Below are 230,686 nucleotides of genomic sequence, written 5' to 3'. Positions count from 1 at the left end.
ACTCCATGAGGACTGCGGGGTTCGGGTACGAAATAGAGTACGCCATTGTCGATCGCAGTTTGCAACGGTAGCACCCGCACACCATTGTGTACTTCGGCTTTGCCGGCTGCGACCAACTGTTCGGCCTTCTTCCAGTCGATGACGTGGAGGTAATCGAAATCGTTGGCAGAAGCACCGACTTCGATTGTTGGACGTCCCTGTTTTGTACCTCCTGTTGCCATTTCCGTGTTATAGGAATTGGTGAAGACAAAACCGTCACTTACACCTTTTCCCGCATCGGATATATCCTGACCATAGGGTGGCAATTCGATCTGAAAGCTCTGCGCGAGATCGAGATGACCGTCGTCTTTCTTAATCTTCAGGAAGCTGGCGACTCCGCGATAGATGTCTTTGTAATGATTGAGATGATCGTCGAGCGTGACGCCCTTTTGCGTTTCGGAGAAGGCATACGCCTTTGGGACCATCGCCGAAACGTAAGCATATTCCGAATTCGGCGTAACAAAAACGCCTCCGTGGCAGGTCTCAATATTCGGGATTTTCAGAATCTGCTTCGTCGCAAAATCACGGAGATCGATCATGGCCACCCGCCCATTCGCCCGGTCGTTGATGTACAACCATTTGCCATCATAATCGCCATCAGTTTCACTTAACGCAGGATGATGCGAATCGCCCCAGCGAAGCTCCACATCTTCACCTGCGCTGCCTTCTTTGAAAAGGGATTCCGATTCTGTCGTGCCAAGACCATAGCCCGACCAGGAATCCTGAGAAAAGACAGGGATCGTTTTGAGCAAACGCATTGACGGAACGCCAATCACGTGGACCTGGCCTGAATGACCGCCGGAAGCAAAAATGTAATAGTCATCTTTCTTGCCCGGTGGCACAAACGTACGGATCGCGCTCTCCATATCCGCTGGCGAGAGACCGCGGGCAGAGGCGATGGACTGCAGGCTCGGACCACCAGATTTCTGGCAACCTGAAATAATAATTGGCAAGAGAACGAGCATCGCCAGAAGCGATAGAGCCGCTGTGGATGACCGCTCACCCATCGTTACGGGTAGAATCTTTCTCTTCGGTAGTACGGTATTGTGCATTGGAATGTGTGCTATGGTGTGATGGCCGCCCACGGTTTTGCCTAATGCTACGCAAATGTCCGTTTGCCTGGCCTACCTTGCATAGTGGATTGTCATGCCATCCTGAATACCCGTCTATTTTAGTCCGATTTCAAATATCGGACACGAAATTCCGATTATTCCGTAAAGAGAATTTACACGCGCTGTAAAATTTCTTTACACGCAGAGCCAGCACTGCTGGCCGTGGAATGCGGGGACATTACTATTCATAATAGAAATTGAGCGGTGCGAGCGATCTCCGCAGAGTGCTTTTCAATCCCTTCTTCGCGCAAGATGATATGACCTTTCTCATCAACCACAACGATCACGTTCGAGTGTGAAAAATTACCTTCCGCAACCTCTTTGAATTTTACATCGAGCAGGTTCGCGATCGTCTGAATATCAGCTGGATTACCGTGAAGTAATTGCCAAAGGGAATCAAGGTGCATCGCCGTGTAATGTTCCTTCAAGCGAGCAGCCGTATCGCGCTTCGAATCGAAAGAAATTAGCGTAAAGCCGACCCGGTCCCTCATCGATTCAGGAATGAGCGCCTCTGCGTCCTTGATTTCATTCGTGATCATGGGGCAGGATGCCTGACAATGCGTGAAAATCATGGCCATCACCTGCACCTTGCCACTCAAGGATTGCCATGGGATGGTCCGAGCATCCTGGTTCTGGAGTGTAACATTGATAGAGTATATCGATCCTTGATTTGCGTGAGCTCGTTTTAAGCTATCTCCATTGCCAATATCGGCCAGCCCCAATTTATGAGGACCGCACGAGATCATGATCTGAGCTGCCAATACGGCGATAACGAGACCGCCAACCGCCTTTGTTTTTTTCATTGTACACATCGAAAGCCAAGATTTTCAACGCAGTAGTTAGCCTTAAGGCTGTTCCGCATTGCAAACCGCATGAAGGTCGCGTAGTCCGATGGGTCGATCGTCCCAGCAGCGCCTGCGCCACAAAAGGAGCGCAAGTCCAAACCACCACGTGGATCGGGTGGAATTATGACGCTGCTAAAGTCTTCCACCCAATCCCAAACCTGTCCGAACATATCGCAGACGCCGTATGCATTCTTATTCACCGTTCCTGCCGGATGCAATCGTGATGCATTTGGGCTGCCATACCATGCCAGAATTAGGTCATTCTTCGCTTTGCCTGTGGAGTGGCGCGGGCTTACAATCGGAGCGAGGGATGCATATTCCCACTCGGAGATTGTGGGAAGTCGCTTATGCCGCCATCGAGCGTAAGCACTTGCCGCGAACCAGGAGACATTAACAACTGGCACGCCTTCCAGCGACTTGTCGCCAATATCAAAATCTCCCTTCCAGTGCTTCAAATAACCGGATTCAGCCAGCAAGGATGAGACTCTCGATCGTGTCCATGAAGTATTCGACTTCACGAAGTCGAGGAATTCCTTATTCGTCACCGGTGTCGCATCCATCAAAAAGGAATGAATAAAAACCGAATCGATTCCCTTCGTGATATAGAACGGCTTATAATAGCCGGAGGGTATCCGTACCATTCCCCTGCTCGACTCGACAGCCCGTGACTGAGCGGGCCGAACTTTTGAGAAGCCCGGTACACACGAAACGCTCAATGCCGCGAGCAGCAGGAAGGATAACGCGAGCCGATGAATGGCAATCATGGCGTCTTCACTTCTTTAGCTTGCGAACTTCACTCAGCGAGACCGGTCCGAAATTATTGCCCCATGAGTTGCGGACGTAGGTCAATACACTTGCTACCTGATCTTCATTGAACGACCAGATCGGCATGACTCCGTTGAATTGCATTCCGCGTACGGTGATCGGCTCCTGCAAGCCGTGCATAACGATGTTTACACCTTTATCCGGACGATTCTTGAGGAAGTCAGAGCCTGCCAACGGTGGGAATACACCAGGCAAACCCTGACCCGTGAGCTGATGACATGCGGCGCAGTTCGTGGTGAATATTTGCTCGCCGATCTGCATGCGCTCGGCCATTGGCCGTTCCTTCATTTCAACCGGTGGGGATGTTTCAAGACTCTGAATATTACCGCCCTCCAGCATGTATACCTCATCTCGCTGCTTGTGGGAATAGATGCTTGAGTCATCACGCCCGGTCACGTTGATATCCGCAAGTGCACCCTGATTGAAGGCACGGAAGATCGCATGATCGACCATGTGGTAGACCCCTGGAACATTGACTTTGAACTCGACAATGGCTGCGCCACCCGGAGGAATCACCGTCGTTTGCACGTTATGATTGATGATTTCGCTTCCACCCTCGGGGTAGACGTTGTCGAAAATTTCACCGATCACATGAAAAGACGACGATAGATTTGGACCGGCATTTCCGACGAACAGACGGACAGTCTCACCGACTTTCACATTGAGCGCTTTTGGACCCAATGTCGATCCGACCGAACCATTGAACACAACGTACGTCGGTTTTTCATCGATTGCATTTTGCATCGAGAACGCCTGCAGACCAGCATCGCCGAACTTCCCGGTCGTATAGATTTCGCCCTGCATCATGTAAAACTCATGATCGACCGGCGGGAGCGGATGTTCTCGGGACTCCACGAAAATCATCCCATACATTCCATTCGCGATATGCATCCCAACCGGAGCAGTCGCGCAATGGTAGACGTACAGTCCCGGATTCAGAGCACGAAATGAAAACACGGATGTATGTCCTGGCGCAGTGAGCGAAGCCTCCGCACCACCACCGGGACCATTGACTGCATGCAAATCAATATTGTGAGGAAGTTTATTACCGGGATGATTGCTCAAGTGGAATTCCACTAAGTCATCCTGCATTACGCGAATGAACTTTCCAGGCACGTTTCCACCGAATGTCCAAAAGGTATACGCAGTCCCGTCAGAGATTTGCTTAACAACTTCGCGAATTTCGAGATGTACGATAACCTTTTGCGGTCCCTTGGATTCGACCCGCTTTGGGACCAACGGCGCGTCGGTTAGCTGGGCTTCGCGCTGGCCTCCGGTCAACTCTGGAAGGCCCGATTTCTTGCCCGTGCAGGAGGCGAGCAGCAATACGATAATTGCGACGGTATAATATTGAATTCTTGTAAGCATGTTAGTTGAACCGCCACAGTCCCATCGGACCGTGGCGGAAGACAATGAAAAGGCGATTGCGACTGAATTTCCCTACGACGTCTTATCTCGGGCCGTGCAAGCCGGCGAGGCTATCGGCACCGACACCGTCAACATACTGATCGGTATTTTGGAGCGACCAAACGTAATTCGCGAGATGCCACCGGTCGGTATCGGAGAGTGTCTGCGCATAAGACGGCATTGGTGTTCCATTGAGCCCGGTCGAGAAGATTCGAAAGATATCGAGTACACTTCTTCCAAACTTGAACTCAGATGCGTTGGTCAGATCTGTCGGCCAGATTTGATTTCTGAAATCATCGGAAAGCGTAGATGACGCCGGGCCATCGCCCTGACCACGAATGCCATGACAGCTTGTGCACTGCATTTGGAGATAGAGTTCTCTACCACGTGCGAGACTTTGCGGACTTGGCAGAATCTCGCTCCCGACATTGATGACATCGAGCGGGTATTCGCTCGAATCATTGAATCGTGGCGAGAAGGTCTTGATGTATTGCACGATATCCCAACGATCGCCCGGTGCCATTTGCCGGAACGAGGGCATTGCTGTGTTATGGAGACCGGTCGTGATCGTGCGAAAGAGATCATAATCGGTCGGCAATTCGCCGCTTGCCGTCGAGCGGTTCAGATAGATACCGCGCGTAAAATCACGCGGCTTGTATCGAAGATTGGACGCGATCGGCCCATTGCCGGTCCCATCAGCACCGTGACACGGCGAGCAAGAAATGAGAAACATCTTCTTACCGCGCGCAAGAACTTCATGCGAAGCTGGTGGCTCGGGAGCCGAGACCCTCGAACCCGGCGCGGGCTCTGACGGCGTGACTGTGCGGACGGAGACTGCTAAACTCGACAGCCCTATCGCTGCGGCGACTGTTAGTGTTTGAATGTACATAGTGCTCTCCTATTCTTAGAATCCGAAGCGCACACCGGCGCCAAAAGTCGTTGTTTTCTGATCGGGTGATTGCGGGATCGTCTCGTTCTTAACGGAATAAACGCCGGTCAAGAAGACGTTTGGCAACAAGTGATACTGGATGCCGACGTCAATTTGATTGACGGCATCACTCGTTTCTTTGACGGTCCTGAAGTCATATCGGCCATAGACGTAGAGTTTCTCTGGCAGCACGATTACATTGACACCCGCAAACCCGCCGGACATATTCTGCACGACGCCGACGGTATCGACGTTGTCGTCTTTGCCGACCATGTACTCACCGAAAAAGTCGAGCCGCTTCACGAACGGGTCAAGGAAATCCACGCCTACACCCCCTCGTACCGTATGGTTAGTCCATCCGACACTGATGGTATTTGAAAGCGAATCGACACCCAGCGAGTCTGTAATTCCCTGGGATCCGGTATAATAGAATCCACTGATTCGGAGCGGCGCGTTGTCGACATAAAAGGTCTGATCGAGCGATGCGAAGTATGCCTTCGCGGTGGTCAGATCAATATCGCTGCTATTGCCGCCCGTCATCCCGACCTCCCAACGAAGCCCCTCGGCAATTCCCGGAATCATCCCGAAGGCTGATGCGCCAAAGGTCGGATCGGTCGCAACGAGATCGTTCGCTTTCACGAGATTGTCCTTCCCATCGAACGCATCGTATCCATTAACAAGAATGGGAGGATCGATGCCCGGATTGGTGAGCATCACGTTCTCCGGAAATGGAACGAAGAACCGGAATTTGCCAAGCCGAAGGTTCACGGAGCCGGTGCCATCGTTGAGCAAGTCGGAATACATCAGGTTTGCTGTTTCGATCTCGATTGATGTGTTGCCGTCCGCAATAGAGACAGGCACAGCCGCGAAATAGGATAGGTGTGCGCCAAGCGAAGCAGAACTGAACAGTGCGACCTCGATACCGCTGAACGTCGTGCTTTTGCCGGTAGAACTATCGCCGATCCATCCCTCTGACTGAATGACCATCGGTTGCGCCACCGCGCCGAAGGCGAATGTGGGCTGATCCCAGAGGGCGATCTTCTCGATCGTCCCTGGGAGTTGGTAGCCATTGGCCTGGAAGCGCCGTCCGAATTCGTTCAGAACGGGTGGTGTCGTATGGCATGTAAAACATGTCGTGTTGTATTTGTGCGCGAAGAGCGGAATCGCTTCTGCGCGCGGCGCAAAGGCCATCAGTGCGATGACCGTCAACGCGGCGAAATTTACTGCAACGGTTTTACTCGTCTTCATTTCAATTCAAAGTCTGCGTTAGCGGTACCAGCCGAAACCGTGATTTGGCGTTGTTCGACGACGTTGCCCGAGAAGACGGGGCGGCCGCCTTCTGGCGTGGACATTTTCCAGCCCTCATGCCACATGACGACCGTATAGGTCCCAGGCGGAAGTCCATCGATGGAATAGGATCCGTCTGCTTTTGTTACTGCGACGTAGGGATTATCGGTCACCCAGATCCACGAGGACATCCACGGGTGCACGTCGCACTCGACATTGACCATCCCGGCTTTCCGCAATTGCTGCGCGGACTTTTGACCTTGCGAAGGTTGGGCGAAGTTGAACAAAGTGGAGCGCTCGGAGCCACTGATATAGTATCCATGAACATTGTGAAGTCCCGGATCCTCGTTGACAAACGTAACTGATGACCCACGCGAAGCGACCGTTAAATGCGGCGTATAACCACAACCCTGTTGTGTTATTGTCGGTGCAGGGAAATTCGCCTTGCCAGCTGGGGGGTTGGCAATGTAGACCAGGGTATACTCAACTCCGTTGCCTTTGCCGACGATCAGGCGGTCGTAAGAGTGCGACTGACCGCAAATATCGAAACCTGTCGTCTTCGCATGCGCCAGCTTTGGAGCCGGGCCAGAGAATCGTACGGTACCTGAGATCGACCCGCTGGCCGTTGGCGTCTTCTGGTCCTTGGGCAATGCCAAGAAGCCAAAACTCGTGGCCAGACATACTATTAGCGCAAATGCAAGGTCGCCTCGCGAAAGGAGAGGTTCTTGCCGATTACTTAACACTTTCATTTCTTTATCCTCCATGGTCTTGTATGTTTATTATCGGTTTGCATGTTCCGACAACAACTAGACCACAGGACAATTATGCCAGCGTTAAAATTCTTGTCTAATTCGCGAAATTAGACCGAAATACTTACCATACCTCGACGCAAGGCCCAAAAAACCTTACACCCGTAAAGTATTTTAACTAACTAAGACAGGGACCGGCTCAAAATGGGCAGTGAAATGTCTTAAGATCGGTGCCTCGTATGTTATGTGGAGGGCGGGGAGGTTATCGCGCTCCTCAAACACTTCACAAACCGCCTCGGCAACATAGTCTATGTGGCTCTGAGTATATACGCGTCTTGGGATTGCCAGCCGAACAAGCTCCATAGGTGATGGTATCAGGCGGCCATCTTGGTCATATTTTCCGAACATAACACTGCCAACCTCCACGGACCGAATTCCAGCATGGGTATATAGCGCACAGACAATGGATTGGCCAGGGTAGTCCTCGGCGCGCAGGTGAGGAGCGAACCGTTTGGCGTCGATGTAAACCGCATGTCCACCGGTTGGACGAACAATCGGCACATTATTCAGCTCGAGTGCATCGCCAAGGTATTGGATGGATCGAAGTCGATAGGCAAGATATGATTCGTCCATGACTTCGACAAGTCCACGGGCGATTGCTTCCAAATCTCTTCGGGCAAGGCCGCCGTAAGTCGTAAAACCTTCCGTGACGATCAGGACGTTGCGCGCGCGCATGGCTAATTCGCCATCGTTCATTGCCAGAAAACCGCCGGTATTAACGAGGCCATCCTTTTTCGCGCTCATCGTACAGCCATCAGTGTACGAAAACATCTCTTGCGCAATAGCCTTCACCGGCACATTCGCATAGCCCTCTTCCCGCTGCTTGATGAACATTGCATTTTCCGCAAAGCGGCATGCGTCGAGAAAGAAGGGAATCCCATTTGCATGAGCGATCTTGCTGACTGCTTTAATATTTGCCATGGAGACGGGCTGTCCGCCGCCGGTATTGTTCGTGATTGTCAGCATCACCAGTGGAATATTCTCAGGTCCTTCCTGTCGGATCAAATCCTCCAGTGCATCCGTATTCATGTCGCCTTTGAAATCAGCGACAATTTCCGGAATCAGCCCAATCGGATTCGGCAAATCCACGGCACGCGCGCCTGACGATTCAATATTTGCGCGCGTAGTATCAAAATGCGTATTATTCGGAATGATCTTTCCGGGAGCTCCAATCAGGCTAAAAATGATCTTTTCTGCTGCCCGGCCCTGATGCGTTGGGATGATATGGGTAAACCCGGTGATGTCGCGGACAGCATCCTCGAACTTGTAGTAACTCCGAGAGCCGGCATAGGCTTCATCGCCATCCATAAGTGCGGACCACTGTTTTGCACTCATGGCGGTGGTGCCGCTATCGGTCAGTAGATCGATCAGCACATCGTCGGAGCGGAGTAGAAACGGATTGTAATGGGCCGCGACTAGCAATTCCTCGCGCTCTTCCTGTGTGGTAAAGCGCAACTGCTCGACCATCTTGATCTTGAATGGTTCGATGATGGTCTTCATAACGTTCGTTGTAATTCGTGATTCAAATAAACAGGCAGAGGTAGCAGCAATTAGCTGCTACCTCGTATCTAGAACATTCCGTTGCATCCGGATCGATTTACACTCCGCGTGGCTTTCCCCAGATTGTTCGTCCGAAGAGTGGTGCGAAAACGCAGAAGTTCATAAACCCGGCGGCAAGAGGCACGAAGCCGATGAAACCGACGATCACACCGGCATTGCCCCAGAAACCCCACCAAATCAGCAATAAGCCAAGAGCAATGCGGAGCACACGCCCCGCAATGCTTCTCATAAATCCTACGAAACCGTCCATAGTACCTGTGGTAAATGCTACTTGAGGCTATTCAAATAGGCCATTAGTAAGTTCATGTCATCATCGCCGAGTTCGACCGGATCCATATTCCCGTCTCGCATCTTCTTCGTTGGATTCCGGAGAACCTTGAGCATCTCATCATGATCGAATTTTAGGCTGACGCCAATGAGCTTCGGTCCATTTTCAGTTCCTTGTCCATTATCGCCATGACAGCCGTCGCATGAGTTGTCAGCAAAGAGTTTTTTGCCTTTGGCGGCATCGGGGCTGAGCGGCGCGGCAATGAGCAGCGGCGGTCCCATCGTCTCAGGCTCAAATGTTGCCTTCATAAATTTTTCAGTTTCCTGCTCTTGCTTCGCGAGTTGCTTTGCCACCGAAGGGTCGGTCGAATCCTCGTGACCACTCTGCCAGCCCAGGAAGATTAGCCCGCAAAGAATGATCGCAAACGAGAATGACGCGATCGGACGCTTCCATGGACGACGTTCCGGGCGCCGATCAATGAACGGCAAAGCGACCAGAAGTGCTGCGATAATACCGGGTATGATCACAATACCGATGACGGCAGACTGTCCACTCCAGTACTTCAACCATTGGAAGATCGGCAAGTAATACCACTCTGGCCTGGGCAAGAATTGAGTGTCTGCCGGACTCGCCTTTGGTCCAAGTTCGACCGGCGAAAAATAGGAAAGAAGTCCCAGCGTTCCGATCAGTATCGTCGCGAAGACGATATCCATAATCACCTGCTTCGGATAGAATTGCTCTGTCGGCTTCTTCGGGTCGATTGGATCTTCATCGATTGGCCCCGCGCTTCCGGCCTTGCGGAAAAGAAACACGTGTGCACCAACAAATCCAAAGATACAGGCCGGTATCAGAAATACATGTGCGACAAAGAATCGGGACAGTGTCAGTGTTCCCATCTCGGTGCCGCCACGCATAAGGCTCTTGAGCCAATCTCCAATCAGAGGGACTTCACCAGCGATATTCGTACCGACGGCTGTGGCAAAAAATGCTTTCTGATCCCATGGCAATAGGTAGCCGGTAAAGGCCATACCAATTATCATCGCAAACAGGATTAGTCCAGAGAGCCAGAGAATTTCCCTTCGACCTTTATAAGAACCGAAGAAATACGTCTGCGCCATGTGAAGGACAAGTGTTACCACCATTGCACTCGAACCGTAGGAATGGAGACTTCGAATGAAAGAGCCGGCGGTTACCTGTTTTGTGATGTACTCGATTGTTGTATGGGCATGATCTGCGCTCGCCACATAATACATGGCAAGGAAGACACCCGTCACAATTTGCGAGAACAGAATGTATAGAAGGCCCGAACCGAATATATATGCCCAGCGCGCTCCTCCCGGGATCGGCTCATAGAGCGCTTCCCGTTTCAAATGGATAAGGCCTGTGCGTTTGTCGAGCCACTGCATGATGCGACTCTGTTCCCACTCGGAAGTATGGATGATATGATGTTCGTGATGGCGTTTCATGGTCATTGCGTGTAATTAGTTTCGTGCGTTAGGCCAGTACTTCCTTCGTCTTCACGAGCTGACGGAATGACTGATAGCGAATTTGAAGATGTCCATCGACAAGGCGGGACTCAAGTGTATCCAGATCACGGGGCGGTGGCCCGGAAATCAGTTTGCCTTCCGGAGAGAATGCACCGTTATGGCAAGGGCACTTGAATTGATTGTTAGTATCTACCCACTTCACCGAGCAGCCTAAGTGGGGGCACGTGGCCGTAAATACACTTAGGACACCATCGTTGCCTTTGACGACATAGATGGATTTTTCCATCACCACTTTTCGCCAGCCATCCATTTGGGTAATGGAGATCGTCCGCTTCTGTGGAACGTTCACTTCCGCAAAGTCGGATGCCGGCCCCAAATCACTCCAGTCGGTTTGTGTCGTCGTCCGCATGAGCGGATCCAGTGCGAAGCGAATCAGAGGAACGGAGAGCACTCCGGCGACGGAGACCGATCCGATCCCAAGGAACCACCGCAAGAACGATCGACGACTGGGATCGCGATGTCCATCATGATCATCGGTGCGTATGGCGACAGTTTGTTCAGGTTTTGTCTCAAGCATTTCAATATCGGTTCGTTCTTCAATCATGCTAAAATCAGGCGAACGTCACTACGGCGCATGACCGCATTTGGTTCTGGGGCGTTTGCGGCACATTGTGCCGCATCACGCTCCGTAATGACGGGATAAAAATTATGCTAACTGCTGAATATGGCAGGCCCCACTCATTTCTTTTTGAGCCCAGCCAACCATCCAGCAAGCGTCTTTAACTCATCATCCGAGCCAGAGAACTTCTTGATGTGCTTCTTGCCATTGAGAGTCTCTTCTTTGACGAGCCACTTTTGGATCCAGGCTGCATCATGTTTGAGGCCGGCACCCGAAAGATCGGGTGATTGCTTACCCTCAGCCGCGGGGCCACTTCGTTCGATCCCCTGCGAGGTGACTGAATGGCACTTCGAGCACTTGTATTGTTCGAAGATTGCCTTGCCAGAGCTACCCAACGTGCTTGCACTACTCAAGGCAGCGACAACCAGGGTCATCAAGAGAGATACTGCGAGTTTCTTCATTGTCCAACGAATTAGATTTTGAAAGGCATTCGGCCACCTATAGGCCAGGCGGAGCGTCAAAAGACGCCTCACCCCCCTTCGTCGCATTTCTGCAACAGTTGGGTAATTCCCAAGTATCATTCCATCGGACCACAATCGAGCGATCTTCCGTTTTTTACTCAAAATAGCGTGCCGAACCATACCCCCCCCCCAAAGCAATCGTAATCTTTTTTAATCATTGTCAAAATTACTTAACTATCTGCTTCAGGCAAAACGGAAAGAATGAACGGAATTCGAGGGATTTTGCGAACGGCATTCGACTGGCAACGATCCAAAGCAAAACTCAATTAACCATGATGTCAAAACGATCTCTTACCACGTCTCTTGCTGTTCTTGGATTCCTTGCAATGGGCTTCACCCCAGGTCATCCAGCCGAAAAAGACGGCAAGGCGATTTTTCTCGATAGCAAATGTTCGAATTGTCATTCCATCTCTTCGGAAGGCATTAAGGGGCTCCGGCCGGAAGGCGGAGCGAAACCGAGCGATCTTTCGAATGTCGGCAGCAAATTCAAATCCGAGTGGTTCGAAAAATGGCTGATGAAAGAAGAGACGCTATACAATAAAAAGCACATGAAGAAGTTCAAAGGCTCTGCGGAAGAACTTCACACCCTTGCAAATTGGCTTGAGACCCTCAAGGGCGAGAAAAAATAGAGCCGTTCTCTCGCGGCCTGCGCTGGCCTCCCCAATCGATTTGACGCGCATCTCACATTTATTCTCGGCTTCCCGGCCTTCGGTGAGCCGAAGAATACTCGCGAACCAAAACTATGATCACACCACTCGAAGCACTCATCGGACTGATCGTTGTAACGGCGATCATCGATGTTTATCTCATATACCGGCCTGCCGTTTCAAAGAACGGTGGCGGCAAACTACTTGGATTCATCGGCATCTTCCTTCTTCCATTGCTGATCTGCACCATGTCGCTTGAAACCCACATGGAGCTCTCCAAGCGGACCGAATTCTGTCTCTCCTGCCATGTCATGAAGACTCATGGCATGAGTCTCTATGTCGATGACAAAGAGTATATTCCTGCCGTTCACTTTCAGAATCATCGCATTCCGAAAGATCAAGCCTGCTTCACATGCCACACAACTTACACGCTGTATGGCGATTATGCCGCAAAGATGCGTGGATTGCGACACATCTACTATCAGTATATCGGTACGATCCCCGATACAATCCATCTGTACGAACCATTCAGCAATCGCGAATGCCTGCATTGCCATGAAGGAGCGCGCTCCTTCGAGGAACAATCGATTCATCTGAGCACACCGGGACTCCTGGATTCGATCAAGCGCAATCAACTGTCATGCTTATCCAGTGGTTGTCATGACATTGCCCATGACATCAAGAGCCTGCCGACGGCAACATTCTGGAGACCGGAGGCAAAGTATCAACCAGATTGGATGCTTGATTCAACCAGGATGAAAGCAGAGCTCGCACTCATAAAGGCTGATCATCAATTTGGCCATAAGACAGTACCGGCAGTTCCAACCTCTTTAGCCAACTAACACCTATGAAACTGACAATTCCACTCACTCCGCTCGAACGTCGGATACGGCTTTCAGCTACTTTGGTCGTAATCGGGCTGGCGGGGACACTCGCATCGTTGCTCATCTTCCATCCTTTGGCATTTATTGGCTTCATTCTTACCGGCATCACGGTAATGCTCGTCGCCAACATCTATTTTCTAATCGCGATCCTCCGTGGGAGTGGTCGAACGACTGCTTCCTGAGTCGGGTCGTCCAAAGTCTATCAAAAAGCCCGCGCACATCCACGGATGTGCGCGGGCTTCTCGCTTAGTCCCTCAGATTGAGGAACGTGCTGAATTACTTCTTCTTTAACGTAGCGAGCCAGGTCGTGAGTGTCTTGAGCTCATCATCGGGGCCGGTAAACTTCTTCATGTGTTTCTTACCATTTTGCTCTTCTTCTTTGAGCAGCCACTTTGTCATCCAGGCCGCATCATGTCTCAGGCCGACTCCGGAAAGATCCGGAGGCAACTTACCACCTGCAGGAGGAGTACCTTCGCGTTCGATGCCCTGAGATGAGATCGTATGGCATTTCGAACATTTATACTGCTCAAAAATAGCCTTTCCCGAACTGGCCGAAGGGGTGAGCCGTCCAGCGCTCGTGAGAATGACAGTCGTAAGGCCTAGGACTACGGGGAGTGCGAGTTTCTTCATGTCTTCGTCAAATTAAATTTCACTTGCGCTGCTAAGTGCAGCCATACTCCTTCGCAAGCCAATTTCTATTCCAGCGTCCATGTTGCGATATCGATAAGGAATTTACGCATTCGAAAAAATTATCCGTAAGATTCCTTTACGCATCGTCATATTTTCTTTCGCAATTAACAATGCTTACGCAATTTCTTTAGCCCGGTGAAATTCCGCTGATGACATCTGTTGTTCCAGTTGTGTCTTCTCGTCCTTGAGCACCGCTACCCAGGAAATGACGCATCCACCACGGGCAATCATGGTGCTAACGCTGCAATAGGTCGTTTGCGAGAGCTCGATCGCACGAGCTAATTCACTCAGCGTCGCATCTGGGCTCGTAAGTCGAATGTTCATGTCGATTTTGGTAAAGACCTTCGGATCGGTAACCGCTCGTTCAGCAATCAGATCAACGGAAAACTCCGAGACGGTCTTCCGACGCTTGCGAATAATAGGCACCACATCCATTGCTGTGCATGCGGCCACCGCCTCGAGGACCACTTCCATTGGGCTGGCGGCGGAGTCCAAGCCACCGCCCTTTACACTAGTATCAAACGCTGTCTCGTGGCCTTTCGCATTCGTGCCAATGATTCGGAGTGTGGTATCTAAACGAACTGAAGCTTTCACCTTTGGTCCAACAGAGATTTTCGGCATATTGTCCGCAGTTCTTTCTCGCACAATCTCGCTTTCATAATGTTCCATAAAACGCTGACTGGCAATTGACATACCAACTACCGATCCGATTGGCACACTCACGAGGAGCGCTCGCCACATTCAGGCAATTGCTGTTCGGCCCCACTCTCTTCGGAGAAAGAAAGGGCGCCGTGCTTTCCACACGGCGCCCGCTTTACTACTGGCCTTATTGCGGCGCCAGGCAATGTCAAGGTGGATGGCGCTGCTCCTTAGGATGTCTTAGAATGCAAGTACCGCTTCAATCACGGCGCCATTGAACTTGCCACCGTTAAGGATACTCGTTCCTGCTATACCGGTCCCGCCGGGATAGTCGTTGTAGCTTTGTGAAACATACTCGGCCTTCATCATCACATTCGGAGTAATGAACCATCCAAGAGAACCGACGATCCGGTTGATCGTGACCGGTGTGTTCGTCGTCGGCGTTTGGTAGAGATCGGCCTTCACAGTATTGTAGCGCGCACCAATCCAGAAATTCTCCGACGCACCGAAGCGATAGAGAGCATCTGCGGCCATCTGCGTTGCACTACGTTGGCTCGTCTCATTAATCTTGCGGCCCTTTGCACTTTCATAGGTACCGAAGAATTCAAAGCCAGCATACTTGACAAAGGGGTTGATCATGAAGGTCGTTACTTGATCACTGAACCCAGGATTGAAGCGCCCAGAGAAGGCATTGCCTGTCGTGGTAGCAGTCGTCGGTTCCAGAACGAGGAAGTAGTGTGATCCTGTGCGATCACCACCGAACAGCGTGCTGCTGGATGTGCTGCTCTCCTGGTACATGGAGGCAGTAAGGCGAAGTCTCAGGTCGGAATTGATCTGATTATCGTAGCCAAGCTTGAAGTGGAACGCCGGCTGATATGAGTTCGGACTCTTGGTCACGCTGTCGATCGCGTTGGCGGCAACGACGGTCGGGTTTAACATGCCATCCGTTACGCCAACCATCGCAATGATGTGATTGCTCAGTGGATGGTAGTAGATTTCGCCGCCGATCTCGGTTGCGAACTCGTCCATGATGTAATTTTCGACGAATGGATTATACATCTCGTTTCCACCATCGACGCGGCGGAAATGCTGGTCGCCATAATCCACTTCGAGATCACCGACCTTGATCGTCAAGGCTTTCATAATATCATTGAGGGCATTGACGTGCAAGAAGTCCAACTTGTCAATCTGCAGGTAGCCATTTTTTACCCATGATTCGTTGTGATGTTTCGCGGAAAGATACACGGTTACATTCGCGCGAACACCGTCTTCTAATTGCGCATCAATATACATGTTAGCCATCGCAAGGTTGAAGCCGCTCGTCAATGGATCGAGAATGTTCGCAGAGTCTACTTTGGGCAATTTCCCAGAGAGTGCGACATAGTTTTCATCGCTGAGTGCCTGATAATCCTGGGCAAACGCTCCACCGATCCGGACGTGAAGTCCAGTGTAAGGAGTGGTGTCAGTCTTGTTACCTTCGAACGTGTTCAGTCCAGTCTTATCGTATGGCCGGAAGAACTGCATGGCCGGTTGTTGCGCCCATACGGTGCCGGACAAGAGACAGAGAAGCAAAAGAACTCTTACAATGTATTTCATAGTGGGTGTAGTGTTGGTTACGAAAAAAGGGATTACGATCTCTTTGCCTTACTTTACGAAGACCAGAGCATAATTCAGTGTCAGTGCATCGCCTACGCTCATTGTGCCGAGCATGAAGGTTGGACGTTGAATGTTATATTCTGAAAGCTTGAGTGGCACCGTCCCGCTGCAGCTCACAGAGCCATCTGCATTGACCAGCGCGGCTGCGGTGAGTGTTACCGGTCGAGTCGTTCCAGCAATAGAGAGATTACCAAGAGCCATGATTTGAAATTTGTTGGCTCCCGTGGATGTGACTTTCGCGGATGTGAGCTTGAAGACAATGTCCTTATACTTGTCAGCTTTGAGTGCATCATAGGCATTATCGTTCATGCCATCATGCTCGCTTTTGAGATTATGCACCGGTAAGCTGAACGAAAGCCCACTGATTGAAGTCAGTTGATTGTCCCCGGTAAGACCGAATTGGGCATTGCATGCGAATGCATGTGCCGTCATTGTCCAATTATGGAGTGTCGAAGTCCCGTATAAGGTCATAACCGGTTGCGCGCCGACCTTATAGGCTGTTTGGGCACTCGCTACTTGTGCTATTCCCAACAGCACAAAGAAGAGCGCTACAAAACGAATCATTTGGTGATGGATGGATTTGGTAAGCATGGGTTCTATTCCTTGATGTGATGTGTCGTTACTTGATGAATATCAGAGAGTAGGAAAGAGTCATAACGTCGCCGGCTTTGATCGCACCGAACAGGAGTGATGGCCGCTCGACGTTGTAATCTGACATTCTTAATTTCTCAGCACCTGTGAACGTGATCGTTCCATCCGCGTCCATATGCGAACGCATCCGAAGGGTCACGGTCCTTGTCACTCCTGCGACGGTCAGGTTGCCCATCGCGCTGACGGAATATGCGTTCTGCCCTTTCGGCTCAACGGTCGCCGAGATGAGTTTGAAGGTAATGTTTTTATAACGGTCACACTTCAGTGCCGTGTAAGCATCGTTATCCATCGCTTTTACTTCGCCCTTGAGATTGCACACCGGAAGGGTGAAGTCAAGCGCGCGCACTTCCGTGAGCCCTTCGTCATCGGTTACCAGCATTCTGGCCTCCCCTGAAAGTCCGATTGCGCACATCGTCCAATCGTGTATCGGAGTTGTCCCAGAGAGACGAATACAGACATTCTTGGAGCCACTCAGTCTATAGATCGCTTCCTTGATTCCCTTAGATGAGGCGTCCTGGTGAACAGTAATAGTTGTCTGGCTGATGCTGCGACGACCATCTGCAGACGATCCAGTTGCTAAAGATGTCAGTATGAATAGCAACCCGAATGTGACTTTGAGAAAAGCATTGTGAGTCATTGTTGTATCATTCAAACTTCGCTTCGGCTGTGTGGGCCTTGGCTTTCAATTTCGCTTGTTGCGAGTGCCAGTTCCATTCCATGATAGAAACTTGGCGATTTTGAGCCAATATCGCCGATGTTATAAACCGAAGAGTAAGAAATGTTGACGCCACTATATAGAAAAGATCCGCATTTTCGGGCGATATTCAAGGCATTTCGAGCCCGAAACCGCTTTGGAGGAGATAGTAAAGAATATTATCGTTTGCTTTATGCCACCATCAAGATTTCCTTCAACTACTCTTTTCACGTAAAGTTATTTAACGCTTGATGAACTTTGTCGCGACTCTCGATAATTCTTTGTTCACATAAAAACTAGTTGATGAAGAGCGTGTAAGCTTCTTACGCAATTCCGATTCAACATGAGATTCCGGTCATGGGAGGAAAATTATTTACCAATCGTAAGTTTTACTTCCGTAAAGAATTCGGCCTCCAATTAGCAAATTCCTTCCTATGGGCGAATTTAGTTAACTTCTCTTCACGGCATTCACCTTGAAGCCACGGCGGACATGCGTTGGATCATGCATGCCGAATGAGAAGTTGTCCCGGCCGAATCAGGAACGAGAGTTCTCTCTGCCGAGGCGATCATCCTCGATTGCGCGCAGCGTGGGTCCAATCTCTATTTACTAATTCCATCCGCAATCTAAATGAAGAAACTACTCTATTATCTCCTCACAGCGACGGGGGTGGTGCTTCTCTTCAGCGCGTTTGACAGCGCGCCGAATAGACCCACACCTACGCCGGTTGCCGGAGGTGCTGCGACCAGCGTGAACTCGGGAGCCTGCATGCGGGCCTCCGGTATTGCTACGACGAGCACAGCCAGTTCCACTCCGATTGTCGCAAAATCCACCTACGGGCCGGACGCTTGCGCTGATTGCCATGACGATGAAGTCGCGGCGTTCAATCGAACGACACACTCCAAATCGTGGCAGCACGGTATGGCGTGCGAGCAATGTCACGGTGACGTAACAAAGCACGTGGAGTCCAAAGGCGCGGAAGGGACGATTGTCAATCCCGCAAATCTGACGCCGCAGAAGCTCAGTGAGACCTGCTTAAAGTGTCATGAAAAGACGGGCGAGCAAAGCCATATCCGCATCAGCGAACATGCCAGAGCGGGCGTCGCTTGCGTTACATGCCACGACGTTCATCCTTCGAAAGAACAGAAGAGCACGATGAATACGGTTGGCAAGAGCGCGATGATTCGCGGAACGCAGGCGGAACTCTGCCTTTCCTGTCACCCCAGCGTTGAAGCAGATCTTTCGAAACCATCGCACCATAAGGTGATCGAAGGCGCCATGAACTGCACCAGCTGCCACAACCCACACGGAGCCGATAAGCCCCATCAGTTGCGGGCTGATACGAAGACGCTTTGCGTCAACTGCCATCAGGATAAGCGTGGGCCGTTCGTCTACGAACATAACGCCATGGGCAATGATGGTTGCATGGCCTGCCATGAAAACCACGGATCCGCGGCTCGCAATATGCTGAAGGTAAGAGATGTCCGCGCACTCTGCGAGAGCTGTCATAGTCAGGACGTTGGAATCTCGCCACCACACGGTCGTGCAAATCTCAGCCTTGCCACGGAAGGCGATTGCACCCGATGTCACATGGAGATCCATGGCTCGAATCGAAACAAGTACTTTATTAACTAGGAGAACACTCACTATGACACCATTTTTCAAGCAACACCCCCTTTGGAGGAGTGCATGCACACTGGTTGTTCTCTTATTAACAGCCAGTTCTGTCCGCGCACAAAAACCACCCGTAATCACACCGCCATCGGAAGGAATCGATGCGGGCAATTACGTCTTCAACTTCGGTCTGACAGCCGGCTATCGGAGTGCCACGCTGACCGATGCTGAGGGTAACGCGAACCCGTTTGCGGAGGCTCGGTATAATGAGTCGTACAATCTGCAGAAGGGCATCAACTTGAACTCGTTCAATCTTTATGGCGAACGCAAAGGCGCCGAAGGGTTCTTCGACGAACTATATGTGACCGCCAGTGGAATTAATGACCCATTCACCAAAGGGTCTCTCCGGATGCGAGCGTTCAATTCCTACGATCTAAAGGTTGATTATACGTCCGCGAAGTACTATCTAAATCGCAATGACTCGATCTTCTCGGGCTTGCATAAATTCGACTTCACGCGTAATTTCTTCAATGCCTCACTTGATGTGGATGCAGCGGAGAATGTCAAAGTCAATGTCCAGTACAACTCGACTGGTCGCGATGGCGATGCCACATTCACGCATAATCCATTCAACGATGGGTATAAGAACATCAATGAATCCAACCTTTATTGGGTAAGCGTTCCCCGGAATGATAAGACCAATGATTTCCTCGGATCGATTTCGTTGAAACTTCCTTCAATGACTTCGCTGGTGATCGGCGGCGGCATTCGGTCATTCACTCAGACGCTCGATGGCTCTCGGGTTAATGATACATCATTGACATTCTACCGGCCAGGTGGGCTTGTGAATGGCTTTTCCGGAATCCAGGGACAAACAACGCTTCTATCGCTGAACTCTTCGAACTTCCAGCCAATGACGGGATATTCGTACTCTGAGAACCGCGACAGTAAGACGCCCTATTTCTTCTTCGAAGGCGTCTCGCGGCCGATCGATGAGATCGATGTGACGGCGAATGTCCGCTACGAGAAGACGACGGAGAATCCATCGATCGTTGAAGCACAGACAGCCACCGCAGGAGCACTCGTCAAGGGACTTCCGGTTGACTCCTCGTACTTCTTCGGAATCAACACTCAGGGCATAGACTTGTCGCGCTCGACGCTGACTGGATCCTTGAATGTGACCGGCCACATCAATGATGACCTGTCCATTACAGGACGGTATCAGACGACACAGACAAAGGAAGATGGAACTGCGAACTACGGTTATTCCATGATTCTAAACACTACTGTGTTGCCGGATACTGCAGGGCGTGTCACGACGACCAGCTATTCTACCACACGGCAGGATTATGAAGGATTCGTCAACTATGCTCCCATTGAGATGCTCTCGATGAAAGCAGGCGTTCGCTTCAGCTCCATCACTCCTGATGTCACACTGAGCATGCAGCCCTTTACTGCAATTCCGGATGAGGAACTGAGTGCATTCCTGTCGGAGAAAACAACCTCGATGACGCCGTATTTCAATTTCAATTTGCGGCCGGTGAAAGAGGTTCGTATTGACGGGCGATATGGACACACAACAAACAAGGCTACCGACGCATCCGGAGCTGATGTCAATATGCCCATTCGAGTAGTCGCCAAGTCGATTGATGACTATTCGGTTGGTATCCAGGCGCAACCGATCACGCACATGAGCACAAGTCTCCGATACAGCGCAACCAACGGAAGCTCAACCTTCCCCGCCATGACCATTCCAATCGGCGGTGAAGTTCAGCGGTTGATTAATCTGACAGACCGTCCTTATACCAACGACCGAAAATCGATTTCGGGATCCGTTGGCTATTCCTTTGGCAAAACAGTCTCGCTATTCGTAAGTGGCGAATACCGCGACAATGTGTACGAAATTCCGATTACCTGGGGCCGTGGGAAGTCCGGGGCGACCACCCTTGCCGATCAGGCGTTTTACGGTGATTCGGGCACCACACCGATCTCCCAGAATACGATTGACCGGTATCTTGATTTAACGCTCCGAGCCAATCCGATCGAAGCGTTACATGTCGAGGCTGGCTATTCGTTGATGTCCTCGACTGGCGGAGTTCTTATGTATGCTGGTGTTGCGGTGCCATGGAATGGCCAGGCAACTCCGAACAATAAGGGCGCATATCCGGACCTGACGCGCTACGGGGGGCCGTATTCCTCTTATACGGCGCATGCGCAGGCCTCATATGATGTCACACCAAACGTCGGCATTATGGCCGATTACCAACTGGTCTATTATAAGGAAGATCAGGTCGGTGACTACTATGGCTTGAACAACTTCAAAGGCAGCCTCCTGCGAGGTGGGTTCTCTCTTAAGTTTTAACGACTCGTTGGCCTCGGACTAAGCTTCGATACCAATAATCCAATGAAGGGACGCCAGCAATGGCGTCCCTTCCTGTTTTTGAATGTCGCAATTGGATGCGCCAATCTACTGCGATCAATGTTCAGGAAATCATCAAGCCTGCATCTCTGCCGCTTCGATGGAGATCAACTCAGTAGAAGATTGGGAATACCCTCTCATTGGAACGCAGCCCAAGCTCGCCGTCATCGAATGGCTGACGTAATATTATTACGCTTCTTTGAGGCATCGTAAAGTTTGTCGTTGAACATTTTGATAACCTTACGGCAAAATAGCTTCCATAAAATCAAATAATTCGCGGCTCAGATCGAGCATTCTAATGATTCTTCCGAATCTACGTCCACAAGATAAGATAGATTAGCTAAGATTCTTTTACTGAACGAGAAGAATTTTACGCTAGTCGTCCCTGAATACTTCAGGCTGCCCACCAAAAGGCCCCAATTTTATGAAGCGATCTTCATGGCACAAGCTTGCCGTGTAAAAATTGGTGATGGCTCAGTTACTCAATGAACTCCAGCCCATGATTCGATGATACTTCGAGTTCTCCCGACAAGTTCTTTAACGATAGTTTGAAAAGTTTACGGTCCAAGTGTATTCACTTATTTCAGGCCTAACCTCATGAAGAAACTACTCTATTACCTCATAACAGCGACGGGGGTGGTGTTTCTCTTCGGTGCATTTGACAATGCTCCAAGACGACCCGCCCCAGCCGCAGCAATCACTGCGAGTGCACCGACGAGCGCCAGCTCGGGCGCGTGTAACCGCACCGCGACTGCGGCCGGACGGAGTAATTCCCGAACGACCCCGATCGTTGCGACCACCACGTACGGTCCGGATGCGTGTGCCGATTGTCATGATGATGAAGTTGCAGCGTTCAATCGAACGACGCACTCCAAGTCATGGCAGCACGGTATGGCATGCGAGCAGTGCCACGGCGATGTCACCAAGCATGTGGAGTCCAAGGGTGCAGAAGGGACGATCGTCAGCACCGCAAAGCTCACTCCGCAGAAGCTTTCGGAGACGTGCCTCAAGTGTCACGAGAAAACAGGCGAACAAGAACACGCTGGGCTTAGCGAACACGCTCGCGCCGGTGTCTCCTGCGTGACCTGCCACGATGTGCATCCGTCCAAAGAACAGAAGACGTTGATGAACAGCGAAGGCAAGAGCGCGATGATCCGCGGCACGCAAACAGAGCTTTGTTTCTCCTGTCATAAGGCGACCGAAGCCGACTTTGCGAAAGTCACACATCATCGTATGAAAGAGGGCGTGATGAACTGCACGAGTTGCCATAATCCGCATGGCTCGACCAATGAACATCAGCTTCGCGCGGAAGGCAAAGCACTGTGTGTTTCGTGCCATCAGGACAAAAAGGGCCCATTCATCTATGAGCATAATGCTTCTTCTGTCGATGGGTGCACCGCCTGCCACGAACAGCATGGCTCTGGCGCCCGCAACATGCTGAAGAACCGAGACCCACGGCAACTATGCATGAGCTGTCACACTCGCGAAATGAATGCGAACGGGGCCACCTTGGGGACCGGGACTCCGCATAGCCGCGCAGGACTCAGTTTGCAGACCACGGGTGACTGCACTCGATGCCACTCTGAGATTCACGGCTCGAACCGCAATCAGTACTTTATTCAATAGGAGGCGAGTATGAAATACATGACAAAACACAATTCCATGATCGCCACGCTCGCGCTCACCCTGCTCTTTGCACTGGCTGTCACCTTCCCGGTGAATGCCCAGGAAGGCCAGACCACACCGAGCTTCGAGTCCGGGCCATACGTATTCAACCTCGGATTGACTGCCGGTTATCGCAATACCGACGTCACCGACTTCGACGGCAACAAGAGCGATTGGGCCACCAACCGGTTCTACGAAATGTATAACCAGCGTTCGGGGATCAACCTCAATTCATTCGATCTCTATGGCGAACGCAAAGGCGCCGATGGATTCTTTGACGAAATGTTCGTCACCGCATCCGGCATCAACGATCCGTTCACGACGGGATCGCTCCGCATGCGGGCTTTCAACTCCTACGACTTGAAGGTTGACTTTCGACAAGCGAAGTACTTCCTGAATCGTGACGATTCCATTTTCACGGGTCTTCATAAGTATGATATGACGAGGGATCTTCTTGATGCCTCGCTCGATATCAATGCAACCGAAGACTTGAAAGTCAACCTGAAGCTCAACTCCATTTCCAGAAGTGGAGACATGACGACAACGATGTCACCCTTCATCGAAGACGGTGAGACATTGATCGGAAGTTATGTCGGCGGAATCTACCGCGGCGATTTCTACTGGATCAATGTGCCGAAGAACGACAAGACGACCGAGTTCTCCGCTGGCCTGACATACAAGCTACCAGCAGCGAGTTCGATTGCCCTTGGCGGCGGTCTCCGCTCCTTTACACAGGAATTCTCGCCGACGATCGTCAGCGACACGGCCCTGACCTATGGTGGGAATATCGCGAACGCATTTTCTGGCATTCGCGGCTACAGCTCGCCCGTCGTTGGTAAGAACTACGCTTATCGGCAGACTCCATTCGAGCCGCTGCTGGGCCTGAATTATACTGACCACCGCGAGTCCAGTGGACCGTTCGTATACTTTCAGGGTGTGACAAAGCCAGTTGACGAGATGACCGTCACTGCGGACCTCCGCTATGAAAGCTCGACCTCAAAGCCAACGGTGACTTACGATATGAATGGTATCGCCAGAACAGGCGCCACCATCACGTACGACACGCTAACCGGCGCGCCGACCAACTTCGACAAAGTGAAAGCGGCGTACAGCGCGACCTTCAGCGGGCTCGCAGATAAGATGGACTGGAATAGCCTGACCGCAAACGTGGCTTTATCTGGCAAACTCATGGAGGCGCTTTCAGCTACGGCGACCTTCAGCATGTCCAACATCAACGAGGATGTTCATGCCAGCCATGACGTGACGATCACAGCCGATACCGGGACCAAGGTACTCAAGCCAATCACGGCGACAGGTACTGGTGAGCTTTCGAATACCTATAAGATCCCACAGCAGACGATCGATGGGTTCCTAAGCTACACTCCCATGATCGAAGGCTTCGGATCGCTCGGAATTAAGGCCGGCGTTAAATACATGGACCGTAAACCGGATATTACGGTGGAGGACGCGCGTGACCAGGTCCTCTCTCGAGAGATCTCGGCGATCACTCCATACGTGGCCATCAATCTCCGCCCAATGAGCCAACTTCGGCTCGATGCACGGCTGAGCCAGACAACTCGGAGTATAAAGGATTCCGTCGGCAACTCGACTGACATGCCAATCCGCACCGCTCCGGAGAAGATTCTGAACATCAGCGGCGGTATTAGCTACCAGCCCATCGAAAGAATGAATCTCGCCGTGCGGTATGCGGGCGTCAATGGCACGTCTACATTCAATGCGGTTAGCATTCCATGGACATCCGCCGCGCACGCGGTGAATCTTCCCGAACTCGATTACACGAACGACAATTCGTCGATCACCGCATCGTTCGGATACTTCTTCAAGGAGATCAAGCTGGGCTTCCAGGTCAGCGGACAGTACAAGGAAAACAAGTACTCAATCCCAACAACCTGGACGCGTGGCAACATTGTGCCGACCAATTACCCCGGTTATATCGACTCGATGACGGTGCTCGTGTCACAGAACACCATTGACCGGTATCTTGATTGCTCGCTGACATGGGAGCCAGTCGCAGCCCTCCATCTTGAAGGTGGTCTTGCACTGACCCGATCGACCGGTGAGCCGTCAACCTTCGTCGCAGTGGCACCCGGCATTGTTGGTGATTCCACTCACTTCGGAGGTCCATACTCCATGCAGAATATCCATGTTGCGGCAGCCTACGATGTCACTCCCAATATCGGGGTGAACGTGGACTTCCAACATGTCGCATACAAGGAAGATCACGAAGCAAACTTCTGGGCGGTCAATAACTTCGCGGGCAACTTGATCCGGGGAGGTTTCGCACTTAAGTTCTAACGAACATGGAGGGATGACGAGCAATCGTCCCTCCTTCCAGTAGTCGAAGGGACGCCGGTCATGGCGTCCCTTCCGACTCTGGATCGTAAGATCACTTCGATTATGCTCTGGTCCGATACAAGATCTTGCGAGAAGAGCAGGACTGTTCGGTTACAACGCTCCTATATTGCAGGTACGTTGATTCTACTTCACTCACTCTCATACGGGGAAACAGGTTATGCGCCAACACTCGGAATCTGAAGCATCTCCTTTGGGGCCTGACCTGCAACCCTCCAGTCTGGCAAACATGGCAATCATGGACTGGACTAGTCAACGGATGCGCCGGTCCTCGGCAATCGCACAGGCAGCCACTGAGCCAAGGCACGTTCTCCTAATCCTTGAAGATTTTGATGAGTTGCGGGCCTTACTTGCCAGGCACTTTGTCGAACGCGGATATGAAGTATTCTCGTCATCGACGCTTCGAGATGCGCTGGCAATTGCATGGGAAGAGGCTCCACAAATGATCATCATTGATTATTCCCTGCGCGGTGAAGATGCCATGCACGTGATCGAGCGGCTTCACAACGCTCAGCCGCTCAGCCAGATTGTTCTCGCGGCATGTCCGCCAGAAGTGGAAGTTGAAGAACAGGCCATCGCGGCCGGCGCTTCCAGAGTCTGGTTAAGATCTCTCCCCGATTAATCTCCGGAGAACGGACCGCTGCCGGTAAGCACATGAATCCGGAGTTACTGATCCGGCCGCCAACTTGCACGGCGCAAAATCAAAAAGTAGAGCGTAATACAAAATGAAAGGCCCGAATGCATCGATTGCATTCGGGCCTTCCAAGCATTCAGCTGGGGACTTGCTAATCTTCTACCAAATGAAGAACGCTCTTATCGTTGCGCTATAATCATTTTGTTTGAGGGGGTCATTCTTGGAATCAACTCCCTCTAGCGTGGTTTGACGCATCAACTCAGCTGCAACGACCAATCCATTGTTCGCGCAAAAGTTCGCAAATACAGAAATGGCATTGACCTCATTGTTCTGATAGTTGGTCCCGGTCATGGGATCAAAGAAATCGTATCGGCCACCAAAGGACCAATCCTTATCGAGCCGATAATCGAGTTCTCCGAAATAGCCCATGCTCGATGAAGTCGAATCCGCAACCTTGCCACTGAATGGAAGGATTGCCGGATCCGAAATCCACTCTTGGTCTGTCCCCAAGCCCAGCCCCATCAGAAGCTTGAGCCCAGAGAACGTGGGTGATGTGGCGAACACACCATAACGATTATATCGGTCGGGAAACATGGCTGCCGGATCGCTCGCAACCGAAGTCGCCGGGTTCGGCAGATCAATACTTCCAGTGAACCCATACGCCGCGATGCTGCCACCATGTTCGTCAAGCATGTAATTCGCAAACAGACGATATTCCTTGGCATTGTATGACGGTGTACCCATTGGTTTGCTCAAGCTGCCACCAACGGCTGACTGGAATTCCAACGGTGAGCCATCCGCATAACCGCCATTGAATATTCCGGCACGCACGGAAAGCCGATCAGCATTCCATCCAGCTTCGATTCCGGTCTCCGCGGCCGTGATCGAGTAGAGGGATGAGGTGGGACTTCCGCCGACAAGCGTTGTTGCGGGGGAATTTGGAAACAGTTGACTCGAAGCGCCGAGCATTGCGTCCGCATCCGATGCCCCGTAGCCTTCGATCGGATGGAATATTCCCACCCGGAAGGACCAGAAACTCGCCGTGTCACCGAAGGTAAACCTCAAGAATGCATTATCAATGTCGATACCTTCACCTGGCGTGAATTCGAATTCGGAGAATGCCGAAATGTGTCCACCGAAGGCACCGCACAAGGGATAGATCGCTGCGGGGCCGAAGTTAATATTATTGAGGGCGGTCGTATTGACGCCGGTGTTATTATCACTACCGACCGTGCTTTGATAGGTCCCCGAAACCACGACTCGCGCGGCAATATAATTGCTGTAATCGTCCGAGGCTTCTCCTTTGCCGATCTCTGATGGCAATCGGAAACCTGCCGCGCGAAACTTGTAGCCGAATTCGTTTAATCGAGGAACAGGCTCGTGACACATGGTACATTCCATTTGATATTTCCGAGCAAAGGCGGGAATACCATAGGACTGCGATGGGGAAAGCAAGGCAGCGCCAAGCACGCTAGCGAGTATCAATGGATGACCAAGCATCCAGAGACGCTTCTTCGAAGATATCATAGTAGTTGTTAGTTAGTTTGACGAATGAACTACAATCAGATCATTTGCCGAGCGTCCGCAAATAATTCACGACACTCCAACGCTCCTCCTCAGAGTATGCGGTCGCGAATGTCGGCATTGGCTTATTGCCTTTGGTAATCTTCCAAAAGATCGCTCCATCGCTCTGGCTTTGGAACTCATGGGTCGTCAGGTTTCCGGGGACTTTGGATAACTCAGCTGCTTTCGGTCCGTTGCCGATTCCCGTCTTGCCATGACATGACTCGCATTCTTTACCGAAAATCTTTTTTCCAGTACTGATCGACGCGGCATTACTGGCAACAGGATTCTTCTTTCCGCTGGCCGCTGTGGGAGCCATCCACTTCGGACCGCTGCCGCCCGGTGTAAATGCATTACCAAGTCCGGCTGTAATTGCAAAAGTCGCGCTGACGGCAAGCACTGCCGAGAGCCGTGTCCAGCTAAAATTAGGCTTCATCGTGTTTTCCTTTTTTGATGTTGACAAGTTGAGTCAAGATAAATCCATAGGTCGTCCACACGCCGCCGAAGAGAATGCAAAATGTGATAATCATCGCGATCGGCGCTCGCGGCTCCCAAAGTGCTCGAGGGAAGGGATCCGCAACTTGCGCGACCGGCCTGCCCCAGGGACCAACAATCCGCGACTCAATGGCACCCGTCCGATCGTTATCATCGACACGTGCAATGAGTGTAAGCACTCCTTGTGCATTGCCGGGAATATCTTTCGGGAATGCAATATCCACGTTGCCGGCGGCATCCGTGGTTCCCGGGCTCTCATCCGAGACGGGCATCAGACCGAATAATCGCTTGGCCAGAATATTCACAGGAGTGCTACCGATCGGACCCATCTTTCCGGTCGAATCAAGCGCGATGAGTGTAGCGGTTACGATCCAGGTGGAATCACCATCTCGCACGTTCAGTGTAAGCTTCGCCTGATGTGGATTGCTCGTGTCGATCCCTCCAGCATTCGAAGGAGTAGAATCCATCGGGCACATTTGTCCGGTTGCCGGATGGACGGCGATGATGGAACACGCGATCAGGCACGCAACGGACAATACAAGGGAGCGTCGGATTTTTCTCATTTTGCGAATGCCTCCTGGACTGCCGGTATAGGTTTGTGATTCGAATGGTCAGCGGATGATCTATCATCCGCACCGTTTTGAGTATTGATACCAGGAATGACCAAGCCCTTCTTTGCCAGGTGCACCCCTTCTTCGACCTCCCAGATCGACGCGATCGGGAAGAACTTTGAGAAGAGTGTGATGACTAAGAATATCCCGGCCAGCGCGCCGCCGGTGACTGAGAACTCGACCCAATTCGGGAAGTATGATGACCAGGAGGCGGGTACATTCTGAATCGGAAGGAAAGGATGCAACAGTGTCGGAATAACGATGACATACCGCTTGACCCACGCACCCGCGACGATAATAATACATGCGATTGTCGCTCCCACTGGCTTACGACCTCGTGGAATCGCAAGAATGACAATTGGCAGCAGCACGGTACCAAATTGCAGAATCCAGAAGACCGTGGACCATCCGCCTGAGAACAGATCGCTCAATAGAATGCCATCGTGCGACTCCATTTTGTATGCTGGTACCCAGTACTCGTTCAAATTAAAGTATGCATAAATCATTGTGAGCGAGAGCACGATCTTGCTCATCAGATCGAAATGGCGCGGAGTTATGTACTCCTCAAGGTGATAGATTCGGCGGAATGCAGACATCGTCAGGATTACCCCGGCCGATCCGGAATAGAGTGCGCCGATCACGAAATATGGACCAAAGATGGTACTATTCCATCCAGCGCGCAAGGTCATCGCAAAAATGTATGAGACGACTGTGTGGACTGACACTGCGATTGGAATAATCATCACAGTCATGACGCGCATTGCACGCTCAAGCCTCCGCCAGTTTTCGGGAGTATCCTTCCACCCCATTGCGAGTTTGTCATAGACCCACAATCGAAATGTTGACCCGGTCTTCGCAAATCGTTCTTTGCACAGTGCGATATCGGGTATCATCGGCAAATACAGAAACAGCAGACTGCCGGTCAGGTAGGTGGTAATGCACATAATATCCCAGAGGAGCGGCGATTGCACTCGGCCAAAAATGACCATGTTCGCCACGCGGTCGGGGCGGCCCATGTCAATGATGGGCATGATGCCACCGAACATCAGGGCGACGGCAGTCAGCAACTCCGCGGAGCGCGTGATTGGACGGCGCCACTCCTGATTGGTGATTCGAAGAATCGCCGACACCAGCGTTCCCGAGTGGCTGATCCCGATAAAGAAGACGAACGTGGAGATGTAAAGACCCCACGACACGTAGTTGCGCATCGCGGTCGCCTCAAGGCCGGTGCGGAGTTGATAGATGTATGCAAATATGCCCCAGCAGAGCAGGAGGGTGAGGCCAATAACCCAGTAACGGCTGGTTTTGCCGAAATTTCCAGGCGTGATCGGCCTCAGAAAATCAGCACGAATTTTCTCGACAGGTGTAATTTCCATTAGGGATATTAGATTGATCGTCAGAACTTGCGTCAGCTCTTCACAGCAGCATGTCCGCTTGCTGCGTGATCGAGATCGGGCTTGGGATACCGTCGGTTCTTTGGTGGCAAATAATACACACGCGGCTTCGTACCGAGATCTTCCATGTAGCGGTACCCCGCGTTCTGCTCGAGAAGAGTACTCAACCGGACCGTTTCACCGTCCGAGTTCGTGACAGCATCTTCGTTCTCGTCGCCGAAGTATAGAGCCTTCATTGCACAGGCCGAGATGCATCCTGGCATCTTGCCCTGTCGAATCATATCCGGGCAAAAATCGCACTTCTCAACGGTACCGACCCGGCGTGGGTAACCTTGTTCCGGGGAGTAAGGGGTTAGTGCCATTTCGGGGGTCTCCACGGGGCGCTCCCAATTGAAGAAACGCGAGCTATATGGGCATGCAGCCATGCAAAATCGGCAACCGATGCATCGTTCATTATCGATCAGGACAATACCGTCCTGACGTTTGAACGTAGCATTGACAGGGCAGACTTTCGTACAAGGAGGATTATCACAGTGGAAGCATGGTTTCGGCATCCAATACGATGGCGTCGTTTCGGAGTCCTGCATCTCAAAGACCTTCATCCACTCGCGGTCCTTCGGGGTGAAGTGCATCTTTTGACATGCTACCGTACACTTCTTGCAACCATCGCACTTCGCCAAATCGATGACCATGACGAAGCGTTTGCCAGCGATTCCAGTACGCGCCTCGTCATTGGTGACAGGGTGATGCACGACGGCGCGTGCGTGTGCTGTATCCACTTGGACCAGATCTCCACTGGCCGTTAATGCATGCACGCTTTCACCCGCATTCTGTGATTTCGCCAACTCTGAATTGGGTTCGGAGAAGGCATTTCGCAATCCAGCACCTGTTGCGATTGCGGCTCCGCTCACGACGGTAAGCTGCAAAAACTTCCTTCGATTGGACTTCTTTTCCTCTTCCATTTGATTAGATATTCACAACCTCACGTTGGCTTCGAAACTGGGAGTCAACCAACTTCAATAGGTTTCTTGGGGCGCACCGGCACAACCACTGTTCCAATCATCCATAGTTCTAAATTGGCTCTTTATCAAGTTTTGCACAAGTCGAAATCGTAAGGATTTCTTACATGGGGTGGAAGATTCTTACGATCATCAAGCCACTTTTGTAAGAAATTCTGGAGGACATAACATTGAATCGTAAGAAGCTTACGATATATTGAACATTGTATTAATTCTTGCCGTCAATTCTTTTGAAAGCGTAAGGTTTTACAACAATCTTTTGGAAAGCCGCTGGCGGCCTAGTCTAGGTTGGAATCAGCAGGCGATCAACCGCCTCTTTGTTTGCGATACATGCAGATCACTTAATGGGATTGTGTTCCTGTAATTCTCACCAACCATCGACAAGTCGCCGCGATTATTGGCAGGTCCTAGTCAAGATGATCGGTCAAGCTTCGCACTTGATTTTCACATCTAATCTATGAGACTCTTGACGACATCAATTCCTCGCATTTCACAGTCTTTTTTGCGGAAATCAAGCATGACTCGATCGTCGCTCTACAGACAGGATTTCGAACATGAAACCGTTAAGTCTTTGCCATGCAAGGCAAGATTCTTTCCTTCATTTCTACTGCAATCTCAAGAAGACCGCTCTCTCCTATTGAAATTCGTTGAAGCATCGCCATTTGAATTAGATGGCACGCCGCTTTCGCACATTATGAAGTATCTTTAGCTTATGACATGCATCTACATCAGGAATTAGAAGGCTATTATCTAGGTATGCCGGACACTCAGAGCGGAACAGGGATGGTTTCCATTCCCCCTCCGAAATCGACCGGTCGAAGCCTTCGTGCGATGGCTGCAGTTGCTCCCGCGGCATCACCAAGTTGTGTAATGCTGATTCTGGAGGACTTCGATGAGATTCGGGCCTTTCTCTCCCGCCACTTCACAGAGCGAGGCTATGAAGTATTCTCTTCCTGCACACTTCGCGATGCACTCGCAATTGCGTGGGAGGAATCTCCTCATGTAATTATCATCGACTATGATTTGAGTGGTGAGACGGCTCTGCATGCGATTGAGCGTTTGCACAGTGCACAGCCAAATAGTCATATCGTCCTCGTTGGTGGTCCGCAGACTGTGGAAGTTGAAGAACGAGCGATTCTCGCGGGTGCCTCGACGGTGCTCTCCAAAGCATACGGCATTGCGGAAATGGACAGGGTTGTCGAGCGGGCCGCACATTTAACCACTCCCCATCGTCCATTCATTCGGACTTCCTGATTGAAGCTCGGCTAAGGAAGCTCGGTAAGTCAGGATACTAATACTGTAACATGGATCATGAAGCCCTCTGTCGGAGGGCTTCATGATGTTACGGTCCGCTTCCGTAATAGTTTGAATATTTCGAACCACGCAAGACTTGCACCAGCAGCAACCGCGGTCAGGATCCAATCATGAAAGTGGAATGGTCCGAAGTGAAAGAGAACGGACACGGATGGGACGGTAGTGATGAGAAACAGCATCGCCAACCCACCTCCGACGCACCACCATAATGCTCGGTTTTTGGTCCCAGTGCCTGGATCGACAAGCATTGCAATAAAAGTCCGAGCCCATGAGCGATCGACCAATGCGAGTATCAGATTCGAGAGAATCAATGTCGCGAATGCCAGCGTCCGTGACTCGTATTCGGAATGCGTTCGCCCATAGGAAATCAAAAAAATAATCGAAACGACCGCGAAGATACTCAGTCCTTGTAGCAATGCAATCATGATACTCGAAGAGCGAAACATCGGCGATTTGGGATCCCTCGGGGGGCGACGCATAATATCGGCCTCCTCCCCTTCGGATTCGAACACAATCGATGACATTGGATCGATGATGAGTTCGAGTAAAACGATATGAATGGGAAAGAGAATGAGTGGCATTCCCAAAACAAGCGGAAGGATGGAAAGACCGGCGATTGGAATATGCATCGCAATCACGTAGTACATCGCCTTCTTTATATTATCATATGTTCGGCGACCGAGACGAACAGCACCGACAAGGGATGAAAAATCGTCCTGCGTTAGTACCATCGCTGCGGCCTCTCGAGCGACATCCGTACCGCGAGCACCCATCGCAACTCCGATATGCGCCGCTTTGAGCGCTGGCGCGTCGTTGATGCCATCTCCAGTCATGACAACGATCTCACCAGCATCCCGTAGCGCCTGCACGATCTGCAATTTCTGCATCGGCTTGATTCGCGCAAAGACATTGACAGAGCGAAGGCGTTCTCGAAACTCCGCCGCATCGAACAACGAAAGCTCCGTGCCGGTCAAGACGGTGTCCGCATTCTGGATGCCAGCTTCGCGAGCAATCGCCGCGGCGGTCGCAGGATAGTCCCCGGTAATCATTATGACGCGAATGCCGGCGGTATAACACTGCTGCACGGAATCAGGAACGCCATCACGCAACGGATCATGAAAAGCAACCAGACCGAGAAATACGAACGAATGCTCTGCAAGAGGTATCGACGGAACAAAGGTGTTACTCTCCGCAACACCAAGCACCCGCATGCCCCGTACGGCAAAATCCCGAATCGCCTTGTGAAGTGCTTCTAATTCTCTCTCGGGCATGCGACAAAGTGACGCGACAGCTTCGGGCATCCCCTTTGCGGAAATGAATCCGCCATTCAGGTTCGAGTAACCATTGAACATGATCGCAAGCTCAGAAGTGATGGGAACCTCGAGCGCAGGCACCGGCCGAGAACCCGAACCGTGTTGCCCGTCCGCGGCCTCCTGAACTGCACGGTCCATCGGATCCCACGCCGGCACTTTGGTCGCAAGCTCGGCTGTCCAGAGCACGCGCTTCGCTTCTGGCGAGAGTGGAGCCTTGCCCAGCCAGCTGACATGCTCTCCAGCTTGGACTGCTGCAAGGGTCATGATATTCTTGGTAAGCGTGCCGGTTTTGTCCACGCATAAGGCTGTCACTGTTCCCAATCCCTCTACCGCCGGCATGCGATGAACGAGCATGCCGGTTGCTGCCAAACGTCGTGCGCCAAGTGCAAGAAAGACCGAGAGTATGACGGGAAATTCCTCTGGAAGAAGTGAGATCGCCAACGCAAGTCCTGCCAGAGTCGCTTCGATCCAATTCCCTCTCATCAACCCACCAATGACCACAACAACTAAGCACACTCCTACCCCTACAATCGCAGCAAGACGAACAAGTCGTCCAGTTTCCTTTTGGAGCGGTGTCCGGGATTCAACGACCTCAGCCAGAACGCTGCCGATCCGGCCAAACTCAGTCCGGGCACCTGTCGCGAACACTCGCGCCAAAGCACTGCCGCGCACGGCAAGTGTTCCACTAAACACTTTGCTTTCGGCGAAGGACTTCAGAGATTTTTCGGCCGCAACGGATTCTCCACTGAGAAGGGATTCGTCCACCGCAAAACCCGATGCCGAGATTAGGTCGGCATCAGCTGCAATGCGATCGCCTTCGGCAAGGATGAGCAGATCGTCCGGTACGATCTCTCGTGCAGCCACACGAACGGCCTTGCCGTCTCGAAGCACGAGCGCTCGAGGGCTCGCCATATCGCGCAATGCACGAAGAGCGCGATCGGAGCGAATCTCCTCAGTCAACGAGATCCCAACAACAAATAATGCTGACGCACTAAGCAGAGCGGCCTCAACTCGGTCTCCAAGCAGCATGTAGATCCCTGCCGTTGCCAACAATAACAGAATCATTGGCTCGCCAAGCGTTTTGAGGATGGGCTTGAGCCAGCGAACACCATCTCCTTCCGGGAGCTCATTATGACCAAAGCGAAGAAGACGCTCCGCGGCCTCAGCGTTGCTGAGGCCTTGCCTTGCTACTTCTGGCACACTGATTGGTTGAGAAGTTTGTTTGTCCTCTGCCATGCAATCTCGCCCGCTTCTTATTGCGATCTCTATCGTATTGCTCCTACTGGGGCTCGTCGGTCTTGTTCTGCCCGGCCTCCAGGGCATTGCGCTTCTGCTGGCGGGCCTCCTGATGCTCGGTCAAGCCGTACCCGCCATCCGCAGAGCCACCGAACGCTGGGAGGCGCATTCACCCCTGATTGCGAAACTTGCCGCACGGTTTCGCAAGCCGGATGGAAAAGTCGCGATAGCACGTCTTCTTCTTTCGATCGTCCTGGCCTCTGCGCTCTGGACATTAATCCTCTACACGCTCCAACGGGTATTGTTTCACGACTGAGACGTTCAATTCGCGGGCTTCGGATTCTCACCAAAAACAATGGCCGGCGTGCCGATTGGCGTCGCGGCAAACAACTCGTCCGCGGCAAACATCGGAATGCGAATACAGCCATGACTCGCCGGTTTCGCAGGTACGCTCTTCGAACCATGCACAGCGATACCTCCCGTAATATACATCGGGTCGAACATGAGTCCGAGAGGGCTCTTTCGCCATCCAGTGATTTTGTAGAAGACCTTGAAATTCCCACGAGGCGTACGAGCATACCGCGGACCGATGCCAGGATAATCGAAGAGCTGACCATTCCCCGTCGAGACCGAGAGAATGCGAGCCACATGATCGTTGGAATCGATGACGAGAAGTACCTGATGATTCAAATCGATTTCGATGTGATGCGAGTGCATTGAATCACGCGCAATCGGAGTGGCTGCCCGACTGATCCGCGCCATGGTCGAATCGGTCAATTTACCGGTTCGCGGCAGCCCGGAGAGTTTCTGGAACGCGATAATTGCCTGACGATTTGCATCATTCGTCAGTGAATAGTCCCTCGCCGTCCAATAGTTAAGCTCGTTCAGCCGGCCAATGGCATGCATTGCAGTGGCGCTTGACTGTGAACTCGGAGCTTGTTTGGCGGGCGCGGTGCTCTGAGCCCTGGCGCCCAGCGGCAAACAACAAATCATACTGCAGAGTGAAAAAGCAATTTGAGCTGAGATGGAGAGAAGTGATCGTAGGTGCATGACCATATGCCTTGCATAAATATGCCAGACAATCTGACTTCCGGCTAATTCAACCGGATACCATTCCCATGATTCTTACGGAATTGCGAAGTAAGATTCTTTTACCATCGTGACAACGATTTTACATTCTGTACAATAACCTTACATGCCGAATCCTTCAAAACATGGCTGGGCCAGGCCTGGCATAGCGCTCTCACGTTAATTCGGTTTCAGGAGGAGCAAGATGAAACTTCTTATTGCGTACGATGGCTCACAATCGTCGAAAGATGCGATTCAGGATTTGCGATATGCCGGACTTCCTGTGAGCGGCGTGGAAGCTACCGTACTTTCCGTTGGAGAAGTTCGGATGCCAGCCGAACCGGCGTTCAATCTCGAGCCGACCTTGCCGATTGTTACCTACGCGCTCGAGAACACCCAGGACGCTCTTTCCTACGCCCGGGAAGCAACAGAAAAGGATGCGGCGGAAGGGGCAGAAGACCTTGCACGATTGTTCCCCCAGTGGACAGTGAAACCATGTGCGCGTCTTAACTCACCGGCCTCGAGTATTCTGGAAGTGGCCGAGACTTCTAAGCCGGATCTTATTGTGATGGGCTCGCACGGCCGTTCCGGTTTCAAGAGATTGTTTTTGGGGAGTGTCTCCTTGCGCGTTTTGACAGAAGCAAAGACATCCGTTCGCATTACCAGAAGCAAGTTGCATCTCGATGGGAAGGCTACGCCCGTTATTTTGCTTGCATTCGATGGTTCTCGCGGTGCGCGTAATACAGTGCACCAGCTCCTCCACCGCACATGGCCAGCCGGCACGAAGCTCCACATTGTGACTGTCATCGATGTGAGCATTTTATCTACTCCGGAGTACATCTGGCTGGTCGGTGACGATTTGGGACAGTACCAGGAAATGAAGGAATCCAATATCCAACATGCTTTGCACTCCCTCGAGCGCGAGATGCAAAAGCGGTTTAGTGTTACAACCGCAATGCCGGTCGGACACCCTCCGCGCGAGCTACTGTTGGAAGCAAAACGTGTCGCGGCAGATACGATTTTTATTGGCTCTCGGGGACTCTCACGATTTGAGAGACTATTGCTGGGTAGTGTGGCTCATAGTATTGCAGCCAACGCTGAAGCGACTGTCGAAATCGTGCGATAATATCATATCCAAAATAGAACCGACACATCATGAGCACAACTGCATTCCCAGCCACGCTTACGATTGATTACCCCGACCGGCCTCTCGATCGCCTTTCGACATTCTTCCGGCCCCTGCTTGCGATTCCAATCGTGATCCTCCTCGCACTCATCGCCGGTCCGCTCACACACAGCCCATGGCCAACCGCACTCGGCGCCGGCGGCGTGCTCTTTGTGCCAACTGTCCTTATGCTGCTCTTCCGCAAGAAGTACCCACGCTGGTGGTACGATTGGAATCTCGCGCTCGTAAACTTCAGCACCAGATGCGCTGCGTACCTTGCGCTCCTAAGTGACGAGTATCCTTCAACGGATCAGGAGCAAGAAGTCCATATTGCGATCTCCTATCCAAATGTGGAACTTGACCTTAGCCCAGGCATGCCGTTAATCAAGTGGTTTCTCGCCATTCCGCACTACATAGTTTTGTGGGCATTGGGAATTGCGGCAGTCGTGTGCGTCATCATCGCATGGTTTGCCATTCTCTTTACGGGACGCTACCCAAAGTCGCTCTTCAACTTTGTAACGGGAGTGTTCCGCTGGTCGCTTCGCGTCTCAGCTTACGCGTTCTTGCTCACGACCGATCAGTATCCACCGTTCAGTATCGAATAATCTCTCAAGCAGTCGTCCATCATTTAGGCCAGAACTGCAGAAGCTATTTGCAACCAGGCACGTATGAGATAGGATAGATCAGCTCAACGAGCAGATATGGGACGCGCAGCGATTAGAATCGAATCAAGCCAACCAGACTCAATTGAAAGGAGTATTCTCCTTTCGCCAGCGAGCGATTCTTATCCTCCCCGTTGAGTGCAAGTGCTTCACCAGGTCGAAGGGAAATCTCTGTGGACCAACCACTGCTAAACTCGTGGACCCATGCAACTCCAAGTAGCAAGAAGATCGCCTGAACATCATGAAATGGCGAAAAATCGATATATGAGCGTGGCCCTCCGATTGTAAGCATCTCGCCATATCCCAGGGTCGGACCAAGAATCATCGCGTCGTTTTTGCCATCGTCAGAAGCTACGACATCCGCTCGGAGTGCAGCACTCCATCCCAAGCTAATTCCCCATGATGCAACGCTTGCACCAACATACCCTTCGATGGCACCTGCCACATTATCCATTCGACCAACCTGAAGATCGGCGGACAATCCATTTGAAGTGCCAACCGTTAGACCGATCGCAATGGGATCGCGAAGACCGACCGGCCCTCGCATGGCCGCATGCTGTTGTGCCAGCAGCGGCCGTGCGAAAAGCAGAGATCCGAAGACAAGGAGCACGCATGCCGTGGACCGTCTGTCAGGCCACGCGTGCTTCAATGGGTGCCTCCATAAACTGCGCGAATTCGCGCGTGTTCTGGTGTTCGCCAGCCGAAACGATCCAACTGCGCAATTCCTCATAGAATCGATGTAAGGCTTCAGTCTGCGCGGCTTCGGAAATGTCGAGGATCTTGTGGATCTTCATTTTCATTTTCAGGAGTCGCCGATCGAGCTCGATCTCGATGAGGTTTCGTTTCTCCGGTTTTATCGTTCGACTTTTCTGCGCCATACTCAGGGCAGCACGAGCTGCGGAGCGGACCTCATCTCGGAGTTGGTTCGCAATCTCCGCAGTGGTCCCAAGCACCTGTGAGAGCGTCTCCAATCGTCGATCGAGCCACTCCTCCAACTGATGTCTATATTGCCGGGCGGCCGAATTCCGCTTAAGGAATATGCGGCCAATACCGTATGCTGCAGCAGCTCCTGCAGCAGCCATGGCAAGGCCGATCCCGGCTCGACGAACCTGCTCCGGTCGAGCAGACATTTTCGGCGTCCATGGTAATGAGGTTGTGATCATCCTGGAATTATCCTTTCAATTTCATGGTCGAAGTGACCATCACAGAGCCGATCTAGTAGATTGTTTCGAGCGATTCGACCCGAAGCTCGTCCTTGACTTGTGAGACGCCTGGAGCAGCCCACGCAGCATTCTCTGCGTCCTCACGTTCTGCCCAAGAGCGAACCGGACCACGCAGTGTCACAATACTCCCATTGACATCGATCGCGATATTTCCGGAATCGACTGTCGCCGAACGCTCGAACGCGCGCCGAATCTTATTCTTGATCTCGGACGGCTTCAGTTGTGGTGAGAGCGAGATGAGATTTGTAACACCTTTGACGCCGGTGAGATCTTCGACTTCGCGGCGTGCTTCAGTCTTTTGATAATCCCATTCAACTTCGCCTTCGAGCTTGACCCAGCCATTCTCGACAGAGACCTTAATTTTTTCATCCGGAACGGTATTGCACCAGCGTAGGGCATTCACGGCTGCTTCGGCGATCTCGGTATCGGTTCGCCGATTATTGCCATCGATATGCACCACGACTTCTTCGGCCACCGCTTTGACGCCGGCGACGTTCTTTGCGGCTCGTTCGGCAGCGAGCTTCTTCGGGTAACTATCAACTGTCCCCGTGAGTGTGATGACGCCGTCCCGTGCTGCAACGCCAATATCTGTGGCATTGAGGACTGGCTCCCATTTCAACGCTTCCATTACATCCCGCTGGAGTTGTTCGTTTGTCTTCATAGTGTGTGTATCCCCTTAAAATAACCCTGCCGCTCGCATTCCCGCTTGTGATTTGTGTGGTGAGACTGTGCGGCTGCCCTGATAATAGCGAATGCCGAGCCACTCGAACGCAGATTTGGAATCCGAGCCATAGTGGGCATATCCATCCGCATTACGGAAAGATGAACAGGCAAGAATCTTCCCGTGCCATGAAAGAAATCTTCCCCCCAACCGACGGCGTCCAATCGCCATGGTACAGGAACTAATCGAATTTCAGCTTTTCAATTGTTCGGCACGGAAATAGTCCTCCGAACGGGCATATTCGATCACATTATCTCACCTGATACTGCACTGTTATGGCACGGATTCACTGGAACGACGACTCACCGACCGCTATGATGGAACATATGTTCCTTCGTATGCTCGGCGACCTTGATTACGGGTCGACCCAACGGGGGGGAAGCGATCGCGACGTGTATGTGCCGAATCTCGATATCTCGGAAGACAAAAAGAACTTCTACATCCTTGCCGAGCTACCGGGCTTGAGCGAGCACAATGTAAAAGTAACCGCTGACACTGATATGGTAACGATCAGCGGCAAGAAAGAACGGAAGGACGAGAAACACGAATGGGATTATCAACGGACCGAACGTTCATTCGGCCAGTTTGCCCGTTCGCTTTCATTGCCCAAGAATGTGAAGGCGGACGCCATCAGGGGGACATTCAGGGACGGACTGCTCGAACTCACCTTGCCGAAAATTGCGGCCATCTCACCGGCTACGCGTGAAATCCCGCTGCACACCGAGACGCGGGTCATGCAGAACGGCCACGGCAACTCGAAACCAGAGTTGCAGAACGCCACGGCACAGCGGGGCGCACGAAAAAGACGCATTGACGCCTAAGCGGCCAAGCCTCAGCGCCATCGCGTAGCGCGTAGCCGAAAAACCGGGGTGTGACGCATGATTGATGCATGCGTCACACCCGCCAACGGTCCTCACTATCTACACTTTAGAGCGAATTATGAGAATTCTTATTCCATGGGAAGGTGCCCCAAATCCGGATTTGCTTGTCAAAGACCTGCACTATGCTGGACTGCCAAAACATGCCCACGCACTGTTGCTCACACCCCATGCCCACCATGTGGCCATTCCAAGCCGGGCCTTTGTGGCATCCAATCATGAATACACATTGGAAGACAGTCTGGACGAGCAGGTACTGAGCGAAGCACAGCGGTCAAAATGCACCCTTTCACGGGCCTTCCCGGATTGGCTGATTGAAACCGAGGTCAATGACCGTTCCTCAATGAATGCCGCAGAATCGATCTCGGATCGTGCGCATGCATGGAATGCCGATCTCATTGTGATCGGCTCCGAACGACGCCGGTCGTTCTTTCTCACGGCGAAGTCAGAATCCATTTCAGCGCACATTGCGGATGTTGCGCCATGCTCTGTGAGGATTGTATATCCGCAGCACCAGCATCCGGATGCACCGCTGCAATTGCTTCTGTTCATTGATGGATCTCCGGAATCGCTGCTCATGATGGAAGAATTTGCGGCACGACCATTCCCAAGAAATACATGTGTCCATTTGATCAGCGTTGTAAATGAACTCGAGTGGAACATTGAGCGAGTCCATCATATGCTCGATTATTTTGCCGAGCACATTCGCAAAAACTTTCCACACATCGAATCGCAGATCCGCTACGGCGACATTGCGGAGCAGATTCTCCGTTATGCCCGCCAGCAGGAGATCGATGCAATCTTCATTGCAGCGGATGATTCACTTGAGAATAGCCATCAACATGCAGTGAACGTGGCCGCTCTGGATATTGTGCAGCGAGCGGAAACTACCGTGGAGATCGTCAGAAGGCGTCAAGCAGATTATCATGAAAGGAGAACAAGATGATGAACTACCTCACGAACATTGTCTATGATACATCGGAGAATCAGAATTTTCGAACGGTTCTTCATACTGGCGAGCATTCGCAACTTGTGATCATGTCCATTCCACCCGGTGGCGAGATTGGAACGGAGACGCATGACAGTGTCGAACAAACCTTGTTCTTCCTAAGCGGCACCGGCACTGCCGTGCTCGATGGGGAGCGTCAGTCGATCAAGCCTGGGGACGTGCTGGTCGTTGCGCCGGGCACTGAACACAATATTGAAAATACTGGGTCGACAGCATTAAAGATCTACACGATTTACACTCCACCAAATCATCTTGATGGACGAGTCCATGCCACGAAGCTCGATGCGGACCATGACGAGGAAGATGAAGCTTACTCCAAAGCCATTGGTGTATTCGCCATGAGTGCATCGGCTGTGACTCCAGGATTTCTCCCCGATATCGAGCCACGACCCAATCCTGGCAGTCCGCTGCAGAACCCTGACTCCCCAGCGCCTTTTATTCATGATGATCCCGCCATTGTGCGCACCAAGCGGACTGTGGCGGCGACGCAACCAATGGAATTATGATACCGTAGACGTTCGATGGAGCATGATATGAAGAAGCTGACAGCGCCACCGCCCACACTACCTAAATCGGGAAGTGCACGACCAGACGAACCCATCATTCGTGTTCCGAGGCGGCCAAAGGCCACAACCGTTTCTTCATCTGAATGTCTTACGGCCCTTCCGGCCACAATCGATGTTGCCGCGCTTGCGCAGCTCTATAATTCACCTCCGGCATCGCATGTGGCACGAGCCGACCTCCTTCAACAGGCCCGAACCGCATTGATGAAATATGAACTGGCCGAAGCCGATTTGGAGCTTGCATCGGATTCGCTCGCCAGGGCTATGCACTTGCTGCTGGAGCAGCATGGCATCAAAGAACTATTACCGGAACATATGGCTGAGCTCGAACGCCATGTTCTCAACTGGTATGGGCTCCGTGCGCCACGGACCGTCATTACGGACGATGCAACCGTGGCGGCAACGGCTGCACAACCTGAAGCTGGGACTCTCTCTGAATTGACGATCCGCCGACCCGAGACCGGAATCCCGGGTCGCCACACTCATAACGCTCATAACGCTCGTGAAACAACAATCCATAATTGATCTTCAAAGCTTGCTCGAGATGTTCGAGCAGGAATCGAAGACCGCAGGTCCGAAAGTCACGATTTATTTCTCGGTACCGCAGTCCTCGGACTTCGGAATCATTGGTCGTGCAGAACTCAAGGGGCACATTCACACTGCGGCAACGCTCTTAAAGAGTAGCAGCTTTTCGGATGAAGCGAGTCATGCAGTTCTTGAAACACTTCGCTCGCTCCTCCAAGAGCCCAAACTTTGGAGTCAACGAAGTGAGAGTTACGCAATCTTTGCCAGCCCATCAATTCTTCGGTACTATGCACTCCCACTTCGTGTAGCTGAGAATGTTTGGATCGGTAACGACTTTCGTTTGACGCCGCTGATTCCGCTTCTATCGCTGCCTGAGCACTTCTATCTTCTGGATGTCTCGCGTGGCAAGCCGCGCATGGCCCGCATTCATCCACAATTCGCGATCCCCATTTCACTGGAAGATGTATGGGCGCTCGAGGAATCATTCGACAGTGAGGATATCGTGCATGACCGGGCATTCCACACGTCAGCGCCGGCAAGCGGAGAAGCTCACCACGGTGGGATGGTCCCCCATGGCGGCTCCCAGGATGGTGATTTTCGCAAGCGAGAACACCTGATCCAGGCACTTGCGCAGGCTGTCAATAGCGCGCTTCGAAATGAGCATGTGCCGCTGGTCATTACCGGGACCGAAGAAGTCATCGCCCATTTTCGCAAGCACCTTCCGTATCATAACGTCCTCGTGAGTCCGAATCGGCTAGCCGTTCCGGAAGGAAATCCGCTTACACTCGACGGTCATCTCTGGCAAACCTGTGCCCTGCTTGACTCCAGCCGCGCGGACGTATCCGAAACTGAAGGGAGTCAGCTCGAAGCTCTGCGCGCGCAAGGTCGTGTGACAGAAGACATCGACACCATCTTATCGCTATCCGCCACGGGTGGCATTATGACCCTGATGGTCAACGAGCCCGAACTCGCAGCCATCAGCTCCGATCCATCCAATCCAGATCACGTCAACGCTGCCCTCATCTTGACATTGCGACATCACGGCACTGTGATGTCCAGAACGAATTTTCATTCACCCACCGGAGTCGCCGCGCTGCTGCGACCCGCGGTTACGGTTAACCAATCCTAGCCATGAACCCTCAACTCTTGCTCGAAACAAGCACCAACGGCCGACTACAGTATGTACTGCCCTTTGCGCGTATCGGAATGTCGGACCTCCCACGCGTCGGCGGTAAGAATGCGTCACTCGGCGAGATGACATCCCGTCTCTCGCAACTGGGGATCCGCATACCCAAAGGCTTCGCACTCTCGACCGAAGCCTTTTGGGATTTTATTACTGCAAACAACCTGAAACAATTCATCCTGGAAAAACTCGCTTCTCTCGATCGGAAAGATTACTCGAATCTGCATGAAATTGGCGAGGCCATCCGTGCACAAATCATGCTAGGCACACTGCCGAAAGAGATACAACGGGCAATCATCGATGGCTATATGACTCTTTCGGAGAGCGGTACAATGGCCACGGTAGCGGTGCGCAGCAGCGCAACGGCCGAGGATCTCCCGAACGCAAGCTTTGCCGGTCAGCAGGAAACCTATCTTAACGTATCGGGTGAAGAGAATGTCGTGCGTGCAGTTCATAAATGCTATGCATCGCTCTATACGGACCGAGCAATCAAGTACCGGGAAGACAATAGCTTCGATCATATGAAGGTCGGCCTCTCGGTCGGTGTGCAGTGCATGGTCCGTGCCGACAAGGGCGCCTCCGGCGTGGCATTTACAATCGATCCCGACACTGGCTTTGATAATGCGATGCTGATTACCGGATCGTGGGGCCTGGGTGAGAATGTGGTCGGTGGCGTGGTCATCCCGGACGAGTTTCTGTTATTCAAACCATCCTTGCTCTCGGGCCGTCGTCCGGTGATCTCAAAAAAGCTTGGGTCCAAAGAAAAAATGATGATCTTTGGCGAATCGAAGTTGGCCAATGGACTGGCATTCAGCCCAAGCGATCACGATGCTGGTGTCTGGAACATTGATACGCCGGAATCACTGCGCAATGCTTTCGTGCTAAACGACCTTCAACTTGAGCATCTTGGTGAATGGCTGCTTGCGATCGAAGATCATTACGATCGGCCAATGGACGTCGAGTGGGCACTCGATGGTATCACGGGCGAACTCTGGATTCTTCAGGCACGCCCTGAAACGGTCCGATCACGCGAGAAACACCTAACGATCACCGAGTATGAGCTTGCTGAGGAGGGAATCTTGCTCGCACACGGTCTGGGACTTGGAAATAAGATTGTATCAGGCCGCGCGCGCGTCCTGGCTTCGCCGAAACAAGGCAATCTTCTTCAAGCCGGCGATATTCTCGTCACGGACATCACCAGTCCGGATTGGGACCCGATCTTGAAGCGCGCTGGGGCGATTGTAACGAACAACGGCGGCCGCACGAGTCATGCGGCGATTGTGGCACGAGAGCTCGGCACACCAGCAATCATTGGTACGATTAACGGTACGAGTACGATCAAGGACGGCGAGACAGTCACTATTGTCTGTAACACTTCCTCACGCGGCGAGATCTATCGAGGTGAACTTCGCTTTACGAAACTTGAGCGAGAGATCGGCTCGATCGTTATGCCGAAAACGCATCCGATGCTGATCCTCGGTGATCCTGAGCAAGCGTTTCGTCTCTCTTTCTACCCCAACATGGGGGTCGGCCTGCTCCGACTAGAGTTCATCATCAATAATCTCGTGAAGATTCATCCGATGGCGCTGGTCAATTTTCCCAATATCAAGGACGAACAGGCTAAGAAGCAGATCGAGCACTTGACGGCCGGATATTCCGATAAGTCTCAGTACTTTGTCGAGATGTTGGCTCAGGGCGTCGCAACGATCGCCGCAGCATTTTATCCGAAAGATGTTGTTGTCCGCATGAGCGATTTCAAAACGAATGAATATGCAAATTTGATCGGAGGCGCGGAGTTCGAGCCCAAGGAAGAGAATCCGATGATTGGCTTCCGTGGTGCTTCGCGTTATTACAACTCGCGGTATCAACCGGGATTCGAACTGGAGTGCCAGGCCATGCACTGGGTCCGAAATGAAATTGGTCTTACTAATGTGAAGCTGATGATCCCCTTCTGTCGAACGATCGCTGAAGGTGAGCGGGTCATCAAGATCATGGAACAACAAGGTCTGCATCGCGGTGAAGATGGTCTTGAGGTCTATGTCATGGCGGAAATTCCAAGCAACGTGCTTCTAGCCAAGGGTTTCGCGGAAATCTTCGACGGCTTCTCGATCGGCTCTAATGACCTGACACAACTCACACTCGGTATCGATCGCGATTCCGCGATCATCCACGATCTGTTTGATGAACAGAATGAGGCGCCCAAAGCAATGATTGCAGCAATGATCGAAGCCGCACGGGTTGCCGATCGGAAAATTGGACTTTGTGGTCAGGCACCGAGCGATTATCCGGCCTTCGCCGAGTTTCTCGTCTCGCATCACATTGATAGCATTTCATTTAACCCCGATGCACTGTTGCGTGGCATCGAGAATATCAATGCGGCTGAAGCGAAGTATCCGACACACTTCGAGAAGGCCTCCGAAGCAGCCATGCTCGCACATGCGAGCCATTTGTTCGATTTCGACGCGGAAGAATAGCGGGATGACGATCAACCGCATCTGGCACGAATCGCACCGAATGCCGAAAAATCCGAGTGATGCAGAACGACTCCGGTGGCATATCGGTCATGCGAAGCACTGCGCGTGCCGCGCTGCGCCGGACTGGGTGAAAGAACAGATGAAGAAACGTGAAGAGCGGAAACACCAAGCCCGCTCAGCGTAAAAGCTTGCATGAACCTGTTTAAAGGAAAGAGTGCAATCATTACGGGAGCTGCCTCGGGCATTGGCCGAGCGGCCGCGAGTGGATTCGCTCGAGAAGGCTCAAATGTGGCCGTTCTCGACGTATCGGACGCGGAGGGTCAAAAAACGGTAGAAATGCTCCTTGCTGAGGGTGGCCATGCCAAGTATTTCCATTGTGATGTCTCCGATGGTGCAAGTGTAAAGAAAGCCATCGATGCTGTCTTCAGCGCCTTCGGATCGATCGATTATGCGTTCAATAACGCAGGCATTGAAGGCGAGTCTAGTCCAACCGCCGATTGCACCGAGGACAATTGGGACCGCGTGCTTGACATTAATCTCAAGGGCGTCTGGCTCTGCATGAAATATGAGTTGCCTTATATGCTGAAGCAAGGCAAAGGCGTGATCGTAAACTGCTCTTCGATTGGTGGTCTTGTCGGATTCGCCGGAGCACCAGCGTACACTGCAAGCAAGCATGGGTTACTCGGCTTGACGAAAGCGGCGGCGCTCGACTATGTCAAACAGGGCATTCGCGTGAATGCTATTTGCCCCGGCGTTATCGATACGCCTATGGTAGAGCGATCTATCCGCAACAATCCTGGAATGGAAGCACTACTTACCGCAGGCGAACCGATTGGTCGCATTGGTAAACCTGAGGAAATCGCCAACGGAGTGGTTTGGCTCTGCTCCGATGCCGCGTCGTTCGTGACGGGTATCGCATTGCCGGTTGACGGGGGGTGGGTGGCACAATGACGACAGAACCGACGCCAGGGGCTATTCTTGAGGGGATCGCCACGATTGACGCACAGACATCTGGCTTAACCCCTCCATCCCCTCTCCTGCTGCATCCTCTCGACGTATTTTTCCATCCAAGGACAATCGCAATCATCGGCGCTTCCGAACGCACGGGAAGCCCCGGCGAGGCGATCACGACGAACCTGTTTGCCCGCGCCGGCTCGGGCTATGAAGTCTTCGCTGTTAATCCTGTACACAAGATGGTCGGCGGTCATCCGGCATATGCGCATATTGCAGAGGTGCCAGCTTCCGTCGATCTGGCTATCATAGTGACGCCCGCTGCGACGGTAGCTGATCTCATCAGTGAGTGTGTCAAGGCCGGTGTCCGTGGAGCAATCGTTATCTCTGCGGGATTCCGTGAATCAGGAGCGGCCGGCAAGGCGCTCGAACTAGAGATCCTTAATCGCATTCGCGACACACATCTGCGCGTTATTGGACCGAATTGCATCGGCGTTATGAATCCCGTCAGTGGCTTAAATGCGACATTTGCGCGGAAAGCAGCACTGCCGGGCAGTGTTGCCTTTATCAGCCAGAGCGGCGCGCTTTGTACAGCGATTCTCGATTGGAGCCTCAGTGAAGCGCTTGGATTCAGTGCATTCGTTTCCGTTGGCTCCATGCTCGATGTTGGCTGGGGCGATCTCATCGATTATCTGGGCGACGATCCGGCCACAGAGTCAATCGTGATTTACATGGAATCCATTGGGGATGCTCCGAGCTTTCTTGAAGCCGCTCGCAAGGTCGCGCTACGCAAACCGATTATTGTAATTAAGGCTGGTCGCACCGCGGCCGCGGCCAAGGCTGCAGCCTCGCATACTGGTGCAATGACCGGAAGTGATGATGTTCTTGACGCAGCATTCCGGCGCGCGGGCGTGCTGCGAATCGACTGGATTGGCGACGTCTTTCACATTGCCGAAGTGCTTGCAAAACAGCCACGACCAACAGGACGACGCCTAGCCATTGTGACAAATGCCGGCGGGCCAGGCGTGCTCGCAGCCGATGCGCTCATGGAAGGTGGCGGAGAACTTGCTCAGCTTTCGAGCGAGACCATGAGGAAGCTCGACGAAATGTTGCCGCCTGCCTGGAGTCACGGAAATCCGATTGATATTCTTGCCGACTCATCGGAAGCCACGTTCGAGCGAGCAGTCGAGTTGGCACTCAATGATCCCGGCACCGATGGAGTATTAGCCATGACGGCACCGCTTGTTGCGGCAAGACCTATTAACTTGGCCAAGAGTATCTCAAAACTTTCTACGCTTGGCAAACCACTCATCGCGTCATTCATGGGTGGCAGCGATGTATCCGATGCGGATGGTTTCATGAGCCGAGGCGGCATCCCCACGTTCGCATTTCCGGATGACGCCGCGCGCGTGTTCAACTACATGTGGAAGTTCGGTGAAAACCTCAAAACGCTGGAAAGCTCCGAGATCACCGAAAATCAGAGAGTAGCTAGGCAATCGTCTATCATCGACCGCGTGCGAAGTGAAGGCCGGACTATCCTGAATGAGGTCGAGTCCAAGCAACTCCTCGCTGAGTATGATATCCCCGTGACGCAAACGATTGCCGCTGTCACACCGGAAGAAGCAGTTATGGCTGCTCGACAAATCGGATTTCCTGTTGTTGCCAAATTACTCTCAAAGACTATCACTCATAAGTCCGATGTCGGCGGAGTCAAGCTGGACCTCGAAACGGAGGATCAGGTCCGTCAGGCATTTGAAGACATTAGAGCAGGTGTCATAGCGGGCCATTCCGCCACCGATTTCGATGGCATCTCAATCCAGCCAATGGTGGACCGCGATGGGTACGAGTTGATTCTCGGCAGCAGCATCGATCCCCAGTTCGGGCCGGTAATCCTGTTTGGCGCAGGTGGAGTATTCGCAGAAGTCATGAAAGACACCGCGTTGGAACTTCCTCCATTGAACCAAGCGATAGCCAGACGGCTGATCGAGCGGACGCGCATCTGGGGCGCGTTGAAAGGCACTCGCGGGAAGCAGCCGATCGATGTTATAGCGCTCGAATCGCTGCTCGTACGATTTAGTCAGCTCATAATCGAGCAACCCTGGATCGCGGAGGTTGATATCAACCCCCTGCTTGCCAGCAGCAAGGGCTGTCTCGCGCTTGACGCGCGCGTTCTTTTGCACGGACCTAATACCATCGTCGAGAATTTGCCACGCGCGGCTATGATGTCTCAGTCGAGATGCGCCGCGGCAATCACCCTGTAACATATACTTACGTAATGCATAAATTAGAGAAGCGCGCATGGGCCGAACCGTTTAAAATTAAGGTTGTCGAGCCACTGCGCATGACCACGCGCGAGTATCGAGAGCGTGCGCTTACTGAAGCCGGATATAATACCTTCCTCCTGAGATCACGCGATGTCTATATCGATCTTCTGACCGATAGCGGGACGAACGCGATGAGTGATAATCAATGGGCGGGCCTGATGCTCGGCGATGAGGCTTACGCGGGTAGTGAGAATTACTATCACCTTGAAGACAAGGTCAGGCAGTATTACGGTTATAAGTATCTCGTTCCAACGCATCAGGGCCGTGGTGCGGAACACTTGATTTCGAGCATTCTGATCAAGCCGGGCGATTTTGTGCCTGGCAATATGTACTTCACAACGACGCGGCTCCATCAGGAGCTTGCGGGCGGCACGTTCGTGGATGTCATCATCGACGAGGCGCACGATCCCGAAAGCCTTCATCCATTCAAGGGCAATATTGATCTCGGAAAGCTCGAATCGCTGATCAAACGGGTTGGAGCGGATCATATTCCCTATGTCACCGCAGCGGCCACTGTCAATATGGCGGGCGGCCAGCCGATCTCGATGCAAAATCTGCGCGAGTTGCGCGCCCTGACTTCCAAGCATGGCATTCGCATCGTGCTAGATGCGACACGCGCTATCGAAAACGCCTGGTTCATCAAACAGCGCGAAGCGGATTACGCCACGCGGTCAGTCGCGGAAATCCTCTATGAGATGTGCTCGTACACTGACGCCTGCACCATGAGCGGCAAAAAAGACTTGCTTGTGAACATTGGCGGCTTCCTTGCGCTCAACGATCCGGATGTCTTTGAAGAGGCTCGTAATCTCGTGGTTGTCTATGAGGGGCTCCACACATACGGCGGCTTAGCCGGTCGCGATCTTGAAGCAATGGCGCGTGGAATCGAAGAGGCCGTTCAGGAAGATCATATCCGCGCGCGTATCGGGCAGGTCGAATACGTTGGTGAGCGTCTGAAGTCCATCGGCATCCCGATCGTTGTCCCCATCGGCGGACACGCGATCTTCCTGGACGCGAAACGCTTTTTGCCACAAGTCGATCAGCTTTCCTTCCCAGCACAGACGCTCGCAGCTGAACTCTACCTTGAAAGCGGCATCCGGACCATGGAGCGTGGAATCGTCTCGGCGGGCCGAGACAAAACGACGGGCGAGCATGTGAGACCGAAGCTCGAACTTGTAAGACTAACATTCCCTCGCCGTGTCTACACGCAGGCACACTGCGATGTTGTGACCGAAGCAGTCGAGGCCGTCCACGACCGTCGCGAACAAATCCGAGGTCTACGGATGGTCTATGAGCCGAAATACCTTCGGTTCTTCCAGGCGCGATTCGAGGCAGCCTAAGAGGCAGCCTTAGGAGAAGGAGTCCGCCAGCTTGCTGGCAAATTCTTCTCGATCTCGATTCCCTCGAACGGCTTCGATGCACGGGGTCCGACTTGTCGGACCCATTCGGCCATGCGGTGAAGACCGTCGGTAAGTGAGGTCTCTTTGCGCGAACCGAACGTGCGCTGCACTTTTGAGTGGTCGCTCCACGCATCGACGACCTCATTGCGTGCAGGGAGATGCTTTAGCTCGGTCTGAACTCCCATCGCATTCATGACTTCAGCGGCGAGGGTGTTGACAGAATATATGCTGTCCGCGCCAATGTTGAAGACTTCGTTCCGTGCGCCATCATGCGTCGCACTCTCGGCAATAACGGGAGCAATATCGCCGATGTAAGAAAACGCGCGCTTCTGATCGCCATCACCGAAAACCGTGTAAGGTTCATTGCGAAGTGACTGGTTCATAAAGATGCCAATCACGTTGCGGTATTTGTCGCCCGTATTCTGTCGCTCGCCATACACATTGTGCGGACGGAAGATCACATAGTCCAGACCAAACATTTCGTGAGAGGCTTTGAGGTCAAGCTCGACAGCGTACTTACCGATACCATAGGAATCCTCTGGCGCGGGAGTCAAGTCTTCACGCATTGGCAATTGATTCTTGCCATAGACTGCGATTGAACTTGTAAAGATGAAACGTTTGACATTGTGTTTGACCGATTCGTTAATCAGATTCACCGAGCCGATCACGTTATTCGTATAATTGAACCGCTTGATGAAATGCGAGAGTCCTTCAGCGGCGTATGCCGCAAGATGGAAAACGTAATCGAAAGAATACTCTTTGAACAATCGTTCGAGTCGCACATGGTCGGTACAGCTCGCTTCAATGAAGATCGCTCGATGATTAACGTTATCGACAAACCCGCCGGAAAGATCGTCCAGCGCGACGACATCATGCCCACGAGCGATGAGTTCATCGACGACGTGCGATCCAATAAATCCGGCAGCGCCGGTGACTAAAGATCTCAATTGGCTAACTTTCTATGAATGAAGCCGCGCTCTTCGAGTCCTTGCGTACCTCGATAGCCTCGGAAGTAATCTCTGATACCGGCCAGCATGGCTCTGGCAGCTTGACGTTTGTGGATTCGCCAATCATAAGCGAAGCGATATGCTAAGAACAACGGATAAAACGCCCAGTACCGAATTGCAGTCAGGCCATGATAAAACTTGCGCGCGTAGATAAACGCGTTGCGGTGCTGAAGATACATGTAAAACGGCGTTTCGTCGCCGATCGGCGCGCCGGCCAGATTGTGATAGATCACACTCTTTGGCTCATACATGCACGTATATCCGGCGTTCCGCGCGCGATGGCACCAGTCCGCCTCTTCCCAATAAATGAAATAGTCTGGCGAAAGCATTCCGAGTTCGCGAATGACAGAGCCACGCATCAGCATCAGGCAACCGCAGGCATACGGTATGTCTCGTGGAGTATCATACAGACCTGTGTCCTTCTCCTCGATTCCAACGTGATGATAACCCATGTGCCACTTCTGGTAGCATCCTGCATACCAGATGATGTCCGACTGTCCACCGCGCTTCTCGGGCGCATAGTAAATCTTACCGCTCACAGCGGCAATCTTCGGATCGGATTCGAGACGCGCCACTAATGGCTCGAGAAATCCCGGTGTCACGATCGTGTCGTTGTTAAGCAGCAGCACATGATCGCAGCCATTTGACATTGCGTGCTCGATGCCAATGTTGTTGCCGCCGGTGAAGCCCGTGTTCTCCTCCGACCGGATGTGCGTCACATTTGGAAACTCCTGGCGAAGCCGGACGCCACTTCCATCGTGCGAGCCGTTATCGACAACGATAATCTCGACATCAGGATAGGAAATATCCGCAAGAGACTTGAGGCACCGGGCGGTATCAGTGTAGCCGTTGAAGTTCACGAGCACAATGCCGACCCTCGGCTTACCGTTCTCCACTCTCCGTTCTCCACTCTCCACTGTGGGTCTCATCCCAGCCGCTCTAATATGTCGACCGCCATCTGATATCGCCGGAACGGCGGCATCATGTAAACTCCATCCACATGTGCGCGCGCTTCCTTCAGGAATTCAACGCAGATCTCAACGCCTTCCTTACTTTGGGCATCGACAGTTGACCTTGCTGCGATCCGATCCCGAATCCACTGCGGCACCGACATACCCGGTACTTCATAGTGCAGAAACTCCGCGTGCCTAATACTCCGGAGCGGCATGATTCCGAGCATGATTTTCGCTTTCCCCGGAAAGGTCTTGATCGCGTCCAGAAATGGCGCGAGCGCCTTCATCTCGAAGAGCGGCTGCGTGAAGATGACTTCACAGCCTTCCGCAATTTTGCGCTCGAGACGCGCCAGTTCACGGTCCATGTCGTCGGCAACAGGATTGCATCCGCAAGCGATCAGGAAATGCGTGCAATTTGCCGCACCGCCAGAGATCGAGTTGCCGAGCAAATCGCATCCCTCGTTCATCGAGTGAACCGCGCGGATTAGACCGATCGCGTCGATGTCATAGACGCTTGTCGCGTACGGGTAATCACCAATTTGCGCCGGATCGCCGGTGACGCACAAGATATTTCGCACGCCGAGCGCCTCAGCACCAAGCAACTCGGATTGCAAACCTACCATGTTGCGATCTCGGCAGGCCAGATGCGTCATGGCCTCGATGCCGCATTGCGTCTGCACCATGTGCCCGATCGTAAACGAACTCATGCGCAGACGTGCCCGAGCGCCGTCGGAGATATTGACCGCATCCATTCCAGCTTTTGCCAGAAACGACGCACCTTCAAACACGCTGGACATATCCAATCCTCTCGGCACATCGAGCTCGACGGTTGCGAGAAACTTCTTGCCGAGGTTTTGCTTGAACTGCGAGAACTTCGTCTGATCGGCCTTGCCGTTGTGCTGTTCGGCGTTGACGTGCGCCTCATGCACCTTAATCTCGCCGGCGCTGAGGCCGTGAATGGCATCGTGTATCGCGCGAATATGCTCCGGTCTTGCGCCACCGGCGGCACCAACGATCGAGGCGCCCGCCTCGACCAACCGGCGCGCGCTTTCGCCGATGTATTCCGGCGTCGCATGATAGACTGGGCGTCCATCGGCCAGCGTAGGAATTCCAATGTCCGGCTGTGCGCTGATCGCAATGCCCGGCACGGCAAGTGCCTGAATGATGGAAAGCATCCGGTTCGGGCCGACGGTACCGTTCGAGCCGATCGCGGCGACGCCATGCGCGATCAATCGCCGTGCAACCTTGTGGGCGAAATCTGTCGCTAACAAAGCGCCATCCTCTGGGAAGGTCTTTTGCGCGATGATTGGAATATGCGGTGCGACTCGCTGGACTTCTTCGATTGCAATCTCGAGTTCATCCATGTCGATGAAGCTGCGGAGCATAAAAACATCCGGGCCGCCATCGAGAAGTGCGAGGGCTTGCTCGTGAAATGCCTGGCGAACGTCCTCTCGCTTCAGTGGACCAATCGGCGACAAGAATTTGCCAACCGGGCCCATGGCAGCGGCGACCAGTAGTTCGTGATCGCTCGCAGCCGTCCGCGCAAGCCACACGCCTTTTCGGTTGATCTCGTATGCCTTCTCAGCAAGATGATGCCGGGCTAATGTGATGGCGTTAGCACGCTCGGTGTTCGAGACGAGAAGCTCCGCTCCTGCTTCGGCAAAGGCGCGATGAACGTGCTCGACAGCGATGGGCTGCGTGAGATTATACCGCTCTGGCAGCGGGTCCGTTAGCCCCTGCGCGGCAAGTGTTGCGACGATCGATCCATCGGTAAGGATCGGCCTGACAACAGACTCCCGAAGCCGCTGGGAAAAGCGGTCGGACCCCTCACCCTGCCCTATCCCCTGAAGGGGAGAGGAAACAGGAATACTTGGATGGACGATTTCTGGCATTTGACGGATGCCGAACGCTTGAAAAGCGGGGTTTGTCCCGCAATGAGCCTATCGAACCGAATAACGATTTCGCGGCGTTTACTCATCATGGCCGTAAAAGCAAAAACCAAGAAGACAACTGCATCGAGGGTCAAACACACGCGCAAGGCCGTGCGCAATAGCGCAAATCCACCCGAAAATACCTCGGAGCTTGGCCGCAAATTGCTGGCAATTCGGAAAAGAATCGAGGAATCGGGCATTCCATTGCTGACGCTGGAAGAGATTAGAAGAGAACATGCCGAACAACAGCGAGAAGCTTTCGATGTTTCATGATTCGAACGTTCGTTGATGCCAATGTTCTAATAGCAGCAGCCCGTGCTGTCCTGCCGGAGTCGGCAATCGCACTGCGTCTGATTACCGATTCGAATCGTGAGTTTGTATCGAGCATTTTCCTGCGGCTCGAAGTTTTACCGAAAGCAACGTACCACCGGCGACAAGTCGAAGTTGATTTTTATTCCGCGTACTTCGATTCCGTTGTGGACTGGCTTCAGCCAACATCTTACGCCATTGAATCGGCACTAGATTTAGCTAAACAATACGGACTCGGTGGACTCGATGCTCTTCACCTGACCGCAGCGCGAATTCTCAACGCCGACGAATTTATCACCGGCGAAAAGCCGACCTCCCCAATCTTTCGTGTTCAGGGAATGACGATCGTATCGTTGTTCGAGCGGTGATTTCCATTCGGAATCACTCCAAGTTTATCAAGAACAAATTCGTCAGAATATCTCGATTCCTTCGATTGATGAAGGTAGCCTCCAGCGTTGCGCCCAGGTGCTCGGCAACGCGTCGTGACGCGATATGGTCGTGCGCCATCTGGATCACCACGCCGCAGAACCACTTCTCTCTTTCCGCCAGGTCCAAACATGCTTTTGCAGCCTCCGTCGCGTAGCCCTTGTTCGAATGGTCACGAGCAATGATGTATCCGAGGTCGTTTTCCATCACATCGTTAACCATGGTCCGGAAGTAACCGACGCAACCAATATACTCGCCAGTCCTCTTCAGAAATGTCGCGTAGCGGCCAAAACCATGCTCGTCATAACTCTTCATGCTGCGTTCGATCCATGCTGCGGTTTGCTCGATCGTAAACGGAGCAGGATAAAAGCTCATCGTCGCAGCATCGGAAGTGATCACATGCAGCAGCGGAACATCGTCCTGCGTATACTTCCGCAGTGACAATCGATTAGACTCGCAAACTACGTCCACGCCTCTTATCGTCCCAGCATTGCCACGCTTGTCGCGCTGGCAGGCTTCTCCACTTTCAGGAAGGCCTTGAACGACTCGACATCCCGCGTGAAGCCGGGGACCGTGGCCAGCGGTTTATCGTCGGGAGAGACGATGACGTAATATGGCAACGCGATCGTGTTGAACCGTGATTCTTCCAAATCGCGATTCGAATCGTTGAGCGATGTGCCATTATCCGTATAGAGTCGCGCAAGTACAAAGCTGCCGAACATCTCCTTCACATCTGGTCGGCTAAACACAGACGCTTCCATTGCGCGGCAATTCGTGCAGGTATATCCGGTAAAGTCGATAAAGATATTCTTACCTGTCTTCTTCGCCTCTGCAAGTGCGGCCGGATAACTTGGTATCCAACTCTGCGGCTGGTTACTTTGAGTCGCGGTTTTTTGAGATGGCACCATCGAAGCCATGTTCGCGCCGACTTCGCCAACTTCGGAAGCCGGTGGCAGGAATGCATCGAGATCGCCCAATGGCTGATTGTGGAAGCCGGTATACAAATAAATGCCCGCCGACAAAAACATCACCGCGATGCAAAGCCGTAGTGCCCCAATATGCTCGACCGGAGTGTCATGCGACAACTGGAAGCGACCGAGCAAATAGATCGTAGTCATGATCGCAATAGCGACCCAGGCCGCAAGCACCAAATCGCGGTTGAAGAAATGCCACGACCAAATGAGATCGACGTTCGAGAAAAACTTAAGCGCGGCCGCGATTTCCAAAAACCCCATCACGACTTTCACATTGTTCATCCACGTACCCGAGCGCGGAAGCTGCTTCATCAGGTTCGGGAAGAGGGCCAACAGGAAGAACGGCAGCGCGAAGATCGTCGCGAACGCCACCATCCCGATGAGTGGCACGAACCACGAGCCGCGTGAGAACGTGACCATCAGCGTGCCGACGAACGGCACCGTGCAGGTAAAGCTCGTCAGAGAAAATACGAAGCCCATCAGCACGACCGAGAATACTTTGTTCTTCGATTTCTGCGCCGTCATGTTGAGCTTGGACAAGACCGATGAGGGAATACCAATCTCGAACAAGCCGAACAGATTCAGCGCGAAGGCAATGAAAATCGCCGCAATGGCAAGGTTCGCCCACGGGTTCGCCGCAAACTGATTGATGCCGGCAGGACCAGCAATCAACGATAGGAAAAACCCGAGCAGAACAAACGTAACGACAATACCCGTCGCATAGAGCAGTGCGTCCTTCGTTGCTTCCTTGCGGCTGCCGGCATTACGCTTGGTAAAGAAGCTCACCGTGATCGGCACCATCGGGAAGACGCACGGCGTGAGCAATGCGAGGAAGCCAAATCCCATCGCAGCGAAGATGAAGCTCCAAATCGAATCCTGCGCGATTGCGACCACATCACCTTTTGCGGCAGATTCTCCGCCACCCGGACTCGACGGCGGCTGACTCGATGCCCCCGGAGAACTTTGACTCATCTTCACTGATGAATCTTTGTTCCGCAGCATCGCCTTGTCCGCGCTATCAATGCGCGGCGCACTTGCCATGTTCTCCGATGTCGTATCAGGAGTACCCTCGGCGATGGTTAGCATCAATGGCTTCTCACCAAGGATATCCATCGGTACCACATAGACGGCCGGTGGCAAACATTGAGTTTCGTTACAGGTCTGATACTTCAGGAAAAGCGAAAACGGGACGGGGTCCTTGGAATTCGCCTTAACCTTTATTGTAGCGATTACATCAAAAGGAGTGTGATGGGCCTTCGTGACCATCTCAAAGCCTGAGTCATACTTTGGAATGATTTTGCCGGTCTCTGTGAGTTTTCCAACGATTTCGAAGTACTTCGAAATTGCGTCCGGTACCTGCAGACTAAGAGGGATCAGTCCGCCTTCATCCGACATGTATGAACTCCAAATATGGTATGGATGCCGGAGATCGACATGAATTCGGACCTGAAACGTCTTGCCAGCCTGCGGATGAGCCTTTGGCTCGAGCTTCATCTTGAAGATTGCCGAATCCATGTGAAGCTTTGGCTCAATCCGCTTCGGATCGGTCGCACGACTGGTCAGTGCTGCTGCGAGGACCGCGCAGAGCAGTGCAAAGGGAGCAATATATCGGAGGATGCTTCTCACTTTATGAATTAATTTCTCTCTTGAATTGCAATTTCATGAATCCGCTCTGCACTTAATTCGCTACGATGTCTGGTTTTTTAAGCGATACTTCATACCAGCTGGGTGGCAGACATTGCTTCCTAATCATGTTGACCGCCTGGTAACCGGCGAATAATCGGAAGTCAGCCAAAGTCTTAACTTTCCTGCGTGCCTTTAGAGTTGCAATCACATCGAAGGGTTCCGTATGGTAGGATCTCAACTCGAGGAAATCGGAATCAAAAACCGTAGTTACTTTTCCTGTTTCTCTCAGCGACACTATCTCATAGTTACTCGCAAGAGAATCAGGAAGATGTACACGGAACGCCATTTGGCATTCGCAATTATTCTTCTGCGAATCAGATAGAGCGCCGATTTGCCAACCATCATGGACATCGACATGGATGCGAGCCTTCACCAAATCTCCATTGTGAAGTATCTTCAATGGATGCATTGAAAGGCTAAGGATCGTCGAGTCAAGATGGATTCGACGCTCGATCCGCTTCGGATCGTTCGCATACCCCTTCACCACCGCGAGAGTCAAGGAGGTGATAAGAACAAGCCCAATGACTTGCATTCGTCTCATCGCTCCCCTCCTGCTGTTCCCATTTTAGCGGGTTGGCTTCTATCGGCATCGGCGAAGGTAAATTCGATGGGCTTCGCGCCGAGCGCGGTCATCGGCACCTGGTACCAGCGCGGCGGCTCACAAACGACCTCGTTGCAGGTCTGGTAATTGACATACAAGAAGAACGGCAACGGTGTTGGCGCTGCTTCGCGGACGGAAACCTTTGCGATCACATCGTACTCGCCGTAATGCGCACGCGTTGCAACATCGAATGCTGAGTCATAACCAACTTTCACGTCCCCGGTCTCGTGGAAGCTGACGAGTTCGAAATACTTGGAGAGATCGCCGGGCAGAGTAACCTTGAGCGGCGTGAGTCCACCTTCGGAGGACATGTCGGCACTCCAGACATGCCAGCCTGCGCCGGGCTTTACATGGATGGTCACTTCGAATGTCGAACCAGCTTTGTGCGACTGTTTGGGATCGAGATGGAGCGTGAAGATCGTCGAATCCTGGAAGATCTTCGTCGCGAGCTTCGGCTCATTCCACCCATTCCCGGCAACACCCACGACCGGGATCAAGGTCAGAAACAGGATATGGAGGAGTGAACGTCTCATGAGGCCATCAGAATGTGATTGCACGAATGGTACAACCCGTAATTCTAAACTTCAGGCCGGGACTGGCCGTTCCAACAACCTTAGGGGGTCGGCGCTCAGCCAGCGCTTCAGTGGAACATCTCTTTGATCATGCCCCAGGTACGGCGGACTCCGCTGGAGGGCTTCGTCACATTGATGGTCTGCGAATAGCTAAGTTCGCCATCCGTCAGATTGATTCGGATGCGATACTTGTAGGCATCGGCCAATGGCTTGGCGCTACCGGTTTGGCCGGCAATAGGCGCAATGCTCAAGTGGCCATCGTGAAAGCGATACGAGGAGTAGCTGCCGGATGGCTGAACCTGGCCAGCTTCCTGAAAATCATTGGCACTCCGAACATCGCACCGTTCGATCGTGTAATTCTTGACACCGCTCTCAACCTCGGAACGCCAATCGAGCGTTATTCCATCACCATCAGGCCGTGCAGTAAAAGAATCGACAAGACCCGCAACATCGAAGCCAAATGCGGTAATCGCGGCGAAAATGCCAATAAAGAGGAGCCTTCTCATAAGCAATTACAAATATACGACAATTTGACTGGGATGTTTGGGATTTCGTCGGATTTTTGGGAGCGAATTCCATCGGCAGTCATCATCCCAAAATTCCACGTCCCCCAAAAATCCTATCCTATCCAAAGAATCCCTTCCTTTCCAAAAATTCCTAGTTCATCGCTTTATCCGCTCCCCGCCTTCCTCCACCGAGAATATCCACGCCGCTAGCCGGCCTTCAGAGATCTGCATGAAATTGTCCCAGTAAGCCGGAGAGCGATCCACCGCCGAGCCAGTTATGCCCCGCGTGGACTCCGCTTCGTCACGGATCCGCGCGAATCGCGCTTGCCACACGGCCATGTTCTCCGGCCGGAGATCGATCCATCCCTCGCGCGCATACGCATCGCGTTTCTCATCGTTGAGCTCGATGGAATTGCCGTGCTTGGCCGGTGGAATCTTGATCTGCTTGCCTCGTACAAGTTTTTTGCCATCGGCGAGCAGGATCGGAATCCCGATCGATACGATCTCGCTTCGGAGGCGTGCATTCTCGCTGATGATCGTCTCGACTTTTTTCGAAAGCTCTTCTGGCGTATGGCTGAGCATTCCACCAAAATCATTTGCTGCAAGTTTGAGCAAATGCGCTTCGAAGAGCAGCTTCGCCAGCCTTGGCGGTCCGAGCATTTCGAATGCAACGCTCGATGTCCCGGTCTCGACTTCGAGCGCCGTGAGCATTCGCAATGCGGACTCACGCAGGTAGCCCGCGCGGTATGTTGGTCCCATCGTCGAGGCGTCGAGCGCAGCAATGATGTCTTTACCGGTGGAGACTCCAGTGAGTTCGCGGACCACGTCTTCAGCGATTTCTTCCGGCGTGATCATCTCCATTTGTCCGAGCGCGCTGATCGTTTCGAACTCGCCTTTCGAGAAGATGCCGTTTTCACCGGTATCGACATAGACGGCCTCGAGTACTTGTCCTGTCGCGGTCCCATGCGATTCATCCAGGAGGTTCAGCGTGTTGCCCAGAACTTCGGCATCACTCATCGTGACATCGAATAATTCAATAGGCTTCGCGCCTTTCTTTACCGGGCCGTATCCGATTTCTTTCCACGCGATGGTGGCCGTAGGCTTCACTTCCTTCACGATCGTTGCCGCGCGCGGGGTGCGCGCCATAAGGAACAGCAGCAATGAGTGCGCTCCAGCGATGGAAGACTTCGAAAGCAGCATGCGGGAGGGACGCTCCTCCGAATGAGTAAACGGAATGTTCAATCCCATGCCGCCGGTGCCGCTCGTGCCGATCTTAATATAGGCATGCACTTTGAAATCGATCAGCGCTCGATGCAGAATCTGCACGTGACGAATGAGTTGCGGAATGTAAAGACTGGCCAAAAGCCGCTCGACTAATTCGCCGGAATTTTGTGCGTTCGCATGAATCGCTGCTTTCACGCGCTGCCCCATCGTGAACAAATCCTGATACGCGATTGCGGTGGATGTGTTGATCGAATCAATGATCGCGTCTGGCCGGGCCCACTCGATTGCCGAGTAGAGTGTGTTCATACATAAGACTTCTTCGGTCAGATCGCCGAGGGTGTCTTCGATCAACTGGTCCCGCAGTTCCGGATCAGCCAGTATGGCATCTCGGGTCAGGTCTTTCCAATTCTCACGGACGAACAAGTTTCCCCAGAATGGCTCGAAGGTCGTCCCGCTATGGGCATACCGTTCTTCGAATAGCTTGACCGCGGACTCGGCTTCCTCCTTGCGGAGCGATGTGATAATAATGTGTGAGGGTCTGCCGGACGGCCCTTCAACCATGAGCCGTTGAATGAGAGCTTGTCCCACCAGGCCAAAGCCACCCAGAACGAGGACGCGTTTCTTTTGGAGGTCCATGAAATAGGAAATGATCGATGTACACGCCCCACCCGATGAAAACGGGATCCGGCGCGGGCTTGAAACAGTCAGATGAGAGAGACTATTTCCGAAGAAACGGTCAATCTTCCGTCTACTTTTTCACGAACGAGACCAATTTCCAGTGCTGCGCGAACTGCGTTCCATCCGGCAAGGCATCCTCATCGTCCGAAACGCGGAAGCGAAGCGCGGGCGAATACGCATAGTGATGGACCGCCACACTCATGTCGTGCATGATTGTCACTTTGACCCGCTCCGTTGGATATGCGGTCCCGTTAATTGTGATCGATCCCGAAGATGGCGAATCGCCATCGGCAATGGTCATCGAACTATCAGTCCCATCCGGGTCCCAGTTCGTCGCGCCGTGCGCCTGAGTTGCATAGGGAATGGTAAACCAATCGGCCCGGCTCAACGAAGGCTTCGGCCAGACGCTAACATCGCCATTTGCTTCGAACGCTAAGTAGAATGGGTCCGGCTGCGGCAGACCAGCCAGCACGAGTTGGATCATCTTAACCGCATGCTGCTTTCCATCAAACGTGGTATCCGCGTTGGCAATCTGATAGGTGGTCGTGTCTTGCAAGTCCGTATTGTCCTCCCAATTGGCCACGGTGAACGTGCTCCCGACTCCGGGAAAGGAATTGGTATTTGCTGGCGCCGTCGTATCGCTCTTGCAGCCAGTTAACGCAACGAGTGAAAGGATAAGAATGGATGAAAACAGGATGCCTCGAAGTCTCATATCAGCAGGGGAAAAAGTGGGAATGTGCGGGCCATCTGGCGCACCCGCCAGCAGGTTCAAAACGGGCCGGACGGGAAATTGATTCGGGGTTACTCCACCACGCAAAACTTCGCGACTTCGGTGCCCAGCCGGGCGAAGTAGCAGTACATGAAAGGCATCCGGGAACGGAAGCCTCGCACGACACGCTACCATAACATAATGAAGTTCACGATTGAATACGAGCGAGAAGCGGATGGCCGTTGGATTGCCGAAGTGATCGAATTGCCTGGCGCTTTGGCTTACGGGAGCAGCCCTGACGAAGCAATGGCTCACGCTAAAGCAATTGCGCTGCATGCCCTGGCTGAGCGGCTGGAGCATGGTGAAGCGCAGGCAAATTTGACAGATGTCACATTCCTCGTGCCGTGAGTTCCTGGCCGTCAACAAGAGCTGCTCGCGTCCTTAGTGCGCTGCTTCGTATTGGCTGGCAAGTCAAGCGATTTCGCGGTGGGTCCCATCAAGTCCTGATGCGCGAAGGGTGGCCCGATTATGTGTTTTCTTTCCATGACACGGAAGAGATTGGGCCCCGAATGCTCGCTCGCATTGCGAAACACACCGGCCTCAAACCTGAAGACCTGTAGTACCTCACTACTCCACCACGCAGAACTTCGCGACTTCAGTGCCCAGCCGGGCGAAGTAGCAGCCGGGAGGGAGAAAGGATGACGGTATTTGTATCATGGATTCTTGGGCGTGGATTAATTGGTCATAAACGATCCGGCCGAGAGAATTCGAAATCAGAAGAAGCGAAGACTCTTTTAAGTCATAGGAGAAACCGATGGAGTGAGTGGTTTGAAGAATGCGGAGCGATGGTTTTTCAGCCAGATGAGCAACCGTCTCAACCTGCCTAGGTTGTCCGAGTCTCAGGTAGAGAGTATCCTGAATCGTCTCATTGCCATACCAATTACCAGACTCGTTATATTGAGTACCATCGAAGATGACGATCGATCCAGTCCCGCTCAATAACGCAGTTACAGCCGCAGGACCTACTTGAATGCTACCATCCGTATCTTTGAAATAAGATAGGTTACCAAATTTAAGAGAGTATTGAAACTCTTGCCGTTCTTTCGGTTCTTGGTCCAAGTACCAATAATTTGCAGTGACATTGTTCAAACTGTTTTGAACGGTGTCAATTTCAAACCCTATACTAAATGGTGGAAAGGGCGCATAGCTTATAGTGTCCTTGCTGCGTGTGGTCTGGCCCTCCACAACCCAAGGTAGAGGCAAAACCACATTGAAAGCCGTAACATTCCATGCCGAAAGAAGTCGTTGGCGCGTCAGTATCCTTGCCAACGCCAACGGACGACGATGCCGTTTGGGCCTATCGTGAAGCTCCGAGTCCGCTGCGTCGCTTCAGAGTAGCGGCGCACGCCAAAGGCATCGACCCGCGACGAAGCATCGTCGTTTTCGTAGGCATACGTGAGGACCTTAGATCCGTCGTCCAGCTTGTAAACACTTGTCGGTGGGCCCCACGCTTGGACGAGATCGGCCTCGCTACGACCGACCCAGCTCTTCATCTTTTCGCTGATCCGGTCGGCCATGCAGCCGGAGAGCGCCATCGCGAGCAGCAAAATCGACAGTAGTGCGTTAGCAGCAGGCCTTCGCATGACTACGACTCCCTTCGCGTCGGCGGGTCGTTTGGGCGCGGCTCGCGCGGATCGACAAACGGCGATGGTGCCACTGTCGGACGCTTCGGTCTTGTGGCCGCTTCCATCGGAACGATGCCATCGAGCCGGTCGAGCGAGTCCTGTGCCGCCAACGAAGCCGTACTTACCGTGTCCAGGTGGCCGTCGCCGTGAACGATCACGGCGCTGTCCTGATAGAAGTTGGGCCTCTTCATCTGCGAAAAGGCCACGGCCGGAAAAAGAATAAGGAATACGAATGTCGCCTTCATGGTGTGTCTCCTTTTTAATTCAATGAATCACCCGCACCGGGTGATTCATCAGAGACCGTGCCACAGTCGGATTATCGTATTCCGCCCTTGCTTTTGACGGGCTTGGCGATCGCGTCCTGCATCCACCTCTGTGATTCGCACCATCCGGCCAAGTTTGAACACTCCATGGTATTGGGCTGCCCTTCAATTCAAAATCAAGCACATTTGTACCTTGCCCGGCCCCCCGCCTGGCGAGCAGAAGGAGCGCAAAGATGATCGCTAATCGGTAGGAAGACATTTCGCAAGTCGAAACACGCCGATAAGGGCATCATTCCAGAGGGCTTGATTTGTGACCTCACCGCGAATCGCATGCCCCGCTACTCCACCATGCAAAACTTCGCGACTTCGGTGCCCAGCCGGGCGAAGTAGCAGGCAAACTGTTTACAATCTTTCACGCCAATACTTCGGTCTTCGTGAATTGTGCATGATTGCAACGATCATGACTTCATCATTCTCGGTAACGTAATAGATTGAAAATGGAAAAACGTCTAAGACCTTACGACGGACGTTCTCCTCATATATCGGATATCGTGTCGGACTCTGCGCGATTTCATCAATCGCGCTTTCAACTTCATCCGCAAATCCATCCGCAGCTTGAGGGCTTTCAGCAACATAAAAGGCCACCGACGCTATGTATTCCTCCTCAGCCGGTGAAAGGCGGCGGACGGTCATCGTTGCTTCCTGGCATCCGCGATCATTTTTCGAGCGCGCTCGAGCATCGGTCTCGCATCGTCTGCTTTCAGTTCACCGCGCCGATATGCCTCGACTCGGGTTCGGACCTCTTTCCGTTGGGCAGCTTCTATTTCAGACGACGGCAAAACACCTGCGATGATTTTCTCGGCAAGCTGAATCTGGCTTTCGCGGTCCAACTCGCGCACGTCATGAAGAATCGAATCGACGTCTCTATCCATACAAAATTGAACTTAGGCCGTGAAATAGTAGTGCCCACGCTACTCCACCACGCAGAACTTCGCGACTTCGGTGCCCAGCCGGGCGAAGTAGCAACCGGGAGGGAGTGATCTTATTGAGATTTGAAGTCCTGATCTCGCAATCGGAATCTCTTGCGACATCTCTGTTCGACCCAATAAATCCATAACGATCAATCGGCCCGAAGACGATGAGGTAACTTCCAGGTTCTTGCCGGACACAGCAATGTGGAGAGGTGTGCGATCATGGATTGCAGCGTCCTGAACGCCAGACTTAGGAATAGGGGAAATCCAGAGTACCAAACCATAATCCGACGCCCACGTCGAATCAAAGTGTCCGGTCTCCGATTCACCTCTGCAACCGGAATCGGGCGTAGGGAGGTTCAGAAATGAAACGTCCGTATGTGCCGTCGCATGATAGCTTCCAGATGCGACACGAAGGCTCGATGTCGAATCCATGTCATAAACTATGGGATCAAATGCGAGTGTGCAAGAGCTCGAGAATTGCGAGAAACCTTGCGTAGGAGTGCCGAGACCACTGATCGTAAAGTGAGTAATTCTGTGTTGCATAGTGTCCACGACGAAGCGAACTGCGCTTTGTTGCGGGAGACTGATTGTATCACCATGCAGGACTGCATGTCCAAAGTAAGATAGATTGAGAGGAATGATACCAGTATAGGTGTTGCTGGGTTTGGGACAGGGCATGAATGTCGTCTGGACCGTCCAGTTGAAAGTCCCGCCCAGGATCTCATAGTTGAGTAGACAGGTGTCTGTCTGCCCGGCCGCCCGCCCGGCGAGCAGAAGAAGCGCAAAGATGATCGCTAATCGGTAGGAAGACATTTCGCAAGTCGAAACACGCCGATAAGGGCATCATTCCAGAGGGCTTGATTTGTGACCTCACCGCGAATCGCATGCCCCGCTACTCCACCACGCAAAACTTCGCGACTTCGGTGCCCAGCCGGGCGAAGTAGCAACCGGGAGGAACAATCAACCTCAGACTCGATCGATCCAAAAATCGGGCATGCGCGTGTTGTGCGCAACGGAAAGGATCAGTATCTCTTCTCCTTTAGTGCGATAGTAAAGTGAAAACGGAAACCGGTCGAGTTCTTTAACCCGAATATCGCGAGCGTGGATTCGGTACCGGGTTGGAGCTTCCCTGATCGCCGTCAAGGCTGCATCGACTTCGACCTCAAAATCGAACGCTGCCTGAGGACTCTCGTGCAGATAAAACAGTGCGGATTCGGCCAGCTCTTCTTTTGCCGGCGAGATAATCCGGAAATTCACTTGCTGCGAATCAATTGATGCAATTCTCGCATCACATCGTCACCATCGAAGGCCTCCATTTCCCCGCGATCGTATGCCTCCGCTCGTCGCTGTGATTCCGCGAGCCACGCCTCGCGGTGCTCATGGCTCGGACCTGCGTTTCGCATGAGCCGCTGCGCAAGTAGAATTTGCTCGCGGGTGTCGAGGCGCTCCGCGTCGGCCGCAATCGATTCAAAATCTCTGTCCATGCTTTTTTGAACTTGCCAGGCCAAATAGTAGTGCCCCGCTACTCCACCACGCAAAACTTCGAGACTTCGGTGCCCAGCCGAGCGAAGTAGCAGCCGGGAGGAAGAAAAGAAAAATGGGCAATCATTCCTCGTACCCCGCTCTCATATACTTTCCTTTGTACTGAACGGATGGCCCTACCGAGTTGATCGCAGATCACCACCATTCCTTCGTCCTCGGACCTCTCACGATACGAGCCTCTAACATCTCGAAATGTGGCTGGAACAATAGACAATGTGAGAGTATCCGTTAGATGGCCAGAGTCGCTACAAAAGCCTTGAAACCATACACGAGGACTTCCCATCCAATTTATTCCAGACTGAAAGGTGTATGTGCACTCAAAGATACCTTGAAGCAGAATCCCACTTTTGAGTTGTTGGTATGGCAAGTCTTCAAATCTTAAAGTGAAATACGAATTTCCGGGGAGATCATACACAGTGATGTGCGTCTGGTACCACTGGGCGTTATAGATACGAAGGTACTTGACCATCTTGTTTGCAGTGTCGAGCGATAAGTCGAAACTAATGCCGTAAGGATAGTTCGTCGACTTCATTTCTCGTAGAGGAAGAGTACGATCACAAATAGTGCTCAAATAAGGAGAGTACGTTCCAGCAGGACGCCCGGTATCGAATATCGTCATTGTGCAGCCTGCCGACGCATCAGAGGTTTTGATCGTGACAAGTGAGTTCGAGTCAATTTGCCCCGACGCTCGTCCAGCGAGCAACAGAACCACGAAGACGATCGTGAATCGGTAGAATGTCATCTCACATCGGAACATGCGGCGTGCAGCATCATTCCACAGGGCTTGATTTGTGACCTCACGGAGAATCGTGCGCCCTCTACTCCGCCACGCAAAACTTCGCGACCTCGGTGCCCAGCCGGGCGAAGTAGCAGCCGGGAGGAAGAATTGGAATGTTGATGCTACCGGCACCTGTGGCGATCTGCATCGAAGCAACCGGCTGACCCAACAAGTTGAAGAGTTGAAGTGAGCGCACTATTTTACTAGTCCGGAAACTTGCGACATAACCAGATTGAGAATTGGCAAGAGTGAATGGTGGGTCTGCAGAAAGTTGAACAACACGATTCGATGGGAAGGAAACCCTTAGTGTAACGGTATCGGTCTCGATTCCCGTTTCGTTTTGATTGCCCTCTTCATAGTACCTTACTGGATCGAAAGTACCACCGAAAAATGAGAACGACCAAGCGTAAAGACCTTGCAACGGACGAGTCATTATTGATAGGAAGGACGTGCCTTTCCCGTTCAATAAGGAATCGAAGTCTTCTCTAAATGACCAAGCCAAATAAGCGCCTGTGCCAGATACCTCCGGATAATGGTAAGGGGAGTGATCATGCCAATTCGAGTCCATTCGCACCCGCAGATTTTTCACAACTTGGGTTGAAGAATCGTAGACGAACGACATGGAATATGATCGTCCATCCAGACTATCGACCAAACTCATTGTGTCCCGGTATTCGATAACTGTATCGATCTCGAATGCTGGCTTGAAACTACAGGCGATTGTGTCCCCTGGTGACTTGTAGACGAGGTTGGTGAGAGTAGTGCGAAAACCAACGCTCTGCGACATTCCGTTAAATCGAAAAATCAGTGAACACTTTCGCTTCTGGCTTTCGCACTGTGGCACGAAATACAGGAGAAGTAGAAAGACGATCGCGAATCGGAAGGAAGCCATTTCGCTCCTCGAAACACCCGGATAATGGCATCATTCCATAGGGCTTGATTTCTGCCCTGAACCCCTTCGTCGTCCTTCAGTTCTTTGCATTAAGAAAAAGGAATACACGGTAGATTTAGTACCTGTATGAATATTGCATGAATTCCGCGCCAAAGTATATATTTTTATGATGTACTTGAAGCAGATCGACACCCCAATCGCGTTATATAGGGTGGAAGGGGTTCTCTTCGTTACTGAATCCCACTGGATTTTAGCTGGCTCGGTGAACTGGGCTGCCTCAAGCGCAAAACTGCGCGAGGGCACAACTTGGGACTGGCCAGAAAAAAAGCCCCGGCCATGTGATGGCCGGGGCTGAAAAAAGAACCCTCACCCAATACTCTACCGAATCGGTAGGGAGACGATGAACTTACGCAGCGACGCGCTCTCTGCGGATGGTGCGATCGACCGCGACGGCTTCCTCGGCGCCGAGCCAGCCATCGCCCTCCACGGAGGTCTTGAACTGCTCCTTCGGCACGACGATGAGCTCGCGGAACTTCGGAAGTCCGGTACCGGCCGGTATGAGATGACCGACGATGACGTTTTCCTTGAGTCCCTCGAGTGTATCGAGCTTGGCCTGAATGGAAGCGTCCGTGAGCACCTTCGTCGTCTCCTGGAAGGAGGCGGCAGAGATGAAGCTCTCGGTGGTCAGAGCAGCCTGCGTGATTCCGAGCAGGACCGGCTCGCCATAGACTGGCTCGGCCGGACGGCCTTCGGGCGGCGTGCGATCCTTCTTCTTCAGATCTGTAACGACTTCCTTGAACCGCTTCTTCTCGAACATTTGTCCGAGTTTCAGTTTGGAATCGCCACGTTTCGTGATAAAGACGGAGTTCATCAGAATGTCGTTCTCGTTGGCGACCTTGGCCTTATCCACTTCGTCATTCACGAGGAGCAGCGAATCGCCACTCGATGTGATGCGGACCTTGCCGAGCATCTGTCGAACGATGACCTCGATGTGCTTATCCGAAATCTTCACACCCTGCATGCGATAGACTTCCTGAATCTCGTTGACGAGATACTGCTGCACTTCGGCCACGCCCTTGATCGCAAGAATATCGTGCGGATCAATCGCGCCTTCGGAAAGTCGCTCGCCCGAACGGACGGTATCGCCTTCCTGCACAAGAATGTGCCGGCCAAACGGAATGGTGTATTCGCGACGATCGGTGCGATCGTGTGAGGTAACGACAACCACTCGCGAACCACGACGGGGCTTCTCGAAATGGACTGTCCCATCGATTTCGCTGACCGTCGCAGGATCGCTTGGGCTGCGAGCTTCGAACAGTTCGGTAACGCGCGGCAGACCGCCCGTAATATCGCGCTGTTTGCCAGACTCGCGTGCAATCTTGACGAGCACGGTACCAGCCTCGATCACACTGCCATTCGTGATCTGTAAAATCGCGTTGGACGGAATGATATAATTGATGATGACATGACCGTCCGGCGAAACGATATCGATCGTCGGCGATTTAGTCCGGTCACGCGAGTCAATCGTGCGTGTCTGGAGATTGCCGGAAAGCTCGTCCGTCTCGTGGCGGAACGTGACGTTCTCGATAAACTCCTTAAAGCGAATCGTACCCGCATGCTCAGAAATGATGACCGCGTTATACGGATCCCATTCATAGAGCATCTCGCCTTTGGTTACTTTCTGAGTATCCTTGACAAGAATGCGAGAGCCATACGGCGCATCGAACTTTCCGACCACGCGATTATCGGCGTCGAGAACATTCAGCACACCCGAGCGGCTCATGACGATGAATTCGCCATCCGGATTGGTGATGACCTTCATGCCTTCGTACTGCACGGTACCATCGAACTTGCTCGTCACCTGCGACTGTGAAGCAATGAGCGAAGCCGCACCACCCGTATGGAATGTACGAAGCGTCAACTGCGTACCAGGCTCGCCAATCGACTGTGCGGCAACGATACCAACAGCTTCGCCAGTCTCGACGAGCTTATGCGTCGTGAGATTGCGACCGTAGCACAGTGCACACACACCACGACGAGCTTCGCAGGTCAGGACCGAACGAATCAGGACGGTTTCGATCGAGGTCGCACCAATTCGGGCCGCGATCTCTTCATCGATCATACCACCAGCCTCGAGAATGACATCCTGAGTCAGTGGATCGATGACGTGATCGAGCGTTACGCGACCGAGGATGCGCTCGGAGAGCGGCTCCTTCACGTCCTCACCCTCTTTCAAGGCACTGACCGGAATACCACGAATGGTACCACAATCATGATCGGCGATAATCGCGTCCTGCGCGGCATCGATGAGACGGCGCGTCAGGTAACCGGCGTCCGCTGTTTTGAGGGCGGTATCAGCAAGTCCCTTACGAGCACCGTGCGTCGAAATAAAGTATTCGAGGATCGAAAGTCCTTCGTGGAAGTTCGAGATAATCGGATTCTCGATCAACTCGCCCGTTTGGCCGGAGAGCGATTTCTGCGGCTTGGCCATGAGACCGCGCATTCCAGCGAGCTGACGGACCTGCTCCTTCGATCCGCGAGCACCAGAATCCACCATCATATAGAGGGGATTAAAACCTTCGCGATCGTGCATCAACGTGTCGAACAACTTGTCCGCCACACGGTTGGTCGCGCGCGTCCAAATGTCAATGACCTTGTTGTACCGCTCGCCAGAGGTCATGAATCCATTCAGGTACTTATCCTGAACATCATCGACTTGTTTTTGCGCCTTTGCAATGATCTCGTCCTTCTCTTTCGGTACGATGATATCGCTGAGCGCAACAGAGAGGCCGCCCTTCGTGGCAAATCCGAATCCGAGATCCTTGAGTTTATCCAGGAATTCGACAGTCTGGAGATTGCCGACGGTGCGGAACGTCGTCGAAATGATCTGACGGAGACGCTTCTTCGTCAGGAGCTCGTTGAGATATCCGAGTTCTGCCGGTACGATCTCGTTGAAGATGACACGACCCGTCGTGGTTTCGATCATCTTACCCTTGACACGGACCTTGAGCTTCGCGTGAAGATCGAGCCGTCCAAGATTGTAAGCGATGATTACTTCCGCTGGGCCGGAGAAGCGCATGTTCTCGCCCTTGACACCATCGCGATGCTTTGTCAGATAGTACGCACCCAAAACCATGTCCTGCGAAGGCACAGCAATCGGCTCGCCATTCTGCGGGGAGATGATGTTGTGCGAGGAGAGCATCAGGATCGAGCACTCGAGCTGGGCTTCGTAGCTCAATGGCACATGTACGGCCATCTGATCGCCGTCGAAATCGGCGTTGAATGCGGTACAGACGAGTGGATGGATCTGCAGTGCGCGTCCTTCGACAAGGCGCGGCTGGAATGCTTGGATGCCAAGCCTGTGCAGCGTTGGAGCGCGATTGAGCATGATGGGATGCCCATCGATGATCGATTCGAGAATATCCCACACTTCGGTTGTCTTACGTTCGACAACCTTCTTGGCCGATTTGACCGTCTTCGTAATTCCGCGCTCAATGAGCTTCCGAATGACGAACGGCTTGAAGAGCTCGACCGCCATCTCTTTCGGCAGACCGCACTCGTGCAATTTGAGTTCGGGTCCGACCACGATGACCGAACGGCCAGAATAGTCAACGCGCTTGCCCAGCAAGTTCTGGCGGAAGCGGCCCTGTTTGCCCTTAAGTGTATCCGAAAGCGACTTGAGCGCGCGGCTGGTATCCGAACGCACCGCAGAAACGCGGCGCGAATTATCGAGCAGCGAATCAACGGCCTCCTGCAGCATGCGCTTCTCATTGCGCAAAATAACTTCCGGAGCCTTAATATCCATCAATCGCTTCAGGCGATTGTTACGGATAATAACGCGACGATACAGATCGTTAAGATCGCTGGTGGCAAAACGACCACCTTCGAGCGGAACGAGCGGACGCAATTCCGGAGGAATGACCGGAATGATATTCATGACCATCCACTCGGGCTTATTCTGCGGCTTTCCCTCTTCTTCGCGGAATGCCTCGATCGAACGCAGACGCTTGAGTGCATCCTGGCGCTTGAGCTGGGAGGTTTCCTCACGCGCTGCGCGGCGGAGATCGAGCGACAGTGCTTCAATATCAATCCGGCGCAACAGTTCACGGACGGCATGACCACCGATCAGTGCGATGAACTTGTTCGGGTCGTCATTCTGAAGGTCCTGATTGCCTGGAGGAAGATTGTCGAGGATCTTGAAGTACTCCTCTTCTGTCAGTAGGTGTTTCGCCGGAAGTCCGGTGTTACCGGGGCTGACGACAGCATACGATTCATAATAAACGATCTTCTCGAGGTCCTTCGTCGGAAGGCCCAGAATGTGACCAATTTTGTTCGGCAACGAACGGAAATACCAGATGTGCACGACTGGCACAGCCAACTGGATGTGACCGAAGCGCTCGCGGCGCACCGATTTCGTCGTGACTTCGACACCGCAACGATCGCAGATGATGCCTTTATAGCGAATACGCTTGTACTTGCCACAGTAGCATTCCCAATCGCGTGTCGGTCCGAAGATCTTCTCGCAAAACAATCCGTCTTTTTCCGGACGGTATGAGCGATAGTTGATCGTCTCCGGCTTCGTCACTTCGCCGTGACTGCGGTTAAGAATCGAGTCCGGACTCGACAGTCCGACCGAGATTGACGTGAAACTGCGAAGCGGTACTTCTTGTGGAAGCATGTATGCCATAGTGTCTCCTAATCCTTCTTCTAAAACTCTTCTAACTTTTGTCGAACTGGACCGATAGGACTGGTTGGTCCTATCGGTCTCTTAAGTCACTTAATCGATCCGAACTTCCAAGCCTAAGCCCTGAAGCTCGCGCACAAGTACGCTGAATGACTCGGGCACACTCGGCTCGGGCATATTCTCGCCCTTGACGATGGCCTCGTAGACTTTCGAGCGGCCCGGCACGTCATCCGACTTCACAGTCAGAATCTCCTGCAAGGCATGCGCTGCACCGTAGGCTTCGAGCGCCCAGACTTCCATCTCTCCAAACCGCTGCCCGCCGAACTGCGCTTTTCCACCGAGCGGCTGCTGTGTGATCAGGGAGTATGGTCCGATCGACCGAGCATGAATCTTATCATCGACCAAATGCGACAACTTCATCATATAGATCTCACCGACGGTAACGCGCTGATCGAATTTGTCGCCCGTTCGTCCGTCGTAGAGTTCTGTCCGGGCATCGACATCGAGCCCCGACTCCTCCAGGTAGCTTTGGACATCAGACCAGTGAGCGCCATCGAAGATCGGAGTCTCGAAACGAACGCCGAGCTTCTTTGCCGCAAAGCCAAGGGCTGTCTCGTAAAGCTGGCCAATGTTCATACGACTTGGTACGCCGAGCGGGTTGAGCACGAGATCGACCGGCGTTCCATCCGCGAGAAATGGCATGTCCTGAATTGGGACGATCTTGGCAACGACACCCTTATTACCATGGCGTCCAGCCATCTTGTCACCCACGGAAAGCTTGCGCTTCTTGGCAACGTACACCTTGGCCATCTGCATAATGCCAGGCTGGAGTTCATCGCCCAGTCCAACTTTCGAGCGTTCACGGCGGACGTCCGAATCGATGTCCTCGCGTTTGATCCAGTATCCTTCGAAAATGCGACGGACCTGATTCATCTTGCGACGATCGTCGATCCAATCGGTACCGACCGAAAGACGCTCGATCTCATCCAGGCGCGAAAAGAATGTATCGTGCTTGAATTGGACTCCCGAACGGATCACTGCGCCACCATCGAGATCGCGAACGCCAATGGATGTTTCACCATCCAAGACTTTCAGAAGCTTCTCGGCAAGTTTCCGATTCGTGTCATCGAGTTGATCTTTGTAGGTCTTCTCAATGAGATCGATCCGGCGCTTCTCTTCGCGTTTTTCCTCGCCCTCTTTCTTGAGACCTTTACGCGAGAACAACTTCGTATCAACAACGACACCCTTGATGCCGGGAGGCGCTTTCATCGAAGCGTCCTTCACGTCGCCGGCCTTATCGCCGAAGATCGCGCGCAACAGCTTCTCTTCCGGCGTTGGATCGGTCTCGCCTTTCGGCGTAATCTTTCCAATCAGAATGTCGCCTTCTTTAACTTCCGCACCAGTGCGAATGACGCCGCTCTCGTCCAAATCTTTGGTCGCCTCTTCGGAGACGTTCGGAATTTCACGCGTGAGTTCTTCCTCGCCGCGCTTCGTGTCTCGGACGTGAAGCTCAAATTCTTCGATGTGGATCGACGTGTAAATATCTTCGGAGACGACGCGCTCGCTGATGACGATGGCATCCTCGAAGTTATATCCGCGCCACGGCATGAAGGCAACAAGGACGTTGCGTCCCAGTGCAAGTTCGCCGAGCTCCGTCGAAGACGAATCCGCGAGCACATCACCCTTCGCCACCCGTTGCCCCTGCTTGACCGAAGGACGCTGCGTAATCGATGTGTCCTGATTGGTGCGGAAGAACTTTACGAGCTTGTACTCACGACGGCGACGGTCATCGAATGAAGCAAGTATCTCATTCGGTGTGCCTTCATCGTCATAGACCATGAGAATGCGTTCGGCATCGACAGCCTCAACAATTCCATCACGTTCGGCGAGAATCAATGCACGTGAATCGCGAGCGATCTTGCCTTCGAACCCTGTACCCACAAGAGGCGCTTCGGGACGAAGCAATGGCACCGCCTGGCGTTGCATATTCGAACCCATGAGCGCGCGGTTTGCATCGTCATGCTCGAGAAACGGCACCAACGCCGCGGCTGCCGAGACGATCTGCGATGGCGCGACATCCATATATTGAATGACGTCCGGGGCAACGACAATAAAATCACCGAACTGGCGAGCACTAATGCGATCGCCGACGAAATGTCCTTTCTCATCGAGCGGATGATTCGCCTGCGCAATGATCTTATCTTCCTCGTCATCGGCCGTGAGATAGGTGATATCACTCGAGACCTTGCCGTTCTTCACCATTCGATACGGCGTCTCGAGGAATCCGAACTCATTGACGCGAGCATAAACCGACAGCGACGAGATAAGACCGATGTTCGGTCCTTCCGGCGTTTCGATCGGGCAGAGGCGACCGTAATGAGTATAGTGAACGTCACGGACTTCGAAGCCGGCACGCTCACGAGTAAGACCACCAGGTCCGAGGGCAGACATGCGGCGCTTGTGCGTCATTTCGGCCAGCGGATTCGTCTGATCCATGAACTGCGAAAGCTGATTGGTGCCGAAGAACGTATTGATTACGCTCGTTACGGTTCGCGCATTCACAAGATCGGCCGGGCCGACCTTCTCGTCATGGATTGACATGCGCTCGCGGATCGTGCGCGCCATGCGGGCCAATCCGATATTAAACTGCTGCGCGAGCTGTTCGCCGACAGTGCGCACGCGGCGATTGCCAAGATGATCGATGTCATCGACGGCGGCTTTACCAAGCTGAAGCCGGATGATGTACTTGAGAATTTCAACGATGTCCTCTTTGGTCAGCGTCGTGATCTCGTTCGGGATGCCAAGCGCCGTCGCCTCGTGCAGTTTTTGGTTCAACCGGATGCGTCCGACCAATCCAAGATCGTAGCGCTTCTGGTTAAAGAACAATTTTTCGAGCAACCCGCGAGCGGCTTCCATATCCGGGGCCTCGCTCGAACGCATCACTCGATAGATCGCCTCGTAGGCATCATCGGTCGAACGCGAAGGGTCCTTCGCGATTGTATTCAGAATCACCGAACCTCCGGTGTCCTCCAAATCCATGAACTTGATTTTGCGGACGCCACTGGATTTCAGACGTTCGACCGATTCTTCCGTGAAGGTTGAATCCTTCGAAAGAAAAATCTCACCGGTATTCATATCGATGACATCGCTCGCAACCAGCTTACCGATGTATCCGGGAAGATCTGCCGACTTGACATCAACTTCATGGACAAGCCCGAAGAGTTGGAGAATATCCTCATCGCTCGACCATCCAAGTGCACGGAGCAGCATCGTCACCGGAAATTTCTTTTTCCGATCGATGTAGGCCCAGAGGACATTATTAATATCGGTCGTGAATTCGACCCAGCTTCCGCGGAACGGGATGACACGACCGGAATAGATCGGGGTTCCATTCGGGTGAAGGCTCTCGCCAAAGAAGACACCCGGCGAACGATGCAACTGGGAGACAACGACGCGCTCGGCGCCATTGATGATGAATGTTCCGCGCTCGGTCATCTGCGGAAGGTTGCCCAGAAACACTTCCTGCTCGACCGTCTCGACAAAATCTTCGGACTTCTCGTCCTGATTCTTCGAACTGAGACGCAAACGAGCCTTCAGCGGCACGCTATATGTCAGCCCGCGCTCCTGGCACTCCTGCACGCTATACCGGGGCTTTTCCAATCGATAATCGAGATACTCGAGCGTGAAGGTCTCGCGCGAATCGATAATCGGGAAATTCAACTGGAAGACCGATTCGAGACCCATCGCGATTCGGTCGGCGATGGGGATGCCCTCCTGAAGAAATTCCTGAAACGACTTGAGCTGCACGTCGAGAAGATCGGGCAACTCATAGTCACGCGGGATCTTCGAAAAAGAGATGCGGCCATTATCCGCGACGTGCGTGCCATTCAAAAGCGCGACGCCGTTCGATGTTTTGGTTGCTTTCGCCATGTCTATTCTGATCGGAAACTGAAAAATCTATCTCTGCTCGTAGCTACTCGATGCACATTCAATTTGTGGCGGCGGGGATTCCACCCGCTCACGACTGAGCGCGGGTAAGCGCGAGGCCTGTGGAAGGCCGCGGAAACCGCAAACTACAAGGATCTTCGAAATCTACTATTGGATGCGCCCCATGTCGGAGGTTGCCCGCAAAGTGTGACCATTGAGAGGAAGAGCGTGGTATGGACGACGCATGCAAAGCGGCAGGCACGCGGGCGCGTGGCGCCGGCCAGAAAGGCGGTGTGTCGGTTCAATGTCATTTCGGTTGTGCCTGCCGCTGAACTTCTCAGATTGTCAGAGCATACTTGCTCAACAATACAGCGAAATGCAGACAAACAGACGGTTTTTTGGCAGTACGGGCAGTTTTTGCGTGCCCCAGATACCTCTGCTGCGCTTAAGAGCGGATGTCTATTGTTAATTCACTCCCTCTTTTTCGCGCGGGACAGCAAACCTGCTTTTAGTGCGAAGAATTCCGAGAAAACTCAATGAATTGTTTGTATATTGTGGAAGCCTCACACCCATCATTGCCGCGAGGCACCCTATGGGATTACTGGAACCGCATACGGCCACTCTTTCGTGACTTTCGACCTGACCAGGAATACAACCACCCCTACCGCGATTACTCCGAGCGCCCCACTGATGAAAGGCAGTCCTGTAAAATAAAACACAAACAGCCAAATCAGAATGGACAGGATGGCCGGCACCGGAAAGAACGGCATCCGGTACGGCAGGTCGCGGACACGCTCGGGCGAGCGGTGCCAGAGGACGAGACCTAACGTCTGTCCAGTAAATTGCACCAGAATCCGCATCGCCAGGATCGCGCTGATGACATCACTCATGCGGTTAAAGAATACCCCAAAAATAAAGCCCAGCGCTCCCATAACCAGCAAAGAAACGTGGGGGAAATTCTTCGTGGGATGGACGCGAGCAAAGATCGGAAAAAAGGCTCCTTCTTTTGCAGCCGCATACGGAATTCGCGAATAGCCAAGCAACGCGGAAAAAAGCGATGCAGAGGCGATCACAAGAATCAAAACGGTTACGATCTGCGCCCCTGTCTCGCCATAGATCCGTTCGAACATCAGACTGAATACGAAAGACGAATGCCGAGCCTCCTGCCATGGTAATGTGCCCAAGACCGATAGTTGCATTGCGATATAGATCGCCGCGATGCCCAGGACGGAGATAAACATACTTCGCGGAATATTCTTCTCCGGTTGCTGGATCTCCGCACCGAGATGACAAACGTTGTAGTAGCCGAGGAAGCTATAGACACTCTTCCCCATTGCTTGTCCTAGTACAATGAAAAAGATTGGCGTGAGTGAGAAGGCATTCGATGGATAGGTGAATGCGAGCTTTGGATCGAAGTGCGTTGCACCTGCAAAAAGAATCCATCCGATTGTGAGTATGAGCACACCCCACAATACCACGGATATTCGTCCGGCAGTTGTTATCCGGCGATAGAGCGCGAAGGTAATCAAGATGACAAGCGCACCAGATACCATCCGCCGCTCAAGCGATGAGAGTGGAATAAGGTACGCGACATGCTCGGCAAATCCGATGGAGCCGGAGGCAACGACCAGTGGAGCCTGAAAAACCGTTTGCCATATAAACAAGAACGAGAAAAATCGGCCCCACGAATTCTCCCCATACAGTTTGCGCAGGAATATGAAGCTTCCACCCGCCTCGGGCCAGCGCGCACCAAGTTCAGACCAGACCATGGCGTCCAGCACCGCGAGCAATGCGCCCAGCAACCATGCGACAATGCATTGCGGGCCAGCCATAATGTCAATCACCAGCGCCATCGTTACGAATGGGCCGATTCCGACCATGTCGATCATGTTGATCGCGGTCGCCTGTCGGAGTGTGAGTGAGCGAAGAAGCTTGGGGCTATCTGCCATGATTCGGCATCATGCAATTCCACATATGGAGAGAAGACATCACTTAATACCGGGATACGTGACTTCCGGATAGTAATTTTTCGCGAGTGCGTCGAACAGGGCTTTGGCCTTCATTCGTCCTTCCGGTGGATTGATATCGTAATAATAATAATCCTCGATGTCCCCTTCATTCATGCCGAGTTGCATAGTGCCTTGCGATTTATGCTCGGCGATCTCCCAGTTGACAACGATCTTATAATTTAGCGCGTGATGAAATCCAAAGCTCTGCGTCCGATCGAACGAGAATTCCGGCTGACCGCTCGCAATGTGTGTGATCGGGAATTCCGCAAGACCATACGCCATCCGTGGCGTCACGCCCTTCTTCGAATTGCTACCAGCAAGTATAATCGGATGCGGGCCTCGGAAATCCTTTACCGCTTCGAGCGCAAGGATTGAGGCCGCTTTATGATGCCCGTGAGTCGAATCGGTTGGAAGCAGCGTAAACACGAAATCATAATGGCCATCGCCGAGGATCTGCTGGAGCCGGGATTTTACGAATGGAATATTCCAGTTGCTATCCAGTACTTCGTGCGGATTCAACGTATATCGATTATCACGCTGGTCGAGAAAATAGATTTTGCCAAGCCCGATGATCGTCCCGGCGTTTTCCAGCTCCTGATGACGAATTCGGGGAAGATACTTTCGACCCGTGTCTTCGTTCGTTAGTTTTAGTTGATAATATGGTTCGGCCAAAGTCGAGTACTTGTATCCCGCCTCCCCATTGGTAATGACACAAAGATCGACCGAGCCTCCGAGCTCATGTGTCAACTTATAGATAGTCGCGGCGTATGCCGTCTCATCATCGGGATGCGCGTCGACGATAAGCACCTTGGTCCCACGCTGAGCGAGCGCGGGCAGAGAGACGACGAAGAAAAGAAGTGCAATGCATGTTTTTCGAATCACGCGATGGCAACAATCCGCGACACGGGAGAATTGCAGGAATGCTCACGGAGTCCAGATGCTGCCAACCTATTTCTTCGAATTACTGGGCTCGCCCCGGTGACGCGATCTCTCCTTGACTATTCGATTCCATCATTCGTGCGATTTCCGCAAGCTCCTGCTGCTCGAGATCGAGCGTTGCCTGATCGAGTGCCTCGCTGACTGCCTCATCGTCAAGATCTGAGGTGAAGAACCGATGGCTTTCAATCACCAGACTGTCGTTCCGAGGGAGAATCGTATAGACGGTTTTGCTATGGATTTCATCTGTTCCGTCCGAGCCGTGTACGGCCTCATACAGCACGAGTTCATTTGGATTCACATGGTCGAATTCACGGCCTTTCGAAAGATTGTATTCCGCGATTGCGATGGAAGCACGCTTCCAGTCGGCGTTACGGACTGCAATCTCAGGATGGCCTGACGGAGTCGTAAGATGGCCGGAGGCACATCCGACAAGAATTCCACTGCAAGCAGCCAATGGGAGAAGGAGCTTTCTCATGGGGGTACAAATTGTTTCCGATGTACCAGCTTTTATCGTCCAATTCCATGCCGGGAATTCGATGCGTGGGATTGCCAGGACAAAACTTTGAGGCGGTGTAACAGAAACGCTCCGAGAGTGTTATTCTTGATGGAATTTATGCCTATAACCATGAGTCGCATACAAAACCATCGACTTTCAATACTTCATGCAGCAATACTCTGCATTAGCGGCTTTGGCTACGTTTCATTCTTTTCCGGATGTTCGACTCCGTCGGCGCCTGATCCGCTGATCTTTAAGGAAGAGTATGCCGGCAATGTCTCCGCATTTTATGGTACGCATGGCCCAGCTCGGGACAGCGCGAACGATCCGGCAGCACCGGATTTTTATTGGCGATCGAGTTCAGGCGCCCTCGACTCCCTTAGTGGTCAGGCTGGCAAGATTGTGCTTCTAAATTTCTGGGCGACCTGGTGCGGTCCGTGCAAGGCCGAAATCCCCGGCCTCCAGGCGATCGCCAAGAAATACTCTCCCGACTCCGTTATTGTCATCGGTGTTTCCGTTGATAATAATGGATATGCGTTCGGGAAAGTATCCAGCTATTGCCAACAGAACGGCGACACGTACCAGATGGTCATCGACTCCGATTATCACATCTATCAGCTCTGGGCGGTCGATGGCTATGGCCAGAATTTCGATATTCCATATACATTCCTTCTCCGGCCGTCCGGAACAATCGCCAAGTATTTTGTCGGCGAGCAACCCGAGGCAACGTTCGTCGATGCGATCGACAAACTGCGGTGACCGAAACGAATTGCCTATTTCATCACTACAAACTCACCCGAGGCGACCCCGCGTCCACCATCGAGTGGACGGATCATGTAGTGGTACACCCCACTTGCAAGCCGTGTCGTACTAACAGAGAACGAGGCCATCCCCGACTGCAGGACCGATACATTCTCAGATCGGACTTCTTGTCCGGTCTCGTTGATAAGCGAGAGTTGCGCATCGACAGACCGCAATGCCAGGAATGGAATTTCCACTTCGCCTGACGTGACCGGATTCGGTCGAGGCATATTGGTGGAGCGAGCGATCCCGTCATTGACAGAAAAACCGGCGCCATCCCGCATGAACCGATAGAGTATCGAATCACCACAAGCAAAATTGATGGAGATTGTACCGGAATCGATGACATCTCCGAGCGCGCACTTGCTGAAAATGTAATCTCCGCCATTGAAATCGACGTGCGTAATTCTGAATCCCGTCTGCGACGAATCCGAAACGAAGAACCGAAACTTCTGGCTGATGAACGGCGTCTCGGCATCGAGGGAGAGGTTCGGGCCCTTTGCGTGAAGCGGTAGCTGCACGAGCTTGCCGACTGGCGGGATGATCAGAGGATCGCTCGTGGTGGTCTCCAGCAGACTGCCTGGCTGAGGATCGCCAATCGCTTCCATCACATCACCATTGTATTCGAGCGTAACATTGATCGAATTAATACCCTTGTTGTGAAACGTACTCTGCGGTACGATCGAGACCACCGAGGTATCGCCCGCTCGGACCGAAAGTCGACCAATGATTGCACTCAGTTTGACGGTGTCGGTCGGTGTTGCAGCCGCGGTAAAGTGGATTGTTCGAAGTTTGGCAGAGTCGGCATCAGATCGCAGAGCCAGGGTTGCAGAAGTGCCACCCGATACAACCGGGGCAAAATGAACCATCAATGCGCTGCTCTTATAAGGCAGTAGCATAAAGGGCACTGACGGCGGATTGACAAGCGAAAAGCCTGCGCCAGCGAGGCTCAGACTATCGAAAAAGATCGTGTCGCAACTATTGTTTGCAAATGGAATAAGAACGTCCTTAGTTTCGCAGAATGCAATCGTGTCCAGATCGCGATGGGTATCGTCGAGTGCAAGTACCTTCGGTCCGTTCGTAATGGTAATAGTATATGGTAAGTCGGTTGTCACGGCAGGTCTCCCATCGATCGAATCGATCACGCGCAGATATCCGCGATAGGTACCACGTTGGAGTATCGATGCCTTCAGGCCGCCGATCAGCGTGTCACCATTATGGATCTTCCGCAAGCCGCCGGGTACAAACCACTTGAACAACGTAGCGGGCGGCGCTGCCGTCTTCGTCGAATCGAGCAATGCCACCTTCACGTTGAGGTAGGTACAACCAGGATTTGTAATGAGGAACGGGATGATCGTATCGTTGTCACACGTCGTCTTTGTCCCAAAGTCAATCGAAGTGGCGAGCGTTCGAGCATTGCCGAGTAGCATAATGAACTTCGGATTATCCGGCTTGCCGATACCACTAAGAGCATAGGCCAGGCGCGCCGGCTGACCCAGGATGATAAGATTGACGATCAGAGAATCGTGGCTGGCGTTGAGTTCGGTCGGATTGAAACGAATCGTAAACGTCTTCCGGCCACCCGACGGGATTGAATCGTTCTTGATCACCGTCACAAGCGAAAAATTCGTACCCGTCTTGATCGATGAATTCAGAATCTGCACGGTAAAGCAACTATCGTTCGCGAGCGTGATCGTGGTATCGCGCGAGTCACAGAGCGCGGTCGAATCGAACGCGACCGATTTCCTATCCGCGTAAACCGGATTCGTAAACCGCATCGCCGAGAGGATATGGACCGTGTCGTAGCTATAGACCCCCTCGCGCAGAAGCTCCACAATAAGCCTTGTTTGATAGGCTCCCGCAAATCCGGAATACAGCCGGAGCCGGAGCGATCGCCTTTGGTTCGGCAATATCACGTAAGGGTATTGCGGCGGACCTCCAGAGGGATCGAGCACATCAAGCCGCGGCATGGCCGGCACGTTGGCATTCGTGATGTATATAGTGTCACACCCCAGGTTCTCTATTGTGATAATCGTATCCCGCGGCGAGCAGACATTGATCGAATCGACCAGCAGGGTGCTCGACGATGACAAGCTGGACTGCGCAAATGCGCCATCGCCACCATCGGTGGTCTTATACACATTGCCCAAATCGTCAAATGCAATCACGACCTCGCCACGACAGCCGAGCACTATGAATCGCGTATCCCGTTCATTTGCTGGACCACCGACAGGCACCCACGTTTTTCCATGGTCGGTTGAACGGAACATCTGTCGTGGCACCGAGGATGCGTCAACGAGTGACACTTGCACGTAGAGGGCGGTATCTGCAACTCCACCGATGTGTCCAGTCGTTCGAAATGGCAGATTCGATTTTAGGTTGATTGGCCAGGTCGCACCGTAGTCAGTGGATTTGTTCACTGAACTGTTGACATTCTGAAGACCCTCTCCAGCGGTGTAAAAAACGGATGTCCCCGGAACTCCATATACACTCCATGTCTCCGAGTGATACGCCGCCGGGAGTTTAATCCATGTGATTCCTCCATCGGTCGTTCTGCTCCAAATGGTATCCCAATAGCTGGTAGCCACGCCGTGAAAATCATCGACAAAGTCAACTCCATTCGTGAAGTCGAGCACAGGAAGCCGGGTAAAGGTCAGTCCCCCATCGGTTGAGAAACCTCCCGTATTAACCGAACTCCGACTCGTCACAACCAATGCTGCGGGAGTCTTCCGCACGCAGCCTGCATCTCCGATGAAGGTGGTCCCGTGCCAACTAGCACCACCATCCGTCGTTTCATACACTCCCGGCCCGGCAACCCACTCGATCGTTAGCCAACCATGCATTCGGTCGAGCATCCAGATGTCCTCAATGGTTGGGTTATTACCGCCAGAGGAAATTGGGATGGGAATGAGAGGGACCGTGGTCCAAGTGAGCCCACCATCGACCGTCTTAAAAACCCCTTGAAGGCCATCGCCACCTATGAAGCCACTGTGCTCATCAAAGAAGAACCCAGCATGGAAAGCAATGGTATTTTTTGGATTTGAATATAAGAGACGCCACGTAGCATCAACGTCCCGCACGGAGAAACCTGCTAATAGCAAGACGGCAAATGAATGGCAAAAAACACTACGAAGCGTCACGCGCATAACTCTAAGACCCCGAATCCTTTCCATAATAACGCTACGGGCGCCGGAACCTCACACGAAAGGGACGTGCTTGGGTTGCTAAGGAGCGAATCTGCGGAGAGGTTCCGATGAATGACATCGGACTCACAAATCAGAGACTTTTGGCAGTCGGTTGGAGCAATCTCGTGCTTTGGCACGCTAGTTCGAGATCTCAGGAACATTCACCAACCGATTGCGGTTACTTGGCCGCACTTTCGGCGGGACGGCGTTTCTCTCGTAATCGAGGTATAGAAGCGGAAAAAGCTTAAACCGATTGAAATCCAATGGGTTATGGGCTTTCTATTCTTTTGGAAATAGCCCAATTGAAGCCCGGACCGCAGGGTGCGTCTAAAACGACTGAATGGCGAAACAAGGGGCGATCAAGGTCGATGGCGTGATCGATGAAGTACTGCCGAACGCGAGTTTTCGCGTGAAGCTCGAGAACGGCCATAAGATTCTGGCCCATGTGGCCGGCAAGATGCGGATGAACTTCATCAAGATCCTGCAGGGTGACCGTGTGACCGTCGAGCTTTCGCCATACGATTTGAACAAAGGACGCATCACGTATCGGTATAAATAAGTTTTTCAAGGCACGACCATGAAAGTCCAGGCATCAGTGAAGAAACGCTGCGAAAACTGCAAGGTAATTACCCGTAAGGGCGTCGTGCGCGTAATCTGCAAGACGAATCCGAAGCACAAGCAGCGTCAGGGATAGGTTCACAGTGCTGAGTGCTAAGTGCTAAGTGCTTAGTATTCGCAGTCCGGCATGGACTTAGGCACTCAACACTTAGCACTCAGCACTTATTAGAGAATGGCTCGAATAGCAGGTATCGATCTTCCGAAGAACAAGCGGTCCGTCGTCGGGCTGACCTACATTTACGGCATCGGCAAGACGTCGGCCCACAAGATTTTGGCGGCCGCCGGCATCCCGGACGATAAGAAAGTCGCCGATCTGACCGAAGATGAAGTCACGAATGTGCGTCAGATTCTGACCACTGACTTTAAGGTCGAGGGTGTCGCCCGCAGCGAGATGCAACTCGCGATCAAGCGACTCATGGATATTGGCTCGTATCGTGGACTCCGGCACCGCAAGGGCCTTCCAGTCCGCGGACAGCGTACGCGGACCAATGCCCGCACCCGTAAGGGTCGTCGCAAGACCGTCGCAGGAAAGAAGAAAGCAACCAAGTAAGTTTTAATGCTGAGTGCTACACTCGGAATCGAATTCGTAGCACTCAGCATTCAGCACTGATCGAATGGCAAAAACAGCAAGCGGATCGAAGAAGAAGAAGACAGCGGAGTCCAAGGGCGTTGCGCATGTCAAGGCGACGTTTAACAACGTGATGATTACGTTGACAGACCCGCAGGGCAACACCCTTTCGTGGGCGACTGCCGGCAAAATGGGCTTCAAGGGCTCGCGCAAGAACACACCGTTCGCCGCGCAGGTCTCGGCGGAGAGCGCCGCGAAGGAAGCCTTCGATATGGGCCTTCGGAAGGTCGATGTGCTGATCAAGGGACCGGGTTCGGGCCGTGAGGCCGCCGTCCGCGCATTGCAGACTGCAGGCATTGAAGTCCTGACGATTAAGGACATCACGCCCATGCCGCACAACGGCTGCCGTCCACCAAAGAAGCGACGCGTTTAGTTTTGAGTTAAGAATGAGGAGCGAAGAGTAATCTTCTCCCTTGATTCTTAACGAGGTAGTAGTAGTTTTTTTTAGGTCGTAAACTTCAGTCTGAGCATGATGAAGGACGAAGGCCGACATGAGTGAGGGATTATTCTTAATCCTTAACTCTTAATTCTTAACTGATTTCATGGCTCGTTATACCGATGCATCCTGTAAGCTTTGCCGCCGAGAGCGTCAGAAGCTCTTCCTCAAAGGCGCCAAGTGCTACTCCGAAAAATGTCCGGTCGAGAAGCGGTCATATCCGCCCGGACAACATGGCCTGAATCGTCGCCAAAAAGTATCTGAATACGGCGTCCAGCTCCGCGAAAAGCAGAAGGTGCGGAAGCAATATGGAATGCTCGAAACCCAGTTTCGCAACACGTTTGCCAGGGCCCAGCGTCTTCGCGGTATCACCGGTGAGAACCTGGTGAAGCTTCTCGAGCGCCGCCTCGATAACGTGGTGTACCGCCTGAACCTTGCACCCTCGCGCAAAGCCGCTCGACAGTTGGTATTGCATCGCCATATTACTGTCAATGGGAAGAACGTCAACATTCCGTCGTATCTCGTTTCCCCGGGCGATACGATCCAGGTGAAGGAATCGAGCCGCAGGCTTTCTGTCGTTCACGAGTCACTTCAGCGGACCCGTGGCGATGCCGCGGTCCCGAACTGGCTCGCGCTCGATAAGGCAAACTTGTCCGGCGTATTTCTTGCCGTGCCTGAGCGCGCGGACATTCCGCTCAATGCGAACGAGCAGCTAATCGTCGAGCTTTACTCGAAGTAAGCCAGCGGAATTATGGTTTCTATTTCTTCTATCGGCGCCTTAACACGAATTTAGTACTAACCACAGGAAGAGAGCTTATGACCAACCTACACATGCCCGAACGGATCGAACTGGAAGAATTGTCGCAAACGCCGACATTCGGACGGTTCATCGCCTCGCCGCTCGAAGAGGGGTACGGCACAACACTCGGCAATGCTATGCGCCGCGTGCTGCTCTCCTCTATTCCCGGAACAGCATTCACCAATATTCGAATCGAAGGTGTGCTGCACGAGTTCTCGACGATGAAGGGTGTTGTCGAGGATGTTGCCGAGATCATCCTGAATTTGAAAGGAGTCCGACTGCGCGCCGAGCAGACTTCGAGCACGCGCATCCTGATCGATGTGCAAGGACCGCGCGAGTTTAAGGCTGGCGATTTGCAGGAGTTCACGCCGGAAGTCGAGATCCTCAATCCGGATCATCATCTTTTTACGATGTCCGCAACCACGCGCGTCCAGATGGAATTGCGTGTCGGTCACGGTCGTGGATACGTGCCCTCCGATGAGAACAAGACAATCGACGCCCCAATCGGCACGATTGCGATCGATTCGATTTATACCCCAATCGTCAATGTCCGCTTCGTTGTCGAACCAACGCGTGTTGGACAAAAGACCGACTACGAGCGTCTGATCCTGGAAGTTGAGACTGATGGCTCGATCACCCCGGAAGAGGCCGTCACCATCGGCGGACGCATCCTCCGCGACCACGTCAACCTATTCGTCCGCTTTGGCGGCCCCGAAGAGGAAGAACCAGTGCGCCAGATTGCCGATACCGAGACCGAGCGCATTCGCCAGATTCTTTTGACGCAGGTCGACACCCTGCACCTTTCGGTCCGCTCGCAGAATTGCTTGCGCGCCGCGAACATCAAGACGATTGGCGAACTTGTTCGCCGCGATGAGCGCGATCTGCTCACGTTCCGCAACTTTGGCCGCAAATCGCTCGACGAGCTTGGTAAGATCGTCGATTCACTCGGCCTCTCCTTCGGAATGGATGTCGATCGCTACTTGGAACAACCGGCAGAGGCCCACTAAATCTTTTATTAGACGGATCGGTCCGATCGGGCTGGTTGGTCTTACGCTCAAGGACAACAATGAGACACGGAGTAAAAGGAAGAAAGTTAAAGCGCACGTCGAGCCATCGCGCCGCGCTGCTGAGCGGGCTTGCGACATCGCTCCTGCTGCACAAGAAGATCCGCACGACTGAAGCGAAGGCAAAAGAAATGCGCCGATACGTCGAGCCGATCATCACTCGTGCAAAGCGTGCGATCGCACTCAATGCCGATTCCAGCGCGCCGGCACGCATTCACGCTCGCCGCGAAATTGGTCGCGTGATCCATGATGAGGCAGCGATCAAGGCGCTCTTTACCGAAGTCGCGCCGAAAGTTGCTGAGCGTGCTGGTGGTTATACCCGCGTAATCAAACTCGGATATCGCCACGGCGATAACGCCGAGATGGCAATGCTCGAGCTGGTCGATTTCACTGGAGGTGAGACGACTGAGGCGCCAAAAGCCAAGATGGCGAAGCCGCGTCCAACACGCAACAAGGCAAAGACTGCTGAAGCCAAACTGGCCGACCATGAAGAAACTGCCGCTCCTGAGGCAGCGCCGAAGAAGCCTCGTGCTACGCGGAAGAAGAAAGCACCGGCATCGGAATAAGCTATTCCAATGGATTGTAATTAGAAGACCTCGGATCTCCGAGGTCTTTTTTTTGTACCGGCGCGGAAACCGCACCGGTAACAATCTCAAGATAGCAGCGGGTCGAACGCCTATTTTGCCATCGCGTTCTGCCGTTTGGAGATTGAAGCAGGCAGCGATGTTTTGAGCTTCCCCATCCAGCCGGAGACTGTCCCTTGATAGACATTCTCATCCTTGCCCTCGACGAAACCGGTATGCTCGAGCCGCAGCTTGGTGCCGCTGGCGTTTGGCTCGAGAAAGAATGTCACGAGCGTTGAATCCGCCCCCCAATCCCAAGAGTAGGAAAGCTTATGCGGCCTGACCATTTCCATGACCTTGCCGCGGGTCATTCCTTTGGAGCTATCATTGCCCGACCAATAGAGTTCGAATTCTGCCCCAACACGAGGCTGAAAGGTCCCATGCATCAGCCACTCGTCGAGCTGCGACTGATCGGTGAGCGCCTCCCAGACTTCGTCAGGGCTGTAGGGATACTGTTCTTCAATGATGATCGATTTGTTCATGGTTCGAATGAGCTAAGTGAAAATGGTGAGCTCAAATTTGTGAGCTAGCCTCCATTGGGCGGCTAATACGATTGAGGTGTTGGCTGAGCGCTGCGAGTTTTTCGTCCCAGCCGTTGGTGGCTCCTTGATAGACCTGATCGTCCTTGCCTTCGACGAAGCCGACGTGTTCAAGGCGGAGTATGGTGCCACCATTGCTGGCTTCGAGATAGTAGGTGACGACCGTGACGTTCGTGCTCCACGAGGGCTTCTCCCAAGTATAGGAGAGCTTCTGTGGTCTGACCAATTCAAGTATCTTGCAGTGCGTGACACCCGATTGACCATCCTTTGACCAACGGAATTCAAACTCGGCTCCGAGTCGTGGCTCGAAGGTGCTATCAGACAACCATTCGCTGATCTGTGATTGATCCGTAAGCGCATCCCAGACTTCATCCGGGCTGCAGGGATAGTGTTGTTCGATGATAATTGATTTTTGCATATCGATGACAGTGTTAAATATGACGCGCGAACTCACTTCTTCTTTCCAGCCCTATGCTTCCGCTCCAAGTGTTCGCCCAAGGCCGCAAGTCTTTCGTGCCAGAAATTCTCGTAGTGCGCAATCCAGTCAGAAATTTCCTTGAGCGGCTTTGGATTCAGCGCATAAATTCGCTCGCGTCCTTCACGGCGCTGCCGAACAAGCCCCACATCGCGGAGCACCTTCAAGTGCTGCGATAGCGCCGGCTGCGACAGCACCACGCGCGCCTGGATGGCGCTTACGGGCTGCTCGCCGCGCACCAAAAAATCGAGGACGATCCGCCGATTTGGATCGGCGATCGCTTTATAGACATCCCACTCGGCAAACGGTCTGCTCATGATTATTATTATATAAGTTATAACTTATATGATAGACAGTGGGTTCCGAGCTTCGGTTCTGCTCTCTTCCTCAAGTCCTTTCGCTAGCGATATTTTGTCCGAGTTCTACTACCATCGTATCTTTGTCGCATGAAGCGACCTGTCCTGCGTGTAACCCTACTGAGCTTCCTCATCTGGTCCATTGCGATGGGATTGATATTGCTCAGTTGGACTACAGAAGATTACAGGTGGCTTTCAACCGTGGCTTTGGGGATGTTGCTACTCGGCATGGCAATACCCATCATTGCTTCCATGATGGCAAAAAAGAAATAGCCGACACGCGAAAATGATAGGCGATCAAGCCATGCAACTCAAGATATACAAGTCCCTTTGGGGCATGACTGGGCCGCTCGAAGCGCAATTCGAGCGCACTAAGGCCGCTGGTTATGATGGAATCGAGAGCGCAACCCAGGAAATTCAGAACGCTCCCCTGTTCCAGCAACTCCTACGCGATCACGAGTTCGAGTACATCTCACTCGTCTATACCGAAGGTCCGGACCACGCGGAAGATTTCAAGCGGCTCGCAAATAATGCGTTAGAGTTCAATCCAAAGAAGATCGTCGCGCATGCAGGACGTGACACGATGAGCTATGTAAAGCAAGTCCGATTTCTGGAATCCTGCTTGCGAATCGAAGAAGAAATTGGCATCCCCATCGCGCACGAGACGCACCGGCGGCGACCGCTCTTCTCGCCAATGAATGCGCTGGCCATTCTTCGAGAGTTACCAGAGTTGCGCGTCAACGTGGATTTCAGTCACTGGTGCGTGGTCACGGAATCTTTGCTCGAAGATCACGAGCAAGCCATTGCGATCGCTGCAGAGCGCTCTATTCACGTTCATGGGCGCGTCGGCTACGAGAATGGCCCGCAGGTCCCCGATCCACGAGTCCCGGAATGGGAGCGATGTGTTACTCGCCACGAAGCCTGGTGGAATCTTGCGATTGTGGCCCACAGGCTGCGTGGTGAGGCTGAGTTGACCTTCGTCCCGGAATATGGCCCGCCGAGCTACATGCATACGGAGCCCGCTACGGGCCAGCCGGTGGCAAACCTATGGGATGTTTGTCTTTGGTCAGCGGAGCGCTTCAGGCGCCAGTTTGAGGCCTCTGGGAGCTAAGTGAAGGGCAAGCCTGACTTCTGAAAGCACGTTCTATACGTTTCCCAAGGAATTTGAAGATTTTTTTGTAACCCCGGCGATCTCAAGCGTTTTAATATAGGGTGTAACCTTTCGCAAGTTGGCGGGTCTCCCAATATGGAGCTTTCCTACAATGAATCTCATTCGTTCGATTTCCGCTTTCCTGATCCTCCTTTCAATTGCGGTCTGCCCGCCGATTAAGGCACAACCTCAACGGATCACGCACCAGATCACTCATGCCCGGCATGACGCCCCCGAGCTCGGCCGCGACTGCTGGTTCTTGCTCCTGACGAATTACGGCCCGGTGAACCTGGCCGGCAAGTACTTCGCGCTTTATGTGACATCGCCGAGCACGACAACCGTCTACGTCCAGCTCACGGGCGGGGCGCGAACTGCGATTGTGGTGAAGCCATACCAGACGACGACATTCAACATGCCGCTCGCGTGGGAAATGCATTCGAGCGGTGTCGTCGGTGATTTCGGAGTTCACGTCTGGTCGAACGATGCCGATATTTGCGCCTACGTCATGTCCCACAGCCCCGCGACATCCGATGGTATGTACGTCATTCCGGCGATCGGGTGGGGCAAAGAATATGTCGTGGCCGCCTATGCCGCGCTTAACGAGGGATCGGGCAGTACTACCGTCGATCTCCCCAGTGAGTTCGGGATCGTCGCGAATCAGGACAACACGCATGTCTCGATCACGCCGACCGCGGACATCCGGGTCGAAGCCAGCAGCGGCGCTTGCTGCAGTTGCGTGCTCGCGGCAAAAGGCCAGACCTTCCAGGTCATCTTGAACCGGGGCGAGTCAGTGCAATATGAAACCACCTGCACCTTGGACTGTGATAACTTCGACCTGACCGGAACCGTCATCACATCGGACAAGCTGATCGGCGTGGAGGGCGGCTCACAATGTACTAACATTCCTTGTGATTTCCCTTACTGCGATCACGTACTCGATTATATTCCGCCAACGCGGACCTGGGGTAGTACGTATTACTCGATCCCGTTTTACCAGCCACCGGGATCGGCCTCCGGCCATCAGGCTTCGACCTTCCTCGTCGTCTCGTCGAAGCCGGGGCAGATCATCAGTCGTTTCGATAATCTTGGTGGGCTATTGCCCGTATTCACTGCGTTCCGAAAGTATGACTTCCGCTTTTTGAACGATATCACTCAGGGAACCAGGTGGTTTTCAGAGGCACCATTTCTGCTCGTGCAATACATCAATAGCGCGAGCTACCCGGATCGGATCAATGGCAATGGTGACCCTTCCGAAGTCGTGATTAATTCGGCCGAGGAATTCACCAAGACCGCGGTGTTCTGCACACCAAGCGATATAGGGTCTCAAGGACCATATACGAGCTACGTGAACATAGTCACCAAATACGGCGATACCAGTGTCAGGTTCGATGGCAAGTCCGTGAAGAGCTTTCACCAAGTTTACATGGACGGCATTTATGAGGGATACCGGGCCGATGCCGTCACTCCCGGTACGCACATCGTGACCTCGGATTCCGGGGTCGGAGTCTATATCTACGGCTACGGCCACGACGAGTCCTACGCGTGGTCAGGACTGCTTGGCATGGCAACGGTTGGAAGCCGAGACACCACGCCCCCAATCGCAAATGCATCGGGGGCCTGTTACTCTGCACATATCAATCTCTCGGATGCGGATGGCGATTCCGCAAGTCCTGGACTCGACTACATTCGAATTGATTCGGTATACAACATGGGCTACCAACTCGATCCGACCTGGATCGAGGGTGTCGCGAAGACCGCCTCGTTCTATGACATGACGGTTACGAATTTGACGCAACCGGCCAGTCTCGTTGCGTCAGTGTTTGACATGGGCGGCAACCGGACGACGATCAGTAGCACCTATGTCCCACAGACGGCGAGGATCGGACCGCCAATCCAATATTTCGCCAACGGCAACGATTCCACTTGCCTGTATGCATTCGATACGCTCGTCAATACTGGCCAGGCTCAATTCCCGTTCAGCCTCTTGCATCTGGCACATGGCGATCAGGGGTTCTCGATCGATAGCGCTGTCATGACTCCTCTGAGCCCCGGCGAAAGACGAGCGATTAAGATTTGCTTCAAAGCCCTCACGAAGTCCACAGTTTACGATACGATTCTATTTGGTGACGTGTGCGTGACCCAGGAGGTCGTTCTCACAGGCGATGGCGGCCTGAGTGACTTTTCTATAACGGGTCATTCCTTTGGCACAACCCCATTGGGCACATCGATCAGTGGCTTTGCCCAGATCATCAATCGCTCGAGCGGGTTACCAATCGTGATCGACTCGACCTGGGTCGATGATACGATCCATTTTGCGCCGATCATTCCTCAAAAGTATTGGGCACCGCCGAGTTATCTGATGGCACCGAATGAGATTGATAGCGTGCAATTCACGTTCATGACAACGCTCGCAGACACTGCTGGAAGTTACCAAACATCCTGGTATGCTCTTAGTAAAGGGATTATCCATTTGGGAGAGACCGGTATTCGGTCGAATTTCCTGGTCGCCAATGTAGTGCCTGCTGCCTCTGTTGGTCCCGATGCGGACCATACTGTCGGGTCACCAACTGTTGTTAGTGATGGTCACTTCCTTCATGTAGTGCTGCCGGCAGACTGGTCAGGCGTTACAGGATTCGAACTGGAAACGGTGCTGGGGATTAACGTGCTAACGAAAGTGCTCGACCAAAAGAGGATCGATATCTCGTCGTTGCCTACTGGTACATACTTCTATCGATTGACTGGCACTAAAAAGACCGCTACCGGCAAACTCATACTGGAGCAATAAAGAGAACGCTCGTTGCTAGCTCATGACAACTTTCACGAGCTAGCTGAAATCGGTCACCATCGAATCCTATGGCCAAGTAACTGCGCAACATCCAGGCAAGGCGGGATAAGTGTGTCAGTTTGTTTCACGGCGTCAGACGTGTCAGACGCCAGCTCTCCAACCGGACTACTCCTTAACCACCATCACATTCCGTGAATCATGCCGAGTTCCGCTGGTAGCATCGATGTGTAAGAATACAGCGCCACGTGCCGATTCGAGCGAACTGAGATCGAGCATCGAAAGCCCTGCATTCGCCTCTGCAGAATATCGGAAGCATTCGCGCCCAGCGGCATCGCAGCCAGCGACGCGGAGGCCCGCTGGCTCAGATAAGTTTACGGCAAGTCTTCCACTTGTGATGACGGGATTTGGATAGGCCGCTGCACTAACGATCAGCCCCACATTCTGACTCGACTTCGCCACTCCAAGGGATGGGGGCGTCGTATTGTAGAATAGCGTGATAAGATATTTCCCATTCCACAGCGAATTCTCCGTGGGAGTGAGTGACAGGCTTGATTGCTCGCGCATGTCGCGCAAAACCGTGTCTTGCCTATTATACGGGCGAAGCCACAATGCAGTCACAGCTTGTGGAATCACTGCCGGATCCCAGACAAGACGACCCGTTGGGTACCAGTCGAACGAGACACCCATGACGTAATTGATGACGAAAGAACCTGTAGCGGGCTTATTGCGAATGTCAATTCTTGTCTCTCCGATATTTCGAGGATACTCAAAGAACAAGTCGTTGCCCGCTTCGAGATATGTCCCCGGATATTCCGGATCTTCATGGAATTGCAAATCGACACTATCCGTCGCACTGGGATCATAACCAATCGATCGTCCGCCAAACTCGATATGACTTCCCGACTGCAGTGTGTCACGAAGTAGGAAATCCAAATGGAATTCCGGCGATTGAGCCTCTGCCCGAATGGTGAGGCCCGCTACGGCACCGATGATCGTAATGATGGATATCGAGACTAATCTCTTCATGGCAACTTTTGGTATCTGAATGGTCGAAGCGGGAGCCGCTTATGATAAGCAACTCCCGCTTCGAATAACTCCGGAGATTGTGCCTTGTTACAGGCTTATCTCTTACTTTCCAACTGTCATGCGTTCTGTCTGAACGAAGCTGCCAGCCTTGAGCGTGTAGTAATACGCACCCGCAGGAAGATTCGTAGCATCAAATAGCGCCATATGATCGCCAGCAGGCAAGACTCCGCTAACCAGAGTTTGGACTACTTCGCCCATCTCATTGTAGACAACAAGCGAAACCGGCTGTTCCTGCGGCGTGGCGAAACGAATCGTCGTCACTGGAGCAAATGGGTTTGGCGTGTTCTGGTCGAGACGGTAGCTGAGGCCACCGGCAACAGGAGCACTGCTCTGCTTTTCAGCAATTGTAACCTGTTTGACGCTCGCGTCGGAAATGGTCACGAAGCCATTGCCCGTTGCCGTTCCAAGGAGCGCACCCTCATCGTCACGAACCTCGACCGTACCGGTCAGATTCGAGAACTTCATGGTGACAGGATAGTTGCTGGCGCGAACATTCACAGTGTAGCTAGAGTGATTGTAGCTCATCATTCCGCTATTTGTTGCGAAGCGCGCATCAAATGCCTGGAATTGTGACGGCATCTCAAAGTGGCTTTCTGGCACCGATGTCGAGGCATGTCCGAAGTACAGCGTCTGGCCATTGCCATTCGCATCACTTAAGAGTACATTCGAAAGTTGACCTGTCAATGATTCGGTGATCTTGCCAGAGCCGTTCGTCTGATGTGCCATGCTGTGCGGCGGAGGTGCAATCACGTTCTGGAGCGAATAGATACCCGAGGCATCCACCTTAATGAAGTAGCCACGGCCCGGCACGAGAAACGCGCTGGTGAAGTATCCGCTGTGTGGATCGAACTCCCATACATCGCTGACGAGGTTTGGAACTTGGTTCGAACCCGGAATCGGCTTCAGGACGATGTTCGTCTCATCGCTGGGATAACTCGCAGCGCCGACCGAATTCCAACCTTCATCGATCTTCACATTGTCGACAGACGTGGAACCGACGCCAGCAGGAGAAAGCGTGCCAGCCACAACACCATCTGTACCGATGAAGCCACCGTAGCGAATCATATAACCGCGGCCGAATTCAAGCGATGTCGCCGAAGACCAGCTGCTAAACGAGCTATACTGCCACGGCACACCGGCTGCGCGAGGGAAAATAATCTTCGGATCAGGATTCGGTGGAATCACAGGTAAGGAGATCAAATTCCAGCTATACTTCTCAAGGAAGGTCGCGAGTGAAGCGATCGTACCTGGTGTATAGAGAATGTAGAAATGGTTGATTGTGTGGTCGACGATCGTGACGCACATGTTACCATTGCCATCCGGTGTTGCGTTACGCAGATCAATCGGCTGTTGTCCGCCATTGAGGGTAAACGCTAACAGAATACGTCCGCCCGCTGGGAAATCCGATGGGTTAACGCAAACCTTAACAGGATAGCACGAGGCGCCACCGGTCATAAAGTCAACTTCATAAATAAGCGTTGTATCGGTATTCGGCGAGCGAATGTCGCGCGTAATTCCAATGAAGTCCGGCGTCTGATACTTCGCATCCACGGCCGTATTCTGCGGGCGGAACCAAGCGAAGCACTGACCGAGTGTATCAGCATTGATCGTATCGGAGATTTTTACAAGCTGTTCGCCGTAAAGCAGATCGAGCGCCTCACTGGCACCTGGGCCAGTACCAAAAGCGAGCGTGCTTGTGCATGTCGGCACACAGCTATTCGTAATATTAAGACGAATACCGGTACCGTTGCCGGCCTGTGGCTCGTTTGGATTTGCAAGACGGATGAACTTGACGTAAAGCTTCATCGGTGCATTTACCGCACCATCCGCGGTAAAGGTCACCGTCGCGTAGTAAATACCTGGCGGGTATTGCTGCGGATTGCTCACGTTCAAGAAGAACTGCTGGACCTGCGATGATGGCAATGAGCCATAGTTGATCTGCTTGATGTACTGCGTCTGCAGAGCAGAACCACCGGCCGAAAGCGAAATCGTAAGCCACTTTTGGTCAGAGGAGATATTGACATTGTCAAGTTCAGTCAACCCGATAGCGTCACGAAGCTGAAGGCCACGCTGCACTGTTTGGGGATTCGCCGGATCGTATGTCAGGTCAGTTGCAAGCTGCAAGTTCAGGGGGTACAAGTTGTTATCCAACGGAAGCAACTGATTGCCCGGCTGAAGAATCATAGCTGGCTGAGCGGAAATTTCAACATCACCCTGACCAGGCCATGGCGGTGAACCAGCGGTCTGCGAATTACCACCACCAAGATTACCGTGCGTGTAATCATAGGTCACAGTCTGGACCGACGGCGGGGGATATGGGAATTGATACTTGGCTCCAAAGCCCGGTGCGCCACCGAGATTATCGCCGAGCTTATCATTGAAGCGAGCGGAATCGAGGAAGATGATACTTCCCTGTACCGCATTCGGCAATACGCGGAAGCGAAGCCAGAGCAGCACCGTCGTATCCGAAGGATTCGGATTCGTGGTAGGCGGGGAATTCCACAGTGGAACGGATCCGGCGCCAGCAACGCGAATCACGCGCAAGTACGGATTCTGATTCAGCGGACTATTGACCTGCTGATCAGAGTATCGCGTGAAAAAGGTCTTCGCACGACCTGTATCGAGCGGACCAGGTCCTACCATTACAATTGGATTACCTTGTGTCGAATCAAGGATAAAACCCTGCGACGAGTAATACAACTGGAATGAGAAGCTCCGAATCGGCTCGAGATGCTGGCCGACTTGTGGCGAGCCACCAACGGCTGGACCAATATTCGGGTTGAACGTCGTATCTACCTCGTTATAGACATAGACCGGAACGAGGAAGTAGCGGTTGCCCGGATAATTCGGAGCTGGCACCCGCTGAACACCGTCCCAAGTTGACCGGCCACCCCAGTTACGGAGCGAAATAGTCGGATAGAAAACGGGCGGCTTCTGGGCCTGAACCGGCGTGATATCGCTGAACACCGCAAGGACAGCAAGCACGATAGCTGCCGCCCATGAGCCGTAACGCTTGCGCATGGCTTGATTCTCCTTGATTGTAAAATTGTTAGGGTTCATCATACCTGACAACTAATTGTTTTTCTTACACTTTGTTACACCTTGCGGTGCAGTTTTCTTCGAAAACATTCTATGGCATCGCCATGGATCGTTCAACGCTCTACAACGATCCTTGCCGATTCCTCTATGCCTCCCGTCTCCCGTACGACTATCACATAGATACCGTTCGGTAGAAACGAAGGAATCCGCCACATTCCATCTACAATTCTCTCCTCATCCGTGCATCTGCCCAAAGGATCGTAAACGCGAATCATCAAATTCTCGAAGCCCGTCACGTTTACGAAATCACGAGCAAGGCTTGGATAAACCTGTAGCGCCATCAGCGACGGTTTCTCTGTCACGCCGGATACTAAGTAGTGGCCGAAGAGGCAAATCGAGTCGAAGTCAAATACACATGTACCTATGTGAGCGTCCGCGTTAACCGGATGCCAGCTAAGATTACCTAGCATCATGCATTCCGTGTCGATCCCGACTAGGGCCACGAAATGAAGCACTGCCAGCGTATCGCCACCCAGCACCGGATTACCATTGCGACCGCCGATTAGTATCGATACGGTATCCCAGGATTGGGTCGTCGCAAGAATCTGGTCACTGTTCGTGTTACTGCTCGCACTCTCAAAGATCAAACGGCTCGGATCATAAACGAATCCGAAGCGTGCCTTCTGAACGTTGGCGCGACTAAGATCTGTAACCGTTACCGGCAAATCAAATTTTACAGAGTCTGCCACATAACCGTTCGAATAACCGGCGATGCTCGCACCCGGAGATGTTAGAATCGTATGTCCTTCATCCGTACTGGTACGAACCCACCCATCCTGTTGAATTGTAGAGTCTACACCAGTACTCGGGTCGAACAACGCGAAACTCGAATCCCAACGGATCCAAGCAGTGTCCGAAAGGGTCGCTCGGAGAACGACGCGCATTCGAAACAAAACTGGGTTCGTCAGATCGATTTCATGTGAGTCCGGCCAAATGCTGATACCACGATGGCTCACTTCTGAAATGAAGCCAGCTGTCGCCGTACTGTCAGTCACGTATGAAGCGATCCATATCAGGTTCGTATCATACAGAAAGCGTGCGACGTATCCATTTAGCATGTGCGAGTGAGTGGCTGTGAATTGATAGTTCACATTCACCGTCACCGTATCGCCCGCCTTGGCTGTGATCGTGTCAATTCTGACCCGGAACACATTCTGCGCATGGACTTTGGATATCCCGATCAGACTGAGTGCCGCTCCCAGGAGCAGACACCCAGCCGTTATGCCATAGAATTTCAAAGAACCAGTCACCGGATGCTTTCTCTCGGTGCGCAATGCACGCGAACCAAAATCGAGCATCTAAATTTTGTCAGATCAGCGGACGACCTGCATCTTCACGGTCTGCGTGAAGTCAGGGGTCACCAACTGATAGTAATACAAGCCGCTGGCAACAGTGTTGCCATTTGCGTCACGTCCGTCCCATTCAATTGAATTGTGTCCAGCAGCGCGATTCTCATCTGAAAGGAGACTACGAACCTCGTGTCCCAACATGTCATAGAGGCGAAGCGAGACGTTCTCGCTGTTCAGCAGATCAAATCCAATTGTCGTATAACCCGCGGAAGCGAGCATAAACGGATTCGGTACATTCTGTCCAAGGACGTTGCCGCTGTTCACGGCACCGGCGCCGGAAAGCTTCAACGCAACGTGCGAAGCCGCAAGCGGCACGTCATTGACCATCACATTCGTGAGATCAAAGTCAGCGTTCTGCTTGTCGGTAACGTGGAATTCTAGATAGCCGACAGTCGCACCATCTTGAAGATTGCCGCTGAGGGCGAGTGCAACTTTACCATTTGCTGCATTTGCACGAACGATTTCACCATCAACAGCACGTGTTCCGGCAAACTGCACGCCGGAGCTGTTCATGCCAGCAATATCGAAGGCCATTCCAAGGGCACCATTGACTCGTCCGCGAAGCGTGAGTGGTACGAGCACAGTATTGCCCGACATGCGTGCGTTCGAAGCATCGGCGATCACCGCGGCTACGTCCGTCGTGTGAACATCTGACTCTTTGTACCCTGGAACAGGAAGCGGCGCAGGCCACGGAAGTACCGCAAGCTTGCCAGCGAGGTACATCATGATGTAGGCGGCATCATACTCGTCGGCATGATAGAAGTAAGCGCCGTAGTTCGGGTTGAACACTCGGCTCTGCCCGTTATTCACGTTGATTGGACCAACATGGTTCGCATCACCGTGGAAGGCAGCATGTCCCTCGATTGAGTCAAGCGGAATGTTGTTCACAATCGACTGGAGAATAAGATCCGCGTCCGTCAGCGTGACAAAGAGGCTCTGATTAGCACGAACCTTAGGGTTCGTATTGTAAATCTGATCCAGGTTCACATCACCATCGCCCCATTGGGCATAGGAACCCCGGCCCTGTGGCACGATCCATATGTCGCGCCCTGGAAGGCAGGTCTGTCCACTCAAACCCGTCGAACCAGCAACAGGAGGCCAGCACGTGGTACGTGTGGACGTATTGAGACGGACTGAATCCGGCGCAGCTAAGCTGGCGTAGAGGGCGTTCAAATGGGTGAAGCCAACGGAGTCATCCGCTCCAACGGCAGCGCCGACAGTCTGAACCGTTCCGACATTACCGATCGGGCCGTATTCGAACACAAACGTGGCGCGTTGATCAGGAACCGCAGGATCATTCGCGAGCGGATTCTGACGAATCTGCAACATGAACGTCGCGATCGAATTCGGATTGGTCTTATCGTTAATGTTAAGATTCTGCCATTCCAGCCAGAACGTACGAATTCCGTTTGAACCCACGGTTGTGGTATAACGGATCGTGCTCGGGGTGTAACCCGGCTCGAGTGTACGGTAGTAATGATCACCCCAATATGGAGCGATCGTATTGTTCGGCTCGACAGAGCTAAAAAGGTAACTGTTGCCGGCGGGTGGAATTCCACCACCGCCACCAACTTCGTATGAGTGAGTATGTGTGGGGCCAAAGGTCACAAAACCATTGATTCCAACATTCACCGCACTGTAGCTATTGCCATTGAAATCGAATGTGAAACCGACAGGAATCGCGTCGGCGACACCATCGTCATGGTCGGGAAGTCCGACAACATTCAAAAATTGGTCGACAGTAATCGTCGTCGGGTTTGGCATCGACGCCGGGTAGAACTCGTTGTGGGGTTCCACATTGTAGTTCGCCCAAAGCGCTGAGACACCGGCCTGCTGTGCCACAGCGTTGAGCGGGACGCTGAGCGCGCCCACTGCGATTCCGGTGATCGCGGCCAGTAACCAGTAATATCGTTTCATGGGTCTGATACTCCTAGAAAGTTGAGGTATTTACACTCTGAAAATTCGCCTGTTTCGCTATTGTTACCGCCATGACTGCTCCGATCAGACTATGCAATCGGAGCAGTCTCTGGCGAAATAATTATTCTGCCGCTTCGTGTGACATCTTGACGGAAGAGGTAAAGCTTCCAGCCGTCATCGTTGCGATGTACGTACCACTTGCCATCATGTGGCCGGTGGCGTCGGTACCATCCCAGGTTACTGGGTAGCTACCAGGATCAAGTGTCTCGCTAACAAGCGTGCGAACCAACGTGCCCTTCAGATCGAAGATATCGATCCGAACACTCGAGCGCTGCGCGACCTTGAAGTCGATCGTGGTTGCGGATGTGAACGGATTCGGATGGTTCGGCTCAAGCGCGAAGCTTGGTGCCACGTTATCGTTATCCGACACGCCCGAGCTCGAAGGCTGGAGCACAATGAGCGCGTTCGATAGATTGACATCGCGAATCGAGAGACACATCGTGTCCGATCCGGTCGTCAGCGTATACAGCGTCGGATCAATTGGTCCGAGGCCGGTTGACATGTCAATCGAGAACTTGCTCGAGTTCTGTGGATTACGAAGGAACAGATGTGATCCGCTCAGATTCGTTGTGCTCAGCGCAGCGCGCGCACAGGCACTGGACCAGCAAATTTCCACCGGATAAAGATTGTTGCCATTCTCATTGCCAGCGGTAAACTTCACCTGCCATGCTACCGAATTCGTTGCGCCCTTATCAAGGTCACGGCGAATGTCAATCTGCGTTCCTTCGAGCTGGCCGCCTGTCGGAAGCACCCAACGTGCATCGAAGACAGACTGCTGCGGCTGCGGCGGAATCTCAACTTCGCAATAGCGAGCATCGAGCGAATCCGTACCGTACTGACCCGTACCAAATACGAGCTTCTGGAGATCGATTGGATGCGTAATCGCGCCAGACACGGGGTCCGTCACCTGCGGATTGGAAACCCACACCGCGCAATTGAATGTCGGAAGATCGCCGACATGCACCGGGAATGCGATCGTGTCGGTATTACCCGCCACATCGACAACAGCGAACTTCACCGTGTCCGGAATCGGATTCGGGGTATTGAAGTACTTCTGGTCGTGGTTCGGCGTGTAGCACCAGGTAATCGGTAACGTGTCGCCCTGCAATTGGCCATGCAAGATGGCTGGCGTCGTTCCACCATTCACCGTTACGCCAGGCGTAAGCGATGTAACAGTGTCATACTCCAAGCAGCCTGGGCGCAGGAGGTCACGATCGAACACCTTCAACGAGTCGCAGTACTGTACGCCATTCCAGATACAGACCTGCTTCGGTCCTCGGACGAATCCAGGAATGTGTTGCGTTGAATCGACCTCAATTGGCAACCAAGCCCAGGTAGTCAGACCGCACTCATCCTGAACGATTACGAGCACTGTGTCCTCACCGCCGCAGGAAGTAATTCCTGTGCGTGGGGCATCGGTGTCACCCGGTACGCCTGTCAGCACACCAGAATACTGGTCAATGTGGAGCCAGCCCGGTGTCGTACCATTGAGCAATGCACCGCCTACGTGGTAGTTCGGATCGCGATATTCAGAATCCGATTGTCCCTTGTAGAGAAGCTTGTATGTATGGTAGTCAGCGAAATTCGGATCGAAGATCTTAATTCGATTGACCTTTGATGTATCCGTAAAGTTCAAGCTGTAATCAATACCTTCCTTCGCCGGCGGCAACAAGGATGTTGTAATGGCTGGCGCAAGATTAACCGTCACAGCCCAACGCTGCAGCGACTTTCCAGTGTGACCATCGTTGGCCTCGACCGAAATCGTGGTATCGAAGTTAAGCTCACCATTGACCTGTGGCGTCGGTGTCAGAAGTTGCTGAACCGCCCAGGCAGAATCCACGGCGACATAAATCTTACCCTGATTGATGAACTGCTGATCCGTATCGACGGTCCCGTAGTTATTCGGGTGTGTGAACGGATTGAGCGAGCGCTGCATCCATATCGGACGCGACAGGAATTTGTAGGTCGTCTTGCCATAGCGGAAGTCCCATCCAGGAATAGTGGTCTTCTTGCCGTTGACAAGGACGGTCTGCGAAGCCTCGGTTGCGGCAATTGAGTCTTCACTTTCGTCGTCCGTATTGACATCGTAAATGAAACGGAGCGAATCGGTAAGACTTGCAAAGCAACGCGCCGGAGGTGTGCTCAGGAAGCGCGGAAGGCTATCCATGACAATGATCCGGAAGTGATACGTCGAAGACGTGGAGTGGACGCACAGCGTATCCGGCTCAAAGCCAGGCTGCGGGCACGATCCGGTATTCCAGTTCATATAGCGTGGGAATGTCCACATGCTGAGCGCAAGGCTATCGGCACCAAGCGTACCACCGGGGAAGGCTGAGAGCAGGTTATGCTCGGAGGCGTAGTTCGGCGGCCAATTGGTAACAGTGGCGGTAAGCGCTTCACCACCAGGTACGACATCAGGATTGTGTGGCGTGCCCCAAAGGAGAACGTAGCCATTCGAACCCGTAATGTTCTGATTGAAGATCGTTGTCTGCTTTAACCAGCGGAACAACCGGATGCCAGAGGTATCGCCTACGGTAAGCGGAGTGTTGCTCGTGCCATAGTACTTCTGGAGCGTGTCCTTAACATCATACGTGACGTTGAAGGCCAGCTGCGTGTAATTACCTGGATTAAACAGGAAACGCGGATCGTAGAAGTTGTTCGCATCCCAGCCACCAACACGGAAGAGCGTATGGTTGGCATCGCGTCCATCAAGCGTATCGTCTTCGTGTACGAACTTGATGTTCGGGTTATACGGATCGGCCTGCAGGTTCGGGATATCCGTCACGAACTGAGGAGCAAGCACGTCGCCAATGACGAAGCGCAGTCCATTCGTAAGGGCATAGGCAGCGCCCCACTTCCATAGCTGTGTGCGGCTAACCACGGCAATATGATCGCCAGGGCGGACCGGGAGCGTATGATAGCGCTCACCAGCGAACCAATAGGTCGTTCCATTCATGCCTTCGGTGCATACCGTGTCATGATTGGCCGTATCCTGAAGATCCGACAATTGAAGCGGATACTCACGTCCATCGAGCGCAGCCGCATCTTCAAGTACGGAAGCGCGCTGAATCTCGTTGAAATCCGACGTTGGTGACGGGCGCAGCAGCGACAGCGACCAGTTGGTCGTTGCGCGAGCCGCCGCATGACGCTTGGCAATTGATGAATCTGGTACGAAGTCCAACCGACCCTGATAGATCTGTTGTGGACCATTACCTTCATCCACCATTGTCTCTTTCAGATTCACACGGACAAACTCGTTCGTGGTCTGATTGATGACAAAAAATGTCGTGTAATTCTTTGCATACGCATCGCGGTTGCTGTCTGCCGCTGAAACATCAGCCTGCAGGAACAGCGGGTAGCCAAGCGGGTGCGGTCCGACGAAATCCGTTTGGTTAGGATCGATCTTACTGACATACACTGGATCAAGATCAAAGATGTTCCGTGTATAGCGATGCATGCGCATCAAATCGTTCGGCAGGCCAAGTGCGATGTCTTCGCTGGGGGCCATGCGGCGATTGTTGTAATCGGCAACTCGCATGGAGGTTCCGAGATCATAGACGTCATAGACGCGACCTTCCATGAGCGTGGTATCTGGCAGGAGCCCAATCGGTGGCGGTGCATAACCCTGCGACGGATTGCTATTCGGTTCGTAGACACCATATGGTGGTGGCTGCGGAGGAATAATTTCCTTACCAAAGCATCCATTGAAGTAGTCAATAAAGAAGGTTGACTGCTCGGCACCATTCGGTGGGTTAATCTGCGTGATCACGTTCGGTCCTGTCTCGCCCCAGAAGAGGCCGCGCATTGTATCTGTGCCGCCTAAGCCCTGGATTTGCGAAACCGGCAACCGAAGGATGTAACGGCCGACATTGTCATAGATAGCATCGTTACGCGACGCAGCATTATACGACGGCAGTGTTCCTTCAAACTCGGCCCAAATTGTAGCACCGGAGTTCAAATTGTATGGATTTGAAATCCCTGTCGCATCAAGATCGGTATCAGCCACAGCTTTCGATGTGGAAAGATTGTTCGCGATCAGGCAGAGGTTCGTGATGAACCGAAGGTCAAAATTATCAGAGAAGATGGCAGAACCTGTGAATGCAGTATTCTGCTCGAGGCGAACACGGCTCAAGAATGTTGAGTCGTACTGCACAAACAGAGTCTGTGGGTTCGTGATCTTCAGATAGATACCACCGCCACGGGCATGCGAAGTTTGACCTCCACTGTTAATATAACTGCCAACCTCGGCGGTAGAATCGGCGCCCATATAGCACTGATTGTTCAGGAAGCGCGTCAACTGGCGCGGGTCTGAAGGAATCGGTGACTGGTTCGGCTTGCCGATCTGGTAGCCTTCTTCTACGAAGTAGCGGTTAATGACTGCAATCTGGTTATTCGAAACCTGACCTACCATCGCAACCGCACCGCCGTTACCGCCGATGACAAGATTGCTATTGTATTCAGTCGCGTAGGTCGAATCGGTCATTCCAAGCCACTCAGCACCACCACCTAAGGCAGACTGAGCGATCGTGGAGCGCTGCGCCAGACTCTTTGTCGGCAGCACGCGCGGATCGTATGCATTAACGGAATTCCCTTGATGCCATACGCGATGGTTCGACAGAATGCCAGGACCCGTTTGAGTCACAGCGACGCCGCCGGGTACCGTGTAAGGACCGTATCCATTGTCATTGATGAAGATACTACCACCACCGACAGCAGCCACGTTATTGAGGAACTTCACGCGAAGTTCGACCGGGCGGTTGCCGCCGGGCCACGGGAAGTTCTGCGGAGCAAGGTAGCCATTGACGAACGTGTGATAGGAGGTGTAAATCGCACCGCCATCGACGTTGGCAACGTTGTTCTGGAAAATGATCAGGCCAGAATCACGATACGGAATCGTGCTGCCTGCTGTGAACCCGAGCGGATATTCGGCCGATTGTGCGCCCGCTGGCACCCAATGCTCACCATCGATATTCAGCACCGGTCCACGAACAAGGCTCGGTCCGCCGGCGCCCGCCGGGCAATCGAGCATCACTGCGCCACCGAGACCGGCAACGCATGTGTTGAAGTTTGCAGTCTTGTAAATCGTCAGACCAGGAGCGCGATCGGCGAGGGTCGTCGGAACAGAGTTCGTACCCTGTGGGCCCGAGCTTGCGCTGACCGCAATACCACCGCCCCATGCATTGTAGTCTGCGGATGCGGCAATCGCCGAATCATTATTAAACGTTGCACTCGAAATGTACAGCGCCGAGTTGCTACCAACGTAAATGCCACCACCCTTGGCGACTTCATTCGCACCGGTGAGTGCATTTGTCGCAGAGCAGCGCTCGATCAAAATGTTGTCCGATGTCTGCGCAACGACACCATTCGTGTCATAGCCCAGCCGACCGGTTACGAAGTTCGCGCTCGAAATCGCGTTGGTATTCGACGCAATGTAAATGGCACCACCCAGCGCGACAACGTCCGTGATGTTGTTCGCAGGAGGTGCGGTCCGTACAACTTCATTATTGTAGACGCGCGTATCACGAATGACGAGCTTTTGCACCTGCGGAGTCGGAGACGCGACGAGCGCGAGACGGCCGTCATCGTTCGGCACGCAGTTCGTCGGGTCGACGAAATTCGCCGGCTGTTGAAGGAATGCGAATGCGCCGCCTCGGAACGAAGCCTGGCAGCTATCGACGATGATGTCATATAAGTACGTGTTGCGCGCGAACGTGCAAATAACGCCGCCGACGCCGTTAGCCGCGTTGTTGATCGCGACGCTATTCGTGTAGGCCTGACTGCCAGGCGCACCACCATAGATCAATGTCGTATCGACCAGCGTCCGTTTCCGGAAGTTGACGAAACGGCAATTGGCAAAATAGGCGTTGGCTCCCGGAAGAATCAGGAAATGACCCCATTCGTAGGAGTTCTGATTAATCGGAATCCCGCGGAAGAGAATGCGCCGGTTGAGGCCCGTGAATCCATCCGCGCGAATCACGCCACACGACGAATCGATAACGCGGCCGTTCGGAAGGAAGTGGACTTCAGCGCCTTCCATGATCGTCAGAGTACCGGACACATTGTAGGTGCCGGCAATCTCGTAGATCGTGTCGCGCAGGGAGTTACCCGGCACGCGCGGATAGAAGACGTTGGTGTTACCCGGCGTCAGATAGCCGCTAATGCGCTTAAAGTACTGCGCATGCGACTGGCTCTGAGCAAGCACAAGGCCGGCAGCAACGAGGAGGGTAACGTACGCGACGCGTAACGTTGCCCGAAGGGTCAGGAAACGATGCATAATGCCTCCGTTTGAACTTTTCCTTACGCCGCCGCCGCTCTCTGGGCGTGCGGGACCGGTCGTGTCAATGAATTGCATATCCCGTTGTGAATGGACTCAAATTTACGGTTATCACTATTTTCGCTACGCGAGCCATTGACGGTTTGAAGGCCAAAGACCCGCAGCGATGTTTCAATACACTTTGTTTGTCCGCTTTACAGTTCGACGTTCAGCCGGGTCAGCTCTCGCTTCGCCTGATCGTCATACTGTGTCGCCGGATAGTCTGCCAGGATCTTCCGCCAAACTCGGACAGCTTCGTCCGTTTGCTTGGCCCCCTGGTAGTCCTTTGCGGCATCAACAAGATATTCCGCATTAAACGGATTGGTCTTGTCGCGCCCGGCCGCCTTCTCGAATAACTTCGCTGCTTCGATTTTGTTACTGCCGTGCTCCAAAATAGCTGCTTTTCCCGCTTCGATCGACGAGGTCATCACTGGATCGTCGTTGGTTGGAGCGGCATTATATGCGATACCGGCACTATCGTACTTGCCCAAATAATAGTAGGAATTGCCGAGCGCAAGTGCAGCTTCGGTTGCTGCAGCACTCGATCCGTACTCCTTGACAATGTACCGCAAGCCATATAAGGGCTCGCCAGAGACTTTGCGCGATTGATCGCCATCGATCGCATGGCGGTAGTCCCCACTGAGATAGTAATTCATGACGCGTGTGGTGTAGGTCGCAGCCCGCTCGTTGTTCTGCTTGACCTGTCCCGCCCACCACCAGAGTCCCGCGATAATCGCTACCAAGACGACGGCAACGCCCGAGAGGAGACGCTGATTATTGCGTACCCATTCGCGCGTGTCTTCGTAACGCAGCAGGAGCTTCTCCATTTGCGTTAGATCTCGTGTCGGTCGCTGAACTTCAGCGAGGTCTCGTTGCGATCGAATCATTCAGTGCTCTAACTATCGTCTCGTCTAGTGTCTCGTAACGTCAGTTTCGTACCTTCGAAAGTTGCGCGCCCGGAAGGACTTGAACCCTCAGCCTTTGGAACCGGAATCCAACGTTCTATCCAGTTGAACTACGGGCGCTCGTCCTCACTTGCACCCGGCCCTATGGACACTGTCCACCTCCGAACGCACCTGACTATCGCAGCGCCTTATCGTGGGATAAAGTGCTTGCCGCAGAGTAAAAGCTCGTGCAAATATACGATGCAAATCGCTCGCGGCGCGAAAAACAGGTTTTCTTTGGCAGTCAAAGGAGCCTACCACATCCCGAAACCACCGACATTTATGAATGCCGTACCGATCTCGTTCTAAGGAGGCACCCGAATAACTTCGGATTTCGACTTTTGTTACACCTATTCTGAATCTTTTTTCAAAAAATCTTCACGACCTGCGCAAAAGCCAGGGCAATACCGCATGCGGCATAGTCGATTGGGGGGAAGAATCTCCGCCCCGCGACGCTCGTCCTGAGAGCTCAGTCCAGACCCAGAGTCCGGATTATAGACGAACGCCGCGGGGCGGAGCGAACGAAACGTCAGCGTTAGCTGCCAGCTTCCCGCTAAGGAAGCTTGCCCCTATGACAACCATAGCCACCGCTCCGTTCGACATCCGCATGCCCACTCTTATACAATTCATGATGACGGCCGGCCCCATTCCACGACATCGATCCTCACATGGCCCAAGCCGCTTCGAAGAATTCCGAGCTTCTGCGCTGCCGCATAACTGAGATCGATGATCCGCTCGGGCTTAACCGGCCCGCGATCGTTAATTCGAACCGTCACGACGGCGTCACTTTCAAGATTCGTGACCCGCACGACAGTCCCAAACGGATATGTGCGGTGCGCCGCTGTAAAACGACTATTGTCAAAGATCTCACCGCTCGAGGTTCTGCGGCCCTGGAAGTCGTTCGAATAATAAGAAGCGAGGCCTTCCTGAGTCGCAACCGCCCGAATTGTCGAGTGCACCGCGCACGAACTGAGAACCACCGAAGTGAGACTCAAAACAGCAGCGATAATGACGATTCTTCGAGCGTTCATCTTTCTTCGAACCACAAATATATATTGATAAATAAGAAAAGTCAAGCCCTCACTTAAAGTAATTTATGAGGTCAGCACAATTCCCCACAATTTGACACATTTCAAGCAAAAAGAAAACTGTGGGAAAGCTAAAAAGTTATCCACAAAAGGGTTAGGACCTTAGCAAACCAGACGAATGAGTCAAATCAGACCTATTGGTCACCAACGATCACGAACTTCGCTGGCTTGCCCTCGACGTTATCGCCAGCGTCATTCTTTCCGGTCACAAAATAGAGGTACATCCCGCTTTCAACCCTGCCGCCATTTTCATCACGCATATCCCAGACGGCTCCCCCTTGCTTTTCGGAAGTTACAATGTGCCGGATGAAGTGCATGTCCATCGTGTAGATCCGAATATCTGCCTGAGCGGTGAGTCTGGCGAAGGTTAGCAGGCCATCCGATTCCTTCGCGGGATTCGGATAGACCATGACGTTGTCAAGGTTAGGCTCCGTGAATGAAATGCCGACGCAATCCCCTTCTTGTTCATCGAGTGGTATGTTGCGCGCGCTTTCAATTCCCTTGACACACAGCACGAAGGGCACTCCGAGCGCGACCAAATTCACACCTGGCGCCACATCGATATAAAGTGCGTTCGCATCCGCAGGGTCGCGCTCGACAGCAACAAGCGTCCCATACGGTGTGAGGGTATAATGCACGACATCAAGACCATTGGGCCCCGGCGTTTGATTGAATACAACATGAATCCGCAGACCGCTGGAAGATTGCGTAAAGGTCCAGCGTACGATGTAGAACCGATACGGCGTGGTATCCGATGAGACAGTAAAGACAACCGAATGCGCTGTATCGAATGGAGAATTGTAGTAATCTCGAAGTCCGAACGACCGCGCGCGCAATGAATGTGCGCCAGCGATGAGTGGTCCGGCAAGACCAAGCACCATCTCGCTATCCGAACTCATCGCGATTGACTCTGGAGAAATCGAATCATCAATCCTAATCCATCCGGCCGCAGGCCGTGCGGTCCGGAGCGGTTGTGAGGTGCGAACTGACACGGAGTGATTCGCGGCGGATGCGCTGATCAGTCTCGGCATCGGATGTACCAGCGCTTCAACGCCAAACGCCGCAAGACTTGTGTCAACCCGGAAGTTGGAAGAGACAGCCGCGACAGAATAGATATGGACTTCATTGTTGCTGACTGTGGTATCGGAATACCTTGGTACGAGCGAAGTATCGATGATCGTGTAGCCATTATCTCCGGGATCGGCTCTCAGAACCTGGTAACTCGTTGCACGTTCGACTGGCGCCCATTCCATGTCAACACGATTCGTATCGCGTGGCGAGACGAGGAGTCCTCCAGGCGATGGTACCCGAGAAGCGAGCGTACCAATCGGCTCGAAAAAGCGAACAGAGTCACCAGCCAGGAATCCGAGTTCGCGCTTGCCATTGCGATCGAAATCCCACGCGATCGGGCCGCGTGCTGATGATGCAAGTGGAAATCGCCAGATTGGCTTCATCGTTTGTGACGCCGAATCGAATTCCATCAAATAGAAATTCGGAAAAAGTGTAAGCGCAAGTTGTCTCGCGCGACCACCAGTAATGTTAGGCACACTGGAGACACAGGAAGAGCCGAATCCGCCGGAGAATGTACTTCGATCGAAGAATTGCTCCTCCATGATTCGCTCGAAGGTCATCCCGCCTTTATTTCGGAGCACCCGAATGGTCCAGAATTGTGCTGGCTCATCGCCGGTCGTATCGAACTCCGATCCAATCGGATGAAACGCATACGCAATATCAGGCCTGCCATCGCCATCGAAATCACCGGTCGCTACGAGTGATCCATCGGCGCTCGCGGCATTGGCATCGATGAAGACAGGCTTGAATCGGGTCGGGGACGAGGCATCATAGGCATATACTACAAGGCTTCCGGCCGCATCCAGCGTGATCAGATTCTCGTATCCCTTTCCGTCCAGATCGGCGTGCGCGGAGTTCGGTTGTCCATTCGGGTTATAGGATCCGGAGGGATTGTAATATGTCGTCGGCGCTGTGTTCACCATCGTGCCCAGCAATTGATAAATGCCGTTGCTGTATTCATAAGCACGGTACGAGCTGTCGATCATGCCGACAATCTGCTGCTTACCATCCGGAGCAAGTTTGGCGAACGTGCTGCCGCGAATCGTATCACTTCGAAAAATCAGATCCCCCAGAAGAGTGTGTGCAGCATTCTGTTTGTAGACACGTGTCGTGCCGCACGAGAGCGCGGGACAGCTTCCAAGATACTCGGTCATCAGTTCTGGCTTTCCGTCGCCCATGGAATTTCCAAGTGCGATCGGAAATGAAGTGTCGGCCAGAGAATCAACAGCATGAAATGCATGCCCATCGAACGAGAATACTTTGATCTGTTGCTCAGCGTAATTCAGCATCACAACATTATCGCCTCCAGGTGTCGAAAGGACCGTATCCAGCACATAGCCCGCCGGCAATGAATACGGCTGTTGGGCAAAGCCCTGATCGGAGAATGCTTGATCGAGTATCGTTGCAGTTGACCGCATCGTGCTCGTGTCTCCGTTCGGCGCGCGAAGTATAGCCGTGATCGTTAGCGGCACGCCGACCTGCGCCTCCTCGCGTTTAATGAGCACCGCATGTTCGCGTCCGGTCTTGTCATCGAGTTTGCTGGAAACACCCGCACCGGGTGCGGCATACTGCACCTCGAGTTGCGTGAACAGATCCGAATTTGCTCGGACCAGCAATCCACGGTCGCCATTGGCAAAGACGGAATCCACTTCGAATGCCTGGAATCGCGGCGGTGTACTCGCGAGCCGAACGATCACATGCTCCTCGGTCGTACGTCGGTCACTCGACCGAACGACTAAGCGAAGTGTGTACTCTCCGGTTTGTGTAATGTCATGAGTGTCCCACGTTGCAAGCAAGCTATCGAGCATCTGCGAACTTCCGGTCGCAATGTTCCTCCAATTGTTGACCGATGGATTTGTATCGGGATTGTTGCCGCGAGCGTAATCAATCGAGTAGCTCGCGAAGAGCGTTGACATCGCACTGCCGGCAATGCGAATGGTATCACCCATGTGAAATTCATCGCGCACGTTCGGCGAAGTAATCTTTATCGCCGCGCCGCCCGGATAGGTAAGCGCACGAAGCGCATCGACACGACCGTTGGCGCTGTAATGATCGTATCCCGGCGTGAAGACATCCTGAGCGGTCGATGCGAGGACCGAACGCAATTCAAGCGACGTGTAACTCGGATGTTCCGAAAGCAAGAGCGCAGCCACTCCAGCGGCGATCGGAGAACTCATGCTTGTACCGGCAAGACTCTGGTAATGGCCGTTGGGCCAGGTCGTGAGCACATTCTCTCCGGGCGCGACGACATCCATTCCTTCACCATGCGTCGTGAATCCGTAGAGTGCATCTTCAGAGGGATAATTCGAAGTGCCACCGACCGAAACAACATCATCGAAATCCGAAGGATAATGTGGTCCATCTCCACCGGCATTACCGCTTGAAGCGAACACTAGCATCCCCTTGCTGGTGGCGTAGCGAATGGCATCCCGCTGCATGAGTGACGGAATAACATCACCAAACGAGAGATTGAGGATGCGGACGCCGTTATCGGCGGCATAGACAATGGCAGAAGCAATATCATCATCCTCACCGGCGCCATCCGCAGTGAAGGCACGGAGTGCGACAAGCTTGCACTTTGGTGCGACGCCGCTCACACCAGTGTGATTGTTCTGCTCCGCCGCAAGAACTCCAGCCACTGCGGTCCCATGCCCATTCTCGTCCACCGGAATGGCATCGCGGCCAGACCAGTGGCCGACATTCGGAATTTCCTGATCGACAAAATTATACCCGATCACATCGTTTGCGTAGCCGTTGCCATCATGATCGATTCCATCAAGATCGCCCGTGACGGTATCGCCGCGCGCATCGATCCCTAACTGGTCATTTGGCCATGGATCAAAATAACCGTTATGATTGATGTCTTCGAGTGGATTGACTGCGAGTTGATTCTTGAGATCGGGATGAAGCCAATCGATACCCGTATCGACGAAGCCGATCTTGATCGTGGAGTCCCCTTCGGTAATTGTCCATGCCTCGGGCGCATGAATATTCCGGAGCCACCACTGACCACTGAAGAGCGAATCGTTGGGGACAACTGTCCCTTCGAGGTGGTACCGGAAATTGGGCTCGACATACTCGAATGCGTTGCCAACGGCGAGTGCTCGAACAGCATCCTGAGCATTCACCCCTTCACGGAGCGGCACCTGCACAATTCGTGAAAGACCGAACGGATCGGAACTCCGCAGGCTAAAGCCCACAGCAACAGAGTGATTCTTAAAGACTGGCCGAATGATGTCACGGCTACCACTGACACCGCTTAACCGCGCCAGAAGAGCAGTATCCTGCATCGCAGCAGCGCTCGGAAACTTGACGATAATCGACCGTGGCGAGACATCTGTCGAAAGACTAAGACGTTGGGACTGCGCGCTCGCATCGTTGGCAATGCCAGCAAGAGCACAGAGGAGGAAAACGGAGAGTGTGGCGAGTAAAGAAAACGGCCGATTCATGTGGGACTACTAACGGCCTGACCCAAATCCGCGTTCGGGTGTCGAGAGTCACGAGAGGTCAAAAATGAATGCCTGAATTGAGACAGAACGAGCCCACCATCCTCCCCTCAGCCTTCATCCCTCATCCTCATGTTGTCGGGGCGACACGATTCGAACGTGCGACCCCCTGCTCCCAAAGCAGGTGCGCTACCAGCTGCGCCACGCCCCGATGTTGCCTCTAGCCGTGCCCTTTAGGGCACGAAGGCGAGTGCTAAACGCCGCTTACGCCAAATCGTTTCGGAGGACTTCCGGTAGTTGATAACCATCTTCGCCATCCCAGTCCAGTGGGTGAATGGCCAGGATCGCATCCCGGTTGAGCGGACCATAGATATGCGGGAAGAGCCGCTCGCCGCCCTCCAGGTTCTCATATCGGATTTCCGGCAAGACTTTCGCCTCGTCAATCTCCAAAAGCAGCATTTCCTCGCTGTAGGGTGCTATGTAATTCGCAACATCCAAAACCTGATCGATCTTCGAGCAATGGATGAAGCCTTGACCTGCCAACGAAGGGACCCGAAATACTTTCGCATCGAGGTGTTGATCGAGATCGGATTTGGTGATGAAGTGATAGATGCGGGTCATTAGAGGGGTATATTCCCATGCTTCTTCCATGGGTTCGTATCTTGCTTTGTCGCGAGCATCTTGAGTGCGCGGATGAGGCGGATGCGGGTTTCTTCCGGCTCGATTACATCGTCGATGTATCCGCGCTCGGCTGCGATGAAGGGATTGGCGAAGCGCGTGCGGTACTCGTTCGTTAGCTCTTCCTCGCGGGCCTTGGCGGCGGGATCGCCTCCAGCGACGCGGGCCTCTTCAATCTCTTTCTTGAAAATAATTTCTACTGCGCCTTTAGGACCCATGACCGCGATCTCTGCCGTTGGCCACGCATAATTAATGTCACCGCGAATGTGCTTGGAGTTCATCACGTCATACGCACCGCCGTAGGCTTTGCGCGTGATGACCGTTACCTTTGGCACCGTCGCTTCCGCAAAGGCATAGAGCAGCTTTGCGCCGTGACGAATGATGCCACGCCACTCCTGATCGGTGCCGGGCAGGAATCCCGGAACGTCCTCGAAGACCACGATCGGAATGTTGAACGCATCGCAGAACCGGACGAAGCGCGCGCCCTTTGTGCTGGAATCAATATCGAGCACGCCCGCCATCGAGAGTGGTTGGTTCGCTACGATGCCGATTGCTTCGCCATCTAATCGCGCAAAGCCAACGATGATGTTCGTCGCAAAATCGCGGTGGACTTCGAAGAAGCTCCCTTTGTCGGCAACATCTTCGATCACGACGTGCATGTCGTATGGCTTGTTCGGCGAGTCGGGAATGATATCCTGCGTTGCAGTGCAAACGCGCGTCGGATCATCATCACTGACTGAGCGCGGTGTCTTCTCACGATTGTTCTGTGGAAGGAAGCTCATGAGCGTCCGAATGCCATTGATACAATCAAGTTCGTTCGGCACCGCAAAGTGCGCCACGCCCGATTTCTGCGCATGCGTATCCGCACCGCCAAGCGCTTCACTTGTTACATCCTCGTGTGTCACGGTCTTCACCACGTTCGGCCCTGTGACGAACATGTAACTGGTGCCCTCGACCATGAAAACAAAATCGGTAATCGCAGGAGAATACACTGCGCCGCCTGCGCATGGGCCAAGCACGGCAGAAATTTGCGGCACCACGCCAGAGGCCAACGTATTCAGAAGAAAAATATCTGCATAGCCTCCGAGCGAAACAACGCCTTCCTGAATGCGCGCTCCGCCTGAGTCATTCAGGCCGATGATCGGCGCGCCGGTCTTCATCGCCATTTCCATGACCTTCACGATCTTTTCCGCGTGAGACTCGGATAATGAGCCACCGAACACGGTAAAATCCTGACTGAAAACGTAGACGAAGCGACCGTTAATGCGTCCGCAGCCGGTCACAACGCCATCGCCGAGCGGCCGCTGTTTTTCAAGACCGAAATCCGTCGATCGATGTCGGGCGAACATGTCGAACTCTTCGAAGCTGCCAGAGTCGAGCAGCAGTTCGAGCCGCTCGCGGGCCGTCAGCTTTCCTTTACGATGCTGGTCTTCAATGCGCTTTGATCCGCCACCCTGAAGGGCTTCGGTGCGGTAGCGGGCGAGAGTATCTTTGGTGGTCTGAGCGATTGCCTGATCGGCCATGCGGACTTGCGTAGAAGGATGCCTTAGAAGGATGGCTTAGAAGGATGCGTTGAAATTCCCACTCGTTATTGCGCGGATGCTATCGGCGCGCCCACTCGATACCAGTCGTCCCGTGAACGTACCTTGGAGAGTCGGCGAGGTCTGCGTAACCGTCATACTGCAGAAACCACTGCCGGAGCGAGCCTCGAAATCCTGATTGGTCGTGGCATCGTAATACCGAATGTTCAGCGTTGGAGACTGACTTGAAGTCGTTGTCGTCACGGTGGCAGGAATTCCGGATATGTCGATCTCATTCGTCCCCTGGTGCGTGGCTTCTGTGGCGGAGATGGAATACTCGGCACCGACCTGCACCGCCAATGCATTCGTTGCAGTGAAGTAGGACGGCACGCCATCCGCGTTCGCGAAATCGGCCGCGAAACTGCCGGGGTTGTATTGCTGAGGCGGTGTAACGGTATTACAGCCAGCAATAAATGCTACGGTCAGAACCGCAAGAGCGAGGTTTGATTTGGTACGAGCAATCATATTAATTCACTTTTTTCGATAATACCACCACCGATGAGATCGTCACCTTCATAGAGTGCGACCGATTGCCCCGGTGTGATGGCGCGTCGTGGTTCATCGAAGATCACGCGCATGCGGTCGCCGGCAACTGGAATTGCCGTTGCGAGCGCACCCTCGTCCTTGTATCGGATCTTTGCGGTAACACGCAAACCCGCACTCGGCAAGGCGTCGTACTTAATGAGATTCAAGTGATGGGCCACGAGTTGACTCGACAGTAAATCGTCATCATCTCCGAGATGGACATGATTATTGAGTACGTCGAGACCCGTAACGTAAAGCGGCGCAGGATGTGAAGGAATACTCAGGCCCAGTCCCTTCCGCTGTCCGATTGTGTAGAATGGAAGACCGTCGTGCTGTCCGACCGTCTCACCCTTGAGTACAAAAGCGCCCGCGCGTGGTGCGATTATCTTGGCTGCACTGACCCGATCCTTGAGGAACCGGCGGTAGTCATTATCCTGCACGAAACAAATCTCGTAGCTCTCGTGCTTTTTCGCAACGGAAAGCTGGTACTTCTCCGCAACAAGTCGTGCTTCAGCCTTTGTATATTTCTGCAGTGGAAACAGCGTGCGGTGCAAATGCTCCTCACGCACCGACCAGAGCGCATACGTCTGATCCTTGGTCGTATCGGCGGACTTCGAGAGGATCATGCGACCGTCCTCGTTGCGGAGATGTGCGTAGTGCCCTGTCGCGATATACTCGCAGCTTAACTGGTCTGCCTTGCGGAGCATCGCCGCCCATTTTATTTCACGGTTGCACTTCACACAAGGATTCGGTGTCTCACCGGCAAGATAGGTCTCGGTAAAATACTGAATGATCTCGCGACCGAATTCCTCGGTCATATCGGTGACATAATGCGGGATCTTCAGTCGGGCGGCCACGCGGCGGGCATCGTTGATGCCATCGAGCGAGCAGCACGATGTATCATTATTGAGGTTGCCGCCGATGTCCTCGTAATTGTAGGTCTTGATGGTCATGCCGATCACGTCGTGGCCTTCCTCGCGGAGCAGCGCTGCCGCCACGGAGGAATCCACACCACCCGACATTCCGAGTAATACTCTTGCCATGAAATGCCGAGAACAGGTCCTTCCGTTGACGGGTGCCGCATGGGTGCGTTTCCAAGGAACCAATACTTCGGTTTTTTGACTTGGTCTGCCACAAAATTGTCCGATTGAACAACAGTCAATACCGTAACATGAAGAAGGTCATTGGTTTCTCGCTCGCGCTGGTCGTTGTGGCATTCGGGGTCATCTCGATGCTAAGTCTGAATAGCTGCCGCCAGCGAGTCACGACGGAGTTTGATACCGTGTACGTCCAAAGCCCTGATTGGGATGATTCACTGTGGGTCTATCGTCAATCGGGTACAACCGAAGACCTGATTATCAGCGAGTTTCTGAGTCCACAGCTTGGATTCGTGGGCGGCGATGGCGGTACCGTGCTTCGCAGCATCGACAGTGGTACGACCTGGGCAAGGCTCGCAACGGTCCCGGTCTCCTCCGAATCCGGAACGGGCGTCTATGGCATCCACTTTTTTGATGCCACCAACGGACTTGCCGCCGGTGATGGATATAATGTGTGGCGCACCAATGATGGCGGCCATACGTGGTCCGCGATTCCGATCAGCACCAGCTACAATTTGCGTTGCATGGCATTTGCCTCGCCGACCGTCGGCATTCTCGGCACGGCGGATGCCTATTCCACACCACCAGGCTCCAACGGTGAACTCTGGAGGACCTCTGATGGTGGAGCAACCTGGAACCGCGTCCTCAGTATTTCGACTGGTTCATTTTATCACATCCGATTTTTGTCGGCGACCTATGGCATCGCGCTTGGCAAATTCGGTACCTCATACTGGACGACCGACGCGGGACAAACCTGGAATCGTTCGGCCAACGATGTGCCGCAATACCAAATCACGCGTTCGACATTCCTGAACGCACAGACGGGCTTCGCGTGTGGCATTCTGCAACAGACAGATGGAAGTGCCGATCCAACAGGCGGCGCATTGCTCCGGACCGACGATGCGGGACAAACATGGAGCACGATTTCGCATTTGCAGTATCCCGTGCAGGGCATCGCCTCGGGAGCTGCCGGGATCCTCACTGCCGCAGGCTATGCGGGTAATGTGCTCGAATCGACGGATCAGGGCGCCACCTGGCCACACGCTACGCTCGGCTCGGCACGCTGGATCGATGTGAACTACGCCACACCACAGCGCACGATCATGATCGGTGCCAACGGACATATCGCAACCAGAGATCGATAGCTCCGCCAGTAGCTCAGTGTCGGGGGTCGGCGACAATTCAAGATGTCACTTTCTGACGGTTATTTTAATAACCTGTTGGGGGAGTTTTAAGAATAAGATGCCGCTTGGCACCGTCGTAAGATCGATGTGGAGGGTCGAGTCGTCTTCAAATCGAGTGGGGGGTGCCAGGTGACGCCCGAGCAAGTCAAGAACATCGGGAATATCAATCCTGCCTTCTCCCTGCAACACAAGCTCGCTTGAACATGGCTGTGGCCAGGCATGTGTGCGCGAATGGCGGTCAGGTATTTGCTCAACGTCGCTATGTCCGCCAAAGTAAGTATTCAGCCCGTCGTAAAAGCTCACATGAACATGGCCAAGTAGGTTGACCTCAAGGTCGGGCAACGAGTCTATGTAGCCAAGCGCGCTATCAACGTTCACGTATTGGTCGAAATAGAACTTCCATCCTTTTGCAAGATAACTGGACGTATCCCACCCGCTGCCCATTTGCCGGTATTGTAAGTCAAAGTGTCCGAATCGCTGCTCGATAAGTTGCATGTGCCTTCTGACTTCGGGAAACGTTGAATCAATCTGCCACCATTGACGCACGACACCATAACCTGTAGGCGGAATCGAGTCGGGAAAAATGTAATATTTGAAGATGGTGAGAAATGTCCGTTTGGCGTACCACGTACATGGTAACTCCCCAAAATTTGTGTGGCATGGATGACATGTGTCAATCCTGAGACTGTCGGGATTCTCGATGGTGGAGTCTTTCGGCATTGAGGTCATATTCTGGTAAAGCGCGAGACATGAATCCACCTGCGCCTTGGCACGGCTGGCCGTTAGGCTGGCTCCGAGGAGGAGAAATACCGCTACGAGCAATCGTTTCATGGGAAACCTCCCAAACGTTCGTGAGAAACCAAGCTTCTACTTATAGAAGACCAGCGAGATAGCAAAAGGTTACACCTACTTTTCAAGAAAAACATCTCGCAGGCCGTTAGAATCGCGAAGACCAATCCGACTTCAACCTCCACAAGTTTGTAGACCATTTCGCGCGAACTGGCGGGTCCATCGCCGTTACACAGATTCGCGCAAGCTTAAGCGAGCGCTGCAACTCGCGGTCTGTCCATTCTGGCCAGAACAGTATGCAAAATTCATCGAAAACTTGCGATGCCGGATGGGTCGAACCTTGTTATATAGGGTGGAATGGGTTCTCTTCGCTAATTAGAATGAGGACTTATGAATATTGCATTAATTCTGCAGTTGAATATATGAGTTTTTGATGTCACTGCAACACCGGAAGGGTCGAGCAGCGTTGTAATAGATGGAAGGGGTACTCTTCACTTAACTTCCGATTCGGTGAACTGGGCTGCTTGCGCACCAATGGTACGTTTCCGTGAGAACGGATGCACAACTTGGGACTGGCGGAAAGAAGAGAACCTGGATTCCCGCTTTCACAGGAATGACATAGGAGTGAATTGATTCAACGGGATATTCTCCGTTACTGGAGTCCAGTCAGTTGAATTGGGATGCCGTCAACTAAGAGGCAGCTACTCCTCGCCGTTGCCATCGAGCGCGAATAGCTTTCGGACAATCTCGATACGGGTCATCATGTCGTCGTTCGAAGGCTGGCGAGCACCGTAGGTGCGGCCTGCGCCAGCCGGCTCCTTCAGGGTCACCATGGGCTGGTGGAGCAACCGATTCATCATGCGGCGAGTCATTTCGTCCATCATGGCGAATGACTTCTCGTCCAATTTGGCTCGGTGGCGGTCGAGCTCTTCGCGGCGGACGGCTTCGAACTTCTCGCGAAGCTCCTTGATGGTCGGTCCAACTTCGAGCTTGGAGAGCGTCTGGAGAAAATGATCGAGTTCTTCGCGAACAATCGTTTCGGCCTTCGGAATTTCGAGTTTGCGGCGCTCCAGGTTCTGATCGACCATGGCGCGGAGATCGTCGATGTCCTTCAGGAAGACGTTCGGCAGCCGGCGCGTTTCGGGATCGATGTCGCGTGGGACAGCAATATCGACCAGCACGAGTGGACTCGATGACTCGCGTTTTTTGAGCGCGGCTTGGACCATCTCCTTGGTCAGAACAAAACCAGATGCGGACGTCGCGCTGACGACAATATCGGACGACGAGAGAGCTTCCGGCAACTGGGCCAGTTCGATCGCGCGGCCTTCGCCTTCCGTGGCATTAGCGAGCAACGTCGTTGCACGCTCAAGCGTCCGATTCGCAACAGTCAGCGAGCGCACGCCACGCTCGGCAAAGTGCTTCGCGACGAGTTCAGCACTCTCGCCGGCACCAATAATGAGCACCCGGCGGGAGCGAAGATCGTCGTAAATTTTTCGGGAAAGCTCGACGGCCGCGAAGGAGATCGTTGCAGCGCCAGTCATGAGCGAAGTCTCGGAAATGACGCGCTTGGCTGCCCGGAACGCAGCATGGGCCAGCTTGGTCAGGATGCTGCCGGATGCGCCGGATTCGGTCGCGATGCGAAACGCATCCTTGACCTGCGAAAGAATTTGCTGATCGCCAATGATCTGCGAATCGGTACCGCTGGCCACTCGAAAAAGATGCAGGATCGAGTCGCAATAGGACATGCGCTCGAAGTAATCGCGATAGGCCCCGACCTCCGCATGAGGAATCCCTTTGGCCCCAAGTAAGAAATCGATGAGGTACTCGCTGGAAACCTGCTCGGAAACTGGTAAGGCATACAGCTCGGTACGGTTGCAGGTCGAAACGATGAGTGCTTCCCGGGCAATTTCAGGTTTCATCCGCTCCAGCAGTGCACGCGCTTCCGGCTCTTTGAGATGCAGCCGTTCCCGCACCTCGACCGGCGCCCGGTGATGCGAAATACTGACCGATATGAGCGATTGCGGCACTGGAGATTTAGAGGAAACTATGGAAATTGGTACCGATCGTATTGATAATCGTCATGGAAATCACCGTCAGCGCGAAACCAGACATCCAGAACAGCACCAATCTGCGGCCTTCTACATGTGCGAACTGCCGAATGAGCAATGTCACGCCAAAGACCAGCCATACGAGCAGGGTCATCAACACTTTTGGATCGAGCAGCAGGGCGCCGGAGCTTGCCACAGGAGGAAACTCCCTCAGCAATATGCCACCAAGCACGATTGCCAGTGTGAGAAAGATAAATCCGGCAGCCGTAGCACGAGTGCCATATCGCTCCAGTCGTGAAAGGCTTGGAATATGCTCGAAGAGCGCACCATATTCATTTCGCCGAAGCGCACGATCGAGCAATAAATACAAGCTGCCATAAATCGCTGCAAGAATGAGCGCGGCATACCCGAAGACAGAAGTAGTTACATGAAGATTGAAAATCGGGTTTTTGAGGAGGGGTTTAAGCTCCGGCACGCTTTCGCTACCGATAGTCAGCGAGGACGCAAGTTGCAGCAAGAATGCCACAGCCGTCACAAAGAAACCTGTCCCCGACGTCTCCCTCGAAAGGCGAAGTTCGGCAAAGACATAGACTGCCAGCAAAGTAAATGCGATCAGAGACATCAGCTCGTAAATCGTCGCCAGCAATTCGTGATGTTCGGTCGCGGTATATGCCCCAATATATAACGCATGGATGGCGATGACAACGTAAGCAGCGGGCAAGCCATACTTCAGTCGGCGCGCCGTATCAACTGGACGGAAAAATGTCCGGCCAAAATAAAAGACAAGGCCGGCATACAGCGCGGGAAGCGCGTCGCGAAGGATAAGTACGAGAGCTGACATGCAGTTCGTGTAAACAGGGCATCAAATCGAATCATTCGTAACTCTTCGAAACTACTTGGCACGTCCATTGGATAAACTGCTTGAAAGCGGCACGGGTCGTCCGGTATTGGCGAATGGTGCTCTCTTTCTTAGATAAACTTCATGCGCCTCACAACGACGATCGAAGAAGCTGCCAGCGTGGAGGAAACACCTCCATCCGAGCAAACGCCGGTCCCACTAATGGAGGATGAGGCGATCCAACAGATTGCCCGCGACCGGGAGGCGAGCCAGGTGATTGCGCCGGCTGGCGATCCGCATTCAACCATTAAGGTCGGACGGATGAGACGGCTGCTTGAGGCCGGCAAACGACGGCGAACGACCCAGTTGCTCACCCAGATCTGGCAGAGTGACTACTCCCTCATCGCGTTTATTATTGTGATGGCCGCGTTCTATCTTATGAAGGATACGCGTTCGCCAGTCATCGGGGTCCTCTTCTTCTTGTTCGCGATGGCGGAGGTCGATGCGATTCTTTCGATCTTCGTCGTACGGCTTTCGTTTCACCAGAACAAGCACGGTTTCTATCGAACGGAAGATTTCGAACGCGACTGGCTGCGCTATCGGATGTTGCTAACGATGACCAAAGCGGCGCTCCTGTTTGTCGTTGCGACCAGTTGCGGCACCGCAACAGTGATTGCTTCTTACATCATGTGGTTCTTCACTTCAACCCAACGGTTGCGATATGTCATTTTGCGATGGTCGATGGATGAGCACTATCCGGAACTACAACGCTGGAGCATTTTTGCATTATTGCGCGAAGCCGGCATCGAGCCGAAGCGCCGTAATTTCAATCTGGTTGCGCTGATCGGAGTAATTCTTGGCTTCGGGATCGTCCTTTTGTTTTAGAAAGCAATTATTAGCTATTCCGTTTTGGCGGCAGCTATTCACTTTTGGGAACCGCATCATTTATGAGATCTTCCCCGGAGGCATCCCGAAACCATCGTTCTAGCAACTCGCCAACGAACGTATAGCGAAGTACAACATTCATAACAGTCATCAAGCCGAGCACGCGGAGGCCTTTGCGCATCCACGCGGGAAGTGTCACCCCAAAGAGTCTCATTCCTTCAGGCCACGGCATAAGCCATTGCTGGTTCAAGTCATGTGCCATTATCGTCGTATTTTTGCCAATGGCTGAGATTCTTGGCCCAGAAGGAATTCTTTTTCATTCCGCATCCTGTTAGCATACTGTTAAACCGTACTTCTTATATTATGAAAGTCTTCGGCAGAATTCTCCCGCTTTTCCTCCTCGCAATTTCTTTTTTCGGCACCAGCCGCGTTCATGCGCAGTCCGATTCCGTTCGGTACTACCCGGAACAATTCATTGACCGCACGTGGGATTGGACCATAATCAACAAAAATGTGGGCTTGCTGCCGATCAACCGGGTCACATTCCAGATTCTGACGCCCGGAGTGAAGTGGGATGAGAATTTCTTGCCGATTTCTGAGCCGCCCATGCAGGGTGCAGGGTGGTTGGATACCATTAATGCAGCGAGAGACAGGGTTTATTTTTGGAACGATCAGGGATTTTCGATTTCGCCACATGGTGGACGCGATTCCATCCTGGCATTCACGCTGGATACGAACGCTCTGGACCAATGTACTGAGATCCTCTGGACGACATACTACTTCAGGGGAAACAGCGTTACCCAAATTTCCTCAGGTACAGTGTGCCTGTATACCACTGCCTGGCAAGGGTATCCTCCGATAGATAACGTCACCGCCACGGGGACTCTTCTGCCGAGCTGCGATCCATCGTTCAATCTTAGCGTCACCAACCGGAATGGACAGCAAAGTCAAATCGATCATCTCAGTTTTGAGATTCTTGGTGGGCAAGCGATGATGCGACCTTCCGCCGTTAGCGCACCGGATGGGTGGAACATCGATTCGGTCACCGGTACCAAGGCGTTTTTCTCCTCGCTCCAGGGCGTTAACCGAGGCAGCACCCAAACCGGCTTTGTCGTGACCCTCAGTTCGAGCCCGCTCCTGCGTGTTTACAATATCGTGTGGCGCGCATATAATGGGACGAGCATTATCGATCGGGATACAGTCCATGACACTCTGACAACCGCCCCTTGTGCAGCTACGACTGATGCCTCCGCTGATACCATAGTCGCAGACAAAATCGGAGGCTGCGCTTACAGGATCACCGCTGAGAATTTTCATGTCTCCATGGACCGTCCAACGTCTCCGCTGACAAGAGTTGTCCTGACCAGCCAAACGCCGGGCGTGACGTTCGAAACGGCCGAGAACAGTCCTAATGGTTGGGCAACGCTGATCGATACTCCTGCGCGGACCAAGGTCTCGTTCTTGCCCTTCTCCTCCGCGTATTATCTACCCGGTGGCCGCTCGAATTCCTTCACGCTGGTTGTGGATAATCCGAGTCAGGGTGATTTCAACCTCGCATGGTCAACGTACGATACGACAGCAGGAACTGCCAGTCTTGTGTCCAGCGGGGTTCTTCCGCTCCGATGCTCCATTCCTCCTGTTGACTCCGACACTGTGATTTTCGCGCAAGTCGCTCCAGGCGGATGTCTCTTCACCGGAACAGTGGTGAATAAACATCAACCCAATCCTGGAAACGATCGCTCGGTAACATACTCTGTCGATCCGACTGTAGCCTCGTTCGGAAGTAAGGCAACCTCTGATAAGCATTGGCCTGTCAACTTTGGAAGTCAGAATGCATCGATGCAGTTTACAGCCGGATCCGGCCAGACCATCAAACCATTTGAGACACAGACGGATACCTTCACCTTGATCCCTGTGGTAGCAGGTTCACAAGTGCCGGTTACCTGGAGCGTGCGCGACTCCGCGTCGAACAAAATCACTGGCCATGGTGTGACTGTTATTAGCTGCACTCCACCTCCACCACCATGCGACAACATCTTCTTCACTCACAGCAAGACGAATGATTGCCTCGACACTATTGCTGTAAAATATTCGCGGCTTGTGAGCGAGGGTCCGATTAATCTGATTCGCGTGATTCCTCTGGATGGATGGAAAGTTGACACCACGAACCACCCAATTGGATGGGGAGTTACTTCTTATGGCGGTGACTCGGTGGACTTCAACGGAGAGATTCAGCCGGGTCTGACCCGGGGCGGATTCGTTGTCCACTATCGGCAAAGCAGCGGAGCATTGCTGCCGTATCGCGTCAATGTGGAGACATTCAACAGCCTTGGTACCGTTCACGCATGCACAGGAACTGACAACATTACCTGTACCGCTGCTGGAGTCGTGCCGGATGCGCCGCCAGAGATGCTTGCGCTCACCGCATATCCGAATCCATTCTCCGGCCAAACCGAAGTTAGCTTTACGCTTCCTGGACGCGAGCACGTCGAGCTTGTCTTGATCGACGTAATGGGCCGAGTCCAGCAAACGGTAGCCACTGGCACAATGGAAGCTGGCAATCACTCGATTTCCTTGAATGGCTCCGCATTGCCAACCGGAACATATTATCTCCGGCTCGAGACCCCATACACCCGTGTGACCAAGAAAATGGTAATTGACCGATAGGCCGCCAGTCAGGTGTTCTCTTGCCGAAGTGCCGCGCGGAGCGCGGCACTTCAATTTTGTGCCGCTCGAAAGCCACCGCAGTAAAACTGATTCATGCAAACGATTTCTCGACTTGCAGACGCGGTTTTCCGGAATAAGTCTTGGAGTATTTGCCTAATTATGGGACACATGATTATGGGACACATGCTAATCCTCTTTTTAGTTATCTTCTCCACTGGAATGTTGCTTCTTGTCTTTGCCGGGATCGTTTGGATGACGGGCAAATGGGTTGAAATGGCTGAGAAATTACATAAAGCCGGGCGGCTGAGTGCAGTTCGGAATCGAAGGAATACATGGTCTATTCCACGCCATATCAGGGCAAATTGACTTAAAAATTCAACGATAGGCACCTACAAAAAAACACTGCGGCTCCACCAGCTTGCGCCAATGGAGCCAACAGTGTCTTTTCTCTCACCTTGACTTTAGATACAAACGGCCTAAATGGAACCCGCCTACATCTATAAGTCTCACACTTTGTTCGTTGCATCGATCTGATGCAATCAAAGAGTACAACTTGGGATTCGGCCCCCAAGTTCCGGCTCGTTCCGTGACAAATAATTATTTCAAGAATTCTCTCCGAAATAATTATCGGGCCGGATGCGAATGCTCTCGTTCGCGCAATTCTTGCCGGCGTTGTTCGAGCTTCCGACACAAATCCTGACGACGAGCTGGATCGTTCTGGCGTCCAATGATCGCTTCACGAGTCTCGGTCTTGCGCGTGACACGGCTCTCGCGCGGGCGTTCCTCCTTGTTAACCGATGTCATGTTTGCGGGGTGCGGAATCGGATGCACCGGTTGTTGCACGGGAGTCGCCGGGCGTTGTGTTGGCACTTGGGCCTGCAACTGAAAGGTTGTACCCGCCGCGCTGGCGTCCGAACCGGCCAACATGTGCGAGGCAACGAATATTGCTCCACCCAGAGCGAACGAAAAAATAGGAAATGTAACACTTCGAACAGCACTGTGTGCAGTGTGACGCGTCGCGCGAGTTGCGCTGTGCGTTGGAGGCCCTTGTTTCACGGCTTCAAATCGTAAAAAGATTCATGCGTTGAACAGACTCGATAACGAATGTGGGTGAAGCAGCACCCATGTGCTCCCCGGTTAACTGGCCCCAGAAATCAACAATTCCAAAAAGGTCAAGTCTTAATCCGAATTAAGCTTGTTGTAACTTGGAATTTTATCCCATCGCCGGCATCGTGATCGTAAATCTCGTCCCCCGACCCAATTGACTTTCCACTGCGATCGTCCCGCCGTGCGCTTCGACAACAGACTTCACAATTGCGAGACCCAGACCAAGTGATCGCGCCGTATCGTCATGCGGACCGGTCCGCGCTTCATCCGTACGGAAAAATCGCCGGAATATCTTTGGCAAATCTTCAGCCGCGATGCCAATGCCAGTATCCGAGACGCCGAACTCCACGTTCATATCCCGCCGTCGCAGAAATAGCGTAACCGAACCGCCCTTCGGGGTATACTTCAATGCATTATCGAGCAAGTTCATCACGACCTGATAGAGTCTCGTCGGATCGACATAAACACGAATGTACCGCGCCCCAGGGTCGAAGTCATAGTTGAGCGTCAGCCCCCGTTCCTCAGCGAGAATGGCGCCATCTTCACCGAGTGCAGAAAGATAGTCATAAAGCCCCAACTCTTCCCGATCGAGCGGAAGCTGCCGATCATCCGCTCGGGAGAGCAGCAGCAGGCCGTCGACAATGCGCTGCATCCGATCGATCTCCTCCATCACGCTCGCCAGAACATTGCGTGTCTCATTTGGATCGAGCGTACTACCCTGCGCCGCTGCTGCTTCCAGATGCCGCTCGGTTTGTTCGATTTCGCCCTTCATAATAGCGAGTGGCGTCTTCAATTCATGCGAAGCATCCGAAGTGAACTGTGAGATTTGTGCAAAGGACCCTTCAAGCCGCTCGAACATAGAATTCAGCGTTTCGGTCAAGATGACCAGTTCATGGTCAGTTTTGCCCGGCAGATCGATCCGTTGCGAGAGATTCTTTGCGCCGATCTCCCGCGCCATATCCGCGATTTGCTCGATTGGCCGGAGTGCTTTGCGCGCCAGCCATAATCCGCCGAGAATTGAAATCGCGAGCGCCAGCGGGATCCCGATGTAGAATGATGATCGCACACTCGCAAGACTCTGTTCAATATCCGTGATCGGGTATCCGACGTAGACATCGAACCGCGCGTTATGGGCACGCGCAACTCGAACCCGGTCACCTCGGAAGTGGATTGTGCTGTAAGCCGCCGTGGTATCCGAACTAATGCGCTCCCTTCGAGGACGAACGGCGCGCATGATGGTATCCTCGCCCAAATTCGCAGTTCGGAAAAAAGACTCTTCATGTGTCCGGCCGCTGGCCTCACGCGCCACGCCATAGATCTCGACCAAATTATTGCGCCGACTGGAAACCGAGCGCTCGACAATCGCATCCAATGGATCGGCCATGCGCCCCGTGGAATCCTGGAAGGAAAGCTCCGCAAGGACTTGATCGATTATTTCGCTGACCACACGATCGGCCAATTCTGTTCCGCGGGCCGTGGCAGGGACCTCCGAGATCGCATGATCCACCAAATCGCGCAATGAACTTGCCGCATGCAACTCCCCATGAATCTGCGCTTCGTGAGGATTCGTATTCGCCGGCAATGTGCTAATCAGCGTCAGGGTCGTCCGCGCATCTTCGATGAGCGAAATATCCAGTGCATCGAATAAAGATTCTCGAATCTTGTAGTATTGAAAGAGCCCGATCGCCGATATCGTCAAGAAGACGAGGAGCGAATACCATAGGATCAGACGTAGCCGTAGCATAGTCACTCAACAAAGGGCTGCCATGTGAACACTCCCCTCCCTCGGCGGTGAAGAGACTCGGAACCGACATTTCCATAACGAGGCGACCAGCAAAGCGGTGGTCCCATGCCGCCCCCCCACTCTAATTTGAAACTTCCCTTACCCCAAACCGTAGCCCTAGTGCTGAAATTTCACACATTTGACACGCTATCGCAAGATTGCTACTCGCTGACACCTCGTGCAAGCCCCCAACACTTCTGAGAGTCTAGGCTCATGCCTGACGCGTCGCATGGCATGTGTTGCCGTCATTGCTATTGCGACCCTCGCCGCGGTCGGTGGGATTGCAGCAGCCTTTGGATTCTTTACCAGCCCGATTCACAAGACTGGTCACGAACGCCGACTGATTGTTAAGCTCGATGCACCCTATGGCTCGGTAGACTTGAAGCCTGGCACCGATCCTAATTCTGTTGCGGCCATTCAGATGGAAGATGCCGATCCATCTTCGCAAAGCCCGCATTGGTCCTACGGTCTTCTTGGGAACGATGTTGGAATGCTGCGCATCGGAATCGGGACGGATGAGGGCCAACTGATGACCCCGCCGCTCGCAATTTGGAAAGCCGATCATAATTTCCTTCCTGCGAGTACTCTTCGCATCTCTGGAATCGGCGTTCGAAGGCAAGGGTCGCTCTATCATGTTGCGAGTGAGACCGATCAAGGTTCTAAGAAATCGAACACATCCAGAACACGAATTTATCTCACACGTGATTTGCCAATTGATTTCAATGCGAATCTTGGATTCGGAGAATCCTCGATCGACCTGACGCGCCTGGCGCTCACCAATGTGGAGATTGAAACGGGCGCATCCCGCGCGATGATCTGCAGCAACGAGCCAAATCCGCAAGTGCTCTATAATTGCTCGGTCAAGGCTGGCCTAGGCGAGTGTACGTTCTGTGGTATTTCGAATCTCAATGCCAAACATTTTAGCTTTAGCGGTGCTGTCGGAAGTTACCATTTGGGATTCGAAGGACGGCTCGAACAGAATCTAGAGGCTCGGGTCTCAGTTGGCCTCGGAACGTGCACGATTTCCATTCCACCGTTAGCTGGTCGCGTGCAGATATTCTATGACGATGGAATGTTCACTTCATACACCTTCAGCGGTCTTGCGATTCGGCGGGAGGGCTATGCGACCAGTCCTGGGTTTGATCGTTCCAACAGTCCCATTCTGACGCTCCGCTTATCGACGGGAGCCGGCAAGATGGCAGTCAGCTATCATTAGATCCGGAGTCCGCCGCTTCTCGATCAGATCGAATACCACTTCCCGACTTCCGGGGCGCTCACTTCGATATCCGGGAATGTCTCGACGATCAATTCTCCAAAGGCTGCGATGGCGCGCTCATCACCATGAGTCAGCACAACTTTTTTCGGACGCAAGCGCCGGACAATCTCCAGCAATTCTTCGCGTCTTGCATGGGCGCTGAAGCGGAATCTCTCGATTCGGCAGCGCACTGGTACGTCCCGTTTCATCGAGCCGAATTTGATGCGCGTGCCCTTTTCCGCATGGGATACGGTGTAGCCCGGTGTGCGAGGATCAGTATATCCAACAAAACAGATCGCAAAGTGCGCGATGCGGAGCCAGCGCTGCGCCAGGAAATAGCTGGGTGTCCCATCCTGCATCATGCCACTGGCGGCAAGTACTATCGACGGTTCATGAAAATACTTTCCGCTGAAAAGTGCATCGCGTCTGGGCAATTCCGATTGCTCGATTTCTGCTACCCGATCTTCGAAATTCGTTCGGGATCGGCTCATCGGGAATTGATCGTATACATCGCTAATGCGCCGCCCCATTCCGCCCGTATAAATCGGTACTCTCGGCAATTTGCCGGCCTTCATGGCATCATCGAGCGTCGCGAGCATTTCCTGCAATTTACCGAGCGCGAAGACCGGAATCAATACCGAGCCTTCATTGGCAAACGTCTCATTGATCGTTGCGACGAGCCGCTCGATTTCACGCTCGCGAGTATGCGTCAGATACGCATCGACAATTCCATTGGTCGATTCGCTGACGAGAACATCGATCGGACCATCGGGCAACTTGGCTCCGCCGATGAGCCGCTGCGCATGCAAAGACGTGTCACCGGTATGAAAAATCCGCTTACCATCGGTCTCGATCAGCACACCGGCCGCGCCCAAAATATGGCCACTCGAGTAATACGTCGCGCGGAGGCGGCCATCGCCAAATTGCTTTGTCTCTCCCAACTCCAGCGGTTGAAGCTTCCCGATCACATCCGGCAGCGCGTCGAGCGTATAGTTCGTCAGTGCATCGATCACCTCCTGAGGATGCTGTTTTGGAAGCAAACTCGCTGAATTCGACAGCATAATCCGAGCAAGCTCAATCGTCTCGCTCGTTGCATACACTGGAGCCTTGGGGTAATGCTGCATCAGGTATGGCACCGCACCCAAATGGTCGGTATGAGCGTGTGTTACCAGGAATGTATCGACCGTGTGCCCCTCGAGCGACTTGACTCTCGGGAATGCATCCCAGCCTAGTTTTTCCGGATGCAGGCCAGCATCGATCAATAGGCCATGGCCGTCGATCTCATAGTAAAAGCTATTGGCCCCGATCTCGCGCCCACCTCCGAGCGCCATGAATGTGATGTTCGTCAAACCGAGTCCGTTTAGCGAATGATCGCTCATCCGCGATGATGTGTCACGCGAAGAGGGCTGGTGCGACCTCAATCGTGACGATTCTGAAGGCGTATCCCGAGAGGGCCGCCATGCAACTTGAATTGTCTTAACAGTCTCGGAAAAGCGAACAGTTCAACCACGATGTCTTGCGTGCAACAGGCTTCCTGGAATCCTCCAAATACTCCTCGCATGGATTTGATGAGGCCAAAAACGAACGCAGGCCGGGCGATCCGCCCGGCCTGCGTTCAATAAAACGCGAGTCGTTGAACGGCCTAGTCGTTCGGTACTTGGATCGCGTAAAAATGCGTATCGCCTTTCGGATCGCTGACCATCAGACCAACGGCCTTGCCCTTGTTCTGATTGATAATCTTCTCGAAGTCGCTCGCGGTCTTCACCTTCTGGCGCGCGGCCTCTGTGATGACAAGATTCTTTCCGAGTCCGCGATCGAATGCCTCGCTGGCCATCGCCACGCTCGTGATGATGACTCCATTGGAGACATGATATTTATCCTTCTCCTGATCGGTCACGTTCCGAACGGTGACGCCGATATTATCCAGCGTCGCGCTCGATTTATTCGCCGATTCCTCCTGGCCCTGGGCATCCTCAGGATTCGTCTCCGGGCTCTCCTTATCCGCCAAGTCCGGGCGCGGCTTCAGTGTTATTGATTTTTCGACTTCCTTGCCATCCCTCCAGATGCGGAGTTGGACCTTATCGCCGGCATGGTGCATACCGATCAGCGTCTGAAGCTGGTTTGCCTCATCGACGGCATGACCATCGACCGACAGGATCACATCATTTGTCCGAAGACCCGCTGCCTGACCGGCACCGCCTTCAGTCACACCATCGACTCTGACTCCACGAGCACGGTCGAGACCCAACGCTTGAGCATCCGTCTGGTCGACCGCACGGATCGTCACGCCGATATAGCCACGGTTGACCTTACCATTCTTGATCAGATCCATCGCTACGCTACGGACCATATTAACCGGAATTGCAAAGCCATAGCCGGTCCAGGTGCCGCTTGGACTTGCAATCGCGGCATTGATACCTACGACTTGCCCGTGAATATCGAACAACCCGCCGCCGGAATTGCCGGGATTGATCGCCGCATCCGTCTGGATGAAGTTCGAGATCGAGTAGTTACCCGCCCGGCTGCGCGTACCTTCCTCCGGGATATTGATCGAACGGCCGAGCGAAGAGATGATACCTTGTGTGACCGTGGATTCTAAGTTCAACGGATTACCAACTGCCATCACGATCTGCCCGACAGCCAGCCCATCTGAATTGCCGAGCGCTGCGACCGGAAGATCTGTTGCGTCGATTTTGATAACCGCAAGGTCCGTCGTCGGATCGGTACCGACCACATGCGCATCGAATACCCGCTTATCAACAAGTGTGACTTTCACGCCGCCTTTTTTGGCAGCATCTTTCACGACGTGGTTGTTCGTAACGATATAGCCATCACTCGTGATAATAACACCGGAGCCCAAGCCCTCCTCCGGGCCTTGCTGCGGCATTTGGAATGGGATATCGCCCCCACCATTATCATCGCCGTTATCACCAAAGCCAAAGAAGTGACCGAACGGAAGCATGTGTTCGTTCTTTGACACTTTTGGCGCTTCCGTTTTGACATTGACCTCGACGATCGTTGGCGATACGGCTTTCGCAATCGCGACAAACGAGCCGTTCAAGTTCGCCAATGTCGCATCGCCGGGAAGACTCGGCAATGGACCGCCGAGCTGAGGATCGCTCGCGCCAAACGCAAGTGATGCCCCTCTCCAGCTTCCAAAGCCCGTGACAAGAGTAACACCGAAAACCAGACCCAACCCGAGAAGAAGCAGGGTCGCTAAATAGGGTCGTTTTGATAACATAAAATAACTAACCTCCGAAAAAAAGTGATTACGGATCAACACAAGAATGCCTAATGGATAGTGGTTACCTATGAATGATGGTTCCGTGCAGTAGATTAGCATTTGCTAACGACTCGCCCACCAACATCCATGCAAAGCACTATTGTTGAACCGGCCCATTACTAACGTAAGACGGATTTCCATGTTTCGCAAAATGAATTCCGCTATCGTCATGTGAATTCAATGTTCATTGACCGATTCCTCTTTCGAGGAGCGAATGAAGTGCCAAGCCCCCCGGGTCTACTTTCGCTAGCCAGACTCCGAAATTGCCACCAAAAGGATATTGACCGAAGTTGCGCGCGGGCGTTTGTGCTTCATGAACAATATCGAATTCACGCAAAAACGGCCTGTTGTCTGTTTGCTATGGTTTCCATATGGCCAAATATACTTAGGATGGTTTTCGAATAGATTGGTGCTCATCATTGCGAGAACAATATACGAAATACCTAAGATACGATTATACCGAAGAGAAGACAAGCTTGATCCATGGTGTCAAGCACCGGATGAAGCGAGATACTTCGAAGCCGCGACGAAGCGGAATACAGTTAGAACGTGCGCAGTGCTTCTACTAACGCGCGGCGTGGTTGCCGTTCGCGCGTCGTAACTTTGCATAATGCAACTTACCCGCCCGCTGGCGATTGGTCTGGGACTGGTTCTTGCGATCACCGCTGCGTTGTGGCTTGGTGTCGCACAAATCGGACTGAATTCAGATGACTATCAGTACATCGCTTCGCTCGCGCCGATGCACACGCTTTCGGATGCCGTGCGGCCGTTCGTGAGTCCCGACGCGAACCCGAGCTACTTTCGTCCGCTCTCGAACATGACAATGGTTGCGGATTTTCTCGTTTTCGGTTGGAGTGGTGGCGAATATCACCTGACGAATCTCTTTTTCCATCTCATCGCGACTGCGCTGGTCTTCTTTGTTGCACGTAATCTCTTTGGACTCAGGCCGATTGAATCGCTTCTGGCAGCGCTGTTCTTCGGCGTGATGGCCTCGCACGAGTTCAACCTCGCGGTCGATACCGCACGAGCGGATGTGCTTGCGGCAATTTTTGTGATGCTTGCGGTGCTCGCGGAATCAGGCCGCCCACCCGCTTCAAGAGGAGTGTTTGGGTTAGTGTTCTTTGCACTCGGTTTACTTTCGAAAGAAGTCGGCATTCTCGCGCTTCCACTCATTTTCCTCCTCGTGATTGCTCGGGCACGTTCCGTACGCACCACAGTTGTGCGAGCGATTCCGTATGCAGTTGTTGCCGCGCTCTTCTATGTTTATCAGTCACAGTTCACTTCGCGGACGAGTGAAGTCCTTGCCGGCGCGCATGGCCCGGTCAATCTGTTTCGCAACAGCGCGTATGCCCTCGGCTATACGCTCTTACCGCTCGATCTTGCCACCGCAACGGCACTCCTTTCGCACTATCGCACTGCAGCATTCACCATTGGCGCGATAGGCGTTGCACTCATCGTCGCATTTCTACTGACGCGTGGCAATCGTGAGCTGTTGAGGGCGTCTGTAATTCCGCTTCTCTTTACAGTCATTACCGGTATTGTGCTTTGTCTGGCATTCGAACGCTGGCGTGTATACTTGCCGTCGGTCGGATTGGCAGCGGTCATCGTGCTCGTCGTGAGCCGGATCCCGTCACGAGCGGTGCGATCCACACTCCGCGTATTGTTTGCTCTGCTCATGGGCTGGCATGTCTTCCGAGCATTGACTGCCCAGGCAGAGTGGGTACAAAGCACTGCACTGCTTGAACGACTGAAGCAGAATCTCACCGCGACAATCGAACAAGCACGTCCCCATCGCATTGGCATTCTCGCCTCGCCATCAAAGTTAGGCAGCGCAACAGTGCTCCAGGTAGGCCAGCAAGCACTTGTTACTCGCGCCGAAGCGGACGGTGGGAGCGAACGCAATGTGCGTGATGGCACGACGACAGGCGCGACACTCGACTCGTGGACTGCTGTCGAAGTCTTTGCTCTCGACGCCTCCGAAGGCTTTCAGGGACTCACAACTCGGCGGGTTTCTGCCCTTGATTACATTCTTACTGTGCCGCCGGATAGCAAGATGATGCTATTTCCTGCTGCCTATCGCCCGGATGGAAGCGCTCGACGGGATGTCGTATTGCAGCCCGGAGACTCGATCGTCACGGATGATTATATCGATATTGTTCGTCAGGTACGGCGGGGCACAATCTCCAGCATGGAAGTCTGCATTCGCGACACAACCGCAATGTTACTCTCATTCGATCGATCGGCTTTCGATGCCGTACCATAGCTGCAGGGACTTTGGCATTGGATTCAGCAAACAAACGAGCGTTATCGCTCGTTACTGGCGACACAAATGATCCCACTGCAAGCTCGAAAGTCACTAGGCCAGCATTTCTTGATCGATTCGAAGGCGCACGAGCGGATCGTTCGGGCGGTTGCGCCGGTCGAGAGGGATGTGGTTGTCGAGATCGGACCGGGGACTGGGTTGCTCACCAAACACTTGCTCGCGACTCCGCTTCGCCATCTCATCGCCTTTGAGCTAGACGCGCGCGTGATTCCCGGTCTGCGTAGTGACTTCGAATCATTTGGTGATCGCTTCGAAGTCATCGAGGGCGATTTTCTCCAAGCTGATCTCTCGGCACTCGCCGAGCGATTCTCGAGCGATCTCCGAGTCACAGGTAATATCCCCTATTACATCACTTCACCGATCCTCTTCAAGCTCATCGATGCTCGCGAGTGTGTGCGAGATGCAACATTGTTGCTTCAGCGAGAAGTCGCCGAACGATTGGTCGCCAAGCCCAGCACAAAGGCCTACGGGATTCCTACCGTACTCGCTAATTTCTTTGGTAGTGTCAAGCTGCTCTTTCATGTTCCGGCCGGTGCATTTCGGCCAGTCCCAAAAGTCGATTCCGCTGTCGTGCAACTCGACTTCCGGCTTGATTACTTCGCTCGTAGCGGTACGGAACGACCGGCTAACTTTGATGCTGCACGGTTTCGAACGCTCGTGCGAACGCTCTTCGGCATGAGACGAAAGACCATTCGGAACAATCTGAAAGGACTGGTCTCGCCAGTGACGCTGTTGGAATTGGAAAGTTCTGACGAAAAGCGCTTTCTCGATCTTCGCGCGGAGGCATTGGATCTTTGCGATTTTCTCGCGCTCTACCGAGCGGTCGGTGCTTTTAGCGTCCGAACTCCGTTCGATCCCACTGAATGATATTTCGGCATGACTTGGGGAGTGTAGCGAAGGGGACTTCTGTTCTCGGTCGCTTCCATGAAACGCCTTCTTCGCTCGCTCCTGCCCCACGAGTCCTTTATGGTCTTGATGGCGCTCGTTCTTTCGCTCGTTGTGGTCATTGGTTCGTCCATTATCCCGGAATGGCCAAAGGTGCTGCTTCACATGGGCGAGGTCGTACTCATTATTGGAGGCATGGCATTTCTTTCTCGCGATCTGGACCGGTCGCATTCGGCTCTGCAGTGGTTTTATGCGATTCCGCTCATTCCCGTCTTCTTCAAAAATGTCGAATACCTGACACAACCACTATATGACCCGAATAACGACCAGATCCTGATCGCTGCAGACCGCATTCTTTGCGGCGGTGCAAATCCAACACAATGGATTTACCAGCATGGACTCACCTGTCCAGCATTGACAGAGTTCCTGATGATCTGTTACTCCCTGTTCTATTTCCTGCCAACTGCTATTGCGATCGAGTTCTATGTAAGTGCTCGCCGAATGGAAAAGAGCGGGCAGGATGCGACCATGTTATGGAAGAGACTGGAGCAAATCTTTTTCGTTGTCGTGTACGGCTTTTTGCTTTCGTATTTCTGCTATCTTTTTCTTCCGTCCGTAGGCCCTCGGTTCACGTTGCACAATTTCCTCTCGATGTCACACGATCTTCCCGGCCTGTTCGTCACAGAGCCGATTCGGACGTTGTTGAACCGTGGGGAGAATATCCTGCCCAGTATGTCTCTGCCGGAAATCATCCATGTCGTGACACGCGATGCATTCCCCAGCGGGCATACCGATGTTACGCTGCTGACGATCGTGCTCGCCTTCAAGTGGCGAGCCAAGCTCCGCTGGCCGGTAACCATTATCGGCGCGGGACTGCTGATCTCAACAGTCTATCTACGCTATCATTATGTTGTCGACGTGCTCGGGGGCGCGGTGCTCGCAACCTTTACACTCTATACGTGGGAGTGGGTTCGTAGTTCGACACTCGCCATTCGAAACCGTATCGTTTCTTCCTAAGGCGCAGTGAAGTGGCGGTGGGGAGTCGTGTCGGTTTGTTCGGATTGCCGTGCAGTTCGCACACTATCGGCATTCTCGATCTTATAGCCTTTCGGGATTTCGAAGATCGCATCGTCGAGCTTCTCTTCTGTAATCTCTTGCATTTCACCTTTGGCAAACGTCTTGCCTTTGAGCTTGGTCTCGAACCGGACCGGTATCTTCCCGGCAACAGGTTGGATAAGCGCCAGTACTTGATCGAGGCCACCCTCACCTCGCCCGCCGCGCCCGAGCAATGCATCGCGCAGCACCTCGAAAGCCTTAACCTTCTCATTCGATGAAAGCCAGGCCGTGATTTCCATATCGCCTTTTGCCGCATGGTACTCATCTGCTTCGACGCCCTGAATCGTCTCGTGCCGTCCAGTTGGCTGCGGCATCAACGAAGCAAGTGAATCGAGCAAGGCCGGTCGTACGCGTAATGAATCATCCACCGTGTGACGAGCGCTGTCAAACTCACGCAAATTCTGCACGACAGCCGTATGGTTCGGGAGCAACATGGTCAGAGTCCGGGCATTGCGGTCGATGATCGAAGTCATCGAGATCATCCCGCCCAGGATCGCGACGTTCGAGGCAACTTTGTCACCACGTACATGCATCGTAATTGTCACATTGCTCAGCGCGCCGAGCAAAGAGGTCCCGAGGTTCTCTTCGTTGCCGGAATCCATGGCTGCACCGGCAAGATTGGCAACACCAGGCACGGATATCACTTCGACGATCGTGCCTTCAAAGGCGTGTTGCGGCATCTGGCTCCGCTCGGCGCAGGAGCTGATAAAGAACGAGCCGAAGGCCACCAAAAGCGCGAAAGAAACACTCCGGTATTTATTCATGAGAACAGGATAGTTTTTTCGTTCAACGCCAGGGCATGGGGGAAGTTTCCCGATTCATTGGCCGGAAACTTGCTCTTCCGTACCGCATGAAACACATTCGTTTGGCCGGCTGGCTACTTCTGGTCTTCTCAGTGGGGTCTTGCACGAAATCCCAACAGTTGCCAGGCTTCATCGACACAACCCCAGGCGTTCAAACCCAAACGAATGGCGATGCCGTCGGACGGGTCGCGGCCGATAAGGAATTGCTGCGGCAAACTTTGGTGCTCGCTGGTACCAAAGGTACTCTGGAAGCGGCGCTGACCGAAGCCGCGCAGGATTCGCTCGTTGGAATCAAAATGCGTGAAGCACTGATCCTGGGCAATGTAGCAAAAGCCCATACTTCGGCACCGCCGAAGCACAAAACATCCCAGAATGGGGATGTGCTTGATAAGACGAACCAAACGCTCGACAAGACGAATCAAACGCTGGATAAGACAAGCCGCACGAAGGAGAAGGTCGATCAGCTTCTAAATGGGAAGTAGTTTATTCGAGTCGTACAAGTTTCACAACTCTGAGCAGTGTGCGGCTCCGAATAACTAAGACGTACACTCCAGGCGGAACAGCGTGCGTATCGATTTCAACGGGAGCATGTCCTTCCGCTGAAGGGGCATCCTGCAACTGGATGTGTACACCAAGTGCATTTACCAGTTCAAACCTCACATCGGTTCTATCGGCCCAATTCGCTCTGATTGTTAGACGGTCCGAGAACGGGTTGGGAGAAACCATTATCGTGTCGCTTGACGCCCTTTGCGAGACAGCCGCAGGAGCCTCCCAAGCAACCGGGAGCATATAAGACACAACGGAATCGCTTCCTGTGCGATGAATCCGCGCCGAGAAGAGAATCGTGTCGAAGCTTTCATATATCGGGGACGAGAAGACAACTTCGAGTGGCCTCCTTCGGACGAATGGACTTGCCTTATACTGCGAGATCGATGTTATGCTATCCAATATCAGCCAATTCATCAAAGCCCCATTGGATGGCCTGGCCGTAAATTCTGAGAATGTGATGGTGTCGCCTGTGGGGTTGTCAAATGTAGGCCAGGAATGTTCAGCAAAGTTTCTATTCGAATCCAGACGCATTGTAACGCGCCAGCCCTGTGGCCGAATTTTTGGAAAGGAGTCGCTGACCCCAAAACCAAAGACTGGCGAAAAGAAGGAATAATCTGGGCAATGATTTTGGTCCGTACAAGGGAATGTAATAACGTTGGTATCCGATTGAAGTCCGATTCGCCTGGGCGAAAAAAAGACCGCTGTAATATAGCTAATAAAGTCACCTCTATCATGTACTAGCCCGCCATCATAGCTGCAATTGCACCCGGATGGAAGGTGCTGATCTACTATCGCAAATCTAGCAATGAGTGCGGTATCGCCCATCGCAACAGTGTCATTATAAAAAGTCTTAGAAAGATACTGCGCCTGTGATGGAATCGTATTGACGCCAATCATAGCTGCTATTAAACCTACAACTGCCCCATGTCTTAACATCACCGCACCTTACGAATTAATGGCAAGTATGTCAAGGTCAGAAATCAATGCAGCTCGACCCAATCTACCGTAACGCGCTTTCGAGCGCCGTCCGCGCGTCCGTCTTTTCGTCGCGGTACTTGATGATGATTGGCGCATAGAGCGAGAGGCCCTGCTCGCGGGCAAATTCGGATTTGCCGACGATTGACCGCGAGCCAGAAACAACCACGGCACCTTCCGGTACCACGAGTGGCTCATCGGGACTGGGCCGTGCAACCACCCGCGAATTCACGAGATCGTAGAGGGGTGTTGATCCGGTGAGCACAACGCCCGTCGCAAGCACAGCACGCCGCTTGACGATGCAGCCTTCATAGACGCCTGTGTTCCCACCCATCAGAACATCATCCTCGATAATAACCGGCAGCGCTCCGGCCGGTTCGAGTACTCCGCCAATCTGCGCGGCGGCACTCACATGAACTCGTTCACCAACTTGCGCGCAAGAACCGACCAGCGCGTGCGAATCGATCATCGTACCAGCGCCTACGTGAGCTCCGATGTTAACGTATGACGGCGGCATCATAATGACACCTGGAGCGAGGAATACTCCATCACGTACCGCCGTGCCGCCCGGCACGATGCGAACTCCATCCTCAACCCGAAAGCCGCGCAGCGGGACTGTATCCTTGTCGAAAAAATGCCAATCGCCGCCGCTTTCGATTTCCTGCATGCGGCCCAACCGAAACGCGAGGAGAATTCCCTGCTTGACCCAGGCATTCGCCCTCCAACCATTTGGTGATGAGGCATCCGGTTCAGCAGCACGAACCTCCCCATGATTCAGTGCAAGCCGGAGCCGCGTGATACACACGAACGCGACGTCTCGATGCACGTTGATCTGCTCAACGGTTAGTGGCGAGAGTTGCTCGATCTGGCGTTGGAGATCCTGGAGCGTCATGCATAGTAGCCGTGGCCTTCAGGCCACGGTGAAAAGTGACGCCGTGGCCGAACACGGCCACGGCTACAAATTATTTGGCTTTGAAGCTTTGCACCGATTTTTCGAGTGCAGGGCGGAACCCGGCTTCGAGCTCGTTCGGCCAGGAGACTGTGATGCGATAGACCTTCTGACCCGACATCACAAAATATGCGCGGGCTGTTGTGGCGGCAGAGCCATAACTGACCATCTTCGCCGGTTGACCACCAACTGTGGTGGAAGACAATGCCGCGCCATGGTATGTCTTCTTTGCATTCTCATCGGCGTACTTCGCAAGATCAATGCCTTTATCGACCGTATTTGCATCGACTTTGACCATCGCATCCGCGCGTTCACCTTTGATGATCACTCCGCCACCCGACGGGGTAGCCTGGAAATTATCAGGATACTGGATCGAGTATCCCTGACCGGCATACGTCGAGAATGTCTGTGATGGCTTCATCTGCTCCATCATCGCATTCAGACTGGCGGAATCGATTTTCCCATTCGTAACCTTAAGTACAAATGCCGGCTGTACCGATTGCTCCGCGAGGGTGAAGACCGGCTCGTATTTCTTCATTCGCTTTTCGCCGAACGTCGCAGCATCAAAATAAGTAACGAGCGAGTCTTTATCGGTGAAGATGCGATAGCCGGTGAGTCCATCCTCATCGTCCGGTGTGGTATAGGTCACTTTAAGAGCGGGCTGGCCGCCAAGCGTTGCAGGTGTCGGACCAGTAAACTTGACATTCTCCATGCTGGTGGTGAAGTCCTGCGCGGCTTTCTCTTTCGTTGCGTGCTCAACTGCGGCAACGCCAACGCGAGCGCCGTAATCGCCTTCGGTAAATTTCTGGAAGCGGGTCTCGGTCGCAGCCGATGAGTAGTAGGTCGTGTTACGGCCAGGGACGGACTCAACCACCCATGACTTCGGCGCCTTAAAGCTAAAACGATAGACGAGATCCTTGTAGGTCACCGTCTCGCCCGGCTGAACGGGCGACATGTCTTCATCTTTTTTTCCGCAGCTTGCGAGCACGGCAAGCGTGAAAACGAAAGTCAGGTAATGTGAGAGTCGTTGTATCGTCATAAAGTGCCGAAGTACTCAGGAGTGGATAGTTGATAGTGGATAACGGATAGTGGGATCGAGCACTCAGCATATCGTTATCTATCCACTATCAACTATCCACTACGATTGTCGGCGTGGCGGGATTTGAACCCACGACCCCTACTACCCCAAAGTAGTGCGCTACCAGGCTGCGCTACACGCCGAAAGCAGAACCAAAATTACGCGGATTAAAGGGGATTCTCTGGATTGATTTTCAGAATTGATCCAGACAACTCCGCAGTCCACGTTCTACTCGGTGCGGGAAACAGGGCACGCGAGAGCGCCGTTCCGCCGCAATTCTTATCCTGTAAATCTCAGTAATTTCCTAAATCAAGGTTCGGACGCCGCATTAGTCCGCGCCATCGCGATCTTCCTATCTTGCTCCGCCAGCGTCCGGCTGAAGTAATGTCCGCCGGAACCATCGCGGCGTGCGACGAAGTAGAGATACGGGTGCTTCGCTGGATGCAGCACGGCTCGGACTGAGGCCGCGCCGGGCGAGCAGATCGGGCCGGGTGGCAGACCTTTATTCTGATAGGTGTTGTACGGATTCGGCGTCTCCAGATCGTGGTGCGTGATGGGCCGCGTAAGATGAAGACCATACTGCACCGATGGATCGGCATCGAGCTTCATGCCGATGCGCAGGCGATTGAGATAGACGCCTGCGATGGTATCACGCTCCTCGGGCCGGCGCGCTTCGGCTTCGACAATCGATGCGAGCGTCATGACTTCATTCAGTGACAAATCTTCTTCATCCGACTGCGCATACAGCGAATCGGCAACGATCTTTTTCCATCGCTTGACCATCCGCGTGATAAGCCCTTTCGGATCGGCACTAAGCAGAAACTCGTAAGTATCGGGAAAGAGGTAGCCTTCGGCGGTGCGGGCTTCCACATCGGCGCCGAGCGAGTGGAGAAAGGCTGAGTCCATTGCGAAGCGCATGAAGATGCCACTATCGAGTCCCAACTTATCGTGCGCGATGGAAGCCGTACGGTACATCGTGATTCCTTCCGGGAAGGTCGCCTGCAATACGAGGGCATACTCGCTACCCGTCAATCGGCGCAGTATCTCGGAGTTCGAGAGTCCGGGCGCGATGCGATAGAGTCCGGCATGCAGCTTCTTTGCTGAGCCGAGCGTCCGTGCCGCAATCTGAAACGCCCATCGCGAACGCACCAAGTGGTGCGTCGCCATGCTATCGGCCAGCGCCGAAACGGAAACGCCGCGTGGGACGATCACGACCTCTTCCTTGTCGGATAGTTTCGGATTCTTTAGAAAGAAGACGTAATACGCCGCAAGTGCAGCGCAAATCACGACAAGGATCAGAATGGCGCGAATTTTCATCTATGAAGGGACTAACAATTTGCGAATCGGCTTAGCTCGCGCGCTTGGTAATCTCCAGCATCCGTTCGAGCGCGACTTTGGCCCAGCGCTTCTCGGTGTCAGGCACCGAAATCTGGTTCTTGATGCGGCCTTCCTTCAGGTTTTCGAGAATATCCAGCAACGATTCGGGGGTGATACGGAACATTGTCGCGCATTCGCAGGCATACGGCGCGAGTGTTGTGATGAATTGCTCGGGATGCGCCTGCTTTAGCCGGTTTACGAGATGGTGCTCCGTGCCGATGGCCCACTTGCTTCCGGGTGGCGCTTGCTCGACTGTCCTCATAATATAGGAAGTCGAACCGACTTTGTCCGCCTGCCGCACGACTTCGAACATGCACTCCGGATGCACGATCACCTGGATGCCCGGATAAATCGCTCGCATGATTGCCGGATGCGACGGCTGGAAATGCTGATGGACCGAACAATGTCCGCGCCACAGCAAAATCTTCGCGGCGCGAAGTTCGTCAGGTGTGAGAGCACCCAACGGCTTCGTCTGATCGTACAGCTTGATCTCTTCGAGCGGGATGCCCATTTGGAAGTACGCCGTGTTGCGACCCAAATGCTGATCCGGAAAGAAGAGAACCTTCTCGAATCCTTGCGCGAACGCCCACTCGAATACTGCTTTGTTGTTCGAACTTGTCGAGACCGCGCCGCCATGCTCGCCACAGAATGCTTTGATTGCCGCGCTCGAATTCATGTAGGTCACCGGACACACTTTAGACGTGTCAATCACCTCGCTAAGTTCATCCCATGCGTCGAACACTTGATCCGTACGCGCCATGTCACTCATGGAGCATCCGGCTTTGAGGTCCGGCAGGATCACTTTTTGGTGCGGTGCGCTGAGCACATCGGCCGTTTCGGCCATAAAATGGACACCGCAGAAAATGATAAATTCGCGGTCATTCAGTTGTGATGCAAAGCGGGCCAGCTCGAACGAGTCACCTGACTTATCCGCAAATTGGACGATGTCATCGCGTTGGTAGTGATGTCCGAGGATGACGACCTTCTCACGCATCTCCTCCTTGAGTTGATGGATGCGATAGACAACCTCTGGCGCGGAAGATTCGGCACGCAGGAAATCCTCGACCGTTCCGGTCTCGGATTCTGGTACTACTTCAAGTTCAAGCACTTCAGACATTGAATGGCGGTATAACGAGCGTTGCGGACAATTTATTGCCCTCGTGGTCCTTTACGGAAACAACCGTGTCGGGATTCGCATATTTCCCTCGCACATATCCCAATCCAATATCACCGATTGCTGGCGACTTTGCGATGCTCGTAATCTCGCCAATCTCCTCACCCAACGGAGTGCCTGCTAACGCGTCATCACATATTCTATCGCCAATTTTTGGCACTCTCTCCGCGAACTGCAACCCAACTAACTGCCGCTGAACCTTGCCCTGCGCATCTAACCGTGCGATCACTTCCTGTCCGATATAGCATCCTTTCGTGAAGCTCACGGCATCCTTCGCAATCGTTGTCTCGAGCGGATTATGCTTTTCGTTGAGTTCGTTCGGCGCGAGCGGCATTCCGTTTTCGATGCGGAGTAGATCGAACAGATCATCGTCCATCACCGCGCCTCCCGAAGCGAGCACATCGGTTTCGAGTTGCTTCCAAACACTCTCGGCCATCTCCTGGGCCGTGAGAATGAACCACCCGTTTCCGGCAAGGCTCGGACCTTTCACAAGCGTTGCATTCGCTGCTCCAATATGAAGTGCAAAGACTGCCGAGTTGGGTGCTCCTTGTAAGTTCTCGGTAGCGTACTTGCCGAGAATCGAATTTGCACTCTTTCCACAAAGCAGATATTGCGCAAGCATGTCGGTCGCAGGGACAAACTGCGCATCCTCCATGATCGTGAACTTGTCGAGCCACTGGATGACGGTCTGCTCCTTGTCCTTGCTGGTGATGAGCGCCACATCGCCCATTTCATCACGCACGACTTTCAGGACATCGACAATCCTTCCCTTCTCATTCGTCAGGACCGTCAGCACCGCAAGGCCCTTCGCGGTCTCCATTGGCATCAGGTCGTTCGTGGACATCCGGTGCAGCAGGTCGATCGCATCCTTCCCGCGCGCAAAGAGCCGCCCGAACGAGCGGCTCGCGTCGAACAACCCGACGCTATCGTGGACTCCGGCGTATGCGACTTCGTTGATTGCCATACAATGGTAACAACAACGAGTTTGCAGAGAATCTCCCGCCGAAGTCCTGGGAAGTTAGGTCTTTCGGACCATCTTCTCCAGCCGATCGACGTATTCCTCGAAGGCTTTGCGGCCCTTCCGGGTCAGCTTGTAGGTTGTCTGCGGCTTCTTGTCCACGAATTGCTTCGTGACAGAGATGTAATTGGCTTCTTCAAGCTTCTTGAGATGGATACTCAGATTGCCATCGGTCGCATGGACCTTCTCGCGCAAGAAAGTGAATTCGGCCTCATCGACCGAGACAAGCACAGATACAACTGCCAGCCGAATCCGTGAGTGGATCAGGTCATCAAGTTGCTGATAATCGAAGTCGCGCATGGGTTAGGCCTCCAGCGCGGCGTGAGATAAGTCGGCGCGATACTTATGGTTCAGCGCAATCCCGGGGACAACCTGGAAGAGCAGCATCATAAGCGCATAGAGACCGAGGATATGGACGCTCGGCCATAGATACATCACGATCGAGCCGGCCCACCACGCAAAGCCAACATTTCGTAGCCATTTAAGGTCGAGTGCGATACCGCTGAGGAAAAATCCAATTCCCGTGAGAATTGCGGTAATGAAGCAGATAAACAATCCCGAGATGGATGACACTCCGGTGTCGATCATCGATCCTAGAAAGATAAGCAGGATTACGAGTCCGATCGAGCCACCGACGGCGCCCCAGATCGCAGCCTGGATCCGATCCAGGACGCTCTTTACACGTGGTTCCTCTCGCTTCTTTTTCCGAACATAGAAGAAGATGTTGGCATAACCGAGGAGCACGAGGCCGATCCAAACGTAACCGGAGTATAGGTCACGATCCAGAAGTGCGGAGATGTAGGTGACTGTCATCCCGATGGAGACAATCAGGCCCCACACGACATAAGGTTTGCCGTCCTCGGCGAAAGCACGTCGGCTGTCGGCCATGATCTTGCGAATGTAGGCCAATTCCTGATCCGGTGTCAGTTCAGGTCGAAGATTCGCTGTGTGTTCCATGTGTCAATCGTTCGTGATTAGAGTACTTTGCATTACAAAGCACTCTAACCGAGAATAGCCAGAGCCCGGTTCCCCGGCTTTTTGACCGCTCTAAATATGGATGTCCACCCTAAATATCACATTCCGAGACTCCTCCCAACTCGCGCCGCTGAAGTATGCACCTTTGATGAGGTGCTGATGGTCGAGTAAGTTGCCGACGAAAAGCGAAGGCGCGATGGTCGTGCCGCCGGTAAGGTGGAATGTGTAGCCCGCCGAGAGATTGACAATCCACGATGGCATCACATGCGCGAATTGATTGAAATCAAACAGTCCCGTGCCATACGGTTCATTGCTTGGATTCCCATTCGTCAAACCCGAACCATAAATGCCGGTCGCATTCGCAAACCAGTCCTCAGGCTGATAATTAAGCGAAGCAACGACTGAGAGCCTCTGGTCGTGATCGAGATCCTGAGCCGGCCCCACGGTGGAAATTGGAAGAAATCCGCCAGTGATTAGACCTGAGCCATACGCATGAATGATCGCGGTATTGAGGTATCCAGACAAGGGAGTCTGAGTCGAACTAAAGGACAGCCCAAGTTCCAGGCCAGAGGCATGGATTTGTTCGATATTGATTGGGGTCTTGATCGCGCTCGAGCCAATCGTCTCATCATCGAGTCCAGGTGTCGCGTCCTTTCTAAATGCCGCCAGTTTGGTATGGATGCCGAAGTCGAATGAATGCGTATAAACGGCCTCATAAAGGTTATCGCGTTCGGCCCGCGTCCCTTGCACGGTCGATGGTTCGCCGGAACTCAGGCTAAGCGAGCGAATCCCCTCGATATTCGTTGGCATGAACAAGCGTCCGTAATACAGATATGCATCGTCGGACTCACCGAGGAGGAAATTCCATCGGATGCGGGGACTCAATTGCGATTCCATTGGCACATCCGGCGCAATGTGTTGATCGTAGCGAAGACCGACATCGAATCGGGTCCATTCCGCCGGATGAATCTCGCCTTGCAGGAATGCGCCAAAATCGGAGCCCTGGAAATCTGCAACTGAATGTGGCCCAGAGAATCGCGCGCTGTCAAATTCCGAGAAATCTGCATGGCCCGCAGTCATACTGAAGTTCACCCCGGCGGCATATTCCAATTCGTGGGAGAGCCGATGATCGTATTTTGTGCGAATGCCGAGCGTAGTAAAATTCCGGGTTTCACTCGCGACATGAATCGTATCGCCGTTGGGTTGCAGGGCCGCACGATCGATCGCACCCGGCGTATAGGTCAGACTCCCCTCTCTGGCATAACCGGTGGCGAAGATGTTGCTTTCATGATCGCTTTCACTTGACAGCGTGCGAAAATACGAGAGCGTTTGGAATGCATTCGTGGTATATTGATAATCATCCAGCGGCCCACCAGTCTCGACGGAATCGAATGGCACTTGCGTATTCGTAATGCCATAGTTTAAATTCAGCGTGAGGTAGTCTTTGTCGGACAAGAGATAATCCGCTTTGCCATAGAGGAAGTAATCGAAGCCGTGATCGTGAACAATGGATGGGATTGGAGGATCGATGCGCCGATCGGTTTCTTGTCGTGACCCGGAAAGGAAAAACGCAAGCTTCCCCACATGATCGCTGACGGCCAGTTGCTGTCCATTGGAGTTCAACAAACCGTTTGGAATAACAAGCGTGTCTTTATTGCCATTTGGTAAATACGACCCGGCATATGAGGAGAAATCGAAATGGAGTTGGCCGGTGGGTACGCGCGTTTGGATATCCATTACTGCCGCAATTTGACCGCCATACTCGGCGGGAAATCCGCCCGTCAGGAATGTTGACCGTTCAATCACTTTGGGATCGACGACTTCGTTGAGTCCACCGAATACACCGAGCGGAATCGGTGCGCCATCGACGAAGTATGTCAGTTCACCATGCTGTCCGCGAATATGCACTTCTCCGGTTGGCGCACGGACTGCTCCGAGAACGTTCTCTTGTACAAGTTGTGTGATGCGCGCCGTGGGCGGAGCGTGATAGGTCTCCGCTTCGAAGACTTGATTGCCGGTCGTTGGTTCGACCGTGCTGATTGCCGCTTCTCGGGATCCGGAAACCACCACTTCTCCACCAGTTTCAAAGAGTTGCACGGAATCCATGGTGTGGGTCTTATCGATAAGGACCGTATCGCTGAATTCGTTGTACCCAACCGAGCGAACGACAAGTCGATACCTACCAGGTTTCAGATCGATGAACAGAGCTCGGCCTTCCGGATTTGTTACTTTACCTTTGACGAACATCGCGCCACGATAGAGTGCAACCCGCGCGAGTTCTAATGGGAGCTGGTTTGTCCCATCATACACAACGACTGAATACGGCACGCCTTCTTGTGGGGGCGGATCCGTTTCAATCGCTCGAGTATTCGAAGCAAGAAACAATAACTGAAAGACGAGAAGAGAAAAGAAGCAGGATCGCGCTCGATGCCGACGAGCCAAACAGTGTAGATTTGAGATGCTCATACAAACGAAATTTTAGCTCTAGAAAAACGGTGAGGCCGCGCAGACTCTGCGCAGCAAATAAGTGACTCGAGTATTACCGTTTTAGGCTTGAGGAGGCGCGCGTCCGCTCGAGCGGAGAGTGAACGGTACGAATGGGTGAGACTCATTCGCGAGGCATTCGAATCGTTGTAGAACAGGGAGCGTGGGGAGTGGAGCTGGATCGATGCCCTCGATCGCAAATGTCGCTTCAAGCTCGCAGGCATTGCACGGCGCCGAGATACTAACGCCTTGTGCCGCTTCGTGAGAATGGAAAAGCTCGCTGCCGCTCCGTAGGAGCATCACCGGCAACAAGACGAGCGCGAGATATCGCCCCACGAATGTGAGCCGAGGCGAATTGCGCGTGTCCTGTCGTTTCGTGGGCAATATGGTGGGGTATGGCGACACAAATATACAGCCTGGACCTCCGAAAGAGTTCGAATGAATGCGTATTCACTGGCCTTGGTTGCTGTGTCAGTTTTGAGCTTCGTGAATGCATGTTCATGCCGGGAACCGTCCCTCACTTCCGCCGTTTGCTCTAGTGTTCCGCGCCGCCGCGCAATTGGTTTATCCCCTCGAGTTGCTCCTTTGATATCATGCTGCGAAGATTACTCGTCTTTTCCGCGCTGCTTCTGGTCATTGCTCCCTCAGTGGTATCTGCGCAATGGTCCGCCCTCAAAGTATTCTCGGCCTGGGTCGAGAGCGTCTATTTTCAGGATCAGGTCGGTGTGGCCCAGACAGGTTTTGTCGGCCTTTCTGATGGGGAGATCTGGCGCACGACCGATAACGGTGTAACCTGGAGCGCAACAACCACACCTGGCTCCAGCGCCATCGTCAAACAATTTGCGTTTCGAGATCCAAATCAAGGCTGGTGCGCCACCGACGAGGGTCTGTGGGCGACAACCGACGGTGGCTTGCATTGGACTGCCGCCGCATACGCCGGTAATAATATCGTCTCCGTTGGTTACAATTCAACGGTCTCTGAATTGATCGCAGTCAACTGGTCTAATTCGGCAAGTCAGTCGAGTGATTTGGGCACGAACTGGTCCACCTGCGCTCCCACCCAGCAAAATGGCGTCACCTTCAGCGGATTGAATGGCGTCATGAGTACATTCCAATCAATACAGGGCTTTCTTTATACCACCAACGGTGGTCAGACCTGGACACCTCTTGCCTCAAAACTCTTCACAGAATGCTGGTCGCCGTATGGTGTCCCGGGAACAACAATGTTCTTTGCCATTGGGGAAAAGACTGGTCAGGTGTTCCGTTCGTCGGATGGCGGAATGAGTTGGAGTAGTACCTATCGGTTTACGACGCCGATTCCCACCGGCGCGATCATGGGGACACTTGCAAATCTTTTTGTCCAGACCTCGAATGGATTCTATTGTTCGACCGATCAGGGCACAACCTGGCATTCGGTCTGCGGTCCGCCGAACAGCCGCGACACCCGATTCTATTCAAAGGGTAAGGAAATCTTTGCCGGTGATGGTGCCAGAACGCTGTGGTACAATCCGGATGGAACAGGAAGCTCCAGCACGCTATCAATTGATAATCTGATGCTCCGAATGACGGGTGCGCGATGCCACATCACCGACTCGATGATTCGGCTGACGATGTCGGGAATTTGCACTGGAGGCGTGCTCACCAAGGCTCAGATTCTAAGCGGCGCTCCGAGTTTCTTCGTTGGGTTAGTCAATCTTCCCAAGATTATGATCGGTCGTGATTCGATTGCAGTTGGATATACTCCGAGTAAGTCGTTGCTTGACTCGGGAAAGCTCTTACTGGAATTCAACACCGGAACGAAGATCATCGATACGATCATCTCCCTGTATGGCACAGGACAGTACTCATCGAATTACGGTCATGTGGCACAGCTTTCCATGGTCTCGCCGTATGCCTGCATTACCAAAGATACGATGCTGGTCATTACCAATCTTTCCTGCGACTCCCTCACGGTGACGAGCGCCTCACTGAGTGACACGAGTCATTTCCAACTGCTTCCGACACCAGCTTCCAGCAATTTGCCAAAGGTCCTTGGTCCTTCTGACACCGCAGTCGTCGCGGTGACGGTCAGTTCTTCGACCGATGGGACGTTCACATCGCGTTTGCGACTTGTGTTGACAACAGATGCCGGAACACAGATCTTTGATACCATACCACTCCGACTGGACGTGACCCAGGGCGCGCAGGCGCTCTTCGGCGCTCTCGATCTTGCACTCCTCAATCGCTGTGTCGCGATGGATACGGCATTTGAGATTGGTGCCACGCCGTGCGATTCCATTGTGCTGCTTGCGGCTTCGCTCTCGGATACATCGGTATTCCATCTCGCGCCAATATCGCTGCCATCAACGATTGCGGCATCTGGCTCGATCGCGCTTCCAATCCACCTCGTGCCGCAACCCAAAGGCATCTATGCCACGCTGCTGCATGTCCGCTACCTGAGCGGACATCGGCTGGTCGATACGACCATCACACTGACGGATGAGGTCAAGCAAGACATTCCAATCCTCACGCACTTTAGTGATTCGACACTCGACATGGGAACAGTGAGTGTCCCCTGCGAAGAGTCGGCTCGTACGCTTTGGCTAACAAACCCGGTTTGCCGTGACTATTCGATCACCGGGCTAGCATGGGACCCGCCTGATAGCGAATATTCTTTCGATTCTCTGTCATTCCCGCTTACCATCGCATCTCTCGATTCGACTCAAATTCGGGTCCATTTCAAGCCCCTTGCTCCGGGCCAATCTACTCGTATGTTGAGGATCACCCTCAATCTCGATGGCAAATCTATCGATACCGTGATACCGGTCACCGCGCTAGGTATTTCGAATTTCCGAGATACGCTGCTGACTCCTACGCTCCGATTCGACACGCTTCTTCAATGTCAGCAGCAGGATTTGGAAGGCGATCTGATCAATCTCTCCTGTGACTCCATCGTGGCTCTGAGCACGCTCCTGGGGGATACATTGAATTTTGAAATTCTCAGTCCGAGCTTTCCCTATTCTCTCGGTGCGCGCGATACTCTGCATGTCAAAGTTCGATTGAAACCGAACAGGTCTGGCGCTCTGACGGATTCAGCGGTGGTTATGGTCCACGACCCGGTCACAGGCCGTGACTACCCGCGCACAATCTTGCTTTCCGGGTATGTCAAGCCCATCACACATAAGCTTTCGATCGATACGACGTCTATCACATTGACTGCCATACCTCCTTGTGGCTCGGCGGATTCATCCGTGATGCTCGTGAATCTTGGAACGTGTGATGATATCATCATCCAAACAGTAACAGTGACCGGCTATCCCGGCATAACCCTTACACCGGAGCCCATGCTACCACTCGTGATGCATCCCGGCGATTCTGCGGGCTGGTACTTTCAAATCCTGCCAAATGAGGATAGCATGGAAGTCTCGCAGATTCATTTCTCCGGACCAAATATCGATACGACAATAACGCTTATGTATGCCTCTCTTCCTGGGGCGCATAAACTCGAGTTCTCTCAACCCGACACCGTATTTCCGGTCCGTCCATGCCAGACGATCACGAAGAGTTATTGGCTAACGAGCACCGGATGTGACACTGTGATTCTCGATACGCTAAAACTCGCAAGTGGAGCCGTGCGATTTGCGCTTGGCAATGTGCCAGTCCTTCCGCATACTCTGCACGCACATGATACACTTCGATTTACAGTCCAATATGATCCGGATTCGTTAAGCAATGCCGACTCGGCGCTTCTTTCGATTGGGTCGAAGCAAGGTCGCTTTGAGCGTAGTGTCTTGCTGGTGGGTGATGTCCGAGGCGCTGTGCCCACCGCGCGCATTGGGATTCGTGCGAACGACTTGACTCAGTCCATTAGCAGTCATGCTGGTACCCCGGTTTCGATGAAGGTAATGGCATTTGATGGGATCGGCGACTCCTCGGCACTCCAAACGGTGTCGCTTGAGATTCACTACAATGGCAATCTGCTCACGATGAGCGGCATTACCGTCCCGGCCGGATGGTCGATTCTTGATAGTGTCGAGAAGCCAAGTGGGCAACTCCGCTTGACACTTCGACATGACGCCGGTGGCGCCGTGGCATTCTCCTCTGTGCTTGCCGAGATCTTTTTCTCCACAACGCTCGGCGATTCCGCGGCCACCGATATTACGCTAACAGGCCTGCAATTCAATAGTAATGATGCGAGCTACGCCAGGTGTATACTCACATCGTTAGCAACTCCGGAAAGCGTCCGCTATTCCACTATCGATGTGTGCGGCAATCCGAAAGAGCGAGCCTTGATAAACAATAACCTGACGATGGAAATCGTCTCGCTCGGCCCGAATCCTGCGGCACCACAAAATGGAGCAGCCTACGCCACCTTGACACTGGCGCTCTCAACCGCAAGCAATGTCAGCATCCATGTTCGGGATATGCTCGGACGTGATTGCTTTCAATCAAACAGTTCACTCGAAGCCGGCATTCAAAGAATCCCGCTCGAACTTTCGGGACTATCCGAAGGCGCATATTTCATTACCGTCGAGGCATCGAATATGTCCGGTCAAAGCCGACAAGGCCGAAAGTTACTCGTCCGGTCGGAATAGGGTAATAATGTTGTTCAGCGCGAATGGCGAATGGAGTTCTGCAATGGCAGTCGTTTTCATTCATCGAACCTCCTAACCGATCCGAGCTTTCAACTCGCCCCTGCCGCGAGTTTTGTATCTTTGTACCGCCAAGAGGCACGACTTCCATAAACTATTTTGGGGAACACATGAAAGCTATCGCACGATGGAGCGCATTCCTTGCGCTTCTGATTTCAGTCGCCGGACTCTCTCTTCCCGCACAGGCTCAGCAATGGAGCGGCACTAACGGTCCGTGGGGCGGGGCGATCCGCTGCATGGCGTCGAGCAGCACGACACTGTATGCCGGGACGATCGGACATGGGATCTTTGCCTCCACGAATAATGGCGCAAGCTGGTCACCGGTTCCGAATAACGTGGATACGACAGTCCTTTCGATCGCCACAAGTGGAAATATTATCCTGGCCGGTACGTCCGGGGGCAATGTTCTGCTTTCGATGAATAGCGGTGCTTCCTTCGCCCTGCTCACCAATCTCAATGCAACGTCGGATGTCGTTGCTGTTGCCGTACACGGGACTGTCCTCTTCGCAGGTACCGGTTCTGATGGTGTGATTGTGTCGAGCGATAACGGCGCCAATTGGAGCCTGAAAAATTCGGGACTTCGCGCCCAGCGCGTGAGTGCGCTTACCGTGGCCGGCAACAACGTATACGCTGCCATCCCTTATTATAATGATAGCTCGCTCCGAGTCTCCACCAATGATGGTGCCTCCTGGACTTTCATCGCAACGCCAGGTATGAATCCAGGTGTGAACGCGATCGCTGCATCCGCGCCATTGTTACTGACCGCGACCGATGGCGGCGTCTACTTATCTATGAATGGCGGAGCGACCTGGACACAGCGAAATACCGGTATGACGGATACGGCGATTCGATCTATTGCTGCATCCAGCACCACGATCTTTGCGGGATCGGTTGACTACTACGGTACTGGCGGCGGGACGGGCGGCATTTTCGCTTACTCAATCTCGCAAGGATTGACCGGCCAATGGAATGCGGCGAGTACGGGTCTCAGCGGCACTGGTGCTATGAATGTATTCTCTCTGGCGACATCGGGTACAAATGCCATCGCCGGTACCGATGATGGGATCTACGCGTCGGCGAATTCCGGTAGCAATTGGACGAGTTCCAACACAGGACTCTCCGCAATGACGATTACGGCCCTTCGCTCCGATGGCCATACGCTATATGCCGGAACCGATGACTTCGAAACGTTCTGGTCTGTCGATGCCGGCGCCCATTGGTCTCATTTGACGAACGGTCTGTTCCGCACTCCAATTCGGGACATCTCGGTCAATGGCTCAACTGTGTTTTATGCGACCGATTCCGGTTTCTATCGCACGACCAACAATGGCATTAACTGGACCCGGCAAGCGATTGGCATGTCAGACTCCATCGGCCCTGCGATCTTCACGACTGGCTCGACCGTTTACGCAGGCACCTACACGAGAGGTGTGTATAGTTCGACGAACAATGGTAATTCCTGGCTTCAGATGAATCTGGGACTGACCTCGACCAATATTGCAGCACTGACTGCCAATAACACGAATGTATTCGCTGGTTGCGCTACGGGAGGCGTTTTCACGTCAGTTGCGGGCGCTACCCTGACATGGACACAACTCACTAGCGGGCTTCAGACGGTTGCGAATCTTCCGGTTGTGAGTTTAGCCGATAGCGGGAGCGCGGTCTATGCAGCCACATTGGGTGGCGGAGTCTTCGTCACGACGAACAATCTGACCTGGTCGCAGATCGCACCTGGGACCACAGGCATGTTGCGCGCGGTCGCATTAGCAGTCAACAAGGACACCGTATTCATTGCATCGCAGGACCAGGGCGTCTACTATGCAACCCGCGGTGCTACAGGTTGGAATGCAACAGCGTTCGGTCTTTCGAGCGACACGCTGCTTGCCAGCATTGCGGTACAAGGATCATTCGTATTCGCAGGCACCAGGGATCACGGCGTGCAACAAAGCCCGATGCCCGCGGCCATAGCACCTCCGAATGGTGTCGGAGATGCCGGAACCTCAACGCTCGCGCTCGCCGGTATCTATCCGAATCCGGTTTCGTCAAACACGGACATTTCGTTTTCGCTCGATGCACCGCGCGTCGTGACGCTTTCGATCACTGATGTCTCGGGCCACGAAGTGAAGCTCATCACGAATCAGGTCCTGACACCCGGCCCGCACGCGTACAATTGGGATGCCTCGCATTTCGCTGCAGGCGTTTATCTCTGCCGGCTCTCCGCCGATGGCCAAAGCCTGGCACGAAATATCGTAGTCACTAAGTAACTTTTGAACGGACCATTGGGACCTATGGAACGCATAGGTCCTACTGGTCCCATTTTGCATTTGTCGTTTATTTTTTCACTCATCAGAATTCAGACTTTATGCCATCACGCACATCGACAGCACAATGGAACGGTACACTTAAAGGCGGCAAGGGCACCATGCGCTCGGCCAGCGGCGGCGCGGAGTATCCCTTCAGTTTCAATTCTCGAATGGAAGGCGGCCAGGGTTCGTCACCCGAAGAACTACTTGCATCCGCACTTGCGGGATGTTACTCCATGGCGCTCAGTGCCGATCTTGAAAAGGCAGGATTCGACCCCCGGCAAGTCAAGACGAGTGCCACTGCGAACTTCAGCAACGCATCCGGGAAATGGACCGTGGACAGCATGGACTTGGCTGTCGAAGCAAGTATCCCTGGCATCGATGATATGAAATTCCAGGAGATTGCGAATGGCACGAAGTCCGCGTGTCCGGTCGCTCGCGCATTAGCGAGTGTGAAGATCAATGTGAATGCAAAGCTCGTCGAATAACGAGAAGACCAGAAACGAGTAATGAGTAACGAGTAACGATTTGGGTCGTTACTCGTTATTTTTTTGGTATCGTTCAAGGATGCGCTCGACGACGCCGGTTGTCGAGCGCCCTTCCAGAAGTGGGATCGTGATAACTCGTCCGCCCCGCGCTTCCACCACATCCGCTCCGACAATCGTTTCGCGGGTGTAATCCCCGCCCTTGACCATCACATCCGGCTGAACAAAACGCACGAGTTCGAGCGGAGTGTCATCATCAAAGATTAGGACCGCGTCCACCGTTCTTAGTGCTGCCAACACTGTTGCCCGATCTTGCTCATGCATCAGCGGACGCTTCGGACCTTTGATCGAACGGACCGAAGCATCCGAATTCAAACCAAGCACCAGCCCATCGCCAAGCTTTCGCGCGTCGTGAATATAGGAAACATGACCGGCATGAAGAATGTCGAACACGCCATTGGTGAAGACCAACTTGCGAAGGCCGGAAGCCTTTCGCCACGCGATGAATGCTTCGCGATCGTCTGCGTCGCGGAAGGAAAAGATTGGGGCAGATTCTGGCGACATCAGGCTGCCTGCGCTTGAATGTCTTCCATGATCGCGCCAATCAATTGATCGCGATAAATCGGGACAATCCCAAGTTCTTCAATTACGAGTCCCGCGGCGCGATTGGCCAGCAAGGCCGATTCACGAACGGTTGCGCCACATGCCATTGCTACGGCAAGGCACGCGATGACTGTATCTCCGGCACCGGAAACATCCGCGACTTGCCGAGCCCGGGTCGGAATTGCCACTGTGCCGTCACCCGATCGCTCGAAGAGCATCATTCCTTTTTCGCCAAGTGTCAGCAGGACGTTCTCCGCATTCAATCGATCGAGCAGCCGGTGACCGGCCTGTTCAACATCGGAATCCGAATCGAGACGCACCATCAACGCATCTTCGACCTCCTTACGGTTCGGTTTGAAGACGGTTGCACCCTGATACTCGAAAAAGTTATGCGCTTTGGGATCAACGAGCACTGGCCGCTTGTGCTTCTTCGCTAACGTAATAACCCGTTGAATCACATTCCGCGTGATGACACCCTTGTTATAATCTTCAAGAATGATTGCATCAAGGTCTTCGATCCGTTCCTCGAGCACGGCCAATAACCGGTCTTCCGTAGCTTGCGAAATATCTCGCTTCGCCTCATGGTCCAGCCGCAGCATTTGTTGGCTGCCGGCAATCACACGCGTTTTCACAGTGGTTGGGCGCGAACGATCGGTGATGATTCCGTCTGGCGGAAATCCCAGATCGGTAAACAGCCCCTTCAGGATGAGTCCCGAAGTATCATCTCCCACGACACCGAGCATCAGCGCCATGGCTGAAAGGCCGCGAATATTATTCCCGACATTTGCGGCGCCTCCCAATCGCGCTTGCTCATCTTCGATTTCGAGGACGGGCACGGGTGCTTCCGGCGAAATCCGGCTAACACTTCCAAACGTGTACCGGTCCAGCATCAGATCGCCAATGACGGCGATACGCGCTGAGGAAAATGACGCGGTTAGCGATTCCAAGCGGCTGAGGCCGATGGGCAGCAGGATGGGCGATTCGATCGGTGAAATCATCTTCGGAAACCGGAACAGCGAGAACGTGCGAAAGCTCCCAGTCAACTCTATACCGATCGAAATCAGAAGCGCAGGAATGGCGGGGTCCAGACTAACTTTGTAAGAACCAGAGGTTGTTGAATCAACGAACCCGCCGTCATGGTCGTGGAGTTCTGGTGGTACTGTAATTCGATCAGAAGGCTGCGCATAAGCTCATTCGTCGTGTATCCACTCAGAGGAAGATCGATAATATAATCCGAGCTGTTCTGAGTAGTGTTCAGATTATAATGGAGTGTGATTTTATAAATGGCGGCCGTCAACTCCACTCCAGCGTTCGGGCCATACCGCAATGAAGCGGAGCGAAGTGCAAATTCTGAAGAGGTTGACCCCAGGGAATTCGACAGCATATCACTCAAGAGTTGTGTACCCAGGCTGGACGAGGCATTCGCCAGAACGTTACGACTGGCATCTGGCGTCATCTCATTCTTGAAATATCCACCGGAGGCAAGAAAATACAGGGCATCCTCTACCGCAGTTTGACTCGTGCTCTCCGGCCGTAACTCAAACGATCCGGATGCATCCGTGTAAATCGCGGCATCGAGATGGGGCTGGGCTTTTGTGCCGGTGACCGCCAATTCGATTTTCGCCTGATTTTCGCCTTTTGGATCGTGATGCGGTCCGACGTAATCCGCAATGATATTCAGTTGTGGATTCGTAAAATCGCTGGTAAACTGAAGGCTTCCGCTGGCAATGTTGAACGTCTGATAAAATCGGAATGTGGAGTTCGGGGTCAGTTCAAGGACACCGTTTACATCGATCATTCCCAATTCGTCGCCGCGTTCGAACGTGATGACTCCATCGCTCTTGAGACCCGCATTCATTTGCGCGCCGATCAGACCGAAGAGTCCGTTAAAAGGCATGAACACGGTGGCATCGCCCTGGATAGCCACGCGAAGATCCATCCGCAAACGGTCCGCAAAACTAGGACCCAGCGCGGAGTTGGATTCCGCAGCGTTCACCGTATCCATCGAGGGCATACTTCCATCATCGTTCAAATAGATGTTCTTCATCTGATTCGAAAACAGGCTATCATCCTGGCGTGTCATCCGTACCGATGCGGAGCTTACAGCCCGCCGCAGGTTCTCGCGCGCCGAGGGGGCAATGACAGTATCTCGTCCAACGACAATTGCAGAATCATTCGGCAGGGTACGATAAACGATACCTTCCGAACTGATAGCCTGAGGAGCGTTTGGAGCTTGCGGTAATGTCAGGTGCGCTGACAAAATATTGACAGTACCATTCAATGATGGCGCCTTGAACGTGTTGTGAAAATGGAGATCCTGTCCACCAGTTGAAATCGTGACGGGTCCGTATATCGCCTTAATGGACTGCCGGGAATCGTCTGACAGGACCATCAATCGGTCGGAACGAGCTGCAATATCAAAATTGGTTATGGTAAAGCCGGAGAAATCGAAGTGGCCATTGAGTGTTGCGCGGCCATCAGGATCATCCGCATCGATGTTACGAAGCGCGATATTATTTAGCCGAAGCGAATTATTGGCAAAAGATAGTGGCCCGTCGACCCGATACCACATGTTATTCACGCCCAGAAGGATCTCGCCATTCGTGATCGTTGCAGAGCCCCCATACACGATATTTTCGCGCGTGCCGGTTGCGGAAAAATGAAGATCGGCGGTTCCGGTCATCGCAGTAAAGACCGGCAGAAATGGTGTCGCCACGTCAACGGGGAAATGCGATGCGTCGATGCGAGCGGAGACAGGCAATTTTAGGCTCGCCAGGCTATCGGCCACGAAGGTCGGACCGTGCTTCAGGGCGAAGAGCATCGGAATGCTTTGAATCCGGGCCGTCAGCGCACTCGTCGAATCGATTCCGAATGACTGCACTCCATTTGGGGTCTGAATGCGCGCTACATGCATATCGATCGTACCTTGGAGTATCTGATTTCGATAGGTCAGATCGAGATAATTCGAGTCAAAGGTGATCTGATATTCGGCCGGTCCGTATGTCATCGAGTCGATCCTCAAGCGGGCTGCGATCTCCGGACGTTCCAGCGTGCCATGGAGATCAACCGCAAGATCCCTGACTTCGCCACCATAATTTACGAACGCCGCTGACCGTGCACCGGGTAATACCCGGTCGAGATCTTCAAGGTTGAATCCGGATCCAGGCACGCGGGCCCAAGCATCCACACTATCATGGTGCAATGTCCCACCCACGTTCACGCGCAAAGCAAACGTATGATATTCGTTGTCAAAATGACGAAGCGGGTGAACAAGCCGCAGGGTATCAATGGTGACCGTGCCACTCTGATCGACGAGCACATGGGAGACTCCTTCATTCATCCAGCGATACTCTCGGTCCATTTGTGCGCTGTTGAAATAGACCGCACTGATCGTGTCCAGCGCAAAATCAAACGCGTGATTTGGAAACTTTGCACTCCCCGCGACATGCAGTCCGATCGCATCGTTGTATACTGAGGCAAAATTAAAATCGAGGACTTGATTCTTGTACTCGAGATCAACCATCGGCTTGAAGAACAACGCTGATCCGAGCCGTATCACTGAATCGCTCGCGAATGCAAGCTTCGCCGACAAATGATCGAGTACCAGCTTTGGATCGATGGAAAGATTTTCGGCCTCTAACCGAAATGATGTAGGCGTCACATGGATGCGCGGAGTCCCTTCGCCAAACTGCGGCAACGAAAGTGGCGTATGCCTTGCCGTGTCGGTTTTGGATGTCGAATCATGAGTGATACCTCGGATAAGATTATCGAACGCCAAACCGACGCTCGTATCTGCGGCGGCCAGGGGAGAATCTCCGCTGCCTGGTCGGCTACGCATGATGAAGCCAATACTGTCTCCTCGCATCGTGAAACTCAGATCGCCCTTTGGACAGCCAGCGACGGTTCCGTTGAGATCTCCCTCGGCCAACAAGAATGTTTCCGGTAAGAAATCCGCCAAGGGGCGCAAGTCTTTAATACGGATATCATAATCAAAATCAATCGAATCAGAGCAAATATTTTGAAGCGGAGTATGAACGCCGGATTCCGGAAAATCCCGATCCTTGATAGCGATCATCAGAGCATTGACGTGCTCGGGAAGGGTATGCATCAGATCCGCAAGACCAAAACGGTGCTGGATGGTTATGTTCGCAATGTCGCTGGACAGTTCAAGATTATTATCCCCGGCACGGAGGGGCGCCAACTTCGCATCGATCGTGACATCATTCAGTGGCCGGCCTCGATACTCCAAATCAAATAGCTTGCCTTTGAATGTGCCCGTGGCATCCTCGAGATTCATGGCTGTTCCAACTACCGTTGCATCGAAGCTAAGGCGAGCAGGATTTCCCTGTTTGCCACTCAATACATCCGTGAGTTTCAGATCGTTGACGGTACCATCAAATGCGAATGGTAACGTCGGAGAAAGCAGATCGGCCGAAGCAGCACGCACGTTCACTTCCGGCCCACCGGCGAGCGTGGCAATCAGTCGATCGATCTTTACATGGCCCAGTTTCATACTCCCAGCCAGATCGAACGTCTGGATTTGTCGCTTGGCGACGATCGAAGGCTCTGTTGCCTTGAGTCCAAGAGTTGTGGCAAGCGTCTTCCAGTTTGTTCCGGTACCCGCGAGCGTACCGTCCGCGGAGATACTTGTCTCGTACTCCGGCTTCGGAATGATCGCTGCAAAATTGAAGGCCTTCGTTCTTATCCCGGCGCGGTATTGAATTTTCGAGTGACGAAAATCCATGATCGCATCGGCGGCGATATTTCCTGCGCCGGTGGAACGCGCATCGAACACCGTGTGGAAATTCAGAGGCTCACCGGTAAATGTCAGGCGCGGAATCGTCATAGTACCAAACCGGCTGAGATTCGGAAGGTGCAAGCCCGGCACATAGGCATCGAGCGTTGCATTCGTGAGATTCCGGGCTTCGAGCGCGAGGTTCATCCATAGCGAATCGGGATGATGCAAATTCTTGAGGTCGCCCACGATTGTGATCCCGCCACGTCCTTTGAAATCCAGCGAAAGGCGTTTAATCTTGAGAGCACCGAACTCTCCAGAACAATCCAAGTCAATACCTGGCGATCCTCCCAGGAATCCCAGTGCGCTTGGCAGGAACTGCTTCAATTCATACGTACTGATGACCGGCCCCTTCATTGCAAGCTTGATCGAGGAATGCTGAATGGAGGTGATCTGCCCGGCTTGTAGACTTCTTGGGGGTGAGACTTCTAACGAGAACCCGATGTCGGTATGTCCGGTCGTGATCTTCGCATGGTCCATTCGTGCCTGAATCGAATCCAAATACCCTGCGAATTCGAGATGCTGTACGAAGAACCCGCTGTGCGTTTCCGTAAACCGCAAGTGGTTTACCCGCGCCGATTGAGCAGTAGATCCATGCGCATAAAACCTGCCATCGAAGTCGAGCCCCTCGATATCGAGGTCGGACCAGTCTATCTCCTTTTCTTTGACCCGGGCCTCGGCCGCCCCAACGACTTTCGTTGGACGCGCCGGGAAATTGTAGTCTCGCATGAAAATGCTTCCATCCTGAATACGCAATCCCGCGAGATCGAGAATCTGTGTAAAGGGTTTTCGAGGAGCCTTTGGCGCTGTTGGGACGTACTTCGTCAGCAGACTGTAATTCCAGGTGGTATCGCCAGCAAATTTTACGAGCCGGATCGTCGGTCGAACAAGCACCAGACTTGTAATCCCGATCTCATCTTTTCGAAGCCACCGGACCACGGAGTAACGAGCAAGCAGCTCATCCGCATGGATGAGATTGACCGAGTCATACTTCGTTCCGGTCTTAAGTTGAAGGGTGACATCCCGCATGATAAAGCCTTGAAGGAGATTGCCATCGATCGTTTTCACGACGAGCGTCCCATTGGTCGAAGACTCAATCGTCTTGACCAATTCATTGACCACGAGACGCTTGAAGACTGGCAACTGAATAATCAGAAGCACGGCAAGTCCGACAAACAGCAATGAGCTGACAGTCCAAAACAAAATAAGAACCACGAGACGACGCTTTCTTCGGTGAAGGCGCGATCCTGCGACGGAGGGCTCATCCGTTCGCTCAGGAATGTTTCGTGGCTCTTCGTTCTGCACCCAGAGAAAAGTGAATAAAACTATCGCTCCACACTAAGCAACTAGTGTGCAACAGCTAAAATGGCCGTTTGGGTGGCTAAGTTCAGTTCTCAGCCGCTATGAGCGAAGATTAATGGCAAGAATCGTCCCACTTAGAACGCACCACCGGCGAGGCGAAGCACCAACAATACCGTTCCGGCGACAGCAATCGCTCCGGAAGGCCAACGGACAAGCAGACGTTGACGATTGGTTTTTCGGGCCCAAACGATCAATGGATAGAGTAGCACGATAAGAGAAAGTTGCCCCAACTCGATGCCAGTACTAAAACCAAAGATGGCAGTCCATGCGGCTGCAGTGCCAATCATTGGATGCACCATTGCAGCGAGCAAGCCGGAAAACCCGGCGCCATGAACCAGCCCAAAGGCACCAGCGAGAAGCCAGCGATTATCGCTATGCTTCAATACAAGGTTGGAGGCCGCCGCGTAAACAATCGAGAGCGCGATGAGCGACTCGACAAAGAGCGATGGCAGCGAAAGAAAACCAAATACCGTCAGGAAGATAGTGATCGTATGCGCGATCGTAAAGGCAGAGATGACGGCGAGCAGATCTTGCCACCGGCGACTGGCGACGATGAGTGCGCCGAGAAAAAGCAGATGGTCATAGCCAGTGATGATATGGTCGAACCCGACAGGAATGAAATTGGCGAACATAGAATAAAGATTATTAACGGTAGATGCCCAGATTGGATGTGCGGATTCAGTCCGACATCAGTAAACGGCGCGACAATTCGGTCTGGAGCAAGTCATCGGGATCGAACCGGCGTTTGAGCTCGCGGAATCGTGCAAGGGTATCCGCGCCGAGATATTGCCGGAAGGCTTCCCGGGTAAGCGTGGCATCTTTGGCCATGTAAAATCGGCCACCGGCCTGAAGTACAAGCGCGTTCAGGTTCTCTGTTAATTTCCAGAGCTGCGATCGGTTTCTTCTTGTGACCTTAAAATCCAATGCGAGCGAGTATCCATCGACGGCGTGCGTCATCAGGAATGAATCTGGTCGATGCCGTTTGAAGACCGCGAGGAACGGCACGAGGTTCTCCTTTTGGCACAAGGCGATTTGTTTGCGGAATACCTCCTCCGCGTTCTCTTCTGGAATAAACGACTGATACTGTATCAGTCCGATCGGCCCGTACGATTTTTTCCAATTTGGAACATAATCGAGCAAGAACGCAAATGCCGCATGCGCCTGACGAAATTGTTTCTTGGGACTAATCTTCGACGAGAGAAACTTCGCCCAATTGACGAACTTCATTCCGAAGGCATTTGTAAACGGTCGCAAAAATACCCAAACGATCGACTTCGGAACGAGTCCGACGATAGTCTCTGGCAAGTCCTGATGTTCGGCTCGAAGCGTTTGCGCAGGCATCGGATCGACACCCGCAGCGAGATAATTCGCCTGATGCACAATTGCACGACCAAAGGCGGCCCCAACCGCGAACGCATCGATCCAGCCGACGAGATAATCCGACTCTGCTATTTGCCAGTCGTAGACCTTGAACAACTCGTGCAGATTATCACACTCGAAGACCTTGACATCGAGATCACCGGAATACACGCGTTTCATTTTCAAAGTAATACGCGTGAAGCAACCGAGCATCCCGAAGCTGCCAATAATAGAGAAGAAGAGTTCGGACTCGGCCTCGCGACTAATATGAAATTCCTCACCGGAGGCCGCAACAAAATCGAAGGCGAGCACATGGTCGCCAATTGGGCCAGCCTTGAAGTTGTTTTTGCCGTGAAGATTCATTCCCAGCGCACCGCCAAGCGTCACGAACATCGTCCCCGGCACAACAGGGGGCCAGTAGCCGTCTTCGATGATATACCGCCACAGTTGCGCGATCGTGACTCCGGGCTCGCATGTAATAATACCCGATGACGGATCCCATGCCAGAATGCGATTCATCCGGGTAAAATCGATCGTGATATTCTCGCGACCGAGCGCGGCATCACCATAGCTTCGACCCGCACCGCGGAGCGTAATTGTGCGCCCGGTATCGCGAGCAACCTGAATTGCCTCTTTGAGTTGCTCGACCGTCGATGGCCGAAATACGTACGCTGCCGACTCCACCGCCCCGCCCCAACCTTTGAGCGGTTCGAGATGATCGATCGGAAGTGTTCTGTGCTGCGTGTTCGTGGCTTGCATCAAACCGGCAAATGCTTGAAAATGAATGATGGAATGCTGCGAAGCACGAAGGAGACAGCACGCCACCGACCGGGAATATACGCCGTCGATTTCCCGCTGCGTGCAGCGTGGAGGATTTGCTTTGCCGCTTCGTCCGGCGTAATGAGCCAGAAGAGTCCGGGCTTGCCGCGAGTCATCTCCGTATCGATAAAACCAGGTTTGATCGTCACGACTTTCACGCCAAACCGCGAGAGCCGATTTCGAAGCGATTCTAGGAACGTCGTGAGTGCGGCTTTCGATGTACCGTAAGCGGGATTTCCGCGACGACCACGATCGCCTGCGACGGAAGAAATTCCAACAATCGTCCCGCCCCTGGTTTGCTCGAATCGCTTTGCGGCTTCATCAAACCATGCGAATGCACCAAGCACGTTTACTTCAATGACTTCGCGGTCCTTCTCGAATGAGTACTCATGCTCATCCAATGTGAACATTACGCCAGAGTTGTAAATCACGAGGTCGAGGCCACCGAGATCGTGTGTAACTTGTTGGAATAGCGCCGGGACTTCGGAATAATTGCGAACGTCGTGTGGATAAATGAAGGCCTTGCCCCTTTCTCCCTTAGCAGCTGGACTGGATGCGGGGTGTTTGAGATTCTCCTCAATCGCCTCCATTGCTGTCCTGTTGCGACCAACCAATGCGACGAATGCCCCCTCTGCGAGCAACTGTTCTGTCAGTGCGCGACCAATTCCCGAAGATGCGCCGATCACCAGCGCGCGTTTGTATTGCTTCATTGCACCTGCAAACGGCTCTGGCGCACGGGACGTTCGCAAAACACCCCACCAAACGACGCAACGGCAAAGAGTGCCATTTCACTGACTTCATCTTTCCGGAAATATCTCGGGAGATCGAAGAGCGTGGCGATTGCCGTGATATTCCCGCAACCAAGCGCATCAAATGGTGTTCTGAAGGCATGCGATCTCTTCCGCTAATTCTCGGTCTGTCAATTGTCGCGCTCGGGTGGAGTTATGAGTCTGCATCTGCACAGAAACCGTTGCCACTCGCGGGACAGAGTTTTACGTTCGGCATTATCGAAGGGCCGGAGAATCTCCCCGGTGCCGACACCACGTCATCTGCGCTTACGCTGACGATCGTAAGCCCATTTAGTGGCAGCGGGACGATCGCTTCACCGAGCGGTTACCGACAGGATTTTACTTTCTCGGCGGTGGCTCCCACTATTCTCACGCTACCCGAAAATCTCAAGCATAGTTTGGATTTAGGGAGGACCTTTAAGGGCCTTCGTGTCCATACGAGTGAACCAGTCAGCCTTACGCTGCATGATTACGTCCTCGAAGCTGGAGATGCCACCCAACTGTACCCGGACGAGGTCCTCGATACAAGTTATGTGGTTGCTGAATGGGGATTATGGGATGACGTTGGCGAGCAGAATCACAATGAAATCCTCGTGACCTCGCTGGCCGAAGGGACTCGCGTTACGATCACACCAAGCGTCGAAACCATGTTGGGGCAGCCTGCAGGCGTTCCCTTCTCGATACAACTGAATGCTGGCGAATGTTATATCGTCAAGGCCGATACGTCGGGCCAACCCTTCCCGTCATCTTTGGCAAACTCGATCGTTGAAGCTTCGAATCCGGTCAGCGTTATCGTCGGCACGACGTGCGCGTATGTTCCGCTTGCCGCAGAGTCCTGCAATGAATTGATGGACGAGATCCTTGGCAAAAGCCATTGGGGCACTCACTTCTTTATCGCACCGCTTGGGAATGACGATGGAATCGTTGCGGATAATGTCCGGGCGATGCTGACAAGCGACCGCCCGTTTAACTACACAGTCAATGGCATCCCAGGGTTTGCACCCGGCAATCGCGCCGTGCTTTCATTTTCGGGACCAGCCGAAATCACGACGGCATTCCCAGCAGAGTTGCATGAATTGGCCGCTGGTTCTTCGCAAGTCGCGAATGGGATTAGTGATCCCACGCTCGTCACAGTGCTCGATACGACACTGTGGTCCACTATGCTACTTTGGAACGCTCCCGTCTTTGTTTCCTCGTACCCATTCTTCCACTATGCATCCATCATCTATCCCAGTGCATCAGAGAGTATGATTCGTCTCGATGGGCAACCGATCACTGCTCTTACTGGATCACGGGCTACGATCGGGGGAAGCAGCATGACAGCGATGGTGGCTTCGGTCAGTCCGGGCATGCATATCCTGAGCGCCCCTGTTCCCATCTTTGCGATAGCGTCTGGCTGGCAAAGTGCGGATTCCTATTCATTCCTTCCCGGCACGCTCGGCACGTATGTCCAACCGACCCAGTCTGTTTCCAGTGATCACCCGGTCCATTCGCGCGTGAATGTCAGTCCCAATCCGGCATTCGGTTCAGTTGCCGTCTATCTTTCGAGTGACGACCGTTCGACCGTGGATGTTTCTATCGTAAATATACTCGGCATCGAAGTCGCTCACTTATTCTCTGGCGAATTGAATCCTGGCGAACACAGCTTCACGTGGGATGCGACTCAAATGCCGTCTGGGATATATGAGTGCATTGTTCGGATCAATAAGCACACGTATTATAAATCCCTTTTGCTGGAGCGGTAATCATGGCTGCAGGTATGGCAACTCACATTCTCAAATCTACATAAGAAGAAATGGGCGCATATGGCACCCATTATCTTATCCGCTCAATTACCCGCCGATGCGGTTAATTCTTACCCCATTCCAGATTATAGAATGAACCGTTTGTGACCGTCACCGTCGCAGGTGTTGAAACGGAATCGGTCCGGCTTGCCTGGAAGTTGAATGTTCCGCTGACCAGGTGATGGATGCTATCGTAAGTTGTGAGGCTCACTAGCCCCTTGTTGACTCCGGCCGTGATATAGACCTGTTTCCCATCGTCAATATAGGATCCGGAATTTCCAAGGCCGAGCGTGTCCATTCCGATCTTCGGATGTAACAATACCAGAATGATCGAGCCGTGATTGGTCGAAACTCCGGTGAGTGTCAGGGCACCGGCATCACTACGCTTGGCAGAAGCACCACCGGAAATACCAGGCGGAATCACGGTGGACGACCAACTGTAGCCATCGACCATCGCTACCATGCTCCCATCGGTCGTCGTGACACCAGTTGGCGAAGTCGATGCCGAGCATCCGGTCACGAGAAGAACAAGCATGAGCGAGAATCCAAAATTCTTGGGCGCTAAGTATTTCATTATTCTTTATGAATGAGTGAGGTTTAATATTCTGTCGTTTACAGTTAACATCATACCTATTGGGCCAAGAACCGTGCCTGATGTATGCGGCATAGCGATGCAGCGCCCATGATTAGCGATTCACCGCTTTGGCTGTTAACTATTTCTCAGTTCAAAGCCACAGATGATTCTCGAGTGTTTTATGTTGGGCGCTGTGCTCCATGTCTCATTATCGCCATATTCTATGGCTTCTCATCTTATTTTTATACATACCAAAGAGTAATTTATGCCATTCAAAGCATTAGGAATTAGCGAGCCAATCCTGCGCTCGCTGCACGAAGAAGGATACCGCACTCCCACGCCGATTCAGCAGCAAGCGATTCCGATCGTCCTGCAAGGCAAGGACCTACTGGGTGTCGCGCAGACCGGAACCGGCAAGACAGCCGCGTTCGCGGTGCCGATCATTCAACTTCTGAGTGCAAACAAGCCCCATGGCAAGAAACGACCGATCCGTAGTTTAATCCTCACGCCGACGCGCGAATTGGCCGTGCAGATCGAGGAGAGCTTTATGGCTTATGGTCGCCACTCGGGACTGACAAGCGTTGTGATCTTTGGCGGCGTCAAGCAAGGCGCGCAAACGCGGGCATTGCATGCTGGAGTGGATATCGTGATTGCGACTCCCGGCCGCTTGCTCGACCTGATGGACCAGGGTCATATCAATCTCCGACAGGTCGAAATTTTTGTGCTCGATGAAGCCGACCGAATGCTGGACATGGGCTTCGTCCGAGATGTGAAGGATATTATCGCGGAGCTACCAAACGATCGTCAGACGCTTTTCTTTTCCGCAACGATGCCGGCTGCGATCGTCTCGCTGGCAAGCGATATTCTGTATCAGCCGGTGAAAGTCGCCGTAACACCGCCGGCCTCAACGGTCGACCTGATTCAGCAGTCAGTTTACTTTGTCGAGAAATCGAAGAAGCCCGATCTCTTGCTTCACCTGTTGGAAGACAAATCAATTCGCCACGCGCTCGTATTCACGCGCACCAAGCGTGGCGCGGATGTCGTGGCCCGCACGCTCGAGAGAAATCACATTTACGCCGAAGCGATCCACGGTAACAAGGCGCAAAACGCCCGGCAGCGTTCACTCACGAACTTCAAAGCGAAACAAATTCGCGTGCTGGTCGCCACAGACATCGCCGCTCGTGGTATCGATGTTGACGATCTCGAATACGTGATCAACTACGAAATTCCAAACGTCCCGGAGACGTATGTTCATCGAATCGGACGGACGGGACGCGCTGGTGCATCAGGGACGGCGATTTCTTTCTGCGCACCGGATGAGAAGCCATATCTCAAGGACATTGAGAAACTGACGAACAAGCGGATTCCTGTCGCTCACGATCATGGCTTCGCAAAGTCGGAACGACCCAACCAATCGGCTGGGGGATCTCGCGAGGATGACCGTGGCCGTCCCACGGAATCCCCGAGTATTCAATTGAGGCCATCGCAACCCCGCTCGCATGCTCCGCAAGGCGGACGACCTCAAGATGGAAGATTGCAAGGCGAACGTCAGCAGAACGGAAGATCACAGAACGCAAGACCGCAGGGCGGCAGACCACAGAATGGAAGGCCTCACGGCGGAAAGCCGCAAGGTGGAAAGCCTCAAAATGGGAAGCCCCAAGGAGCCCGGCCGCAAAACGGAAAACCCGCTCAGGGAAGGCCCAACTCGGGAAGACCAAACGCTGGTCGACCCGAGCGGCCAAACCAACAAGAACGCTCACAAGGCCAGGGCCAGGCTAAGAGTCGTAACCGTGGCAGAAATCGTGAGGACTTCCGGTAGTTCAACTACCATTCCCGCATTCTAGCGGTCTCGGGTGTCCTGGGAATCCGGCGAAGCCTCATACCCGGCAGCTGGCTCATATTTGAAGTTCCTCGGCAACCATGCGTGCCGATTCGTGTTCCTGTAGTATGCGATTTTTTTCGTTCCTACGAATTGCATCGGTCGTCACCGTGCTCCTAGCGACACTCGGCGTGACCGCAGGCATTGGGCAGAATTCGCTCCAGCGCTCAGGCCGGCATTTCACTTTCGGTATCATTGAAGGCCCCGAGAATCTTCCAGGCGCCGACCTCTCTTCATTATCGCTGATCTTGACCGTGCTCAGCCCGTACGATGGATGCGGCACGATCACTTCGCCAAGTGGATACGCCCAGGATTTTTCGTTCACGGCCATGCAGGCGACAGTCATTTCGCTTCCGACGAAACTGATTCACCTGAATGATCTTGGCAAAACATCCAAGGGCTTGATTGTCCGGACAAACGAGCCGGTGAACCTTACGCTGCATGACTTCATCCTCGAAGCAGGCGATGCGACTCAACTTTATCCAGACGAATCGCTCGACACGGATTACATGGTCGCCGAGTGGGGTGAGTGGGATGACGCGATTCTTAGCCAAGACACGACAATTGGCAGGCTCGAACCCAATCATTCCGAGATTCTCGTAACGGCTCCGCAGGACAACACGGTGGTCACGATCACCCCTTCGGTGTTGACGATGCTAAAGCAGCCGGCGAATGTCCCGTTTACCGTCACCTTGAATGCCGGTGAGTGTTACATTGTCAAAGCCGACTCATTCGGTGTTCCTACAAGATCATCGCTTTCGAACTCCACTGTTGTTTCCTCGAAACCAGTCAGTGTGATCGTTGGGACAACGTGCGGTTATGTCCCGCTAACGGTCGAGTCCTGCAATGAATTGATGGATGAGATCCTTGGGAAGCGCCACTGGAGTCAGCATTATTATATTTCTCCGCTCGGCAATGCGGACGGTACCGATACGGCCAATGTGCGAGCTCTTCTGACGAGCGACCGTCCGTTTAATTTTTCGGTCAATGGATCTCCGGGATTTGCACCAGGCCGTATTGCGCTCTCGTTTCGGGGTGCAGCCGATATCACCGCGAGTACGCCAATATCGCTTCATGAGCTGGCGGTCGGCAACTCACAGGTACTCAACGGTCAAAGCGATCCAACGCTGGTCAGTATTCTTGACAGTTCACTCTGGGCAGACACTTTGCTTTGGAATGCGCCTCTCTTCGCTGAGTCGCCATACCCGTTCCGGCACTATGTCTCCATGATTTACCCAACTCCTTCGGAAGGCCAGATCCGTCTGGACAATCAGTTGATCGGCTCTCTTGCGGGGACCCGGTCACAGATTTACAGGAGCGCGCAATCGACGCTTGTTACTCCCATTTCACCAGGAGTCCACAGCCTCACATCACCCGTACCGGTTTTTGCTGTCGCTGCCGGTTGGCAGTCGGCGGATGCATATACTTTCCTTCCGGGGACGATATCTCCTGAAGTACGCCGCGATACGATTAAGCACACGCTGAACGTTAAAGTGGATTCAGCGATGGCGTGTCACGATTTTCGAGCGACGTTCTCAGTCAGCCCGCCATTCGCGGATAGCGAAGGTGTCATGAGCCTGACTGTCACGGTTGCGTTGGACCCGCTCATCACGTCGTTCTCCGGATTCCAGTCGCTATTACCTCCAGAGAGTGCCTCGATCTCGATCGATTCCACGACACCGGGATTCATAACGGTGAACATCATTGCTGAACCGAGCATAATCGATAGCCCGCTCTTCCGGCTAATCTTCCATGGCGAGCGGACCGCCGCGCTCGCAGTGCTGACACCCGGCGCAACTCTATGTGCCGACGCCATCGAATTGCTCGAAACAACCCCGGCCCAATTCCCGGTACTCGCCGCGACTGATACACTCCGGCATGCGCTCACGATGGATTCCTCGGCGGCAATCCTATGCAAGCCACTTGAGCTTCACCTGCTGCTCGATTCTATACTGGGTGCGAACGAGAGCTTTTTGCCAAACAAAATCGAAATCACGTTTGACACGTCACGTTTCGAATTCAAGAGTGTCACAACGACCGGATTGCTCCGAACGCTGCCGGTTACGACCACAGGCGGGGCAAACGGCGAATTAATCGTCACGATCGACACCAGCCTCACGGTCAACGGAAACGACTCGTTGTTACTTCTTACCCTGCTCCCCCGAGCTGAAGCGAACAACACTCCGATTCATGCACGGCTCACGTATTTGGTGTGCGACCAATTGCACACAAAGGATATCACGCTGCCATTCAGTGTAGTCGTAAATGTGGATACCACTACGACCAGGCTCAGCATTATGACAGCTCCCGTTAGCTTTGGCAATCAGGCTTCAGCGACAGTCATGTTGACAGGCTTGCCCATCGGTGTCAGCGTGACTCAGTTTATGCTGTTCGTGACATACGATCACGGCCTGCTCCGGTGCACTGGCGCCGGGACTCAAGGAACGCTAACCTCCGGCTGGGGAAGCACGCTTCTGACTGGAGTCGCTACCGACACACTCCGCTTTACATCGACGAATGGTCCGCTCGGGATTTCGGGCACGCTGACAAATTTGCTCTTCCAGACTTTTGTCGCGAACCCGACATCATCTCCGATTGGCGTGCAAAGCACACTGCCCGCGCAGATCATGTCCGGGCCTGGGGCCGGCTGCGAGATTCTGTATTCATCACGTGCCGTCTTCACGACATTCACCGGCAGAGACCTGTGTGGCGATAGTCTTCTGCGTGGCTTTATGCGAACAGGCAGCATCTTAATCCAGCGCGCGGAGCAAACACAGGATGGAGCGCTGGATGTCACACTCTCCATGCCACTGGCACAAGCACTGACAGTTTCGGTTTCGGACGTGCTCGGGCATTCCGCTTTGGGTGAAATCGTGCAAGGTTCGCCGGGCGAGCAAACGGTGCATCTACTGCTAAACGATATCGCCTCGGGCACCTATCTTCTGCGAATTGAGGGTCTTAGTGGGCGTGCAACCCGAAAAGTCGTCATACTTCGGTGAGCCGTTGCTGTAACTTCGGGCCTCGGGAAGTGTTTTTACAATATGGCGGTCAGTCCAACAGTCCTGGGGCGGGTGGCAACCGGTGCGAGCATTCGCATCTCAGGACATCGTGCATCCGCGAAAAAAAGAACGTTTGAGATTGCTTCTTCCACAGGTTCAGTTGGGCCCACAGATCCTCCCGCTGCAGCAACCAGCCAATTCGAATCATTCCTTGCCACAGCATCGGATCTCGATCTGTTGGTTACTGCGACGGCAGAACCTCGCGACCGCGCGGCGGCGGATCGGGCTTTCGCGGAGCTGTACAAGCGCTACAAGAATGATGTTTATACCTATTGCCTTCGGATGATGGGCCGCGATGCCGACCGGGCCAGCGATTTGTTTCAGGACGTGTTTATTCGTGCCTACGAGCGTGCGGATCAATTCCGAAGCGGCTCGAATGTTCGGGGCTGGCTGTATACGATCGCGCGCAATCTCTGTTTGAATGCATTACGGTGCCGGCAAGCGGTGGATTCGCTCGAACTGCATCCGATGCTCGCAAGCCGAGATCGCAGCCTTGCACCCGAATACGATGAAGAGCAGCACTTTTTGCGAGACCGAATAGAGAATGCGGTCGCCACGCTACCCGAGGAATTCCGCGAAGCGTTTGTACTCCGCGAGTTCGATGGATTTAGTTATGCCCAGATCGCGCAGATGACGGGCACGTCGCTTTCCGTTACCAAAGTCCGGATCTGGCGCGCGAAGGAGAAACTCCGAACACTGCTCCAACCTTATCTTGCAGAATGAAGAGGAAGATATGACACTCGAAGAAAATGTACTTGCCTATTTGGATGGCTCGCTCGATGAGTCATCGAGTGCCGAGCTGCTTCACACGCTTTCGACAAGTCCGGAGAAGCGCGCGGTGCTCGATGAGCACTTGCGTATGAACGATCTGCTTGCCGCTGGCCGGAGGCCATTTGCCGTACCCGCGAGCGCCGAACGTCAACTTGCCACGCGGTTGCCTGCACTCGGCAGCGCCATCGAGCGCACGATCCTGCGTCCCACCGGATTCATTGGCTCAGGATTCCGCGCCGTCCAATCGTTCTTCAGCGATCATGCCATCATCGCGGCATCCGCCGCCGGCATACTGGCCACTGCCGGCGGACTCTGGTGGAATGCCAGTCGCATTGATCCTCCTATAAGCCTACCGGCAAGCTCCAACTCGCCGGTGGTATCGCTTCCCAACCAGATGGCTACGAAGTCCGAAGTTGGATCAACTGTTCGCGGCCAGCATCCGACGTCGGCAATCAATCAACCGTCCTCGATGGCCCCTCATTCGTCGCCCGCGATTGCGCGTTCTTCTTCGAGATTCGGTCAACCATCGTCAGCGATCGCGCACTCTGCCTCGATGACTGCGCGCCCAGCATCCGTTATCGCACACGCACCATCTATCACACATCGTCGAGCCGAGATGGTCGCTCGCTCTTCATCCGAAGCATCGGCACAACCGGCGCTTGGCCCACAGGACGCATCGATTTTCATCGTTGGGCAACCGACTATGTATGCCGACGCTGCCATTCCATTTCCCACGGTGCGAATGCCGCGCACGTTGCATGAGATTACATTCGGTTTATCGCGCGATCGTGTGCACCCGTTCTCCGTCGGCTTGAATATGGCGGCGAGCGGTTATTATCTGCCCACGTTTGGTCCGTCGAGTACTACTTCGCCGATACGGAATTACGCTCCTGAAATTACGGTAGACTATGATCTGACGGAGTCTTTCGCGTTCGGGATGGAAGCAGGAATTGGGTGGTATGGAAAATTGGGGACGCATTTTGTGCTCGATCCGTCGCTCAATAATTCGAATTACGCTCGCGGGACTTACTTGAGCGATATTCAAGGCACGCAAGCCTACTACGTCCGCGCATCCACGCATGTGACGCTTGCTCCGACGAGCGACTACCCGGTGCGGCTGGGCCTATCGGGCGGATTCGCGTTCGAAGGGAGCGCGGAGCCCTGCGCGACTCTTTCCGCCGGTGTCTCACGCGTGCTTTCGGATGATTTGACACTCGATTTCGGTCTGGTCGCGAGTGGCATTTGGGGAGTGGCAGCGGTCGATGCCGCGTCGCAGATACCTGCGGGCGTTACCGGTATCGTCCATGCCGAGACGTCGGCACAACGAACGTTTACTTCGGCAGTCGGACTTCGCGCCGGATTTCGATACCGCCCATGATCGTACGCTCTTTTCTGCTGATCGCGTTTGTCGCACTTGGCGCGGGGTGTTCGCAGTCGCTTCCGCCGACAATGAATACTCCCCCGTCAAGTCAACCGGTGGACTTCTTTTGGACGCTCTCCGCGCTGGAATCGGGGATGCACTACTATATGTCGCCGACAAGTGACTCCAACGATCACTTCCTCATTTCGAACGACGGCAGCACTGTCTATGATCAGACATTACGCCACGATGCGTTTCATATCAGTTCGTGGCGTGATACAATTTCGATTGACAGCATCGGTATGAACTCGATCTTCAGTCTGCCGGCCGGATATTACTTTGGCGATTCCGCCGGACGTCGTCCCGGCGATCTCAAATTGCTGGAGCGCACCGGACTACATGATAGCGGCTCCTGGCCGGCCGGTTTGCTTCAAGGGCCTGGGCTCGGAGCGGGTATCACGATCACCGCGCATATTCTCGATCACTTCGATACGCTGCTCGTGCCGGCGGCCATCGGACCCGTTGCTTCCGTCTCGTATGGAGAGTCCTATGTCATTCGTTACACGCATGATGACGCCAGCGGCCAGATGTCCCCAAGCTTTCCGATTTACTGGCAAGTCTATTTTGCGCGCTCAGTCGGACCGGTCCTCATCGAAGAGTATTCGGATACCAGCGGCTTCTCCAATAGCATGAAGCCACATAACCTGCAATCGCAAGCGGTGTTGTGGCGGAAGTAGTCCCGTTCTTAGTTGCCGCGGAGCGGCTATTCTTTCACTAACTTAATCGTCCGCACTTCCCCAGTGCCGAGAGTTATACGCAGATAATACACGCCTGCCGGTTGCTGCGAGAGATCGAGCGTGAAATCGGTCGAGCGCGTAGCAGCCTGTTCGAGGACGCTCTCGCCGAGAAGGTTCTCTACAACAAGATGCACTACCTTACCGGCGTGGATGCTGACGAGACCATCCGTAGGATTTGGAGAAATTTCAACCGCCGCAGCACTCGTGACGGGAGTGACACCCGCCTTGAAATCCGAAAGCGGGCGTTGCCAAAGACCGCGTAGATAAGTGACGACGAAAGCGGTTTGGTTTGTCACAGTGATCGCTCGTGTCAGAGGCTCTCCGTATGGACCCCAATCCCATTGATTATAATTACTCCAGGTTTGGCCGCTATCCGCGGAACAGTAGACTCCACCCGCATCCAGCACAGCAAATATTCTTGTTCCAGTAACGGCAAACTCCACCGCGCTATCGCATTCTAGTAACCCAGTACCAATATTATGCAAGCCAAGACCATTGTCGCTGTGGTACCAAGTTGTCCCACTATCGGTTGAACGATAAACACCGTAGCTCGTGTCTCCATCGTGCCCGATCGTCCCGGCAAATAGACAGGTACCAAGGGTGGTGAGAGAAATGACTTGCGCGGGGAGAGAAATGTTGTAATAATTGGAAGGCAATCCCTTATTAACGGTCGTCCAACTCAACCCGCTGTCGGTCGAACGAAAAACTCCGTATGAAGATGTCGCGGCATAAACGTTCGAACCAGAAACGACAAGAGCCTTGATTAAAGCGTCCGAAGGTAAGCCATCACTTCTCTTAACCCAACTAGCACCAAAGTTTGAAGAATAGAAGATGCCTGCTCCACCAGCATACAAGTTGGTAGCGGCCCCAACAAGAGCGCCGGTGTTAAGGTTGATCGCTATGGCATTTGCTGGTAAACCACTGCTAACGGAATCCCAAGTAGTACCATTATCTGAAGATCTGAAAACAAAACCGCTATCTCCAGCTACCGCGAATAGATGTGATTCATCTGCGAGAATTGGACCAATACCATTGGTTCCTAGTCCGCTACTGATATTGATCCAGGTTATCCCATCGTTGCTCGAATAAAACATGCTGCCTATATCCGTAAAATATACGTTAGTGCCATTCGATGCAATATGGGCATATACTCCCCCTCCCCAATGAAGATTGGATGCAACCCATTGCGCTAAAATCGCTCGCGAGGAGAGCGGTAAGATGAGCCCAGCAACAATAAATATTCGCAACAACTTTGTCATAATCACTCCTCAATTCCAACGATCATAACCCGAACACGGTTATTCGATCATCGCACCCAACATAGACCTTTCCGTTAATCACTGTCGGTTCGATGAAGGCCATACCAGCATTAGGGTAGCCCTCTGAAGTGTTAGGATAACCTGAAAATTGAGGTGGAGGATTGTCCGTCTTGTAGTGAGCATAGAGCGTATCCCATGAGCCACAATCCCCCTCGAAAAGGCAATGAGCAGGAATGTCATTAGGGTCACTCGCTAAGTTTGCTGCGTCAAAAGCCCTCAAAGTTAGACCAAACTGATTCATGCTACCACTGATCGAAGGATCACTTCGCCGAACGGCCCACACAATGCCAGTTCCCGATATCTGTTGGTTCGAAGAAACCACCGGCGTTGCGCCACCCTCTCCAGTGAAGCTGTCATTTGAAGGAGGTCCATTTACGCTGAGCTTTCCGTCGTGTAGCGCTAAAGCTCTCAGCTTACCCAATGCCGACGGCAAATTTTTTGCAGCTCCACGGCCATTCCCGCAATAAAATATCGTTTGACCACCTGGTCCATTAAAAAAAGCAGGTCCACCCCAGACACCTGGGTCATGTCCGGGATCCTCGGATGTATAATAACCTGGAGGCAACAGAATGCTATCAACTGCATTTGGATTAGATACAGGTCCGGGATTTTGGTCACCTCCCAAAGCCTCTGGATTCATGCCAGCGGTAGAACCCGATTTGGGACATGGCGGCCAGTTATTACCGCTAATTTCAACATAGCCCCCTAAGTCATCCCTACTCAACAAGAGCACATTTCCATCCTTCCCGCAAGTAACCAAGAGACTTGGGACGCCAGGAATAATCATAATCCCACCCGATCCGAGATCAATGTCATTCGAATTGAGTGTGTCTTGATAGCTTGGAGTAAACCAAGAGATCACTTGAAGTTCCTTAGAGAGCTTCAGCACAGAGTTTCCGTAATTTGGGCCTCCGATATTTGCATTATAGATACCATTGCCAGTGGTGCAATAGATTGCCTCACCATCACTCGCAAGGCCCATCCCACCCATCCAAATCGATCCACCTCCATAATTATACTCGAGAGGATCGGAAGCAGGGGAAGTGCAAAAGATGTTCTTTTGTTGCAGTGTAAAGGCATCATACGACATGATCCAGCCGTGGTACGCTAATTTGTTAGCATCATCTTGAGCGCCAAATGCCACATAAACGACGCCGTCGAGAAGGAGCAGCCCTGGACGCTGCAATTGCCACTGCGGAAGAAATGTAACGTTCTTCCCATCGCCACTTCCGACCCATTGGTTCGGATTTGGGTCTGGCAGTACTCCTGAAGTTCCAGGCACAGACCCAGCTATTTCAATGGGGCTGTTTGGACGCTCTTTGCCAGTTATGACATCAAGAGCATGAAGATAAAAGTGAAATGTCACATTTGCGCCAAACGTACGCTTGCTCTTCGAAACCACATACATCGTTGGCGTTGAGCAACGAGGGCATCCGCATCCGCAATTACATCCGCAATCGATTACTGGAGTCCCTGTAATACCTATGTATGGTGCTATATTCTCATATGTTTGGGGAGATCCTGTCCAGTCACGGGAATCGAAATCGCTTGGAACTGCCGGGACATCCGCTGCCGGTAGCAATGAAGTCTTCCATAGATACGGCATTCCGCCCAGCTCGCCATGATGTGGTTCATCGGCGTCGAACGCATACACTGTGTCCATTTCAGTCGCGATGAACAAGACGTTATATGCTTTGCCCTTTTCAGGAAAATACTGATGGTGCATGTAAAGCGGCTGAGCATAAATCGGACCATCGAGCGGCTTCGGATGATGTGGCGGCTTGAGGTCCGCATCCATCAATGTAAATAACTGCCTGAGCTGTGACACGTTAGCGACGGTTAACTGCGTCTCGTATGGGTTCCATCCCGTTCGTCCGTTATTGTAATGTTGTGTCAAGACCGAATATGGGACGTGGCTCACAACCGTCACCGCCGGACTAAGCGGGCTGGTTCCAGCAGTCGTTGTAACGGTCGCTTGAATCAGATCGCCAACCTTCAGCGAACAAACAGCCAGTGGAATTTCCGCTGGCGGATAGACTGGATAGAAACCGGGTGGACAAGGAGAAGTCGGTGTCGCACCTCCTGTCGCGTCAAAGAGCATTGGCAGCGGAGGCAGGATGGTAGCGGCAGCCACCTCCAGGTCAGGAAGGCATTCGTGATTTGGGACAATACCAGAACCTCGCCACACCCCATTAACGTAAACATCGACGATCCCTCCTTCCGCGCCATTCACCGTAACGCTTCTCATGCAATCGTCAACCGGGCCGACTAAGACCGGTGCCGTGACCGGCGGCGGCTGGGTTGGTGGCCCTGGAGGTTCAGTCGGTGGCGTGAGCGGCGTATACGGTGTATTCGGCGGCGTGTACACCGAGTCCTGGTGCGATGGTTGCTGATACGCTGGGAAACCGGCATTTCCCACCGCGGTCCCGGGCTGCGGGATCTCGTGACTCTGCGAAAGTATTCCGTCGATGATCGGCATAGCGCGTGACAGTTAGGCGACGATCCACTCCATTGGAAACAGACTGTAGTTGCCGACATTATCGACGATGCGGATTCCCATCGAGTATCGTCCGGGTTTGAGGAGTGTGACCGAAAGAATGTGGCCGGTGCCGCCGTAGGTCACCGGTGCGCCCGGAAACGCAAAGACGGGAATCGTGCCGGTTGCACCTGCCGTAAAGTCCCCGCTCGTGTAGGAGTTATCGCGGAAGCCCAATTGCACGTCAGTGCTTGTTGCGCCGCCGGTGAAGTCAAGAAAAATATTATTGGTAAACGGCCCGGATTTGAGATACATCAATCCTTCGACGACCAAAGGCAATTGCGGGTTGTTGGTCGTCATGGCATGGGTTCCATTCCAGTTGTTAGCGAATTCGACAGATGCGAAGTCCTGCACGTTCGTCGCGGTGAGGAAAGATGTCGTCGCGACTACGCGCGGACTCACCTTCATCGGCGGCGCGACCCCACGTGACCGCCTGGAGCCAATTGATGCTTCGAAGAAATGTCGCTGTCTGCGTCGCGCCGGTATTGTCCTGGAGCGTCGCGGTGCTGATCAGGCTGCGCGGGTCAAGCGTATCCATCGTGGCGAGATCGAACCATGATTGTGCATTCATAGGATTGAGCTGTTATGTTTGATAGAAATGGTTACCGAAATCTTCGGCTTTCAGTCCCCTTCGAGAGCTCAATCAGTCGGGTTCGAGAGAGTCGTCGACTCAATATAGCGATGAAGTGGGCGAAAGTCAAGCCTTATCGGATGAATTTAGAATCATTATTTTTGGGATTGAGTACCGATCTCAGAAATCCATCTTATATTTATAATCAAGATTATAGGCACCCATGCTCATTGAAAAAAGATGATATTTCGAATCTCAAGTGTGGGCCGGGCGTTCATTAAATGACAATTCAAAAGAGAGAAACGATGAATTTAGAAAAGCGGCAAATCGAGTCAGGAGAGGCATAATTCATTAAAATCAAACATAAGAGAGAAATTAATTCATAATTTACATTCAAGGAGACAGGTAAAAGGCTATGCTGAGTTCAAAAGAATATCCATCGGAGCGCGACGAGCAATTTCGCGTGTTGCTGCTTCATGCCTTTCCACTATCGAGCGCGATGTGGGACGCGATGATTGCAGAATTCCAAAACCTGCGCGATGACACCACCATCGTCACGCTCGACTTCCCCGGCTTTGGCGAGGCCCCCCGCGAGGAAGGCTGGACGATGGCGGGGCTGGCGAACGCAATCGAAGCACTCCTCTCCCGCAAGGGCGAGGGCAACAGAAGAATAGTCGTGGCGGGTCTTAGCATGGGCGGCTACGCCGCGCTCGAATTCTACCGCCAATTTCCGGGATCGGTCCGTGGACTGGTGCTATCGAACACACGCGCCGCCGCCGATACGGAAGCAGCAAAACGCGCCAGAGAGATCTTCGCGAAAGATGCGCTGAAGCGGCGCTCGGAAGCGGGCATCGAGCGGCTCTATCCTGGCTTCGTTAGCGAATCGACCGATCCGAAAATTGCGATCGAAATCCGCCAGTGGATGTCCGACGGCTCTGGCGAAGCCATCGCCGATGCGCTCCGGGCGATGGCTTCGCGGCAGGACTCCACGGATCTGCTTCCGCTTGCAATCGTGCCATCGCTTGTGATCGCAAGCTCGCATGACGCGGTGATCCCGGCCGAAGAGATGCGCGCGATGGCAATGCAACTTCGGGACTCGACGTTTATCGAATTCGATGCGGCGCATCTTTCGGCCGTCGAGCGGCCTAAAGAATGGGCCGAGGCACTCGCAAGTTTTTTGGAACGTGTGACATAAATGATCGATCTGAAATCTCCCGCCAGAACCGCGAAAATCGATTTTGCTTTAGCACGCAGACAGCCGGCACTGACTGTGGTGCTCGAGAATATTCACGATGCGCATAACGTGAATGCGATCCTCAGGTCATGCGATGCGGTAGGCGTGCTGAAGGTCCATTTGCTCTATACAATCGAGAGCTTCCCGCGACTCGAATTGACATCGGCAAGCGGCGCTGACAAATGGCTCGAGTACGAGCGACATACGAGTGTCGAGGGTTGCTTCGCGGGTCTTCGAGACGAGGGCTTCCAGATTCTGGCGACCGAGCTCGATGCCACGGCGCGGTCGTTGTATGATTTCGATCTGACGAAAAGTACCGCCATTGTTCTGGGCAACGAACACCGGGGAATTTCTAAAGAGGTCAGTGAGATGGCAGACAGCCTCGTCTATATTCCGATGATGGGCATGGCCGAAAGCTTGAACGTCTCGGTGGCAAGCGCGGTGTGTTTGTTCGAGGCACTGCGGCAACGGAACGAAGGCGGTCTGTATCGCGCACCGCAACTTTCGCCGGAGGCACTCCGTTCGAAGAGGCTCGAATGGCAACTGAAGTAGTGGATGGCTGAAAGTGGAGAGTCAAGGTAGAATAGCACTGATCGCTGTTTAGTACCCCAGCACTATGCTCCTCCCCGTTCTCCATGATCCGTTATCCATTATCAACTACCCGCTTTCTTGATAAACATTTCTCTCAATTTCAACGCCGGTCCATGGTGGATGTATGTCGGACTGCTGGCCGTCAGCGTCCTGCTTGCTATCTGGTCGTATCGAAATACGATTCCTCGGACGACCCGCTACCGGCGGAACTGGTTGATCGCACTGCGCTCCGCGGGACTCTCGGCGCTATTGCTGGCAATTTTTCAGCCTATCATTAGCTCGACGAGTTCGGAAAAGATCACCCCAAGCATCGCGGTGGTATTGGATAATTCTCAGTCGATGATGCTGCCGGAGAAAGGTCATACGATCGAACCGGCCGCAGAAACCAGGCGTGATGTGATGCTGCGAAGTGCACATGATGCCATCGGAAGCTCCATCCTCAGCGATGCCAGCAAGACCAGTCTATATACGGTCGGCGATCGGACGGTACCATTTCCAAATAAGACTCCGATCGATAGCTTGCGTGCAACAGCCTCCGCAACCGATTTGGCGAGTCTGTTCAGCTCCATCAAAGAAGCTCGAGCAACCAAGAATATTGAAGCGATCGTCCTCTATACTGATGGCGCATTCACCGCCGGCGAGAATCCGATCCATCTCGCTGAAGAGCTTGGCGTGCCGGTCTATGCTGTCGGCATGGGAGATTCCACAGAGCCACGAGATGTTGCGGTGACAGAGATCTTTACGAACGAGGTCGCAACGGTTGGCGCGCCACAGCCCGTGGACATTACGATCCATCATGGAGGTATTAAGCCGGGTGAGCATGTTACCGTCGAGCTTTACGAGGAATCGCAAAAGATTGGCGAGCGACCTATTGAGTTGACCCAAGCAAGCGGCGATGAAGCGGTGAGCTTTCAGTATACTCCGACCTCGGAAGGCGTAAAGAAACTGACGGCCCGAGTCTCACTACTTTCGAATGAAGCGACGGAGAAGAACAATCTTCGAATTGCGTATGTCCGTGTTCTGAAGAATAAATTCCACGTCATTCTATTCGCCGGTGCACCCTCCAGCGATGTCGGCTTCCTAAGGCAGTACTTCTCCGAAAATCCGTCGCTCGAGCTTTCCACTTACGTCCAAAAGCAAGGTGCAGAATATTACGAAGGGACTCCGACTCGTGAAAAGCTCGGCAACGTCGATCTTGTCGTGCTTGCCGGTTGGCCAGTCGCATCGACATCTGATGCTTCACTTGCATTGGTCCGGCAACTTCTGACGCAGGAAAATCGGTCATTGCTGTTCCTTTCTTCCCACACACTTGATCTCGGAAAGCTCGGAATGCTTGGCGATGCACTTCCCTTCAGCGTCAGTTCGCAAAGCGCTTCCCAAGCAGAGATCAAAGTCGGCATGAGCCTCACTCCGGCATCTTCCGATCAGCCGGTCCTCCACCTGCCGCCACAAGAACGAGGCAAGATTACTTGGGAAGGCCTTGCACCACTCTTCAAAACTGAGACGCATTTCCAAGCACGTCCTGAGAGCCAAACGTTGGCGGAGGCAACCGTGCAAGGGGTCAAACTCGGAGAACCCCTTATTATTGCAAGACATATCGGTCATGCACGGCAACTCGCCGTCACGGGTTACGGCCTCTGGCAATGGAAGCTAACCTCCTTCGGCCGTGAGAAGGCATATACAAAGAAGGGAGACACAACCGCTGGCGCGATGAGTGCACTCGATCTGTTCCTTTCGAACTCGACGCGGTGGCTCACGACCGAAGAAGTTAATAAACGTTTGCGAATCGAGCCGAACCGCAAAGTCTATCAGGCCGGCGAACGAATCGATTTCCTCGCACAAGTCTATGACGAAAGCTATGTTCCGATTGAGCATGCTGATGTGACAGCACGCGTCAGCGGTGGCTCGCTAACAAAGCCGATCGACTTGGCATTCGAAGCCACGGGGAATGGGCGATTTATTGCCAACATCCCTGAAGGTCTTCCAAAGGGCGATTACTCTTATACTGGAACGGCCACCAAGGATGGCCGCGCCATTGGTGGGGATGATGGCCGCTTCAATGTTGGCGATTTCAATATCGAACTGGCGGAGCCTCGAATGCGAAGCGACATCTTACGTGCTATCGCTGATCGGACTGGAGGTAAATTCTATACACCGGAGACTGCCGGTAATCTACTGCATGATCTCTATGCGAGTTCACGCTTCGCGGCAAAAACGATTACGAATACGCGAGACTTCGAGTTGTGGAATAGCTGGCCGTTACTTGCACTGGCTTTATTATTTTTCAGCACTGAATGGTTCATTCGGAAGCGACTCGGAATGCTTTGATAATGACGAATGACAAATTGAAGATTGGGATTTTGAAGTCGGCTTCACGAGGAGCGAATGCCAGCATTCGTCATTTGTCATTTGTCATTTGTCATTCCATTCTTTTCCTGCTCCTCGCAACAACAACGAGCATTGCCAGCCCGACGGACTCGGTGCGTGATAGTTTCCGGCACTTCATCATGCCGACGGGCAAGCCAATTGAAGGTGGCTATTTGGGATTTTGGGAGTTGGCCTTTTTGCAGGCGGGGTATGGTGTTGGCGATGTGTTCTCGATAAGTGCGGGATTCACGATCATGCCAACGGTGGCGTTTCGATCGCAAATCGGATTCGTGCAAGGCAAGTTGACGTTCTTCGACGATCAAGGATTTTCCCTCGCCGGTGGACTCAACTTCCTTCGGCTTACGAGCGATAACACCTTTCTTCATCTCTTTGGAGTGCTGACCTATGAAACGCCCTCGGCATCTCGCTTCTCGGGAATGTTGTTCTACAAGATGACATCATGGACGCCAGAAGGTCCGGACAATCCTTTGATTCTTGTGAATGTCTTCCCGTATGGCTCATTCTCTTTTATCTATAATAGCGGACTCGGTGGGGGGCTTGGCTTCGATACTCCACTGCCAGGAAACCCGAACGTTCGGTTTGTAGCAGAGATCTGGAATCACGACTTGTCATCACCCAACAAGCTCGGGATCATCGGAGCATTACGAGTCGAGAGTGATCGTTTCTCAAGTGACTTTGGCTTTATGTACTTCACACTGCCACTCATCGCTCCAGTTGCGAATTTTGTCTGGCGATTTTGAATCGTATCGGGAAAGTAGTATGTTTGTGACGCGCAATACGAACATGTCCGTCTGTATTGCAGAACCGGCCAGACCGGAAGTGACTGTATCTTCACTCTGTAGGAAAATTATGACCAAACAAGTTAGCCTTCTTCTTTTCGTCTTCCTTTTCATTTGTTCCGCTATGGCTTTCGCGCAAGGCAAAAAAGCGCCAAGTGGACAATTTGCTTTAGGGCTGTATGTTCAAAGTCCGACGGGTCTCGATGCACCCGGAGGAATATCCCTCACGTATGCAGCCACTCCCGAAATGCAGGTGGGCTCTTATCTCGGATTGCTGGTCTTAAGTGGCGGTGGCAGCTCGAGCACGACATTCGAGCTTGAGCCTTATGTTCGCTACCTCTTTTATGGCTCAGTCAAACCATTCGTCCAAGCTGACTTATTGATTCTCTCGTTAGGCGGAGGGACAAATGTCGGCCTGGGCTTTGGCGGAGGGCTGGCTTATGCCATCAGCCCTGCGTTCAGTATCAACTTTGACATGAGTTTACTTGGCGTTGCCTTCACGAACGGTGGCGGAATCGAATTTGGATTCTCGAATGTAAAGGCTGGAGGTGAGTGGTTCTTTTGATCGCTCACTCAAAATAGTCCTCTATCGCTTAATGAGCCGGGCACCAAATCCTGGACGCAGCGCGGATTGACTGAAGCGATCAATGAGTTCTCGCTCGTGCAGGAAGTGAAGGATCTGACGCTTCACTTCCTCGGCGGACACTGAACTTTCAAGGATCTTATCGACGAGCGGCCGGCATTCGTCATATCGCAGCAACCGAACGCGAGTGGCCAGCGAACGAACATCAGTCGGTACAACTGACATTTCGGAAATCCCCATGCCGATGAGGATTGGCGTCGCAAGTGGATTGCTGCCCAGCTCGCCACAAATCGAGACTGGCTTGCCTCCACGGCGTGCAGCGTCTGCGGTCATCTGAATGAGGCGCAGCACGGCGGGATGCAGATCTTGATACAACCCAGCAATGAGATCATTCCCCCGGTCTACGGCCAATGTATATTGCGTCAAATCGTTCGAGCCGATCGAAAGGTAGTCAACCATTGGCAAGAATGATTCGGCCATGATTGCGGCGCTCGGAACCTCGATCATAATGCCGATTGGCATCTTCTCATCGAATGGCTCTTCCTTTATCCGGAGATCATGCCTGGCTTGTTCGAGAAATTCAAGTGCACGGACTAATTCCTCGGATGTCGTAACCATCGGGAACATGACCCGAACATTTCCACGCGCCGAAGCACGTAGAATGGCACGAAGCTGTGCCAAAAATAATTCTGGTTCATCGAGGGAGATTCGAAGGCCGCGCCAGCCCAGAAATGGATTATCCTCGCGGTATGACCCACTCAATACCTTATCACCGCCCACATCGAAAGTGCGAAGTGTAATATAGGCCGGGTGGAATCGTTCGACAAGATCCCGATATAAGATCGTCTGCTCTTCTTCGGTTGGGAAATCATCATGGAGCAGTAAGAAGTGCTCGGTGCGTACCAACCCAAGTCCGATCGCCTGGGATCCGGCGGAGGCAGCACTCTTGCTGAGGCGTTCCGCCTCAGAGATGGCAATTTCACTGCCAAATTCCAAATTCATCAGAACACGAACCGCATGACCATCTGCTGTTCGCGCGCCAGCAAAATCGGGTTCAAAATTGGGCGTCTCCAGCTCTGCTCCAGTGCCCAGGACAAAGCTCTGCTCCTGCTCGTATCCTCGCAGCGTCTCCAGATCAGGATTCACGATGAGCTCGCCTCGTTCGCCATCCAGGATCAGAAGGTCACCTGTCTCGATCCGCTCGGCTGCAGAGTGCAATGCAACGAGTGCCGGCAATCCAAGCGAACGAGCTAAGATCGCTACATGACTTGTTACGCCTCCTCCATCAATTGCAAATCCGAGCACACTCGAACGCGCGAACAGGATCGCATCCGCCGGAGTCAGACTGTCCGCCACAAGTACGGAAGGCACTTCGATCTTCGAGAGCCATTTCTTTCGATCGAGCAAATAGCGAAGCAAACGTTGCTTAATGTCTTCAACGTCATCGACACGTTCTCGCATCAACACGTTCTCGCCAGTCTCGAACATATGCTGATGTTCGGAAAACTCTCGATCGACTACGAAGGCCGCGGGCTTCAGTTCGTTCTTTATCCGCTGTCGAATCTTACTCAGGATAAACTCGTCCGAGACCATCATCATTTGTGCCTCAAAGATTGCACTCGCGGGAGTGCCGACCTTTTGCTCGGCGACTCTTCGGACTTTTTCAATCTCCTGTCTGGCCTTGACGACGGCTGCATCAAACCGCTCGATCTCGCGACCAACCTCAGCCACATCCAACTTGCGATCTTCGGCGTAGAGCAAGGTCCGGTGATAGCGGTATGCCGGACCGATGGCAATACCTCGACTCGCCGCGATTCCACTGAATCGCAGGAGCTGTCGAGGTTCACTATTTCGCGTGTCGATCACAGATCAATGCTGAGTTCTAAGTAAAGCACTCCATGCAGCGGCGTCCATAGGTGACTATAATGCGTAACTGACTATTCCTCTTCAAATCCCTTATCGAAGTAGCTGACTATTTCTTCTGCGGCGACATCCTCGTCTGGGCCATCGAGTTCGAGTTCCAGTTCGGAACCTTGCGCGGCCGCAAGTGTCATGACACCGATGATCGACTTACCATTAATCCGGAATCCATCCTTGATAATAAAGAACTCCGAATTGAACTTGCTCGCGAGCTTGACGATCGCAGCGGCAGGCCGGGTATGTAAACCAGCCCGGTTTCGAATTGTGACGGTCCTTCGTATCACTCGTAAGCGTATCCAGTACTAAAAATTGAAAGCAAATCGCGAGCAGGCAGTCGAGCCCTAGTGATCACGTCCCAGGAATGAACGGCCAAATGCATGAAGGCGCTCCCGAGCCTCGGATTCCGGGATGGCATTCAGTGATGCCTCGGCCTTCTGAGTTTCACCCAGTGCGGCAGCTCGTGCACGCTCCAACACTCCGAGTCGCTCTAATAGCCCTTGCATCAACGGAATATCTCTTGGTGTTGCCCGTCGGTCCCGAACCTTCTCCAGCAGCGCAAGATCTTCTCCAGCAAGCGAGGAATATTGCTCCATAGCAGCTGCAAAAAGAAATGTCCTTTTGCCTTCGAGAATATCGCCACCGGGTGTCTTTCCGAAGGTGCGTTCATTCGCAGTCAGATCGAGCAGATCATCCATGATCTGGAATGCAAGTCCCAAATGATGCGCAAATCCTCGTACTTCTTCAACATACTGCCCCCCTCCGGCGAGAGCACCGAGCACAGCCGCAAGCTCAAAAACCTTAGAGGTCTTGAGATCGATCATGTCGATATACTCACTAATCGCGATAGTCTTTCGCCCTTCGAATTCCTCATCGAGTGCCTGCCCCTCGCAAACGGCGCGGAAGCCCAGCGCGAATTCGGTAACAATGCGGCCTAACAATGGTGACTGGATCATTGCCAGAGCTTGGTTTGCCAATGCCATGAGCCCATCGCCGGCTAGAATTGCCGTGCTGACCCCATACGTGGTGTGTAATGTAGGAAGACCTCTTCGTGTACTGGCATTGTCCATGATGTCATCATGGACCAGCGTAAAGGTGTGGAGCAATTCGACGGCGCAAGCTGCATTGAGGGTCGCATTCGTTACTTCGCGCGATTTTGAATTCGCAGAGGCAATGTCTGACGTGAGTAGCGTGAGCATGGGCCGCGCTCGTTTGCCACCGGCGCGAAGAACGTCGCCGATCGGGACATAAAGTGATTCCGGGGTGGCAGGCACGAGCGATAGAAGCTGCCATTCCATTTCATGCAGCGAGTCGGAACCGTCATTCATGAAGGATCTCATAATTTCGTTGGTAGCCACCGATCTTTGATTATTTTTGTAGCGGTAGTAAGCTTCATCAAGTTGTTCGTGCGTTTGCTGAGGGAAGCTTAAAAGGTACTAAAAATCACTCCATAGCTTAAAGAAATCTTCCGGCCGGGCCTAAAGGCCTAGCCGAATAGTGCGAATCTTGCAGGAAGCACGGTTTTTGCATTGTTTCAATGAGAATCAACATCGGCTTCGTAATGGCAAACTACTTCCGGAGCTTGCGCGTTGCCTTACCGGGGTTGTTTTCTTCTCTTACTAATTAATTTTCGCAGCTATGCGCATACTCGTAATTGAGGACGAAAAAAAAGTCGCTCGCTTTCTAGAACAGGGACTTCGCGAAGAGAAGTACGACGTCGATGTCGCGCTCGATGGCGAAGAAGGGCTACAGCGAGCCCTTTCGGAAGCATATGATCTGATCATTACAGACATCATGATGCCGAAAAAATCGGGCATCGAGGTCATCAAGGAGGTTCGCGCAGCTAAGCGCAATGTTCCTATTCTCTGTCTGACCGCCAAAACCGAGATTGGTGAAAAGGTTGAAGGTCTCGATGCCGGGGCCGACGATTACCTGACCAAGCCATTTCTTTTCGAAGAGCTTTCCGCCAGAGTGCGTTCCCTGCTACGTCGTTCGGATATCGAGAAGAAAACACAACTCGTCTCTCGCGATCTCGTGCTCGACACCGTGACACACACGGCGCGCCGGAAGAAGCCCGGTAGCGAGGAGGAGCAGCACATCCCGCTTACCGTAAAAGAATATGAGTTGCTCGAATATCTGATGCGGAACAAGGGCCGGATCCTTTCGCGCTCGGTTATCACGCAGCATGTGTGGGGCTATTCCTTCACCATGGGTTCGAACGTCATCGATGTCTACATCAAGCGGCTTCGAGAAAAAATCGATTCCGGCCAGGAAGAGAAGGATCGCTTGATCATCAGCGAGCGCGGCGTGGGATATGGTCTGAAGACATAAATGAAGCGCCCGCCTTTGATCCCGTTGGAATCATAGGCGGACGCAAGTCTTCGCAATCCGACACCAAGAAATGAAACCGGTGAGCCAGACGCCCACTACGTCCGGCCTAATGCTGGATCGTTATAGGGTTCACCGGGTGGCGTTGACAGTGTTCGCACCTTGCCCTGTAGCCCGGCCGGAGGCGCCCCGCGACGCGAAGGTTCGGAAGTGACCTTTCGGTCAACCGCGCCATCAACCTCACGGTCAACCGCCTGATCACTTACCGGGGTGCGACGTGCCGAATCAGATTGTGACTCGACCGGTGCACTTTCCCGTTGCGCGATGCCTCTTGAGCGTTCACGATCCATTGGCATGCTCACCGAACGGTATTGGCTGGTGAGGTTGCCGATGCAAGTGGACTAAGCCGTGCCAGTGGCGACTGGTTTGGTTGTGCCTGATTAGACGTCTGTCCCCTCAGCGAACTTCCGGCGTCCACCAGAAATGCTGAAGCAAGACCTCCTATCACGTTGGCACTACCAAGCACTCCTTCACCAATACCAGTATGGCTTGCGCCGGATTCTGATACATAGTTCATGCGTGGAGCGTTACGACTTCCACGGCTCTCGCCTCCCTTACGTCCAGCAGCTCGCGCTTCCTCGGGCGACCACTCGTGCGCCTTGCCTTTGGCATGCGCCGCGCGGCCGCCTTTCGATGCGATCCACCGCTGTTTCTCCTGGTTCATTGATGCAAATCCACGTTTACTCGTATTGGCCATAGTGTTCTCCATTTCGTTAGTGAGGACCGCGCGAATCGCGAACATTACTCGTTCATTGAACTACCCTGAGAGGTCTTGTTCGTTTGAGATGGGTTCGACTGGGATCCACGGTTTGGATTGCTCTGCTGTGAACCTTGCCGTCCGCTTTGCGAGCTGCTTTGCGAGCCGCTCTGCGAGCCACTTCGGGAGGTGTCCTTCGTGCCACTCTGAGAGCCGCTGCGCGAGGGAATCTGATTCGAAGAATTGCTGCGATTGTCACGTGATGGATTCTGATTCGGTTGATTTTGTGCCATGATGATTATGAGTTGATTGGGGTTGGAAAATGGTTGAAATACAAATTCTCGCCTTTTCCATGCGGCTGCAAGGCGCGGCTGCCTGGCGGCTGCCAGGCGGCCGCCAGCGACGACGCGCATCCGATGGATAGGCGATTGGTTCGTCACAACCATTGTGCCTGATTCCATTTCGATTTAACTCAGCCATTCACTTTATCCAGTACCACTTTGACACGACACCGCTTTCAGTAGCGCGACCTTGGGACCATTGGCAAAATTGGCTCTCGAACAAGCGGTCGTTCATCCTCGCATTCGGTAGGTGACACTTCCTACCTTCACCGCTTGCCCCGAGACACCGCAAAGAATTTTGAGTATCTTTTTTGTTTGTTTTTCATGAATCACGGTGTCCCTTAGCCCGCCATGTTTGGCCCATTGCAAAAATGCCGATATTTGCGTCCTATTCGTAATTCGTCATTCGTAACTCGTAATTGAAGTGGACCCCTTCCCCCTATTATAACAAGGTTCGACACCCGCGGCAACTCAATTTTTCGATGAATTTTTGAATATTATTGTAGGGACGTGCCGCGCACGTCCTGACTGCTGGTAGTACCCGAATGTCTGAGGTAGTCCGAGAAAGGACGCGCGCAGCACGTCCCTACGGCTGGACCCGAGTGTCTGTGGTATTCCGAGAAAGGACGTGCGCAGCACGTCCCTACGGCCAGTTCGCGCCCTCGCTTGGGCACCAGCGCCGGCAGGCACGACCGCCGCGGCGGATTGGTAGCCGGTGACGCCAGTCACCGGATAGCGATTGAAATGAGGAGCAGAGTCCTGGTAGGGACGCGATGAATTTCGCAAATATTTCGGAATTATGTACTTTGCTCACCAGAGGGAAAGGCGGGACGGAGAGTGAACTCCCGTTTGCTACTAGGTTTTTGGACTCTTCTTACTTCTCACTGGCTATTGGAGTTGCCTTCATCTCATTTTCCTTTTCAGCGCGCTTGCGGCGATAATACGATCTGACCCTTCTGAAGAGTTTGCCAATGCGCTTTCGACCGCCTCCATAAGCACGCTGGAAGCGGCTATACTCCACGGTGTAATTGGCACGAACCACGAATCTCTCTCGTACATAATCATACTCTCTTTCTTCGATATGGCAATAATAATCGTTTGCCATACCATGATAACTTATTTCTATGCGATATTTAAGTGGATTGTGTCCAGCAATGGTATCTTCTACCGGCCCGATGAAAAAGACCGGCACATCAAACTTTTTCGTCTCGCCAGGAGGAAGAGTAAATCGGGCGTCTGTCGGACCAAAGTGAAGCCATTCGTCCTTCATTGGCGGTGACCCCTTAATCGTTAGCAATAGATGGAAGGCAACGTCGAATATACTGGCGGCAGTTTGGCCTGAATTCTTAAGTGTCGTACCCAGCATAATCATTTTTTCAAGATGCTGCCCTTTGCCCGGCCCCCATTCAATCTCTTGCTGTACTCCGATTATCGGTTTGAACTGATTTAGAAATATCATTCGTGTGGTCGTGGCAGTGCGCCTGTTCGCCCACCACAATAAGATGGATGCTCCAAAGTTGAGGACCATAGCCACCGCAATGACGGCGTTCGAATTGCTTACTGCATTAGGGCCGGTCAGGGAATTGACAACCGACTGATAGGCGCTAATAATGGGACGAAGAAGCCAATCCATGCTTTCAGGGGACGTTAATCAGGCTGGCCCCTAACGCGTGCTCAATCCGCGCAATTGTCTTCAGTGTGAGGTTCGTTTGGCCCTCAAGGATTCGGCTTACAACGGAATCGCGCATTCCCGCTTTGTTGGCGAGCTCGCGCTGATTCATCTTCTTTTCTTCCAAAAGCTTCCGAATCCGATCAATTACAGCCCCCCGTTTTTTCTGGAATAGTCTCGCCGCTGGTGCCATGACTCTAAGAACCGGTTTGGCTCAAAAACAATTTCACATAAAAGCGAATTCCTCAGCATCTCGCCAAATTCGCTGTTTTACATATATGCGAAGCCATCAGACTCAGCCAAGTACACTTCTAAAGGCGTCCGTTCCTTTAGGTTCAACAATCGCAAGACTGATGACGGCAACCCGTTTCATGCTGGTTCTTCAAACAATAGCGGGACGCAGACTCACGCACGAACAACTCCTGAATCTTGGCTGAAAGCAGAAAGCGCATAGATAAATGTTGAATAGGACGAGGGCGCGGCTCCACATCAGCGTTTCGAATCGTTCCTGAAGCGTCTCATCTCCTTGTCGCCAGAGAAGGTCTAAAATATTGGAGAAGCAAAAAAGATTGCGAAAGAGGCCACAAAAACGCGACAACTGACTCTTTGCCTGAGCCTTTAAGCAACTTTGGCTTGCCGATTGCCGTATATTTGTATGTCTAAGTACTTTTCAGAACACAATTTCAAAAAGCACAGTGGCAGAGGGACTGAGATTTCAAGGGATACCCCCCGAGGATTTAGCTGCATTTGAAGCGATTTTCGTTGCCGACGATAAAGCCTTCGGCGAAATTCAGACTGCCTTAAATTCTGCTCCGAAGGATCTTAAGGCGTTGGCGATCATTGAGCATATCGCCAAGCTGACGAATGTGATTCCACGCGAGACGCTTAAGACTCTAATCGTATCTATTAAGAGTCTCTTATCCGCTATGGATAGATACCGGATTAAAGCAGCGGATGCAAGCAGGGACATTGTCGGACAATCTTTACAGCAAGGCCTGACGACCCTCAAGCGCGAAGATGCGGAAAAATACGAGTCACGATTATCGGTTTTCTTAAACAATCCGCAGCTTGTACTTTCTTCAAAAGCGCTAAACGTTCTTACCGATCATAACCGCACATTCGGAACGGTCCGAATAATAACTGATTTACGTCCGATTTTTGGGGAGGACCCTGCTGAAGAGCCGCACGCATGGATGCTCTACCACACCCTGCATCTACGCTGCAATCTTGGTAAAGATATTGAGGACGATATTTATGTTGCCCTCGATACAGCCGATTTAAGAGCAATGCAGGCGGCGATCGAACGTGCAACAACAAAACAGAAGATTCTGATAAATAAAATCAGGGGTTTCAAATTGGATTACCTAACACCTGACGAGGTAGAGGCCTAATATGATTCATTCGACTCTAAGAGCAAAGACCGCTTTCAGGGTTGCGAGGCGCAACTACTATGGAATTCAAACACCCGGAAAACATAATCCATTTGAAGCGATGGTGTTTTTCAGTTTTGATAAGTCTGAAATTGACATCACTACTGAAAATCTATTTATCGAATTCCAGCAAAAACTTTTCGAAGAAACTGCTGGCACGTCACGCTTTCGGGATATACTGATAAATCAGCATTATCGCTGGATGGTTAGCTTAGGGGAGCCGCTTGTTCCGATTCTTCTTCGAGAGCTTGCACTTGACCCATCCCCTATTTGGGCTACGCTTCTGTTCGACATTAATCGAATCAATCCTGTTCCACCAGAAGAACGACAAGATTTTAGGAAAGTTGTTGGTCGCTGGAGGGAATGGGGATACAAGGAGAAATATCTGCGTGACGACCGAGAAGGTCCCCGACATGCTCAGGGTTCGGTTGAGGCTATCTCAACCACTAACTGAGAAGAACCATACCCCTACAAGCCCGCCAGATCGGGCGTATAATTGCTTCGGATGGGCAATGTGTAGCATTGAGCTTCGCATAGATCCTAATCCGCCCGATGAGTATGCTTACGGGAATGTCTTTTGGCCCGCAGGATTGTCTCGCAATTATTCGAAAGACACGTTTATCGAATTATATAGGCGATTCGAATTCGAAAAGTGTGACGATGGACAACTTGAAGATGGGTTTCAGAAGATCGTGCTCTTCGTCGCGGATGATGAGGTTACGCACGCCGCGCGACAGCTTTCAAACGGGCAATGGACAAGTAAGCTAGGGTTTGAAGATTTGGATATGACCCACGTTGAAGCCGCCGTTCTTGCCGGCGAGAGGTATGGAGAACCAAAGATATACATGAAGCGGGCTAGAACCGAACCAGACCCCGAACCCCCTTCTGTTGCTAAGATGCCGCCGAATCCTCTATATCTGCGAAATAGAGTCAGGTGAGTCAAGTATATGATCGTGAAATCTTTGCAGTACCCCGGTAAACGCTCTCTCTGGTTTGTTGGAATAGCTGTTAGGAAGGCATTCAGATCTGATCCCTGAATGCGCAAATTCGGCGGCCAACCCGCTCCTACTTCGCTGCTGACGCGCTCGGCGGACGCCGCAGGGCCAGCGCTACGCCACCGGCGAGGATCATCGCAATCGAAATCCACTGGGCCATTGAAAGCCCGGCATAGAGCGGATTGATACGAATGAATTCGATGAGCAGACGCTCGACTCCCATCACGACTAAGGTAATCGAAAAAAGCTTTCCATATTGGGTCTCGTACTTCACTCGATACCTCCAAATCAGCGCGAAGGCAATCAGACAGAAGATCGTCTCATAGACCGGTGCGGGATGCACGGTTACCACTTCATCGAATCGGCTGATCCGCTGACCAAGTTCATCCTTGCCCACCGTGATCGAGGCGAGCGAATCGTAATGCCATGCGGCCCGCTCATCGGGATGCATCCGAAAATAATCGATCTCGGTCACGGTCGGCTTTGCCGTCCCTTGCGGATAGGACATGGCCCACGGCGCGTGCGATGGAATTCCATAATCGCCATCACCGGCAAGCTGGCAACCGATCCGGCCAATACCATACGCAAGCAATACGACGGGCGCAAGAATATCGGCAAAGAGCGAAAAGCGAAGCCGTTTGCGCTTGACGTAAAAATAGATCCACGCCATCGCAACGAGGAACCCGCCATAGAATGTAAGTCCGGCAGGCGAGAAAAGCTGTCCGATGGGATCATGGACAAAGTCCTGCCAATTTTCGAGAATGGAGAATATCTTACTCCCTGCAACTCCACCGATCAGCGCGATGATGGTGATCTGCCCGGCGATCCGGACATCGAGGCCGCGCCGCGCGAGCTCCTTCGTGAAAAAATAATTCGCAGTGAGGAATGCCACGGCCATCATGAGACCGAAGCTATACAAGGTAATGGGGCCGAGATGAAAGAGTACTGGGTGCATTCGAACCGTTAAACGGTTGGCTTTGCCGTTTGGTTACGTATTGCATGCGCTTGCTTTTTGGCTTCTTTCGATGGCTGCTCGTCGCCTGCACCGGCCGCGGTTACGATCGTTCGGACCGGGTAAACACGTTGCATCACAAACTCGCGTACCGTCTCCACCGGCGTTTGCCGCAATTTGGAATCGTCGGGCTGCAGAAGGTCGCCCCGCCCGCGCTTGATGGCCGCCATCTTTACGTGCGTGCCGAAGATGGCGGCGTCGGACATCAGTTCATCATGTACCGCGAGTATGAGCCATTCGAAACTGAGATTGTCCGCGAGCGCCTAAAACCGGGAATGACCGTCTTCGATATTGGCGCGAATATCGGCTACTACGTAACGCTTGCATCAATCTGTGTTGGCGAAACCGGTCGTGTCATAGCCTTCGAGCCGGCTCCGGAAAATCTGGAATTGCTCCGGCGGACCGTCACCGAGAATCATCTGGATAACGTGACGATCGTCGAGTGCGCGGTGGGTGCGGAGGATGGCATGGCCACACTTGCGCTGAGTCCGACGAACTCCGGCGATCATCAATTGCGTGGAGATACACATCGAGAAGGTGTGGTCGTTCCGGTTCGATCGATCGACTCTCTGATCGGCGCAGGGCTTCCCAGGCCGGATGCAATCATCATGGATGTGCAAGGCTCGGAACTCGATGTTCTCATCGGCATGAAAGGACTCATCGATCTCCATCCGCCAGAATTTTTGATGACGGAATATTGGCCTCGAGGCCTCGATGCGCGGCACCCAAACGGCGGAGCGACATATCTTAACACATTACTCGAAGCCGGCTTCTCCATCCGGATCATCGATGCAAAACACAAGCGACTGAGAGAATTACCTCAGAGTAAAACCGGACAAACTGATTTCGAAGGCGAAGTGAATTTGCTCTGCGTGCGGACGAAATCATAGCACTATCATCACGAATCGAGCACCACGATGATTCGCCCGGGATTACTATCGGTGAGCTGGTATTCCGCATTCTTAGCATAGTCGCCAAGCGCATCTGTTATGCGCTTCGTCAGGTCGCGTTGTTGTTCGGCAAGCTCGGCGGTTCGTGGTTTGAGTATCGTAATGCGATCGCTCGGTTGGGCCAGAGACTTCATACGGTCCAGCAGGAGCCCCAGTGTCTCATTTCCTCCTTCATGTGCAGCATAATTGAGCGAGAATTCGAACCGCAATTGTTTTTTCTCAACGGTTCGGACTTTGCCATTCGTATCGACTGGCGGTAGTATCAGCGTATCCCGAACGACTGCGGAGCCGCGACTACTTCGAAACTCTGCAACCAACGTATTCCAGGCCCCGATGTTCAGATGAGCGAGAGCTTCGAGGAAACCCGGATCGGTGTCGAGTTCTGTGGTATCGCGTGCAACTCCCGCGCGATTGAATGCGGTCATTGATGTCTGCATCAATTTGAGCGTATCTTTGGAAATGGTCAAGTCTCCAGAGACTCCGCCCTCCATTTCAACCAAGACCGCGAGTTGAGGAAGATGGTAGGATTCAACAACCCATTGCTTCACTATGGGAGCATCGTTCGCAGAATCGCTCATGGTATACTGCTTGACAAATTGTTTGACCCGCTCGAGAGGCACCTCACGTTTGACCAGTGCGCGATTGACCAGAAATTTCACAATCGGTTCAGCAGCGGTGGGCTCGACCGTTCGTTCAGGGGCAGTCACGGAAGGCTCAGATGCCGTTATAGGATAGGCCAGAGAGATTCCAATACTCCAGGCATTCGCTCCCGCATCCTGAAGTTGCGAGAGATCAACGCGGGCTGTGAGTTCGGGTTGAATCGCCCAGCCAGCGGGCCCTATTGCGAAGCCGGAGATCGCGCCAAAGTGGAAAGGAGCAGACATTGTGGCAACATCGACGCCATTGCGATTGACCTTGCCGAGTACTCGCTCCGAAACCCACGGACCAAGTCGCAATGAAATCCCCGAAGCACTCCACTCGGCCAACGCCTCAGCGACAAGCTTCCATTCGTGACCAGAAATCGTATCGCCACCCGCAATCGAAAGAAACTCTCCGGTTGTGTAGACACCCTCGATGCGACCGATGAGTCCAATAGGACCCATGAGTCGCATTGTTGCCTGAACACCCAATCCTACCGAGAATGCCGAACTGACTCCAGTGTCCGCTAATTTCGCATGGTTATATGCACCCGGTGCGCGGCTAATAAACAGCGGTGAACCGAATTCGAATGACGCGACGGGAGAGACTGACTGTGCTTCAGCCAGCCCTACGAACAAGAACGAAAATAGGATTAGGGATGCGGCTCTCACGCACCGAACATAACACGTATGCTCGCGTAAAGGGTGGCATCACACCGCGAAAAAGCCCGCGCGAAATCGCGCGGGCCTTTGCATCGAAGACCCAATGGATTATCGGACGAGCCAATACAAGACAGAGCGGCCAAGTAAGGCAATATGATGCTCGTCTCGAGCGGCGATGCGCCACATTACTTCTTCAGGAAGTAGAGCTGGCCCGATTGATTGAGAATTGCGAGCGGTCCGTCACCGTGTGAGATGCAAAGCCATGTTCCGGATGTCGGTGATTGATCGTTCCACGTCATGCCGCCATCCATTGTGAACAGTAGCCGTTCCCCCGCCACCCAAGCCTTATTGCTACCCACATCATAAATCGAACCAGGCGCGTTGACCCCGCCTCCCGGCGTCCAAACTTCTCCGATATACCCCTTCAAGCTTTGTGCGGACCGAAGAATCGCGCCCTGGTCGGAAATCGCGATGGCCTCGTAGGGGAAAGAGGTTGACGAAATTGAAACTCGACGCCAATTGCCAGTGCCAGTCGATCGGTCTTTCCATCGGCTACTATCGCCATTAATCGCCAATGAATCAGCGACAAAGATCTGTCCCCCATCGCCAACAGCAATCAGCGGATAACCGGGCATAATGTCCACACCGGAAGCTACAACACCGTACAGGGGCTTTGGCGTATGGCGTTCGAGCTTCCAAAGTTTTCCACCCAGCGGGTCCGAGGAGAAAAGAATAACGCCGTTACCCGCAACATCCGAACCGACCGCCGAGCGGTTCAGTAAGCTGATGATCGCTCCGCGAAGCGTCGCAATGCCGGATGGCAATGTGGCTGGCATCCAGGTCAATCCATAGTCCGTCGTGTAAAGGATACCAGCGCCCGCCCCATCGTCACCTACGACGATTCCTCTGGCGTCAACTTCGCCGTTCCCGTTCGATTCGAAGCATACTGCGTAAAGGTCCTTCTGAGTCGCATTCTGTTGAATCTGCTGCCAGGTCCTGCCACTGTCAGCGGATCGCCAAATTGCTCCGTGGAGGCCACACGCAATTCCGACCCGTCCGGTATCGATCCAGCAAATGTCCTGAATGCCTCCCGCTGGGAGCGTGCCACCCTGAGTCCAGCGGGAAGTAGGAGTAGATGGGGAGGAATCTACCTGACGCGCATACCATCCGCCTTCATGGTATCGACTGCTGACTTCGGCAGCGGACATTGCACGGTGCAAAATGATAATGTCATCAAGTCTGGAGGAATCGTTGGTATACTCTCTCCATGTACCAGTTCTGATATCCAGTTGAGTAAGTCCTGGCGAGCCAGCAAAATCACCGTAGGTCTTCGTGGCTACCAAGAGGCTATCGCGGTAAAGCGTTGCGCTCGTATGTGCGACCACCACAAGTGTGAACATCCGCCACGCATCCGCGGAAATAGTCCGACCTGACCTGACGATGCCGCAGCCCATTAAGTCAGCCTGGAATCCTGAGGTGTCACCACCAAATCCATAAATTCCTGATGCGATACCCCACCCGCCCCGCGCAGAAACGTTAGCCCATGCCGAGATGGTGTAGGAATCATTGCTATCGAAATCAAGAATACTTGGGACATGCATCCCGCCGCTGATACTGATCAATTCTATCGCTTTCCCGGCGTGTCCAAATCGATCTACAATATAATTCGTGGTTCCGGTAAGCACCCCGTCATGTCCATTTCCGCTTACGTCCCTCGTGTTGCCATCGAAGGACCAGTGAGCGATCGTGTCCGAGCTACCCGTTGCGATCAGATTGGGCTGTAGAGCGCTATGACAGCTCGCGATCGTCAGGAGGAAGAGAGCGCATGCGAGAGAAATCCAGATTCTTTTCATCGATTCTTTTGGTTGAGAAATGAGAACCTCGATGATAGAACCCATCCGAAGACCCAAAGTTACAGATCGCAGCTTCACATCCCGAAACAAAAAGCCCGCGCCAGGAGCGCGGGCTTCCTTCTCCTTTCGAAAACACCTATCTTGTTATCCAGTAATAGAATCCCCGATCGGTCATCAGCGCGATATGATGGGCGTCGCGGGGAGTCAGCGCTCGCGTTTGGCCCCATAGCGCACCTCCTTCATCTCTCCACGTCTTTCCGCCATCGAGTGTGCGATGAAGACGATCACTCGAGGCCCAGGCTTCAAGTCCTCCTGCTGCATAGACGAGATTAGGATCGCCGAGCCCGGGACTTTCGGTCCATGCCTTGCCTGCATCGGTTGACAACAGAGTGGAATTGTTGTCGGTCGTTACGAGAGCTTCGAACGTGCCATTCAGCATCGCTGTGTTCGAGGCCATCGAGATTCTGCGCAGGTTACTCGAGCCAGTCGATCGATCTCCCCATGTTGCTCCGGCGTCTTGCGACACAAAAATCTGACCTCCATCGCCAACAGCGATGATCGGACTGCCAAATGATAGGTCAACAACGAAGGCGATGGAGTATAGCGGTTTCGGCGTTGTCATGGCGATTTGCCACGTCCGGCCAAAATCGGCGGACGACAGGATGACCCCGTTGCCGGAAGAATCACTGCCGACCGCGATAAAGCTATGCGGAGCGGGTAGCGCGATCACATCGCGCAGTGTTGCGATGCTCGCTGGGATCGTGGCACGTATCCAATGCGCGCCCTGATCCGTTGTTTGAATGATGACCGCTCGCGGAGCTATTGGACACGTGGTGCAATAGCCTACTGCCACCCCTAATTGCTTGTTCTGAAAGGCCACGGCGAACAGGTCATTCACGGTGAGTCCTTGCTGCAGTTGCTGCCAGGTTGCCCCGCTATCGGTGGTCGCGAACAGGATACCGTATAGCCCACAAGCATATCCATCGGCGCCATCGATTGTTCCAGGAGCCCCGGTAGGGGCGAGTGCCCATCGCATTCCGAGGATTGTCGACATCAATGCCGGAGCAGTGCCCTTGACAAGCTGGAAGGCGCTCCCGGTATCCGATGGCGGCGCTACCGTACCATCGAGCTCGATCGCCAGTGTCAATGTTTGTGTCCCCGATTGACCACGATATGTAATCGTTAGCATCGCCGTATGTGATCCAGTCGATCCCGCTGGTTGCCAGGTAACCGGAATGTCGATCGAGTCAAGATGAGAAACTGTAGCTGGTAGCGTCAACATCCCTAATGAAAACTCCAATGCATTAGGACCCGTGACGGTGACACTCTGGATTGTGCAAGCGGAACTGACGGTATCGAGAGCGCTCAGCTCCTTAACCACACTCCCGCCCACTGGCGCAGTACCGAAATCTCCCGACGTGCTCTTAGTCCACACGAGGTCGGAAGATGCATTCCCTCCCGACCATCCGCCTTCGTGGAAGCGGGCTTGGATGTCTTGCAGCGTGAGCGCGCGACCGTAGATCGCCATTTCACCGAGATCGCCATCGTAAAGTTGACCGAGCGCATTCTTCGCGATCATGGGGTTGCCCGGGTTGTTGAAATCGGGGCTGAGTTGTGGGACAGTCGTATCCGTCTCGAGAACGCCATCCACGTAGAGGCAAATGGTGCTGCTTGAAGACCCGCCGGAAGACTGCTGCTCAGATACGGAGACCGCTACGAAATGCCACTTAATGTCATCGACCTTCGTGTGTCCGGTCATCACGAGGGTCGTTCTCGGTTGCGGGATCTGCTCATCCTGCCACCCCGTGAAACTGGCAGAGACCGAACTCTTCGAAATGTTGACTTGATAACCTGGATACGAGTTATCGGCGGGACTATTCGTCAAGATCGGCTCTTCGGTGTTTCCGGTCTTCACCCATGCCGTGATCGTAAATGAGCTATTCTTGGTAAACTCGAGTCCGTCCTTATCCGCAAGCGGAATGTACGTTGCCCCACCGAATTGGATAGCCCCGGAAGGATTACCAAATCGGTCTGAGGTGAAAATGATCTGGCCTTGCGCACTGCCATTATGACCGTGCCCCGTAACATCGGTAAGGTTGCCCTGGAACGAGTAGTACGCGATCGTATCGGAACCACTCGTCGAGCCTCCCGGCTCGGGCGGTAATTTATCGCGGCAACTCGAAAGAAGCGAAATCGCAAGAACGGAGACCAGCAGCAGTCGTAGTTTCATGATCGTTGGATTGCAGAGTTAAGACGAAAGGAAGACGGATTGCGTGCGCACAACCTGACATGTCAGGTTTTGGAGGTTTTGTGCGTCTTCTGTTGTATGGCGCCGGGAGTTTACTCCCGGCGGCTGCACGTTCCAATTTCCAATGCGCGAGACCTTTCAGGCATTCATAGCGGGCGATGACAGTGCCTTCTCCGAGCTATACCGCGAACTGAATCCGCGGCTGGCAGCGTATTGCCATAAACTCGCTCGGGACCATGCTGCGGACATCGTGCAAAGCGTTTGGGAGCGCGTGATCGAGCTAAGAACTCGACCAAAGATGAACGCGCCACGCGGTGTCGGCTTTCTCTTTGTGACCGCGCGAAACCTTATTATCGACGAGCATCGCAAAAGAAAAAATGAAATTCCATTCGATGAGGATGGGACTGATGTGACTCACAGGTCCGATGCGACCCATTTGTCCCATGTTGCCGAATGCGAGGAGGCAACAGACCTCGAATGCATCATTCTCGATGCGCTCGAAAAATTATCGTTCGAGGACCGCGAAGTTCTGGTGCTAAATATTTATAGCGGCTATAAATTTGGCGAGATCGCCGAGATGCAGGGGAAATCTGTCGATGCTATTTGGGCGCGAGCATCGCGCGCGCGAATTCACTTAAGGGAGATCGTCAGAGCAGAAGCGAGACGTCTCGGGGTTGGATTGCCCGATCATCCTCCATCGCTCCCCGCTGGCAACCCTCGGGGAGATTCAAAGAAAGAAATAGTGTATGGATAACGAACTGCTGATTTCGAAGCATCTGAGTGGCGATCTGACCAGCGACGAAGCGCAAGCATTTAATACTGCAGGACACGATCCATCTTTTTCCGAAAATCTCGGATGGGATCGGGCTGTCCACGAAACACTTACCCGAGATGCGGCAGCATTTCCAGCGTTCGCGAGCCTCCCGAACACAACGCTTCTCAGCAAACTCGCGACACAGACACCGGCGAAATCTGTTTCCGGACTCCTGTGGACCAAATTCGCGCTGCTGGCTGGTGGCGCAGCACTCCTCGGCACGGCAGCCTACCTGATTCCGAATGCGATCCAGCGTCCGAGTGCCACTCAGCGTTCGAACGCTCCCGCAGTCTCGATCCCGCGACCAACAGATACTCCCATAGCTCCAGTGGTCATAGTGGCTAAGCCCGCCCAACCACCACCAATCTCGCCGACAACTGCTCAACCCCGGCAAACGGTCAAGACCAACCGGCCTCCGATCCGCCTAAATGATGAAGATGACAAGAATCCGCAGACGATTACCGACCCGAATTATAAGCCTCCGGTAAGATAACTGGCGACTTTCTTCATTGCGCCGGAACCGTTCGGTCGTATTTCAACGTCTGTCTGGCGCATGTTTCAATACATCGTACGCCGGGTACTCCTGTTTATCCCGACGCTCTTCTTCGTCACCGTTATTAGTTTCGGCATCATCCAGATGGCTCCGGGGGATCCCGCAGAGCTAAAAGCTGGGGTTGGCTCCGAAGGTGCGCAGCGTGGAAACCAGCAGCTTAATGAGCAGATCATCAAGCAAATCCGCGCCCAGTGGCACCTCGATAAGCCAATTTGGTACTGGTCCATTTTTTCGGACGCAAAGGATTCGACCGGCGAGCTTAAGCCGCTTCGCGATCGAATTCACTTCGCCTGGAATGGTACCAACAACCAATACCACCTCTGGATGGGTGATCTCCTGCACTTGAATTTCGGAAAGTCATTTCAGGACCAGCGTCCTGTGATCGATAAGATCATGGAGCGCCTGCCGATCACGGCGACGCTCGCGCTGATCTCCGAATTCCTGGCGTTCATTATCGCCATTCCGATTGGAATATACTCCGCAGCAAAACAGCGCGAAGGGGGCAAGGTCGATAAATCCATATCTACGATTCTCTTCATCCTCTATTCGTTGCCAGGCTTCTGGGTCGCAACGATGCTGATTATCTTTTTCGGCGGGGGTGATTTCCTTGCGTGGTTCCCTAACAACGGAATCCACGGCATGGACTATCCCTACCCGACCTGGTGGGCAAACACCGGCGACTTGCTCTGGCACATCGCGCTTCCGATCGTATGCTATACCTACGCGAGTTTGGCAAGTCTCTCCCGCTTTATGCGCGCATCGATGCTCGATGTTATCCGTCAGGACTACATTCGCACCGCCAGAGCCAAGGGACTTTCGGAGAAGATCGTAGTCTATAAGCACGCGCTTCGCAATTCGCTCATTCCGATCATTACCATTATCGCTGGTACGTTGCCCGCGCTGATCGGCGGATCGTTCATCATCGAGACGATCTTCTCAATCCCCGGATTAGGACTATTGGGAGTCAGCGCGGTTTTCGCTCGTGACTATCCGATCGTGCTCGCAGATTTCGTAATTTCCTCAGTGCTCGTGCTCGCTGGAATTCTCCTGGCCGACATCCTCTATTCAGTTGTCGATCCTCGGATCGCATTTTCCAAGCGAACTGGATAATATGGCAGACCCAAAGGATAAGAAAGTCAACTCTCCGGAATATAGCGCACCGATGGCCGCATCCAAGCCAACGCTGGATGGCGATCTTTCCGTAGGCATTTCGGTCGGCAACGAGTACCTTGTTGGACAACAAACCAGTCAGGCTGGCTCACTTCCAGAGGAAATTCCGTCCGGAGTTGAATCCGCTGCCGAAGCAAAGCGCGTTGCTGCCCGTGCTGCTGTTACGCAGACCTTTTGGTCGTTGGTCCGGCATCAATTCAAGAAGAATCGCGTCGCAGTGTACGCGCTTTGGGTTGTCTACTTCCTTTTTGCCTTAGCGATCTTTGCGGACGTGCTTGCCAACGATAAACCGTTGATGACAAGTTACAATGGCACGCTATACTTTCCAGTATTCAAACAGTATTTGGTCGATTTGGGCATCGATCGGTGGTCTGCGGACCTTGTACTCGCCGATTGGAAGGAATTGGATGATGCCGGAAAGCTTTCGACCAGTATTTGGCCGCCAATTCGTTATTCCGAATCTGACGAAGATCTCGTAAATGTCCTTGCCGCACCGGGTGGTCACCACCTTCTGGGTACGGATGGCATTGGTCGTGACGTACTTAGCGGAATGGTCCATGGTTCGCGGATCGCGTTGACAATCGGCTTTGTATCCATGTCATTCGCGCTCGTAATTGGTATTATCCTGGGGGCGATTGCTGGCTTTTATGGTGGATGGATCGATATTCTGATCTCTCGATTGATCGAGGTGGTCATTACACTCCCGACCTTCTTTCTCATTATTACAGTCGTGGCGATGGTCCAGCATGGATCAATCTGGCTGATTATGGTGCTGATCGGCGTAACGAGTTGGCCTGGGATTGCCCGGTTCACCCGTGGCGAGTTCCTACGAGTACGCAACATGGATTTCGTTTCCGCCGCTACGGCGCTGGGCTTCAAGGATTCCCGCATCGTGTTCCGGCATGTATTGCCCAACGCGCTCGCGCCGGTTATGGTAACCGCCGCATTTGGGATCGCAGGAGCAATTCTACTGGAGGCAGGGCTTTCATTCTTGGGTTTGGGCGTGCCGCCCACTGTCGTCACCTGGGGTAGCGTTCTCAATGATGCGCGAAACGATATTCACGCTTGGTGGCTTGCTGTATTTCCAGGCTTTGCCATCTTCCTGGCGGTCGTTTCCTACAATCTTGTTGGCGATGGCCTCCGCGATGCACTTGATCCGCGGCTGCGAGATTAGCCATTGGAAGCCGAGACTGTGGGAACTTCACACGCCGATCACATCTTTGTTTAACAGTTTTTGAGAAACCCGTAACTGCAACTTTTGACATGCTTTGGACTTCAGAATTAGCGCAATACCTCGACGACGCTCCTTGGCCGGCCAATAAGTCGGAATTGATCGACTATTGCGAGCGGATTGGCGCGCCGCCCGCCGTCATTCGGAACCTCGAAGAAATCGAGGACGAAGATGAGCAGTTTGAGTCGATCGGCGAGGTTTGGCCCGACTACTCGCCGGAAGACGACGAGTTTTATTACGACGACGAACTCAACGAGTATTGAACTCGCCCGCTCACACAGCATGCAATGGTGAGTGGTATCTATGGCATTTAGGCAGGCGCCGTTACTTCCTGTGGAAGCGAACGGCGCTTTTGCGTGATTATAGCCGGACGCGGCATGTTGCTTGCAAAGAATTCTTGCCGATATCCGTGATGCGACTTCTCTCACGATTCCTTTCAGCGCGCCCACTGTGGCGAGTCATGTTGCTTTTGGTAACGCTCCTCGCGGTCCAGAGCGGCATTGTGCGAGCGCAATTCACCGCGCCGCCGGAACGGGAATTCCCTGGTGCGGCGCCAGGAGAGGTCGATGCCATAAAGTTTGAAGGCAATCAGGCACTCTCTTCCGACGAACTTGCGACGGTCATCGCGACGAAGGCGAGCGGCATTTGGAGCACACGCCTCTATCGTTGGACGTTGAAATTATTCGGCGCTCCGCGTCAGAAGCTCGAAATGAGCACCCTCACGAGAGATACGGCAGCACTCAACCTCTACTACCGCGATCACGGGTTTCTGCTGGCGCGGAGCACCTTTACCATTGGCCAGAACAGCAATGACTTGAAACTCTTCAACGATTATCTTCGGCATGAGAAGCTCATGCGGAATCCAAACGAAAAGAAGAGCAATGGCCCACCCAGCGTTGCGGATACGGTCACATTTCATATTCACGAAGGGCCGCCCTTTACCATTTCCCGCGTGGCGCTGGCAGGACTCGAGACCCTTCCAAACCAATTCCAGCCTGAACTTACCGAGCACGTAACGATCAAGACTGGGCAACAGTGGTCTCGCGCAGCCGCCGCCAAAGAGATCGACCGGCTGACCGGCATCATGATCGAGAATGGTTATCCGAATTTCCGATACGACACAGTCGTGGTGGAAAATCTCGAAGGACGAACGACCGTAAACGTCAGCATCTATTTCACGCCCGGCCATCGCTATCGCTATGGCGCCGTGAGTATTATCTATGACACGAACACGGCCGAGCCCACTCACGTCGCGATTCCCGTCATCAAGGCACAACTGATGACCGATAGTGGTGCGTGGTACAAACTCTCCGATATTCAACGGACGGAGGCGAACCTCATGAAGCTCGGTACATTCGATCTTGCGCGTGTATCGCTCGATACCGGATACATTAGGAGGCTTCCGGATTCACTCCGCGATGGTGCAGCAATACCGTTGCAAGTCTTACTTCGCATGCGGCGGCGGCAGGAGGTCCCACTCAATGTCTATGCGGGGACAGGTTCGCAAGGCACCGTGTTTGGCGGTGGCATTGGATACACCAATCGGAATCTTTCGCAGACCGCCGATAATTTCAATTTTCAAGTCTCCTATCAACCGATCCCTTATACACAACAACGGTTCAGCGCCAGTCTTGACTATCTCTTGCCATACATTGGGCTCGGACGAATTCCCCTCATCACAGGTCTCGGGCTGAGCCGGGACATCCAACGGGAAGTCTCCGATACGAATATTCACGCGTTTACCGATACGAGCGCCTCATTCCACATTGGCTCGAACATCATCATCAGCCAAATCGATAATCGCACTGCACTCACGCCAGATCTTCTGTTCGAATTCATTACCGGAAAGGGTGATTCGCTGATCGAGGCCAAAGGACTGTTGCCGCATAAGCAGTACAATCTGTTGCCCTCGATTTCGTATCAAGACGATCGGACCAACGACCCGATCAATCCAACGGAAGGAAACCTGATCTCCTTCTCTGCTGAATTAGGATGGCCTGACATTAAGATCGGAGGACACTCCAGTTCTGCTTACTTGAAACTCGTGCCACAGATCAAATTCTATCACGATCTCGGTACCACTGGCGGAGATGTTATCGCTGCGCGTTTGCGGGTGGGTGGGTCGCGAGTAATTCGCAACGGGCAATTCCCATCATATAATCACCGGTTCTTTGGCGGAGGAGCAAGTTCGAATCGCGGATGGACGGATCAGGCGTTGCTGGTTTCTGCGGATTCGAACGCTCCAGTCAATCAAGGTGGATACAACGATCTCGAATTTAATCTTGAATATCGCTACGCTCCGTTTCGATATGCGCAGGAATTCACGTCATGGCAAAAATTATCGAGTCCGGTTCGCTTCGTGCTCTTTTATGATGCGGGAAATGTCTGGGATAATATCTTGTGGGACTACCCGAAGACTCTTTCGTTACACTTTATGGCACAAACGATTGGACTCGGCTTTCGATACAATACCTTTTTCGGTGCACTACGAGCTGACTGGGGTTTGAAGCTCTATGATCCGAGTGGTGAGTTCTCAACCAATACAACTCCCATCACTCCATCTTCATCCGGCGCGTGGATCTTTGGGCATCACCTGTTCGGGCTCGGTACGAGCAATTGGCATTTTGGTGTCGGACAAGCATTCTAAATTTCAGCCTGCCACTCTCTTACCGGCAATTCTGTTGGCACTCCTCGATGAACTTGCGAAACTCCCAACGTGCTTTATGGACTGTTCTCGTCATTGCGCTAATCGCCATTGGTGCCTTTGCGCTATCAAAATGGCTGGGCCAACGCAACGCAGCGCCACCGCTCGATGATTTCGGGACGATTCCGAATTTTTCGCTTGTTAACGAACGCGGCCAGTCTGTTTCGCGTGATGACCTCAAAGGCCATATCTGGATCGCCGATCTTTTCTTCACGCGGTGCGTCACGGTCTGCCCCATTATGACAGGGCAGATGCACACACTGCAGACGGCCCTCAAAGATCAGCCGGAGATCCGACTTGTTTCCTTTAGCGCCGATCCGACCAATGATAGTATATCGACGCTCGCGACCTACGCCGCTGAGCATGGTGCCAACCCGAAGCAATGGCAATTCTTGACCGGCCCTGTCTCGGCCATTTACGCAATCACAAAGGATGGCTTTCACCTGCCGCTCGATAGTGTTGGCGGCGACCAAAATCCACCAATCGTCCATAGCACCCGCTTCGTGCTGATCGATGCGCGAGGTCACATTCGAGGATACTATCTCGGTTCGGAAGCGGACGTTACGAAAAAGGTGCTTGCCGGTATTGACGCATTGAAGAACGAACACTCTTAATGACCATTAGTGATCTCCCAGCCCTGAACGCCACGCTGAACGGCACGAGCGCGGTACTGCTGCTTGTCGCTCACAATCGCATCAAGCACGGCGCCATCCAACAGCATCGTTCACTGATGATCGCGGCATTCACAACCTCGATTTTGTTTCTGATTTCTTATCTGACCTATCATTTCAATGCCGGCGTGCTCCATTTTGGTGGGACTGGAATTATCCGTCCCATGTACTTCACCCTGCTCACAACTCACACCATCTTAGCTGCTGCAGTGCCGGTGCTCGCAACGATCACTCTCATTTTCGGCTTGCGAGGCCGATATGAGAAACATCGCAAGATTGCCCGCTGGACTTACCCAATCTGGCTTTACGTCAGCGCAACGGGCGTGATTATCTATTTCTTGTTATACCAGATCTACCCGACTGGGTGAGATAGATTCTATGGAATCAATGGATTCAATTGAGTCTATTGAATTTCAAAGAGAGCTGGCTCCTTCAGAAGCGCCAGCACCGCCGCAATATCGTCCGAAACGTTGCGGTCGTGCTCCAGCATCGGCACACGTGACCGCACCAGATCGTATGCTTCGCCACTCCCCTTGCCCGGCCTCAGCGGCTTCAGGAAATCGATTCCCTGTGCAGATATCAGTAGTTCAATGGCAAGGACGCGCTCAACATTTTCGATCACCGTTCTCAACTTGAGTGCCGCAACAGAACCCATCGAGTTGTGGTCTTCCTGATTACCGCTCGTCGGAATGGAATCGACGCTGGCCGGATGTGCCAGCACTTTATTTTCACTGACGAGCGCCGCCGCTGTGTATTGCGCGATCATGTAGCCAGAGTTGAGCCCACCATTCTTCGCGAGAAACCGTGGCAAGCCGCCCGAGAGCGCACCATTGACGAGCCGCTCAATACGGCGTTCCGAGATACTCGCCAGTTCGCTGGTGGCAATCGCCAGATAATCTAAAGCAAACGCAATTGGCTCCCCGTGGAAATTGCCTCCTTCGAGATGCGCACCATTCTCCTCGTCAGGAATGATTAGCGGATTATCCGTTGCGGAGTTGATTTCTATTTCCAGCGTGTGACGAACAAACTCGATGGTGTCCCGTACTGCGCCATGTACTTGCGGAATGCAGCGGATGGAATAAGCATCTTGCACTCGAGGGTCATGTTCGCGATGCGACTCGCGAATTTCGCTGCCTGCGATCAACCTCCTCATTCGTCCGGCAACGAGCATCTGGCCGGCGTGCGGCCTTGCCGCATGAATCCGTGCATCGAATGGCCGGTCGGTCGCTCGCAAGGCTTCAAATGACATGGAAGCCGAAATGTCCGCCAATTCGGCCAGTTGCTGGGCGCGATGCAATGACAGGCAGCCAATGGCCGTCATCATCTGTGTACCATTAATCAGCGCAAGACCTTCCTTGGCTTCGAGCCGGAGCGGCTCAATTCCCATCAACCTCAAAGCTTCGGCAGCGGGTTGGGTAGCGCGCCCATCCTGGCCGTGAATCGGCATTGAAATGTAACCCTCCCCCGTCATCGCTAGCGCCAGATGCGCCAGCGGAGCAAGATCGCCAGACGAGCCAACACTACCGCGCGAGGGAATGACCGGCAGCGCATCCGCCGCCAGCATTTTCAACAATTGCTCAATGACGAGAGACCGCACACCAGAGCACCCCTTCGCCAGCGCATTAGCCCGCAGCAATAGCATGGCACGAACGACTTCCGCAGGAAGCGGTTCACCAACTCCGGCACTATGCGAGCGAAGCAGATTCTGCTGGAGCTGACGAATCTGGTCCTGTGGAATGCTGATGTTCGCAAACTCACCGAAGCCAGTCGTGATGCCGTATATCGTTTCACCGTTTGCTACCCAATCTTCAACGAGCTTGCGAGAGTGTTCAATTCGGGTGCGAGCTTCCGGAGCGATACGAATATCCCGCTCCTGGCCGTGAGCAACGAGCGCGACATCTTCGATCGTGAGAGAATTACCGTCGAGTATTAACATGCCCTGCAAAAATACGGCATGTTAGCGCGAGCCCGCCGGACAGCCCAATTTGCTAAGGATACGTTAGTTCGAATGCCCAAAGAGCCTTACCATTCGTTGCAGCGGCAATGCTATGCGTCATCTTAATACTAATACGGTCACCTGCGGCAACGGTTAGCGAGTTCACTGTGTCTTGAGCGGTAGTATTGCCGTTGGTTATGTCAGCTGCTACGCTTGAGGCGGACCCATTCTTCATGATGACGAGCTTGTAGTCTTTGCCTGAGGCAGGGGTGGTTGGAACAGCCACATAAAGATTACTGATAGTCCCGGATCTCGTGATGAGCATTACATTCTCATTAGTAACACTGATCGTTGCATTTGCGACAGGACCCATCCCCATGGGGAATGCGGAGGCCCCATCGTTGAAGTTACCGTTTGACACACCGGACACCATCGACATTGCGCTGCCCCAGGTCGGAGCCCCGGTACCCCCGGAAAGTAAGAATTGCCCCGAGGTCCCGGCAGCCGAACTTGATTGAGCATTTGCGGACGATGCATATAGAACGCCTCCGGGAGCCTCTGTCCCGGAAATGAGAGCAATAGTAGCATCTCCACCAACATCTGGCAGCGTGTAGGTTCGGCTTGCCGATGGAGCCGGAGCGCTGAGCGTCGTCGTATTCGTTGAGCCGAGCACAATTTGGTTTGAAGTGCCGGAGAGTGACAAACCCGCAAACGTGGGAGAACTGCCAATCGTCAGCCCACTGACGTCGGCCTGCGCGATCGTGCCCCATGTGGGCACGCTGCTTGTCATCGTCAGGAAGTTCTTTGTCGCGGATGAGTTGCCAGCGAGCCGTGTGGGTGCAGGAGTCGAGTTCTCAAAGATAATGTCGCCAGAGGCGGTCATCGGGTTAACGAGCACGCCCGTCAGCCATGAGAGATTGCCGCTGCCATCGGTCATCAACACACCACCATTCGAGATGGAAGCCGGAAATGTAAGCGTGAGCCCACTCGATAGAGAGGGCGCCTCCAATGTGATTGTGTGTGCGACGTCGGACCCGCTGCCCGGCAGTATCACGGACCGCGCGTGGGCACTTTGCCACGTTTGCGCGCGAGCAGTGCTACACGACAGCATTAAGGCAATAGCCAGCGTGAGAATGTGCCGGCTCGAATGAATTCGATCGGTTCTCATAATAAGCGAAGAATTTACCGCTGCATCCCAGCGTGTCGAAACGCTGCAAAGGCCGGTAGTTGCGACAAGTGTTAGCGCAGAACGATGACGGTGTCCCGCTTGACTAACTGTGAATGCATCGACGAACAAAGGAGCCGGCTCTCCAGCCGATCTCTACCTATTAATAACGATACCGGCACTCCCTCCGTTCAGCAGGCGGATCCCCCATGGATCCTCAAGAGAAGAGGAGGGCCCGCAAGCTCATGTTCTGACCAGGAGCACCGCGGAAACGCGTCGGTCGTGCCATCTTCGGTAGCAACCCAGGCGCCTGGGTACACCTAACACGCGTACCTTTATCGGGCTGTCCTATAGATAGAGACAGCCGGTGTTCCGGTGTTCGTGATTAACACCATCCAAGAACCCGCCATATCGGCGGTTGCAAGAGTAGCGGTGCCGACTAAGGTGACTCCTGAACCAGCGGTGAGAGTTGCGGTTCCGCTTCCAGTATTAACCACTCTAAAGTCAAAGGCCATACCCGCAGTGACTCCTGGCAAACCTGCAATTATTGTGGCAGCACTAGGTGTGGTTAACGTACCTGCACCGCCTGTATAGTTAATCATTCCGCCAGTCATCTCTGCCGCGGTCATCGTAGAATTGGCTCCTTTACTTGTGGCGGTCATTGCAACTAGGTGCGTACCGCCTGAGTACATTCCTGCCGCAGCAGAGGTGTTTGTCGTCGTTCCACTTGACCCGGCCCGCGCCACCATAAAGGTGATAGTTGAGGTACCTGTTCCAGTAGAGTTGCCAGCATCAAGCGTTATGCCCCCGGCGCTACGATTCGATTGGCCAGTCGGTGCGTCACCGGCAGTTAACGAGAGTGCACCACCGGTACCAGTGGAACCTACTCCGTTACCTGTCGTGATTGTTATGGCACCGCCCACACCACTCGTTGCACCTCCATTCGCGGCGGTAATAACTACAGCGCCGCCAGCACCGGTCGCTCCAGCCGTACCACCCAAAACAGAAGCTGCTCCACCGGCACCTGAAGTATTGCCTGTGCCACCCGTTATCGATACCGCTCCACCCGCAACCGTGGCTGCACCAGCATTACCAGCCGTTAGTGTGGCAGTACCAGCCGCTCCAGAGGTTGCCCCGCTGTTTCCCGCGGTGATACTGACATTGCCACCTGCGCCTGCGAGAAGTCCAGTTCCCCCCGTCATTGTCAAAGCACCCCCCGCACCTGTCGTCGTCGCATCTCCAGCATTAATCGACACGTCACCACCTGCACCGCTTGTACCACCACCAGCACCGCCGGCAATCGCGACCGCACCACCAGCACCCGTTGTGCCTGCCGCACCGCCAGTAACGTTGCTGGCTCCGCCAGCGCCGCTACCGTTACCGCTTCCGCCCGTGATAGAGGCTGTGGCTCCCGCCGTGTTAGTCCCGCCAGCGCCCGCCGTGATCGATGCCGTCCCTGGAGTACCAGAACCCGTTGCAGCGCCAGCAGTGATCGTTGCATTTCCTCCATTCTGATTTGTCCCCACGCCGGCTGCCCCTTGCAGAGTCACGGCACCGCCTGCGCCGCTCGTTGGTGTTCCGCCACTGACGGTTACTGCCCCACCCGCGCCGCTCGTGCTTCCTCCGGCACCGCCTGTGATGCTAACTGCGCCGCCCGCCGATCCCGATGCATTAGAACCTCCCTGACCACCGACAAGACTTGCTGCTCCACCCGTCCCGGACGTGCCACCCGAACCGCCCAAGCCACCTGTGACGGAGGCTATACCTCCCGCTGCATTACTCGTTCCGCCGGTACCACCGGCTATTACCGCGCCACCGCCAGTGCCGCTCGAACCTGCATTGCCACCGGTAAACGACGCGTTAACGCCCGCATTGCTGCCAGCACTGTTGCCAGCACGGACGATCAGCGTTCCACCAACACCGCTCACCGCATCTCCGGCAGTGACTGTCACAGCGCCACCATTACCAGAAGTTGAGCCTCCGGCGGCGGCGGTCACAGCTACCGCCCCGCCATTACCCGTCCCTCCAGCCGTGCCACCCAGAACAGACGCTGCACCACCGGCACCTGTCGTATTGCCGGTACCGCCCGTTATCGATACCGCTCCACCCGCAACCGTGGCTGCTCCAGCATTGCCAGCCGTTAGTGTGGCAGTACCAGCCGCTCCCGAGGTTGCGCCGCTATTTCCAGCATTGATACTCACATTACCTCCAGCGCCGGCAAGCAGGCCATTGGCAGCAAGGATCGAGACTGCGCCGCCAGCTCCTGTCGTAGCCGGTGATCCTCCATTCACGTTGACGGTTCCTCCAGCGCCACTGGTAGCGCCACCTGCACCACCTGCAACAGTGACAGTTCCACCAATACCAGTCGCTCCCGGCGTACCACCGATTACGGAAACCGTCCCACCAGCCGTTGCACTGGCACCACCCGTGCCGCCGATGAGCGATGCTGATCCGGCCGCTCCGGATGTCGAGCCACCCGTTCCGCCTTGGACCGTTGCATTCCCGCCAAGTCCTGTTGCGCCAGGAGTCCCACCTGTAAGTGTCGCATTTCCACCAGCGGTGGCGCTTGCACCTCCGGTTCCACCAGTAACGGACGCTGTACCAGCAGCGCCAGACGTCGATCCTCCCGGTCCCCCTTGCAGCGTTGCGTTGCCACCAATTCCTGTCGCGCCGGGAGTGCCACCAATGACCGTGGTTGCACCACCAGCCGTCGCACTCGCACCGCCCGAGCCGCCCTGCAACGTCAGCGTTCCCGCAGCACCTGATGTTGCCCCACCCGTGCCCGCTTGTACCGACGTATTGCCGCCACTGCCCGTTGCGCCGCCAGTGCCTCCAGTTAGTGATGCCGCTCCTCCAGCGTTCGCACCTGTGCCGGCACCCGCGCGAATTGTCAGCGTGCCACCACCGTTCGCACTACCATCTCCTGCTCGGAAAGTCGCGTTTGTGCCTGTCGCTGCGTCAGCGCCCTGGAATATACCCGCAGTCGTGATCTTCCAGTTCGAGCCGGTGATGGCCGTTGTCCCGGTTGGGTTGCCAATAGATGTGTTTCCTGTCCCGGTTCCAAGGCTAGTCGTGCCAGCACCCGAGTTGTTGATGTTCACAGCGCCTGTCGCCCCGCCGAGAATTATCACAGTTCCTGTTCCCGTGCCCGTATTACCAATCGTCACGTTGCCGAAGCCTGCGACATTTCCGATTTCAGTTGTCGATGAGCCGAAATTGTTGATTGTCGTTGTCCCGGTCAAAGTCAGTCCGCCCGCGATTGACTGGGCGCTCCCCATTGTCGACATGATGAAGCTCGCGTCACCACCGGGATCCGAAATCGTATACGTCCGACTCGATGTCGCAGGTGTCGGAGCGGTGATTGTCGCTGTCCGCGTCGTGCCAAGCACCAGTTGGTTCGTCGTGTTTGTCAGTGCGATACTTGCAAAGCTTGGTGAACTTGCCGTTGTCAAGCCAGAGACATCCGCCTGTGCGATCGTGCCCCAGGCGGGCACGCTGTTTGTCATCGTAAGGAAATTCTTGGTCGCCGTGGCGTTGCCTGCCAGTCGAGCGGGAGTCGGTGTAGCATTCTCATAGAGCAGGTCACCCGATGTCGTCATCGGATTGATTAGTACGGTCAACCACGAAAGCGTACCCGACCCATTCGTCGAGAGCACTTGACCGTTCGAACCATTTGAAGCCGGCAGGGTCCATGTGACACCACCCGCAGTGTTGCCTGATAGCTGGAGCGTGAGAGTATTGACCACATCCGTATTGCCTCCTGACAAGATCAGGGCGCGCGCATGCTCTTTCGTCCACGTCTGTGAGTGAGCTTGCGGCACGATCGCCCAACCCACAAGCGCGACGAGCGCGATTGTCCGAACAAGATGCCGGTGTAGTACCGTCTTCATTTTTTCTCCTACTCGTGGCGTGCGTATTTGTCACGCCATTCCAATTCACATTGTGTTCTGCCAAAGCTCTGGCGGGCCCAAAATCGAGCGGATGACCCACATTCACTAATCCTCCGACAACTGCGATGGACTAGACCCTCCATGGCACCACAAAGAAGTTGCAATTCGAAATTCTATCGTGGTCGATAAAACCACAACTGACCGGCGGTCCTTCGACTTAAGGACCGCCGTGTCAGTAGTCAACCACTATCAAAAACATCAAAGTCACGTTCGAGACGTTCAAACAGTAGTCGCGCCGTCCACCCCTCGAACAAATGAGAGAACGATCGCGCACTTCCCATAACGGGAAGAATAGGACCGAATGAGTCGCTGCCGAACCGTGCGGTAGCTTCTCCTTCGGCCCCTCTCTCTTTCAGAGAGAGGCCATTTCGGCGATTACTGCGCCGAAATCATACGCCAACGGCCAAGACCGTCACCGCCGGCAGTCCCATCGTAGATAAACGTGGCAGTACCATCGGTCGCAAGAATGATATTCTCGCCGCCAGGAAGCCAGAACCGATTTGCAGCCGTGGAAGTGGCGTCATGATCGATCGTGACAGCATTAGCCGTCTTGTTGATCAGAACGAGCATTCTGCCATTGGATCCACCAGCAATGCCAGTCAGATCGTGAGCGGCATCGGGATTGAGATAGAAGTAGGTACCTGTTGTTCCGAGCGCCAAATTATTGGTTGGGCTGGCGGTAATGGCCACCGTCGCTGAGGTGAGGCTTACACCCTGCAGCGTTTGTGTGCCAGTCCAGGTGTTCGCATGCGATAGATCGACTCCGAGATTGTTGCTCGTAACCTTGAGCGTCGCATCCGTTTTGATGTTGTCACCATTGATCGCATTCGAAGAGCTCGAGTTTATCGCTGTCGCGATGGAAGAACCTGCGCCGGTCTGCACCGCATCGACGTGTAACGTCCCGGTATTTGCAGCAATCGTGACATCGCCGCTAGCCGCAACGGAATTCCATTGTGTTCCATCGGCAATCAGAATATTCTTGTCGGTCGCTGTGCTGTTGACCGTAACCCCATTGATCTTGGTGACCGTCAGCACCCCAGTGGCACCGATGGTGGCATCACCGCCAACGGTTACGTCTGTTGCCGTACCGCCGTTACCGGCAATGATATGGCCGGTCGCCAATGTGGCGAGTTTGCTGAAGTCGATTGCGGCGTTGCTCGCAACATCCGCATTGACAATCAGGCTCGAACCCACAGTCCCGTTCGCACCGGTGAAGTGCGCAACACCATTGGTGGAATAGGCCGGTAATGCCACAACGCCGGCATTGCTGATGGAGAGTCCGGTACTCGATCCATAGTTGATGGCCACCGTGCCCGCCGCCGTGCCCGAGCCAGATGCAAGGACCAAGTTACCACCAGCAGCACCCGTACCATTGCCGGCGCGGAACGTTGCAGCTGTGCCGGCACCCGCTCCATTATCTGCGCCGTTGAAGAGTGGCGCGACGAAGCTCGTTGCAGCTTTGCCCGTCCCACTGATATTAAAATTTGAGCTCGCCTGGGCTCCGGTTCCGTTAATGATGAAATTGCCTGCGCCATCACTCCAGGTCGGCGAACCCGTACCGCCTGAGAGAAGAACCTGACCGGATGTTCCGGCTGCACTAAACGCGTATGCCGTTCCCGTGCCGTATGCAATGGCACCGAGAGTTGGAGTTGCAGTGCCGTTGGTACCGCCATTGGCGATCGGCACTGTCGTGACCCAAGTCGGGTCTGCCGACGCGCCGCCGCTTGCCAACAATTGCCCGGCAGTGCCGGCGCTCGTGACGTTGACACCAGACGTTCCGTTGCCGATGACGACTCCATGGGCCGTCAGCGAAGCAACACCAGTACCGCCATTCGCGACGTTAATGATCGAGGAACTCGCATTAATCGCCGACACGATGTCAACCCAGGACATGACGCCGGATCCATCGGTTTTGAGAACGAAGCCGTTCGTTCCGAGGGATGCTGGCAGCGTCAAGTTAATACCACCTGCCGCGTTGGCAGGAGCAAGAAGCCTGACAGGATTTGCTGGATCATTCTGACCGCCGGCCAGTACGATCTTCGTCGCCCAGTCCGGTTTGTAGGTCTGCGACCAGCCGGGGGTGGTAAGGAAGAGAACCGCCGCCAGGATAGGGGCAGTAAGTATTATTTTCGTCAATCGATGTTTCATTGTGGTTTTGTGGTTTAAGTCACACGGTTTGACTTCAAAAAGAGAACTGTTCATTTCAAAAAACTTTCTGATCAATTTGAGGAGTAGAACTCCCAGAACCCTGCTGTCGCGTCGTAGATAAACGTCGCCGCGCCGCGTGGCCCCAGGATCATGTCGCTGGCTCCGGGAAGATCGAATTGATTACCGGCGGAGGATGATCCCTGGTGTTTGATTACGATCGCGTTTGAACTCGACGAACTCATGTTCACAAGTGTAATGACGCGACCACTTGAAATACCTGTGCTATTAATTCCTGTTAGGTCGATGGGTCCTCCGCTGGTATTACTCAGGCGGATATAGGTGGACGAAGCATCGACCGTGTAGTTGTCGACACTGCCTGTGAGCTGCGCTGGAGTACTGACCGTATTCGTGATCGTAGCCCCGTTCTCGACGTAGGCGGGCAAACCACCAGACACCCCGAGCACCTGGTTTCTCGTGCCGACTCCGAGTTTCGATAGCGATGTCGAAGACGAAGCGTATAGTAGATCGCCTGTTGCGTAGCTGGACTGGCCCGTACCGCCATGTCCCGCAGGGAGGACGCCAGTAACATCGCTCTCGCTCGTGTTCGCCAGATCGATGGCAGCGCTCACAAGTTGCTTGTTGCTATTGGACTTGACGGGCAAATTGGCGGTCAAACTATTGATAGTAATCGGCGTGCTGGATCCGCTTCCGAGCGTTGTCGAGCCCGTCACAGTCAGCGCTCCACTGATGGTAGTGTTGCCTTGAATCTCGCCGCCCTTGCCTGTCGACCCTGTGCCGTTGGCCTGCAGCAAGATTGAACCCGTTTGAGGATCCACTGTCGCCGCAATACCATCGCCGGTCCGGATTGCGATGTCAGCCCCGTTACCGACAACGGTCTGGCCGTTGATCGAAAGAGACCGTACATAATCTGCGGAAATCTTGCTGGCCGAGATGGATTTATCCGCAACGTTCAGGGCATAGGGCACTGCCGATAGCGGGGAAAACGGTCGCATTTCTTCTCCGGCGCCGACCTGCATCGAAAGCCAAAGCGGCCGATCGAGTGTTGCGGCATCCGGCAGCGGCTGCGTGCCAGAGCCGAGAAGAATACTGAATACTCCATTGGAAACCTGCACTTGGTAAGTATCTCGCCACAACTCCCGGCTTCCGCTCGAATCTCCATAGAGCCGTATCGTGACAGCATACTCACCATTGGCGACCTCGGTCCCATACTCATTCCGCAAGATGCCCTGATAACTAATGGTGCGGGGGGAACTGGGAGAAGTCATCGCCAGCATGGGTTCTGGTACGCGAATGACTGCATTCGCGCTGTCAATCGAAAAAAGAGCCTCGGTCAACATGCCAACCGCTGTCGAACTGGATGGCGTGGGGGGTAACGTCAGACCGAGGACTTCTTTCGTCGAGGGAAGGTCGGCGCCGGATGTGATGGTGCGCAGGACTGCTGAGAGTCCTGTTCCATCATCAAAAAACTGCGTATCCTGCTGGAATTGCGCCATTCCCACCGTCGGTAACCCGAAGGCAAGAGTAAGCACAATCGCAGCGGATGCGTAAAGCCGTCGCATCAGCATTAGATTGTCCAACTACCGTTTCCTGGCCGCCAGTATCCCTGGCAGCAGATCCCCGCACATGATGTTGCGGCGGGCATTCGCAAGCTTCTACTCTTGCGAATACCACCTTCAGAGTGCTTCAGAATGAAGAACCGAACGGAGACGCGATGCTCAATTCAGCATTGTGCCTGGTATTCGTCGCCAGCCACTATTTCAATTTGAAAACCTCAGTGATATTCCTGGTTCATCTCGTCCAACACGACCCTTGAGTCGTTTTCGCGAAATTCGCTATTTTCCAGCCCGTTTGGAAAGAGCGTGGTGAAACGCCCCATTCCGAGCAATAGCCCGGGCTTTGATCCGCACATCGTAGCACGCGTGTGGGGACGCGGCTAGTCATTTCTCTGGCCTTGCGCAAGCTTCTACTCTCGCGCGCAGGCCGCCATTTGCTTTACTAAATCCGAGACTCAAATGCAAGAAGAACTTGGTAATCCAGATCGGAATTGCACTTCGTTGCGAAAGCACATCGATTAACCTGAATTCAGAGCCGTTATACAACGCACGCGCTTGGTGAGTTTCAAATATCTATTAACGTGAAAGCCATTGCGGAAAGAACAGGCGATTTTGGAAACATTTCGTTAGAATATTACCAAAACGTCAGTTTTTGACGAAATTCATCCTTCCGCCTCTCTCTTTTGAGTTTAATTTTCATAAAAGCACCACTTTCTTGAAAACTATGAACACCGATTCCCAGCAGACATCCCCGTGACTTGCCGATTTCTCTTCCGGACGTGTAGGTGCAAGCTCCAGCTTGCACCCCCATCTCCCCCTCACCCCAACACTGCCCACCGACCCGAGAAAGGTGCAACTTGCACCACCGTATTTTTGCACGATGCAATTCGAAGACTCCCTGAGCGTACCCGATCATTTCTATCGCAACCACCTCCCGCATTTCGATCCGAAGGACGCCCCCTATTTTGTCACGTATCGTTTGAATGGCTCGATCCCGAACGCCCAGTTGCAGCCGCTCATTGAGCGCCACAAATCCGCCGAGACAGAACTCGACCAGCAACGCCTCTTCGATGCCTTCGACGCGTTGCTTCACACCAACGGCCCCTATCACCTGCAGCGCGCAGAAATCCGCGACATACTGATCGATTCCCTCGCCCATCTCGATCGAAACGAGATCCAACTCTACGCCTACGCGATCATGCCCAACCACGTGCATGCCGTCTTCGACTTGCGCTCTGGCCGTAAGCTCTACGAGGTGATGCAGAGCCATAAGACCTACACCGCGCGAAGGGCGAACAGCGTGCTCGGCTCCGTGGGGCAGTTCTGGCAGCGGGAGACATACGATCGAGTCGTGCGAAAGGGTAGACTCGGACCGGCCATCTGGTACACCATCTTCAATCCGGTCAAGGCCGGACTCGTCCGAAACTGGGAGGACTGGCCCGGCACGTATCTCGCCCCCGACTGCCGATTAGCAATGGGCTTAGACGCTGTGTAGGTGCAAGCTCCTGCTTGCACCCCGACGTGTAGGTGCAAGCTCCTGCTTGCACCCCGACGTGTAGGTGCAAGCTCCTGCTTGCACCACCGACGTGTAGGTGCAAGCTCCTGCTTGCACCACCGACGTGTAGGTGCAAGCTCCTGCTTGCACCCCGCGATCGCGCAACTACTCGAGGAAGGTGCAAGCGGGAGCTTGCACCTACACGCGCGGCGCGCGCAAAAAAAACGCCCCGGCAAGCGATGCCGGGGCGTTCGGGATGATCGCTCATCCCATGAACTCTCTCTGACGTGATGAAAATTTAGTTGTGGGCGAGGTAATACCAATTCGATCCGCCATCGCTTACAAGAGTGAGGGTACCGTATTGGGCGGCCGAATTGATATAAGTTGTATAAACAAGCCCAGATGAACCAGAAATCCCGTCTCCCGAAGCCGTTTGCAGAAAGATGTAGTTGGCTCCAGTCGGACGCGAACCCGATGTCCATGTTGAAAGATGACTCTTAGCCACGATAAAGATAACGCGCCCAGGGACAGAAGATGCGGGAGGCAGATTGATCACAACATCACCGCTATTAGCGCTAGTGATGGCATGTGTTGAGCCGCCACTATTGCTTGCATCCACCTCAATGAAAAGGTCACGAGGATAGCCACTTGTGCTAGTATCCATTGTGTAGTACTTGACGCCACTCGTTAGGTTCGTAACTGTGATCTTGTGCAGACTTAGTCCACCATTAATCATAACCACACCACCACCACCAGCGAGGTTCACGTTGCCGCTACCGGTATTATTGATGTTGATCGCAGTCGTGCCAGACGTGGTATTTGTGTTGTTAATGTTCAACGACGATCCCGATGGAGTCGTGATGGATGCTGTCGAGGGAAGCGTATCCCACACCGGCACGCCATTGCGGACCTGAAGCACCGCACCAGTCGAACCGATCGGAAGACGATCGGGATTCGCGGTCGAGCTCTTGTACATCATGTCGCCGAGTGTCGTCATCGGGTTGGTCATGCCGCCGCTGCTCGCGAGCGTTCCGGTCTGCGACCATGCGCCTCCGGACATCTGATAGATGTTACCGTTCGACGTATTCATGTAATAATCGCCATTGTTGCCGGTGCTGTTCGATGGCGTGGTCGTGCCAGTGTACCACGTGGCGCCATTCGTACCATTGGTGCCGTTCGTACCGTTGGTACCGTTCGTGCCATTGGTCCCGGCAATACCCTGCTGACCAGTTGCACCTTGCGCTCCAGTTACACCCTGCGGTCCGGTCGGGCCTTGCGGGCCAGTTAGGCCCTGAACACCTTGCGGGCCTTGTGGTCCCGTCGGTCCTGTCGAGCCGGCAGGTCCGGTCGCTCCGGTTGCACCTGTCGGGCCTTGCGGTCCGGTGATGTTCGCGATCGAGGAACCCCACGAGCCGCTCGTCTTCTGATACACAGAGCCGTTGGCCGTGTTGAGATAGAAATCGCCATTGTTGCCATTGGCATCCGATGGCGAACCGCTGCCGGACGTCCAGGTCGCGCCGTTGGTCCCGTTGGTGCCGTTTGCTCCGGCCGGACCCTGCGGACCTTGCGGGCCCTGTTGGCCTTGCACGCCCTGCTGACCCTGCGGGCCGGTTGCGCCCGTCGCGCCGACTGCGCCAGTGGGGCCGGTCGGGCCTGTCGGACCCTGCGGGCCCTGCACGCCTTGCGCGCCATCATTACCGGCCGGACCTTGCGGACCTTGTGGACCAGTTGCGCCATCATTGCCGGCCGGGCCCTGTGCTCCGGTCAAGCCTTGCGGGCCAGTGGCACCGGTGTTACCCTGCGGGCCTTGCGGACCTGTTGCACCTTGTGCACCAGTGGCACCGGTAAGTCCCATCGGACCAGTCGCGCCGGTTGCTCCAGTCGCACCTGTTGCGCCTGTTGCGCCTGTTGCGCCTGTTGCGCCCTGAGGGCCTTGCGGACCCATCGGGCCGGTCAAATTCTCGATCGCGGAACCCCAGCCGGTCGATGTCTTTGTATAAACATTGCCATTCGAGGTGTTCAGGTAGTAGTCGCCGCTGACGCCAAGCGTGCTCGCCGGCGCGCTCGATCCGGAGTACCACTTGCTGCCGGCCGCGCCGGTCGAGCCGGTGTTACCGCCATCGCCTTTATCTCCTTTATCGCCCTTATCCCCTTTGTCGCCTTTATCACCCTTATCACCGTGGTCGCCTTTGTCTCCTTTGTCGCCCTTATCGCCTTTATCACCTTTATCGCCCTTATGTCCATCGTCCTGGACCTGGGCACCTTTGGCGTTGGCGTTTTGGGTGGCGCCGCTCATGACGATCGAGTTCGTCGCCGCATCATAGGTGGCGGCAATGCCGTTGCCGGTCACGAAGTTGACACTCGAGCCTTTGCCCGAAATCTTTTGGCCGTTCAGCGTAATCGAGGCGACGTAATCGGTCGCCATCTTATCGGCAGTGATCGCGCCATTGGCGACGGTCATTGCATACGGGGCGCCCGTGATCGGCTGCCGCGTGGCTGGCTCCGGTGTCCCATCGATCGTCGAAGTCAGGTAGAGCGAAGCGTTCATTCCCTGTGGCTGCGGCAATGCCGTGTGGCTGCCGAGCATCACGGAGAACACACCGTTCGCCGTCGTGACATCGAACTGATCCTCCCAGAGCAGTGAGCCATGGCCCGCGCCCAAAGCGGCATCGGCACCGCCATAGATGCGGACCGTGACCACGTGATGGCCGTCCGCAATCGGTGAGCCGGCGCGGTCGGTAACCATGCCCTGATAGCTGATCAGGTGTGGAACATCGACACTCTCAATACTCGAAGCCTGCTGCGCCCGGAGCGCTGGGGCCGGCACCATGAGTGCCAGGATCAGAGTCAAGAACAGAGCTGATACCACCATCCCGGCGGTCATTCGTGTTTTCATGATTGTTAAGAAAGAGATACTACAGAGAAGAGAACAGAACTACTAATAGCCACCGCCATCGCCAGGGGCGCTTTTGGGACCCACAGCCGCGTGCCAGCTCCGAAGAGCTAAAAGCGCGTTGCTGGTCACTTTGTAGCGGCCCGCAGTTACCGGCGTGCCCCCGCATGGGGGGCAGTCCGAAAAAAAGAAAGAAGAACAGAAAATAAACGGCGCCAGGAAGCCCTGGCCCTCCGGATGCGCTTCTACTCGCTTCCAAAGGCGCATAGGCTCATGCGCTAAAACCCTAAAAAAAAAAAAGAACAGGTGGCTGAGAAAATCAGAAAGGCGACGGCCTACGGAATTTCTCTAAACTTCGAGACTCACTTTTCACAGAGCGACCTTTCTCACTGTCAACAAGAAAGGTTTTCAAGAACTTCGGCAGTAGTTTTCTTGATACGCCCGCCTTGAAAACAAAGTTACGACGAAAATTTCCTCAATGCAAGTACCTCAATCAATTATGAATGCGAATTCATAATTCTCAATCAAAAGCCGCTCGTCCCGGCAGGGGACGAGCGGCCATGAAACGAATGCAATTATGGTCGACCGACGACGATAATATTGAAATCCTCATCTGCAGCGTTACCTGTCAGACCATCGTAGGTATCCACCTCGATGTCAGTGCCGTTGGTTCGTGTTGCAGTCACCCAAGCGTTCGAACCACTCCCTGAAACCGTGGCTGTTACGGCATAGGCTGAAAGAGAATTCTGAAGCACGACTGTGTAATTCCCCGTTGCGTTCTTGGTGCAAGAGGCGAAGCCAAACTTAAATGTCGTTCCTCCAGTACTCGTGAAGACTCCCCAACCTGCAATCGCGTTATCCTTGTAGTAACCACCAACGTCTGGCGTCGAGGTACCCCTTGAAGTCGTCGCAACTGCGTGATCGGCCTGCACATTGCCAGTGGTCTGGATGAGGCCACTACCGGCATCAACGCTTGCGAACGTCCCGGCTCCGGCGCTGGAGATGCGTGTGGTCCCTCCCGTCTGCAGATTTCCGGCTGCGTTGATGTTACCCGAGCTCGTGGTCTGAATCGTCCCACTCGTCGTGATCGTGCCACTACCGGCATCAAGGCTTGCGAGCGTCCCCGCTCCTGCCGCCGTGACTTTCCAGGTGCTGCTTGAGCCGAGGATGTCATTGTTTGTGCCTGCGCCGGAGACGGCGAAAGTCAAACCAGTATTCACCGTGCCCGCGCCGGATACGGTGAGCTTTGCACCGATATCCGACAACTGGGCTGACGTGCTTGTTACGTCGAGCACTGCGAAGCCCGTCGGCGGAGCCGCACTTGCGGCAATCGTCGCCGCTCCGGAGATTGCACCCGCGTTTGTGATGCCACCGCTGGAATTGTTGAGGCTCGCAAGCGTCCCCGCTCCGGTGCTGGAGATGCGGGTGGTCGAACCGGTCTTGAAATTCCCCGAGGTGGTGATAATATCGTTGGAGGAGCTGAGACTTCCGACGGAGGCAGCCCCGGTGCTGGAGATGGACCAACTGTTAGTGGTGCCGACGATATCGTTGTTCGTGCCTGCGCCGGAGACGGCAAAAGTCAGACCCGAATTTACCGTGCCAGCACCGGAGACGGTGAGCTTTGCACCGATATCCGAAGCAAGGGCTGACGTGTTTGTCACGTCCAGCACTGCGACTGTCGTTGCCGGTGCCGCGCTTGCGGTGATCGTGCCGATGTTCGAAAGATTGCCGCTGTTATCAACGCGTGTCGTGCCAGCCGTCTGCAACGCGCCACCCGTGGCGTTGATGTTGCCTGTGCCGCTGGCGGTAATGTTGCCCGTGCTTGTCGTTTGGAGCGCACCACTGGTCGTGATCGTGCCGCTCCCGGCATCGAGACTAGTGGATGTGATTGCACCCGCGCTGGTAACCTTCCAGGTCGTACCCGAGCCGACGATATCGTTGGCCGTGCCGCCCGCGCCAGCATTGGCGACGTTGAAGGTGATACCATCATTGGCATTGCTCGCGTTCGCCGTGTTCGCCGTGATCTTGATGCCGACCGCAGGCGCAGCCGAGCCGGAGGTATTGGTAACGCTGAGCGCGCCAATGCCCGCACCCGGTGCCGAGCTGGCGGTGAGTTGCCCAAAGGTGCCGTTGCCGTTCGGAGTGATGGACCAGATGCTCGTGCCCAGAACATCATAAGAGGACGAGCCACCAATGACGTTAAATTGAAGCCCGACGTGCTCGTTGGTCACTCCCGAGTTGGACAAGCTAACCGTGAGCGCCTTGTTAATTCCAGCGTTGTCCGTGGTGTTCGCGATGGTTTGGCCGCCTGTGGTGGCGTAGGTACTAAGGACGGCGCTGGCATCGGCGCCGGCATCCGGGAACGTGACGGCATGACCGCCGGCCGCTGCCGCGGATTGCAATGTGACTGTACCAGATGTGAGGCCGGAAAGCGCGAGCGTCCCGGCAGTCGTGCCGGCGACCCCAAGCGTCGGCGTCGCGCTGAAGGATGGGTCCGAAGTGCTCACACCCGTCAGGATGGTGCCGGTCGAGCCAACCGCAAGCTGCGTCACGTTGCCGGTGGTGTTACCAACCTGGATCGAGTGCGCGGTCAGCGTCGCGAGTCCCGTGCCGCCGTTGGCGACGGTAAGGGGGCTCGAGAGCGTCAGCCCCGCAAAAGTCGGGCTGCTGAGCGTCGTCAGACCGCTGATATCCGCCTGCGCAAGCTGCGAGACAGTGATGTCCGCGCCCGCGCTGTTTTGCCGGAGCACGAAACTGGCACCGCCGGTCAAATGCAGATCGGTGTGCGTGCCGCCCCACTGCAGCGGAACGAGTCCGCTCGCAACAGCCGAGCCGTTGAGCAGCGTGATGAGCGAGCCATCGATGGCGGGATACTGCGTGGAACCGTTGAGCTGCACGAGTTGGCTTGCGCCATTAAACGTGTTGCCCTGGATGGTCGCCGTGCCGGTGATGGCCGGCAGCGTGATGGTACCAGCGCCGTTGGACTGGAGCGTGGTCAGCGTCCCATCGCCTTTATCGATATAGAGGGCGGTCTGTCGGACCTGGGCGCCGGCCACTGACGCGAGCGAAAGCAGTGCGAGCGATGCAAAAAGCAGAATGCGTTTCATAACAGTGAGTACTAAAGGGTGAAAATCTTCGAAATTTGTGTGACTGTCGAGCGAGTATCACCCCCGCTCCGCAGTGACGCTTCATAGCGACGCGGAGCGGGGAGATGGGATAGTTTAGTTCGCGTGTACCCACTGGGCACCGTCGTAGATGAGCTGCCAGGTCGAATTGTTCGGCACCGCTGCGATACCAGACGTTATGAAACCGCTCGAGTTTTCGACGTAGATTATCTTCCCTGTTGCGGTCGCGGGCGCTGTGACGGCGACCGTTTGTCCGTTCGTGGGGATGATAAAGAACGTGTGAGTATTATCGAGCGTCGTCGCATTGGATGCGACCGTGGCAGTTACCACGGCGACCGTGAATGTGCTCGCAGCGCTGAGGTTGCCGGCGGCAGTGATCGTACCGCTGCTCAGCGTCTTGATGTTACCCGTCACTTCCAGCACTTCCGTACCCGCCGCCGCGCCGAGGCCCAGCTTGGCGAACTGCGGAGTGCTCGTCGTCGCAATTGCTTGCGGCGTCGAGAGTGTGATCGAGCCGGAGCCATTCGCCACCGAGATCTCGTTCGTCGTCCCCGTCAGCGTCGCCTTCGTCAGCGTGTTGCCCGTCGAGTTACCGATCAGCAACTGACCGTCCGTGTAGCTCGTCTGACCCGTGCCGCCCTGCGCGACCGCCAATGCCGTACCCAGCGTCAGTCCGCCGTTGACCGTCAAACCGCCAGCGATCGT

At 53.5% G+C, this 230,686-nt stretch carries 186 protein-coding genes, 3 tRNA genes and 1 pseudogene (1 of these 190 cut by a window edge); 71 read left to right on the top strand and 119 right to left on the bottom strand.

Annotated elements, in window-relative coordinates:
• From nosZ to Q8902_03555, 12 genes are all read right to left on the bottom strand, one after another.
• On the bottom strand, positions 1 to 1,091 hold the 5' portion of the coding sequence (gene nosZ / locus Q8902_03610; protein ID MDP4198640.1) for a Sec-dependent nitrous-oxide reductase. Its footprint begins 949 nt before the window's first position; 1,091 of the gene's 2,040 nt are visible here — the first part of the coding sequence; it begins with the start codon at positions 1,089 to 1,091; its stop codon lies off the left edge, out of view.
• A gap of 245 nt (positions 1,092 to 1,336) precedes the next feature.
• Positions 1,337 to 1,954: an SCO family protein gene (locus Q8902_03605; GenBank protein MDP4198639.1), complete on the bottom strand. Its 618-nt coding sequence runs from the start codon at positions 1,952 to 1,954 to the stop codon at positions 1,337 to 1,339.
• Positions 1,951 to 2,760 carry a formylglycine-generating enzyme family protein gene (locus Q8902_03600; GenBank protein MDP4198638.1) on the bottom strand — a complete coding sequence of 270 codons (810 nt, stop codon included), beginning with the start codon at positions 2,758 to 2,760 and terminating at the stop codon, positions 1,951 to 1,953. The genes Q8902_03605 and Q8902_03600 overlap by 4 nt, the downstream gene beginning before the upstream one ends.
• A 7-nt stretch (positions 2,761 to 2,767) precedes the next feature.
• Entirely contained in the window at positions 2,768 to 4,189 is a 1,422-nt protein-coding gene (gene nirK, locus Q8902_03595) for a copper-containing nitrite reductase (GenBank protein ID MDP4198637.1), read from the bottom strand.
• Between the two features lie 82 nt (positions 4,190 to 4,271).
• Entirely contained in the window at positions 4,272 to 5,117 is an 846-nt protein-coding gene (locus Q8902_03590) for a c-type cytochrome (GenBank protein ID MDP4198636.1), read from the bottom strand.
• A gap of 15 nt (positions 5,118 to 5,132) precedes the next feature.
• A complete protein-coding gene (locus Q8902_03585) occupies positions 5,133 to 6,404 on the bottom strand; it encodes a hypothetical protein (protein ID MDP4198635.1) in 1,272 nt (423 codons plus the stop codon).
• Positions 6,401 to 7,207, bottom strand: coding sequence for a carboxypeptidase regulatory-like domain-containing protein (locus tag Q8902_03580; GenBank protein MDP4198634.1), 807 nt, complete (start codon positions 7,205 to 7,207; stop codon positions 6,401 to 6,403). Before Q8902_03580 ends, Q8902_03585 begins: the two co-directional genes overlap by 4 nt.
• Before the next feature lie 159 nt (positions 7,208 to 7,366).
• Positions 7,367 to 8,752, bottom strand: a complete 1,386-nt coding sequence (locus Q8902_03575) for a tryptophanase (protein ID MDP4198633.1) — start codon at positions 8,750 to 8,752, stop codon at positions 7,367 to 7,369.
• Positions 8,753 to 8,849: 97 nt separating this feature from the next.
• On the bottom strand, positions 8,850 to 9,041 hold the full coding sequence (locus Q8902_03570) for a DUF2892 domain-containing protein (protein MDP4198632.1): 192 nt from the start codon (positions 9,039 to 9,041) through the stop codon (positions 8,850 to 8,852).
• Positions 9,042 to 9,079: 38 nt separating this feature from the next.
• Entirely contained in the window at positions 9,080 to 10,546 is a 1,467-nt protein-coding gene (locus Q8902_03565; GenBank protein MDP4198631.1) for a cytochrome b N-terminal domain-containing protein, read from the bottom strand.
• A gap of 28 nt (positions 10,547 to 10,574) precedes the next feature.
• Positions 10,575 to 11,171: a ubiquinol-cytochrome c reductase iron-sulfur subunit gene (locus Q8902_03560; protein ID MDP4198630.1), complete on the bottom strand. Its 597-nt coding sequence runs from the start codon at positions 11,169 to 11,171 to the stop codon at positions 10,575 to 10,577.
• Between the two features lie 134 nt (positions 11,172 to 11,305).
• Complete coding sequence (locus tag Q8902_03555) at positions 11,306 to 11,647, bottom strand: cytochrome c (protein ID MDP4198629.1); 342 nt, start codon at positions 11,645 to 11,647, stop codon at positions 11,306 to 11,308.
• A gap of 332 nt (positions 11,648 to 11,979) precedes the next feature.
• Between Q8902_03555 and Q8902_03550 the strand changes: the two genes are divergently transcribed.
• From Q8902_03550 to Q8902_03540, 3 genes are all read left to right on the top strand, one after another.
• A complete protein-coding gene (locus tag Q8902_03550; GenBank protein ID MDP4198628.1) occupies positions 11,980 to 12,336 on the top strand; it encodes a c-type cytochrome in 357 nt (118 codons plus the stop codon).
• A gap of 113 nt (positions 12,337 to 12,449) precedes the next feature.
• Positions 12,450 to 13,196, top strand: a complete 747-nt coding sequence (locus tag Q8902_03545) for a NapC/NirT family cytochrome c (protein MDP4198627.1) — start codon at positions 12,450 to 12,452, stop codon at positions 13,194 to 13,196.
• Positions 13,197 to 13,201: 5 nt separating this feature from the next.
• Positions 13,202 to 13,420, top strand: coding sequence for a hypothetical protein (locus tag Q8902_03540; protein MDP4198626.1), 219 nt, complete (start codon positions 13,202 to 13,204; stop codon positions 13,418 to 13,420).
• 94 nt (positions 13,421 to 13,514) lie between these two features.
• Here Q8902_03540 and Q8902_03535 read toward each other — a convergent pair whose 3' ends face one another.
• The 5 genes from Q8902_03535 to Q8902_03515 form a co-directional block, all read right to left on the bottom strand.
• The gene (locus tag Q8902_03535) at positions 13,515 to 13,868 is read right to left on the bottom strand and encodes a cytochrome c (GenBank protein ID MDP4198625.1); all 354 of its coding nucleotides are present in this window, start codon (positions 13,866 to 13,868) and stop codon (positions 13,515 to 13,517) included.
• Positions 13,869 to 14,042: 174 nt separating this feature from the next.
• Entirely contained in the window at positions 14,043 to 14,522 is a 480-nt protein-coding gene (locus Q8902_03530; GenBank protein MDP4198624.1) for an OsmC family protein, read from the bottom strand.
• A 285-nt stretch (positions 14,523 to 14,807) separates the two neighbouring features.
• Entirely contained in the window at positions 14,808 to 16,163 is a 1,356-nt protein-coding gene (locus Q8902_03525) for a hypothetical protein (GenBank protein MDP4198623.1), read from the bottom strand.
• A 48-nt stretch (positions 16,164 to 16,211) separates the two neighbouring features.
• Entirely contained in the window at positions 16,212 to 16,814 is a 603-nt protein-coding gene (locus tag Q8902_03520) for a YceI family protein (protein MDP4198622.1), read from the bottom strand.
• 28 nt (positions 16,815 to 16,842) lie between these two features.
• On the bottom strand, positions 16,843 to 17,511 hold the full coding sequence (locus Q8902_03515; protein ID MDP4198621.1) for a YceI family protein: 669 nt from the start codon (positions 17,509 to 17,511) through the stop codon (positions 16,843 to 16,845).
• Positions 17,512 to 18,196: 685 nt separating this feature from the next.
• Here Q8902_03515 and Q8902_03510 point away from each other — a divergent pair.
• The 5 genes from Q8902_03510 (at position 18,197) to Q8902_03490 (ending at position 26,259) form a co-directional block, all read left to right on the top strand.
• Positions 18,197 to 19,201 carry a DmsE family decaheme c-type cytochrome gene (locus Q8902_03510; protein ID MDP4198620.1) on the top strand — a complete coding sequence of 335 codons (1,005 nt, stop codon included), beginning with the start codon at positions 18,197 to 18,199 and terminating at the stop codon, positions 19,199 to 19,201.
• Positions 19,202 to 19,214: 13 nt separating this feature from the next.
• Positions 19,215 to 21,542 carry a hypothetical protein gene (locus Q8902_03505; GenBank protein MDP4198619.1) on the top strand — a complete coding sequence of 776 codons (2,328 nt, stop codon included), beginning with the start codon at positions 19,215 to 19,217 and terminating at the stop codon, positions 21,540 to 21,542.
• A 654-nt stretch (positions 21,543 to 22,196) separates the two neighbouring features.
• Positions 22,197 to 23,225, top strand: a complete 1,029-nt coding sequence (locus Q8902_03500; GenBank protein MDP4198618.1) for a DmsE family decaheme c-type cytochrome — start codon at positions 22,197 to 22,199, stop codon at positions 23,223 to 23,225.
• A gap of 9 nt (positions 23,226 to 23,234) precedes the next feature.
• Entirely contained in the window at positions 23,235 to 25,580 is a 2,346-nt protein-coding gene (locus Q8902_03495; GenBank protein ID MDP4198617.1) for a hypothetical protein, read from the top strand.
• 295 nt (positions 25,581 to 25,875) lie between these two features.
• Positions 25,876 to 26,259, top strand: a complete 384-nt coding sequence (locus Q8902_03490) for a response regulator (GenBank protein MDP4198616.1) — start codon at positions 25,876 to 25,878, stop codon at positions 26,257 to 26,259.
• A gap of 171 nt (positions 26,260 to 26,430) precedes the next feature.
• On the opposite strand, the gene Q8902_03485 is transcribed toward Q8902_03490, so the two are convergent.
• The 5 genes from Q8902_03485 to Q8902_03465 are packed head-to-tail and all read right to left on the bottom strand — an operon-like array spanning position 26,431 to position 31,296.
• On the bottom strand, positions 26,431 to 27,798 hold the full coding sequence (locus Q8902_03485; protein ID MDP4198615.1) for a hypothetical protein: 1,368 nt from the start codon (positions 27,796 to 27,798) through the stop codon (positions 26,431 to 26,433).
• Between the two features lie 40 nt (positions 27,799 to 27,838).
• Positions 27,839 to 28,270, bottom strand: a complete 432-nt coding sequence (locus Q8902_03480; protein MDP4198614.1) for a cytochrome c — start codon at positions 28,268 to 28,270, stop codon at positions 27,839 to 27,841.
• Positions 28,260 to 28,892, bottom strand: a complete 633-nt coding sequence (locus tag Q8902_03475) for a hypothetical protein (protein ID MDP4198613.1) — start codon at positions 28,890 to 28,892, stop codon at positions 28,260 to 28,262. The genes Q8902_03480 and Q8902_03475 overlap by 11 nt, the downstream gene beginning before the upstream one ends.
• Positions 28,889 to 30,316, bottom strand: coding sequence for an NrfD/PsrC family molybdoenzyme membrane anchor subunit (nrfD, locus tag Q8902_03470; protein ID MDP4198612.1), 1,428 nt, complete (start codon positions 30,314 to 30,316; stop codon positions 28,889 to 28,891). Before nrfD ends, Q8902_03475 begins: the two co-directional genes overlap by 4 nt.
• A 32-nt stretch (positions 30,317 to 30,348) precedes the next feature.
• A complete protein-coding gene (locus Q8902_03465; GenBank protein MDP4198611.1) occupies positions 30,349 to 31,296 on the bottom strand; it encodes a 4Fe-4S dicluster domain-containing protein in 948 nt (315 codons plus the stop codon).
• A 774-nt stretch (positions 31,297 to 32,070) separates the two neighbouring features.
• Between Q8902_03465 and Q8902_03460 the strand changes: the two genes are divergently transcribed.
• Positions 32,071 to 32,607 (top strand): response regulator, encoded by a 537-nt coding sequence (locus Q8902_03460; protein ID MDP4198610.1) that lies wholly within the window; start codon positions 32,071 to 32,073, stop codon positions 32,605 to 32,607.
• Positions 32,608 to 32,687: 80 nt separating this feature from the next.
• Here the strand turns inward: Q8902_03460 and Q8902_03455 are convergent, their stop codons facing one another.
• Positions 32,688 to 35,180: a cation-translocating P-type ATPase gene (locus tag Q8902_03455; protein ID MDP4198609.1), complete on the bottom strand. Its 2,493-nt coding sequence runs from the start codon at positions 35,178 to 35,180 to the stop codon at positions 32,688 to 32,690.
• A 34-nt stretch (positions 35,181 to 35,214) separates the two neighbouring features.
• Here Q8902_03455 and Q8902_03450 point away from each other — a divergent pair, with 34 nt between their 5' ends.
• Complete coding sequence (locus tag Q8902_03450; protein ID MDP4198608.1) at positions 35,215 to 35,532, top strand: hypothetical protein; 318 nt, start codon at positions 35,215 to 35,217, stop codon at positions 35,530 to 35,532.
• A gap of 5 nt (positions 35,533 to 35,537) precedes the next feature.
• Here Q8902_03450 and Q8902_03445 read toward each other — a convergent pair whose 3' ends face one another.
• The gene (locus tag Q8902_03445) at positions 35,538 to 36,122 is read right to left on the bottom strand and encodes a L,D-transpeptidase family protein (protein MDP4198607.1); all 585 of its coding nucleotides are present in this window, start codon (positions 36,120 to 36,122) and stop codon (positions 35,538 to 35,540) included.
• Positions 36,123 to 36,489: 367 nt separating this feature from the next.
• Between Q8902_03445 and Q8902_03440 the strand changes: the two genes are divergently transcribed.
• Both Q8902_03440 and Q8902_03435 read left to right on the top strand, forming a co-directional pair.
• Entirely contained in the window at positions 36,490 to 37,410 is a 921-nt protein-coding gene (locus Q8902_03440) for a universal stress protein (protein MDP4198606.1), read from the top strand.
• A 29-nt stretch (positions 37,411 to 37,439) separates the two neighbouring features.
• Positions 37,440 to 38,054: a DUF4389 domain-containing protein gene (locus Q8902_03435; GenBank protein ID MDP4198605.1), complete on the top strand. Its 615-nt coding sequence runs from the start codon at positions 37,440 to 37,442 to the stop codon at positions 38,052 to 38,054.
• A 112-nt stretch (positions 38,055 to 38,166) separates the two neighbouring features.
• Here Q8902_03435 and Q8902_03430 read toward each other — a convergent pair whose 3' ends face one another.
• The 4 genes from Q8902_03430 to Q8902_03415 all read right to left on the bottom strand — a co-directional run bounded on the left by Q8902_03430 (position 38,167) and on the right by Q8902_03415 (position 40,226).
• Positions 38,167 to 38,760 carry a hypothetical protein gene (locus Q8902_03430; GenBank protein ID MDP4198604.1) on the bottom strand — a complete coding sequence of 198 codons (594 nt, stop codon included), beginning with the start codon at positions 38,758 to 38,760 and terminating at the stop codon, positions 38,167 to 38,169.
• Complete coding sequence (locus Q8902_03425; GenBank protein MDP4198603.1) at positions 38,741 to 39,241, bottom strand: hypothetical protein; 501 nt, start codon at positions 39,239 to 39,241, stop codon at positions 38,741 to 38,743. The genes Q8902_03430 and Q8902_03425 overlap by 20 nt, the downstream gene beginning before the upstream one ends.
• An 85-nt stretch (positions 39,242 to 39,326) precedes the next feature.
• Positions 39,327 to 39,995 (bottom strand): BON domain-containing protein, encoded by a 669-nt coding sequence (locus Q8902_03420; protein MDP4198602.1) that lies wholly within the window; start codon positions 39,993 to 39,995, stop codon positions 39,327 to 39,329.
• 15 nt (positions 39,996 to 40,010) lie between these two features.
• Positions 40,011 to 40,226 carry a hypothetical protein gene (locus Q8902_03415; protein ID MDP4198601.1) on the bottom strand — a complete coding sequence of 72 codons (216 nt, stop codon included), beginning with the start codon at positions 40,224 to 40,226 and terminating at the stop codon, positions 40,011 to 40,013.
• A 104-nt stretch (positions 40,227 to 40,330) separates the two neighbouring features.
• Between Q8902_03415 and Q8902_03410 the strand changes: the two genes are divergently transcribed.
• The 6 genes and pseudogenes from Q8902_03410 (at position 40,331) to ppsA (ending at position 46,687) form a co-directional block, all read left to right on the top strand.
• Positions 40,331 to 40,876 (top strand): Hsp20/alpha crystallin family protein, encoded by a 546-nt coding sequence (locus Q8902_03410; GenBank protein MDP4198600.1) that lies wholly within the window; start codon positions 40,331 to 40,333, stop codon positions 40,874 to 40,876.
• Between the two features lie 118 nt (positions 40,877 to 40,994).
• Complete coding sequence (locus Q8902_03405) at positions 40,995 to 41,879, top strand: universal stress protein (GenBank protein MDP4198599.1); 885 nt, start codon at positions 40,995 to 40,997, stop codon at positions 41,877 to 41,879.
• Positions 41,879 to 42,232, top strand: a pseudogene (locus Q8902_03400) (cupin domain-containing protein). The gene Q8902_03405 and the pseudogene Q8902_03400 overlap by 1 nt, the downstream one beginning before the upstream one ends.
• 243 nt (positions 42,233 to 42,475) lie before the next feature.
• On the top strand, positions 42,476 to 43,030 hold the full coding sequence (locus tag Q8902_03395; GenBank protein MDP4198598.1) for a hypothetical protein: 555 nt from the start codon (positions 42,476 to 42,478) through the stop codon (positions 43,028 to 43,030).
• On the top strand, positions 43,008 to 44,159 hold the full coding sequence (locus tag Q8902_03390) for a hypothetical protein (protein MDP4198597.1): 1,152 nt from the start codon (positions 43,008 to 43,010) through the stop codon (positions 44,157 to 44,159). The genes Q8902_03395 and Q8902_03390 overlap by 23 nt, the downstream gene beginning before the upstream one ends.
• Positions 44,160 to 44,161: 2 nt before the next feature.
• On the top strand, positions 44,162 to 46,687 hold the full coding sequence (gene ppsA / locus Q8902_03385) for a phosphoenolpyruvate synthase (protein ID MDP4198596.1): 2,526 nt from the start codon (positions 44,162 to 44,164) through the stop codon (positions 46,685 to 46,687).
• A gap of 11 nt (positions 46,688 to 46,698) precedes the next feature.
• On the opposite strand, the gene Q8902_03380 is transcribed toward ppsA, so the two are convergent.
• Positions 46,699 to 46,881 (bottom strand): hypothetical protein, encoded by a 183-nt coding sequence (locus Q8902_03380; GenBank protein MDP4198595.1) that lies wholly within the window; start codon positions 46,879 to 46,881, stop codon positions 46,699 to 46,701.
• Here Q8902_03380 and Q8902_03375 point away from each other — a divergent pair.
• The 3 genes from Q8902_03375 to Q8902_03365 are packed head-to-tail and all read left to right on the top strand — an operon-like array spanning position 46,880 to position 51,299.
• Positions 46,880 to 47,638 (top strand): SDR family oxidoreductase, encoded by a 759-nt coding sequence (locus Q8902_03375; protein ID MDP4198594.1) that lies wholly within the window; start codon positions 46,880 to 46,882, stop codon positions 47,636 to 47,638. The two genes, Q8902_03380 and Q8902_03375, sit on opposite strands and share 2 nt — an antisense overlap.
• Positions 47,635 to 49,899, top strand: a complete 2,265-nt coding sequence (locus Q8902_03370; protein ID MDP4198593.1) for an acetate--CoA ligase family protein — start codon at positions 47,635 to 47,637, stop codon at positions 49,897 to 49,899. The genes Q8902_03375 and Q8902_03370 overlap by 4 nt, the downstream gene beginning before the upstream one ends.
• Before the next feature lie 14 nt (positions 49,900 to 49,913).
• Positions 49,914 to 51,299, top strand: coding sequence for a tyrosine phenol-lyase (locus Q8902_03365; GenBank protein MDP4198592.1), 1,386 nt, complete (start codon positions 49,914 to 49,916; stop codon positions 51,297 to 51,299).
• Here Q8902_03365 and Q8902_03360 read toward each other — a convergent pair.
• From Q8902_03360 to Q8902_03350, 3 genes are read right to left on the bottom strand one after another with little or no spacing between them, the layout of a single operon-like run.
• Positions 51,296 to 52,306, bottom strand: coding sequence for an NAD-dependent epimerase/dehydratase family protein (locus Q8902_03360; GenBank protein ID MDP4198591.1), 1,011 nt, complete (start codon positions 52,304 to 52,306; stop codon positions 51,296 to 51,298). The two genes, Q8902_03365 and Q8902_03360, sit on opposite strands and share 4 nt — an antisense overlap.
• The gene (locus tag Q8902_03355; GenBank protein ID MDP4198590.1) at positions 52,303 to 53,295 is read right to left on the bottom strand and encodes a glycosyltransferase family 2 protein; all 993 of its coding nucleotides are present in this window, start codon (positions 53,293 to 53,295) and stop codon (positions 52,303 to 52,305) included. Before Q8902_03355 ends, Q8902_03360 begins: the two co-directional genes overlap by 4 nt.
• Positions 53,292 to 55,211 (bottom strand): bifunctional homocysteine S-methyltransferase/methylenetetrahydrofolate reductase, encoded by a 1,920-nt coding sequence (locus Q8902_03350; protein MDP4198589.1) that lies wholly within the window; start codon positions 55,209 to 55,211, stop codon positions 53,292 to 53,294. The genes Q8902_03355 and Q8902_03350 overlap by 4 nt, the downstream gene beginning before the upstream one ends.
• Positions 55,212 to 55,298: 87 nt before the next feature.
• On the opposite strand from Q8902_03350, the gene Q8902_03345 reads away from it, so the two are divergent.
• Both Q8902_03345 and Q8902_03340 read left to right on the top strand, forming a co-directional pair.
• Positions 55,299 to 55,523 carry a hypothetical protein gene (locus Q8902_03345; GenBank protein ID MDP4198588.1) on the top strand — a complete coding sequence of 75 codons (225 nt, stop codon included), beginning with the start codon at positions 55,299 to 55,301 and terminating at the stop codon, positions 55,521 to 55,523.
• Entirely contained in the window at positions 55,520 to 55,927 is a 408-nt protein-coding gene (locus tag Q8902_03340) for a PIN domain-containing protein (GenBank protein MDP4198587.1), read from the top strand. Before Q8902_03345 ends, Q8902_03340 begins: the two co-directional genes overlap by 4 nt.
• A gap of 13 nt (positions 55,928 to 55,940) precedes the next feature.
• Here Q8902_03340 and Q8902_03335 read toward each other — a convergent pair whose 3' ends face one another.
• The 7 genes from Q8902_03335 to Q8902_03305 all read right to left on the bottom strand — a co-directional run bounded on the left by Q8902_03335 (position 55,941) and on the right by Q8902_03305 (position 62,938).
• Complete coding sequence (locus tag Q8902_03335) at positions 55,941 to 56,429, bottom strand: GNAT family N-acetyltransferase (GenBank protein ID MDP4198586.1); 489 nt, start codon at positions 56,427 to 56,429, stop codon at positions 55,941 to 55,943.
• 32 nt (positions 56,430 to 56,461) lie between these two features.
• Positions 56,462 to 58,585, bottom strand: a complete 2,124-nt coding sequence (locus tag Q8902_03330; GenBank protein MDP4198585.1) for a cytochrome c biogenesis protein CcdA — start codon at positions 58,583 to 58,585, stop codon at positions 56,462 to 56,464.
• A 52-nt stretch (positions 58,586 to 58,637) separates the two neighbouring features.
• Positions 58,638 to 59,045 carry a hypothetical protein gene (locus Q8902_03325; GenBank protein ID MDP4198584.1) on the bottom strand — a complete coding sequence of 136 codons (408 nt, stop codon included), beginning with the start codon at positions 59,043 to 59,045 and terminating at the stop codon, positions 58,638 to 58,640.
• Positions 59,046 to 59,182: 137 nt separating this feature from the next.
• Positions 59,183 to 59,779 carry a hypothetical protein gene (locus Q8902_03320; GenBank protein MDP4198583.1) on the bottom strand — a complete coding sequence of 199 codons (597 nt, stop codon included), beginning with the start codon at positions 59,777 to 59,779 and terminating at the stop codon, positions 59,183 to 59,185.
• A gap of 107 nt (positions 59,780 to 59,886) precedes the next feature.
• Positions 59,887 to 60,324, bottom strand: coding sequence for a hypothetical protein (locus tag Q8902_03315; protein ID MDP4198582.1), 438 nt, complete (start codon positions 60,322 to 60,324; stop codon positions 59,887 to 59,889).
• A gap of 156 nt (positions 60,325 to 60,480) precedes the next feature.
• On the bottom strand, positions 60,481 to 62,184 hold the full coding sequence (locus tag Q8902_03310; protein MDP4198581.1) for a short-chain dehydrogenase: 1,704 nt from the start codon (positions 62,182 to 62,184) through the stop codon (positions 60,481 to 60,483).
• 112 nt (positions 62,185 to 62,296) lie between these two features.
• Positions 62,297 to 62,938: a hypothetical protein gene (locus Q8902_03305; protein MDP4198580.1), complete on the bottom strand. Its 642-nt coding sequence runs from the start codon at positions 62,936 to 62,938 to the stop codon at positions 62,297 to 62,299.
• A gap of 198 nt (positions 62,939 to 63,136) precedes the next feature.
• Here Q8902_03305 and Q8902_03300 point away from each other — a divergent pair, with 198 nt between their 5' ends.
• Positions 63,137 to 63,343 carry a type II toxin-antitoxin system HicB family antitoxin gene (locus Q8902_03300; GenBank protein ID MDP4198579.1) on the top strand — a complete coding sequence of 69 codons (207 nt, stop codon included), beginning with the start codon at positions 63,137 to 63,139 and terminating at the stop codon, positions 63,341 to 63,343.
• The gene (locus tag Q8902_03295; GenBank protein ID MDP4198578.1) at positions 63,340 to 63,555 is read left to right on the top strand and encodes a type II toxin-antitoxin system HicA family toxin; all 216 of its coding nucleotides are present in this window, start codon (positions 63,340 to 63,342) and stop codon (positions 63,553 to 63,555) included. Before Q8902_03300 ends, Q8902_03295 begins: the two co-directional genes overlap by 4 nt.
• A 7-nt stretch (positions 63,556 to 63,562) precedes the next feature.
• On the opposite strand, the gene Q8902_03290 is transcribed toward Q8902_03295, so the two are convergent.
• From Q8902_03290 to Q8902_03225, 14 genes are all read right to left on the bottom strand, one after another.
• Complete coding sequence (locus tag Q8902_03290; GenBank protein MDP4198577.1) at positions 63,563 to 64,054, bottom strand: hypothetical protein; 492 nt, start codon at positions 64,052 to 64,054, stop codon at positions 63,563 to 63,565.
• Positions 64,055 to 64,248: 194 nt separating this feature from the next.
• Entirely contained in the window at positions 64,249 to 64,578 is a 330-nt protein-coding gene (locus Q8902_03285) for a hypothetical protein (protein MDP4198576.1), read from the bottom strand.
• Positions 64,579 to 64,580: 2 nt separating this feature from the next.
• Positions 64,581 to 64,865, bottom strand: a complete 285-nt coding sequence (locus tag Q8902_03280) for a hypothetical protein (GenBank protein MDP4198575.1) — start codon at positions 64,863 to 64,865, stop codon at positions 64,581 to 64,583.
• Between the two features lie 420 nt (positions 64,866 to 65,285).
• Positions 65,286 to 65,576 (bottom strand): type II toxin-antitoxin system RelE/ParE family toxin, encoded by a 291-nt coding sequence (locus Q8902_03275; GenBank protein MDP4198574.1) that lies wholly within the window; start codon positions 65,574 to 65,576, stop codon positions 65,286 to 65,288.
• Positions 65,573 to 65,815: an addiction module protein gene (locus Q8902_03270; protein MDP4198573.1), complete on the bottom strand. Its 243-nt coding sequence runs from the start codon at positions 65,813 to 65,815 to the stop codon at positions 65,573 to 65,575. The genes Q8902_03275 and Q8902_03270 overlap by 4 nt, the downstream gene beginning before the upstream one ends.
• Before the next feature lie 39 nt (positions 65,816 to 65,854).
• Positions 65,855 to 66,670 carry a hypothetical protein gene (locus Q8902_03265; protein ID MDP4198572.1) on the bottom strand — a complete coding sequence of 272 codons (816 nt, stop codon included), beginning with the start codon at positions 66,668 to 66,670 and terminating at the stop codon, positions 65,855 to 65,857.
• A gap of 153 nt (positions 66,671 to 66,823) precedes the next feature.
• Complete coding sequence (locus Q8902_03260) at positions 66,824 to 67,114, bottom strand: type II toxin-antitoxin system RelE/ParE family toxin (GenBank protein ID MDP4198571.1); 291 nt, start codon at positions 67,112 to 67,114, stop codon at positions 66,824 to 66,826.
• Positions 67,111 to 67,341, bottom strand: coding sequence for an addiction module protein (locus tag Q8902_03255; GenBank protein ID MDP4198570.1), 231 nt, complete (start codon positions 67,339 to 67,341; stop codon positions 67,111 to 67,113). The genes Q8902_03260 and Q8902_03255 overlap by 4 nt, the downstream gene beginning before the upstream one ends.
• Positions 67,342 to 68,217: 876 nt before the next feature.
• Positions 68,218 to 68,610 (bottom strand): T9SS type A sorting domain-containing protein, encoded by a 393-nt coding sequence (locus Q8902_03250; protein ID MDP4198569.1) that lies wholly within the window; start codon positions 68,608 to 68,610, stop codon positions 68,218 to 68,220.
• 865 nt (positions 68,611 to 69,475) lie between these two features.
• A complete protein-coding gene (rpoC, locus tag Q8902_03245; protein ID MDP4198568.1) occupies positions 69,476 to 73,756 on the bottom strand; it encodes a DNA-directed RNA polymerase subunit beta' in 4,281 nt (1,426 codons plus the stop codon).
• A gap of 90 nt (positions 73,757 to 73,846) precedes the next feature.
• The gene (rpoB, locus tag Q8902_03240) at positions 73,847 to 77,683 is read right to left on the bottom strand and encodes a DNA-directed RNA polymerase subunit beta (GenBank protein MDP4198567.1); all 3,837 of its coding nucleotides are present in this window, start codon (positions 77,681 to 77,683) and stop codon (positions 73,847 to 73,849) included.
• A gap of 587 nt (positions 77,684 to 78,270) precedes the next feature.
• Positions 78,271 to 79,629, bottom strand: coding sequence for an amino acid permease (locus tag Q8902_03235; GenBank protein ID MDP4198566.1), 1,359 nt, complete (start codon positions 79,627 to 79,629; stop codon positions 78,271 to 78,273).
• Between the two features lie 39 nt (positions 79,630 to 79,668).
• Positions 79,669 to 80,571, bottom strand: coding sequence for a PIG-L family deacetylase (locus tag Q8902_03230; GenBank protein MDP4198565.1), 903 nt, complete (start codon positions 80,569 to 80,571; stop codon positions 79,669 to 79,671).
• A gap of 79 nt (positions 80,572 to 80,650) precedes the next feature.
• The gene (locus Q8902_03225; GenBank protein ID MDP4198564.1) at positions 80,651 to 81,103 is read right to left on the bottom strand and encodes a hypothetical protein; all 453 of its coding nucleotides are present in this window, start codon (positions 81,101 to 81,103) and stop codon (positions 80,651 to 80,653) included.
• 150 nt (positions 81,104 to 81,253) lie between these two features.
• Here Q8902_03225 and Q8902_03220 point away from each other — a divergent pair, with 150 nt between their 5' ends.
• Positions 81,254 to 81,883 carry a TlpA disulfide reductase family protein gene (locus tag Q8902_03220; GenBank protein ID MDP4198563.1) on the top strand — a complete coding sequence of 210 codons (630 nt, stop codon included), beginning with the start codon at positions 81,254 to 81,256 and terminating at the stop codon, positions 81,881 to 81,883.
• Positions 81,884 to 81,897: 14 nt separating this feature from the next.
• Here Q8902_03220 and Q8902_03215 read toward each other — a convergent pair whose 3' ends face one another.
• Positions 81,898 to 85,005: a hypothetical protein gene (locus tag Q8902_03215; GenBank protein MDP4198562.1), complete on the bottom strand. Its 3,108-nt coding sequence runs from the start codon at positions 85,003 to 85,005 to the stop codon at positions 81,898 to 81,900.
• Between the two features lie 445 nt (positions 85,006 to 85,450).
• Between Q8902_03215 and infA the strand changes: the two genes are divergently transcribed.
• The 7 genes from infA to rplQ all read left to right on the top strand — a co-directional run bounded on the left by infA (position 85,451) and on the right by rplQ (position 89,221).
• Positions 85,451 to 85,669, top strand: a complete 219-nt coding sequence (gene infA / locus Q8902_03210) for a translation initiation factor IF-1 (GenBank protein MDP4198561.1) — start codon at positions 85,451 to 85,453, stop codon at positions 85,667 to 85,669.
• An 18-nt stretch (positions 85,670 to 85,687) separates the two neighbouring features.
• Entirely contained in the window at positions 85,688 to 85,804 is a 117-nt protein-coding gene (rpmJ, locus tag Q8902_03205) for a 50S ribosomal protein L36 (protein MDP4198560.1), read from the top strand.
• Positions 85,805 to 85,900: 96 nt separating this feature from the next.
• Positions 85,901 to 86,278: a 30S ribosomal protein S13 gene (gene rpsM, locus Q8902_03200; GenBank protein ID MDP4198559.1), complete on the top strand. Its 378-nt coding sequence runs from the start codon at positions 85,901 to 85,903 to the stop codon at positions 86,276 to 86,278.
• Between the two features lie 64 nt (positions 86,279 to 86,342).
• Positions 86,343 to 86,729, top strand: a complete 387-nt coding sequence (rpsK, locus tag Q8902_03195) for a 30S ribosomal protein S11 (protein MDP4198558.1) — start codon at positions 86,343 to 86,345, stop codon at positions 86,727 to 86,729.
• Positions 86,730 to 86,898: 169 nt separating this feature from the next.
• The gene (gene rpsD / locus Q8902_03190; protein ID MDP4198557.1) at positions 86,899 to 87,531 is read left to right on the top strand and encodes a 30S ribosomal protein S4; all 633 of its coding nucleotides are present in this window, start codon (positions 86,899 to 86,901) and stop codon (positions 87,529 to 87,531) included.
• A 77-nt stretch (positions 87,532 to 87,608) separates the two neighbouring features.
• Positions 87,609 to 88,598, top strand: a complete 990-nt coding sequence (locus Q8902_03185) for a DNA-directed RNA polymerase subunit alpha (protein ID MDP4198556.1) — start codon at positions 87,609 to 87,611, stop codon at positions 88,596 to 88,598.
• Between the two features lie 59 nt (positions 88,599 to 88,657).
• Complete coding sequence (gene rplQ / locus Q8902_03180; GenBank protein ID MDP4198555.1) at positions 88,658 to 89,221, top strand: 50S ribosomal protein L17; 564 nt, start codon at positions 88,658 to 88,660, stop codon at positions 89,219 to 89,221.
• Positions 89,222 to 89,331: 110 nt separating this feature from the next.
• Here the strand turns inward: rplQ and Q8902_03175 are convergent, their stop codons facing one another.
• The 3 genes from Q8902_03175 to Q8902_03165 are packed head-to-tail and all read right to left on the bottom strand — an operon-like array spanning position 89,332 to position 90,609.
• Positions 89,332 to 89,760 carry an SRPBCC domain-containing protein gene (locus Q8902_03175; GenBank protein MDP4198554.1) on the bottom strand — a complete coding sequence of 143 codons (429 nt, stop codon included), beginning with the start codon at positions 89,758 to 89,760 and terminating at the stop codon, positions 89,332 to 89,334.
• A 31-nt stretch (positions 89,761 to 89,791) separates the two neighbouring features.
• Positions 89,792 to 90,235 (bottom strand): SRPBCC domain-containing protein, encoded by a 444-nt coding sequence (locus tag Q8902_03170; protein ID MDP4198553.1) that lies wholly within the window; start codon positions 90,233 to 90,235, stop codon positions 89,792 to 89,794.
• Between the two features lie 32 nt (positions 90,236 to 90,267).
• The gene (locus Q8902_03165; GenBank protein ID MDP4198552.1) at positions 90,268 to 90,609 is read right to left on the bottom strand and encodes a metalloregulator ArsR/SmtB family transcription factor; all 342 of its coding nucleotides are present in this window, start codon (positions 90,607 to 90,609) and stop codon (positions 90,268 to 90,270) included.
• Positions 90,610 to 90,738: 129 nt separating this feature from the next.
• On the opposite strand from Q8902_03165, the gene Q8902_03160 reads away from it, so the two are divergent.
• The 3 genes from Q8902_03160 (at position 90,739) to Q8902_03150 (ending at position 94,583) form a co-directional block, all read left to right on the top strand.
• A complete protein-coding gene (locus Q8902_03160) occupies positions 90,739 to 90,921 on the top strand; it encodes a hypothetical protein (protein ID MDP4198551.1) in 183 nt (60 codons plus the stop codon).
• A gap of 31 nt (positions 90,922 to 90,952) precedes the next feature.
• Positions 90,953 to 91,759, top strand: coding sequence for a TIM barrel protein (locus tag Q8902_03155; GenBank protein MDP4198550.1), 807 nt, complete (start codon positions 90,953 to 90,955; stop codon positions 91,757 to 91,759).
• Positions 91,760 to 91,910: 151 nt separating this feature from the next.
• Positions 91,911 to 94,583 (top strand): hypothetical protein, encoded by a 2,673-nt coding sequence (locus Q8902_03150; GenBank protein MDP4198549.1) that lies wholly within the window; start codon positions 91,911 to 91,913, stop codon positions 94,581 to 94,583.
• A 165-nt stretch (positions 94,584 to 94,748) separates the two neighbouring features.
• On the opposite strand, the gene Q8902_03145 is transcribed toward Q8902_03150, so the two are convergent.
• From Q8902_03145 to mnmA, 14 genes are all read right to left on the bottom strand, one after another.
• Positions 94,749 to 95,609, bottom strand: a complete 861-nt coding sequence (locus tag Q8902_03145) for a hypothetical protein (protein MDP4198548.1) — start codon at positions 95,607 to 95,609, stop codon at positions 94,749 to 94,751.
• Positions 95,610 to 95,711: 102 nt separating this feature from the next.
• Complete coding sequence (locus Q8902_03140) at positions 95,712 to 98,732, bottom strand: T9SS type A sorting domain-containing protein (GenBank protein MDP4198547.1); 3,021 nt, start codon at positions 98,730 to 98,732, stop codon at positions 95,712 to 95,714.
• An 89-nt stretch (positions 98,733 to 98,821) separates the two neighbouring features.
• A complete protein-coding gene (locus Q8902_03135) occupies positions 98,822 to 100,042 on the bottom strand; it encodes a hypothetical protein (GenBank protein MDP4198546.1) in 1,221 nt (406 codons plus the stop codon).
• Positions 100,043 to 100,081: 39 nt separating this feature from the next.
• On the bottom strand, positions 100,082 to 102,034 hold the full coding sequence (locus Q8902_03130) for a FlgD immunoglobulin-like domain containing protein (GenBank protein ID MDP4198545.1): 1,953 nt from the start codon (positions 102,032 to 102,034) through the stop codon (positions 100,082 to 100,084).
• A gap of 121 nt (positions 102,035 to 102,155) precedes the next feature.
• On the bottom strand, positions 102,156 to 108,368 hold the full coding sequence (locus Q8902_03125) for a FlgD immunoglobulin-like domain containing protein (GenBank protein MDP4198544.1): 6,213 nt from the start codon (positions 108,366 to 108,368) through the stop codon (positions 102,156 to 102,158).
• Between the two features lie 194 nt (positions 108,369 to 108,562).
• A complete protein-coding gene (locus Q8902_03120; GenBank protein ID MDP4198543.1) occupies positions 108,563 to 109,294 on the bottom strand; it encodes a hypothetical protein in 732 nt (243 codons plus the stop codon).
• Positions 109,295 to 109,358: 64 nt separating this feature from the next.
• Positions 109,359 to 109,432: transfer RNA gene (locus Q8902_03115), tRNA-Arg, on the bottom strand.
• A gap of 545 nt (positions 109,433 to 109,977) precedes the next feature.
• Positions 109,978 to 110,382 (bottom strand): septal ring lytic transglycosylase RlpA family protein, encoded by a 405-nt coding sequence (locus tag Q8902_03110; protein MDP4198542.1) that lies wholly within the window; start codon positions 110,380 to 110,382, stop codon positions 109,978 to 109,980.
• Positions 110,383 to 110,573: 191 nt separating this feature from the next.
• Positions 110,574 to 114,959: a S8 family serine peptidase gene (locus tag Q8902_03105; protein MDP4198541.1), complete on the bottom strand. Its 4,386-nt coding sequence runs from the start codon at positions 114,957 to 114,959 to the stop codon at positions 110,574 to 110,576.
• A gap of 135 nt (positions 114,960 to 115,094) precedes the next feature.
• Positions 115,095 to 115,167: transfer RNA gene (locus Q8902_03100), tRNA-Pro, on the bottom strand.
• A gap of 53 nt (positions 115,168 to 115,220) precedes the next feature.
• Positions 115,221 to 115,577: a DUF952 domain-containing protein gene (locus Q8902_03095; GenBank protein MDP4198540.1), complete on the bottom strand. Its 357-nt coding sequence runs from the start codon at positions 115,575 to 115,577 to the stop codon at positions 115,221 to 115,223.
• Positions 115,577 to 117,157: an acyl-CoA carboxylase subunit beta gene (locus Q8902_03090; GenBank protein ID MDP4198539.1), complete on the bottom strand. Its 1,581-nt coding sequence runs from the start codon at positions 117,155 to 117,157 to the stop codon at positions 115,577 to 115,579. The genes Q8902_03095 and Q8902_03090 overlap by 1 nt, the downstream gene beginning before the upstream one ends.
• A 36-nt stretch (positions 117,158 to 117,193) precedes the next feature.
• Positions 117,194 to 117,679, bottom strand: a complete 486-nt coding sequence (locus tag Q8902_03085; protein ID MDP4198538.1) for a hypothetical protein — start codon at positions 117,677 to 117,679, stop codon at positions 117,194 to 117,196.
• On the bottom strand, positions 117,676 to 118,782 hold the full coding sequence (gene mnmA / locus Q8902_03080) for a tRNA 2-thiouridine(34) synthase MnmA (protein MDP4198537.1): 1,107 nt from the start codon (positions 118,780 to 118,782) through the stop codon (positions 117,676 to 117,678). Before mnmA ends, Q8902_03085 begins: the two co-directional genes overlap by 4 nt.
• 128 nt (positions 118,783 to 118,910) lie before the next feature.
• On the opposite strand from mnmA, the gene Q8902_03075 reads away from it, so the two are divergent.
• A complete protein-coding gene (locus Q8902_03075; GenBank protein ID MDP4198536.1) occupies positions 118,911 to 119,981 on the top strand; it encodes a YCF48-related protein in 1,071 nt (356 codons plus the stop codon).
• Between the two features lie 45 nt (positions 119,982 to 120,026).
• Here the strand turns inward: Q8902_03075 and Q8902_03070 are convergent, their stop codons facing one another.
• From Q8902_03070 to ccsA, 3 genes are all read right to left on the bottom strand, one after another.
• The gene (locus tag Q8902_03070; protein MDP4198535.1) at positions 120,027 to 120,851 is read right to left on the bottom strand and encodes a hypothetical protein; all 825 of its coding nucleotides are present in this window, start codon (positions 120,849 to 120,851) and stop codon (positions 120,027 to 120,029) included.
• A 659-nt stretch (positions 120,852 to 121,510) separates the two neighbouring features.
• On the bottom strand, positions 121,511 to 122,836 hold the full coding sequence (gene hemA, locus Q8902_03065; GenBank protein ID MDP4198534.1) for a glutamyl-tRNA reductase: 1,326 nt from the start codon (positions 122,834 to 122,836) through the stop codon (positions 121,511 to 121,513).
• Between the two features lie 7 nt (positions 122,837 to 122,843).
• Entirely contained in the window at positions 122,844 to 123,698 is an 855-nt protein-coding gene (gene ccsA, locus Q8902_03060) for a cytochrome c biogenesis protein CcsA (protein ID MDP4198533.1), read from the bottom strand.
• A 141-nt stretch (positions 123,699 to 123,839) separates the two neighbouring features.
• Here ccsA and Q8902_03055 point away from each other — a divergent pair, with 141 nt between their 5' ends.
• Both Q8902_03055 and Q8902_03050 read left to right on the top strand, forming a co-directional pair.
• Positions 123,840 to 124,580, top strand: a complete 741-nt coding sequence (locus tag Q8902_03055; protein MDP4198532.1) for a hypothetical protein — start codon at positions 123,840 to 123,842, stop codon at positions 124,578 to 124,580.
• A 363-nt stretch (positions 124,581 to 124,943) separates the two neighbouring features.
• The gene (locus Q8902_03050; GenBank protein MDP4198531.1) at positions 124,944 to 127,247 is read left to right on the top strand and encodes a T9SS type A sorting domain-containing protein; all 2,304 of its coding nucleotides are present in this window, start codon (positions 124,944 to 124,946) and stop codon (positions 127,245 to 127,247) included.
• Between the two features lie 624 nt (positions 127,248 to 127,871).
• Here the strand turns inward: Q8902_03050 and Q8902_03045 are convergent.
• Positions 127,872 to 128,303, bottom strand: a complete 432-nt coding sequence (locus Q8902_03045; protein ID MDP4198530.1) for a hypothetical protein — start codon at positions 128,301 to 128,303, stop codon at positions 127,872 to 127,874.
• 157 nt (positions 128,304 to 128,460) lie between these two features.
• Positions 128,461 to 130,098, bottom strand: coding sequence for an ATP-binding protein (locus Q8902_03040; protein MDP4198529.1), 1,638 nt, complete (start codon positions 130,096 to 130,098; stop codon positions 128,461 to 128,463).
• 268 nt (positions 130,099 to 130,366) lie between these two features.
• Here Q8902_03040 and Q8902_03035 point away from each other — a divergent pair, with 268 nt between their 5' ends.
• Entirely contained in the window at positions 130,367 to 131,353 is a 987-nt protein-coding gene (locus Q8902_03035) for a hypothetical protein (GenBank protein ID MDP4198528.1), read from the top strand.
• Positions 131,354 to 131,376: 23 nt separating this feature from the next.
• On the opposite strand, the gene Q8902_03030 is transcribed toward Q8902_03035, so the two are convergent.
• Positions 131,377 to 132,771: an MBL fold metallo-hydrolase gene (locus Q8902_03030; GenBank protein MDP4198527.1), complete on the bottom strand. Its 1,395-nt coding sequence runs from the start codon at positions 132,769 to 132,771 to the stop codon at positions 131,377 to 131,379.
• A 263-nt stretch (positions 132,772 to 133,034) separates the two neighbouring features.
• On the bottom strand, positions 133,035 to 134,633 hold the full coding sequence (locus tag Q8902_03025) for a trypsin-like peptidase domain-containing protein (protein ID MDP4198526.1): 1,599 nt from the start codon (positions 134,631 to 134,633) through the stop codon (positions 133,035 to 133,037).
• A gap of 652 nt (positions 134,634 to 135,285) precedes the next feature.
• On the opposite strand from Q8902_03025, the gene Q8902_03020 reads away from it, so the two are divergent.
• From Q8902_03020 to Q8902_03010, 3 genes are all read left to right on the top strand, one after another.
• Complete coding sequence (locus Q8902_03020) at positions 135,286 to 136,938, top strand: hypothetical protein (protein MDP4198525.1); 1,653 nt, start codon at positions 135,286 to 135,288, stop codon at positions 136,936 to 136,938.
• A 66-nt stretch (positions 136,939 to 137,004) separates the two neighbouring features.
• Complete coding sequence (gene rsmA, locus Q8902_03015) at positions 137,005 to 137,865, top strand: 16S rRNA (adenine(1518)-N(6)/adenine(1519)-N(6))-dimethyltransferase RsmA (GenBank protein MDP4198524.1); 861 nt, start codon at positions 137,005 to 137,007, stop codon at positions 137,863 to 137,865.
• 57 nt (positions 137,866 to 137,922) lie between these two features.
• On the top strand, positions 137,923 to 138,900 hold the full coding sequence (locus Q8902_03010; protein ID MDP4198523.1) for a phosphatase PAP2 family protein: 978 nt from the start codon (positions 137,923 to 137,925) through the stop codon (positions 138,898 to 138,900).
• On the opposite strand, the gene Q8902_03005 is transcribed toward Q8902_03010, so the two are convergent.
• Positions 138,897 to 139,763 (bottom strand): hypothetical protein, encoded by an 867-nt coding sequence (locus Q8902_03005; protein ID MDP4198522.1) that lies wholly within the window; start codon positions 139,761 to 139,763, stop codon positions 138,897 to 138,899. The genes Q8902_03010 and Q8902_03005 overlap by 4 nt on opposite strands.
• Positions 139,764 to 139,849: 86 nt before the next feature.
• Between Q8902_03005 and Q8902_03000 the strand changes: the two genes are divergently transcribed.
• A complete protein-coding gene (locus Q8902_03000) occupies positions 139,850 to 140,284 on the top strand; it encodes a hypothetical protein (protein MDP4198521.1) in 435 nt (144 codons plus the stop codon).
• Position 140,285: 1 nt separating this feature from the next.
• On the opposite strand, the gene Q8902_02995 is transcribed toward Q8902_03000, so the two are convergent.
• From Q8902_02995 to Q8902_02945, 11 genes are all read right to left on the bottom strand, one after another.
• Entirely contained in the window at positions 140,286 to 141,248 is a 963-nt protein-coding gene (locus Q8902_02995; GenBank protein MDP4198520.1) for a T9SS type A sorting domain-containing protein, read from the bottom strand.
• Between the two features lie 103 nt (positions 141,249 to 141,351).
• Complete coding sequence (locus tag Q8902_02990) at positions 141,352 to 142,218, bottom strand: 2,3,4,5-tetrahydropyridine-2,6-dicarboxylate N-succinyltransferase (GenBank protein ID MDP4198519.1); 867 nt, start codon at positions 142,216 to 142,218, stop codon at positions 141,352 to 141,354.
• Positions 142,219 to 142,288: 70 nt separating this feature from the next.
• A complete protein-coding gene (locus Q8902_02985; protein MDP4198518.1) occupies positions 142,289 to 143,314 on the bottom strand; it encodes a PsbP-related protein in 1,026 nt (341 codons plus the stop codon).
• 108 nt (positions 143,315 to 143,422) lie between these two features.
• Positions 143,423 to 143,496: transfer RNA gene (locus Q8902_02980), tRNA-Pro, on the bottom strand.
• A 166-nt stretch (positions 143,497 to 143,662) separates the two neighbouring features.
• Positions 143,663 to 144,670, bottom strand: a complete 1,008-nt coding sequence (gene mltG / locus Q8902_02975; GenBank protein ID MDP4198517.1) for an endolytic transglycosylase MltG — start codon at positions 144,668 to 144,670, stop codon at positions 143,663 to 143,665.
• Positions 144,671 to 144,701: 31 nt separating this feature from the next.
• Positions 144,702 to 145,847: a quinolinate synthase NadA gene (nadA, locus tag Q8902_02970; protein MDP4198516.1), complete on the bottom strand. Its 1,146-nt coding sequence runs from the start codon at positions 145,845 to 145,847 to the stop codon at positions 144,702 to 144,704.
• Complete coding sequence (locus Q8902_02965) at positions 145,840 to 146,868, bottom strand: glycine cleavage T C-terminal barrel domain-containing protein (GenBank protein ID MDP4198515.1); 1,029 nt, start codon at positions 146,866 to 146,868, stop codon at positions 145,840 to 145,842. Before Q8902_02965 ends, nadA begins: the two co-directional genes overlap by 8 nt.
• Positions 146,869 to 146,922: 54 nt before the next feature.
• Complete coding sequence (locus tag Q8902_02960) at positions 146,923 to 147,222, bottom strand: transcriptional regulator (protein MDP4198514.1); 300 nt, start codon at positions 147,220 to 147,222, stop codon at positions 146,923 to 146,925.
• Between the two features lie 3 nt (positions 147,223 to 147,225).
• A complete protein-coding gene (locus Q8902_02955; protein MDP4198513.1) occupies positions 147,226 to 147,879 on the bottom strand; it encodes a hypothetical protein in 654 nt (217 codons plus the stop codon).
• Between the two features lie 90 nt (positions 147,880 to 147,969).
• Positions 147,970 to 150,339, bottom strand: coding sequence for a hypothetical protein (locus Q8902_02950; protein MDP4198512.1), 2,370 nt, complete (start codon positions 150,337 to 150,339; stop codon positions 147,970 to 147,972).
• A 105-nt stretch (positions 150,340 to 150,444) separates the two neighbouring features.
• A complete protein-coding gene (locus tag Q8902_02945) occupies positions 150,445 to 150,765 on the bottom strand; it encodes a hypothetical protein (GenBank protein MDP4198511.1) in 321 nt (106 codons plus the stop codon).
• Positions 150,766 to 150,974: 209 nt separating this feature from the next.
• Here Q8902_02945 and Q8902_02940 point away from each other — a divergent pair, with 209 nt between their 5' ends.
• From Q8902_02940 to Q8902_02930, 3 genes are all read left to right on the top strand, one after another.
• Positions 150,975 to 154,955 carry a hypothetical protein gene (locus tag Q8902_02940; GenBank protein ID MDP4198510.1) on the top strand — a complete coding sequence of 1,327 codons (3,981 nt, stop codon included), beginning with the start codon at positions 150,975 to 150,977 and terminating at the stop codon, positions 154,953 to 154,955.
• Positions 154,956 to 155,122: 167 nt separating this feature from the next.
• The gene (locus tag Q8902_02935; GenBank protein ID MDP4198509.1) at positions 155,123 to 157,276 is read left to right on the top strand and encodes a T9SS type A sorting domain-containing protein; all 2,154 of its coding nucleotides are present in this window, start codon (positions 155,123 to 155,125) and stop codon (positions 157,274 to 157,276) included.
• Between the two features lie 98 nt (positions 157,277 to 157,374).
• Complete coding sequence (locus tag Q8902_02930; protein MDP4198508.1) at positions 157,375 to 157,803, top strand: OsmC family peroxiredoxin; 429 nt, start codon at positions 157,375 to 157,377, stop codon at positions 157,801 to 157,803.
• A 48-nt stretch (positions 157,804 to 157,851) separates the two neighbouring features.
• Here the strand turns inward: Q8902_02930 and rfaE2 are convergent, their stop codons facing one another.
• The 6 genes from rfaE2 to Q8902_02900 form a co-directional block, all read right to left on the bottom strand.
• Positions 157,852 to 158,364: a D-glycero-beta-D-manno-heptose 1-phosphate adenylyltransferase gene (gene rfaE2, locus Q8902_02925; protein MDP4198507.1), complete on the bottom strand. Its 513-nt coding sequence runs from the start codon at positions 158,362 to 158,364 to the stop codon at positions 157,852 to 157,854.
• The gene (rfaE1, locus tag Q8902_02920) at positions 158,364 to 159,401 is read right to left on the bottom strand and encodes a D-glycero-beta-D-manno-heptose-7-phosphate kinase (protein MDP4198506.1); all 1,038 of its coding nucleotides are present in this window, start codon (positions 159,399 to 159,401) and stop codon (positions 158,364 to 158,366) included. The genes rfaE2 and rfaE1 overlap by 1 nt, the downstream gene beginning before the upstream one ends.
• A gap of 62 nt (positions 159,402 to 159,463) precedes the next feature.
• Positions 159,464 to 164,401: a hypothetical protein gene (locus Q8902_02915; protein MDP4198505.1), complete on the bottom strand. Its 4,938-nt coding sequence runs from the start codon at positions 164,399 to 164,401 to the stop codon at positions 159,464 to 159,466.
• A gap of 233 nt (positions 164,402 to 164,634) precedes the next feature.
• Entirely contained in the window at positions 164,635 to 165,192 is a 558-nt protein-coding gene (locus tag Q8902_02910; GenBank protein MDP4198504.1) for a HupE/UreJ family protein, read from the bottom strand.
• Between the two features lie 46 nt (positions 165,193 to 165,238).
• Positions 165,239 to 166,678, bottom strand: a complete 1,440-nt coding sequence (locus Q8902_02905; GenBank protein MDP4198503.1) for an FAD-binding oxidoreductase — start codon at positions 166,676 to 166,678, stop codon at positions 165,239 to 165,241.
• The gene (locus tag Q8902_02900; GenBank protein ID MDP4198502.1) at positions 166,678 to 167,448 is read right to left on the bottom strand and encodes an SDR family NAD(P)-dependent oxidoreductase; all 771 of its coding nucleotides are present in this window, start codon (positions 167,446 to 167,448) and stop codon (positions 166,678 to 166,680) included. Before Q8902_02900 ends, Q8902_02905 begins: the two co-directional genes overlap by 1 nt.
• On the opposite strand from Q8902_02900, the gene Q8902_02895 reads away from it, so the two are divergent.
• Positions 167,448 to 169,271 (top strand): hypothetical protein, encoded by a 1,824-nt coding sequence (locus Q8902_02895; protein MDP4198501.1) that lies wholly within the window; start codon positions 167,448 to 167,450, stop codon positions 169,269 to 169,271. The two genes, Q8902_02900 and Q8902_02895, sit on opposite strands and share 1 nt — an antisense overlap.
• Before the next feature lie 103 nt (positions 169,272 to 169,374).
• Here Q8902_02895 and Q8902_02890 read toward each other — a convergent pair whose 3' ends face one another.
• The gene (locus Q8902_02890) at positions 169,375 to 169,884 is read right to left on the bottom strand and encodes a DUF6252 family protein (GenBank protein ID MDP4198500.1); all 510 of its coding nucleotides are present in this window, start codon (positions 169,882 to 169,884) and stop codon (positions 169,375 to 169,377) included.
• A gap of 265 nt (positions 169,885 to 170,149) precedes the next feature.
• Between Q8902_02890 and Q8902_02885 the strand changes: the two genes are divergently transcribed.
• The 5 genes from Q8902_02885 to Q8902_02865 all read left to right on the top strand — a co-directional run bounded on the left by Q8902_02885 (position 170,150) and on the right by Q8902_02865 (position 177,690).
• Entirely contained in the window at positions 170,150 to 171,703 is a 1,554-nt protein-coding gene (locus Q8902_02885) for a DEAD/DEAH box helicase (protein MDP4198499.1), read from the top strand.
• A 128-nt stretch (positions 171,704 to 171,831) separates the two neighbouring features.
• On the top strand, positions 171,832 to 174,762 hold the full coding sequence (locus Q8902_02880; GenBank protein ID MDP4198498.1) for a T9SS type A sorting domain-containing protein: 2,931 nt from the start codon (positions 171,832 to 171,834) through the stop codon (positions 174,760 to 174,762).
• 42 nt (positions 174,763 to 174,804) lie between these two features.
• Positions 174,805 to 175,545 carry a sigma-70 family RNA polymerase sigma factor gene (locus tag Q8902_02875; protein MDP4198497.1) on the top strand — a complete coding sequence of 247 codons (741 nt, stop codon included), beginning with the start codon at positions 174,805 to 174,807 and terminating at the stop codon, positions 175,543 to 175,545.
• A 10-nt stretch (positions 175,546 to 175,555) separates the two neighbouring features.
• A complete protein-coding gene (locus Q8902_02870; GenBank protein MDP4198496.1) occupies positions 175,556 to 176,971 on the top strand; it encodes a hypothetical protein in 1,416 nt (471 codons plus the stop codon).
• Positions 176,968 to 177,690 (top strand): hypothetical protein, encoded by a 723-nt coding sequence (locus tag Q8902_02865; protein ID MDP4198495.1) that lies wholly within the window; start codon positions 176,968 to 176,970, stop codon positions 177,688 to 177,690. Before Q8902_02870 ends, Q8902_02865 begins: the two co-directional genes overlap by 4 nt.
• 26 nt (positions 177,691 to 177,716) lie before the next feature.
• Here the strand turns inward: Q8902_02865 and Q8902_02860 are convergent, their stop codons facing one another.
• Genes Q8902_02860 through Q8902_02845 form a run of 4 tightly spaced genes read right to left on the bottom strand, consistent with a single transcriptional unit; the run spans position 177,717 to position 182,176 of the window.
• Entirely contained in the window at positions 177,717 to 179,009 is a 1,293-nt protein-coding gene (locus tag Q8902_02860) for a T9SS type A sorting domain-containing protein (GenBank protein ID MDP4198494.1), read from the bottom strand.
• A 22-nt stretch (positions 179,010 to 179,031) separates the two neighbouring features.
• A complete protein-coding gene (locus tag Q8902_02855) occupies positions 179,032 to 181,548 on the bottom strand; it encodes a hypothetical protein (GenBank protein MDP4198493.1) in 2,517 nt (838 codons plus the stop codon).
• Between the two features lie 12 nt (positions 181,549 to 181,560).
• On the bottom strand, positions 181,561 to 181,905 hold the full coding sequence (locus Q8902_02850) for a hypothetical protein (GenBank protein ID MDP4198492.1): 345 nt from the start codon (positions 181,903 to 181,905) through the stop codon (positions 181,561 to 181,563).
• 22 nt (positions 181,906 to 181,927) lie between these two features.
• Positions 181,928 to 182,176, bottom strand: coding sequence for a hypothetical protein (locus Q8902_02845; GenBank protein ID MDP4198491.1), 249 nt, complete (start codon positions 182,174 to 182,176; stop codon positions 181,928 to 181,930).
• A 415-nt stretch (positions 182,177 to 182,591) separates the two neighbouring features.
• Here Q8902_02845 and Q8902_02840 point away from each other — a divergent pair, with 415 nt between their 5' ends.
• The 5 genes from Q8902_02840 (at position 182,592) to Q8902_02820 (ending at position 187,733) form a co-directional block, all read left to right on the top strand.
• Positions 182,592 to 183,371, top strand: a complete 780-nt coding sequence (locus tag Q8902_02840) for an alpha/beta hydrolase (GenBank protein ID MDP4198490.1) — start codon at positions 182,592 to 182,594, stop codon at positions 183,369 to 183,371.
• A complete protein-coding gene (locus Q8902_02835) occupies positions 183,372 to 183,962 on the top strand; it encodes a TrmH family RNA methyltransferase (GenBank protein ID MDP4198489.1) in 591 nt (196 codons plus the stop codon).
• A gap of 117 nt (positions 183,963 to 184,079) precedes the next feature.
• Complete coding sequence (locus tag Q8902_02830) at positions 184,080 to 186,329, top strand: hypothetical protein (protein ID MDP4198488.1); 2,250 nt, start codon at positions 184,080 to 184,082, stop codon at positions 186,327 to 186,329.
• A gap of 2 nt (positions 186,330 to 186,331) precedes the next feature.
• Positions 186,332 to 187,129, top strand: a complete 798-nt coding sequence (locus Q8902_02825; protein MDP4198487.1) for a hypothetical protein — start codon at positions 186,332 to 186,334, stop codon at positions 187,127 to 187,129.
• Positions 187,130 to 187,238: 109 nt separating this feature from the next.
• On the top strand, positions 187,239 to 187,733 hold the full coding sequence (locus Q8902_02820) for a hypothetical protein (protein ID MDP4198486.1): 495 nt from the start codon (positions 187,239 to 187,241) through the stop codon (positions 187,731 to 187,733).
• 21 nt (positions 187,734 to 187,754) lie between these two features.
• Here Q8902_02820 and ptsP read toward each other — a convergent pair whose 3' ends face one another.
• The 3 genes from ptsP to Q8902_02805 all read right to left on the bottom strand — a co-directional run bounded on the left by ptsP (position 187,755) and on the right by Q8902_02805 (position 190,996).
• Entirely contained in the window at positions 187,755 to 189,617 is a 1,863-nt protein-coding gene (gene ptsP / locus Q8902_02815; GenBank protein ID MDP4198485.1) for a phosphoenolpyruvate--protein phosphotransferase, read from the bottom strand.
• Positions 189,618 to 189,688: 71 nt separating this feature from the next.
• A complete protein-coding gene (locus Q8902_02810) occupies positions 189,689 to 189,955 on the bottom strand; it encodes an HPr family phosphocarrier protein (protein MDP4198484.1) in 267 nt (88 codons plus the stop codon).
• Between the two features lie 57 nt (positions 189,956 to 190,012).
• Entirely contained in the window at positions 190,013 to 190,996 is a 984-nt protein-coding gene (locus Q8902_02805) for a polyprenyl synthetase family protein (GenBank protein MDP4198483.1), read from the bottom strand.
• Between the two features lie 310 nt (positions 190,997 to 191,306).
• On the opposite strand from Q8902_02805, the gene Q8902_02800 reads away from it, so the two are divergent.
• Positions 191,307 to 191,999 carry a response regulator transcription factor gene (locus tag Q8902_02800; protein MDP4198482.1) on the top strand — a complete coding sequence of 231 codons (693 nt, stop codon included), beginning with the start codon at positions 191,307 to 191,309 and terminating at the stop codon, positions 191,997 to 191,999.
• Between the two features lie 355 nt (positions 192,000 to 192,354).
• On the opposite strand, the gene Q8902_02795 is transcribed toward Q8902_02800, so the two are convergent.
• The 3 genes from Q8902_02795 to Q8902_02785 all read right to left on the bottom strand — a co-directional run bounded on the left by Q8902_02795 (position 192,355) and on the right by Q8902_02785 (position 194,727).
• Complete coding sequence (locus Q8902_02795; protein MDP4198481.1) at positions 192,355 to 192,753, bottom strand: KGG domain-containing protein; 399 nt, start codon at positions 192,751 to 192,753, stop codon at positions 192,355 to 192,357.
• 44 nt (positions 192,754 to 192,797) lie between these two features.
• Complete coding sequence (locus Q8902_02790) at positions 192,798 to 193,046, bottom strand: hypothetical protein (GenBank protein MDP4198480.1); 249 nt, start codon at positions 193,044 to 193,046, stop codon at positions 192,798 to 192,800.
• Positions 193,047 to 193,968: 922 nt separating this feature from the next.
• Positions 193,969 to 194,727: a hypothetical protein gene (locus Q8902_02785; protein MDP4198479.1), complete on the bottom strand. Its 759-nt coding sequence runs from the start codon at positions 194,725 to 194,727 to the stop codon at positions 193,969 to 193,971.
• Between the two features lie 731 nt (positions 194,728 to 195,458).
• Here Q8902_02785 and Q8902_02780 point away from each other — a divergent pair.
• Complete coding sequence (locus Q8902_02780) at positions 195,459 to 196,154, top strand: hypothetical protein (protein MDP4198478.1); 696 nt, start codon at positions 195,459 to 195,461, stop codon at positions 196,152 to 196,154.
• A gap of 1 nt (position 196,155) precedes the next feature.
• Positions 196,156 to 196,647 carry a hypothetical protein gene (locus Q8902_02775; protein ID MDP4198477.1) on the top strand — a complete coding sequence of 164 codons (492 nt, stop codon included), beginning with the start codon at positions 196,156 to 196,158 and terminating at the stop codon, positions 196,645 to 196,647.
• A gap of 611 nt (positions 196,648 to 197,258) precedes the next feature.
• On the opposite strand, the gene Q8902_02770 is transcribed toward Q8902_02775, so the two are convergent.
• On the bottom strand, positions 197,259 to 198,143 hold the full coding sequence (locus Q8902_02770) for a prolipoprotein diacylglyceryl transferase (GenBank protein ID MDP4198476.1): 885 nt from the start codon (positions 198,141 to 198,143) through the stop codon (positions 197,259 to 197,261).
• 44 nt (positions 198,144 to 198,187) lie between these two features.
• Here Q8902_02770 and Q8902_02765 point away from each other — a divergent pair, with 44 nt between their 5' ends.
• A complete protein-coding gene (locus Q8902_02765; protein ID MDP4198475.1) occupies positions 198,188 to 199,090 on the top strand; it encodes an FkbM family methyltransferase in 903 nt (300 codons plus the stop codon).
• Positions 199,091 to 199,098: 8 nt separating this feature from the next.
• On the opposite strand, the gene Q8902_02760 is transcribed toward Q8902_02765, so the two are convergent.
• From Q8902_02760 to Q8902_02750, 3 genes are all read right to left on the bottom strand, one after another.
• Positions 199,099 to 200,460: a hypothetical protein gene (locus Q8902_02760; protein MDP4198474.1), complete on the bottom strand. Its 1,362-nt coding sequence runs from the start codon at positions 200,458 to 200,460 to the stop codon at positions 199,099 to 199,101.
• A gap of 176 nt (positions 200,461 to 200,636) precedes the next feature.
• The gene (locus Q8902_02755) at positions 200,637 to 202,304 is read right to left on the bottom strand and encodes a hypothetical protein (GenBank protein ID MDP4198473.1); all 1,668 of its coding nucleotides are present in this window, start codon (positions 202,302 to 202,304) and stop codon (positions 200,637 to 200,639) included.
• 136 nt (positions 202,305 to 202,440) lie between these two features.
• Positions 202,441 to 204,534 carry a LamG-like jellyroll fold domain-containing protein gene (locus Q8902_02750; GenBank protein ID MDP4198472.1) on the bottom strand — a complete coding sequence of 698 codons (2,094 nt, stop codon included), beginning with the start codon at positions 204,532 to 204,534 and terminating at the stop codon, positions 202,441 to 202,443.
• A gap of 142 nt (positions 204,535 to 204,676) precedes the next feature.
• Between Q8902_02750 and Q8902_02745 the strand changes: the two genes are divergently transcribed.
• The 8 genes from Q8902_02745 to Q8902_02710 all read left to right on the top strand — a co-directional run bounded on the left by Q8902_02745 (position 204,677) and on the right by Q8902_02710 (position 212,063).
• Positions 204,677 to 205,306, top strand: a complete 630-nt coding sequence (locus Q8902_02745) for an RNA polymerase sigma factor (GenBank protein MDP4198471.1) — start codon at positions 204,677 to 204,679, stop codon at positions 205,304 to 205,306.
• Entirely contained in the window at positions 205,299 to 205,859 is a 561-nt protein-coding gene (locus Q8902_02740) for a hypothetical protein (GenBank protein ID MDP4198470.1), read from the top strand. The genes Q8902_02745 and Q8902_02740 overlap by 8 nt, the downstream gene beginning before the upstream one ends.
• A 60-nt stretch (positions 205,860 to 205,919) precedes the next feature.
• Positions 205,920 to 207,029 carry an ABC transporter permease gene (locus Q8902_02735; protein ID MDP4198469.1) on the top strand — a complete coding sequence of 370 codons (1,110 nt, stop codon included), beginning with the start codon at positions 205,920 to 205,922 and terminating at the stop codon, positions 207,027 to 207,029.
• A gap of 1 nt (position 207,030) precedes the next feature.
• Positions 207,031 to 208,263, top strand: coding sequence for an ABC transporter permease (locus tag Q8902_02730; GenBank protein MDP4198468.1), 1,233 nt, complete (start codon positions 207,031 to 207,033; stop codon positions 208,261 to 208,263).
• An 89-nt stretch (positions 208,264 to 208,352) separates the two neighbouring features.
• Positions 208,353 to 208,583, top strand: coding sequence for a DUF2795 domain-containing protein (locus Q8902_02725; GenBank protein MDP4198467.1), 231 nt, complete (start codon positions 208,353 to 208,355; stop codon positions 208,581 to 208,583).
• A gap of 149 nt (positions 208,584 to 208,732) precedes the next feature.
• Positions 208,733 to 210,967, top strand: coding sequence for a BamA/TamA family outer membrane protein (locus Q8902_02720; GenBank protein MDP4198466.1), 2,235 nt, complete (start codon positions 208,733 to 208,735; stop codon positions 210,965 to 210,967).
• Positions 210,968 to 211,014: 47 nt separating this feature from the next.
• The gene (locus Q8902_02715) at positions 211,015 to 211,638 is read left to right on the top strand and encodes an SCO family protein (protein MDP4198465.1); all 624 of its coding nucleotides are present in this window, start codon (positions 211,015 to 211,017) and stop codon (positions 211,636 to 211,638) included.
• On the top strand, positions 211,638 to 212,063 hold the full coding sequence (locus Q8902_02710) for a DUF420 domain-containing protein (GenBank protein MDP4198464.1): 426 nt from the start codon (positions 211,638 to 211,640) through the stop codon (positions 212,061 to 212,063). The genes Q8902_02715 and Q8902_02710 overlap by 1 nt, the downstream gene beginning before the upstream one ends.
• 35 nt (positions 212,064 to 212,098) lie before the next feature.
• Here the strand turns inward: Q8902_02710 and hutH are convergent, their stop codons facing one another.
• The 5 genes from hutH to Q8902_02685 form a co-directional block, all read right to left on the bottom strand.
• Entirely contained in the window at positions 212,099 to 213,631 is a 1,533-nt protein-coding gene (hutH, locus tag Q8902_02705) for a histidine ammonia-lyase (protein MDP4198463.1), read from the bottom strand.
• 52 nt (positions 213,632 to 213,683) lie between these two features.
• Positions 213,684 to 214,799, bottom strand: a complete 1,116-nt coding sequence (locus Q8902_02700; protein MDP4198462.1) for a hypothetical protein — start codon at positions 214,797 to 214,799, stop codon at positions 213,684 to 213,686.
• Positions 214,800 to 215,131: 332 nt separating this feature from the next.
• Positions 215,132 to 218,686 carry a hypothetical protein gene (locus Q8902_02695; protein MDP4198461.1) on the bottom strand — a complete coding sequence of 1,185 codons (3,555 nt, stop codon included), beginning with the start codon at positions 218,684 to 218,686 and terminating at the stop codon, positions 215,132 to 215,134.
• 435 nt (positions 218,687 to 219,121) lie between these two features.
• Positions 219,122 to 220,894 carry a hypothetical protein gene (locus Q8902_02690; GenBank protein ID MDP4198460.1) on the bottom strand — a complete coding sequence of 591 codons (1,773 nt, stop codon included), beginning with the start codon at positions 220,892 to 220,894 and terminating at the stop codon, positions 219,122 to 219,124.
• A 71-nt stretch (positions 220,895 to 220,965) separates the two neighbouring features.
• Complete coding sequence (locus tag Q8902_02685) at positions 220,966 to 222,474, bottom strand: hypothetical protein (GenBank protein ID MDP4198459.1); 1,509 nt, start codon at positions 222,472 to 222,474, stop codon at positions 220,966 to 220,968.
• Positions 222,475 to 223,348: 874 nt separating this feature from the next.
• On the opposite strand from Q8902_02685, the gene Q8902_02680 reads away from it, so the two are divergent.
• Positions 223,349 to 223,963, top strand: coding sequence for a transposase (locus Q8902_02680; protein ID MDP4198458.1), 615 nt, complete (start codon positions 223,349 to 223,351; stop codon positions 223,961 to 223,963).
• 298 nt (positions 223,964 to 224,261) lie between these two features.
• Here Q8902_02680 and Q8902_02675 read toward each other — a convergent pair whose 3' ends face one another.
• The 3 genes from Q8902_02675 to Q8902_02665 all read right to left on the bottom strand — a co-directional run.
• On the bottom strand, positions 224,262 to 226,859 hold the full coding sequence (locus Q8902_02675; GenBank protein ID MDP4198457.1) for a hypothetical protein: 2,598 nt from the start codon (positions 226,857 to 226,859) through the stop codon (positions 224,262 to 224,264).
• 572 nt (positions 226,860 to 227,431) lie between these two features.
• On the bottom strand, positions 227,432 to 229,963 hold the full coding sequence (locus Q8902_02670) for a hypothetical protein (GenBank protein MDP4198456.1): 2,532 nt from the start codon (positions 229,961 to 229,963) through the stop codon (positions 227,432 to 227,434).
• A gap of 114 nt (positions 229,964 to 230,077) precedes the next feature.
• On the bottom strand, positions 230,078 to 230,686 hold a 609-nt coding region (locus Q8902_02665; GenBank protein MDP4198455.1), incomplete at its 5' end, for a hypothetical protein.

Source organism: Bacteroidota bacterium (assembly GCA_030706745.1).
Taxonomy (GTDB): domain Bacteria; phylum Bacteroidota; class Ignavibacteria; order Palsa-1295; family Palsa-1295; genus PALSA-1295.
The sequence above is the reverse complement of the archived record's forward strand: the minus strand, read 5'-3'. Positions and strand labels throughout refer to the sequence as shown.

What these genes read in the sequence shown, in the direction of transcription:
- Q8902_03605 (MDP4198639.1), bottom strand. Translation starts at nt 1,954, where the DNA reads ATGAAAAAAACAAAGGCGGTTGGCGGTCTCGTTATCGCCGTATTGGCA.
- Q8902_03600 (MDP4198638.1), bottom strand. Translation starts at nt 2,760, where the DNA reads ATGATTGCCATTCATCGGCTCGCGTTATCCTTCCTGCTGCTCGCGGCA.
- nirK (MDP4198637.1), bottom strand. Translation starts at nt 4,189, where the DNA reads ATGCTTACAAGAATTCAATATTATACCGTCGCAATTATCGTATTGCTG.
- Q8902_03590 (MDP4198636.1), bottom strand. Translation starts at nt 5,117, where the DNA reads ATGTACATTCAAACACTAACAGTCGCCGCAGCGATAGGGCTGTCGAGT.
- Q8902_03585 (MDP4198635.1), bottom strand. Translation starts at nt 6,404, where the DNA reads ATGAAGACGAGTAAAACCGTTGCAGTAAATTTCGCCGCGTTGACGGTC.
- Q8902_03580 (MDP4198634.1), bottom strand. Translation starts at nt 7,207, where the DNA reads ATGGAGGATAAAGAAATGAAAGTGTTAAGTAATCGGCAAGAACCTCTC.
- Q8902_03575 (MDP4198633.1), bottom strand. Translation starts at nt 8,752, where the DNA reads ATGAAGACCATCATCGAACCATTCAAGATCAAGATGGTCGAGCAGTTG.
- Q8902_03570 (MDP4198632.1), bottom strand. Translation starts at nt 9,041, where the DNA reads ATGAGAAGCATTGCGGGGCGTGTGCTCCGCATTGCTCTTGGCTTATTG.
- Q8902_03565 (MDP4198631.1), bottom strand. Translation starts at nt 10,546, where the DNA reads ATGAAACGCCATCACGAACATCATATCATCCATACTTCCGAGTGGGAA.
- Q8902_03560 (MDP4198630.1), bottom strand. Translation starts at nt 11,171, where the DNA reads ATGATTGAAGAACGAACCGATATTGAAATGCTTGAGACAAAACCTGAA.
- Q8902_03555 (MDP4198629.1), bottom strand. Translation starts at nt 11,647, where the DNA reads ATGAAGAAACTCGCAGTATCTCTCTTGATGACCCTGGTTGTCGCTGCC.
- Q8902_03550 (MDP4198628.1), top strand. Translation starts at nt 11,980, where the DNA reads ATGATGTCAAAACGATCTCTTACCACGTCTCTTGCTGTTCTTGGATTC.
- Q8902_03545 (MDP4198627.1), top strand. Translation starts at nt 12,450, where the DNA reads ATGATCACACCACTCGAAGCACTCATCGGACTGATCGTTGTAACGGCG.
- Q8902_03540 (MDP4198626.1), top strand. Translation starts at nt 13,202, where the DNA reads ATGAAACTGACAATTCCACTCACTCCGCTCGAACGTCGGATACGGCTT.
- Q8902_03535 (MDP4198625.1), bottom strand. Translation starts at nt 13,868, where the DNA reads ATGAAGAAACTCGCACTCCCCGTAGTCCTAGGCCTTACGACTGTCATT.
- Q8902_03525 (MDP4198623.1), bottom strand. Translation starts at nt 16,163, where the DNA reads ATGAAATACATTGTAAGAGTTCTTTTGCTTCTCTGTCTCTTGTCCGGC.
- Q8902_03520 (MDP4198622.1), bottom strand. Translation starts at nt 16,814, where the DNA reads ATGCTTACCAAATCCATCCATCACCAAATGATTCGTTTTGTAGCGCTC.
- Q8902_03515 (MDP4198621.1), bottom strand. Translation starts at nt 17,511, where the DNA reads ATGACTCACAATGCTTTTCTCAAAGTCACATTCGGGTTGCTATTCATA.
- Q8902_03510 (MDP4198620.1), top strand. Translation starts at nt 18,197, where the DNA reads ATGAAGAAACTACTCTATTATCTCCTCACAGCGACGGGGGTGGTGCTT.
- Q8902_03505 (MDP4198619.1), top strand. Translation starts at nt 19,215, where the DNA reads ATGACACCATTTTTCAAGCAACACCCCCTTTGGAGGAGTGCATGCACA.
- Q8902_03500 (MDP4198618.1), top strand. Translation starts at nt 22,197, where the DNA reads ATGAAGAAACTACTCTATTACCTCATAACAGCGACGGGGGTGGTGTTT.
- Q8902_03495 (MDP4198617.1), top strand. Translation starts at nt 23,235, where the DNA reads ATGAAATACATGACAAAACACAATTCCATGATCGCCACGCTCGCGCTC.
- Q8902_03490 (MDP4198616.1), top strand. Translation starts at nt 25,876, where the DNA reads ATGGACTGGACTAGTCAACGGATGCGCCGGTCCTCGGCAATCGCACAG.
- Q8902_03485 (MDP4198615.1), bottom strand. Translation starts at nt 27,798, where the DNA reads ATGATATCTTCGAAGAAGCGTCTCTGGATGCTTGGTCATCCATTGATA.
- Q8902_03480 (MDP4198614.1), bottom strand. Translation starts at nt 28,270, where the DNA reads ATGAAGCCTAATTTTAGCTGGACACGGCTCTCGGCAGTGCTTGCCGTC.
- Q8902_03475 (MDP4198613.1), bottom strand. Translation starts at nt 28,892, where the DNA reads ATGAGAAAAATCCGACGCTCCCTTGTATTGTCCGTTGCGTGCCTGATC.
- nrfD (MDP4198612.1), bottom strand. Translation starts at nt 30,316, where the DNA reads ATGGAAATTACACCTGTCGAGAAAATTCGTGCTGATTTTCTGAGGCCG.
- Q8902_03465 (MDP4198611.1), bottom strand. Translation starts at nt 31,296, where the DNA reads ATGGAAGAGGAAAAGAAGTCCAATCGAAGGAAGTTTTTGCAGCTTACC.
- Q8902_03460 (MDP4198610.1), top strand. Translation starts at nt 32,071, where the DNA reads ATGCATCTACATCAGGAATTAGAAGGCTATTATCTAGGTATGCCGGAC.
- Q8902_03450 (MDP4198608.1), top strand. Translation starts at nt 35,215, where the DNA reads ATGCAATCTCGCCCGCTTCTTATTGCGATCTCTATCGTATTGCTCCTA.
- Q8902_03445 (MDP4198607.1), bottom strand. Translation starts at nt 36,122, where the DNA reads ATGCATGCCATTGGCCGGCTGAACGAGCTTAACTATTGGACGGCGAGG.
- Q8902_03440 (MDP4198606.1), top strand. Translation starts at nt 36,490, where the DNA reads ATGAAACTTCTTATTGCGTACGATGGCTCACAATCGTCGAAAGATGCG.
- Q8902_03435 (MDP4198605.1), top strand. Translation starts at nt 37,440, where the DNA reads ATGAGCACAACTGCATTCCCAGCCACGCTTACGATTGATTACCCCGAC.
- Q8902_03425 (MDP4198603.1), bottom strand. Translation starts at nt 39,241, where the DNA reads ATGTCTGCTCGACCGGAGCAGGTTCGTCGAGCCGGGATCGGCCTTGCC.
- Q8902_03420 (MDP4198602.1), bottom strand. Translation starts at nt 39,995, where the DNA reads ATGAAGACAAACGAACAACTCCAGCGGGATGTAATGGAAGCGTTGAAA.
- Q8902_03415 (MDP4198601.1), bottom strand. Translation starts at nt 40,226, where the DNA reads ATGGCGATTGGACGCCGTCGGTTGGGGGGAAGATTTCTTTCATGGCAC.
- Q8902_03410 (MDP4198600.1), top strand. Translation starts at nt 40,331, where the DNA reads ATGGCACGGATTCACTGGAACGACGACTCACCGACCGCTATGATGGAA.
- Q8902_03405 (MDP4198599.1), top strand. Translation starts at nt 40,995, where the DNA reads ATGAGAATTCTTATTCCATGGGAAGGTGCCCCAAATCCGGATTTGCTT.
- Q8902_03395 (MDP4198598.1), top strand. Translation starts at nt 42,476, where the DNA reads ATGAAGAAGCTGACAGCGCCACCGCCCACACTACCTAAATCGGGAAGT.
- ppsA (MDP4198596.1), top strand. Translation starts at nt 44,162, where the DNA reads ATGAACCCTCAACTCTTGCTCGAAACAAGCACCAACGGCCGACTACAG.
- Q8902_03375 (MDP4198594.1), top strand. Translation starts at nt 46,880, where the DNA reads ATGAACCTGTTTAAAGGAAAGAGTGCAATCATTACGGGAGCTGCCTCG.
- Q8902_03380 (MDP4198595.1), bottom strand. Translation starts at nt 46,881, where the DNA reads ATGCAAGCTTTTACGCTGAGCGGGCTTGGTGTTTCCGCTCTTCACGTT.
- Q8902_03370 (MDP4198593.1), top strand. Translation starts at nt 47,635, where the DNA reads ATGACGACAGAACCGACGCCAGGGGCTATTCTTGAGGGGATCGCCACG.
- Q8902_03365 (MDP4198592.1), top strand. Translation starts at nt 49,914, where the DNA reads ATGCATAAATTAGAGAAGCGCGCATGGGCCGAACCGTTTAAAATTAAG.
- Q8902_03355 (MDP4198590.1), bottom strand. Translation starts at nt 53,295, where the DNA reads ATGAGACCCACAGTGGAGAGTGGAGAACGGAGAGTGGAGAACGGTAAG.
- Q8902_03350 (MDP4198589.1), bottom strand. Translation starts at nt 55,211, where the DNA reads ATGCCAGAAATCGTCCATCCAAGTATTCCTGTTTCCTCTCCCCTTCAG.
- Q8902_03345 (MDP4198588.1), top strand. Translation starts at nt 55,299, where the DNA reads ATGGCCGTAAAAGCAAAAACCAAGAAGACAACTGCATCGAGGGTCAAA.
- Q8902_03340 (MDP4198587.1), top strand. Translation starts at nt 55,520, where the DNA reads ATGATTCGAACGTTCGTTGATGCCAATGTTCTAATAGCAGCAGCCCGT.
- Q8902_03320 (MDP4198583.1), bottom strand. Translation starts at nt 59,779, where the DNA reads ATGAGACGTTCACTCCTCCATATCCTGTTTCTGACCTTGATCCCGGTC.
- Q8902_03315 (MDP4198582.1), bottom strand. Translation starts at nt 60,324, where the DNA reads ATGAGAAGGCTCCTCTTTATTGGCATTTTCGCCGCGATTACCGCATTT.
- Q8902_03310 (MDP4198581.1), bottom strand. Translation starts at nt 62,184, where the DNA reads ATGGACCTCCAAAAGAAACGCGTCCTCGTTCTGGGTGGCTTTGGCCTG.
- Q8902_03305 (MDP4198580.1), bottom strand. Translation starts at nt 62,938, where the DNA reads ATGAGACTTCGAGGCATCCTGTTTTCATCCATTCTTATCCTTTCACTC.
- Q8902_03300 (MDP4198579.1), top strand. Translation starts at nt 63,137, where the DNA reads ATGAAGTTCACGATTGAATACGAGCGAGAAGCGGATGGCCGTTGGATT.
- Q8902_03285 (MDP4198576.1), bottom strand. Translation starts at nt 64,578, where the DNA reads ATGCGAAGGCCTGCTGCTAACGCACTACTGTCGATTTTGCTGCTCGCG.
- Q8902_03280 (MDP4198575.1), bottom strand. Translation starts at nt 64,865, where the DNA reads ATGAAGGCGACATTCGTATTCCTTATTCTTTTTCCGGCCGTGGCCTTT.
- Q8902_03275 (MDP4198574.1), bottom strand. Translation starts at nt 65,576, where the DNA reads ATGACCGTCCGCCGCCTTTCACCGGCTGAGGAGGAATACATAGCGTCG.
- Q8902_03270 (MDP4198573.1), bottom strand. Translation starts at nt 65,815, where the DNA reads ATGGATAGAGACGTCGATTCGATTCTTCATGACGTGCGCGAGTTGGAC.
- Q8902_03265 (MDP4198572.1), bottom strand. Translation starts at nt 66,670, where the DNA reads ATGTCTTCCTACCGATTAGCGATCATCTTTGCGCTTCTTCTGCTCGCC.
- Q8902_03255 (MDP4198570.1), bottom strand. Translation starts at nt 67,341, where the DNA reads ATGGACAGAGATTTTGAATCGATTGCGGCCGACGCGGAGCGCCTCGAC.
- Q8902_03250 (MDP4198569.1), bottom strand. Translation starts at nt 68,610, where the DNA reads ATGACTCGTCCGTTGCAAGGTCTTTACGCTTGGTCGTTCTCATTTTTC.
- rpoC (MDP4198568.1), bottom strand. Translation starts at nt 73,756, where the DNA reads ATGGCATACATGCTTCCACAAGAAGTACCGCTTCGCAGTTTCACGTCA.
- rpoB (MDP4198567.1), bottom strand. Translation starts at nt 77,683, where the DNA reads ATGGCGAAAGCAACCAAAACATCGAACGGCGTCGCGCTTTTGAATGGC.
- Q8902_03235 (MDP4198566.1), bottom strand. Translation starts at nt 79,629, where the DNA reads ATGGCAGATAGCCCCAAGCTTCTTCGCTCACTCACACTCCGACAGGCG.
- Q8902_03225 (MDP4198564.1), bottom strand. Translation starts at nt 81,103, where the DNA reads ATGAGAAAGCTCCTTCTCCCATTGGCTGCTTGCAGTGGAATTCTTGTC.
- Q8902_03220 (MDP4198563.1), top strand. Translation starts at nt 81,254, where the DNA reads ATGAGTCGCATACAAAACCATCGACTTTCAATACTTCATGCAGCAATA.
- infA (MDP4198561.1), top strand. Translation starts at nt 85,451, where the DNA reads ATGGCGAAACAAGGGGCGATCAAGGTCGATGGCGTGATCGATGAAGTA.
- rpmJ (MDP4198560.1), top strand. Translation starts at nt 85,688, where the DNA reads ATGAAAGTCCAGGCATCAGTGAAGAAACGCTGCGAAAACTGCAAGGTA.
- rpsM (MDP4198559.1), top strand. Translation starts at nt 85,901, where the DNA reads ATGGCTCGAATAGCAGGTATCGATCTTCCGAAGAACAAGCGGTCCGTC.
- rpsK (MDP4198558.1), top strand. Translation starts at nt 86,343, where the DNA reads ATGGCAAAAACAGCAAGCGGATCGAAGAAGAAGAAGACAGCGGAGTCC.
- rpsD (MDP4198557.1), top strand. Translation starts at nt 86,899, where the DNA reads ATGGCTCGTTATACCGATGCATCCTGTAAGCTTTGCCGCCGAGAGCGT.
- Q8902_03185 (MDP4198556.1), top strand. Translation starts at nt 87,609, where the DNA reads ATGACCAACCTACACATGCCCGAACGGATCGAACTGGAAGAATTGTCG.
- rplQ (MDP4198555.1), top strand. Translation starts at nt 88,658, where the DNA reads ATGAGACACGGAGTAAAAGGAAGAAAGTTAAAGCGCACGTCGAGCCAT.
- Q8902_03175 (MDP4198554.1), bottom strand. Translation starts at nt 89,760, where the DNA reads ATGAACAAATCGATCATCATTGAAGAACAGTATCCCTACAGCCCTGAC.
- Q8902_03170 (MDP4198553.1), bottom strand. Translation starts at nt 90,235, where the DNA reads ATGCAAAAATCAATTATCATCGAACAACACTATCCCTGCAGCCCGGAT.
- Q8902_03165 (MDP4198552.1), bottom strand. Translation starts at nt 90,609, where the DNA reads ATGAGCAGACCGTTTGCCGAGTGGGATGTCTATAAAGCGATCGCCGAT.
- Q8902_03160 (MDP4198551.1), top strand. Translation starts at nt 90,739, where the DNA reads ATGAAGCGACCTGTCCTGCGTGTAACCCTACTGAGCTTCCTCATCTGG.
- Q8902_03155 (MDP4198550.1), top strand. Translation starts at nt 90,953, where the DNA reads ATGCAACTCAAGATATACAAGTCCCTTTGGGGCATGACTGGGCCGCTC.
- Q8902_03150 (MDP4198549.1), top strand. Translation starts at nt 91,911, where the DNA reads ATGAATCTCATTCGTTCGATTTCCGCTTTCCTGATCCTCCTTTCAATT.
- Q8902_03145 (MDP4198548.1), bottom strand. Translation starts at nt 95,609, where the DNA reads ATGAAGAGATTAGTCTCGATATCCATCATTACGATCATCGGTGCCGTA.
- Q8902_03140 (MDP4198547.1), bottom strand. Translation starts at nt 98,732, where the DNA reads ATGATGAACCCTAACAATTTTACAATCAAGGAGAATCAAGCCATGCGC.
- Q8902_03130 (MDP4198545.1), bottom strand. Translation starts at nt 102,034, where the DNA reads ATGAAACGATATTACTGGTTACTGGCCGCGATCACCGGAATCGCAGTG.
- Q8902_03125 (MDP4198544.1), bottom strand. Translation starts at nt 108,368, where the DNA reads ATGCATCGTTTCCTGACCCTTCGGGCAACGTTACGCGTCGCGTACGTT.
- Q8902_03120 (MDP4198543.1), bottom strand. Translation starts at nt 109,294, where the DNA reads ATGATTCGATCGCAACGAGACCTCGCTGAAGTTCAGCGACCGACACGA.
- Q8902_03110 (MDP4198542.1), bottom strand. Translation starts at nt 110,382, where the DNA reads ATGAACGCTCGAAGAATCGTCATTATCGCTGCTGTTTTGAGTCTCACT.
- Q8902_03105 (MDP4198541.1), bottom strand. Translation starts at nt 114,959, where the DNA reads ATGAATCGGCCGTTTTCTTTACTCGCCACACTCTCCGTTTTCCTCCTC.
- Q8902_03095 (MDP4198540.1), bottom strand. Translation starts at nt 115,577, where the DNA reads ATGACCCGCATCTATCACTTCATCACCAAATCCGATCTCGATCAACAC.
- Q8902_03090 (MDP4198539.1), bottom strand. Translation starts at nt 117,157, where the DNA reads ATGGCCGATCAGGCAATCGCTCAGACCACCAAAGATACTCTCGCCCGC.
- Q8902_03085 (MDP4198538.1), bottom strand. Translation starts at nt 117,679, where the DNA reads ATGATTGCTCGTACCAAATCAAACCTCGCTCTTGCGGTTCTGACCGTA.
- mnmA (MDP4198537.1), bottom strand. Translation starts at nt 118,782, where the DNA reads ATGGCAAGAGTATTACTCGGAATGTCGGGTGGTGTGGATTCCTCCGTG.
- Q8902_03075 (MDP4198536.1), top strand. Translation starts at nt 118,911, where the DNA reads ATGAAGAAGGTCATTGGTTTCTCGCTCGCGCTGGTCGTTGTGGCATTC.
- Q8902_03070 (MDP4198535.1), bottom strand. Translation starts at nt 120,851, where the DNA reads ATGAAACGATTGCTCGTAGCGGTATTTCTCCTCCTCGGAGCCAGCCTA.
- ccsA (MDP4198533.1), bottom strand. Translation starts at nt 123,698, where the DNA reads ATGTCAGCTCTCGTACTTATCCTTCGCGACGCGCTTCCCGCGCTGTAT.
- Q8902_03055 (MDP4198532.1), top strand. Translation starts at nt 123,840, where the DNA reads ATGCGCCTCACAACGACGATCGAAGAAGCTGCCAGCGTGGAGGAAACA.
- Q8902_03050 (MDP4198531.1), top strand. Translation starts at nt 124,944, where the DNA reads ATGAAAGTCTTCGGCAGAATTCTCCCGCTTTTCCTCCTCGCAATTTCT.
- Q8902_03040 (MDP4198529.1), bottom strand. Translation starts at nt 130,098, where the DNA reads ATGCTACGGCTACGTCTGATCCTATGGTATTCGCTCCTCGTCTTCTTG.
- Q8902_03035 (MDP4198528.1), top strand. Translation starts at nt 130,367, where the DNA reads ATGGCATGTGTTGCCGTCATTGCTATTGCGACCCTCGCCGCGGTCGGT.
- Q8902_03030 (MDP4198527.1), bottom strand. Translation starts at nt 132,771, where the DNA reads ATGAGCGATCATTCGCTAAACGGACTCGGTTTGACGAACATCACATTC.
- Q8902_03025 (MDP4198526.1), bottom strand. Translation starts at nt 134,633, where the DNA reads ATGTTATCAAAACGACCCTATTTAGCGACCCTGCTTCTTCTCGGGTTG.
- Q8902_03020 (MDP4198525.1), top strand. Translation starts at nt 135,286, where the DNA reads ATGCAACTTACCCGCCCGCTGGCGATTGGTCTGGGACTGGTTCTTGCG.
- rsmA (MDP4198524.1), top strand. Translation starts at nt 137,005, where the DNA reads ATGATCCCACTGCAAGCTCGAAAGTCACTAGGCCAGCATTTCTTGATC.
- Q8902_03010 (MDP4198523.1), top strand. Translation starts at nt 137,923, where the DNA reads ATGAAACGCCTTCTTCGCTCGCTCCTGCCCCACGAGTCCTTTATGGTC.
- Q8902_03005 (MDP4198522.1), bottom strand. Translation starts at nt 139,763, where the DNA reads ATGAATAAATACCGGAGTGTTTCTTTCGCGCTTTTGGTGGCCTTCGGC.
- Q8902_03000 (MDP4198521.1), top strand. Translation starts at nt 139,850, where the DNA reads ATGAAACACATTCGTTTGGCCGGCTGGCTACTTCTGGTCTTCTCAGTG.
- Q8902_02995 (MDP4198520.1), bottom strand. Translation starts at nt 141,248, where the DNA reads ATGATTGGCGTCAATACGATTCCATCACAGGCGCAGTATCTTTCTAAG.
- Q8902_02990 (MDP4198519.1), bottom strand. Translation starts at nt 142,218, where the DNA reads ATGACGCTCCAGGATCTCCAACGCCAGATCGAGCAACTCTCGCCACTA.
- Q8902_02985 (MDP4198518.1), bottom strand. Translation starts at nt 143,314, where the DNA reads ATGACGATACAACGACTCTCACATTACCTGACTTTCGTTTTCACGCTT.
- mltG (MDP4198517.1), bottom strand. Translation starts at nt 144,670, where the DNA reads ATGAAAATTCGCGCCATTCTGATCCTTGTCGTGATTTGCGCTGCACTT.
- nadA (MDP4198516.1), bottom strand. Translation starts at nt 145,847, where the DNA reads ATGTCTGAAGTGCTTGAACTTGAAGTAGTACCAGAATCCGAGACCGGA.
- Q8902_02965 (MDP4198515.1), bottom strand. Translation starts at nt 146,868, where the DNA reads ATGGCAATCAACGAAGTCGCATACGCCGGAGTCCACGATAGCGTCGGG.
- Q8902_02960 (MDP4198514.1), bottom strand. Translation starts at nt 147,222, where the DNA reads ATGCGCGACTTCGATTATCAGCAACTTGATGACCTGATCCACTCACGG.
- Q8902_02955 (MDP4198513.1), bottom strand. Translation starts at nt 147,879, where the DNA reads ATGGAACACACAGCGAATCTTCGACCTGAACTGACACCGGATCAGGAA.
- Q8902_02940 (MDP4198510.1), top strand. Translation starts at nt 150,975, where the DNA reads ATGCTGCGAAGATTACTCGTCTTTTCCGCGCTGCTTCTGGTCATTGCT.
- Q8902_02935 (MDP4198509.1), top strand. Translation starts at nt 155,123, where the DNA reads ATGAAAGCTATCGCACGATGGAGCGCATTCCTTGCGCTTCTGATTTCA.
- Q8902_02930 (MDP4198508.1), top strand. Translation starts at nt 157,375, where the DNA reads ATGCCATCACGCACATCGACAGCACAATGGAACGGTACACTTAAAGGC.
- rfaE2 (MDP4198507.1), bottom strand. Translation starts at nt 158,364, where the DNA reads ATGTCGCCAGAATCTGCCCCAATCTTTTCCTTCCGCGACGCAGACGAT.
- rfaE1 (MDP4198506.1), bottom strand. Translation starts at nt 159,401, where the DNA reads ATGATTTCACCGATCGAATCGCCCATCCTGCTGCCCATCGGCCTCAGC.
- Q8902_02910 (MDP4198504.1), bottom strand. Translation starts at nt 165,192, where the DNA reads ATGTTCGCCAATTTCATTCCTGTCGGGTTCGACCATATCATCACTGGC.
- Q8902_02905 (MDP4198503.1), bottom strand. Translation starts at nt 166,678, where the DNA reads ATGCAAGCCACGAACACGCAGCACAGAACACTTCCGATCGATCATCTC.
- Q8902_02900 (MDP4198502.1), bottom strand. Translation starts at nt 167,448, where the DNA reads ATGAAGCAATACAAACGCGCGCTGGTGATCGGCGCATCTTCGGGAATT.
- Q8902_02890 (MDP4198500.1), bottom strand. Translation starts at nt 169,884, where the DNA reads ATGAAATACTTAGCGCCCAAGAATTTTGGATTCTCGCTCATGCTTGTT.
- Q8902_02885 (MDP4198499.1), top strand. Translation starts at nt 170,150, where the DNA reads ATGCCATTCAAAGCATTAGGAATTAGCGAGCCAATCCTGCGCTCGCTG.
- Q8902_02880 (MDP4198498.1), top strand. Translation starts at nt 171,832, where the DNA reads ATGCGATTTTTTTCGTTCCTACGAATTGCATCGGTCGTCACCGTGCTC.
- Q8902_02875 (MDP4198497.1), top strand. Translation starts at nt 174,805, where the DNA reads ATGGCGGTCAGTCCAACAGTCCTGGGGCGGGTGGCAACCGGTGCGAGC.
- Q8902_02870 (MDP4198496.1), top strand. Translation starts at nt 175,556, where the DNA reads ATGACACTCGAAGAAAATGTACTTGCCTATTTGGATGGCTCGCTCGAT.
- Q8902_02865 (MDP4198495.1), top strand. Translation starts at nt 176,968, where the DNA reads ATGATCGTACGCTCTTTTCTGCTGATCGCGTTTGTCGCACTTGGCGCG.
- Q8902_02860 (MDP4198494.1), bottom strand. Translation starts at nt 179,009, where the DNA reads ATGACAAAGTTGTTGCGAATATTTATTGTTGCTGGGCTCATCTTACCG.
- Q8902_02855 (MDP4198493.1), bottom strand. Translation starts at nt 181,548, where the DNA reads ATGCCGATCATCGACGGAATACTTTCGCAGAGTCACGAGATCCCGCAG.
- Q8902_02850 (MDP4198492.1), bottom strand. Translation starts at nt 181,905, where the DNA reads ATGACGACCAACAACCCGCAATTGCCTTTGGTCGTCGAAGGATTGATG.
- Q8902_02845 (MDP4198491.1), bottom strand. Translation starts at nt 182,176, where the DNA reads ATGAATGCACAATCATGGTTCGATCTCGCCACGATGGATACGCTTGAC.
- Q8902_02840 (MDP4198490.1), top strand. Translation starts at nt 182,592, where the DNA reads ATGCTGAGTTCAAAAGAATATCCATCGGAGCGCGACGAGCAATTTCGC.
- Q8902_02835 (MDP4198489.1), top strand. Translation starts at nt 183,372, where the DNA reads ATGATCGATCTGAAATCTCCCGCCAGAACCGCGAAAATCGATTTTGCT.
- Q8902_02825 (MDP4198487.1), top strand. Translation starts at nt 186,332, where the DNA reads ATGACGAATGACAAATTGAAGATTGGGATTTTGAAGTCGGCTTCACGA.
- Q8902_02820 (MDP4198486.1), top strand. Translation starts at nt 187,239, where the DNA reads ATGACCAAACAAGTTAGCCTTCTTCTTTTCGTCTTCCTTTTCATTTGT.
- Q8902_02805 (MDP4198483.1), bottom strand. Translation starts at nt 190,996, where the DNA reads ATGAATGACGGTTCCGACTCGCTGCATGAAATGGAATGGCAGCTTCTA.
- Q8902_02800 (MDP4198482.1), top strand. Translation starts at nt 191,307, where the DNA reads ATGCGCATACTCGTAATTGAGGACGAAAAAAAAGTCGCTCGCTTTCTA.
- Q8902_02795 (MDP4198481.1), bottom strand. Translation starts at nt 192,753, where the DNA reads ATGGCCAATACGAGTAAACGTGGATTTGCATCAATGAACCAGGAGAAA.
- Q8902_02790 (MDP4198480.1), bottom strand. Translation starts at nt 193,046, where the DNA reads ATGGCACAAAATCAACCGAATCAGAATCCATCACGTGACAATCGCAGC.
- Q8902_02785 (MDP4198479.1), bottom strand. Translation starts at nt 194,727, where the DNA reads ATGGATTGGCTTCTTCGTCCCATTATTAGCGCCTATCAGTCGGTTGTC.
- Q8902_02775 (MDP4198477.1), top strand. Translation starts at nt 196,156, where the DNA reads ATGATTCATTCGACTCTAAGAGCAAAGACCGCTTTCAGGGTTGCGAGG.
- Q8902_02770 (MDP4198476.1), bottom strand. Translation starts at nt 198,143, where the DNA reads ATGCACCCAGTACTCTTTCATCTCGGCCCCATTACCTTGTATAGCTTC.
- Q8902_02765 (MDP4198475.1), top strand. Translation starts at nt 198,188, where the DNA reads ATGCGCTTGCTTTTTGGCTTCTTTCGATGGCTGCTCGTCGCCTGCACC.
- Q8902_02755 (MDP4198473.1), bottom strand. Translation starts at nt 202,304, where the DNA reads ATGAAAAGAATCTGGATTTCTCTCGCATGCGCTCTCTTCCTCCTGACG.
- Q8902_02750 (MDP4198472.1), bottom strand. Translation starts at nt 204,534, where the DNA reads ATGAAACTACGACTGCTGCTGGTCTCCGTTCTTGCGATTTCGCTTCTT.
- Q8902_02745 (MDP4198471.1), top strand. Translation starts at nt 204,677, where the DNA reads ATGCGCGAGACCTTTCAGGCATTCATAGCGGGCGATGACAGTGCCTTC.
- Q8902_02740 (MDP4198470.1), top strand. Translation starts at nt 205,299, where the DNA reads ATGGATAACGAACTGCTGATTTCGAAGCATCTGAGTGGCGATCTGACC.
- Q8902_02735 (MDP4198469.1), top strand. Translation starts at nt 205,920, where the DNA reads ATGTTTCAATACATCGTACGCCGGGTACTCCTGTTTATCCCGACGCTC.
- Q8902_02730 (MDP4198468.1), top strand. Translation starts at nt 207,031, where the DNA reads ATGGCAGACCCAAAGGATAAGAAAGTCAACTCTCCGGAATATAGCGCA.
- Q8902_02725 (MDP4198467.1), top strand. Translation starts at nt 208,353, where the DNA reads ATGCTTTGGACTTCAGAATTAGCGCAATACCTCGACGACGCTCCTTGG.
- Q8902_02720 (MDP4198466.1), top strand. Translation starts at nt 208,733, where the DNA reads ATGCGACTTCTCTCACGATTCCTTTCAGCGCGCCCACTGTGGCGAGTC.
- Q8902_02715 (MDP4198465.1), top strand. Translation starts at nt 211,015, where the DNA reads ATGAACTTGCGAAACTCCCAACGTGCTTTATGGACTGTTCTCGTCATT.
- Q8902_02710 (MDP4198464.1), top strand. Translation starts at nt 211,638, where the DNA reads ATGACCATTAGTGATCTCCCAGCCCTGAACGCCACGCTGAACGGCACG.
- hutH (MDP4198463.1), bottom strand. Translation starts at nt 213,631, where the DNA reads ATGTTAATACTCGACGGTAATTCTCTCACGATCGAAGATGTCGCGCTC.
- Q8902_02700 (MDP4198462.1), bottom strand. Translation starts at nt 214,799, where the DNA reads ATGAGAACCGATCGAATTCATTCGAGCCGGCACATTCTCACGCTGGCT.
- Q8902_02695 (MDP4198461.1), bottom strand. Translation starts at nt 218,686, where the DNA reads ATGAAGACGGTACTACACCGGCATCTTGTTCGGACAATCGCGCTCGTC.
- Q8902_02690 (MDP4198460.1), bottom strand. Translation starts at nt 220,894, where the DNA reads ATGAAACATCGATTGACGAAAATAATACTTACTGCCCCTATCCTGGCG.
- Q8902_02685 (MDP4198459.1), bottom strand. Translation starts at nt 222,474, where the DNA reads ATGCGACGGCTTTACGCATCCGCTGCGATTGTGCTTACTCTTGCCTTC.
- Q8902_02680 (MDP4198458.1), top strand. Translation starts at nt 223,349, where the DNA reads ATGCAATTCGAAGACTCCCTGAGCGTACCCGATCATTTCTATCGCAAC.
- Q8902_02675 (MDP4198457.1), bottom strand. Translation starts at nt 226,859, where the DNA reads ATGAAAACACGAATGACCGCCGGGATGGTGGTATCAGCTCTGTTCTTG.
- Q8902_02670 (MDP4198456.1), bottom strand. Translation starts at nt 229,963, where the DNA reads ATGAAACGCATTCTGCTTTTTGCATCGCTCGCACTGCTTTCGCTCGCG.